Raw genomic sequence first — 230686 nt, 5'->3', positions numbered from 1 at the left:
GGCACAATGTATCCGCCGTTTATGTCCCTGCTGTTTGACCGCACCATTTCTGTGGGCAAACCGTTTTTTGATGCCACCACCATTCCGCTGGCTCTGCCGCTTTTCATCTTCATGGGGTTTGGCCCCATGCTGCCGTGGAAGCGTGCGCAGCTTTGGCCCATTTTGCAAAAGCTATGGATTGCTGCTGTTATCACCGCCATTGCTTGCGCCGTTGCAGCCTTTCGCCTTTCTGGCGTTCTGCCAATTCTGTGCGCCGCAGCTTCTATCTGGATTATTACATCCACCATCACGGATGTAGTAGAACGCGTGCGCTTGTTCCGTGCGCCGCTTGCCACAAGCATTCAGCGTGCACGTATGTTGCCCCGCGCCATTATTGGCACCGCCATTGCACATATTGGCGTGTGCATTACGGTGCTTGGGCTTTCCGCCATGTCTCAGGCCCAGCATAAAATTGTGGAAGTGCCCATTGGCACTACAGAACGTCTGGCTGGGTATGACTGGACACTTACAAACGTAAAGCAGGAACCTGGGCCAAACTACACCGCCATGGTGGGCACGTTAGAAGTGCGGCGCAACGGGCACCTTATAACCGTTATGCACCCTTCCAAACGCAGCTTTAATACGCAAAACCAGACCACAACCGATGTTGCCATCCATACCAACCTGCTGGCAGATCTGTACGGTGTGCTGGGTGACAAACATGGGCCGGATAGCAACCCAACCTACGTACTGCGCTTACACTATAATCCGTTAGCTCCTTGGATGTGGCTGGGTGCGCTGGTTATGGCTTTTGGTGGCGCGCTTTCCCTATCTGACCGGCGTGTGCGTGTGGGTGCGCCGCAGCGTGCCAAATCTTCTGCCGAAATGAGTGCAGCATCATGAGCAATTCAGAAACACCCCCCAATGCTTCCCGCCGTCGGCTGCTTATGGCTTTGCCATTGGCAGGGGCTGGCGTAGTTGGCGTTGCGTTTTGGAAAATGCTTTCCGGTATGGAGCATGGCTCCTTCAACCCGCATGATATCAACGCGCCAGTGCTTAACCGGCCCGTGCCAGATTTCACGCTACCAGATCAGCCCCCTATGCAGGGCTTTAACACGCAGGACTTACGCAACCTGACACAACCTGTGCTGGTGAACTTTTTTGCATCGTGGTGCATTCCCTGCCTTGCGGAAATGCCAACCCTGATGACACTCAAAGACAAGCTGACCATGTGGGGCATTGCCTACAAGGACAGGCCAGAAAATGCGGAAAACTTTCTTAAGCATTCCGGCAACCCGTTCTCCCGCCTTGGGAGTGACCATGAAGGCCGGGTGGGTATCGAATGGGGTATTTCTGGCGTGCCAGAAACATTCCTAATCGGCCCCGGTGGTGTTATCCGCTGGCACACCGCAGCCCCCCTTACGGATGACATTCTGAGTCAGACACTTCTGCCTTTGGTTGAAAAGTTGAAAGCGCCATGAACATGCGCCGTTTTCTGGCTGCCTCCTGCGTTGGGTTCTCCCTTATTGCGGCACCTGCTCTGGTGCTGGCGGTGGATGACCCCATGGAAATGCTGCCCAACCCCCAGGATGAAGCGCGGGCTGAAGCCATTGGCTCCCAACTGCGCTGCCTTGTTTGCCAAAACGAATCTATCGAGGACAGTAGTGCTGGCTTGGCGCGAGACCTGCGCCGTGTGGTGCGTGAACACGTTGCCAAGGGTGAAAACAACCAGCAGATTATGGACTGGATGGTAAACCGCTATGGCAACTTTATCCGCCTGAAACCTGCGTTTTCATTCAGCACCTTGCTGTTGTGGTGCATGCCAGTTCTGGCGCTGCTGCTGGGGCTTGTATCGGCCCTTATCTTTTATCGCCGCCGCGCGGCTGCTCCGCCCTCTCCACCACCACTCACAGAAGAAGAAAAAGCCCGGCTGGCCCAGCTGACAAAGGATAAGGATAACGCCCCATGATCTGGCTTTCCATTGCCCTGCTCAGCCTGCTGGCTCTGGCCCCCGCCTGCGCCACATTATGGAAACGCACCCGCACCGTGCGGGATGAACGCAGCGCCGCTCTTGCCCTACACGAAGCCCAATTGGCGGAAGTGGATCGCGACCTAACAATCGGGCTGATTGCCCCAACTGAGCACGAAATTGCACGGCTGGAAATTCAGCGTCGCATTCTGGCGGCAGATAAAGCACCATCCTCCGCCGATAACTCTCGTGCCGCCACAGCAGGTTGGATTGGCCTTGGCCTTGCACCTGTGCTGGCGGTGGGCCTGTATCTGACAAATGGCGTGCCTTCCCTGCCTGCCCAGCCACTTGGCCCACGCCTTGCGGCCGAGCATATGCAGGACACAAAAAATGATATGCTGGTTGCCCGCCTGAAGCAGACATTGGCTACCCTACCACCGGGTGACCCTGCGCTACGCCAAGGCTATCTGCTTCTTGGGCAGGTTGAAGCCTCCCGCGAGCATTATGCAGAAGCCGCAGATGCGTGGAACCATGCTCTGGATATGGGTTTTGATGCCGAACTGGCCGCCCGCACGGCAGAAGCCATCACGCGCACTAACCATCAGGTTACACCGCAAGCACTCGCACTTTTCCGCAAGGCGCTGGATGCGGCCCCACAGGATGCCACATGGCGCAGTGCGGTGCAGGCACGCATTGCGCAAGGAGAGCACGATCAGGATAATCCCTGATCGGCGTTCCTCATATTATTTTAAGCGTTAAAGGCCGCTACCTTCTGGGGCTATAACACGGCCCCAGATTTCTTCCTTCGCCCGCCGCTGGGGCGGACGGGGCTGGCAGGAAATAAAATACAGCCCAACTACAAAAACAATATTAGAAAACGCATTAAACCACATGGCCGAACTGAACGTTACCGGCGATGTAATGGCTTGATAAATCACGTAAAATGTAAATGGAATAGAGATAATGCGCACGCTAATCAGCATGTAACGCAAAGGATTGGCCTTGCCTGGCTGCACCAATACGCGCAGGCGGCTCAACCCTATAAAAAATGTAACGCACAATGCCCATACCAGCACGTTAAAGATCATGTTTCCAAAATCGTTCATGCCGGTTACAACAAACACGGCAATAATGGAAACAGCAGACAGCAACAAAGAGCCGAGCTGGCAGCTCATCCCCACTTCAAAAGCGGTTAGACGTTCTGGCAATTTATCTGCCAAGGGCTGGCAGACTTCATCCAGCAGCCAGCTATCCATGCGTTTAATACGTTCGCCCAAATCCATGGCGTAATTCTACCGGATTCATACGCAGGATGCACGCCCTCAACACATGCGCATTTCAGGCGTGCAGAAAATGTTACGCCTGTTTGGTTTCTGCTCCGGCTTCTGGCAGCACGCCCTGTGGGGTTTGCTTATCCACTGCGGCAGGCAGAAAATGTGCCAAAGCCGTCAGCACCGTATCTGCAGGCAAGCCTGTTTTTGCGATCAGGTTATGCACTATATCGCTACCCAGAATGGTCTGAATTTCATCTGGAGTAGCAGGCACGTTGCCACCTTGGCTAACCCATGAACGCACTTTATCACCCAGCCCGGCCTGATCTGCCCGCGTAAGCAGCGCCTCCAGATTCTGCGGCTGTAGCAAAGACTGCAACTGCTGCTGCAATGCCCCCTGCACATCCACGCCCAAAGCGCTTTCTACTTTACCAAGAATGTTTTGAAGGAAATCAGACATCGCGCCTACTTTCGTTTATCTTACCGCAACTGCGAACATAATATTCACAGTATTTTTCTATCTGGGAACATGATAGCTTATATGCGCAAGATTTATAAATAATTTCTGATCCCACGCGCGTTCATCGCCGGAAGACTGATAGCTGATATGCGTCTGAACCCACAAGGAAAAAGCAGGGAATCAGGCTACCCTGTGCGGCGTTCCTCCCTGTTTTTCGTTGTCAGGATAAAATAGTCGCCGTGCCCAGTCTCCCTATGTTTATCCTTGACCGGATCGGCCCCCTGCGCAATTTCCGCCCCCTGCACCGGCCGGGTGAACGCGGGAAGTTGCCTCTTGCCTGGTTGATCTCTCCTACACCTGCCGCCATCGGTTTTGCCGTGCGCACCACTGCCGCAGCCCTGCTTGCGTTGGTGATTGCGCTGTGGATGGAACTGGATGACCCGCAATGGGCGGCCATGACCGTATGGATTGTGGCGCAGGGCTCTCGCGGGGAAAGTCTTTCCAAAGCCAGATGGCGTCTGGTGGGCACGGCCATAGGGGTGGTGATGTCCATTACCCTTATTTCGGCCTTTAACCAGAATGCATGGCTGTTCTTCCCCATTCTGTCTATTTGGGTGGGAACATGCTGCACCATGGCCACATTGGTGCGTAACTTCCGTTCCTACGCACTGGTGCTGGCCGGTTACACCACAGCCATTATTGCCATTGGCGCCATTCCGCACCCAGAAAACGTGTTTATGACGGCCATGTCCCGCGCATCTTATATTGTGCTGGGCATTGTGTGCGAGGGCACGCTGGCAGGTCTGTTTGCCCATAATCTGGCTGAAACAGCCCGCCGCAATATGCGTGATAAACTGCGTACGGCACTTTCCAACGTATCTACCTCTGTTTCTAGCCTCTTGGCGGGGGATGAGGAAGCACTGGTGCGTTCGCGCGCCATGTTTGGCCCGTTGATTTCGATTAATGACCAGATCGAATTCTCCGAAGTGGAAATGGGCCCGCACGGGCATGAAGGTGACCATGCGCGCGCTGCACTGGCCGCCGTTTCTGTGCTGCTGTCACGCGGTTTGGGTATGGCTGTGCGCCTGCAATATGTGCAGACAGATCAGCCTGCTTTCCGTGAGACAGCAGCCCATGTGAGCGAGTTTCTGACCACCGTTCCCAACCGGCTTGATTCTGATGAAAGCGTGCAGGAACTGTTGCATGATCTGCAATTGCTGCGCGCTGAATGCCATCAGCGTGTGGTCGATGCGCTTTCGCAGGAAATTGACACGGCGTTTGATGACAACCCCGCAAATGATACGGACATTCCCGCCCTGTTGGATGGCCGCATTCTGCACAACGCGCTGGATGAACTGCTGGGTGAACTGGAACAGGCCATCCGGGAATATGATGCCAGCCAGCACTTTATCCGTGGGGATCACTTCCACTTCCGTTTGCAAGCCCACGTAGATAAGCGCGAGGCCATTTATAATGGTGTGCGTGCCATGGTGGCCATTACGGCTGCCGGGCTGGTGTGGGAATGTACAGCGTGGCCCGCAGGTTTGGGCTTTATTACCTTTGTGGCCATTGTTTGCGGGCTGTTTGCCACGCGAGAAAACCCGGTTGTTGCCTCATCACAATTCATGATCGGTGGCATATGGGCGGCTATTGTCTCATTCTTTCTGGTGTTTCTTGTACTGCCGACACAGGCAGATTACGAAATGCTGGTGGGCACGCTGGCCCTGCCCATGATTGCAGGCGGCCTGGCAGCCCGTAACGCGGGCACAGCTCTGCATTCTGCCGCTTATACGCTGTTGCTGCCAAACTTTGTGCACCCGCTCAACCAAGGCCGCCAGAACGAAGTAGCGTGGTTTAACTCCACCGCGGCCGTGTTGTTGGGCGTGTTTTTTGCCGTGCTGATTTTCCGGGCCGTGCTGCCCTTTAACAATAATGCAGAACGCTGGCGCATGCGCCGCACTATGCTGCATGATTTGCGCACACTGGCATCTGCCGAGCCCATGCCTGAAACGCGAGACTGGATTGGCCGCAATATTGACCGGTTTGCCCGCCTGATCCGCCATGCAGGCCCCACGCCTTCCCCCACCATTGAAGGCTGCTTGCAGGGCACGCTGGCTGCCATGACTATCGGGCTCAATATTATCCGTTTGCGCACGCTGCTTAAACGCAACCAGATTCCACCAGCAGCCAAACGCGCCATTGAAATTGTTATGAAGCGTATGAGCGGCTTTACCGGCAAATATGGCCACACGGCACACGCAGCAAGGGTTGCAACATCTGCCCTGCGCCGCATGGAAGCAATGGAGCCCAACATTTCTACCCGCATCGAGCTTACACGCGCCATTGCCTACCTGATTGTGGTCTCGCACGAGTTGGATGCCAACGCTGTATTTTTGGATGCTTCCAAGCCCTACCGCGCTGTGTAAACGCACCTATAATCAAGCTGTTAAAGAGCCGGGCTTTTGTTCCGGCTCTTTTTTTGTCAGATGCTCAAGAAGTTGTTATAACAATATCTTCAATCTGGGGCGTCTGGCTGCGTGGTTTCATTTTCATTTCCATTACAATGGTATCGCGGCCTGCATGCCAGAATACACAGCGGGTCTTCCTTCCCGCTATCATGGCTTATTGCCCCAGCCCCGGCTGATCTAGGCTTTGCCCTGCGCACCACCGTAGCGGCATTTATTGCTCTTAGCTTGGCATTGTGGATGGAAATGGACAGCCCCCAATGGGCCGCCATGACCACATGGATTGTGGCGCAGAACTCTCGCGGGCAAAGTGTTTCCAAAGCCAAATGGCGGTTGATTGGCACTTGTATTGGCGCTGTAGCTGGTATTGCATTTTTGGCTGCTTTTCCGCAGGAGCCGTGGCTTGTTTTTCCCTTTCTGGCCATATGGGCTGGTGGTTGCTGTGCCATTGCAACATTTCTGCGCAATTTTCGGTCTTACGCGCTGGTTCTTGTGTCCTTCACTACCACTATTATTGTGCTGAGCGCCGCCAACCAGCCTGACAACGTGTTCATGATCGCGCTTTCCCGCACCACCTATATTACGCTGGGTATTGTGTGCGAAAGCCTGCTGGCTGCCTTGTTTGCCCCACGCCTTGAGCACGTAGCCCAGCAGGAAATGCGAGAGCGCTTGCTAGGTGCCTTGCAGGGGGCGTGCTCTGGCGTGCAAGGGCTGCTGCGCAACCAGCCCGATGGGCTACTACGCTCCCGCGCTTTGCTGGGCAGTATTCCATCGCTGGCAGATCAGACAGAGTTCAGTGAAATTGAAATGGGCCCTCACAACCATGCGGGAGACCACGCACGCGCCAGCCTGAACGCTGTTTCCGCCTTTTTGGCCCGCGGGATGACACTGCATATTCACATGCAAGCAGCCTCCCCTGTACCACCAGATTTTCAGCACGCTATTGATGATATCTGCACGCTTCTCACGGTATTACCGGCAGAACTGCAACAAGATGCCACCATAACGGCAGCAACACGGGCACGCGCCCAAATCCGGCTTTATCGCACCCGCAGCCAACAACGTGGCATAGACCGGCTGGTGCGGTTCCAGCTTCTGCAACAGCAAGATGCCCCCACCACCCAACAGCAACAGCGTGATTTGCTTGAAGGGCGTATTCTGGAATCTGCCTTGGCCAAATTGTTGATGGAACTGGATCTTGTTCTGGAGCATTTTATTGCCACCCAAATCCCCAGCAAGTCTGATCACTTCCGGTTTGACCGTCATCCTGCAAAAGATGTGCTTCTAGCCACCAATAACGGCATCCGGTCTGCCGCAGCCATTTGCGCGGGTGGTTTGTTATGGGAAGTTACGGCATGGCCCGATGGCTCTACCCTTGCCATGTTTGTGGCTGTTACCAGCACGCGCTTTTCTTCTTTTGAAGATCCGGTACATGCGGCCAGCGGCTTTTTCCGTGGCGCGGTATGGGCGGCTGTTATCTCCTTTATTCTTTGTTTTGTGGTGTTGCCGCAGCAGTCTGGGATAGAAACGCTGCTGGCATCACTCTTTTTCCCCATGCTGGCCGGTGGGCTGGCCTTGCGCGCCCCCGGCAGCATTGCAGGCACAGCAGCGGCCTATAATAACTTCCTGCCCTTTATGGTGGGGCCAGCCAACCATAACCGCATGGATGAGCTGACATGGTTTAACACCACCCCTGCCGTTGTTCTGGGTATTGGGTTGGGAATATGGGTTTTTCGGCTTGTGCTGCCATTTGATGCGGCCGCAGAACGCTGGAGGCTGCGCCGCAAAATGGTGCGTGATTTACGCCTGATGGCCAAAGGCCGCCTGACATTTACCTCTGCCCAATGGATAGCACGTTCGGGAGACAGGCTTGCGCAGATTATCCGCCACGCTGGCACCCACCCGAATGCCCTGGTGGAAGCCTACCTAACAGGCGCCATGAGCGCGATGACAACTGGTTTGCTTATTTTGCGCCTGCACAATGTGCTGTCTCACAAGCTTTTATCTGCCGATCAGGGCCAGCAAATTGCGCATGTGCTGGAAACAATCAGCCACATCAAAGGCTACACACAAGCCCCGGCCCTTGCTGCTGCCCACGCCATGCAGGCCCTTTTGCCAGCGGCTATGGTTGAACGAAACCTATCCCAACAAATAGACCTTGTGCGGGCCATAGGAGCGCTGGAGGTGTTGCGGCATGAGTTTACAGCCCATGCCACATTTATGGATATCACCCAGCGCTTTCACCTTGTTGACGCCCCGGAGCGACTGGCAGCCTAACCCCCCTTTAGTGCTGCTCCACATCATGGAAGCGCGTGTAATCCACCGCAATGCGGCCATCTGGGCGAGAGACCACAATATCTACAAACCGATGGTTATTGCGCACACGGTCAAACCTGTAAGCTGTTCTGGCAAACACTGTTTGGCCCAAGGCCTCATCCGTGCCGGTAACTGTTACAATAATTTCGGCTTCCTCGGTTTCCAGTTCCGCCATTGTTTTACCGTGTAAGGGGCTATCCGGCCCGATCACATGCGCCATTACAAAGGCAAACCGCAGCACGGGCACATGAGATTGCACAAGTAATAGCTGGTCAAACTTGCGCACCAGATGTCCATTTTCCCCCATAACCAAGCGGGAAAGTGCTACTTCTACATCCACAGAAAGAATGACGCTGACACGCAAATTGGCAATACGAATACACAGCGCGGGAATACCACTTTCACTACTGACAACAGCAGTATTACTGAACATGATGCGAGCACGTGGCCGGGCAAAACGGGCAAAGAGCAAGCCGGTTGCCACGGCTGTTAACATCATGCCGATAAACACTTCCAACGAGACAATGGCATTGGCGTAAATGCCAACAGGTGTCATGCCCCCGTAACCCACGGTGGAAAGTGTTTGCACACTGAAAAAGAACAGTGAAAGCAGAGTATGCTGGCCGTCGCTCGTAATCTGGTTTGGTGCCACCATATACAGCAACGCAAATATAAAATTGATAAGCAGGTAAGAAAACACAGCCACAGCCGTAAAAGCAGGCCAGCTTGCTGTAAGGGCGTGATGGTACAAATCTGTCCATACGCTATCCTTCAGCCCCACACGTACAACATCGTGGCGGCCTTTTTCTTCCACCAGCGCATGCGCTCTAAAACGCTTAGCGGCTTCACACGTGCTTAAAGAAAAACGCCTGCTTTCCTTCTTTTTCTGCGCTGCAGAAGACCCACCCACATCCTCTAACGGTGTATGGCGAATTTCCTTATCTATCTGGCTTTTCTTCCTGTAATTGCGCAATAGTCTTTTCATAATCACCGCTCCACGCACCGGCCCGGTATGGGGATGCGCCCTCTGTTGCGGTGATACACGGCACAGCGTTAGCGTGCCTCAACAATTCTGCATGGAACCCCTGCAAAATCCCGCCAAAAATAGATAAAAACGCTAAGTTTTTATGAAGAGCGGGTTGCGTTTAGAAAACGTGCAGTTTTGTAGATAATCTTTTCAAAAAAACCGTTTTGCGCCCTCATGCCGCTGGGCGTGCCTATCACTTCTACCTGATCCAGATGCAGCACTGTGTGCCCAAGGGCTTGCACACGCACAAAACGCGCCATAACGGGTTTGGGCAAAACCACACGCAAGGGCGCAGAATCCGCGCCGCCAAAATGCGTATCATCCCGTTTGGTAAAAACCGTATGCCAATCTGTGCCGTTATGAGAGACAAGAATATTCAACTGCACACAGCATTCTTTTTGATCTAGCCGATTGTACAGCACAACGTCCTGCACCCTGCACATCTGCTCCAGATCAACCTGCCACCACGGATCATCTTCAAAATCTGTATGAAAACCGTATCCGCCGTTTATCAGCCCATCGTTCCCACCAGAGGCTTCGCGCGCAGCATCATGAGACCATGACCATTGTGATACGGTGGACAACATGGCGGGCCGATGGCGGGAAAGAACGTGCCCGGTATCCTTGTTTAAATGAAACAGAGCCTGTTCCAGCCTATCAAGCACCTGCGCACTGGCTTGCGGGGGCGCACAAGACTGAAACGCACATACTTCTGGCCAGTATTGCGGATACTTTTGCTGCACATAAGCGTAGCCCTGCCGATAAAGGTCTGCAAAGCGGCTGTCCTGATAATCCAGATACGTGCCTTGCTGCGTGTAACCACCATAAGACCACGTAGCCCCTACCACGCCCAAACCTGCAATAAAGCGAAAATCATACTGGCTGATTTCGCCCAATGCGGAAGATCTCTGCTGCCCTACTGGGCGTGTATGTTCTACTGGGCTGGCATCCATAACCCATATATCGCGCCAACCCAGCATCATGGGCCAAAGCAGATCCAGCCCGAAGCCTGTGCCTGCGCGTGAAAAGCGGAAAGTGGGCAGTGCCTGATGCAAAAAATCGCGCTGCATGCATGGCGCCATAATTTCTGCAAACGTAGAGGCGCGCGCCACAAAATTTTGATTCTGCAAAGTGGAAAGATGGCTACAAAAAGAACCAGGCGTAAGTGCCGGAGCCGCCAATTTGGCTTTATACTGCCTGCACGCAGCAAAAAAATAGTTCCACGTTTCTGCCGTAGCCAACAGATCATCATCCGGTAAACAGATATAATCGTACTGCTTCCAGCCATCCCACTCTGTTAAAAAACGATACAGACCATCCCACTTATGGCCCGGCACTATCTGGCCGGGAAGACCTTGCATATCCACTGGCTGAAACGGGCATAAAACCAGATCCCATTCCGGCACGGCCCCTTTCAGCCATTCTGGGTGCAGGGAGCGAGCACCACAGCGTGCAATAATCAGATTTCGCTGCATTACCCCAGCCGTTTACGCCTTACACGTTTTACTGTGCGTCTTTTTCTTCAAACGGACGCAGGGAAACACCTCCGGCATCTCGCGCCCAGGCTGCGGCATCATCCTCTGGCGGCACGTAATTGCCTTTGGTGATGGAACCATGCGCCAGTGTTTGCACATCCATCCGGTTCAAGCCGCTAGACTGCGCTGCCGCGCTTTGCGCTGCACGTTCCCACAACGCATGGGCTTTTTGCTGATCCCCCTGAGCAGAAGCAATACGTGCGGCAAGTGCAAGTGCCCGTGCCATATCACGGTAAGATCCATCATTACGCCGCAGATCAGCCGCCTGCACAGCTAAGGCTTCTGCCTGCTGTGGTGCGGATTGGCGTAACACACGGGCCTGAATTTCCGCCTGATCTGCCTGCTGTGTGGCAGAAAGCGGCTTTTTAAGGCTTGCAAGATAAGCCGCAGCTTTTTGCAGATTTGCGCTATCAGATTGCGCATCCGCAGCAAGCCCCAGCACCAAGGCAGCCCTGCCCGCCAGCGCACTATCGGATGACTGCATGGCCTGTGTGGCGGATGATATGGCAGAACTGTAATGGCCCAGCCTGTAATGTGCAGCGGCTTCTACCAGATCAAGCGAGTACAACTGTGTTTGCCCACGCACACCAGCGGCCTGCCGTGTAGCCTGTGCGGTTTGCAAAGCTTTATCCGGCGTGTTTGCTGCCAGTTGCGCTACTGCCAGATCATACCCAGCCTCTGTTATCGCGCTAACATCATCCCGCAGCAAAGCCATATCTGCCGCTTTGCGATACTGCGTAACGGCCACAGTATAACGCCCCAGCTCAAAGGAATCTCGCCCGGCTGTCATGGCCTGATCCCATGCGGCATCATCCTGTGTGGTGGGTTTATCCTGCGCTGCACCGCCGCACCCGGCCAATAAAAGAGGTAAACACAACACAGCCGCAGCGGGAGAAAAATACCTCATGGCCGCACCTGCTTAGGTGACAGACGGTTATGCCGTATCACTTTTTGTCCCCCCAGTAGCCACATGCCCCGTAGCTGGTCTGTTAGTTTTTCCAGCCCGTAAAGTGTGGTTTGCGCCTGCGCCAGCAATGCTGGCAGATCTGCGGTGCTGGCATCCAGATTAGCCGCAATACCCGGCAGATGCGGTGTTGCGCCCTTTAAATCGCGCGAGGCCCCTTTCAGGTTTGCCACTGTGGCATCGGTTTTGTTCATGATGCCAGAAATCTGGTTTTCAATCGGCTTCAGGCGGTCAATCACCCCATTGAGCGAAACAATAGTGGCTTCTGCCTGTTTGATCAGTTGATCATTCGTCATCAACTGGCCAACTGTGCCCTTGCCTGCGTGCATATCACTAATGGTGCCATCAAGCTGTGCCATCATGTGCCGTGCACTTGCCAGTGCGGGCATGATTTCGGCCTGAATGCTGTTGAGCGTAGCGGTAATCTGGTCTGCTGGATTAGGCGCTGGCGTTGCGCTTACAACTGCATAGCTCCAATCCATTGGCTCCCCATGTCCGCGGCTGAGATCCAGATAAGCGGCACCTGTTACAATTAACTGTTTGCGGATAATGGCTGAACTATCGCGCCGGATAAACGGCTTGGCCTGTGGGTCCAGATCCACCAGCGCATACATGCTGCCAGACGGGTTGAGCTTAATGGAACGGATGGTGCCTGCATGCGCACCCATAAGTTGCACATCGCCCCCAACCGTAAGGCCACCCACGCCAGAAGCTGGCAGCACCACGCGCAAGCGCGCTGGCGGGGTTAACCAATCTCGCAGCACACCGGCTTCAATCACCGCGCCTGCAAAAATAACAAGGCTGAGAAGAACAAGAAATCCAACCCATTCATCTGCATAACGCAGAGAAATAAGAGGTTTCACTTTCTGTCTTAAGCGGAGCTGGAACATTATGCCATCCGTACTGCTACTAGGCCATCATCAGCAAGACGCCATGTGGAGGTAATACCCTGCCGGTAACTTTGCCAAACGGCATTGCTGCGCACCAGCCAGATTACGCCTGCCCCTCTATCCCGCGCTTCTGTTATCGAAGATAGGAAAGAGTTGTACAGTTCGGGCGGGCCACCCTCCAGCGGGTCTTCCAAAAGCAGCAAATGCGGCTGCCCCATAAAAGCCCGCACGCATGAAACGCGCGTAAGATCCGTATCAGAAAGCAAGGATGGGCTAATTGTAGGCACACCCGGCAAGCCAAAACTTTCTGAACGTCGCACAGCCTCTGCCACCAGATCATCCAAAGTGCGGGTGGTATGGTGCAACTGCTGCAAAATAATACCCAGATGCGTGGGCATAAACTCCGCCCAACTGGCCCGACGTGTAATGCGCCCGATACGCCCGCGCAGTGCGTTCAGTTCCCGATCTTTCAGGTTTGCCCAATCCAGCCCCATAAAGCTGACCTGCCCACTTTCCAGCTCCACCATACCGCTGCACAAATCTGCAAACATGGTGGCGCGGCTTGGGTCTCGCGCTTCCACAATCATACATTCACCGGGCATCAGCTTCATGCTGAAGGGCACTGGCGGCAGGCCGCTATCCTCAAAGGAAGGCACCGCCTTGTTTAATTCCAGAAGTGGGCCTGCTGAATACGCCTCCATCTTACAGATCCAGACTAAACAGAACGCTCACCATCATCACAATCAGCATCCCGCGGGAAAAGCCGCGTGGCAGCAAGGTGCGTAGTGAATCTTCATTGGTGGCGGTTAGGCCCGTCAGGCAGCCGCCAAGCCCCACAACAAAACCAACCATGATAAATTTAAGCGGAATAATGGCATAATCGGTTACAGACATGGCCGCAGCCACATCATCCAGAAATGTCCAGATCGGGTTTGTAATCACGCCAGAAATACGGCTCATGACATACCCGGTTATCAATGATGACATGGAAAACAGAATGCCCAGCGTAAACCCAGCCACGGTAAACGCCAGCGTGCGCGGCAGAACCAGCAACAGAAACGGATCCATCCCGACAGACTGCATAGACCGCACCTGCCCGCCAATGGTCAGCAACCCTAGCTCTGTAGCGGACAGCATGCCATTGCGCCCCAGCAGCAGAATACCCACCAGAATAGGTGCTATTTCACGGATAACCACATTGACCAGAATAGAGCCTGTCATTTTGGCAAGGCCGGTAAGACCCAACCAGTAAATAACCTGAGAAACGGCAGCCACCCCCGTAAGCATACCGGCAAACAGTGATGCACTCACACCCCCGCCGATAATGTTGTTCATGGTGGTTACAAATTCGTACCTTACCGTGCGGCGCCATGCGTGAGAACGAAAGCTCTCAAAAATAACGCCCCAGCCTGCCCCCAGAACAACCAGAAAAAACCGCGCCTGCCTGCGCACAAGCCGGCCAATCCATGCCAGCTTTCTGCGTATCCATTCGTGCAGCGGAACACGCTTGGCAGGTTTATGCGCATCTGTTTGCAGGATCAGGTCTGGTTCATCATCCGACGGCAGATTGGGGCCGCCTGTTTGCTGGCTCCCGCTCATCGCCTTGCCGCCAATGTATAGGCACGCCCCAGCCCCAGATGCGGTGCAAAAAAGGAGCCACGGCTCCGGAACAGATACCTGTCACGCAACACGCCATAAACACGCTCTGTAACCTGAATAGTGCCGGGATCTGCCGCCCCCTGTGCCATCAGCTCAGCCAAAGAGACGGTTTGCCCCCACAGGTTAAACACCTTGGGTTCATTCCCAACTGCGCCACCAAATGCCGGCCCATAATCAATGCCCATGGTAAACACTGGCTCCAGATCTGCTGCGGCCAGTGACGCCATGAAGATTTCACGCATTTTAAGCGCAGCATCTGCAATACGAACAATGGCTGTAACATCTGGAGTTGGCAGGCAACCTGCCATGCAGATCATGCGATGGCCCGCTACTTCTACGGCAAACAGTTTTTCTTCCTGCGCGACAGACTGCACATCTGTCGCCAGTTGGTTGATAAGCGCGATCAGGGCCTCGGTTTCTTTTTCCCCTTCCACTACGGGGTCTGAGAATGTGATGACCAACACAGCAACAGACGGATAAATACTGGCAGAATTAACGGCTGCGGCTTCTGGCGCCTTCATCAGTATATTATCAGATTTAGGTGCTGGCACATCCAGGGTGGCAACCTGCTGCCCGGCATCTACAATCTGGCTGGTCTGGTTATTGAGCAGTTGCACCTGTGCGGCAAAACGCAGGGCCGCTACTCCGGCCATAAGATCAAGGAAGTAAAGCAGATGCGGCTGAAGATGCGGATCTTCCAGCATAATCGCACCTTCCACCCCATGCGGGCCATGCACGGGGCACACAGCCAATGCTTTTGTGCCCAGTTCACGCATGGTTAAACGTTCAAACCGCGTGGTGCGCGGGTCTATGGCTGCATTTTCAACCGAGAACGCATTTCCTTCCTCTATCGCGGAAAAGAACGGCCCCAATTCTGTGCGGGCCATTTCAAAACCACCGGAATGTGTGTTTTGCGTTTGGTCATACGCATCTTCACACACCATAGCTGCACCATCATGCAGGAAACGCCAAAGCGTGGCACGCCGGGCACCTGTTACAAGCGTTAACTGCTCTGTCAGGCTAAGTGGTTCCACTGTGGGATCAAACAAACGCGGCGCAACGGCCACCTGCTGCACAGCAGAACTTTCGCGCTGGATCTGCTCTTTCTGTTTCCCCAACAGGCGCGTGCTGTATTCTGTCCGCCGCACCTGCCGCACCAGCAGCCCTGCAAGCACAAGAGAGAAAACCGTGATAATGGCCAAAAACTGCAAGCTCTGGTGGCTGCTTTGGCGTGCGAACGACCCGAAATCACTTTCGGGCGCGGCCATCAGCAAAATCCAGCTATCGGAATAGTGCGGCAAAGCTGCGGCAATGGTGATGTAATCCGTGCCATCCCACGTAACATGCCGTGGCCCAACACCACGCACTCGGTAATGATCATACCCCAACGCAAAAACCGGATAGGCATTGCGGTCCAGCACCATTTTATCTGGATCCCACCCCGCGGCCTTGGCCTGCTGCGTGAGATTTTTACCAGCAATAAACAGGCCCTTGCTATCCACAATCATGGCGGAGCCAGTTTTACCAACTTTGATCTGATCCAGATAAGAGCTGAGCTCGTTCAGGGAAATATTGGTGGCAAACACCATTGTATGGCCAGCGTCTGTCTTGAACCGCAAAGAACTGGTCATGACAAACTGGCTGGTGGTGGGGAACAGGTGTGGCTTTGTCCACGTTACTTTATCTGTTGCGGCAGTATTTTTATACCAATCCCGCGTGCGTGGATCATACCCCTTGGCATCTTCTTCCGTTTCGGAAATTTTCTGCCCGCTATCATCCCAAAATGCGTGATGGAAATATGTGTGGCCGTTTTTTTCAATCAGGCGCACATGCTCCTGCACGCCTTTTTGCGCTGCACGGGCGATAAGCATGAAGTGCCCATCATCATCCGCCAGATAGAAAGACTGCAACTGCGGAATTTTCCGCAACATGGTGCTGCCGTAAGAATAAAAAACCCTGTCTGCCACCTGCGTAGGGGCATGCTCAATCATGCCCGAAGCAATCAGATTACCGTTTGCGGCAGGCTGAATATAATCTGTAACCTGCTGCACAATATACTGCTGCACAGCACCCATAAGCTGGTGCGTAAGGGTGGAAACACCTTCCTTGGTGGTACGGTAGGAATTTACGCCCACCAGCGCAATGGCCAACACGGCCATAACCGTAACAACAAATGGCAGAACAAGGTGCAGCAGAACCCTTCGGACAGAAGCATCGTGCTGGACTGTGGGATCTATGATCTCTTCAGAAGACACGAGATAAGGTTCCGCTGCTTGACCGGTTATTCAAAACCTGATTCTGGCCGACAGTTACAGCAAGCCGCTAACCAACCGCGCTACTGCACCATATCAGGATGTATAAACCGTAATGTGCCCCGATAGATGGGGGTTGTCCACCCCGCACCTGTATCCTGTTTAGGGCATATCAGCCGACCAATTCAATCTCGAAACGTGTTGCAACACCCAAGGCTTGGCCCAGACGTTCCAGCCCGCGGCGCACGCTCTCGCCTTTTACGGCCACACGGGTAGATGTCAGGATCAGCACCAGCGCGTCTTCTTCCCATTCCAAGGATGTGCCTTCCAGCAACCGCCCCGCACCGCCGGAGAGAGAATAAGCCAGCCGCAGGGCCAGCCCCAGCACTACGGCGCTCTTCCAGTCCTGCTCACTCAATAATGCGCGAGACGTTGCCAGAAAAAGTGCCTGCTGATCTGCTGCGTAACGAATAGCCAACGCCAACGCCAACCATGCGCGGGAAGGATGGTCAAACCCACCACTCTGCACGCGCAAGATACGCCAGTACGTTTGCTCCGCCCGATATTCAGGGTGATCGTGGCTGCCGATATCAGACAGATAACAGGCCAGATGCCGCAGGTATTTTTCTTCTGCCGTTTCCTCCGGCCGCAAAAAATCTGTCCACTGCATCAAGGCATACGGAAGTGAATTGCTACGCCCAAAACGGGCACACATTTCACGCGCCACCACATCCATCGGGTTCTGGGCCAGAATATCTGGCGCAACCTTAAGCATGTACCAGCCCTCACGCAGGCCATCCACGCAAAAGACAATTTTATCCGGCTGCACCTTTTTCATCAGCCGCCGCAGCACCATGGCTGCAAAAGGCGTATCATCCAACCGCTTGCGTGGTGCACCGGGCAGACGTTCCAAACTACGGCGCGAACTGTTTTGCAGCCAGCCCGTCATCTCCCGCGCTTCCTGCACATCCATTGTATAATAGTGCACGATGTTGAGCGGATATTGCGTGCGCGCAATCTGGAGCCGCGCCAACGCACGAAAAGCTCCGCCTACCAGATAAAGTGTGCTGCCTTTTACCTTGGGCAACCACTCTACGCCGCCAATATCCTTATCTGCCAGCGTTTTGGCTTTATCCAGATCTCGGCCAGAACGATCTGCAAGCCGGATCATGCCCAGTGGCAGGGTTGTGGCATCATGCCGCCCCTGTGGCGTAAGGCGAATAAGCTCCAAAGACCCACCGCCCACATCGGCCACCAGACCGGAAGCGCCGGGAATACCGCACATAACGCCAATAGCGGAATGATCGGCTTCTTCCTCACCAGAAAGAATGCGGATGGGCACGCCGGGCATGCTTTCACGCAGGGCTTGCACAAAAGCGGGCCCATTGCTGGCATCCCGCACAGCAGCGGTTGCCAGAATTTCAAACGGGTCGGCCTTCATGGCGCGGGCAATGGCATGGAAGCGGCTGAGCACTTCCTTTGCCATTTCCACGCCTTCTTCATTCAGCTTCCCGGTTTCTGTCAGCCCGCGCCCCAAACGCAGCACGGCTTTTTCGTTAAAAATGGGAAGCGGATTGCGCGAGCGCCCTTCAAAAACCACAAGCCTTACAGAATTGGAGCCAAGATCCACCACTGCGGAACGGCACGGTTGATCAGCTTCCATTAAAACCCCCTCCCCGTTTGCAAAAACTGGCTGCACAGTTTGGAACAACGGGGATGGGATAATCCCAACGCAAGAAAAAAGCTCATGATTTCAGACATCAATCTATCAGCAAGTCCTGTGAAGAGGTCAAAGACGCCGGGGCGCGGATTGGTGTGTCATGCGCGGCTGAGCCCCGTCCGGAAAGTGAAGGATGTGTCATAAACCACTCATGTGCGGAAAAAGGCCGGTTTCCGGGGTTTACGCGCCGCCATTCTCCGTTCTGCTCCAGCATCCATGATTGTAGGGTATCACGAATGTTGGACACCATGATCTGCCCCAAAACCTGTGCATGCACCGTGGGGTTGGTAATGGGCACCATGCTTTCCACGCGCCAATCCATATTTCGCGTCATCCAATCTGCCGAAGAAATAAAGACCTTGGCATAGCGCGATGGCAGACGATGTTCGTTACCAAACACAAAAATGCGCGAATGTTCTAAAAAGCGCCCGACAATAGATTTAATGCGGATGTTTTCTGAAAGACCGGGAACTCCGGGGCGCAGGCAGCAAATGCCGCGCACAACGCCCACAATCTTCACCCCCGCGCAGGAGGCTTTGTACAGGCAATCAATCAGATCCGGGTCCACCAGCGCATTCATCTTCAACCAGATGCTGCCGGGCTTACCCGCTTTAACGTGATCAATTTCTTCCTGAATCAGTTCCTTCAACGTGCTGCGGATGGTGATGGGGGAAAAGGCAATTTTCTCCATCTGCGCAGGCATGGCGTAGCCTGTAACGTAATTGAACAGGCGTGCAGAATCCCGCGCCAATGCCGGATCACACGTAAAGAAGGAAAGATCTGTATAAATACGGGCCGTAATGGGGTGGTAGTTGCCTGTGCCAAAATGCGCGTAAGAGCGCACAAGCCCCCCTTCTCGCCGCACCACAAGGCTGAGCTTGGCGTGGGTTTTTAAATCCGCAAAGCCAAACACGACCTGCACACCCGCAGCTTCCAGCGCGCGGGAAAGGCGAATATTGGCTTCCTCATCAAATCGAGCGCGCAATTCCACCATGGCAGTAACGGATTTACCGGACTCCGCCGCCTCAATCAGCGCCTTTACAATGGGTGAATCGCGCGATGTGCGATACAGCGTCTGCTTGATAGCAATCACGTTGGGATCCAGCGCTGCCTGCCGCAGAAACTGCACCACCACATCAAAACTTTCAAACGGGTGATGCACCAGCAAGTCCTTGGCGCGGATAGCGGCAAAGCAATCACCGTTAAAATCCCGGATACGCTCAGGAAAGCGCGGGGTATAGGGCGGGAACAACAGGTCTGGCCTGTCATCCACAATCATCTGCTTGAGATCCACCACGCCAATCATGCCGGAATGCACGGCAATTTCGTCGGGCGGCAAATCAAGATCCGAGGCAATGGCTTCCGCCAGTTCCGTCGGCACCCGCTTTTCCATATCCAGATGGATAACAACCCCACGGCGGCGGCGCTTTAGAGCCGTTTCGTAGGAACGGACAAGGTCTTCCGCCTCATCTTCAAATTCCACGTCGGTATCGCGCACCACGCGCAACACACCGCTTTCACCCACTTCCAGACCATCAAACAGACGGTCAATAAACAGGGTAATCAGGTCTTCCAGACGGAAGAAGCGCACCTTTGGCGGGGTTGTCGCATCTGCTGCTGGGGCAGGAGATGGCAAGCGGATAAAACGCTCTATCTGCGCAGGCAGCAGAATAAGAGCGTTCATGGCGAACAGGCCCGTATCTGCGTAAAGCAGGCGCAAACCCAGTGCCAACCCCATATTGGGGATAAACGGCAGCGGATGCGCAGGGTCCACGGCAAGAGGTGTGAGAACCGGGAACACCCTGTCCATAAAGATTTTGGCCAGATGTTCCTGATCAGCCTCTGTCAGCGCATCTGGTTCGCACAGCTCTACGCCTGCTTCTGCCAACAGGCCGCGCAGTTCTGTCCAGATTCGCTGCTGTTCACGCAGCAGGCGGGCGCAGCGTTCGCGCACAGCCTCAAGCTGCTGGGCGGGGGTGCGGCCATCGGGGGAAAGTTTGGTTAACCCCTCACGCACCTGCCCGACAAGCCCGGCCACACGCACGGAATAGAATTCATCCAGATTGCTGGCGCTGATAGATAAAAAGCGCAGACGTTCCAGCAGGGGGTTGCGGGCGTTATCGGCCTCTTCCACCACGCGCTGGTTGAAATCCAGCCAAGACAGCTCGCGGTTGATAAACCGTTCCGGCATTTCCAGAGTGATCTTCCGCTCTGCCGTTTTTCTGCTCTGCCGAGGTGGGCGGGTAGAAGGTTTTCTGGGCGCTGCTTTTCGGGCTGGTGAACGAGCTTTTACAGGGGCCTGTTCTTTTTTATCCTGCGCCGTCACGTTTCTTCCTTTCCTTGTGCTGCATCATGCGCCCCGTTTCCCGCCTTGGGGCAAGCAAAGCTTTACGCAAACGTAGGCAGCGCGAAAAGTTCAGCTCATCAATCTGGTGATGATTGTCATAAAACTGAAACATCACAACAGGCTTATAGCGCATATGTTCACTATTCTTCGCGCGCCAGCAGGCTTTCCAGCACATTGGCGGCCAAGTCACGTGTAATACGCCCGCCCGATTCTAATGCGGCTTGATCCAGCATGGCTACACAATCGCGCATGGCACTTGCCCGGCGCGGCAGGCGGCGCAACAGCCACTCCGTTACCTGTGCGCCCACCACAATCTGGCGTTCAGCCAATAGCCGCAGCAAAAGGCGGTGTAAAAGCCCTTCCTCCGCCGGGCCTAACGGCACAGAAGCCGTGGCTCGTAGCCTGCTTGCCAGATCTGGCAGCACAACCGGCCAACGCGCAGGCGGCCTGCGGGCGGCCATAAGCAAAGCCACCCGCCGTTCCCGCGCCAGATTGATAAGGTGCAGAAGATCTCGCTCATTGGGCACCTTATCGGCATTATCCAATGCAGCGGCCCGAAACCCGCCATCTTCAAACAGCATTGCGGCTTCATGCGTGTTCAGGCGGCTGCCTTCCATAATGGGAGCGCCATAACGGCCTGCCCAAATAGAAAGAAGGTGCGTTTTGCCCGTACCACTTTCCCCCCATAGGGCCATGCGGCCTTCTGGCCAACGCGCAGCGGCCTCGGCATCCAGCACCCATGCCCGTGCTGCGGCATTAGAGGGTGCCGCCACAAAGTCCGACCTTCCGAATCGGGGGCGATGCGCAAAGGGCAAGGCAATCTGTTCTGCCTCGGTAGCCTCATTTTGGCGCTTTTGCCCGCCCGAAGGCGCGTTTAAAGGGCTTTTTGTTTCATCAATCCGTGTCATGCCGCTTTGCGCGCCGCTTCTCCTGCCGTAAAGACTGTGCTCGAGCGGGAATCCTAACCCACCCTGTCCCGCACATCGACCCTTATTCTCATTCGGACCAAGAGCACGCGCATGACGTCTTCACCTAGCACCCCTTCCTCCGGCCTCACTTACCGTGATTCCGGCGTGGACATTGAAGCAGGCGAAGCCCTTGTTGACGCCATTCGCCCGGCGGCCAAAGCCACAGACCGCCCCGGCACAATGGGGGGCCTTGGCGGATTTGGCGCACTGTTTGATCTAAAGGCCGCAGGCTTTAAAGACCCCGTGCTTGTATCCTGCACAGATGGCGTAGGCACCAAGCTGACACTGGCTATTGATAATGACCTGCACGAAACCGTGGGGATTGATCTGGTAGCCATGTGCGTGAACGATCTGATTGTGCAGGGTGCGGAACCCCTGTTCTTTCTGGATTACTTCGCCACGGGCCGTCTATCTGTTAACAGTGCGGCCAAGGTTGTGCGCGGCATTGCCACCGGGTGTGAACAGTCTGGCTGCGCGCTTGTAGGCGGTGAAACAGCAGAAATGCCCGGTATGTATGCCGATGGGCATTATGATCTGGCTGGTTTTTCCGTTGGTGCGGCAGAACGCGGCGCGCTCCTGCCCGCTGGCATTGCAGAAGGTGATGCCCTTATTGCGCTGCCTTCTTCTGGCGTGCACTCCAACGGCTTTTCTTTAGTGCGGCGCATTGTGGCAGATGCCCATCTGGCATGGACAGACCCGGCAGCCTTTGCACCGGGTAAAAATCTGGGTGAAGCCTTTTTAGAACCCACACGCCTATATGTGCGCCCGGTTCTGGCGCTGCATAAAGCTGGCCTGCTGCATGGCGCTGCCCACATTACCGGCGGCGGCCTGCCCGGCAATCTGCCCCGCGTGCTGCCAAATGGCTTGGATGCGGTGATTGATCAGGAATGGCCCGTAGCACCTGTGTTCAAATGGCTGGCCCGCACCGGCAATGTGGATACAGAGGAAATGCTGCGCGTGTTCAACTGCGGTATCGGCATGATCCTGATTACGCCAGAACCCGATGCTGTTCTGGCCCGCCTGCATGATATGGGTGAACCGGCTGTGCGCATTGGGCATATTGCCAAAGCAGCTTCCTCCACTGCCAAGCCTGATCTGAAAATGCAGGCCACTCCGGATTTTCGCGCAGCATGAGCGTTGAAAAAACACCCATTGCCATTTTGATCAGTGGCCGGGGCAGCAATGCCACGGCCTTGATCCGTGCGTGTGAAGATCCTTCCTTTCCTGCCCGCATCTGCCTTGTTTTAAGCAACAACCCGGATGCACCGGGGCTGGAAATGGCAAAAAAAGCAGGCCTACGCACGCTGGCCATCAACCATCGTGATTTTGGTAAAGACCGTGAAGCGCATGAACGCGCCGTGCATGCTGCTTTAACGGCAGCAGGCGCTCAGGCCATCTGCCTTGCTGGCTATATGCGCTTGCTGACTCCGTTTTTAACCGGCGCATGGGCTGGCCGTATGCTGAACATCCACCCCAGCCTGCTGCCTGTATTCCCCGGCCTGCACACGCATGAACGTGCGCTGCAAGCAGGTGTGCGTGTGCATGGGTGCACCGTGCATCTGGTAACAGAAGGCATGGATGAAGGGCCTATTTTAGGCCAAGCTGCTGTGCCTGTTCTGCCGGATGATACCGCAGATACCCTTGGGGCTCGCGTTTTGCGGCAGGAACACCAGCTTTACCCGCAAGTGCTCCGCCACTTTCTGCTTCAACGCCCTGCTTTTGCTCCGGCAGAGTGCGCCCTGCTTGTTGGCTAAGGCGCTTTTTCTTTTCTGTTTTCCTGAACGGTTCTGACAGTCTTATGAACACACCTGCACGCGCCCCCCGTTCCCCAAAGCGTGGAAAAGGCCGCCCTGCCCCTCCGCAGCCTGATCCTACGCGCGATATCGCTTTTGATATTCTGTGCGGCGTGGTGGAACACCGGCGTATGCTGGAAAACAGCCTGTCTCGCTCTGCCGAAGCACATAAGGCCGAACCACGAGACAGAGCCGCAGCGCACCGCTTGGCCGCAGCCACATTGCGCCATCTGGGCACACTGCGCACTGTGCTAGAACCGTTTTTACGCAAAGAACCACCCGAACCCGTACGCGTGGCGCTTATGATTGGCTGCGCGCAACTTCTGTTTTTAGAAACACCTCCGCATGCTGCCGTTGGCACCACCGTTTCCCTCCTGCGTCGGCGTAAGCTGGCCCCATTTGCCGGGTTGGCCAACGCCGTGCTGCGCAAGGTGGCGGCAGAAGGGCAAAACGTGTTGGAAGGTCTGGATCAGGCGCGGCTAAACATTCCTGCATGGCTATGGAGTTCATGGAGCGTGCTGGGCCGTGGTGTGCCCCGCGCGATAGCTGAAGGCATCAGCCACGAAGCCCCGCTGGATATTACCATGCGCCCCGGTGCCACAGCACCGGAAGGCGGTATTGTGCTACCCAATGGGTCTGTACGTTATCCGGCAGGCACCCGCGTTGCTGAACTGGCCGGGTATGAGGAAGGTGCTTTTTGGGTGCAGGATGCGGCAGCTACATTCCCTGCGCGTTTGCTCAATGTGCAAGCAGGCGAAAAAGTGGCAGACCTATGTGCAGCACCGGGCGGCAAAACTGCGCAGCTTGCTGCAACCGGCGCGCATGTCTCTGCCATTGAGAATAACCCCAACCGCATGGCTCGGCTAAAGGAAAATCTGGCACGCTTGGGCTTTACCAACGTTACCACCCTGCAAGCAGATGCTGGCACATGGCAGCCCGATGCCCCCCTTGATGCCATTTTGCTGGATGCCCCCTGCTCTGCCACGGGTACAGCACGCCGCCATCCAGATGTTTTGTGGGTGAAACGCCCGCGTGATCTCACAACGCTAACGGCTGGGCAGGATCGTTTGCTAGAAGCTGCCAAAAACATGCTGCGCCCCGGTGGCCGCCTGGTGTACGCCGTGTGCTCCTTGCAGCAGGAAGAAGGGCCAGACCGTGCCCGTGCGGCAGAAGCCATGGGGCTGGTGCCAGACCCGTTTACACCTGAAGAACTCGCCTTTCTACCAGAAGCCAGAACACCTGAGGGATGGCTGCGCACTCATCCCGGAATGTGGGCAGATAAAGGCAGCATGGATGGATTTTTTGCCGCCCGCTTTACCCGCGCATAACATTTGCAAAACTGTTTGAAAAAATAGCAAACATACTGTTGCGCACGGGCGTAGGATTGCCGATAAACAGGGTATGCGCCCTGTATCTTACCCCCTTATCGCTCCAAGTGTTCTCGCTGCCGATTTTACCCGGTTGGGAGAAGAAGTTTCAGCACTCAAGCAAGCTGGGGCGGATTGGGTGCATCTGGATGTCATGGATGGGCATTTTGTGCCCAACATTTCGTTCGGGCCAGGTGTGGTCAAGGCGCTCCGCCCCTGTTCCGACCTGCCTTTTGATGTGCATCTGATGATTGCACCGGTAGATCCGTATCTGGAAGCCTTTGCACAAGCCGGGGCAGACCAGATTCTGATCCATATTGAAGCCGGGCCACATACTCACCGCTCCTTACAGCGTATTCGGGATCTAGGAGCCAAGCCGGGCATTGTGCTGTGCCCTGCAACACCGCCGGAAGCCATTGGTGAAGTGCTGGATCTGGTGGATATTGTTCTGGTTATGACTGTTAACCCCGGCTTTGGTGGGCAGAAGTTCCTGTCCAGCCAGCTTCCCAAAATTCGGCGTATTCGGGAAATGATCACCCAAAGCGAGCGTGATATCCGGCTGGCGGTAGATGGCGGCATAGATGCCTCAACCGCTCCTCTGGCCATAGATGCTGGCGCAGATGTGCTTATTGCTGGCAGCGCCGTATATGGAAAAAAAGATTATGCAGCCGCCATTGCTGCATTGCGCACACATGTTGCCAAGCCAAAATAAAGCCACATCCGGCAAATAAATCATTCTTCACATGAATATTCTGCCATAAACCGATCACACCTTAATTTTCTGCACCTGCCTTGATGGAGTTCTAAACTTCCAATGCCCCTGCGTCGCTGGACCCGCGGAGCCCGCCTTGCCTATGCCATGCGCAACCCGTTGGGAGGGTTTGCCCGCGTACCGGCAGCCCCTGCCGTTGCTTTACGGGATCTGTGGTCTGGAAACGCTGCTGGGGGTGAACGGCTTGTTCGCAACCAGACACTTTTTGAAGGCACCCAACGCCCTCTGATTGATGGGGAATGGGATAACTCCCAATGGCCAGAAGCCTATCGCCGCTGGTTGCAAGGCTTTACGTGGTTGCAGGATCTGCGCGAGCTGGGGGCTGAATCTGCCCGCATCAAGGCCCGCACATTGGTTGCCCAATGGATGGAGCAAACCCCGGCGGAGCGTCCTATTTCAGACCCATCCATAACTGGTGCCCGCTTGGCGGCTTGGCTTGGGTGTTACGAATTTTTTGCGGCCTCGGCAGATGATTCCTTCCGCCAGCAGCTTATGGCATCGCTGATTATGGAAGCACGCTCCATAATGGCGCTGATGCCGGAGGAAACCACAGGCTGGCGTGCCCTTACGGCCCTTAAAGGGCTGTTAGCTGTTGCGGTTTCCCTACCTGATTATCCAGAATTTCTTACACGTTATTTGCGCTTGATTGACGCCACCATCAGCCAGCAGATTTTGCCCGATGGCGGCCACATTACCCGCTGCCCGGAAGACCTGTTGCAGTGCGTGCGCGAACTGGCAGAAATGCTATATATTTTACAGGTTGCCCGCGTACCCTTACCCACCAGCGTACTGGATGCCGCCAACCGCAGCGCCCCAGCCTTGCGGGCCATGCGGCATGGTGATGGCGGGTTGGCCCTCTTTAATGGCAGCAGTGAACAAAACCCGCAATTTATTGAACACGTGCTCAACCGCGCATCCCGCACGCGTGTTGTGGCGGCTGGCCTGCCAGAATCTGGCTTTGCCCGCCTGAACAATGGGCGTGCCTTGCTGATTGCTGATGCCGCCACGGTTGCCCCTGCGGGTTATGATAGCAGCGCGCATGCGGGCATGTTGTCCTTTGAATTTTCATCCGGCAGGCAACGGTTAATTGTCAATTGCGGCAGCAGCATCCAACGTGGTTGGGCAGAAGCCTTGCGCTACCCGGCTGCACATTCTGTTCTGGAACTGGCAGACCTTACCCCCATGCGGTTTGATGCCAATGGTGGTATCTCGCAAAAACCACAGGTCACACGCCAAATGTCTGTGCAAGACGGTGTGCATTGCCTGAGCATGACGCATGATGGCTACAAGCCCCAAGGTGGTGGCCTGTATTCTCGCAAGATTTATCTGGATAAAGACGGCACAGTTCTACAGGGCATAGAAAAACTGGAAGATGTAAGCATTCCGGTGCCACTTTGCATCCGCTTCCACTTGCACCCTGATGTGAACATTGAGCAGGAAGAAGATGGTTACTTGCTACACACGCCCGAAGAAACATGGTTCTTCTGGTCTGACGCTGATATTGAAATAGAAGAAAGCGTTTATCTGGGGCAAGGACAGCACCAGCCTACACGGCAATTTGTGCTCACCCCGGCTGTAGCAGAACAGCCTGCGGAAGAAGCACACGATCCTTTGGATACGCACCCCGCAGAAGAAGCTGCTTTATCTGCGGAAGCTATTTCCCCCATGGATCACACTTCAGAAGTGCCAGAGGTGGGAACCGGTTTACTGGCAGAACCTTCGGGCCCCGATGCCAATGGCTTGGAAAACACGCTGCTACCACCGCCCCCGGTGCCGCAGGCTCCAAGCAAGCCACCTATCCGTTGGTCGCTCTCCCTCAAAAACGCGTAATGGGCTGACGTGAAGATTCTGGAAATTACAAACGTCGATTTTTCACTCACCCATTTTCTACTGCCCCTTATGCGAGAATTAAAGGCAGAAGGGCATGAAGTGATAGGCGTTTGTGCGGATGGCCCTTTGCTTCAACACCCCAGAAACGAGGGGTTTCGGGTTGAAACACTGCCCTTTGCCCGTTCATTTTCTGTGCCCGCGCAACTTCGGGCCTTTTGGGCTCTTGTTCGGCTTATAAAAAAAGAAAAGCCGGATTTGGTGCATGCACATATGCCTATCAGTGGCATTCTGGCGCGGGCAGCAGCCAAGTTGTGTGGCGTGCCACGCATTGCCTATACGTGCCACGGTTTTTTATTCAACCAACCCGGCTCTCACCTACGGCGCGGATTGGCATTGGTGCTGGAAGTTCTATGCGGGCGCATGACTGATATTTATCTGACCGTCAGCCGTGAAGAAGCGCAGGATGCCAAACGCCTGCATGTTCACCCCCACCCCGTTGCAATTGGGAATGGGCGAGATCCAGCCCAGTTTCACCCAGATGCGCAAGCCAGAACACGTATCCGGGCAGAACTTGGCACATCCGCGCAAACGCCTGTAATTATTGTTGTCTCTCGCCTTGTGCGCCACAAAGGGTATCCAGAACTCCTGGCCGCCATGGAGCGCGTGCCAGATGCAGAATTATGGATTGTGGGAGAAAGACTGGCATCAGACCACGGTGCCAATATGGATGAATACCTTGCTAAAGCGCGAGCTGCACTTGGCCCGCGACTAAAATGCCTTGGTTATCGGGCAGATATTCCGGCTTTATTGGCCGCAGCAGATATTTTTGTGCTGCCCAGCCATTTTGAAGGCCTGCCTATGTCCATTATTGAAGCCATGTTGTGCGGATTGCCAGTTGTGGCCACCAATATTAGAGGCTCGCGCGAGCAGGTTGTGCCGCATGAAACAGGGCTACTTGTGCCCCCCGGCACTACGGCAGAACTGGCAGAAGCCCTTACAACGCTGGTGCAAAACCCAGCTTTATGCCAGCACATGGGTGCTGCCGGGCTAAAACGTGCTCTACGTTTATTTGATGAAAAAACAATTCTACAAACCACCACACGCCTGCTGACACATTAAGCCATCAGGCGTGGGTGTAATGTATTTAGTGAGCTGACTTCTGGGCAACCGGCGCTGTTGTAATGGGTGTGCCTGTTTTATCCAGCAAATGAATTGTCAAACGCGAGGGTGATGCCGCAATACGGCCCCCAGAACGGCATTCATCTAACCGGATGCGCACGCCGTCATTATTTTCCATCAGCAGGCCGCCAACACCACGGCCCACTGTGGCCTCACCCGAAAGCGCCCAGAATGTGCCTTCAAAGTCTTCAATACGCTGAAGGTTGTACACCTTGCCTACGCTGTGGCCAGAGGAATACCCAACAGCAATAGCGGAAGCACCCTTGATTTCAAACGGATACTGGCGGCCGCCATATGTCAGCACACCCCGGCCCCATGTATATCCTACACCCAGATCCGCCGAACGCGTATTAAATGTAACTGTTGCCGTAACCGGGCCAAGCATGGTTTCTGCGCCCGCAGGCATGAACCATGCTCCGCACAGCGCCAAGGCAGCAGCAAAATGGCGGGATGCAGAACGCATCAAAGGGCTCCCCGAATTCATTGAAACAACTTACCTTTTCCGTTGCGTAAAAAGCGGTGGAAACGGCTGACAAAACATTTTTGTACGTTTTGTCACGTTTTGTAGAATCAAGGATGGCATACCCACCCGCCCCTGCAAAGCCCTTTTCGCAAGATTTCACTACACGGTTTCAATGTGCGGTCAGCGTTCCCAAATCGGCTCTTTCAGGCCCGCAACAAATGCCGCATGTGCAGCCAGCTCTTGCGGTGTTGGCTGCACACGCACAACCTTACGGTTCACCGGGCCTTCATACATCACAGAAGGCAGTTGCCCATCTTCCGCCATCAACCCAAGACCGTGCTGGCGGCCCCCCATAAGCTCCACATACACATCGGCCAGCAGTTTGCAGTCCAGCAGCGCGTTATGGGTGGTTCGGGCAGAAAGATCTACGCCAAAACGGCGGCACAAGGCATCCAAACTGTTGGGCATGCCGGGAAAGCGCTCACGCGCCATATCCAGCGTATCCACCATGCGGTCCAAACCCAGCGTTTTTTTGCCTGCGCGTTTGAGCTCCGCATTCATAAAACCAAAGTCAAACCGGGCATTGTGCGCAATGAGTGGATCATCCCCCACAAAGGCCAGGAAGTCATCCGCCACTTCAGCAAATTTGGGTTTGCCCTCCAGATCCGCCCGCGTAAAGCCATGCACGCGGGAAGCCTCCTCCGGCACATCGCGCTCCGGGTCTATAAGCTTATGAAAAGTGCGCCCTGTTGGTAGGTCTCCTACCAGTTCAAGGGCTGCAATTTCAATCACCCGGTCCCCTGTTGCCGGGTCCAGCCCTGTGGTTTCTGTATCAAACAGAATGGATCTTTTCATGCCCTCAGGCTCCTGATGAACTGGCGCACTTGCCGTTCTGTTTCCCGCATACTGCCACCGGTGCGAATAACCTTGCCCGCTTGGCGCACGCGTTGGGCATCTGGCATTTGCCGAGCAATCAATTTGCAAGCCTCGGCTGGAGGCATCCCGCGCCTTTTGGCCACACGGCGTGCTTGTACCCAATATGGGGCAGATACCACCAAAACATCATCGCATTCTCGCTGAGCGCCTGTTTCATAAAGCAGTGGAATATCCAGCACCACACAGCGCGCCCCACGCAAACGCTGTGCACGCAAAAACTTTGCCCGTGCAGCCCGCACCATGGGGTGAATAATCTGCTCCAGTTTTTTGAGCAGCGCCGGTTCTTTTATAACGGCTTGCCGCAATACGGCTCTATCCAAATGCCCGTTCTGCACAGCATGCGGCACCAGTTGGGCGATAGCTGGCAAGGCTGCCCCATGATCTGCCTGCAATTGGCGCACTTCGGCATCTGCATCAAACACCGGCAAACCTGCATGCTGCAACAACGTGGCTACAGTGCTTTTGCCCATACCCATACCGCCGGTAAGGCCCAGAATTTTCATGCCCTTACCGTAGCCCTTAGAAACTTTCCTGCACAAAATCTTCCGTTGCGGCATCCACTTCCGGGTTCACGCCGTACCATTTCTGAAAACCCAGCCGCGCCTGATGCAGCAACATACCAAGCCCGCCCAAAGTACGTAGGCCAGCAGATTGCGCCTCTGCCAACAAAGGCGTTACGCGTGGTACATAAACGATATCTGCCACCACCAGCGCCTTGGCCGCATGTGCCAGAGAAGGACGAAACGCAGCATCCGGGCCGCCTTCCATCCCCAAAGAAGTGGTATTTACCAGCAAACTATACGCGCCAAGGCGGTCTTCCCACATATTCCACGGCAACACGTCCAGCCCCGGCAGGGCTTTTGCCAGTTCTTCTGCCCGCCCTTGGGTGCGATTGGTCACGGCAACACGTAGGCCACAATCCTGTAACGCGGCAGCAACAGACCGCGCAGCACCGCCAGCGCCCAACAGCAGAACCTGCGCTTGTTCAGGCAGATTGAACCCAGCCGATTCCATGCTGGCCACAAAACCTGCGCCATCGGTTGAGTAACCGTGAATTTTGCCGTCATCTTCAAACACAAGTGTATTCACTGCACCTGCACGCTGGGCGGAATGATCCAGCACATCGGCAATTTTAAAGGCGGCTTCCTTGTGCGGAATGGTTATATTTGCGCCCCGAAAGCCCGCAGCCTGTAAGCCCAGAACGGCTGCCACAAACGCATCTGGCTCAACCGGCAGCGGCACATAGGCACCATCTACCTCATAACGCCGCAGCCAGTAATTGTGCAGAACCGGAGAACGCGAATGCGCTACGGGCCAACCCAGAACACCTGCCAGCTTTGCCTTGCCTGTAATAATCTGCGGCTTGGCTATATCTGTGGCGGTCATGCGTTTTCTCCATACTGTTCACAAAACTGGCGCCATGCCTGTGGCAGCAAACGGGCCAGACGATTAGCCCATTCGGTCTGCCCGGCATCATCAGCAATCAAATCCTGCCGAATTTCAATTTCAATATGTGGCAGTTCACGCCGTTCACCATGCTGGGGAATGGTGTAGTCCGATGTATCTGTGAGGGCGTAGGGTTCATTATCCCCCACCACCAAGCCATCCTGTTGCAAAAGTGCAATCATGATCCGGGCCAGCCGGGAATCATGATTATGCAAAAGTCCGGCATGCCACGGGCGCTGTTTGCCATGCATAAATGGTGTAAAACTGTGTAGCGCCACAACCACCGTCTGGCGGCCTGCGGCCATATGGGCATCCAGTTCCTGCCGGATACGGGCGTGATAAGGGTGCAGAATTGTCTGCTCCCGCCATGCCCGATCCTGCGCAGAGATATTCTGGTTGCGCGGCACTGTTGTGCCATCACTTACCTGCACGATAGAGGTTGGATGGCCGGGGGCGCGGTTACAGTCAATCACCAAGCGGGAATATACCTGCTCAATCAACACAGCAGGCAGCAGGTCAGCCAGTTTACGGCCTACGCCATCTATGCCGATATCCCAGCCAATATGGCGCGCACGTTCCTGCGCACTTAACCCCAGATCACCCAATTCAGGCGGAATGGCACGGCCTGCATGGTCACTTACCAGCACAAAGGGGCCACCTTCATCCCGGCCATGCACCACAAAACTTTCTGCCATCAGCACCTGATCCACAGACATGCTTTTCCACCTCCTGCATCGCACGGCATGGCGGAAAGATCGGCACGCATTGCCTGCCCTTTCCGCCATGCAGCAGAACATTCTTATTCGTGTTTGAAAACTTATTTGGCGGAAGATACCACGACCGCAGCCAGATCAGCCTGCGCGCGCACCTGCCCTGCGTCTTCCCCCGTCAGGCCTTCTGCATCCAGCCCACTATCATCCAGCTCGTACACCAGATAGGCCGGATCTGCGCCATCCAGCGATTCTTCGCCGCCAACATCGTAGCTACGGGCTGCCACATATTCCGGGCCGCGCATTTTGCTTTCCAGACGCTCAACAGCCACAACCGGGCTTTCTGCGCGAATAACTTCCAAAAGCACATTCGGGCCGGGATCGATTACGGCAAAGGTTGTAAGCTTGTGTGGTGTTGTCATGTTCATGAACTCCCTGAATTTCACTTGCTTTTAAGCAGAGAAATGCCGCTGGGCACAGCCCTTTCCCGCACTGCAATGCACAGAACAGCCCCGCCGCAGGATCGGCTCTGCCACGCTCTTTGCCAAAACCGGCATTTGCGCCCTAGGGCGCGCAACATTACTGTGGCATCTTTGCATCCGCGCCGCGGCAGTATAAGCCAACGCCTGAGCACATCTTACGCAGCAGGACGGAATTAGGGCCTAAAATGTCTCTGAACAGCCAGAACAGCACGGAAACGGAAAACCAGAAAAACGCCAATGTCCAGTGGGGCGGGCGGTTTGCCGGTGGCCCTTCTGAGATCATGCAGGCCATCAATGCCTCCATTGGCTTTGATAAGGTAATGTGGAAGCAGGATATTTCTGGCTCCCTCGCCCATGCTGCCATGTTGGGGCATGTAGGCATTATCTCCAAGGATGATGAAGCCACAATCCGCAAGGGGCTAACAGAAATCGGGCAGGAAATTGCTGCTGGCAACTTTCCCTTTTCCGAAGCGCTGGAAGATATTCACATGAATATCGAAGCCCGCCTGTCTGACCGTATTGGTGAGGCCGGTAAGCGCCTGCATACTGCCCGCTCTCGCAATGATCAGGTTGCAACGGATTTTCGTCTATGGGTGCGGGATGCCATTGATGGGCTGGATCAACAGGTTGCCGCCCTTATGCGCTCCCTTGCCCGCCGGGCGGAGGAACATGCCGCCACTCCCATGCCGGGCTTTACCCACCTGCAAACAGCACAGCCTGTAACATTCGGCCATCATTTGATGGCGTATGTGGAAATGCTGGCGCGTGACCGGGGCCGTCTGGCAGACACACGCAAGCGCCTGAACGAATGCCCGCTGGGTTCTGCCGCGCTGGCTGGCACATCCTTCCCCATTGACCGGAAGATGACTGCCGAACTGCTGCATTTTGACCGCCCCACCGCCAATTCTTTGGATTCTGTATCTGATCGTGATTTTGCGCTGGAATATCTTTCTGCACTGTCCATCATGGCCATGCACCTTTCACGCATGGCGGAAGAAATTGTCATCTGGTGCTCCTCACCTTTCTCTTTCATCCGCCTTTCAGATGCGTTCACCACCGGCTCTTCCATCATGCCGCAAAAGCGTAACCCGGATGCCGCAGAACTGGTGCGTGCCAAAACTGGCCGCATCACCGGCAGCCTTGTAAGCCTGCTAACTGTTATGAAAGGCCTGCCGCTGGCCTACGCCAAAGATATGCAGGAAGATAAGGAACCCGTGTTTGAAGCCACGGATGCTGCTGCCCTCTCTCTTGCCGCATGCGATGGTATGGTGCGGGACATGACAGCCAACACCGCCCAAATGCGTGCACTGGCAGGTTCTGGCTATTCCACCGCTACAGATATTGCAGACTGGTTGGTGCGCGTGCTGAAAGTGCCATTCCGCACCGCGCACCACGTAACAGGCCGCCTGGTTGCCAAAGCCGAGGAAAAAGGCGTGGGGCTGGCAGATCTGACATTGCAGGAAATGCAGGCAGAAGAACCCGGCATTACGGATGATATCTATTCGGTTCTCAGTGTAGATGCCTCCATTGCATCTCGCACCAGCGAAGGTGGCACCGCATCCGGCAACGTCAGCGCACAGGCTCAGCGCTGGCTGAAGGCTCTGGGTGCAGAACCCACCACAGCAGAGCAGTAAAACCATGAACTACCGCCTGATTTTTGGCCTTGCGCTGGCTACTATCCTGTTTCTGCCTCTGGCGGCATGCGGCAAAAAGGGCACGCCGCATCAGCCCGGCCCGCAAAACAAAATTTCTTACCCGCGTATGTATCCGCCGGATGAATAAGACCACAGTGCGCACTATATGGGTTTCATAGCGCACCGCACTGCATAACCTGCCATGCCAAGAGTTTCTTGGTGTGGCTCCCTGCTTCTTTTTTACAATCAGAGCCTTTACGCCTCATGGCCGAAACACCTGTTTATACCGATGCCGACCCAACACTGGCAGAACTGTTACAAACGCACCCGCAGCTTACGGTTAGCCCTACCTGTGGGCTGATGCTGGAAGGCGTGGCCCTAAACGCCATAGCTGATTCTGTTGGCACACCCTGTTGGGTATTGGGGGCGGGTACGCTGCGCACGCGTATGCGCCGGATGCACGCTGCCATGCGGGATGCCGGGCTGGATGTTTCCATCCACTATGCCGTGAAAGCCAATGATCATCTGGCCATTCTTACCCTAATCGGTCAGGAAGGTTTTGGGGCGGATATTGTAAGCGGTGGTGAACTGGCGCGCGCCATAAAGGCCGGTATTCCAGCAAGCCGCATTGTGTTTTCCGGCGTTGGCAAAACAGATGCCGAACTGGAACAGGCCATTAGCCACGGCATTGGCCAGATTAACGTGGAAAGCGCAGAAGAGCTGGAAGCTATTTCAGCCATTGCCACCAAACTGGGAAAGCAGGCCACTATTACCCTGCGCATAAACCCGGATGTGGATGCCAAAACCCACGCCAAAATTACAACCGGGTTGGCTGCCAATAAATTTGGCATTCCATTTCAAGATGCCGCAGCACTTTATGCCCACGCGTTCACCCTCTCTGGCGTGCGGCCTGTTGGTTTTGCCACCCATATTGGTAGCCAGATTTTAACCACCACCCCTTATCGTGCAGCCTATGCCCGCGTGGCGGAACTGGTGCGTAGCGTGCGTGCCGCTGGCAATGCCGTAAGCGTAGTGGATTGTGGCGGTGGCCTTGGCATTTGCTACCGCAATGAAACCGAAGGTCAGCCCGAAGCGCTAGCTGGCGCCATTAAGGCAGAACTGGGTGATCTGGGCGTAAAGCTGGCAATTGAGCCGGGGCGTTGGCCCATTGGCCCGGCTGGTGTGCTGCTGAGCAGCGTGATCTTGCGTAAGGAACAAGGCATGGATGTGCCTTTCCTTGTGCTGGATACGGCCATGAACGAACTGCTGCGCCCCAGCATGTATGATGCGTGGCATGGCATTTTACCACTTGCACCGCAGGCGTTCAGCCAACCTGTTTCCTTGGCCCATGTGGTCGGCCCTGTGTGTGAAAGTGGAGATACATTTGCGCGGGATAGGCTTTTGCCCCCGCTGGCCCGCAATGCACGTATAGCCCTGCTGGATACAGGCGCGTATGGTGCGGTTATGAGTTCCACTTACAACAGCCGCCCGCTTGCTGCAGAAGTTCTGGTTGAAGATGGCCAATGGCAGGTGATACGCCAAAGGCAGAGTGTTGAAGAACTGTGGCAGGATGAAACTGTGCCCTCCCACCTTGCCAAAGCCACATGAACCAAGGCGGTCTGCACCAATCCCTGACCGCCTCCACCGCTGAGGATGGAGCGCTGGCGGAGCGCCTTGCCACCGCACGCCGCCATGCCGCCATTGTTTTGCGGATAGAACAGCTGTGGCCTGCGCTTCAGCCCACTTTTGCCCTGCTGGGGGTTTACTGCGTAGCCTCTTTGCTACGCATTCCTCAGCATCTGCCAGATGGCATCCGGCTGCTGCTGGTGGCCGGATGGCTGAGCCTATGCGGCTGGCGACTGCACAAGGATATTGAAAACCTTGCGCCCCCCACCCCAAGCGAAGTTGACCGGCGAATTGAACAGGCATCCGGCCTACACAACCGCCCCCTCGCTACACTAACAGACCATCCCGCAGGCACATCCTCGCAAAGTTCCACCACCCTATGGCAGGCGCATCAGCAGCGTATTCTGGCATCACTTGGCAGGCTGCGGGTGGGTTGGCCGCGCCTTTGGCCGCAAGGCCGCACGCGGCAGATTGGGGCATGGGTATTGATTGCAGCCCTTGCTGGCACAGCCGGGCTTGCGGGTTCCTCCGCGCCGGGGCGTATCCTTGCCGGGTTTATTCCGGGGCGGGATGATCCTGATGTCCCCTTCCCGCGTGTAGAGGCATGGATAACCCCACCTACTTACGCGCCAGATGCCCCTGTTTTTTTGGGCAATATCAAAACACCCCCACAAACGCCGCAAGGGGCCCATCTTACTGCCATTGTCACGGGCTTGGCCTCACACCCCACCTTGCGGGAACAGGGTGGCATGGTGCTGCATGATGCCACACGCCACAAACTGGATGCCCATAGCTGGAAGCTGGATGTGGTGCTGGAGCATTCTGGCACCGTACGCCTTACAGGCCGCGGTCGAACATTAGCCCAATGGCCCGTAACCGTACTGCCAGATGCAGACCCCAGCGTGAAATGGGGGCCAAACCCTGGCTCTCCCCGTAAAGAAGAATGGCGCACTCTTCTGCCGTATGAGTCCAGCCATGCTTATGGGCTGGCATCCCTTAAGGTAGAGCTGCATCTGGCCCACGCCAAACACGGGTCAGAACGTACACTCACCATTCCCCTTCCTCTTGTTGGGCATCCCAAATCTGTAAAAGGTGCCATTAGCCCCGATCTGTCGGAAGATCCGTGGGCAGGAGAAACCGTAACCGGCCGTGTGATTGCCTCGTCCGTAAGTGGGCATGAGGGCAAAAGTGCCCCCGCCACGTTCCGTATGGGCGCACGTGTTTTCCATTCCCCCATTGCCCGCGCACTGTTGGACGTGCGTAAGCGCTTCGCTTTGGGGCAGGAAAGCCGACAGGATGCCGCATTAGATCTGGAGGCACTGGCCGATGCCCCCGGCCCGGTGCGTGAGCATACCGGTATGTTGCTGGCGCTCAGCAGCGTGGTGGCCATGCTGGATAACAACCTGACGGACACGGCCACCGCCCGCGCTGGCGCCACAAACCTGCTGTGGGATCTGGCTCTGGATATAGAAGACCGCCGCACAGGGGATGATGCCAGTGCTCAGGCATCCATTGATGTGCGCGCAGCCCAAGCCGCCGTAGCGCAGCAGCTCCAGCACATGCACGAAAATGGGCAACAAGGACAACAGGCCCAGCAGGAACTGGAAGAAAGACTCAAAACCCTGCAAAGCGCCATCAGCCGCAAAATGCAGGCACTAGCAAATCAGGCCATGAAAGATCACACGGTTATTCCTGATCTTCCGGGTTTTACCAGTGCAGGGAATCAGGCCTTTTCACGCCTGATGCGCCAGCTCCAGTCCGATGCCTCCAATGGTCATGCAGATGAAGCGCTGAAGCGTTTGCAGGATATGGAAAACGCCACCGAGCGCATGCGCAACGCCACACCACAGGATATGGCAAACTTGGCGCAGCAGATGGTGGCGCAACAAAAAATGCGCGAACAGACTGCCGCCCTACATGATCTGGCAAGCAAACAAACCGCCTTGTTGGACCATGCACAATCTCGCCTTGATGAAAACCTGAAAGCGCAGGCCCAGAAACAAAGTGATCTGGCAGACGATGGTGATGGTGAGGCCGATTACGCCAACATGCCCACATCCGAGCTGTTGCGCCGTTTGGGCCTGCCCATGCCTCCGGGTTCGGAAGGAGCGCAGCCTGCACCCCCACCTCCGCCCTCGCAGCCTGAAACACCGCTTATGCCTGACCCAGCAAAAGCAGAGGCACAAGCCGCAGCCCGGCGTAATGAGCGCGCCACGCAGCATGCGTTGGAACACGCGCTGGATGAGTTGAAAGACGAATTTAAGGATCTGACAGGCAAAACCCCCGGTGCTTTTGATGAAGCCCGCAAAAGCATGCAGGATGCCCGCAAGGCGCTGGCCGATGGGGATGATGCCGCCGCCGCCAATGCTGAAGAAAAAGCACTGGAAGCCCTACGCAAAACACGCCAGCAAATGCAGGATGCCGTTAAGGGTAACGGCAAAAACAGTATCCCCAGCTTTTTGCCCGCTCTGGGCAGCCCGTCTGATGGATCTTCTGGTTCTGGCAGTGCATCCGATGGCCAGAATGGTTCTGCCCCCCCTCTGATTCCTCAGAAAATCAGGAGGAAGAAGACAAACAGGGCGGCAAGCGCGATCCGCTGGGCCGTAAACTGGGTGAAGGCAAGGATCAGACCGAAGATGATTCTACCCACATTCCAGATAACGTGGCCCGCCAGCGCGCCAGAGAAATTGAGCAGGAACTGCGGCGGCGTGATTCAGACCGCACCCGCCCACAGCAGGAACTGGATTATCTTGACCGTTTGCTTAAGCCGTTCTGAAGCGGAAATGAAGCGAACTCTTTCCTGGACTTATCAGCAAGATAACCGGGTATGACTTTTTACATTGCACGGAGCGAAAAGAGAGTATGGCTCGTTTTCTGGTAACCGGTGGCGCTGGGTATGTTGGCAGCCACGTTGTTCTTGCCCTGCTGGATGATGGGCACGACGTTGTTGTGCTGGACAACCTGCGCACTGGCCACCGCGCCGCGGTGCCAGAACAGGCGACCTTCGTGCAAGGTGATATTTCAGACATTGATTGTCTGGATAAGGTTCTTTCCTCCGGCACGTGGGATGGCATTCTGCATTTTGCAGCCCTCTCCTTGGTGGGAGAAAGCATGCAAAACCCCATGATGTACATGACAGCCAATGCTGGCTACGGTTTTGGGCTGATTGATGCCTGTGTGCGCCACGGTGTAAAACGCTTTGTGTTTTCCTCCACAGCCAACCTGTTTGGTTCTGCTGGGGAAGGCCCGATTAACGAGGATGCCCCCATCAACCCCGGCTCTCCGTATGGCGAGAGCAAATATATGGTGGAACGCGCCCTGTACTGGGCCGACAAAATTCATGGGCTGAAAAGTGCCTGCCTGCGTTATTTCAACGCCGCTGGGGCTGATCCGGCTGGCCGTGCGGGGGAAGACCATCGCCCTGAAACGCATCTGATCCCGCTGGTTATTGATGCTGCCCTGAAGCGTCGCCCAGCCCTTACGCTGTTTGGTGAGGACTATCCTACGCCAGATGGCACCTGTATTCGTGATTATGTGCATGTTACAGATCTGGCACGCGCCCATCTGGCTGTGCTGCCGCTTCTGAATGATAAAAGCGTGGTGTTTAACGTTGGCACAGGGCGCGGCAATTCCAACCGCGAAATTATTGATGCCGTTGGCCGCGTGAGCAATCTGGAAGTGCCTTGGCAGGCAGGCCCACGCCGCGCGGGTGATCCGGCCAGCCTGGTGGCCAGCCCAGCGCGCCTGATGGCAGCAACAGGTTGGGCGCCAGAATTTACGGATATTGATCGGATTGTGGAAACAGCCTTTAACTGGCGCAAAAACCACCCGCAGGGTTATGGCGCGTAACCTTCTTTTTTCCTGCATGGTGGCCTTTACCGCTGCCATGCACGCCGCCTTGGTAAGCCATGCCGCCAACGCAGAAGGCCCAGCCTATCGCACGCATCTGGCTGGCGTAGGGCTGCAAGACCCACGCCAAAAAGTGGATGCCATGCAGCCGCCTTGGTCTGCCGTGGGGCGTGTGCAAACAGAACTGGGCAGCAGATGCACCGGCTTTTTAATTGCACCCAACGTGGTGGAAACTGCCGGGCACTGCCTGTGGCTGAGCCATGTGCGTGGGTTTGTGCGGCCTGAAAGCGTGCATTTTTTGCGTGCTTATACGGGTGACCATTACATGGCCCATGCCCGTGCCGTGCAAATTATTATCCCCCCGGTTACAGAACAGATCAGGAAGGCAATAGTGGCGGGTTAGACCATGCCACGCTTATTCTGGATCATGCTATCGCCAAGCCGAACGAGGTTTTCCATATCGATACACCTCTACAGGCCCTTACACCCGGATTGCCTGTTGTATTGGGCGGGTATGAGCAAAACCAGCCTGATATTATTACCGCTGACCAAAACTGCCATTTTTTGAATATGACACAAGATGGGGGCGGTAACACGCTACTGGTGCATAATTGCGCGGGCACACATGGCAGCAGCGGCGCACCTTTATTGTTTCATGATCAGGGCGGGTGGCACGTTATTGGTGTGCAGGTGCAGGCATTCACCAATGGTGCCGGTGGCCGTGCTGTGCCACTTTTAAGCCAGAACTAGCAAAAACCCTGCTGCAAACTGCGGCAGATCAAAGACATCTCACTTTCTGCTGCGCAGGATATCTTTCATTCTGGTAGAAAATACCAAGGTTTGATACCGCAAAAAGGAAGCCTCCCATGTTTGCCATGCGTCTGCACCAGCCCAAAACGCCCCTGCAATGGGAGGAAGTGCCAGACCCTGTGCCCGGCCCCGGTGAAATTCGGGTAAAAGTGTTGGCCTGTGGTGTATGTCGCACAGATTTACACGTGGTGGATGGAGACCTTACACACCCCAAACTACCTATTATCCCCGGCCACGAAATTGTCGGGCGGATTGACCAAATTGGCTCTGGCGTTACCTCTTTATCTGTTGGGCAGCGCGTGGGTATTCCGTGGCTTGGGCACACATGCGGACACTGCTTTTATTGCAGTGATCATCATGAAAATCTGTGTGACCATCCCGTATTTACCGGATATACGCGGGATGGCGGCTACGCCACAATGGCCGTAGCAGATGCCCGCTTTGCTTTTCCATTGGGGGAAGAAGGCTCTGATGTAGAAGTAGCGCCCCTATTATGTGCTGGGCTTATTGGCTGGCGTTCCTTGGCAAAAACCGGAAATGCACAAAAAGTTGGGCTCTATGGTTTTGGGGCTGCTGCCCATATTATTGCGCAGGTTCTGGTGTGGCAGAAAAAGCAGGTTTACGCCTTTACCCGCCCCGATGATGCCAAAACGCAAGCTTTTGCGCGTGAATTAGGAGCAACATGGGCCGGAGGTTCGGATGAGCTGCCGCCAGAACAACTGGATGCCACCATTATTTTTGCACCCGTAGGTTCTTTGGTGCCAACAGCGCTCAAAACCCTGCGCAAAGGTGGCCGTGTGGTATGTGCTGGTATCCATATGAGCGAAATACCTGCCTTTTCTTACGATACCTTGTGGGAAGAGCGTGAAATTGTTTCCGTTGCCAATCTTACGCGTCAGGATGGGTTAGATTTTCTGTCCATTGCGCCAAAAATCGGCATCCACACCACCACAACCACATATGCCCTAAAAGACGCCAACAAAGCGCTGGATGATTTACGGCATGGTCGGTTTGATGGTGCCGCCGTACTGGTGCCCTAAACCCATAGGTGAATATATCAGGCTGGTTGTGGAACAGGCATTTGCTCTTGCTCCGCAGCAGCCAGAATGGCCGCCAGCAGGCCGGGAAAGCGTGCTTCCATATCCTGCAAACGCAAGCTGTTCATGTGGGTTACGCCCACAACTTCCGTGCGTAACAAACCAGATTTACGCAACACCGCAAAATGGTGGGAAATAGAAGATTTGGGCCGCCCATCCTGCAATGGCGCACAAGCCTGAGGCTGATGCTGCACAAGCTTACGCACAACAGAAAGCCGAAAAGGATCTGCCAGCGCGTGCAGAATATCCGCCAACTTGAACGCTTCGGGCGCAGGATGATCATACTGCTTCATGGGTTGCGCTTGAGCCCTTAACTCTTGCCTACAGGATTAGTTCGATTATAGTCGAACTAATGGTCGTGCAGACCTGATCCGTAACGGAGACTACGCATGCCGACACTGTTTGATACTTATACCCTTAAAGATATTACCTTACGCAACCGTATTGTGGTTGGCCCCATGTGCCAATACACAGCACATGAGGGCGTGCCGAATGATTGGCATGCCGTGCATTATCCTACTCTCGCCCGCGGCGGTGCGGCTCTTGTTGTTGTGGAAGCCACAGCCGTTTCCCCCGAAGGGCGCATTACCCCCGGCTGCCTTGGTTTATGGAATGATGAGCAGGCTGCTGCCTTTGCCCCTATTACAGCAGCCATAAGCAAAGCCGGCGCCGTGCCCGGCATCCAGCTTGCCCATGCCGGCCGCAAAGCCAGCGCACACGTGCCGTGGGAAGGTGATGACCATATTCCAGAATCAGACCCAGCAGGTTGGCAACCCATTGCGCCCTCACCTGTAGCATTTGGAGCCAACCTGCCCCGCGTGCCCACGGAAATGACGTTGGATGATATTGCCCGCGTAAAAGCCGATTTTGTGCGCGCCGCAGAACGTGCCCGAGATGCCGGTTTTAAATGGCTGATGCTGCATTTTGCGCACGGTTATCTGGCACAAAGTTTTTGGTCCACCCACTCCAACAAACGCACGGATCAATACGGTGGCTCGGCCGAAAATCGTGGCCGCTTTTTGCTGGAAACGTTGGAAGCCGTGCGTGCTGTATGGCCTGAAAACCTGCCCCTTTCCGCCCGCTTTGGCGTGATTGAATTTGATGGGCAGGATGAACAAACGCTGGCGGAATCCATTACCCTTGTTCAGAAAATGAAAGGGGCAGGCTTGGATTTTCTGGATGTCAGCATCGGGTTTTCCACCCCCACAGCCAATATTCCGTGGGGTGCCGGGTTTATGGCGCCTTACGCTCAACGCGTAAAACAGGAAGCCGCGCTGCCTGTCACAACCTCATGGTATATTAGCGAAGGCCGACAGGCAGATGCGCTGATCCGCACAGGTGCGCTGGATCTGGCAACACTTGGGCGGCCATTCCTTGCCAACCCGCACTGGCCGTATGAAGCCGCACGCGCTTTACACGTTAAAAATGCGGGAAATGTGCTGCCGCCTTCTTACGGGTGGTGGTTGGCCCGTTATCAGTAACACGGCGTTACCTTTGTATTTCCAGTATTCCGGGTTCACTCTAAAGTGCCCGGAACACTGGAAGCTCTTATTTTTTCTCTGGCATTCCCACACATTCAGCCGGGCCAGGAAAACTACGATTGCGCACGGCTTGAGCATATGCGGCGGCGGCTTGCTCAACTTCCTTGCCCAGATCAGCAAATTTTCTCACAAATCTGGGTGTGAAATCAGGAAACAGCCCTAGCATATCCTCTGTAACCAGCACCTGCCCGCCACACGCGGGAGAAGCCCCAATGCCAATAGTCGGAATATGCAATATCTCGCTGATCTTGCGGGAAAGCGGTTCCATTGTGCTTTCAATCACCACCGCCCATGCGCCAGCATCCTGCACAGCGCGTGCATCTGCTAGAATCTGTTCGGCCTCATCGCCTCGGCCAACGGTGCGGAAGCCGCCATGCGCGTGCACGGCCTGTGGTTTAAGCCCGATATGCCCCACAACCGGAATGCCGCGCTGCACCAAAAACTGAATGGTCTCAGCCATTTCCTGCCCGCCTTCCAGCTTTACGCTCCCGGCCCCTGTTTGCGCCATAATCTGCGCCGCCACCCGGAACGCCTGCTGCGGGCTTTCCTGATAACTACCAAAAGGCATATCCACCGCCACACAGGCCTGCTGGCTGCCACGCACAACAGCCTGGCCGTGGGCTATCATCATTTCCGGGGTTACGGCCAAAGTGGAATCCATACCGTACACCACCATGCCTAAAGAATCCCCCACCAATAGCAGATCACAATGCGCATCCAGCAAGCGGGCCATAGGGGCCGTATAAGCGGTAAGAGACACGATAGGAGCATCCAACGCCGCTAAAGATCGCGGTGTGTGCCGCTTGACTGTTTGATGTCGGCTCACGCGTATTCTCTCCTTGTTTCAATTCAGGATCATGGACCAAAAGTGAGGGCAGCTTTCCTGTATCCTCCTCTGCTGTCCAGCCCTGCCACGAGCCGAAGCAAAGCAAAACCACAAAAAGAAAAAGAATACCCTTCAAAGCATTGACAACACTCCTCCAACCCTTTAGATCACGGCTCAACAAATCGGAGGGATGCCCGAGTGGCTAAAGGGGGCGGACTGTAAATCCGCTGGCGTACGCCTACGTTGGTTCGAATCCAACTCCCTCCACCATTTTTCTGAAAAATATCCAGTAAAAACAAAAAGATAGCGGTCGCTTATTGAGCGTTACCCCTCTTACTCCTCCTCTTAAAACAATCACCGTAAACACTCACAAAATCAGTATCTTATATTTTTGCATGAGAGATATATATTTATTAAATAAATGCGGACACCTATAGAATTGAAGCCTGTAATGCTGTGCTTGTGTAACCGCGCCCCATACAAAAAAGGGACCTCCATGATGGAAGTCCCTGTCTAGCTTTCCTGCGTAAGACCTATGCCGCTTGCTCGTTCTGCGGCTCAAACATCAGTTCCGGATAATCATCAGTTAATTTAGGGCCTCCTCCAATCATACAACTTGGATGCGGGTCTTCCCTGTCGAATGGATAGGGAGCCATAAACCTGCGGCGATGCTTATCCCATTCCCAGCCTTGCGCCATTAACCATTGGGAACTGGGGTTCCCAAACACATGCAGCTTGCCCGTCTCCATATCTCTGCGGATGCCAGATCGTTCTTGCTCTATGCCCTCCATTCTCTCCGCACTATGAGCAGCCTGTTCTTTCAGATGCTCAATAATGAGTGCCCTATTTTCTTTGAGGCGCACTAGTAAATCGGGAGAGATTACGGATCGGTCACCTCGTATAACCGGCTGCTCATCAGCAAGAACAATATGCGCCCCCAAACTTTCTATTTCCTTGACCAAGAAGCTGACTTGGAATGGATCGCTATCCCTAGCAAACAGATCACGAAGAACTTGGCTCACCACACGAAAGCCCTCCGGGTATATGTTTTTGCGGTGTTATCGGTGTTACTGGTGTTACCATGCGTAAAAATGGCTGTTTTCCGCCTATTTTCATGAAGCAGCGCGGTAACACACTCCCTTTTCCTCCGTGTTACCGGTGTTACCAATCGACTGATCATCATCGGTCACCTCCGATAATGTCTCCGCTAACAATATAGAAACGGCCGGTTTTTGATGTCCCGACCTCCCGAGCTATTTCAGCAGATTTAACCAACTTGGATGCTTTACCGTCCGGGCTGGGGATAAGATAACCCGCCGCGATAAGAGCTTGTGCTGCGCGCTTGGGATCAATGCCCTTGCAAACCACTTCACGCCATGATGTCGGGAAAATGAGATATTCCCACTTATTTCCCTCTGAGGTAGCCATGGTGCGGCGGTAGCCTACGCGGTTCAATGTCTTGCTATACGCATCCTCTTGACCTTCATTGCCGCCCAGCAAGGTAAAGCGACTTTCTCCATGTTGTTCTATGAACAGGCGCACCTGCTCAACTGCTTCCTGATCTTCCCCAGCCTGCGTTCCGCCACGATCATCCAGCCATGACATAAAACAGGCTTTCGCAGCCCGCGTAGCTTCTCCTGATGGCCACGGCAGAATCTTGTAAGCCACGGCCATTTCACCAGCCGCAGCCGCCAACCCAAAACGGCGCACAACAGAACGCACCTGCCCGCTTGTTGCTATGCCATTAGGTAGACAGTCCGCCTCAAACCGATCAACAAGACTCTTGATACCGGATGCAAGGCCCGCTTCATCGTCAGCCCGTTCTTTGACAAGAGCATCAAGATAGGCGCGACTGGCCGTACCATAATGGGTGCGCGCAGCCCTGCGGATATGGTCAGCAAGATCCCCGGCGCCAGGCATTCCGTGCAGATTTTCAAACAGCCCCATACCGGCTCCGGCATCTGCTTGAATACTGACAAGACGCACCTCCTGCCCCGCCATAACCCGACGGCCAGCCTCTCCCATCTTGGTAGCGAGAGTAACTTCACCCGTTGATAGAAACAGGGACCTCCATGTCTTGCGGGCCCGTGCTTCCCCGTTCCGTCCTGCGCGCTGCTTGCCGGTATTGTTGGCCAGCATATAGGTAATGTCCCCGACCTCGCGCCCATCTGCCGCCCCCATCTCATCCAGAATCAACAAGGTGTCAGAAGTCTCGGCAGCGATGCCCTCTGTCCCATTTGTCGTGCCACGCCATGAGCGTATCTGCCCGTCCCTATCGCCCTTGCCCCAGACAGAGCCCGCCGCGAACAGGGCCGTAGATTTACCGGCCTGGCTGGCGCCAACAATATGAAAGCCGCCGGACTGCTCACCCATGATATCCAAAAGCGGCCCACTGAAAGCCACCGCCAAGGCGAATGCCAAACGGCTGTTTCCCACGGCGTAGACAGCGAGGTCGTTCTGCCAATCCTCCAGCTTGCCTGCCGTGGCATATTCCATGCCAGCAGCTGCGCGCGTTGTCTGAAACGCCACAGCCCGACGGCCCTCCCCCAATGTCATGCCATTGGGCAACACAAAAGCCGGTCCATTATCCGTCCTGTGCCAACCTGAATTGGTGACACAGCGCAGACGACTTTTGGTATGAACGGAAGCAATGAACTGACGAAGCTGTCGGGTAGCAGAAATATTGCAGTTCAGGCCTGCATCTTCCAGTTCACCCGCAATATCCTTGCCTTCCCCGTGCACCATTTTACGCGGAATGGACCATTGATGCGCGCGCCGGTCATGATCTCGCCAGTTGATCAGCAATCCCCACCCTGTCCCGTTTTCATCTCGTGTTTCAGCAACAACATCAAAAGCGGCACAAACCCATATGGCTGGTTTGGGAAGGCCATCTTCTCCTGCTTCTGGAGTGTAATAGAGGCCCCGGCTTGTCATACTGTAACCGGGCGGCATCTTTACATTGGCTTCTGCCTGTGGCGCGGCATCAATGAACGGGCGGAGGGCTTCCGCCACAGAGACCGCATCGCCTCCCGTCATTTCAAGGGGTAGATCATCCGCCAAGTCCCATTTGGGCGGCAAGGTATCGGGAAGCATGACCATTCGCACAGACGCAGCCCCGGCATCCCGTAACGCCTCAATAGCATGCTCAGCATATTTCTCACCGGCCTCGTCATTATCAGGCCAGATCGTGACATCCCGGCCTGCCAGTGGCGACCAATCAGCGCTTCGGACGGATGTGCTTCCTCCGCTGGTGAGCACTACCAGATCGGGAAACAGGTCACCGGCCGCGTCAGCCGCTTTTTCACCTTCCACCAGAAGAACCGGTGCATCGGGCTGGGCTGCAATTTTATCTAGGCCATAGAGAGGCAACGGCTTGGCTGGTTGCTTCCAATGCCATCCGGTAACGTCTTGATGTTTCCCATTGTTGTCTGCCCAGACACGGCGGCCATACGTCAGCGGGCGGACTTCCTTTTTCGGAATACCATCTGCACCGGGTTTGCCGTCGTACCGAAAACGAGCGAACAAAGGCCGCCCCTCTGCATCCCGGTACACCCACATATCTGTGGCATTGCGGGGCTTCTCCGGTTCGGAGGGAGCTGGCGTCATCGGCTCCCACATTTCTGCATCATGGGTATCTGTCGCAAGCCCACGGGCTGCCTGCTTTTCCAGATCTGTCAGCGGTTTGAACAGACCGTTTTCATCTATGCAGGCCATGGCTGGAATATGCTGGGAAATGCTCATTGCGCACCTCCTGCCAGCCCAAGCATTTTTGCCAGCATCACAGCGGCTTCATATTGAGAACAGTCCGCCAGATAGGCGGCAAGGGAGACTACATCCCCGCCCCGCGCATCGGCCTGCGCAAAGTCTGCCCACCGGCCCGTGTTCAGGTTCACACTAAAAGAACCGGGTTTCCTGTCACTCCGTTTGGGATTGCGCGCTACCCACTCGTGACCCTGCTTCTTGCCGTCTGGCAGCCAACGGCCCAGCAGCGCAGGAAGAATACCCATAGCGGCACGATTGACAGTTTGAAAGTCTATTGCCCTACCCAGATGTACAGAGTCCGAGCTTGATGGCATTTTATCAGCCATAATTATACGTCCCAGTCTAGCACCAGACGTCATTTCTTATTGGACGAAAACTCATCTTTTCTGTACAAGGAGAGAGCGGTTTTCTTCTTGTACAGAATGATAAGCAGCCACCTCTCAGAAATGACAGGTGGCTGTTTTATTTCGTGATGATTTCAGCATCTGGCAAAGACGCAAGCCAAGTTAACCCGGCCTGAAAATCTATAACCGTTTTGCGTCCAATCTTTTTCCCATGCAAAGATCCATCGCCTAGCTTGCGATATGTGTCCGTGCGGGACATCCCTGTACGGGTTATCCAGTCGCTAACCGACACATATCGTATATCGGCACGCGGAACCTTTTGATCCATGACCGCCTCCATCAGACGGCAGGAACTGCTGCACGGCGGCGGCGCCCAAGCGGTAGACGAGACGCAATAAGCGGCAAATCAGAACGACGTACAAAATAAGCACGTCCTCTTCGTTCAGTCGGAATACGGCCTGCCGCAGCAAAGCCATAAGCAGTTGACTGGGCATAACAAGCCGCAGTTGCGTCCTTCTCCAAACGAGCCTGATTCAATTCAAGAAGTGCATCAGCCAGATGCACCCAGTCATGTTTTTCTTCGGTCATATGACACCTGTCAAAACGAATTTAGAAGGTGTCGAACGAAAAATACGACAGTCATCAGGAATGAAAAACGATGTCTTTAATCGTTTTTGTCTTCCCAAAACAAAGTCAGTACGCATACAAAGACTACAAAACCGTTACCAAAGGTTTTTGTTCGTCTTCGTTCGTATAGATTGACCCACGAAGTCATATCTATTCGTTCGACAAAGGCGTTTCATCATCGGAAAGCCGCTCTCGGTGTTGGCGCACCTTGGGCGGTTTTCTTTTGAATGTGGGGCTCCCGATCGGAGCCAACACATCTACCTAATATTCTTCAATAAAAGATCATTCGGCATTGATCACGCCTTCTCCATTTGTTCTATCTGATAAAAATCTGCGCTACCAGTGCCATACGCTTCGTTTCTCTTAAAATACGCCCTATATAAGCGCTTCATTCTGCGCGCATTGTTGTGACCACAGACCAAACAGAGAGCCCTCAGTGACGATTTATGAGGTTTTTACGGCATAAATAATGATCAATGAGCTGAAGGCATGATTAAGAAGACCAAAAACAGGGCCTTTCTGGTGCTCCTATCCATGCTCATTATGCAAAACCAGCTTTGCTTTCCATTTTCTCAAAAAGTCTTCACAGGAACGAAAAGACTCGACCGAAACATAGCCCTAATTTTCCTCACAAAAGACATCATCCTCATCCAACCAATTGCTGATATCGGCTGCCCAAAATCACCTTCGAGCCCACACATTTTTTTCACCAAGCATGATGCAGATATCGGAGAAGTCAGAGCATTTTGCTTCCATACTTCTCCGAATCGCATGCTTATTGATCGATGTCAGTGCTATCTCGCCACCGCTCCAAACCGTTCCATAAGCCTTTCATGATGACGGGATGCCCAATAGGAAGCGGCTCACTATTAGGTGCCCGCTCGGCCCTGATATCGCTTACCTTCAATTGAGGAGACGTTTCTGCTGCACTCTTATGGGGCAAGCAGGAATCCCCGCTTACCTTTTCGCCAGTGTAGCGCTCATACTGAAACCGACACATTGTATCAGACCGGCCAAGTTTACGCGCGATTGCCCGCCATGCATGGCCTTGAGTGCGCAGGCCCACCACAAGGTCAATTTCCTCCTTTGTCCAATTTGAACGCCCATCCGTCACGATGCTGCCTCCGCAATGGCTGCGCATCGGCGTTCCATTTCACCGGATAGCCATTCCAGAGCCATGCCCACAGCACCCATGCAGGGGCCGCTTTCTTCCGATCCCGTAAGCATGCCGTTGCTCATGGCCTGAAGGCATATCCCGATGCAGGACAATTCGTTGGTTGCGTCCTGAATGACGCTCAGCCGATCAGGTGTGACCACAGGGGTTTTGCGCCGTTGTGATGCAGAAGTTTGTTTCTGGCTCATGCTCTCACCCCCGTAAGTGCCAGCACATCCCGCGCCAGACTGGCTTCCATACTTCTGTCATCTTCGGACACCAGAAGAACCAGACGGGCCTTACATTGCAGATCCTTGATGTTCCGGGCTTTGGTGTTCGCAACAGCGCGACAGGCCTGCGTGAAGCGACGGCTTTCCGTTTCTCCTTCCTTGAAATTATGAGCTTTCCAGCTACGACGATCAGAATTGATGGCAGCGACCGTGGCGGCCTGTATTGGAGTGGTCATGCCACTTCCTCCGGCTTGGGGTCGGGCTTGATGTTGGCTGCATGCAACAGGCTCCACCTGCGGGTTGCCTGTTCTTTGACTATGGCAAGACCAGCCTTGAGCTTACTGGGTTCCATGCCGCCAAAGACTTCCAAGGCAGTCTTGTGCATAGCCCGCATTTCTTCTTCAAACTCGAAGTGGGTGAACCCATCAAGGAACAGGTGATCTGTATATTCCCAGCCTGCACCCCAGAGCGGCGAAGGTTCTGGATGTGTGGTTTCCAGCCATTCCTTTGTGCCTTTGAGATAATTGGAAATCTGTTCTCGTGTTGATGCAAGGGTTAGTCCAGGTGGGGCTGGACGCGTCCAATCCTGTATTGGCTTGTCATGGATTGCAGAAAGGCTGGCACATATCTGGCGGGCTTTGGTTATGTCACCATCCTTTGCCAATGGGTGCCATGTATCATCTTGGAAATGGACGCAGGGCCAGAACACCCAGCCTTCCTTGTCATCTCCCAATTCCTGAACAAAAACCCCGCGCACATGCTCCCATGCGATGAAAGCAGTCGGGTTCTTGAGATTGTCCGGCATATCCTTGGCGCTGCTATACTTTGGCATCACGCATGCCCTCCGGCTTCTGTTTCCATCAGGATTTGACCCAGAGTAAGTTCCTTCCAGCGCTTAATACCGGCCTCTGAAATTGTCTGTGCCAAAGCAGCAGTTTGCTGTGTTTGAACTCTGCCATTCTGGTAAGCAGAAAACCCAATGGCGTAAGCGGCACCTGTCAGATAGTCAGCCAACTTTGCGGCACCTTCTCCATCATGAAAGGTCTGTTCGGCTATTTGCTGCCCGATGAATTGCAAATCGATATTCAAGAGTATGGTTGTCTTACTCATGCCACTTCCTCCGGCAGCATCCAGCCGGGCACGTCTTTCGCGCCTGTATGTGCTGCCAGCAGATCCAGATGATCCCGCAACCGATGGCTCAGCCAATGGAGAGCTTCGGGATCGGTGATGTCGCATTCATCACAGCTCCATCCGGCTGTCACTTCCACTATAAGGGCAGCCATCATCCGTGCGTCTTTCAGGACAGCCTCCTGACTCCGCATGTTCTTGACAGTTTCCTGTTCGAAACCTGTGAGAGGCTGGTTATTCATGGCCACCCCTCCGCACACTATAGCCGGTCACATTGCCGAGGCGTTCCAGCGTTGAGCAAAGTTCGTCCGCCAACCAATAACGAGCAGCCGGAAAAACCACTTCGTTCTCTGGCTGGCTTAAATCATGCAGCGCCTGTGCAATTTTCTCAGCTTTGTCGAACAGCAAGCGTGGGTTTCTATAGTTGGCAAGATGATCATGCTCGGCTTCTGTCATGGCCGGTGTCGGGTTGCTCATCGCGCTGCTTCCCTCGCTTCAGAAGCCACAGCCTGCTTCAAATTATCCCGAACATTTCCAACGGAGCGTGCCAGCCAAGACAGACCATCACCCCAAGCCGCTGCATTTGCATGTGTGGGGGCTGGGTCGCTCTGTTCATCCATGCGCTCATACAGTTCACGCATCATCATCAGCATGGCGTTCTGGATTTCACCCAGACTGGCTGCTTGATCTATGAGAACTATATCTGTTGGCATCTTGCTCATCGCACAGCCTCCAGCTTCTGGGCTGCGTGGCCAGTTACGACAGGATCAGAAGCGCCCATTCCCAACAGCGCCAGAGCAATAAGAGCTGGTGCCACCAATGCGGGAAGGCTTGTACAGAAGATATGGAATGCCCATGTGTGTATGGGCGTGCTATAGGCATGTGTAGCCATTGCCGAATTCATCCTTCGGTTTGTGGTTAGGCCAAGCCATGTGAGGACCAGTCACAGGCTTGGCCACTATTGTTTACAATGCCATCAAATGATAACATTGTGCTAATATAAAAGCTTCGCATAATAATTTTGTCAAGGTGCCAATATGATAACAGGGACACAATTAAGGATGGCCCGAGCTGCTCTAAAAATAGGAGTTAGAGAACTCGCCAAATCTGCCGGTGTGTCTCCCGCTACTATTACGCGTATTGAAAATGGTCATCCTGCCAACGTGTCTACGTTGATCCGCCTTGAGTCGGTTTTAGGGATGAAAGGAGTAAATGCTGATATAAACAATGATGGAAGTATCACTGTAAGGGTATTAAATAACTCCCTAAGCGAAATAGAAAATACGATTATTCAAACTGAATTAAAAAATCAAAGAGAGCATGAAGAGCGGAAACAGGAAGCAAGAGAATGGATAGTAAATCGGGATAAAGAATGGCGTAATAAAAAAGGACAAAAATGCTAATTTAATAATTATATTTACGCAAATACAAGATGTAGGGTTTTAAAAGCCCTCTTTCCTGCATGTGATACCTATCACTAAGCTATAAAGCTGGTAGTAGCTTTATAGGAAACTACCAATCCCCTACCGCCGCAATGCTACCATGTTATCCTCTAAAGCATCTGCGCCAGAAGCTGAGCACGCGCCATCGCATTCGGGCCAGTGAAACGTGCATTCCACGAAAACCGGGCCGGATCGTTTCCTAAGCGGTCAACAATCTTGGTGCCTCCCGGCAACCAGTGCACTTCCAGTCTCTGCTGGCCGCCATTGGTCAAAACGTCAGGAATTTCCATGCCATACAAAGGCACGCTGCCCAGAGTAACAGGCGCAGTTGTCCCGTAACGTCCTATAGAGCCAATGACATTTTCAATGCTAAGTAGGCTGACCATGGCGCTAACAAAAAAAGGCCGCTCCTTACGGGGCAGCCTGACATATTATCCAGAGAGAAGAAAAAGACGCAATTATAGCGCCGATATTTTTATCGGCCTTACAGCCAATTCTTGCAAGCCCTATTGCACAACGCCCTGATTTGAGAACGCAGGCCATTTCTGCAATAGTTGCGTGGAAGTGCGCGGTACGAAGAGCCTATGCTTCGCGTTGATGTCAGGATCTTCGGCCATCTGCTGCAATTCCGGATCAGAACGCAGATCCAGCAGCAATGGCTGAGCCGTGAAAACAGAATGCGTGGCAAGATTTTCAACGCGCCCACATACACTCGCCGCCATATCAAAATTAACAGGAAGCAATGGCATTGCTTTAGCAATCTCATATTTTGGGTGATTGTACAAGAAAAAGGCGACCCACAAGCCGCCTTGGAAGCAATTCACTAATGTTTAGAGAGGAGGAGTATTGAGGCATTTTCCGCCAAGAAGATTAGGCTCCTTCTAATGCTTCATTAACTATTAACAATCTTGCTTAAAGCTTTTTGCTTTAGTTCATAATCACTCTGCGTTTCGAAGGAGATTGCCATTACTAACGCAGCAACCCAACCAATCAGCGTCCAACCAAAAAAGAAATTAACTGCAAAAACAGCGCCTTTCTTCGTAGTATCTCGAATGCAAGCAATCGCAAAAGGCAGAAAGTAAAGTGTAAAGCCAAATATAATAACCAAAACCACAATCCAGATAGCTAGACCGAATAACTGCGAAGGTTTGGCGTGACTTTGGACAGAAGGTGCAGGAGACGGCGCAGGTACTGTTGAGATTGAAGGGGCAACATTTGACGCAGGCACAGAAGGAGTGGACGTAGATGCTGCCGATGCCGCCGGCAATAACGCATCGGCATCAGCATTGGAAATAAAACTATTAACTTCTGGTCGACCGGCAACGCGTTGCCATGTCCCAATAGCAATTCTGGTACTTTCTCCATATACACCATCGGCCATACTACCCGCAGGCAAATATCCTAAATCTATAAGCTTCTTTTGCAATGCAATATGGGTGTCTATTGGCCTAGAGGCCTCTTCCAAAGCCGCCCCGCTAAGCCTGCGGCGATATTTTTCGGCTAAACTATCCATCGCGCTAATATAACAGGCAGCACCATTGGTCGGGATAGATTGATCGGTCACCCCCGGGATAGGCAAACCACAGCTTTCGTTTGCCGCATTCTCATCTAAAATAACTTCCTGCTTGAGAAGCTTCCATCCATCTTTGCCAACGACCTGCCGCAAAGCATAATAAACTTGATCGAACTCCAACTCATGCTTTGCAGCCAAGCTATTTTCGCACAGCATAACTGCTACACCATTATGCTCTGGTGGAGGCATGCAAGAAAAATCTGGGTTGTAATGGCCGGCTGTGTTTTCCGAAACAGATTGAATGGAAGGCACTAACGGTACACTCTTTGCCTGATCGTCTGTAATATATCCATTTTTTTCTAGGAACAGCGCTAGCCCCATCGGGAAAGGTAACGGTGATTGTTCATCTCTTGTGCATTCCTTGTGATTACCCGGCTTAAAATCACAAAGAGAAACACCGAACATGCTATCTTTTTGCATATCCATGTTCGCGAGCATGTAATGCCAAGCTTCAGAAAATTGTCCTAAATTGGCCTTTGTCGCAACGTAATATGCCAAAAACCCATTTGGCTCAGATTTTCCATATTGGATCCAATTATTCTGAGATTCTTCAAGCTGTTGCTGTAAATAGAATTTATAAACAGCATCTTTTGTAACATTTTTCAGGGTACCGCCCTGATATTTTTCAAGTATAACCGGCGGATAAGATCCAGCGTGAGATGAAAAAGTATAAAGAAAAGACTGATCGAAGGTAACGATTTCTGCCGAACCATTGTGCGCGGCATCAATAACTTCTGGGGGACTACCACCATCATACGAGCCTAAAGGAGTTTCCTTCCAAGCCCCGTCTGCTGCAAGACCAAAAATTGAAGTAATCTCGCAACAATGAGCGCCGCCTGTATAAGCTGAAACCATAATTTGCGGCGCAGAAGATGACGTATCGAGGTGATACATAGACATCGTTAAATGATTGACTGGGCCTTCTGGCCCGTATGGGGAAAGAGCAAAAGAAACTTCAGGGGACGATGGATGCGCCAAGTCCTTAATGGTTAGATAAGCAACCTGACAAGAAGCAGGTGCCTGTGGATCCACATTCTGCCATACCATGCGTGCGCCACATTGGCGTGATGGCGTTACTTTTAAGGTTGCTGTAATGCCATCCGACATAATTTGCGCATGCGTGCGGTCATCTAAGCTCGCGCTCGCTAATGCGGGGATGTCGTAATCGGCAGCGTTCGCACGCTCATGTAGACCTAAAAAAGCTACCAGTGAAAAATTCAGGCCCAAAATGACCCGCATTGCAATCTTCATTCCCGACCCATTTGATCTTGATTAAATTAACAGCGCCAAATTCTTTGGCATCATCTTCTCTGTGAGTCGAGTAATAGAAAGCCTCATTGATTCCTGGGGGCACAAAAGCACAAATAGAAAATATTGTGCAAAACTGATGCGTAAAATGCTCACGGATGCTGGCTTAGACGAAAAATCCTGGGCTCCGAGTAAGTTAGGTGATGAGCGTTATCTTGCCGATCCCGCCGATGCTATAATCTCCTTCTAGCCCCTGACTCCCCAACTCTATCCCTGTACAAGCCATGCACAGGAGACTTTAAACAAACCCCGTTCTGCCGCAGGGCAAAACTAAATAGGAATTTCAGCGTCAACCTTTAAGGAAAAGGCAGCTTCCACGCTTGCGCCTTAACTTGCGCTGAGACAGCTGGGAACGGGTCAATACCGACATTCCTTATAAGTGTTGCGACCGTAATCTGCGTGCAGTGTGGATGCTGTTGCGCGTTTTTACACACATACGCCGATGCTTTGTTCTTGCTGGGCGAATAAACCGCTTTCCACGTTGAGGACGGCACGAACACGCGATCATGTCCCATGGTCTGAATGGGCCGCAAATGAAAAGCGGGGCCTGTCACCACATACAGCTCACGCATCATCCCAGCCTTGTCATCCGCCTCTTAATATTCCCCACCGTAGTAGGCGAAACCCCTGCCATCTGGGCAATTGCTCGAAGTGGCATGCGCATCCCCTCCGAAGTTTGCAGGATGCGCACAACCTCCGCCCGGCGCTTTGTAGCAGTGTCCAAATTGGACGGAGAGGTGGCGCGGTTTTTGGCGTCACCCACTTTCCCGACAGAGGCGGCCGAAAATCCTCGGTCTAGGGGAATATCCCCTGCCCCACTAATTCCGGGTTTGAGGCTTTCCTCAGCATGCAGCCGTTCCAGATCCCGCAGGATGGCGTCACTGTCATTGTAAGTGCCCTGACTGGCTTCCTGAAAGCGGAGACGGATAATCACGTCCGAGATATTGCGGGCCTCAATCTCTTTGTCGATCAGATCGCCCAAGGCCCAGTACCGGAAGTCAGCACCTTGGCTGAGGTAATTATACTGGTTGTTGCCGTCTGCGATGTTCCGGTCATCATGCAGCTTCTCCCAATACTCATATTCCGCAATGGCATCGGGAATGGTGTCAGGCCAAGGCTTGACTGTAGCGAGGGCTGCACGAACCTTTGCCGTAGGGCCGAAGTGCTCGCCATCCCATGTATCACACTGCCCAGCCTTTCCTTTCTTGTGGAAGGGTTTGATCGCCGCATCATAAGCTTTCTCTTCTGCCGTATGCGCAAACACGGCCTCTTCTGAACCATAACGTGTCAGCACTTCATCAATCTTGGCACGGTTGGCCATGCGCCATGCAGCCTGCCTCTTCCGTTCGGCCCTTGCATAAGCGCGTTGATGCGCTGGATTGCTCATATCGCAAAAGGTGAAACCACCGGCGGAGGGCTCCGGCTCATCATCAAGATACTCCTCCGTCAAAAGCAGGTCAGGCACATCTGCCAATGTGTAACCATGGGGCTTAACCAGCGCCTCTGCCCGGTTGCGTGCTGCATCTCGCTCTCCTTCAGTTCCCTGCTCTGCCAGAGTCCATATCTTGTTCAGAAGATCGAGATTGAGTTTCTTTGCCATTTCACCTGCCTTTGTCCAAAATGGACAATATCAGTGAGCAGGGTGCGGTACAAGGAAGGCTGTCCAAATTGGACAGCACGCGCTACATACGGAGCATGCCGCGCAAACCTGAATTTATCATGCCGTCAGATGAAGAAGATGCCCTAATCAATCAGGGCATCTCTCAAGACGCGAGCAATCCAGAGTTGACTACTGATGATTTTCTCAACGCCGAACCTGCATCCGTAGCAGTGCCGGAACTAGCAGCGTAACGTAAGGTTACGCGGGGTGTTTACAGACAAGGCCGCTTCAACCTCCCTTTAGAAAGCTTGCCAACCTCATCACGAATTTTCTTCTGAGGTAGGCGCATAGAGAGTCATGCTGATGACAACACGCATTCTACTGGCCGGTGTTACCGGCCTCGTCGGACATTTCGTTGAGACCGGCCTTGCCGCGCGTCCTGATACTGCCGTCACCAGTCTGACGCGCCGGAGATTATGAACAGAATGGGTGTGCTCTATCTCCATTCCCACTTGCCACAGGGAATAGTTGCCGCACCGGAAAAACAGTGCCTACTATTTGAAAGAACTGGCGCACATTCCGTGAGTAGAACATGTTTTCTTGGCTAAAGCGTATTTTCAGTGGTTCCGAAATTCCGGACACAACCAATAAGGCAGCCAGGAAAGAGACTGTCGCCTCGTTACCTGCGCACGGGCACTCTTCTCATGCCCAACGTGTATTTCCCAATGATGAGGTGAAATCAGCGCCGTATGGACAAGCACGGAGCCACAAGAAAGACGATGCTCACTGGGCGCTCCCCGGCGAAAAAGTGACGGTACATGGCTTCGAGATTGCTGATGGCATGGTCTATGTCGGCAACTTTTTGACGGCAGCGCCTGACGGAGGCTGGAATACCGACACTCCAGCGCCTTGTCTTATCAGACCATCACTCAAGGTCGCGTCCGGAGCGCCACAAACGAACCTGGATCTGGGCTATTGGCCCTCTTACACTGATATCACCCTCAATCAGCGATTGACTTATCTGCATTGGCTGGCAAGCGGAAAATCCGACACGAGCTACCCAATGGGCTATCCCTTTCTTTACTTCTATGGGCTTGAACGTCGCTTGGTCGCCGATAGCCCTCCGATTGACGAAGAGGCGTTATTGATAGCCGAAGTAGAACGCCTGCGAAGCCTATTCCGAAACAACAATTCTTTTGTAAATTACAGCACTGAGTTACTCAATTTTATCGAAATGAAGCATGCTGTGACGGATATACCGAGAGTGGAGGCATGGAAGCCAGATCTCGCAGCTTTGGGAGATCATATGTCTCCATTGCTTCAGGTTAAATTAGGTCTACACGTATTGAGAGGTATGCCGCTTGATGTCGATCTCGCCATAGCAGGTATTCTATCTTTACCTCCTCACTTAACCGGCTTATGGCCGCGCATTGCAACGACGCGCGCGCGTCCGGAGTTCATTGAACTCATGCGACATCGTTTTAATCAGAAATTTCCTAAAGGTTTCCGACTCAGAGATAAAAAAGAGAGTCGACTTAATCTAAGTTATCGGTCGGCGAGTCAGTATCTTCATGCTTCAATAAAGTTTGATGGCTTCGATCGCCTTCCTGATCCAGCGCAATTGACGTGGACCAAAATGATCAAGCTCTGCGAAGGAGTTCGTGAGGATCTGACTGCATTTGCCAAGGTCGTCGGCAAGAAACGTGAACGTGCCGACAGCATGGCCGCCGCCCTGATGCTGCCTGTGGAACTTGGGGAAAGAGAAACTGTTCGTTCTTTCAGAGCCTGGCTAGGTGATTTACCTCAACCTCTTGCCAATGTGCCGCTTGAAGAGCTCGGTCTGCGATGCTTTGGTTCTGGCAAGACAGCCTCGGGTCTTCGGCAAGCTTGTGACATGTCCGCCATGCTGGCAAGAGTAGGTTACGGCATGGAGCCGGATCCAACCTACGGTGGGACCAGACCAGGTGAGAATATAATTCTATTCCGTATTGGCGATACTCAAGGCCAGCTAACACCGGTCGGTGCTGATTTCTGCACAGCCACCCTGATCATGACCGCCATCGGCCCGGCAGCCAAAACCCTGACTTTAAGGTCAAAGCTGGTCGATGATCTCACCACACGGCTGCGGCTCACTCCGCATGAAACGAAACGACTGACAGCCCGTCTGCAGCTGCTTCCGGAACGCTTGCCAACGCTTGGGCGCCTCAAAACCATCGTAGAGAGTGTAGAACCCGAGCAACGAACCGCTATTGCTTCGCTGGCAGCTTCTGTCGCCGTAACGATAGGCGAGACAGATCAAGGCATGATGGTGGCTTTGGAGAGGCTTTACGAAGCCTTTGGTCTCGGCCGACAGGAACTCTACACTGTCTTGCACCAGAGTACTGCTGCTACGGCATCCTGCGCTGCGGAGCCGATCGTGGTCGAGGATGGTAAATCGCGGAGACGTGGTCACCGAATTCCAGCACCTCCCTCGAAAGCGAAATCCCAAGATGGTATCGTCATTGACATGAGCAAGGTCGACGTCATCCTGCAGGAGACTAAGGAAGTCGATGCAATTCTCGCGCCAATCTATGAGGATGAAGCCTCTGAAATTCCGATTTCGGTAGCCGTTTCTCCCACTTTGGAACAGGGAACGAAGTTCGTCGGACTTGGCCCTGAGCAGGCCCGCCTGCTTGAGGCCCTGGTCAACCAACCGGAATGGACACGCTTCGGGTTTGAGGCCAAGGCGCGCGAACTCGGGTTGATGCCGGATGGCGCGCTCGAAGCCATCAACGAATGGGCCTATGATACGTTCGATGAAGAACTTATCGTGGACGGTGACCCTTTGATCATCAATATGGCGCTCCTTGCTGACGCGCCGGGAGCATCATCATGACCAACCTCAGTATCGCAGCTTCAGACGGCACGCGCACTGCGGAGAAAATTAAGCCCAAGGACCGTGATGGCGTCATTCAGGCGCTTCGCGCAGGTGTCGTGCCACGGTCAGGCATCCAGTTAGTTCAGGTCGGTCGCGCAGGCGAAGTCAATCAGGTGGTGCAGGACGTTAAACGCATCGCGGACGGAGGTTCTGCGGTTCGATTCATTATTGGTGACTATGGAGCAGGCAAAACTTTCTTCCTTAACCTGGCCCGCTCTATTGCCATGCAAAGCAAGCTGGTGGTGGCTCACGCAGATTTATCCCCCGATCGTCGCTTGCAGGCCAGCGGGGGCCAGGCCCGCAGCCTTTATGCAGAACTCATGCGTAACATGGCCACCCGCACCAAGCAGGGTGGAGGGGCTCTGGCAAGCGTAGTCGAACGTTTCATCATGGAGGCGCAGGCTTCAGCCAAGGCGTCAGGTCGCAAGATCGGAGACATCATCCAGGAACGGCTGCTCCCCATTCAGGAACTCGTTTCCGGCTATGACTTTGCTACCGTCATCGAATGCTACTGGCGAGCTTTCGAAGACGGCAGCGAGAGCGGAAAGGCGGCGGCACTTCGCTGGCTCCGTGGTGAGTACGCGCTCAAAACTGAGGCTCGGGAGGCGCTTGGCGTACGTTCCATAATCGACGATGCCTCGGTTTACGACTACCTGAAGGTCATGAGTCGCTTTGTGACCCTGGCAGGCTATTCGGGTTTTCTGGTCATGCTCGATGAATGCGTAAACCTTTTCAAGCTGGTCAGCGCCCAATCACGCAACGCCAACTACGAGCAGATTCTCCGTATCGTGAATGATGTGCTCCAGGGCTCGGCTGAATCTCTCGGCGTCTACTTCGGTGGTACGCCCGAATTCTTGATGGACAGCCGCCGGGGCCTCTATTCATACGAAGCGTTGCGGTCCCGCTTGGCTGAAAACAGCTTTGCCCGCAATGGTCTGGTCGATCTTTCCGGCCCGGTTATTCGGCTTCAGAGCCTGACCCCCGAAGACCTCTACATTCTGCTTAGTAAATTGCGGCATGTCTTCGCTTATGGTGACCAAAGTCGTTACCTGGTGCCGGATGAGGTTTTCAAGGCCTTTATGACTCACTGCAACCAGAAAATTGGTGAGGCTTATTTCCGGACGCCCCGTAACACTATCAAGGCCTTTCTGGATCTGCTCGCGATCATGGAACAGAACCCGCAGGCTCAGTGGCAGGAACTGGTGGACCAGTCTGAGGTCGCGCCGGATGCGCCCTTGGCGGGCGGAGATATTGTCGATAACGACAATAAAGATACGCCTAGTGCGACCGGTCCCTCAACGACCGGCTCCACTCAGACCTCGCCCGATGATGATCTGGCGGACTTCAGGCTTTGAACGACGCGCCGTCCGACCCGTTCGGGCAAGCCTCAAATGACGGCGCATCGACGTCTTTCAATATGCTGCACGAGAAAGTCCGGCGCTGGATATGGCGTCAGGGCTGGACGGAGCTGCGGGATATCCAGGAACGATCCATTCCGGTTCTGCTGGAAAGACAGGGAGATCTCATTATCACGGCCGGGACAGCAAGCGGAAAAACCGAGGCAGCCTTCCTACCGATTGTTTCGCGACTGGCTACAGATGAACGCAAGCCCGGTGCCGGGTTTGAAGCCATTTACATCAGCCCTTTGCGTGCACTTATCAATGACCAGTTCGGTCGCATGGAGATACTTTGCGAAGAAGTGGAGATTCCTGTCTGGAAGTGGCACGGGGATGTGGCCAGCAGCGTCAAGGAAAGAGCACGTAAGCGGCCCCAAGGGATACTGCTGACCACTCCAGAAAGTCTGGAAGCCATCCTCGTCCGACGAGGAAATGAAGCAAAGCGTCTGTTCGGTGCGCTAAGTTACATGGTGATCGACGAGATGCATGCTTTTATGGATGCAGAGCGCGGACGCCAGCTTCAATCGCTGCTCAATCGTATCGAGATCGCCGCAGGGCATCCTGTCGTTCGAGTGGGCCTTTCGGCCACCTTGGCCGACATGAGGACCTCAGCTGCTTTCCTACGGCCACTGAATCCGGATGGCGTGGAGATACTGGAATCTAAAATGGGTAGCCAACCCCTGAAACTTCAGGTTCGCAGCTATATACAGCCACGTCTGAAGCAACGTGACGAGAATTCAGACAAGAGCGAGGCAACCGAGAGCACGGCAGACATAGAGATCGCGACACACATCTTCGACACGCTTCGAGGGCAGCGGAGTCTAATTTTTGCTGGCTCGCGTGGGAATGTTGAACTGTACACTGCAAGACTGCGTGGTCTTTGTGAAACATTGGGCGTGCCAGAGGAATTTTTCGCTCATCACGGTAGCTTATCGCGTGAGCACCGTGAGGAAGCCGAACGAAGGTTGAAAGAAGGTGATCGACCAGGTTCCATTGTTGCAACCACGACCCTCGAACTGGGCATCGATGTTGGCCACATTGATGCTGTGAGCCAGATTGGGCCTGGACACACTGTTTCAGGTATGCGCCAGCGACTGGGGCGTTCCGGTCGACGTGCCGGACAGTCCTCGGTAATGCGGGTCTACACCACCGAGATGGCGATTGACGAACGCATCCATCCCATTGATGCCATGCGGCCCCGCACGGTGCAGACCATAGCCATGCTCAATCTGATGCTGAGACGCTGGAATGAACCGCCTCAGATTGGGTGTTTGCATCTTTCCACGCTGATACAGCAAATTCTGGCACTAATCGCTCAACACGGTGGACTGACAGTCAAACAGGGCTGGAACCGCCTGATCGAGAGTCGGGTATTTCCTGAAATTGATCAGGCCCTTTACATTGATGTGCTGCGGCGCATGAAGCATCCAGAGGTCCAGCTTATTGAACAGGCACCAGACGGAACGCTTTTGCCAGGCGAAGAAGGCGAACGGGTCATCAATGGCCGTGGGTTCTACGCCGTATTCATGACGCCTGACGAATTCAAGGTTATTACGGATCGCGGACGGAACCTTGGCACGCTGCCGATCGATAGCCCGGTAATGCCGGAACAACTCATCATCTTCGCCGGATGTCGGTGGCGGGTGATTGAACTCGACAATCAACGCCGGGAAATTCTGGTCACACGAGCGTATGGTGGCGTGCCGCCCAAATTCGGTGGCGAGGGCTTGCCCCCGGCCGATGAAGTCGTAGCGGAGATGCGCCGGGTTTACGAGAGCATCGCCATTCCTCGCTTTCTCGACAGGATAGCTCTTGAATGTCTTACTGAAGCCAGAGAGACATTCGACCATCTTGGGTTGCGGCATGCAGGTTTGCATCGGCATGAAGACGAACTCCTGCTTTTCCCCTGGGTCGGCAATCGGGCTCAACTGGCCTTGGTGCTAGCGCTCGCCTCTCATGGCGTAACGGCCAATTCGGAGGGCATCGCGGTCACGGTTCCGGCTCAAGACAGGAGCAAACTGATTGCCGCCCTGAAAACCCTCGCCGAAAGACCTGCGCCTGACGCGGAAGTTCTAGCCCGACTAGTACCTGATATGAAGCGAGCAAAGTATGATGTCTATTTAGGAGAGGAATTGCTGGCGCGTTGTTATGCCAGCGAGCATATCGAAGCGACACGCGTGCCGATCATTGCCGCTGACCTGCTCTCTAGATTGCCGGAGGGAAAGTAAAGACAATTTTTGAAACCAAAACGCCTCTATAATATGTTTGGTGTGGGCTGGAATGACGGATAATTCCAGAACGAAGCATACAGGCGGCTAGGTCATGGCACCATATGGAATCATACCCCAAAATGGCGATTTTCTGCGGCTTGTTAGCTATTTCAAGCCCATTTTCCGCTAAAGCGAATCACCCCGTTATCAAGCATTACCAACTGGCTGTGCTTCTTTCATAAGAAGTTCACGCCAACGTTCATGTACAGATTTCATAAAGAGTAAACAGCAATCTCTTGCAACTTCATCCGAATCTCCATTCGCTTTCATGAACCCCCAAATGGCATACTCTCCACCGGTAATTCCGGCTTCAAGAGCCTGAAAATTTTGCAGATCCTTTGTGTCTTCATACAGTTTATCTGCAAGACACCGCGCCATAGAAATTATATTGGGCAACTGAACGCCTGCCATTACATTACCCCCGTATCAACAGATGCTGCTGTAAGCATGTGGTTATTGGATTGCGCCACTTTCTGCACCATTTGCTGGGGGTCATTCGCCCTAACGTTTACGTTCTGAACGTGCATTGTCATCGTTGTCGTCTGGCGGTTGTCAGTATGCACAGCACCGCCCCGAATAGCGCGGGAAGCGTTAACCTGTTTATTCATAGCGTGAATCTGTTGAGATGCAGACACGAAACGCGAGATAGAACTGATATAATCTTGTGTTTCATTGGGAGCATATCTCTGCCAGTCTCCCCCATGAAGAGACATATCTTTTTTAAGATTACCCCCTCCCCAGTTATACTCGGCCAGAGCGGCAGCAATCGTTCCATACTGAACCATATTCCCATGCATGCGTTTTGCAGCATACTCTGCCGATTGGTAGAAATTATTAGGATCAATACCAGAAGCGGCAGCTACGTCTGGCATAATCTGGAAATCTCCTAATGCTCCCGCTCTAGATTTACCTGCGTGCAAACCACGACTGCTTTCCTTGGCCCACATACCATCCAGCATACCAGCAGGCAGTCCGTATTTTTTTTCCAGTTCTGATAAGTGCATCTGCTTGTTGCGCATATCTGGCGTAAGATGCTGAGGTAAACCTTTAGCGTTCCCGTGAAATGTAGTCGGGTGCTCGTTATCCCACCCTTGCCCCAACAACCATGAAGCCGCATGTGGGAAGTATTCAGAAAATGCATACAAATCGAAGGCATAATTGCCCCCCATAAGTAGGCGAGACAAAAGACCGGTAGAAGCTCGGCGCTCAACCTCTTTTTCAGATTTCCTGAGCGCCTGTTTTTTAGCAGCATCCTCAGAAATATTTGCAGAAGATTCTTCTAATGTCCCGGTTTCTTCTTTGCCGTTCCTTGCGCACCCACACCCACCTTTACTAAGGGCCAGCTTCAAAATGGCGGTAGTTCCAACCACACCGCCAATTCCTGCCAAAATAGGACTTAAAGCTGTAATGACGGCTGCAATTTCTGTCAGGTGACGCGCAGCATCTGGGTGCTCTACGGCTAACTTGTCAGCTTTCTCCAGCAGACCAGACACACTTTCCATCGCTGGCAGCATGTCTATGGCAATGTCTTTTTTAAACTGCACCCACATTTCACCCAGATGCTTCATCTGCTCATCAACCTTCTCCATTTGCTGAAGGTTGTCAGCCATGTGTCTGGTTAGGGAATATCCCTGCTGAATACGCTGGTGCATATCCTGCCCTCGCAGAACCTCATTGCTCCATCCGCCAGAGGTCAGGCCAGATTGTTCGAGAATAGCAATAAGGCTTTGCTCGCTATGCCCGCGCCTGCGCAAATCGGCTATAATGTGCTGCATAGATGTTTCATAACTGCCGTTCATGATATGGCTGATATGTACGCCATACCGGTTAGCAAGCAGGTCTGTAAGCTGAGATTGGCCGTTTAGGTGAACCTCTGTTCGCGCCTGTGCCAATGCGTTCATGGATTGCAGAGCCTCTTGGCGGCTGCTGCCCGGCGTTAGAGCCCCGGCCTCACCAACAGCAAGGATTTCGCGGGCAGAAAATCCGGTTTTACCCGCCATGTTGAGGACATTGGCACCATTGGCGGCAACATTGCCTACCATACCCACAATATTACGCGTGCCGCCAATCAAGCTGGTAGCACCCACGGCCGCCAACGCGGTATCACGTATTTCCCGAATGGCCTGCTGGCGCTCACGCAGGCGCGCCATTTCTTCACGCTGCTGCTGGCGAGCAAGCTGCTCTTCCTCACGTACGGCGCGGCGTTTTTCGGCTAAAGCGTTGCGGGATTCTTCCTTTTGGACGCGCGCTGTCTCTTTAGCCGCCTCCTGCTCTGATTTTTTCAGATCCTTGATTGCATCCTTCACCTCATCAACAGAGGCTCCCAAGGCAGACGCAATGCCCGGTATGGCATCCTTTAACTGCTGCTCCTGCTTCTGCGCTTCCCGGCGGAAATTGATCATCTCCGCCAGCGTGCTTTCTAGGGCATCTTGCGCTTCTGCTGAGCCGCGCAAAAAGCCTTCCGGGTCAAACGTAAACCGGATACCGGCCTCAATAAAGCTGTCGTCATTGTCCGGCATTACAAACATTCTCAAAATTTATAGAAGATTCATGATGATGATACTCTAGGCACCCAACAGGTACAAGCCGCCATTCGAGCCGGATACAGCGAGAAAACGTCCCGCTCTATTGCTCAACGATTGTTGACAAATGTTGACATTCAAAACGCGATTTCTGAGGCGCAAAAGGCCAGATCCAAGCGGACCCAGATCACGCAAGATCGCGTGCTTCAGGAATTCGCTAAGATAGGCTTTTCCGATATTCGAAAACGGTCAGGGTTTTGTAACCAATCCGCGCGCGAGGCAGCGACCTTTGTAATTCTGCACAGGCCCCGGAAAGTATCCCTCCGGTGGAGTTTTTAATTACGAAAAAATTACCCTAAATCATGCAAAAACAATGACTTGGCAGAAATCACTAAATCCTATTCAAGCGGCCAGTTGCGTTTGATTTAATCGGACTGGAATTGTTTGCTGCTAACAGCGACAAGCAGCATAATCTGCACTGCTGATAACAGCACGGCTGAGCAAAGAGAGGTCACTGAAATCCAACCTCTGGCATGCTGCTAACAGCGGAGATAACAGCAAACAAAAGCTATACAGGCTGAATGGGCAGCAGATGGCCCATTTTCAAATCCGTCTATTCAACGGGCTTGGGTTGGCGCGAAACAGTTTATCCTTCAACCTGTGCCAAAACATCCTGCACCAGTCGGTTAAGACTGATCCCGCGTGCTGCAGCAATCTCAGCTGCCCGTGCATGAACGTCTTCTGGTAGCCTCACAACAAACCGGCCTGAATAATGCTTCACGGGATCAATGCCTTTCTCAGCACACATCTCCATGAAGACACGGAGGGAAGTTTCCCCTTCCTGCTGAAGGCCTGCCACACTATCTGCGTAGAAATCAGCCCCTCCGTTCAGTCCCAGAAACTCACCCCGGAACATCCCGATTTCAGGATCAAACTGAATAACAGCCCGATGGCCGCCAATTTCCATTACGTTGTTCATGGCGTCACTCCATTCTGCTCAAGCCATTTTCTTACAGAGGCTACAGCACCCTTGTCTGTATCCGGTTTGGGGTGAGGTCTATGAAACACCTTTACCTCATCAAACAGGAACACCCCTATGCGGGAGCCTTCTCTTTCAGACACCTCCGCCCCTAGGGAAACAAATAAAGCTTCAATGTCTGCCCATGGCACATTGCCCGAAACAGGACGCTTGAAAATCAGTTCCAATGTGCGGCGGTGCTTGGCTTTCATGTCTTTTTAGATACTATATTTTAGTATCATAAGCAATTGAGAACATAGAAGCCAACACAAAATATCTTTTCAGAATGGCACCCCAATGACGCTCCGGTAACACTGGTAACACAGGCAATTTTCTAAGGTGTTACCGCCTACCATAGTGAAAATCGGCAGTATCCTGCGGGTTCTAATGTGCGGTAACACCGATAACACCAGTAACACCGGAAAAATGATATACTGAATGGCACTGACGGTCATTCACGACACTGCGCTGCCCATGCCTCCATCAGCGGACGTCGCAAATCCAGAAGGTCACTCCGAAAATAAGCCGCCTCTACTTTGCTCTTTCCAGCATGAGCAAGTGCTGCCTCTGCTACCTCACGCGAGCAAACTTTTGTCTCCCCAGCCCAATCTCGGAATGTGGAACGCAAACCATGCACAGTCACCTCTTTGGTACCAGCAGCATGATGCAGAGCCTTACTGACGGCTACATCTGAAAGAGGCCTTCCCCTCTTTGCGCCAGGAAAGAGAAGATCTCCAGCAACCGCATCTCTTTGCGGCAAGACCTCTTGCAAGACTTTTACTGCATCACCAGACAACGGGACTCTATGCTCTCGCCCAGCTTTCATTTTTTCTGCCGGGACAACCCAAAGAGATTCAGAAAGGTCAATTTCAGACCACACAGCATTACGAACCTCTCCAGAGCGTGCCGCTGTTAAACAACAGAACCGAACGGCTTTAGCTGCCATACCGTTAATTGACTGAAGAGCTTTCATAATTTCTGAAATGTCTTTCCATTCCGCTGCTTTGTGATGTTGCACCTTAGTAATTTTGGATGGTGCTGGAAGCATGACAGAAAGATGCCCGCGCCATCGAGCTGGATTTTCTCCATCACGCCATTGCTGCACACGTGCATAATCCAGAATGCGTTCTATACGCCCGCGTATGCGCCCTGATGTTTCAGTTTTTTCTGTCCAAATTGGACGGAGGGCTGTGAGCACATCTTGAGTATCCACATCACAAACGCTCTTTTCACCGAAAATAGGAAATACATGTTGCGTAAGGGATGAAGTCCACACCGCAGGAGAGCGATGATCTTTCCACGCAGGCGTCTGTGCCTTGATGTATTGGGCTGCCACCTCTGCAAACGTAAGCCCCTTTTCCAACTCACGCGCTGCTTTTTCCTTTTCCCGTTCAATAATTGGATCCAGGCGGTTTTCAGTCATGCCGCGACACTTTGCAGCCTTTTCTCGCGCATCAGCCAAAGACAGTGAATATGCACTGCCCAAACTCATCTGACGGCGCTTGCCTGTGACTGGAGATTTAAAACGAAACTCCCATAGCCGAGAGCCACCCGTCACAACGAGCCACAACCCACCTCCGTCACACAAATCCCCACTTTTATGCCGGGATACTTTCAAGGCAGACAGTTGATTGGGAGGAAGGCGACTCATTGATTTTACCCCTCTTGTTACCCCCCTTAACAACTGGAATTGGGAGGAACGCCCATGAACGACCGTGGACTCTCAGTGAATTAACACCTTAGAAAATATACACATTTTGGAACGTCAGGGAACAACGTGGGACGCTCATTTGAAAGAAACTCCCTCCACCATCACCTAAAAATCCTTATATTTCAATGAGTTACACACTACCAAAGGTAGCAAACTGCTACTCAATCGGTAGTAGTCGGTCGGTAGTCCTTCAATGACCAAGAAGGCTCCTAGCGATATGCACGGCTTAAAATTAACAGGTGGCAACGCCTATTCAGCCCGCCTCAGTATCCCTAAAGACCGCTGGCAAGATGTAGGCCGTGTTTACAGCACCAAGTCAGGGATAAAGCAGGAGATCATTCGCTCCCTGCAAACCAGAGACCCAAAAGAAGCCATAAAACGACGTGATAAGGCCCTTGCAGAAATGAGGGCAGAAGTTGACCGCCGCTTAAAACTCAGGCTGGCCTTAAACCCCTGCATGGCGATTGATGCCCCGAATGGGCCACTGAGGACAAACTTGTGTCTGATGTGCCAGAAGCCACAAAAACAGGGATCAACGCGCATTGAACTGGCGGAAGTTACCTCGCGTCAGTCGACTATCAATGCCATTCATAGCGCCTTAGAGGCCGTTGGCGTTGAATTCATCGCTGAGAACGGTGGTGGAGCTGGAGTTAGGTTGAGGAAAGACAGCGCGTAATAGTCATGGTTTATAACTGGTTCATAATAGTCATACTGACCATCATGCTTGCTGGCTGTGCGCAACAACCTCACCATCGGTCTGGTGATACGTCTGCTTGCATGAACTACCGCTCCATGATGACCGCCCCTATGCCTCCAGAAGCCATGCAGAGGCTACAGAAGCAATGCGAGGACTCCATGCTGGCAGCAACAACTACGCCCAGAAGATATTGAAGGCGGTCATGATATTACGAACTGTCATCCAGCAACGACGAGAGAAGGACACAGCCGAATGAGAGAGTTAGCTATATGCACTGTTTCCCTGTGCGCTATCGCTTTCCTGCTGATGGCAGCAATCATCACACTGGCTCCGGAACCCTCCGGCGATGGCTTCGAACAATTGATAAAGGCAGCTTCTCGCTTTTTTTCGGTGGCTGATCAGTTGAAGCTGTTAGACTGAACAAGAGATTCTCAAGTTCTTCATAAGGGATACTTAGCTCTCTTACGATGTCAGATCGGGTAAGTTTCTGCGCCCAAAGATCTTCCAGCACCATTTTCCAAAGCTCTGAAGTTTCGCGTGCCACGCTGTCCAGCTCGCTACTCCCGAAATTCGTCCTGATTTGGATGTTAAATGTCCGATACTGCCAGCCGGTAATTAGACCAAGCTTATGCAGGCGATAAGTCAACTCTACTCGCATTTGGTGGCGTGATAGGTAAGTTCCTCGAACACCACTAACAAACCGAGGGACGCCAACCCTTCACCCCTCTGAATTGAAAGGATAGGCAGAATGCTCAGCAACAAAACGCTTATATTCATTTTCGTTTTGGCAGCAATTATTGGAATTTCTGTTGGGTTTTTCTTTGGATATTTTTACCTATGACGCCTGAACAATTTATAAAATGCCTAGACATTCTGGGGATATCTATGCGCAAACTGTCCGAAATATTAGGAACTCACAATACCACGGTTCAAAGATGGTCGAAGGGCAAGCAATTAATCCCCAACAACCTTGCTGAATGGCTAGAGGCGCAAGCTAAATTTCGCCTCGAACATCCTCTTCCAAAAGGGTGGGAAGAAAATCGCGTTCCTTCTCAAGAGGAGCTATGAAGCCCTCCTCGGCCCCTTCATCCAAGTATCTAGCTCTTTCATCCGGGCGGTCTTCTTCTGATGGTCAGTGAACCTCTATTATGGCACATCAATGCTGCGTGTTGAGCATGTCTTTGCCGATCAGAAATCACAAACGGGACTGTTCATACGCACCGTAGGCATAACACGAGCCGCCATAAGGATCGGGCTGGCCAATATCGTCTATAATATGCGCCGATTTCTATTCATCGAGAGAATGAGCGGGAGCGCGTAGCAATCCAGAGGATGTTAAAAGATATTACTTTCTTCAGATCGCCATGTCGGATCATCCAGCCTCAGGCCGGTCTGAGCGCTGTAAAGATCATTATTCTGTTCCAGCACGACAAATCGATCTCCAAATACCTCTGGATGCAGAAGTGTGCAGACACCCGCCATCACCAGCTTCATGCGTACATCAGGCGGCACCGGAACACTGTAATGCTGTAAGATCCGCAAAATTCTCGGTGTAGGATATGGCATGAATTGCAATTGTTTCACCACCTGTGCGGCATCTTCATCCCACTGAATAATCACCGGAGCAAGTGCAGTATCAATCATGCGAAATGCAGATGCAATCGTGGCAAAAGGCAAGTTCATACCAGATGCCGTGCGTTGGACAGCAGGAAGAATGGGATATTTTTCTCCGGCCTTACCTGACTTGCCTGAAGGAAGAGTCGCCGCGTCAAGCGCCTCGTAACCCTGATTGAAGTAAAGCTCCTGATAATAAAGATGCATCCCTTTCAGACTAAGCGGATCCACCCCTTTGCGACGAATTGTTCTAGTCGCCTGCCAGAAAGGAAGCATGGAACGAAGAATACGTAAATTTTTCTTCTGGCTACTACTGTTTCCCTCGTCCTGATCAACTGTTTTCCGAGCGTCAAGAGATTCAAAAACAACTGTACGCCCCAGCCCGTCCAACCGCCCTTCCCGATTACAACGACCAGCCGCCTGTGCTACAGAAGAAAGACCTGCGGCTGCGCGCCATACTTCTGGAAAGTCTACATCCACACCGGCCTCAATCAGGCTGGTTGAGACAAGTCGCACCGGCTTTTTCTGTTGCAAGTCCTGTCTGATTTCCGCCAGAACCTGACGACGATGCATGGGACACATCAGGGTTGTCAGATGTCGGGCACCAGGCAAATTGTTAATTGTCTCAAAGAGTTCCTGAGCATGGGCCCGCGTATTAACAATACAGAGCATTTGCGGACAATCAGAGAAACGTGCCGCAATCTCTTCATCCGTCACAGGCTGATCAAGCCATTCAACCGTCACGCGTTTAAGCGTGGCATAAAGCCGCTCAGGGTCAGGCGCAAGTTCGCGCTGCTGATCAATATCAAACCCTTGCGCCGGTCCATTTTCAAGAGCAGGTAATGCTGCGTCACATTTACGCAAAGCTGGCTGTGTGGCCGTACATAACACGAGGCTTGTGCCGTAGTTTCTTGCCAGTTCGTCAAGAGCTGCCATACAGGGTCTTAGCAACGAGACTGGAAGTGTCTGCACTTCATCCAGCACGACCACACTCTGTGCAATGTTATGCAGTTTTCTCAGGCGACTTTTCTTCGCAGCAAACAAACTTTCAAAAAACTGCACGCTGGTTGTAACAATAATGGGGGCATCCCAGTTTTCTGCATCACGTCGTAACTTATCCAGACCCTCGCGCCCTTCATGCTCACTATCACGTTCTGCATCAGGTGCGCGCTTTTCCCATTCAAATCCGGAATGATGCTCCAAAATATCGTCTGGGCTTTTCAAAACATCTCTAAAAATTTCGGCTGTTTGTTCAAGAATGGACGTATAGGGGATAACATAAATCACCCGACGCAATCCGTGCTTCAGCGCATGTTCTAATGCAAAACTGAGTGACGTCAGTGTTTTCCCGCCTCCCGTCGGGACGGTCAAGGTAAACAGGCCCGGAGCAAGAGACGCTTTACCAACCGCGTGCTCCAGAATTTCAGCACGCAAACGGTTGAGAGGAGTTGCCTGATTACAACGTGCTGCCATTTCAGCACGTAAGTTTTCAAGATGTTTACGTGTGATCTGCCCGCCTCGTGCCGGGAGCGGTAATCCTGCGGCTTCAGCATAAAAACGTTCAGTTTCCAGACAATCTGCATCTGCCAGAGCTGAAAAAAGCATATGTGTTAGAAAAAACTCCCGAAACCCTGGATAATCTGGAGCGGGCTGAAAAATTCTTGTCGGTTTCAGGTCTGCCTGTTCCGGAAGTTTCAGACCTAAAGAACTCCATCGACTGTAATCAGGTATTATACGCGACGTCGGGTCCAGACGCTCATTCAGTGGCGTAGGACTCCATCGCTCACTCTGGAATGCATTTGTCAGGCCTGCGTGATGACCTGCCACCACAAACGCAATCAAGCGTCCCCATATCTTACCATAGCGCGCTACCGCTTCCCGTGCGCCTGCTGTGCTGTGATCTGGACCTTTGGCTGCCTGCTTGCTGATATAATCCTGATACTCTTCGGACGCCTTGCCAAGATCATGCAACAATCCAGCAGCTTCCGCCAGAACAGCACATCCAAAAGGGGATGCAAATCTGGCAGCACAGCGTGCAACACACTCTAAATGCTCAAGAAGCGGTTCCCATCCCTTTTTATCTGGAGTCTCTGGCAAAGAATGAGCGTACAGCATCCGATACTCTTTTCTGTCTTGAGCGTATTCAACGTAAGGCGTTGTTTTGTTCGCAGGCATGGCACACACAACATACCACCACTACACATGGGGCAGATCGCAGACCGTCTCCTGCGCCTCGATCTCGTAATCCGTGATGAACTCGGCTATCCACGCTCCCGCACGGGGAGCGACTCTCGGATGGGCCTGCCGCCATCACTGCACTGTATGTTTCTATCCACGCTCCCGCACGGGGAGCGACAAATAGCACCCAACGATCTTTGTAGTAGAGCGGGTTTCTATCCACGCTCCCGCACGGGGAGCGACGCGATCTCTATATCGTATCCGTTGCGGGCACCACGTTTCTATCCACGCTCCCGCACGGGGAGCGACATGCTAAAGATTTGCTCCGGCAGGGGATAGACCCGTTTCTATCCACGCTCCCGCACGGGGAGCGACCCACGGGCATCGCGGCCTTGATCTACTGGCCTGAGTTTCTATCCACGCTCCCGCACGGGGAGCGACCAACGCCCAGACAGTAGCTGCACCCAGCGTGTTGTTTCTATCCACGCTCCCGCACGGGGAGCGACGCCATCATGGTTGCTGGAAATTACAAGCGCTCCAGTTTCTATCCACGCTCCCGCACGAGGAGCGACCCGATCTAACGAGTACCCAAGGATGTTCACATTGGTTTCTATCCACGCTCCCGCACGGGGAGCGACGCCACGGCGTAGCCTGTACCGCCACTCGATACGGTGTTTCTATCCACGCTCCCGCACGGGGAGCGACGGTCATGATGCAGCCCCTTAACATCCAGCACGAGGTTTCTATCCACGCTCCCGCACGGGGAGCGACATGCCTTTCACGAAGTTGTCCCGGTCTTCGGTGGTTTCTATCCACGCTCCCGCACGGGGAGCGACTTCTGATTTCAGGTTGGGATCTCGCCCAGCCCCCTGTTTCTATCCACGCTCCCGCACGGGGAGCGACTTCTGCCCCCATGCTGGCTGATCTGGGCGTGTCCGTTTCTATCCACGCTCCCGCACGGGGAGCGACCCCGCTATTTTGTTAACTGATTATGACGGGAAAAACCATGTGTTCTGCGCGAACCCTGTCGATTGAAGTCACATCACAACACCAGCACACCAAAGGTCCAAATATTTCTTTTGTTTTTCAATATGTTACGAAGTGCGCGATCCTCCCCGGATTTCACCAGCCGATCACAGTTCGCGCAGATACTCTGATCGGCAAAATAACTTCGGTTATTCTATCTGAAAATATCGCTCAGAAACCGCTTGCCACTGGTTATTTGCAGGAATGTTCAGGTTTCAAAAAACAAGCGTGCCATCAAGGTCCAGTACTGGTTTTGCCCCTACATGCTCTACACGTTGACGCCCTTTAGCACCAAGTTGATAAAAGCGCAGGCTATCTTTTGCAGAATCAGCTTCATCAAGAAGGCGCGCGCGCAATTCTGCCCATTGCGCCGGATCGACCTCACATTCAAAAACAGAATGCTGAACACGCTGACCATAATCGAGGCACGCACGCGCAACCCGGCGCAGACGTCTGCGACCAGCAGCATCTTCTGTATTTACATCATACGTTATTAAAACAAGCATGACTATTTCCAGATAAATGCTGGATATGCATCCAGTTCTCCACGCAAATAGCGTGATAACAACAACGCCTGCATGTGCGCGACAAGACCGAAGGTCATCGTTTCTCCTAAAAATGGATGGCGGATTTCTTGCTTCTTGCGCTCCTGCCATGCTGTCAGCACCGTTTTACGAGCATCATCATGCAACGTAATTCCACCCCCTTCATGGCACGTAAAATCGGCTGCACGCACCTGTGCACGATTGATCAGATTAAGGGCAAGCCTGTCTGCCAGAACAGGCCGGAATTCTTCCATAAGATCCAGCGCCAGACTGGCACGACCGGGGCGGTCTGCATGCAAAAATCCAACCTGCGGGTCTAATCCAACGCTTTCCAGTGCTGACCGGCAATCATGCCCCAAAAGGGCATACAGGAATGAAAGCAATGCATTAACACGATCCAGCGGTGGCCTTCTGGAACGACCACCGAACTGAAAAGCAGGATCTTCAGAACGGATAAACAGGTTAAACACACTAAAGTAAACTCGGGCGGCCTCCCCCTCTATTCCCCGCAAACTGTCCATGTCCGTAACTTTAACAATCCGGCGCGTCGTATCTGTCAGCCAAGCTTCAGCGGCCTGAAGGGCCTTCTGGCTCGCTTCAGGGGAGGATGCGCCGTAGTCTCGCAAGACACGCCGTATAACTGTCCGTTGATTGGCAACCTTTGCAGCCACGATATACCGGGCAATCAAGACACTTCGGGTATTATCGTCTGCCACCCGATATTGTGCGCGCCGCAGCAGAACATTACCTGACCTTGGTCCTTCAACCCGTGCCAGAAAACGTCCGATGGGTGAAAGATAGGAAAACGCAATGCCGGATTCCGCACACGCGGCCAGCAAAGCCGGAGAGGCACCAATACGTCCAAAACACATAATCCCCTCCAGTAGATGCAACGGCGCACGACCACGCTCCTTGCCCTCCACCTCGACAACGATATTCGCGCCATCCTTGCGTAGCCAAGCATCTTCTGTTGTCACGTAGATTGTGTTCAGGTGTTTGCGCATCGTGTTCAGTCTTCCAGATTTTCGAGAAACCATTTCTCAACACAAAGAGGTTTCTCCAGACGGCGTGGCTGACAGATCGCTTCAAGAGAGCAATGTTTGCACCCCTTGTTCCATACAGGCTGTGGGGTCTTACCTGCCGCCAACATGTCCTGCACTTTTTGTGCAGTTTTCTGAGTCAAATCCCGAAGATCCTGATCAAACTGCACGGTCGTGCGGCGATGAGGACGATCGTAAAACAACGCCCCTTCTGATACCGCACAGCCAAACATTTCTTCCAGACACAAAGCCTGTGCGCAAAGCTGAACTTCATCAGCATGATGCGGCTTAGGACTACCCCTTTTATATTCTACCGGATAAGGAATAAGGGTACTACCAGTCCCATGCAGTTCTACAGCATCGGCTTTTCCATATATACCCAGAGCAAAAGAACGTATCGGCAATGTGCGGAGCGTGCGCACACCACGTTTCCGGTCTGGCACACCAGAATCAACACGCTCATGCAGCAGCCGTCCTTCTACAGTTGCGCCGTTTTCAGCCCATTGCTGCTCTATATGGATCAACGCACATTGTCTGGGGCAAAATAGATAATGCTGCAAAGCCGAAACAGGAACAAGATTTTCCTCATCCTGCCTCTGGTCAGGCTTTGGCATCATGACGGCTTAACGCTCGATAATCTCAACGCCGTCGGGCAGGTTTTCACGATCAATCACCACCGCATAATCATTCCAGAAACGAGCAGGTGGCCAGTTATCCATCTTTGGGTTCTGAGCAGAACCGTGATCAACTTGATAACTGGACCCCTGATACGTACGAAAGGTTTTGACACGATCAAACAGATCCTGTGCCCGTGCATTCCCTAATTTGCTGGCGTGTTTAAAAACAATCAGCTTACGTGCTGACATTTCACCTCGGGCTGCAGAATGGTCAAGTTCAAACATATTTAGCAGAGCCGACCACAGTAATTCCAAATCTTCTTCGGAAAAACCTGTTCCTTTGACAGGATGGGACGCAAGAGGAGCAGATACAAAGCCATGAACACGATATGCACCATACGGCACAATATGTTTACGCCCCATGGTGCGACCACCCTTTTTCTCAGCATCGGCTTCTGTTGTCGCTGCCATCCGGGTGATGGAAATTTCCAGTGGAACAATCGGTTCAACTGATCGGGCAAATGCAAACTGCACGGGCCCGCGCACCTGTCCGGCATTAACAGCCGTCGTCATAACCGCGCCAAAAGTGCGGATATCCCAGAAATTTGCGCACATCCACTTTGTAAGAGCCAGAGCCTTCTCGGTCTCCTTGGGCAGCTTTTTCATTTCCTCATCTTTGGTCACGTCTGGCATAACCGCTGCCCAGGATTTTTTATTCTGTACGTTCAGCGTTGCTCCTTCGCTGACGTAAATTTCAAAACCGGGATCACCCTCTTTTACCGCCGAAATGTAGTTCCGGACTTTCCGCTTGAGCGCAACATCCGAAACAAGACCTTTATTGGTTTCCGGGTCAAGCCGCGGTAAATTTCCTGCATCCGGATCACCATTCGGATTACCATTTGTCACATCAAAATAGAGAACAAATTCGTAGCGGTTTTCTACAGGTTTATTCATGCGTCTTCGTCCTCTTGATCATTCTCAATTTCAGGCAACGACTGGTTACTTTTCTGACCAGCAAGCTTAGCGGAGCGCTGATGATAATATCCGAGTGCAAATTCACCCTGCTGTTCCAGATGCAAAGAACGAGGAAATGAAGAAGGCTCTTCAGGAGAAATTTTATTAAAAATCTCCTCCAGTTCTTTTTCAATAATCACTGACCAGCCCGCAAGTTTTTTACGCACAACTCCAAGATGATTTTGCCCGTTACGAATAATCACGGGAAAAACGCTGGCAGGCGTAGCCGAAGCTGCGCCAAAATACTTATCACGCATGGAGGTATTCACCCCACCCAGCGCAGCACGCTGAGCAAGCTCATAAACCGCAAAAAGACGGCCTAGCTGGTACCCGATATTCGGGTAATCCCGGTTAAGGCTCACGGGCACACTCTCCTTTTCTGAAATAGTCGGATTGATCTTCCGTTTCATACGCTGCAACACAGCTCGTGCTGCGGCGGCATGCCAGCCAGTTGGGTCATCTCCTGCGCGCAAACGCATGATAACGGAGGAAAGCCATGTACGGGGGTAGGCTCTCCCCGTCAAAATTGCATTCAATATATCCGCAACGAGACGCTTTGGAATATTATCTGCCTTTTCCAGCATCGCTGTTGTTTTTACAGCCAGCAAGAAAGGCGAAGGCAAGTTACGCCACGGAGCTGGTTCTACTGCAATATCCTGATAATGCATGGCTAGATTGCGGGCAAAGGCATCCAGCGTGTCACACAACCAAAACCGCACGGAAAGTCTAGCAGCGTTAGGCGCCAAACCCAGTACATAAAAACGCGTCCCCTCCCCCAGATCAGGCCTTATGGTATGAAGCGCTTCACCCCTTGAAACTCTTTTAAGAGTTTCAGAAACTTTTTCGACTTCAGCATCATCTTTATTATCAGAACTCAGAGCAATCGCACCGAACGCGTCTGCCGCTTCTGCTGCCTGTCTATCAGACGCTTCTGCCCAGAAAACGACCGTTGTATCGCCTATCGGTCGGGCAACGCGATTCAAACTACCGCGCTGAAGCATACTATTCAGCGCAGCACCATAGCGGAATGCCGCACCTTCGGACGTTGGGGCATTTTCACCCTGCGCTTTACCGTAGGATGTGAACGCATCACAGTTAAAAGAAACCAGAGACGCTCCTGCAATCTGCGCGCCTTCAACACCTTTAATCGCAGGATGCAGTCGGGCTGGCTTGCTATTCTCCCCTGTTACGAGGCAAAAGATCCTGTCTTCAGGCCCATCGGCCTCAAGGGCGCGTGCCTCTATGAGTTTTCTGGCTGCGGGACGCTCATGGATATAGCGGGCATCTCCATCCAGACGAAACATGATATTCGCGTCCAGCATGTCAGTCTGAAAAGGCTCTGACTCAAAGCGTTCTGGTGACCAGTTTTCTAAAAATGCCTTTAGCGCCAGAAGTCCTGCATCTTCCACTCCCGCGATACGCTCAAGATTTTTTTTTACGAATGCGGCGTGCTCCTGCGCAGTACGCTTACCTGCTCCCGCAGTTTTGCCCAATACGTAAGAACTTTTATCCCAGAGAAAATTCGGAGAAATGCCTGCCGTTCGTTTCACTTCTGCGGGCACCATAAAAAACCGGTTTGCAGGTTTTTTCCCCGACTGGTCGCGCAAATCCATAACATCTACCGGATGGCCGCTTTCATTAAGAACAATAGCCCATCCGAACTTTACCTGACTCCAACCCAATGCTGGAGCATTCTGCATACGATCATAAAACCTGACCAGAGCCTGCAAAATCCCTTGCTGAATCTGCTCTGTCATGCCGCCAGTTCCGGACTATCAAACGGTGGAACATCTATGATGCCATTATGAATACGTGCCCTGAAAAACTTTGAAATTTTCCCATTCGTAAAGTCAATGTCATGTAGCATCCAGCCAAGATCCACATCACCAGCAGCTTGTGTCTGTAACAGAAAATCAGAATGAGGGAGGGCTGCCTCCTCTGGTAAAAGCTGAAATTCAGCGGGAAACTCTCGCGTCCCAAGGCACGGCCGGTGGAAACACTGGCCGCGCTCAGCCCGTCGGTTAAAGGTACTAATGTGTTTAGCGGGATTATCGTCCGGGCCAGCACGATCGGTCATGGTAAAATGCGCTTCGACAACATATGCCACATCCAGCAAAATCATCGCTGCACGCTGTTGACGATTTTCTTCCGCAACAAGACCCAGTCCCGCCGTCGTGCCTGCTTTCATCGCGGTCGCGGCATTTCTGGCGTTTGCCTTGGCACTTACCTCATTCCGGCGAAATGATCCGAACTGGATAGGCTTGAGCACATGAATACGATCAATATGCCAGCGAATAGCCGGCTTCCAATGAATAGCCTCCAAAATTCCCCGCGCCGCAGACGGCGTTATAACGTCATAAGAAACACGCTCAGCTTTGAGTTCGGGCCTGGTGAAACAGGCACGCTCTCCCCAGATATGTAATCTGATCCCCATAGAACCTCTCTATAACCTGTTCCCTATATGTCCCTTAGGAGGGTTTACCAGTTTTGAAGAATTGTAAAATCTCTATTTTTAGAAAAATCTGAACCAATATGGTTCTTTTAGAAGGCTGTTGAAAAATCGGTGGCGTCACCGATGCGGGCGGGGCATCCACTTCGAACTATCTGCGCCATTGCGGACAATGCGCTGCTCGCGCTGTCAATGGTCTTCGCAGCACCCTATTCTGGAATGAGCCGCCCCTCGATCGCACCGGCGATGCTGCTTCGCGCAATGCACCGAGCATGTCTTACTATTCGTTACGCTTGGAACGGCTGGAGTTTGACCGGCTATTGGGCGGCGAGATTGCCGTGAAATTTCTCACTCCAGTCCTTGAGCTACCACACGTTCGCCGACTGTTCTCAAGTAATCACTTCAGCGTCGAAGTGGCTTTGTTGCACAATTCGTTGATTGAGAGTGTTGAGCGCTTGGATCGTCTATTATCCACCTGACGGCGCATGTGAGCGAGATTCCGAGCGCGATAGAACGACGCAGTATGGCGATACGGACGTGAACTTCGGCGATCTGACGGTCGAAATCCCACGCTTCTTCAGCACCGCGTTATAGGAACGTCAGTTCGTCGTTCGGTAGCGAGTAGGAGGTGGTTTGCTCATGCCTAAAAAATGCCGGTTGGGACGCCCAAGCTACAAAACAAAGTGGTGCTTAAGCAGCTATTGTTGTCACAAACTCAACCTTCTCCGCTCCAGCCAGAGAAGCTGCTGCTACTACGGGTGTTTATTTAATTCACCATGCACAACTTGTTGACACGGCAGATAAAATATTCCGCCATTTTAAATATTCATAATTTGTGATTCTTAAAGAACAATCACTGTAAGCAAATGGCCGCCAGAGCAATCAACTAAAGATAAACTTACCATATCTTTAACAGATATTGGCGGCATGCACCCAATACACCTCAGTCTACATCAGGTCAGCCATAGACTGGCCTGCCGTAATATTGATAATTGGCTTAAGAAGACCCAAACGGGAACCAAGACAGGTATTGAAGATATACCTCAGAAAGGGGAACTGTCGTCATCGAGAGTGCCAATCGGCAGCGCAAGACTGCGCGGCACATTCAAGTTACACTTATCAAATAAAGAACACAATGGAATGAGTTACTATGTCCAAACTGTTAAACTATACCACTCGTGATATTCTCAACATGTTTCCGCGTCTCACTAATCTGGGTGCCAGCTCGTTTGGCGAGGATCCTGAGTTCTTTGGCGATACGCTGTTCGAGGTCATTGAAGATGCGCCGCAGGGTCATTTCCTGTCGTTCAAGCAGCAGGCAGTCAACGAATTAAGGACGTTACTGGCTTATAGCGATGTAGATCTCGATCGCGTCAGTTGGGCTGTTCTTGGTATGAACCCCATGGCGGATATTGAAGAACCACCCAACTGGGGCAGTTTTCCAAGCCTGCGGGCATTCTGGTCAGCCGTTCTACACGCTTTTGAAAATGACCCCGAAGTGCGGGCAGGAAAAGAGATTGACCGCAACGTGTAGGAGCCGGGCATTCACCAACATGGAATACAGAAATGTCTGTTTCCATGTGTTGGCGTTCCAAAAGCAGACTATCCGCTTCCCTCAAAGCTGACATTTGAACTATCGAAGATAAGCCCCCGCTCAGTTCCACATAGGCGGATATACCGCTTAACTGCTGCGGCGTATTACGGACATGTAGGTAGGCACCTAACCCGAGTGTAAGAGCATCTCCCGCCAGAATCATGCCTCTTTGGGAATCAACAAAAAGCACCGTAAAACTGCCATTTAAGGCCAAATTCCCCAAAATTGGGAATCACCTCATATGTTAATTTGTCAATATCCGGCCTGCGCCATCTTGGCATTCATGAAAATGCACCCGTCCCAAAACGCAGGTAGCCTTGGGCTCTTAGGGTGCCATCTTACATGTCGGGGTCAATCTCTTTTCCCGCCCGCACTTCGGGATCATTTTCAAAAGCGTGCAGAACGGCTGACCAGAACGCCCGCAGGCTTGGAAAATTGCCCCAGTTGGGTGGTTCTTCAACATCCGCCGTGGGGTTTATGCTGAGCACAGCCCAACTGACACGATCGAGGTCTACATCGCTATACGCCAGTAACGTCCTTAATTCGTTGACTGCCTGCTGCTTGAACGGCAGGAAATGACCCCGCGGCGCATCTTCAATGACTTCGAACAGCGTATCGCCAAAGAGCTCAGGATCCTCACCAAACGAGCTGGCGCCCAGATTAGTGAGACGCGGAAACATGTTGAGAATATCACGAGTGGTATAGTTTAACAGTTTGGACATAGTAACTCATTCCATTGTGTACTTTTTTGACAATTGTAACTTGAATGTGCCGCGCAGTCTTGCGCTGCCGATTGGCCCTCTCGATGATGACAGATCCCCTTGCTGAGGTATATCCGTCAAACTGGGTTACTTTTCCATCTGCGGCGTTCTTACGCCAGCAATCAATCTTGGGGCCGTTATCCTTGAGCATTTTGTGAATAGCACGTTCGGCGTCTTCCTTCGATGTGAAGAATGAAACGATAGGGCGTTTAACCACACACAGATGTTCGACATGCAGGCGTAAGCCGACACAGCTAGAAAAGCCATACGGCCTCTAGCCATAGCTTAGGGACTTGGCGCATAGACAAAAGCGTAAAAATAATTGCGGGGAACACAGTAATAAAAGAGCCGCCATTCCTCTTTATGCGTCTCCTTTTAAAAACCTCTCCCAAGCCTATAGCCTCCAAGTCTGCAATGTTGGCCCCAAAACCCCTATTGCCTACCAGATTGCCTGTGCTTTTCCAGAAGCTACCTTCAAAAACCCTTGGAGCCATAGTGGTGGGTTTGCTTGATACCGGCATACGGCACGTATGCGATCGATGATGTTGACCTCATCAAGTTTTCCAAAATCATGTATCTCTGGATTAACGTGGTTGAGGAAATTTTCAAACCTATGGTATTTAATGCGCAGGCATTAAACTGGAGACAATCGTATTCGCAATCACGCGTTTTTCATGAATGCGGCTGGTGATCTGGAGCTGGGGGTATCTTGCAGCATTACTGGACTGCTTAATAGACAGAATAACATTTCAAGAAATATAATTTATCATTCTTCAAGATATAATTTCAATTTCTATCGTTTTTAAACCAAGAGAAGCTCATAACGATGACAAAAAAAAGCATAGAGAGCACTCCCCCACTAGATGCACCAGAAAGCAGTCAAACAGACATAACGCAATCTTCCATGATAAGACTCAACGCTTATACGCGCTTGATTGCTCTTCAGACCGGCCTACAAATCCTGTATTGGGACGCACAAACCAAACATGACTTCAGCTATTCCGCCTACCATGATGATGACCTGATCTATTTTGGAGCCTACACAGGCGGAAATTCTCATATGGCAACACGGTGTTGGGATGGGTTGACAACTTACGATACCCTAAGCAGGCCCGATGATGCCTATGTTGCATATCGTCCTGGATGTCGCATTGATTTTACAAAAACAGCCGGGGCCGGAACTGGCGTAACAATCACACTCAGCCCCACAACTCTGGCCAGCCTGTCAGCTGAAGATGCAACATGTCTTGATCAAAAACTGCGTTCTGGCCATTATTTTAATCAGGTTCGTGGCGGACGGCAGCTTCTTTCTTTTGCAAATGCATTACGAAGCGTAGGCACAAGCCCTAAACAGCCAGGCAGCCAGTTGCAAATGCTCGGACAAAGCCTGTCTTTTATGGGGTCGCTCATTGAACAGATCTGCCATATTACACCTCCCAATATCTCGTTATCCGAGCGCGAAATACGCAGATTGAACGATACCCGCGATATGTTGCTGGCAGATCTTGCATCGCCACCCCGCGTGGATCAGCTTGCCCGTCATGCGGGAATGAGCGTCTCACGCTTGCAACGACATTTTCGTATGCTGTTTGGCAGTACCATCTACGCACTTTTTCAAAAAGAACGCATGCACGAAGCTTACCGCCAGCTTGTTAAAGATGATGAATCCATACTAACCATTGCAACACGGCTAGGTTATGCAAATCCTGGGCATTTTTCAGCAGCGTTTCGTAAGCAATTTGGCATCAATCCTTCCGAACTCCGGCGGATACCTCGTCTCAGGCGATAACTACGGCGCCTCCTGAATTTAAATCTGGTTTTCGCCAGAACATCTGATGTGCCATGCGCTCCACGATATGAGGCGGCAAAATCAATCGTTTTCGACTGGCCACCACACTTTGGTGCAGACAATGCAAGCCTGGAGTGCCAAGTGCGGCATCAAATGCAGCAGCATCCGGTGTTTCTATATGCTCGAAATTATATGCAAAAGGACGAATACCCAAGAGTTGAGTGAGGCGCTCCATGACAAATCCAGGTTCCCTAACGAACCTGTCATAGTCTACAAAAATAACTTTATCCGAAAATGGGCCAAAAAATACTTCTGTTAGTAACCGCCACGCATAACCGAAGGCCCCATCACGCGATACGAGGTAATCAATACGGTCATGCTGATTTCCTCGATGTGCAATCGGCACCAACTGTGATCCCAACAAAGGGTCCCGTGTGATAAGATGTTCAAACGAGTTAAGTATCCAGACAGGATCACGCACACAACAGATAATCTTTGCCTGCGGATAAAGACTATTTAGCAATCCAGCGTGCGCGCACCATTCCCGATTGATGTCTAGCATGACATGATTCTGGGCACCGGGGTTTAAATAAGAACGAACAATACCCCGCATCAATTGCTGCCATTGTCCGTTCTTGAATTCTGTCCGGTATTCTCCCTCACTCATAAGAGACATTATCCGAATGAGCATTGGCATTACGGGCGTGTTGTGACGTGCAGCAATGATGTGAGGATTTTGCCGCAGCAGTGCTGCTAAAAGAGTAGATCCAGATCTAGGAAGACCTGAAATGACATGAACAGAAGATGATGAATCAGACATACTGCTTAAATGAATGAATATATTTGTGCAGGTCTCCCCGAAAAGAGGATTTGAGTACCCCGGAAAAGCAGAAATCTTACATCAGCATGCGCTACGTGCGGCTTTCGTGGATGCCGTGTGTCTTCGCCATATGCTGCTTGTGATGATGCGAAACATGTGCTGGCAATGGCTGACGATGACCATTTAGAAACGATGATACAGCAGTCATGGCCCAGAAGCCCAGAAAGCAGAGGATTATCAATGCAATGCCTCTTAAGCGGCGCCACATGCGCCACGCGGCATATTCCCTGCGGCACAGTCGATCGAATTTACGCTGGGGAAGCCAGCCTTCCCGGTCTTTGCGCGGTTCAACCAGTGATCCGAAAAAACGAGAGCGTCGAAATTTCCCCATCCACCTGTTCCTGAATAGTAATCAGACCGGAAAAAAGGGAGAAGTCATTGTGCTTTGTCCCCACAGATTAAGGCAGAAAAATATCTGATCGCTCCACTTATCGCAACCAAGAGCCGCGTGAACAGATAAAAGCGCTTTGCTCCGCCCTCATGTTGGAAATGTGCAAGTGATTAAAAATTTCTCAAAACGAGACATTGGTGGCGTTCAGCCAGTCTATTTCCCACTTGGTATCCGCGCGCGGTTTTTGCTACATATTAAATACAGTTCCGGCAGTGCTGCTCACTGATCCGGACTTTCCAACAAAATCATGATCCTCTCCAAAATTGCTATGGCAAGGATCAATCACGCCACGCAAAGCCCCCTGACCCGGCGGGCTTTTTGTGTCTGCATTGCAGAACACATCATATCGAATACCAACGCATCAGCATCGTCAGACGCTATCTGCCAAACCAGAAACCCCCTAACCGGGCCAAAGGTCTGGCTACATGCTGATTAACTTTTTAGCTTACCTGTGGCATCAAGCCACAAGAAATGAGGAAACATGTCTGGCTCAAACTGTACCTGTAATCCGTCCTACACCCGGTCACCGTCAGAATCGTCACGTGCTCCCAGCGCGACTAAGACATCGCTTCAAGGACGCGGTTTTTATTGAACGCCATGAAGAGCAAAGGGGTGTCAGCAACCATCTGCACTGGCCGGGCGGGGCGTCTGGAGTAACGCTTGGACCTGGCTATGACATGCGCGACCGTTCCCGGGCGGAGGTCGAGCAGAAATTGCGGGATATCGGCATCAACTCTAGTCTGGTGTCTCGCGTGGCAGCGGGTGCTGGCCGCGTGGCGAAGCGGCCAGAAAGTTCGCACGGGATAATAAAAATCTCGTCAATCTGACGGACGATCAGCAGAGACGCCTTCTACAGGTCAATCTCCCGAGCTATGAGGCGATCGTTCGTCGGGGCATCCATGTCTACCTGACACAAAACGAGTTCAATGACCTCGTCTCGTTCGTCTACAATCCAGGACGAGGTTGGCCGGGTGTCCGTGCTGCTATCAACAGCGGCGACAAACGCAAGGCCGTACAGATAATCGAGAAGCAGGTGCGCTCGAAAGGCAAAATCATGAATGGTCTGGTCAAAAGACGGCACGACGAGGCCATGCTTCTACTGGAAGGACGATATTAATGATCCGCGCTATCCTAAGTCTGATTTGCGCCCTCTGTATCGGCGGTACCGCCTACGCGGGCGCTAGGCCGGAGTCCCTAGAGGAGCTGACCTACAATCTCAGCACGGTGCTCAATGAGGAGCTCGATGGAAAAGCGTTTCTCAATGGGCGGTTGATCGTGCGCGTCGAGCGTGTTTCAACCTGTGTGTCAGCGGTCTGGACCCGAAGCAGCGGCGACGGATCGCCGCTGCGGCGCGACCTGCTGGAATGGAACAAAATGTTTGATGGCGATCCTTCGAACGATGACCGGTTTTACTATTTGACGTTCGTCTATACTGACCATCGGAGAGATGATGTTGTGTCCATGCCTCTTACGGCGCATCCGGATCGTTTTGAAGATACGGCGGGTGTCTACCTCCCATCGTGCCAACCGAAGCAGCGTCATCGCAGGTGACGATCTTTTTTCCACTTTACAACAAGCCGGAATCAACCCTCCTTACAGCCGTCCAACTCGTTTCAACCATCATGAGGAACTAACTGACGACACACCCTAGTGATGTGCGCGTTGCGTTCACTTGCGCCTTATTTTAAGTGCTTCAAGCCTGATGTTTTATTTGAAGCGGCATGCTTCATCCACTGTAGGCGCTTCGGCCAACTGAATCACCATCAGCGTTACCGGGCCGGATGTCACATTCCCGCCCAAGTGTCCTTTATGCCCCTGCGCATCAGGGAGTGTCCTTTGATCTTCACCTAAAGATATATCCCCCGGCCCCATTTCAACACGTGTGCCATCCATTGCCTGAACAAACCACGTGCCTTGCAGTGGAATAATCCACTGCACCTTGGGATCAGTATGCCAAACACCGTTCCAATGGTCGGGCTGCACTGTTGAAATAATCCGGGCTTCTCCTTTGAAAAGCTCATCTGACCATTGAGGTGCCGCAGGCTTGTTCATTGTCTTGAGAGTATAATGATGGAGTGGGCACTTTGTCATATGGCTTACGCCGTTATGATCCGCCCAGTTATGCCAGTAATAGGTGGTGGGCGGTTTTTCTGGCTGATTCTGGCCCGTATTCTGAGCGCACACAGTATTTGCACTTATAGGCAGAAGACCAACAAGCACCAGTCCGGCAATTACGCGCTGCACCATGCTTCTCCCCTACCTGTTAACGTATAAACACCTTATCGGCCCACAAGTTGCTTTTACAAGGCGACCGCACATAAGCGGAAACATCGCGTTAACGCTCTATCCTCTTGATAAAGAAGATCATCCCCAATCTTCAGGCCAGATATTGACAACATTGGCTAAGGCATCAGTTGTTTTTGCTATCAGCAGAGATGCTACAAACCCTATTACGGTCATTTCCATAATGAATATCATCACAACGCTTCCCAGTCCTATCCCACAGAGATAGCGTTCCTAGACCACAGCAGTTTCGATCACATTCCACATAGCTGATATACCTCCGCCAGAATTATTCAGAATCTTTCCAATTCATCGAATGATTACGCACTGGCACCACCTCAACACTGTAGCGCGCCATATTTTTCAGGTTCTTGTACCTTGACGTGCATTGTGTTGCGCAGTGCAATCCGCGCCATCGTCCTGAACTGAAAATATGGAACACACCCCACATGCAATATTATGGTGCGCCAGAAACACAGGCACTTTTACCATTCCCTGCATTGGTGAACATGCTGGCCCGCACCGTGCGCGATTACGCAAACGGTGCCATTACCTGCCCTCCGCGCACCGTTGTTCCTACCCAAGATGGCAATGGCACGCTCATGTGTATGCCAACCGTGGCGGAAGATTTGATTGCCACCAAAATACTCACAATTTTTGGCAACAATCCTGCGCTCCACCTTCCCACCATACAGGGCATCATTACATGCGCAGATGCACATAATGGGCGCTTCCTTTTCAATCTGGATGGCCCCACCGTAACAATGCGCCGGACATCAGCCATAAGCATGCTGGGTATACGCACATTTGCTACTGGCGCAGTCAATCGGGTGTTGCTTATTGGCACAGGCACCCAAGCCTTTGCGCATGTAGAGGCGCTCTGCGCCCTGTATCCGGGCATCGAGGTTATTATCCGTGGCCGCACCCCAGAACGGGCAGAGCATTTTTGCAGGCAGCACGCAACGCACTTACTGACACTACACCCAGAAGCCCCCAGAGAAACTCCGTTTGACGTTGTGATAACCACCACAGCCAGCACAACCCCCATTTATGATGGAAAAGCTGATCCGCACTGCCTTGTTATTGGCGTAGGCGCCTACCGCCCCGATATGGCAGAAATTGCGCCACAGACTGTACGTGCCAGCCAGCTTTATGTGGATGACCCCGTTGGCGCGCCAACAGAAGCCGGAGACATTCTGCAAGCAGGCGTAAACTGGAACAATGTGCACGCACTGGCACAAGCACTGGATACGCCCCCAGACCCAACGCAGCCCGTGTTCTTTAAATCCGTTGGATGCGCAGTATGGGATCTGGCAGCTTGCCGCGTAGCGCACACCATGCTGTAAGCCGCTTTTTGCAGCCAAGCTTCCACTCTATTTTGGCTGCATATTCCACAGCATAGCATTTATTAACGTAAAGCCCCGTGACCTTTTGGGGTTACGAAGTTACGCTTACCGTTACCCCCTTGATAAAGCTTAGGAGAGCAGCCGTGACGCTTCTTAAAACCCTTACCCATCGGCATACCACCAAAGCTTACGATAAAACCCGCAAAATTCCGGCAGATATCTTTGCTCAGTTACTGGAAGCGCTGCGCTATAGCCCTTCTTCCGTAAACTCTCAGCCGTGGCATTTTTTTGTTGCTGATAATGATGAAGGCAAAGCCCGTATTGCCAAAGCCACCAGCGGCCCGTTCGCTTTTAATCTCTCACGCGTTACAGATGCATCCCACGTTATCGCGCTCTGCGCTCGCACCAGCCTGCCCGCCGAATACCTCCAGACCATTACCGATCAGGAGCAGATAGACGGACGCTATGCAGATGACGCCACTAAAGAGTCCATTACCAAAGGGCGAAACACCTTTGTCGGACTGCATGAACAGGAAGGCGATCTAACGGCATGGACACAAAAGCAGACATACATTGCACTCGGCTTTCTGCTTCTTTCAGCCGGGTTTCTGGGGGTAGATGCAACACCTATGGAAGGGTTTGATGCCGCCGTTTTGGATAAAGAACTGGGGCTGAAAGAAAAAGGGCTTACCCCCGCTGTTCTGGTTTCTCTCGGTTATCATTCCGATGCAGATTTTAACGCCAAGCTGCCCAAATCTCGCCTATCGGAAAAAAGCCTGTTCACACGCCTCTAAAATTTTATGGTGGAGGGCCTGCTATACGCAGGCCTATCCGCCGTAATTTATTTTAGCTTGCCGTTTCAACAAAAACTTTCAACTACTTTCAATAGATACTCAAAAAATACTTTGCTACGGAAAGCCAAAGTATCTCCCTGCCTTTCCGTAGCACGCAACTTCAAGCAGAGCTGTGGCGTTACTTATGCACAATTGCATGATCTCAAGAACATGTAAGGGAAAAAATGAAATGTGCACAGAGGAACGAAGATACATTCTACTATGGGTATCTGGTGCTTTTTTAATGGCGCTTTCATTACCCCTAACCTTAATGGTAATTATTAAGGATGCCATGCTGCGTGCGAACATACCGGTGCATGATCCGCACAGTATAAGCTGGCTGAAACCCATATGGGACGCCCTGCCCGATACCCGATCATGGGCTGTTTACAGCACATCTGCCTTGGTAATGTTCACCCTTGTAGGGTTTGTTATTGGCTGTGCGCTTATGTCTGTTGCTTTCCGGCATTTAATTGCCATGCAGCAGAAAACCAAGGAATCCCGTTTTCAGAAAAACATGAAGAGATTCCGAAAGTTTTCTTAACCGTTCTCCATTAGCCGCTTATAACAAGCCTTACGGCAAAAATAATAAAAACCAAGGCCGTTAACCCATCCAGAACACGAATAACAAACGGGTTAGTAAGAAAGCGGCTAAAGAACAGTGCTGTAAAGGCCAATGTAAAATACCATGTCAGTGTTAACACAGCCTGCACCACAGTCAGTAAAAGTGCGTATGTTACGGCGTTAACATCTGCAGGAATAAACTGTGGAAAGGCTGTAAGATCAAACACCCCAACAAGGGGGTTTAAAATTGTGGTAAACACCCCACGCCGGAAGCCAGACCAAAATGCCTTGGGGGCCTTATTTTCGGAATCCGTTTCTGTCTCTGGCGTGGAACGCAGGACATTAACCAACAACCGAAAAGCTAAAGAGAGCAGATATCCTGCGCAGGCCCATTCCAGCACAAGATACAATGTATGAGATGCCGCAATAAGCGCACTTAACCCAACTGCTGTGCCAATCCCCCACAAGGTAAGGCCAGCAGCAATGCCAAGCACCGCACCAATAGCGGTTGTACGCCCTACACTGATGCTTAGCCGGATAATAAGGGCCGTTTCCGTGCCCGGTGTTAAAACAAGAACACCCCACGCAGCAGCAAACGCCAGTACAGGAAGGAAAACATGCGGCATAACTATCCGGCTCTCCGGTTAAAGGTTTGGAGGCGTCCTAAAGGAGAAATCGGAAAAGGTGAACAGCCTGCAATAAAAAACAGTGCACCCCTGATGCCGCTGCAATACTCACAACATTAGGTTTTGAACACGCTTTGCCTTATTAACGCGCTGCCTGCTGCAATTGCCCTTGCTCAAACGTAAGTGGCATTTGGGATGGCCCACATAATGTGCGTGCTGAAAAATTAACGGCCACATCACCCAGAGGAAGTTTCAACACAGCACGAGTGGGTGAAACACATTGGCCCTCATCATACACGTTGCCAGAAACCCAATACATGCTGGCCCGCCACCGCATGTGGGATTTAAGTATTTTCTGGCTCGGCTGTTGGTTAGGGGCAAGTTGCGCTGCTTTACCTATCGCAAGAACATGATCCTGAGCATTTTCAAGCTGTATAACCGGCAACGCAGGCACAGCACAGCGCGTAGCACTGCGGTTAAAAAGAACAACCCATGCCCCACTGTGAGACATGCCATCAAACTCACCTTGCCCGTTATCAAACTGCACCGATAAATCATCCGGTTTGCAAAATCTTACAACCTGATGCGCCTGCGCTGAAGACACAGTGCCAGCAAACAAACACACCATAAGCAAAGAGACAGATATCCGGGCTGATTTTGCCATGCGCCACAGTTTTCCTGCTTTTAAGGAAACCTTAAAAACTTAAGGCATGAAGCACTAAAAACCTGATACTTCATGCCTTGTATTTACAATTTTACAGAACGCGGCCCGCAATGGTTTTCAGCTTTGCCACCAGTTCCGGGTCACGCACAGAAGGCGCTGTCATGATAGCGTGTTCCAATGCATGATCACAGCCTGCGCTACAGCTATGGCGCTTGCCACCCAAAGCAGGAATAACAGCTTTAATCAGCGCTTTGGCATTAGCCGAGTTCGCCTGCATGGTTTTTACAACGCTCTCTACGGTTACGTTGTCATGCTCCGTGTGCCAGCAGTCATAATCTGTCACCATAGCCACCGTGGCGTAACATATTTCGGCTTCACGCGCTAAGCTAGCTTCTGGCATGTTGGTCATGCCGATAACGGAGCAACCCCAGCTCCGGTATAGCTCGCTTTCTGCACGGGTTGAAAACTGCGGGCCTTCCATAACCAGATAGGTGCCGCCACGCACTGCGGTAATGCCCAGCTTATCTGCCTGTGCCTTTAACGCATCGCCCACACGGTTGCACAATGGGTCCGCCATGGAAATATGCGCGACACAGCCTGTATCAAAAAAGCTTTTGGTACGTGCAATAGTGCGATCAATAAATTGATCAATCACCACAAAATGCCCCGGCGGTAGTTCTTCTTTCAAAGATCCCACAGCAGAAAGTGAGACAATGTCTGTCACGCCAGAAATCTTCATGGCGGCAATATTGGCCCGATAGTTCAGGCGTGAGGGTGGAATGGGGTGCCCGCGGCCATGACGCGGCAGAAACACGCAGCGCACGCCATCCAGCCGCCCGAAAAGAAGCTGGTCAGAAGGCAGGCCCCAAGGCGTTTCTACTGTGCGCCATTCTTTTTCTTCCAACCCGTCAATATCATACAGGCCAGACCCGCCTATCAGGCCAATAACGGGTTCCACAGTTTCATTTTCTGACATGCGACCAGAGTCTCCGGTTTAAAATCACAAACAACACGGCAAGGAAGCACAGATACAAACCTGCACCTATGCCAACACGGCGGCGGGTATCCTGATGCGGTGCAGAAACCCACGCAAGAAAAGTGGTAACATCCCGCGCTTCCTGCGTAACGGTTGCGGGGGTGTTATCTGCATATTTTACCGCACCTTCACGCAAAGGCGGCGGCATGGCGGTGTAATGGCCAATAGCGAAGGAATTGGCAAACCCTTTGCCCGGCACACGCACCGCATTTGGCTTATAGCCCGTGAGCAGTGCAAAAAGCCTATCTGCCCCACCGGGGTAAACCTGCACAATGCGCGAAAGATCAGGCGGCACCACGCCCCCATTGGCCGCACGCGCAGCTTCCGGCCCGGAATAGGAGGATGAAAGCGCATCATCTGGCCGGGCATTACGGTGTTTGAGCCGCCCTTCGGCGTCCAGCCCGTCTGCCACCTGCCATGTTGCGGCAACAGCCCCCACTTCTTCCAGTGTCAGCCCCATATCTGTGAGGTCGGAAAAACGCACTTCAGACAAACTGTGGCACGAGGCACATACCCCGGCAAACACGGCATATCCTCGCTGCACAGATGGCAGATCAAAATGCCCCAGCGCCCCTTTAAAAGACCAATCCTGCACAGGCGCTTTAACAGGTTGCGCATGTGCAGACTGCGCAATGTCTGGCCCCAGCAGCAAAGCGCCTAAAAGCACCATCCCTCCGGCATGGAACCAGAATGTATAGTGTATTTTCTGCCCCATTATGCTTCCCTCCCGGCAAAACGGGTGCGTAAGGGCAGAAAAACCAGAAAATACAAATAATAAACCAAACAGGCAGCCTGCCCCGCCAGAAGCCACCCACCTTGGGCATGATGAACGCCAGCCGCTGCGGCAGTAACTGCCGCCCCTACGCATGCCAGCAGTGCCCCGGCATCCGTTAACCGTGCCACGCCGCTGTTTGCTATGCGGCTTCCTTTATCCAACCACGGCACAGCAAACAGCACGGCCACCGCACCGCCAGAAACAAGCAGCCCCCAAAACTTGGAAGGCACAACCTGTAACATTCCGTAAAACGGCAGAAAATACCATTCGGGTTCAATATCGGCTGGAGTATGCAACGGGTTGGCTGGGCGATAATTGGCTGGCTCTGTTATCAGCCCCGGCCAAAAGCACATCACTGCTACAAAACCCAAGGCCATAACCAATATGGCCAGAATATCCCGCGTGGTAAAATACGGGTAAAATGGCAGATATTTCCGGCGTATTTCGGGTTGAACGGAAGGGCTGGAACTTCCCTTTGCATGCACAACAGCAACATGCACCAAAACCAACCCGATAATAACAAATGCCAACAAAAAGTGCAGAGTGAACATACGGTGCAATGTGGGCGTGCCCGGGCTTTCACCTCCCAGAAAAACCTGTTCCAGCCCCTGCCCTATAAATGGCACGGCCCCTACAGCCTTGGCGGCTACATCTGCACCCCAGTAAGACATCTGCCCCCAAGGCAGCACATAGCCTGCAAATGCCGTTACCATTACCAAAACCAGCAAGCCACACCCGCTTAACCATATCCCGCGCCGTGGGGGCAAATAGGTGCGGTAATATAGCCCACGCAACAAATGCGCATACAAGGCCGCCATAAAAAACGAGGCCCCTGTCATATGCATGGCGCGCAGCAACCAGCCAGAAGGCATTCGGCGTTCAATGGCCTCAACTGACCCGAAAGCAAGCGAGGCATCTGGCGTGTACGCCAGTGTAAGGGTTAGCCCCGTGAATAGCATAAGCACCAAAACAGCCACCAGCATGGCGCCAATGGCCCACCACCAGTTCAGATCTGCGGGCAAAGGCAGGCGTCCATAATGGCGTGCATAAGCACCCGCCTGCTGTAAAAAGGAACGCGCTTCCTTTTCTGCCTGCTCCGTATGGCGGGCTGGTGTTGCTGCCATCTTGCCCTTTTCTCCCCTTACGCCACTTATAGGGTACATGTTCCTGCCCCGTGCAGAGCTGCTGTTGGTTTAACGATGTTCGGGTTCATCTTGCAATGATGCGCCAGAAAGCGCACCCCTTGAAAGCCTGTAAGCAGATGGCAGCTTCAGGCAAGGACGATGAGGAAAAGACAGTTCATGACGCCCACCAACACCGCTGATGTTTCTGCCCACCAAGCCCTGAGGGAACCAGCCCGCCAATGGTTTGAAAGCCTGCGCGACAAAATTTGCGCGGCGTTTGAAGCCATTGAGCAAGACGCCGTAAAACAGAACAGCCCCGTTTTACCCGGCCATGAAGCCGCAGGCCGTTTTGAGCGCAAAAGCTGGAACCGCCAGAACGAAGATGGCAGTCCCGGCGGCGGCGGTGTGATGAGCGTAATGCATGGCCGTGTTTTTGAAAAAGTGGGCGTAAACGTTTCTACCGTGCAGGGCACCTTTACGCCGGAATTTGCTGCCACTATTCCCGGCGCAGCAGAAGATCCCACATTTTTTGCCACGGGTATCAGCCTGGTGGCACATATGTGCAGCCCACTTGTACCTGCCGCACATTTTAACACCCGCATGATTATCACCACCAAAGGCTGGTTTGGTGGCGGTGGGGATATTACCCCCATGTTTCCCGACAGCGCAGAAGCGCAGGATGACGCCGCACGCTTTCATGCCGCTTTTGCTCAGGCCTGCAACGCGCATGACCCAGAATATTATCCGCGCTTCAAGGCATGGTGTGACAAGTACTTCTTCCTACCCCATCGTAATGAACCCCGCGGTTTGGGCGGTATTTTTTATGATCGGCTGAACAGTGGTGATGTGCAGGAAGACTTTGCCTTTACAAAAGATGTAGGCTTGGCTTTTCTGAACGTGTTTCCCGAAATTATTCGCAGCCGCATGATGGAACCCTGGACACCAGAGCAGCGTGAGGCCCAGCTTATCCGCCGTGGCCGCTATGTGGAATTCAATCTGCTACATGACAGAGGCACGTTGTTCGGCCTGAAAACCGGCGGCCATACAGAAGCCATTCTGATGAGCATGCCGCCCGAAGTAAAATGGCCATAATAAAACACGCGTGATTCTTCCCTCATATGCGCTTAATATGATGGAGAAACAGGAAGAGGATCTCCCGCGCTTGCCCCACGCTGATCAGCCCCGACTTTTTGTGATGCCTGAACGGCAATTTTCGCGCCGCATGTTTCTAAGCACTCTGCTAGGCAGCGGTGCGGCCATTATGGCGGGCACGCACACAGCACATGCGGAGGATTCTCTTTCTACCAGTGCGGATAGCGGATCTGCGCTTATTATTGGTGGCGCCACTTCTTCAGAATGTGGGCGTTGGGCCAGTTTGCTGGCGCCTGCATTAGAAGAAGAACTACACCTTAGCCCGCCTTTACAGCTTACCCCTACAACCGGATGGGATGGCATAACCGGGGCTAATCTGTTTGATACACAGCAGCAAACAACCCCCGGCCCTGTTGGGCTTATGGTGCCTGGTACGGCTATACTTTCTGCCATGTTGGGTGGGCCGCGTATTCATTTTGATTATCGACGCTGGGCCCCGGTGTTTCTGGTGGCACAACCTAGCGTTGCCGTAGGGCGCGTAAGCCTGCATCAGTCTTTCCGTGCTCGTCTAACCGGACAGCTTACGCGTGTTGCTGTTTCCAAACTAACAGGGCCAGAGCTAACCACCGTTCTGGCGCTGGATATGTTGGGCTTGCGCCCCCAGCCTGTAGCCGGACATGCCACGCCAGAAGCCGCAATGGCCACGTTACAGGCAGGCCAGACAGACGTTATCCAATTGCCGCTGGATGCCAGCTATCCCAGCCGTATTGCCTCCTTACAGGCTGCGGGTTTTACGCCCCTGTTTATCAATAACGCCCGGCCCGATATGCAGATCCACCAGCCCAATCTGCCGCCGGATCTGCTCACTGTGCTGCAACAGGAACACAAATATTCCCAACCTGCGTTTCTGCTACCTGCTTGGGGGGCCATTGCCGCAGCGTGCAGCTTGCGTGCTGGGCTTGTGCTGCCTGCCCTTACGCAACCAGACAGTATTGCCCAATGGCGCCATGCGGCTGAAATATGCGCAAACCACCCAGCCATTCAGCAAGCCGCATTGGCAGAAAACCAAACCATTCTGGCTGGCACGGCTGGTATCCCGTTTTATGAAACACTTATGCCCGAGCCACACGTGCTGATGGCGCTGCGCCGCTGGTTTGCCCAAAGCCTGCCCCGCTGGCGCGATGCCACGCCCCCGGCGCTACTTTCAACGCCGCCGACGCAGTAATACGCGAACAGACCCTCGGTTGCCTGCATGAGGATATGTAAGCCCCAGAATGCGGCGGCGGATTTCTGGCCTTTCCAGCCAATGCGGCAATTCGCGCCGTAAAATTCCGCCTTCCTGCCCTGTGCCCAAACCAGTAATAATTTCCACACAGCGCAAACCCCTATGGGTAGCCACGTCCATAAACTCCATCAGCCGATGGAAAGCTTCCTGCGCCACCATACCGTGCAGATCCAACCGACGCTCTACTTTGAAACTGCCTTGGGTAAAGCGCCGCCAACTGTAATCATCCACTCCGGGTTGGCGTTTGCCTATAGTTTCTGCCGGGCGCGGAGCCTGCTGCACACGTGGGCCCGCAGTTGAAGCACGCGGAGCCATAAAACCATAACCGGCTTCCGCCACACTGCTTCCACCACCAGATGAAGACGCCATAAGCCCACTGGCCTGAGACTTTTTGCCCACCTTAGCCTGCGCACGCGGAATAGCCTGTGGCTCTGGTTCGTTCTGTGCAGCGGGTGGCACAAGTTCGGCCACATGCAGGGGGGCCACATCCCGCACGACCAGCGCCCATAACGCCTTTTCCCCCTCTTGCAAGTGCCGCCGACGCCTGTTCACATCACCCTCTACGTTTCATGCCTTAAAACCAAAAATGGCCCGCCAGGCTTGGTTATCACCTGCCTGCGGGCCATCTTTCAAGAAAAGAAAAAAGCAGCCTCCATTTAGAAGGCTGCTTTTTTTACGCCAGATTTACTGTTTGGCGGCTGGATTGCTGTTGGTAAGCAGCTTGCCATCGTAACGCCCTGTCAGCGTTTTCAGAAAGGCCACAATGTCCGCTACATCCTGATCAGAGATGTTCTGATCCGGGGTTTGGTAACGGGCCATTTTGCGCACGGCTTCATCCAAGGTTTTTACGCTGCCATCATGGAAGTATGGGCCTGTCAGCTCAACATTCCGCAAATTGGGCACAACAAAACGGTTCATGTCACCCGCTTCATGTGTCACCGCGTAACGGCCTTCATCAGCATCCGTTAGCTTGCCTCCACGGTCTTTGAAATAATCCCCTTCAAGACCCATGATTTCCATGCCGCGGCCACCTGCCCCAATGCCGGTATGGCAACCAGAGCAGCCAATGGCCTTAAAGCGTTCATACCCACGTTTAGCTTGCTCGCTAATGGCATCCGGTTTGCCTTTAAGGTATTCATCAAAGGCACCATTTGGTGTAACCAGCGTTTTTTCAAACTCGCCAATAGCCGTGGTGATGGTTTTTTCATCAACCTTGGCATCGGGGCCAAATGCTTCCTTGAACAGCGGTGCGTATTCCGGGTTGGCGTTCAGCTTGTTGGCCACTTCCTCCCAGTTATGGGAACCCATTTCCACCGGATTCATAACAGGGCCAGCGGCCTGATCTGCCAGCGTGGTGGCACGGGCGTTCCAGAACTGCGCCATTTTAAAGTAGGCATCATACACCGTAGGCGTGTTGATGGGGCCTTTCTGCCCACCAATGCCAGTGGCTGTAACCAGATTATCCACCCCGCCGGTATCCAGCCCGTGGCAGCTTGCGCAGTTAAGCGTGTTATCGCCCGACAGGCTCTTATCAAAGAACAGCTTGCGCCCCAGCGTCCATTTTGCCGGATTGGCTTCCACGCTTTCTGGCACAGGGCGAATAGGCTCTGCTGCAAACTGCTCTGCCGCACCTGTGTTGTTGTAGTTTTTGCGGCGTGTATCCTGCACCCATTTCAGCACAGCTTCACGCTCTGCATTAGACAGGTGGGCGTGCCAGTGCATCATCAGATACAGGTTGGGTGGCATACGGTTTTGCGTAATCACTTCCTCAATGCGGGAAAGCTGCTCTTCCGTAGGCACAGTGCCCTGTTCAAACGCATCCAGCACTGGTTCTACACGGAAATGACGCAGCCCGTTGGCACGGTCTTTTTCCATAAGCGTTTTGGCAACCGGCACACGGAAGTAAAACGGCAGATCACGCTGTTCGGCATGGCAGTAATCACACCGCGCCTCACGCAGGGCGTTAAATGCTGCCAGCGCCACGGGATCTTTCAGCGTGGGGGAAGATGCTGGTAATTCTGGTGCTGTAATGTGGTCAAAATGCTGCAGGTAAGCGACTGTGCCACCATAAGCCAGCAGAGCTACACCTACTGCTGACACGACTAATCGTTTCAAAACCCGGTCTCCTAATTTCTACGCCTTGATTGAATAGCTTTTATGCGCTGTTACCTGTATTGTGTTTGATACATATCAATATGTCCAAACGATTGTTTTTATTTTAATGATTGATCTTTTCGATGATGAGGCGTTCAGGACGCCAAATCATCCTTCAGCCGCGCACGGGCAATAGCCACGTATTCCGGGTCCAACTCCATCCCCAGCCCGTAACAGCCCAACCTTTGGGCAGCCAGCAGTGTGGTGCCCGTGCCCATAAATGGATCAAGCACGCGCGCACCTTCTCGCCCATGCAACAAAATACACTGTTCAGGCAGCGCTACGGGGAAGGTGCCGGGGTGATCAAACTTTTCTGCCCGGCCCCGCACGGTTTCATACGGGATAAACCATGTATCACCCCGGCAGCGCCTATCCTGCCTGTGGCCACGGCGGGCAATGTTGGATTTATCCTTATACGGCACCCCGGCACGTAACCGATCAAGCCGCACATCTCCGTGCAGCGTGAAGTGGAAAACATGTTCATGCCCGCGGTGCAGAAACCGCTGGCTGTTCATGGGTTTGAAGTGCCCGAAGCTATCTTCCCCCACGGAAATGGATTTCACCCACGAAATATGGTTTTGCAGCACAAACAGATCACGCAGCCGCACTGCCAGCTCAAACGGCAACCAAGGTTGTGCGGATGAGCCGGAAATATTCAGGAAGAATGACCCATCATCCTTAAGGATGCGCTGCAACTGCTGCGCAACCTCCAGCATCCAGTCCAGATAATCTTCTTCTTCCCGCCTGTCCGGATAACTACGGTAGGACAGGCCGATATTATAAGGGGGAGACGTAACAACCACATCCACCGATTCCGCCGGCACGCGCTTGAGCGCACGCAGGCAATCACCCATTACTATTTCCTGCTGCCCAATTTTATAACGGCGGGCGCGTGGTGGTTTGGTGTGGGTGGTGTTGGCGCGGGATGCCCCGTTACCTTTGGCAGCTTTCACGCACTACGCGCCGCCGCAAGGCGCCATGTGCTGCCATTTACATCCAGCAAGCGCTCAAAAGTCCACAGATCGGAAAATTCGGTTACGGCATCCGTACCTGTTACCGGCTGCCCTTCCTTGTTCAGCACAAGGCTGATCTGGTCCGAAACAATACGCACATCAATAGCGGCTGCCGTACCGGCTTCCATGGGTGTTAGACGCACATCTTCAATTGCCAAAGACCGAATGGCTTTAACATCTGTCCGCTGCGTTTCTTCTGCATTGGTGCGGGCTGTAATGCCTGCCTCAAATGCAGAAAAAACGGCAGGTGTAAGGTACGTTTTCAGAACATTCAGGTTGCCTTGTGCATAGGCCCCCACCACCTGCGCAAATGCAGTTTGCGCACCGTTGAGAAACTGCTGAGGTGTGAAAGAAGGATCTTTCTGCCGGATATCTGCCAGCAATGTGCCCACGCGCGTACCCGGGGCAGGAATATCAAATTCCGCCGCAGCTTCGGCCTGTTCTGGCTTGCCTTCCACCACTCTGGGCGCTGCATCCGGCCGAACCTGAAGCTGCACCTGTACCGGCTGAATACCCACGCGCTTGCCCAGCACGCTACGCAACCGCAGCACCAGAAATGCCGCAACCAGAGCCAGAAGCACCAGATCGACCGGGAAATGGCCGAGAGAAAAATCCATCTGTCTTACGTCCACCAAAAACCTTGCGCCTGTTCTGCCATAGTACATGAAACAGAACCGGAGAATCGCGTGTTACTTATCACATAGTCACGCGCATGGGGGGATACAATCACCTGCCCTCTTGCTAAAGGGGCATTATGCTTCCTACCTTGCGGGTATCATGATTATCCTGCGACACTGCGAAAGCGAATTCAACCGCCATTACAACCTTCATGGGGGAGATCCGGGGTTGGAAGACCCACATCTTTCTGCTGAAGGCAAGGCCCACGCGCAGGAACTGGGCCTGAAACTGGCGGATAGGGGAATCCGGCGCATACTGGTTTCCCCCTTCACACGTGCGCTGCAAACTGCCACGCCTTTGGCGCAGCGGTTGGGCATTACCCCACAAATTATGCCGCTTGTGCGCGAACGCGGCATGTATTCCTGCGATAAAGGTACACCAGCCTCTGTTTTAGCATCAGCATGGCCACATCTGGATTTTGCCCACATAGATGAACACTGGTGGTCTCCGCTGCCAGAAAGCAGCGCAAGCCTGGAAAACCGGGCGCAACAGTTCCGCCAGATTATGGCGCAGGATGCCAGAGCATCCGAAACTCTTGTGGTCTCTCATTGGTGGTTTTTGCTGAGCCTGACAGGGGAGAGTTTTGAAAATGGAGACTGGCAACATTTTTCCCCCTAAGCGCGCATAAAACGCCCCGCACAGCCCAGATACCCTGCCAAACATGCCGCTTACAGTTGGCGGATGCCTGCGGGCATGCTACCGCGAAGGGTATCCAAAGTTGAAGCTGACGAAAGCAGAACCGATGTCTGAAACAGAACAGAGTGCCCCACCCGCACTGCCGCTTGCCGTTAATTTGCAGTACACCCGCGATCTGTCGTTTGAAGTGCCGGTTGGTGCAGAAATTTTTGCCACCCTGCGCAGCCAGCCCCAGATTGGCGTGAACATTGATGTGCAGGCCAACCGCCTGCAGGATGACCAGATGGTTTACGAGGTTGTTCTGTCCATTAAGGCAGAAGCCAAGGAAGCCCCGGAAAAGGAAGGTGGCCCCGCCGGCCGCACTGTGTTCCTGACCGAGCTGGTTTACGCCGCTGTCGTAACGCTTACCAACCCGCCGCAGGAACTGATCGAACCGATCCTGCTGGTTGAAGTGCCGCGCCTGATCTTCCCCTACGCCCGTAACATCATCAGCGATGTAACGCGTGATGGCGGCTTCCCGCCCATCGTGCTACAGCCGATCGACTTTGTGGCTCTGTGGCAGGCACGCCGCGCAGAATTCCCCGAAGCAGCAGGCCACGCATAATCTCGTTGCCTTTGCTTTAAAGGTTGCAAAAAGCCTTCGCACTTACGGGTGCGGAGGTTTTTTTTATACGTGATATAGCCCCAGAGCTTCCATAATCGCTGCGGCAGAAACATGGGCCGCTATATGCACATCGTGCCAACCCGCGTTACGCAAAACATCTGCCACACGGCCAGATATCACCACCGCACGCGCCTGCGCTGCCAGCCTCTTTTGCTCGGCTTCTGGCAAAGCTGCCAACCAGCCTGCTGCACTTTCTGCTGAAAAAAACAGAACGACCGCTACCTTGGCAGCCTGAATGGCTGTACGCGTTTGTTCGGTTATTTTCTGGATCGGTTTGGCCGCATACACAACGCGGCGCATAACCTTAAACCCCGCCTGCCTGCACCAAGCCGCAAGCTCTACGCCCTGCCTTGCCCCAGAGCAAAGCAGCAGGCTGCCTTGTTCTGGCTGTTGGTGGGTTTGTAAAAGCGAGACAAGCGCACGGGCATCACCATCTGCGCTTTTCACACATGTAAACCCGGCATCACGCGCGCGTTGGGCTGTACGATCCCCTACTGCGTAAACCGGCATATCCAGCGCTTTGGCCTGCTGTGCGGCTACAACCACAGCAGAAACAGCCTGCCCACTGGTAAGCAATATGGCTGCGGGTAATTTTTGGGGCAGACGCAGCGTATGCCGCTGCACAACCAATGCAGGTGAGGCCAATGGCAGCCAGCCTGCATCCGCAACGGCTGCCATTGTTTCACTCAACCCCGGTTCCGGGCGTGTGACAATCACACCACGCGGACGCATGGCGTTACCTCAGTTTTCCTCAAAAATATCAGAAGGGCTATCTTTGCGCAGGCTTTCACCCAGCTCCTTACCCAGCCTTGCAGCATCTTCCGGCATGCCAGTAATGCTACGCTTTAACAGGAAAGACCCATCTTCACGCGCAACAAGGCCCGTAAGATGCAGCTTGGGGTCTTTCCCCTCTTCGGCGGGAAGAAGCTGTGCATAGCCACCGATAGGCGTACGGCAGGAGCCATCCAGTTCCGCCAACAAAGAACGCTCTGCCGTGGCAACAGCGCGGGCCTCGTAATCTTCAATTGCAGATAACAGTTCGCGCAGTTCAACATCATCTTCGCGCACGGTTACGCCTACAATGCCCTGCCCTGCGGCTGGCACCATAACTGTGGGATCCAGCACAATGCTGGCACGCTCTGCCATGCCAAGGCGCTTTAGCCCGGCCAGAGCCAGCAACGTAGCCTGACACTGATGGGCAGCGAGTTTATCGAGTCGGGTTTGCACGTTGCCACGCAGCAGGCCAAATTGCAGGTCTGGCCGCACATGCAGCATCTGTGCCTGCCTACGCACAGATGCGCAGCCTACAAGCGCACCTTCTGGCAGGGCGGAATACGGATCATCCGGGTCGGACTGCGCAAGGCCGGGGCTAAGGATAAGGGCATCACGCGCATCTTCCCGCTTAAGGGTGCAGGCCAGCACAAGGCCGGGGGGCAGCGTGGTTTCCAAGTCCTTAAGGCTGTGCACGGCAAAATCAATCCGCCCATCGGCTAGGGCTTCATGAATTTCCTTTGCAAACAGGCCTTTACCACCAATTTCGGCCAAACGCCGATTTTGCACCTGATCACCCGTGGTGTTAATCTGGTGTTCCTGAAACGCACCCATATCCCGCAAGACGGGGCAGAAGCGTGTCAATGTGGTAAGGAAGGCGCGCGTTTGCACCAGCGCAAGGGGCGAACCCCGCGTGCCAACACGCAAAGGCAGGGTGCGGCGCCCAGAATGGCCACTTGCCTTTTTCTGGCGGGCCGCCGCTTCCGCCGCAAGTTCCTGCAACGCAGGAGAAGGGGCGGATGAGGAAGGGTAGGCTGAATCCATAAGAGTGTCTATTACCGGGAGTAGAGAAAGGACAAGAAGTGATGATGCCCGGCTGGTCTGAAAAACTTGCGCGACCGAAAAAACATTCCGCCCCCGTCCACCTATTGCGTTACCGTAAGGATACGCCGTTTTGCATGATGCGTCCATGAACGAAACCGCACAAAACCGCAGGCCAGATGGCCCAATACTGGCCATTGAATCTTCTTGCGATGAAACCGCATGCGCCATTTTGGCCCCTGATGGCACCGTGCTGGCGCAGCGTGTTATTTCTCAGGATGGGCATGCAGATTTTGGTGGCGTGGTGCCAGAAATTGCGGCACGCGCTCATTTGGCCCTACTGCCGAATCTGGTTCGGGCCACTTTGCAGGATGCCAACATCCCCCCCGCGACTCTGTCTTTCATTGCCGCCAGCACCGGGCCGGGGCTTATTGGCGGGCTGATTGTGGGCAGCGGTTTTGCCAAGGGGCTGGCATTGGCGCTGGGTATTCCGTTTGTAGCAGTCAACCATGTGGAAGCCCATGCCCTTACGGCGCGGCTACCCGGTGTTGTGCCCGATGGCGCCCCCTTCCCTTACCTGCTGCTGCTGGTTTCTGGTGGCCATTGCCAATGCATTGCAGTGGAAGGCGTAGGCCATTACCGCAAGCTAGGCGGCACGATTGATGATGCCGCCGGTGAAGCGTTTGATAAAGTTGCCAAAATGCTGGGTCTTGGCTGGCCCGGCGGCCCGGAACTGGAAAAACTGGCGCGGGAAGGCAACCCCAAAGCCATCACCCTACCCCGCCCCCTCTGGCGGCGTGAGGGCTGCGATTTTTCTTTCTCCGGCCTAAAAACCGCCATCTCCCAAAAGCTCGCACCTTTTGGCAAGGCGCCTTTGCCCCGCCAGTTTGCGGCAGATCTGGCGGCCTCCTTTCAGCAAGCCGTAGCCGATGTAGTGACCAACCGTATTGAGCACGCACTAGATATGATGCCCGAAGCCAAACTGTTGGTGGCTGCTGGTGGCGTGGCTGCCAATACAGTTTTGCGTGCGGCTTTAGAAAAAACAGCCGCACAACGCGGCCTACGCTTTGCAGCTCCCCCTTTACGCTTGTGCACGGATAATGCCGTTATGGTGGGTTGGGCAGCCTTGGAAACGTGGCAGGAAGCCGCCACACGCCACCTGCCCCCCATAAACGATAACGCCCTACGCCCCCGCCCGCGCTGGCCACTAGAAGACATGGCCAGCCGTTTTGAAGCAGAAACACCCACCACATGAACTACCGCCACGCCTACCACGCCGGTAACTTTGCCGACTGCATAAAGCACGCCTTGCTTGTCACCTTGCTGCAAAGCTTTTTACGCAAACCTGCGCCCTTTATGGTGTTGGATACACATGCCGGTATCGGGCGGTATGATCTGCACAGCCCCGAAGCTGAAAAAACGCAGGAATGGCAAGATGGCATAGGCAAGCTGTGGCATGAAGATGCTGCCAGCCCACTGGCAGATTGGCTGGAACAGGTAAAACAAGCGGGCGGCCCAGAGTTTTATCCCGGTTCTCCGCTCATTATTGCGCAGATGCTGCGAACGCAGGATTCACTCATTTGTTGCGAAAAACACCCGGAAGATAAGCGCAGCCTCTACCGGCTATTTACCAACACCCCAAATGTAACGGTGCACGAGCGAGATGCCTATGAAGCCCTGCGCGCCCTGCTTCCACCCAAAACCGCCAAGCGCGGGCTTATTCTGATTGATCCGCCATTTGAAGAACCGGGGGAATTCGACCGGCTTGCACAAGCCGTGCAGACCATTCAGGCCCGCTTTGCCAATGCCATTATTGCCATTTGGTATCCCATCAAGCACCGCACGCCCGTTCGTATTTTTCATGAAACGTTAATGGCCACCGGTATCCGCAATATCTGCGTGGCGGAGTTACTTATGCAGCCACCGCACAACCCGGATCAGCTTAACGGCGCGGGCTTACTTGTTATACGCCCGCCTTTTGGCTTTGCAGAAAAAGCAAGTGCACAGCTTGAACAACTGCAACACGCGCTGGGCGCGCATGAAAGCTGCGTAACCCAGCTTGTGGCAGAATAACGCCTTTAATGGCGTTACGCGTGTAATTTTATGGCCAGCAGGTGCCGCCACATATCTATGGCAAAGCCCTGCACACCTGCGGCCAGAATCTGCACGCCAATACACAGCAGCACCAGCGCAGCCATACGGCTAACAATACGCGTGCCGGTAACACCCAGCATGGATACCAGCTTATCCGCACCAGAATAGGCGGCCCACACAATAGCCACCACGCATACACCAGCCAACGTGGTGCCAATGGTGTATGCCCAAAAAGGCTCATCCGATGGGCAGCCAGAACCAAGGGCAATAGCCACAGCAATTGTGCCTGGCCCCACCGTAAATGGCATGGCAAGCGGGAAAAACGCAGCATCGGCCCAATTGGGGGCCATCACCGTACGGCCACCTTGTAAGGCCTGCTTTTCCTTTTGCGCTTCAACCGTTTCCGGGCTTTGCAGCAGATCCCACGCACGCACAGCCACAACCAGCCCGCCCGCAACCCGCAGCGCGTTTACGGTAATACCGAAAAACGCCAGCACCATACTGCCCAGCCAAAGCGAAGCCATAATGAGGCAGAGGGAATAAAAAGACACCAGCCGCGCCAGTGCCATAATTTCAGTTTGCGAGCGGCCTGCCGTTGCCTGCGCAAAAATAAGCGCAGCCCCAAACGGATTGACGATGGAAAACAACGCAGGAAACGCCAGCAGAAACGAGGAAATAGAGGATGTAAATGCTGTTGCCGTTAACAGCATTGCGGGAAAATGAGCTGACATAACCCCTCACCGTTCTGTCCGAGGCATCCGCCCTCTACCCGAGGAAACACCATTTAATCACGAAAAATCTGATGGCACCAAATTGCCCGCACCACCCTTGTACGTTCTAACAAAGCGTGATGCCTGCGCAATATCGTTCGCTGGATAGCAGAAATTAAATTTGCTGCCATCATTAAGTGTCCATACACTCTGCCCGATATCATCGTAAATGCGCAGGAAGTCATCCCCCACCTGCCAGAACACGGGTTTGAGGCCTTCCTGCAAGGCTAGATCCCGAAATTTCCAGATAGCAGAAATGCTGTCTGCTTCTCCCCCTGCCGGATCACCCAATGCCACCAGATAGCTATCTCTCCGGTAAAGCGGCAGAATGGCCTCTCCCGCTTCCCCCGTAACATACCCTTGCGGCCGGAAGGCCTGAATATCTGGCAGAGCATGATCCAGATTTTTATAGTGTGTGTAGGCGTCTTCATCCCACTCACGCACGATAATACGCCCCGGCCACATCAACCGCGCCACAACAAACAGTGCTAGCCCTACGGAAAGCGCAATGGTCCATCTGACCGAGCCACGGGCCTGCGTAGCCAACATCATCTGCCACCAACTGCCAGATGTATCATGCCGTGTTGCCAACGCGATGACGCACCCAAATAACAGCAGCAAAGATAGTAGAGTGCCGGTGGAGAGAGGTTCGCTCAAAAGCCGCGCGTGCCGGTAATAGCAGGAGCGGAACGGCGCAATAAACAGCGCGGAAAGCCCCAGCATAACCGGCACAAAAAATGTATTGCCCCGTAAAAATGTTAGCACAGTTGCGGTAAGCAGCAGATAAAGTGCTCCACGCCATGCCAGCGTAACCCGCTGGGAAAGCCCGATAGCCAAGCTGATAAGCACCACCCCCATAAGGGAAAGCACATAGTTGCCGCCCACACGGGCCATTGTCAGCAGGCTTTCTGGCACCATGGCAAATTTGGGCACGGGGTCCAGCATCACCAGACAGATCAGCATCACCCCGCAAAGTGAAACCGTGCCCGTTGCCACAGCTACAGAAAAAGCGGCTTCACTTTCTCGCACCACTTGGCTGGGCCTGCGCTGCATGGGCATAGGAGCCGTGGCGGCATCTGGGTTATTTTGTATCTTGCGGTTTTTCTTTTCTGCCAGAGCAGCATCGCCACGCAAAAACAGCTCATGCCCGGCAAACATGATACCCGCCAGAAACAACGGAATAATGTAATAGAAAAGCCGGAAAATCAGCACCATGCCCAAAATTTGTGGCGCAGGCATATAAGGGCCTAAAGCCAGTAGCATGGCCCCATCAAACACGCCCAAACCACCCGGCACACTGGCCACCAGCCCGGCTGTATAAGATGCAATGTAAATGGCCAGAAACGAGCCAAAATCTACCCCAGCACTGGGGGGAAGCAGCACAAAAGCAATGCTGGCCGTAGCCGCAACCTCTGCCGTAGCCACCAGTGTTTGCATAATGGCCATACGGGGGGATGGCAGTTCCACCACCCATTTACGGAAGCGGAATTCCCGCACCTTAAACGCCAGCCCGATGTAAGCCGCCACGCCGCACCACATCAGCGCGCCAATAACCGCCAGCACAGATGCGGGCACGCGGTGGCCAATGCCTGGCAACACTGTGGGTTCCCAGATCAACACGGCACCTATCAGCACCGCAGCACCCAACAGGTAAGTGGCGGAGCAAAAGGCAATAATCTGGGCTATGGCAAAGGAATTAAGGCCCCAGTTGCGGTAAAGCCGATACCGCACGGCAGCGCCAGATACAGCGGAAAAGCCCAGATTGTGTGAAAGCACATAGGAACAGAACGCCGCAAAAGCTGCCCGCCGGAAAGGCAGCTTACGATACCCTACCTGAATGACAGCAAGCTGATCATAAAAGGACAAGATAAAATAAGACAGCAGCGTGCAGCCAACCGCCATCCACATCTGCCGGGCCGGAATAGCCTCCATAGCGTGGCGGATGTCTGAAATGCGCAGATGCCGCAGTTCGTGCTGCACCACCACAATGGCGGCCACCATAAGCAGCAAACCAAGAATATGCGGCAGATGCTTGAGCCACTTTTTCCATCCCCCTCCGCCCGGAAGCGAAGAAGGGGGAGCTGGTGGGGGTGGGGTCTGCGTCATGTAACTTGCGGCGCTACGTTTTAAACCTGCGTCTCGCGCAGGAGGGCTGTATCTATCAGAGCCACGGTTTCTGCCACGCCATACAACGCAACAAAGCCACCAAAGCGCGGCCCTTCCTTTTGCCCCAGCAGCACTTCATACAGGCAGGTAAACCAGCTCCGCAGCGGTTCAAACGCGTGGCGCTTGCCTACTTCAAACACCAGATTCTGCAAGGTGCCAGCATCTGCGGCTTCACCTTCATAGCCACGCAGACATTCTGCCAGATCAGTCAGGGCAGCGCGTTCCTGTTCGGTAGGCGCACGGAAGGTTTTGGCCGGGCGCACAAAATCTGCGTAATACGCTACAGCATGTTTCACCAAGCATGCCAGCATGGGGTGTGTTTCGGGCGAAACGGCAGCATCGTACCGGCGGATAAAGCCCCACAGCACTTCTGGCGTATCTGCATTGGCAACGCTGGCAAGGTTGAGCAGCATGCTAAACGGCACCGGGCTGCCTGCATCTTCTGGAATGTGGCCCTTATGGATAAACCATGCCGGGTTGGCACGCAGATCATTCCCCGTGGGGTTTTCGGCCTGCAACACCTTGGCTTTATCAACGTGTGTAAGATATTCATCCGCCGTTTTGGGGATAACATCAAAATACAACCGCTTGGCGCGCTGCGGCTGATTAAACATGAACTGCCCAAGGCTTTCTGGCGGGGCGTAACGCAGCCATTCTTCAACAGAAAGCCCGTTACCCTTGGATTTGGAAATTTTCTGGCCTTTTTCATCCAGAAACAGCTCATACGTTAAGCCCGCTGGCGGAGTGCCGCCCAGAATCTTACAGATACGGCCAGAAAGCCGCACGCTGTCTATCAGATCCTTGCCAGACATTTCATAATCAACACCCAGCGCATACCAACGCATGGCCCAGTCGGCCTTCCACTGCATTTTGGCATGGCCGCCGGTTACGGGTGTTTCAAACACCTCACCGTTGGAAGGATCTGTCCAGCGCACAATACCGGCTGCGGCATCTATGGCGTCCATCTTCACTTGCATCACCTCACCTGTACGGGGGTGAAGCGGCAGAACGGGGGAATAGGTGGCGCGCCGGTCTGCCCCCAAAGTGGGCAGAATAACCTTTAGAATGTCATCATGCACTTCCAGCACGCGGCGGAGTGCCGCATCAAACCGACCAGAGGTGTAATACTGGGTGGAAGACGCAAACTCGTATTCAAAGCCGAAGCTGTCCAGAAACGCGCACAGGCGGGCATTGTTATGCGCGGCAAACGATTCGTGCGTGCCGAACGGATCTGGCACGCGGGAAAGAGGCTGACCGATATATTTTTCCAGCATGTCACGCTGGGGCACGTTATCGGGCACCTTGCGCAAGGCATCCATATCATCGGAAAAAGCCAGCAGGCGCGAAGGGCGGCCTGTTAGGGCTGTGTAGGCCTGCCGCACCCATGATGTGCGGGCTACCTCACCAAACGTGCCAATATGCGGCAGGCCGGAAGGGCCATAGCCCGTTTCCAGCAGCGCCGGGCGTGCATCGTCCTCACCGTTGGTGGTGCTGCGCACACCAACATGATCGGCTAGTTTACGCGCCTCCTCAAAAGGCCAGGCACGTGGAAGATCGGAAACGGGAGCGGATCGGCTTTCTGACATGGCGGGAAGCTATGAACTGGACACGCTGCGGTCAATCCAAAAACGCGCAGCACAGGAAGGATAAGGGCAAATTTTACCATATCATTGACGTTAACAGCCCTGCGTTTCATGCTTTACACCTAAATCAAGAAGGCTTCAGCAAAGGACAGGCCCAACCCATGCGCCGCACCTCCGCCCTTATTCTTATTGGCAACGAAATCCTTTCCGGCCGCACAAAAGATGAAAACATCCAGTTTCTGGCCCTCCGCTTAGGTGAACTGGGGATTCCTCTGCGCGAAATCCGTGTGATTCCGGATATTCGGGAAACCATCATCAACACCGTGACAGAAATGCGTGCGAAATATGATGAGGTTTTTACCACCGGCGGCATTGGCCCCACGCATGATGACATCACAGCCCCCTGTGTTGCCGAAGCTTTTGGGGTGCCGTGGGAGTTCCACCCCCCACCTTCAAACTGCTGGAAACCTATTTTGGGCCAGAAGAGTTTAACGCTGCCCGCCAGCGTATGGCCAAGCTGCCGCAGGGGGCCATACCCATTGTAAACCCTGTTTCACTCGCGCCCGGCTTTAGCATTGGCAATGTGCATGTTATGGCAGGCGTGCCGCGTATTATGCGCGGCATGTTTGATGCCCTTGCCCCTAGCCTGCAAAAAGGCGCGCCTGTTTTTTCCCGCACATGGCACACCACATCACTTTTTGAAGGCACGTTGGCCGATGGGCTGGAGGCCATTCAGAATCGCTTTCCGGATCTGGATATCGGCTCCTACCCTTTCCACCGGGAAGATGGCCGCCGGGGTGTGGCCCTTGTGGCCAAAGGGCAGAACCGGGCCGAAGTGGAAGAAGCCGCCAGTGCTATCCATGATCTTATCAAAACAAAAGGCGGCACCCCTATAGAAGGAGAGCCGCCTGTCTAACGCCTGAGCTTCCTCCCCGCCGCGTTTGCACTCGTGGGGAGGAAAAATGCGTGTGTTAACTTAGGGCTTCACGCCCCATTGCCAGAAACTTTTCACGCCGCAATTCTTTCAGGCGTGCCGGTGCAATTGGCAGAAGCGTTTTAAGTTCTTCTGTTAGCGCTGTGCGCACAGATTCGATTGCAACAGCAGGCTCCCGCTGTGCCCCGCCTACAGGCTCCGGAATAATCCGGTCAATCAGCCCCAGCTTCTGCAAATCCTGCGCCGTCAGCCGCAGGGTTTCTGCTGCCGTGCTGGCCTGCTTGGGATCACGCCACAAAATGGACGCACAAGCTTCGGGCGAGATAACGGAGTAGATGGCGTTTTCCAGCATCATTACCCGGTCACCCGCACCCAGCGCCACGGCGCCACCAGAACCACCTTCACCAATTACGGTGGCAACAAGTGGTACCGGCACTTCAAAACAGGTGGCAATAGAACGGGCAATGGCTTCGGCCTGCCCGCGCTGCTCGGCATCAATACCGGGCCATGCGCCTGCGGTATCAATAAATGTTAGAATCGGCATGTTAAAGTGCCCGGCCATTCTCATCAGCCGTTGCGCCTTGCGGTAGCCTTCTGGCCGCGCCATGCCAAAATTATGCTGAAGCCGGGTTTCAAGGTCTGAACCGCGTTCAGTCCCGATCACCATAACCGGTGTGCCGTCAAAACGGCCCATGCCACCAATAACAGCTTTATCATCTGCAAACAGACGATCCCCCGCCAGCGGCGTAAAGTCTGTTATCAGCGCATTCACATAGTCCTGCGTGTGCGGACGTTGCGCATGGCGGGCCACCTGCACCTTCTGCCACGGCGTAAGCTTGGCATAGATGGCACGCAGGTGCTTTTCCGCCTTTTCAGAAAGACGGGCCGTTTCTTCTTCTATGTTGACCCCTTCAGGGTCAGTCATTTGCCGCAATTCGTCGATCTTGTTTTCAAGTTCGGCGACGGGCTTTTCGAAATCCAGGAACTGACGCATGCAGAAGCCGATAGCACAATGACGTGTAAAACCAAGTCACTTCATGCAACCAAACATATCTGAATGTCGATTTTTCACTTGGTGTGGGCAGAATCCGCCGCCAATGGGTGATGCGCCTGCACAGCTTTTTGCAGGCGTTCTGTCTGCACGTGCGTATAAATCTGGGTGGTGGCGATGTCTGCATGCCCCAGCAACATCTGCAAAGCCCGCAAATCCGCCCCATGCGCCAGCAAATGCGTTGCAAAGGAATGGCGCAGCACGTGGGGAGAAAGACGTGCCGGATCAATTTCTGCCCGTATGGCCACTGTGTGCAGAATCCGGTCGAACGCCTGCCGTGTCATGGGTTTTGCAGGGTCACGACCGGGGAAAAGAAAGGCGCTTTCCAAATGCGCATCCACTTCCAGCAGCGCTTGTGCGGCTTCCCGCGCGCTATCTGAAAGCGGCACAAGGCGTTCCCGCCCACCTTTGCCGCGCACCATAATCATCCGCTGGTCACCAGCTATAGCTTTGCGTGGCAAGGCCAATAATTCAGAAATACGCAAGCCAGAGGCATACAGCAGCTCCAGCGCTGCCTTGGCCAAAATACCGCGTCGTTTTTTAGGCAAAGATGCCCCATCTGGTTCAGCGCAGGCATTCAGCAGTGCAAGCACTTCCGATTCGGATAAAAAACGCGGCAAAGGCGTGCGGGGTTTGGGGCTATCCAGATGCGCCGCCGGGTTATCGGCCCGCATGCCTTCACGCAGCAAAAACAGATAAAATTGCCGGATGCAGGACAAACGCCGCGCAACCGTGCGCCGCGCCTGCCCGCTGCCTACCAATGCAGCCATCCAGTTCTGCAACCCCTCGGTTGTAGCCGTTTGCAGGGTTTGCCCCTCCCGCGCCAGACTTTCAGCGCAGGAGGTTAGGTCTGCTTCATACGCAGCCAGCGTGTTGGGGGCGGCTGCGCGCTCGGCAGCCAGCATCTCCAGAAAAAGATCAACGCCCCCACTTATCATGGCTTACGGATGTGCAGGTGCTGCCGGGGCCGGAGCGGCAACCGGTGACGGAGGGGCCACAGGCGGTGGCGGCGCAACAGCCGCAGGCGGGGCAGCAGGCGCAGCAGGCGTGATGGTGGGCTGGGCAGGCGCTGCTGGCACAACAGCGGAAACCACCGGGGCCGGAGGTGCGGCAGGCACCGCCACGCTGGTAGCCGCGGCAGATGTGGCCGGGGCGGCCAGCGGCAGATCACGATGCACTGGCTGGGGGACTGGTGGGTGTGCGCTTAGGCCCAGCGCGGCAAAACCGCCCAGAACAACCGCAAACACGGCGGCGGCAACAATCAGAACCGTGCGGTTCATGCAGCTTGGCTCCCTTAACTGATATAGGTGTGTTCTGTCTGCTGTATGTTAAGCTGTGTTCCATGTCATCACGTATCTCTTCTCCCCACTCCGAAACAACGGACCCGCCGCCCATTCCGCTTGATCTGGAACGGGTCAGCCGTAGCCACGGTTCTGGCATCATCCCCTTTGGCCGCAGCATTGTGCTTGTCGGCCTTATGGGGGCAGGAAAAACCACCATTGGCCGCCCCCTCGCCACGCGGCTGGGGCTGCCATTTGTTGATGCCGATGTAGAAATAGAACGCGCGGCGGGCTGCTCTATTGCAGATGTTTTTCGCCTGTACGGTGAAGCCGCTTTTCGTGATGGAGAACGGCGGGTGATTCGCAGGTTGCTGGAAGGCCCCCCCATGGTACTGGCCACTGGCGGCGGCGCGTTTATGGATTCCACCACCCGCGCCTTGGTGCGTGAGCGTGCAGTTTCCATCTGGCTGCGTTGCCCCCTGCCCGTGCTGGTGCGCCGTGTTAGCGGGCGCACGCATCGCCCGCTTTTAAACACGACATCCCCGCGTGACGTGCTGGAAAACCTTATGGCCATCCGCCATCCGGTTTACGCCGAGGCAGATATTATTGTTGATTGTGGAGACAACAACGTGGAGCACACAACCACGCGCGTTATGGAAGCCCTTGCCCTTTCGCGCCGTCCGTTAAGGTTACCTGTTACCTTGGCGCATACATCCTATGATGTGGTGATCGGCACGAATCTGATCAGCCGCGCGGGTGCCTTGCTGGCCCCGGTGCTGCCGCAGAAAAACGTTGTCATTATTACAGATGAAAACGTGGCACCGCGCTACCTGCATCAGTTGGAAACCGCCTTGGCGGAAACCGGCATTACCTCCCGCAGCCTGCGCGTGCCGCCGGGGGAACAGACCAAGTGTCTGGAAATGTATCAAAAGCTGACAAACAACATTCTGGAGCACGGCATAGAACGCCGCACCAGCATTATTGCGCTGGGTGGCGGCGTGGTGGGGGATCTGGCCGGATTCGTGGCGGCTACCACGCTGCGGGGTCTGCCTTTTGTGCAAATTCCCACCACGCTGCTCTCTCAAGTCGATTCTTCGGTTGGGGGCAAAACGGGCATCAACACCCGTTGGGGCAAGAATCTGTTGGGGGCGTTTCATCAACCACTTTGCGTGCTGGCAGATGTTTCTACCCTTGCAACCTTGCCGCGCCGTGAGCTGGTGGCCGGTTATGCCGAAATTGTGAAGTCCGGACTCATTGGGGATGAAGCACTGTTTGCATGGTGCGAAGAAAACGGCGCCGCCGTGCTGGACCAAGACCCCGAAGCACTGGCAATGGCCGTACAGCAGGCTTGCGCCTTTAAAGCCCGCGTTGTGGCGGCCGATGAGCGCGAGCAACAAAAAAGCAATGGCCGCGCCCTACTCAATCTGGGCCACACATTTGGCCATGCACTAGAAGCCGAACTGGGTTATGATGGCCGCCTTTTACATGGAGAGGCTGTTTCCATCGGCCTGAATCTGGCTTTTGCGCTTTCCGTCCGTTTAGGCCTGTGCCCCCGCGCGGATATGGAACGCGTGAATCGCCATCTGGAAGCCTTGGGTATGCCCGCACACATCCGGGATCTGCCCCACACCTTCCGCACGCAGGATCTCATGGCCCATATGCAGCGCGATAAGAAGATGCAGGATGGGCGCCTTTCCTTCGTGCTGGCACACGGAATCGGTCAGGCATTCACCACGCGGGATGTACCCGCAACAGCCGTAAAAGAGGTGTTGGAAGCAGATGGTAGCGTGGCTTAAAAGCGGCTACGCACAGCCGCTGTTAAGCATCGGGTTGTAAATGTGTCACCTTGCCGCAATTCCGCCTTAATCAGACGAGAATGAGGGCGAGATACATGCTTTTGCAACATGTTATGGAAAGAGCCAGAAACCGTGGAAATACTTTTGCGCCAGAAACATATTCGTCCCACGAAATGAACTGTTGCAAATACAACACGGTTATGGCTTGTAATCACTAAGAGTATGAAGCTTCGGGTTTCTATTTTGGAACTGATCGTTTTATACGGCTTTAGGCATCTAGCTGGACCTGCCCGCTGAAATGGTTGGTGGGTTAGTCGAACAGATGAAATATTGAGGACCAAAAAATGCGTCTCCGCACGGCGTTACTTGCAACGACACTGATGGCAGCGGCTCCGGCGGCCGCATCTGCCACCACGATTACAGGCCCGTATGTAAACGTGGCCGGTGGTTATAACCTGGTTCAGAATCAGCACGCTCACCTGAACGGTGCAAACGCTGCTGGCGCCCCTCCGGGTGGAACCTCCTCTCAGCTGCGCCACAACACCGGCTTCACCGGTTTTGGTGCGTTTGGCTGGGGCTTCGGCAACGGCCTGCGCGCTGAAGTTGAAGGCGTTTACAACTACTCCAACATTGACCACCGTCCGGGCACATCCCTTCCTGGCCATACCCGTGGTTCCGACCAGTCCTACGGCGGTTTCGTGAACGTGCTGTATGATATCGACCTGAAGCAGTTCGGTATTGATGCACCTGTCACGCCGTTTGTTGGTGTTGGTGCCGGTTACCTGTGGCAGCACTACAACCCGATTGACACCAACTATGCTCACGGCGCTGGTCATACCCGCATCGGTGGCACAAACGGTGGCTTCGCTTACCAGGGTATCGTCGGTGCCGCTTACGACACAGGCATCCCGGGCTTCCAGGTGACCACGGAATACCGCATGATCGGTCAGCCGGGCTCCTTCTCTGACGGTGCGTTCCACTACTCCGGTTCCAAAGGCACCGGCGGTAACGTGAACTTCGATCACCGCTTCAACCACCAGTTCATTCTGGGCCTGCGTTATGCGTTCGATACGGCTCCGCCGCCGCCGCCGCCGGCTCCGGTTGTTGCTGCTCCGGCTCCGCTGCCAGCTCGTTCCTACCTGGTGTTCTTCGATTGGGATAAGTCTGTCCTGACCGCTCGCGCTCGCCAGATCGTGGCAGAAGCTGCTCAGGCTTCCACCCACGTGCAGACAACCCGCATCGAAGTTAACGGTTACACCGATAACTCCGCTGCTCACCCCGGCCCGCGCGGTGAAAAGTACAACCTGGGTCTTTCCCTGCGTCGTGCTGACAGCGTGAAGGCAGAACTGATCCGTGACGGCGTTCCGGCTTCCGCCATTGACGTGCACGGTTACGGTGAAGCTCACCCGCTGGTTCCGACCGGCCCGAACACTCGCGAACCGCAGAACCGTCGCGTGGAAATCATCCTCCACTAATCGGCCTGCTTCCGGTTTCGGAAAAAAGAAAGGGGTGCCTTCGGGCACCTCTTTTTTTATGTCTGCTTTTTCTGCATTCCAGTTTAAAGCTTTATGCCATGAACACTGCGCCCCCTTCTGCTTCCGCCGCCACAACCAAGCTTATCCGCCTGATAAAGTTTGGCATGGTGGGCAGCCTTGGTTTTTTGTGGGATTCTGGCACCGTTTACGCATTGCGCCCTCTTATCGGGCTTACGGCTGCAACATTGGTGGCGTATTTTGTAGCCGCCACGCTTAACTGGATTTTTAACCGAATCTGGACATTCAAAGGCGCAGGCCACCATGAACATCCTGTGCTTCAGTGGCTCAGATTCCTGAGTGCCAACAGCCTTGGTTTTTTTCTAAACCGCGGCACGGTTTACCTGCTTTTCTATATTTTCCCGTTTTGCATGCAGCACCCCATTATTGCGCTGGCCGCAGGAGCCGGGGCAGGCATGCTGGCCAATTTCAGCATGAGCCAGAAAGTGGTCTTTCGGGAAAAACCGCCAGCTTCTGCGCTGGAACTGGCGGAAATGTCGGTGGAAATTTCACCGCCAACTTCGCATCAAACCTCTGATACGTAATTTAGCCATATCACGGGCCATTCTCTGCCCTCTTTCAGATCAGCGCAGTGTGCGCTACATCTGGAACACAGGTTAAGAGAACCTTGCCGTTTTCATCTGGCCGTGAGGCCCCTTTCCGCAAGTGTGGAAGCATCACGTGCCCAACCAGTTTCAGGATCGTCTGCCTCACGCCATGCTGACAACAAACGAAATTCGCACCGCTTTTCTGGAGTATTTTGCCAGCAACGGTCACCAGATTGTACCTTCATCGTCTCTGGTTCCCAAGAACGACCCCACCCTGCTGTTTACCAACGCGGGCATGGTGCAGTTCAAGAACGTGTTTACCGGCCAGGAAACCCGCCCCTACTCTCGCGCAACCACTGCGCAAAAGGTTGTGCGCGCCGGCGGTAAGCATAACGATCTGGACAATGTGGGCTATACAGCACGGCACCACACGTTTTTTGAAATGATGGGCAATTTCTCCTTCGGTGATTACTTCAAACCCGAAGCGATTGAATTTGCATGGAATTTGGTAACCAAGGGCTTCAACCTGCCCAAAGACAAGCTTTTGGTCACCGTTTTTGCAGAAGATGAAGATGCCGCAGGCCTGTGGCGCTCCATTGCCGGGCTGGATGACAGCCGCATTATCCGCATTCCCACATCAGATAACTTCTGGCGTATGGGGGATACCGGCCCCTGCGGCCCTTGCTCCGAAATCTTTTTCGATCACGGCCCAGATGTTCCCGGTGGCCCGCCCGGCTCCCCCGATGAAGATGGGGATCGGTTTGTCGAAATCTGGAACCTCGTGTTCATGCAGTATTTCGAAGACCCACCGGGCACACGTTCTCCTCTGCCGCGTCCCTCTATTGATACAGGGCTGGGGCTGGAACGCTTTGCCGCTATCATGCAGGGCAAGCGCGATAACTACGATACAGATACGTTTGTAGCCCTTATTCAGGCTTCGGCGGATCTCACACATCAGGCTGCTGATGGCCCGTTCAAAGCCAGCCACCGCGTGGTGGCCGATCATCTGCGCTCCACGGCCTTCCTGATTGCTGATGGCGTGCTGCCTTCCAAGGATGGCCGAGGCTATGTGCTGCGCCGCATCATGCGCCGCGCCATGCGCCACCTGCACATGATGGGCACCACAGAACCCACTTTCTACAAGCTCCTTCCTGCCCTTATTCAGCAGATGGGTGGCGCGTATCCTGAACTGGTGCATGGTGAAGCCCTTATCCGTGAAACCATGCGTGGTGAAGAAGAACGCTTTAAAGCCATGCTGGATCGTGGCCTGCACTTGCTGGAAGAAGAAAAATCTCATCTGGCCAGTGGTGCGCCCCTGCCGGGTGATGTAGCCTTCCGTTTGTATGATACGTTCGGCTTCCCGCTAGATCTTACGCAGGACGCCCTGCGCGGTTCTGGCCATGATGTGGACGTTAAAGGGTTTGAAGATGCCATGTCTGTGCAGCGCCAGCGCGCCCGCGCAGCTTGGACAGGCTCTGGCGATACAGCCGTAGAAACCATCTGGTTTGAAGCACGAGACAAGTTCGGGGCTTCCGAATTTCTGGGCTACAGCACAGAACAGGCGGATGGTGAAGTTCAGGCCGTTATTGCTGGCAATGCGTTCCTGAAAGAAGCCCCGGTTGGATCTGAAGTGGCCGTGCTGCTGAACCAAACCCCTTTCTATGGTGAAAGCGGTGGTCAGGCGGGGGATACAGGCTTTCTAACAGCCTCTGGTGTTAAAGTTGCCATTACGGATACGCAGAAAAAAGCAGGGGATCTGATCGTGCATTACGGCACGGTAACAGAAGGCACGCTGCGCCCCGGCATGGCTGTAACCGCTACGGTGGATCATGACCGCCGCAGCGCCATTCGCGCGCATCACTCCGCCACCCACCTGCTGCACGAAGCCCTCCGCCGCCATTTAGGTGCGCATGTGGCGCAGAAAGGCAGCCTGAACACGGCTGAACGCCTCCGCTTTGATGTAAGCCAACCCCGCCCGATTACGGATGAGGAACTGGCCGCCATTGAGGCAGAAGTGAACAACCGTATCCGCGAGAACTCGCAGGTTGTCACACGCTCCATGACACCGGATGAAGCCATTGCCGAAGGGGCCACCGCCCTGTTTGGTGAAAAATACGGTGATGAAGTGCGCGTGGTTTCCATGGGTGCTGGTGCAGACAACAAGGCCCCGTGGTCTATGGAGCTGTGCGGCGGCACGCACGTCAACCGCACGGGGGATATCGGGCAGTTCCGTATTGTTTCGGAAAGCGGCGTTTCCGCCGGTGTGCGGCGTATTGAAGCCGTTGCAGGCAAAGCTGCGCAGGATCTTACTGTTTCCAACGAACAGCGCCTGACACAGATGGCCACCATGATGAAGGTTTCTGTGGCCGATGCGCCAGAGCGTTTGGCCGCAGTGCTTGAAGAACGCCGCCAGATGGAAAAACAGATTGCCCATTTGCAGCGCCAGTTGGCAACAGGCAACGTGGCCGCTGCGGGTGTAGATAAAATTGGCGCGGCACGTCTGGCTACCCGCAATGTGGGTGAAACGCCCCCGCGTGAACTCAAAGGGCTGGCAGAAACCATTCTCAAGCAGGGCAATGCCGATGTGGTGGTGCTGATTTCCACCGCAGATGGCAAAGGCAGCGTTGTTGCCGCCGTTGGCCCGGAAATGGTGGAAAAAGTGGATGCCGTAGCCCTTGTACGTACTGCCAGTGCTGCCATGGGTGGCAAAGGTGGCGGCGGGCGGCGCGATATGGCGCAGGCTGGTGGCCCGGATGCACAGGCTGCTGATGCTGCATTTGCCGCTGTGCGTGAAGCCCTGAAGACCATGGCCTGAAACATCGGCCAAACGGGAAGGAACTCCTAGGCGCCTTCCCGTTTTCTTTCCTTCATGTTGGCTTTCGCGTAAGGATTACTCCATGTCGCTACTTGCTTCGCTTAAACTTGTTATTGCGCGCCCGCACCGGGAAGCGCGCCCCTTCCTTTTGGCATCTGGTGCCACGGCTGCTTTGGCCTATTGGGCTGGCTGTAAACTGCGCTGCCCCGTATTGCGCCGCGTGGGCCATGCCAGCACAGGCTTTTTTGGCTTCTGCCTGTATTTCTTTCGTGATCCAGAGCGGGTTACCCCTGCCCGTAACGATGTAGCTGTAGCCCCGGCTGATGGGCACATTGTTTCCATCGAAAAAGTGGCCCCACCGGCAGAACTGGATATGGGTACAGCACCAGTATGGCGCATTGCCACCTTTCTTTCCGTGTTGGATGTGCATGTTAACCGCATGCCTGCCGCTGGCACAGTTACACGTGTTGCCTACCACCCAGGCTTGTTTCTGAACGCCAGCCTGGACAAAGCTTCTGAACAGAATGAACGCAACGCCCTAAGCCTTACCCTGCCTGATGGCCGCATGATGGCTGTGGTGCAGATTGCCGGGTTGGTGGCACGCCGCATTGTGTGCTCCGTAAAGGAAGGAGACAAAGTGGAAGCTGGCGAACGCTTTGGTATTATCCGCTTTGGTTCGCGCACAGATCTGTATCTGCCACCGGGTGTGGAACCTCTGGTTTCTGTCGGGCAGACGATGGTAGGCGGTGAAACCGTCATGGCGCGGTTGTAAAACAGAGCAATCGTGACACAACCTTCCTCATCTCCTTCTGCTCCTGCGCAGCAGACTTCCGAAACACCGCGCCGTCGTCGCCGTTTACGGCGGCGGGTACGCAGTAAAATACGCGGGCCATCCTTTAACCGGCTTATCCCCAATATACTCACCATGTTGGGGCTTTGTGGTGGCCTTATGGGCATGCGTTTTGCTGTGGATGGGCGTTTTCAGGCCGCTGCCGTGGCCTTGCTGATTTCCGCTTTTATTGATGGGCTGGATGGCCGTATTGCCCGCCTGCTACGCGGTTCCACCCGTTTTGGCGCAGAGTTTGACAGCCTTTCCGACTTTTTATGCTTTGGGGTGGCTCCTTCCTTCTTACTGTATTTCTGGGCGCTGAAGGATGGAGGGCGTTACGCTTTTCTGCCGTGCATTATGTTTACCGTGTGCATGGCGCTCCGGTTGGCGCGGTTTAACGCCAATCTGGATGGCGAACATCATCAGCCCAAATATGCCAGCAACTTCTTTACTGGCGTGCCTGCACCCGCAGGTGCCGGGTTGGCTCTTTTCCCGCTCTTTTTGGGGCTGGAAGCACAAAAGCTTGGCATAGACTGGCTGTACCGGCTCACGCGTCTGCCGTGGATTCCTACACTTACCTTGGCAAGCACAGGGTTGCTGCTGGTTTCCACTTTGCCGGTCTGGTCATTCAAGAACTTCAAGGTGCCAGCTCAGTATGTTCTGCCGCTTATGCTGGGTACCGGGCTTTATGCTGTGGTGCTGGTGGCGGATCCGTGGGCTGCTCTGGCCGCTGCGGGCGTGATTTATATGTTCCTATTGCCCCTCAGCCGCCTAAGCTTTCTGCGGCTTAAAAAAGCAGCAGAAGACCTGCAAACCGATGAAGACGATATGGAAGAAACCCCAGCACCTTCACACAGCTGAAGTTTCAGGTTCCTTTGGAGGAACGGCCTGTTTGCCAAACAGGGAACACAGGCCGTTTAGAACATCCTGAGGCGCAGGCGGGCAGCCGGGTATTTTCAGATCTATGGAAACCCGGCGCTCCAACCCACCCAATACCGTATAATTTTCGGGAAACATACCGCCATCCAAGGCGCAGCTTCCTACGGCAATCAGCCCTTTAGGGGTAGGCATGGCCTGCCATGCGGCTTCCAGCACCGGAGCCATGGCACGCGTAAGCGCGCCGGTTATGAGCAGCACATCAGCATTGCGAGGCGATGTTACAAAACCAAAGCCCGCGCCTTCCATATCATATGGCGCATAACGCAGGGCCTGTAGCTCCATCCCACAGCCGCCACAACCACCTGTATCCACATGGAACAAAAGCAACGGCCAGCGCGGGCCTACGGGCTTCATGCGCCGGATATCCTGCTTAAAGGCTGCATCAAATACTGCCCGTATCAGCCCCATGTGTTTTTGCCTTTCATTCCGCCCACGTGCACTGTTTACCTATCCAGCGCTGCTGCGTTGATATCCAATGACCGTGCAAGCAAGGCAACATCATCTGGCTGATGCCCCGGCAATATCGCCTCAAACGTCAACAAAGCGGCGGAAGATGGGGTGCGGGTAAAAACCTGTTCTACCCGGCCATCACGCAGGCGCACCCAGTACAGAATACCGCCCCACGGGCCTTCCACCATGCCTGTGCCTTCACCATCCTGCATGGAAAGCTGCACGCTGCCACCAGCCGTTAGCCCAATGCGGGAGGCCACTTCATCCAGCATACGCAGGCTTTCCCCCACCTCTTCCAATAAAAGCATGGCGCGGTCTTCTACCGTGCCATCCTGCCTACCAGAGGTGAAGCGCCATATACCTTCGTACCCCGGCATCATACGGCGGCCATCACAATCCCACCCGGCGGCACGTGCTGTGGGGCCATCCAGCCCCACACGCTCCAGCAAATCCGCCGTAACCTTACCCATGCCCGCCAGTTGCATGGAAAGACCCGGATATTCTTGCCACAAAGCCAGCAAGGCTGGGTAATCACGCGCGGCCACCTCGCACAGGCGGGCGCACATATCGCCCATTTGCGTGGCATGGCGCAGGGAAAGGCCACCCGGCACACATACATCCATCAACAGGCGTGAGCCGGTAATAGGGGCGGCCTCCTGTATCATCCGCTCTCGTAGCGCCATGCAGCCAGAGGCTACCAATCGTGCCCCTGCCAGACGTGCCATATCCGCCAGTAGAAAAAGATGGTGGTAAATACGTTCCAGTTCCAGCAATGCAACACGCAACAGCCGAATTTCCGGGCCAACCTGTTCCTTGCAGGCATCTTCCACAGCCAAACAGAACGCCACCTGCTGCGCAACAGATTGCCCAGCCGCCACACGTGCGCTGAGTTTACACGCATCTTCTACCCGGCTGTTACGCCAGCGCAGTTCCATGCCCCGATGTGCGTAACCGGTAACTGTTTCCGTTGCGCGAATACGCCCTTCCTGTAGGGCCAACGCCACATGCAAAGGTGGTTCCATGCCGCCTGTGGCAGGCCCCCAGCCATCCGCCATATCACCCTCTTGGTGCATATGGTCCGCAGGCTGAAAGTGGATAAGCCCCTTCTGCCCTCCGCCAGCCCCCGGATGCTCCGCCAAAGGCATGGAAGAAGACCACACATCATGATCCAACAAAGGCCTGACATCCGTAGCCCACATACCCTCTGCGCCGTACAGATCGTAAATGCGGCGTTCATACAGGCAGGAAATATCTCTTGCGGGAGAAAGTGCGGGGTATCGCCCATCTTCCAACGCCAATGTGGCTGCCAGCGGTTGGCCATCCGGTAAAAACAGCGCATGTACATCTGTGCCATCACACCACAGGCCTACAAACGGCAGATCATCATGCTTGAGCGCATCTACCAGATCGCGCCATGCCATTTCTTGCAGCCGAAAGCGCCACGGGGTTTCTGTTTCCTCCCCCGCCCAGATATGAGAAGCCGCGTTCATTTCAGAAAGCTCCCAGCATCATAGCCAGTGGCACCAGCAGCCCCGTGGCTGTCAGCACGGAACAGGCTACACGCCCGGCGGCATCCTGCGGCCAGAAATGATGCGTAATGTCCCGCGCAGGCACAGCACGCGTAACTGCCGCCAAAATACCCGCAACTGTCAGTAACGCCAGCGGCCATGACCAATCACTCATCATGGAAAGCAGGAGCAAGCAGCCCACAAATGGCGCGCCGGGCGGAAAACAGGCCAAGGTATTAACAGCCCAACCACGGCCTGCACGCCCGCCACCGGCAAGGCACCAACCGCATAAAAACAGCAATGCTGCCACATCGGCCTGAATACCAACCGCTATCAACGCCAATGCAGATGGAAAGGTGCGGAACAACCTTTGCCTATCGGGAAAGCGCCCGGCACAGGCCGTAAGCCACACAGAAAGCAGACCACACAGCACAAGGGCGGTTTCAAACGCCTCTCCCCCATGTGTGCGCAGGCGCATGGCCAGCAACAGGGCCGCCCCGGCAAATGGCAAAAACAGGAAAGTATCGTTTTCATCCTGCCAAAATTGCCCAAAGGGAGAAAGGCCGGTTAACACCACCAATCCGCAAGCCATCATCAGGCCAGAAACAACGGTATTGGCTGGAAGCAGCAAGCCGGAAAGCACCAAAAACGTGCCAACCGAGCCATTACGGATAAGCCCCCACCCCATTCTGGCCTGCCCGGCTGGGCGGGTAAAAACAAATCCCCCCCATGCCAAAGCAGCTTCTAAAATACCCAACCCCACAGCGGGGTCTGGCGCAACACAGGCCAACCCCGCCAAAGCGGTGGAAACATGCGGCAGGCTACGTACCAGCCTGTCATGCAAGATGCCGTTTTCAAGCACCATCAGCAGCAGGCCAAAAGCCAGCATGACACGCCCGGCACGCTGCACGGGGTCATCATCCCACCCAGCGGCCACAGCGCCCGATGCCGGAAAAACAAAAACTGCCAACGCCAGCACACAGCCTATGGCAGACATCCATATTGCCAGTTCACGGCTACGCGCCACAGGCACCGCACATACTGCGGCCGCCCCCAAAAAGGGCCACACAAATGCCAGTGCCGCCAGAAACATGCCTGCCCCTGCTGTGCCTGTCATGCTGCATCTCCGTTCTTTTCTGGAGAGTCGGGGGAGGTTTTTTTACGGGCAGAAGGTGGGCGCAATGGCACCACGCGCGGCATAATACGGTGGATGCACATCCCCCCAAGCATGGCCACAACAGCACCAGCCAAACCGGCCACACCCACCACAGAAGGTTGATGCGCCTGCACGCCACACAGCAGCACACCTTCAACACACGTAAGCAACCCGGCCCATTGCCATACCATGCTATGCTGGCAGATAACCGAAACCAGGCCAGCCACAACCACACATAAACTGGCAGGAAACACCGCAACACCTGCGCGCGTGCAGGCCAGAAGCAACAACACCATCAGACCAAGTGCAAAAAACGGTATGGCGCTGCCTGTGCGTTCCCGCGCGGCATCATGCTGATAGCGCAGTAAAAACAGCACTGGCCCTATGGCAAAAACTGCGGCCATCGCCGCCCCTGCCTGCTGTAAAGGGGTATGCCCGTCCACCAGCATAGCAGCAGCGGCAACCAGCCCCAGCAAAGGCAAAAAACCGATACCCCGCGCCACAACGCATAGCGCCAGCAAGGGCATGAGAATGGCGGCCAGTGTCATGAAGGTTCTCCTTCCGGCGCTGGCTCTGTTGAATAGCCTTGGGTGTTTTCATCCTCAACGTTGTGGTTTTCAGGCTCAGATGGAGGGGCTGCAACGTGAGAAGAAGTGACCTGCCATGCCAGAACGCCCAGCAGAAAAATAGCACCCAACCGCACACGCGCCCTACGCCCTGCAGGCAGCAGAGCCATACGCAGCACCGCCAGCATGAAAGACGCCACAAGCAGCTTGAACATCCATAGGCCCAAGCCTTCTACACATTGGGTCAGCCAGTTTTCGGCCCCGCTTTCTCCCGGCATGGCCAAGCTGCCTGCCCAAGCCACATCTGCCGCCAACGTAACCCAGCACATCTGCATGCAATCTGCTGCTAAAAGCCACATGGCTCTATCCGGGCCGGAAAGTGTGGCAGAAGCTGTTTGCTCATCCCGCCGTGCCAAGGCTGTTGCCAAAAACAACGCCACACCAGCCAGCACGTAAGGTGCGCCTTCTGTAATAGGAGAAAGCACATGCAGCCTGCCCAAAAACGCAACCAGATCATGCGCCCCGGTTAGCAACAGTACGGGCGTTAACACCGGCAAGAGCAACGCATCCGCCACAATGGCCGCGCATCCTTGTTGTGCGGCAGAGGCCTCCTGCACAGCCTGCGGCAAGTCCAGCAAAACACCTACGGCCACCAGAATGGTGCATACAAGCAGCATGCCCGGTGCGGGAAAGCCCGGCATTGTAAGTGTAAATACCGGCACCAACCCGCAAGCCAACACTGCCAGCACCAACGCCAAGGCACAAAAAACGCCGTTCAGCCCATCTTGCCGTCCATATAAGGACGGACGGCGGAACTGATGCCAGATTTCCTGCCACCTCCCCCCTGCAGGAAAGCGCGGTTCACCCACCAATCGGCCAGCAAGACGATGCACCCACCCCGCAAACCATGGCGCTACAAGCACCATAAGGGCTGCCTGAATGGCCAGAGCAGCAACACAGCAAAATGCCCAGCCCCATGTTAAATCCTGCTTCATTTTCCTACAAACAGCCCCACCAGCAGGCCGCCACCCAAAAGCAGCAGAATCAACACCAAGCCCTGTGTTTCACACCATTCGGCACCCCGGAACAACCAACGCCTGCCGTAACGCAGGGCAACACGGCTACGGCGGGCCAGCCGTTTGTCCTTTCGGGTTTCAGCCGCCAACCCAAAAAGCGCCATGCAGGCAGGCCATAAAGGCGCCGCGCCCTCGTAAGAAACTGTGCGCCCTTCTGCGGGCTGTATGATGGGTGCGCCTTGGCGCCATACTGGCACCGGCTTGATAACACGCTCAAAGGGCAGAAAACCCAGCAACCTTACCAGCATGGCAGCCGCCGCCAAGGCCGCACCCAACGCCAAAAATGTAAAAACAGGGGTAAAACTGGCCCCGCCGCCTTCCAGCCAGATTGTAGCAATGCGGCTCCACTTCAGCGGCGGCACAACAGGCCCCACCACCAAATGATCCGCCAGCGAAAGCCATAGCCCCGGTAACAGCACAAGCAACATGGCGGCCCCAGCACATATCCAGCTCGGCCACACAAACTCGGCCGCCACGGGGGCCTGATTTGGCTGAAAAACAGTGGAAGGAAACAGCAGGGCCGCACCTGCGCGCAGCAACCCGGCCCCCATAAGCACCATAATGCTGCCCAGCAGTGCAAGCAGCAGCATTATGGTAAGCGCGCCAACGGGTTGCGCCACGGCAATGGCATCATACGCGCCAACAAGCAGGCTCCATAAAACGGCAAACCCGCCAAAAGGCGGCATAATGGAAAACAGCATTAACAAGCCAGCAACCAGCACATGGCCAGAAAGGGAGGCAATGCGGCGCTTTGGTTCTGCCTGCTGCCATTGCGCCAGCCATAACAGGCCAATAAGGGCCAGCATGGGGGCGCCCATACCCAGAATAATGGCCATACGGAATGTTTCCATACCGCCAAAACTGGAAACCAAAGCCAGCGCAACAGCCACCACCAATATGCCATACCATGCCGCACATAGCCCAGATGCAATACGCGCCAGACCTTTATCGCGCATGGCTTGCAAAGTGCCTGTTGCCGCCACCAAACATCCGCTGGCCACCAGCATAACCTGTGGCAGCACAGAAAGCTCACCCACTTCGGCCAAAAGGCGGCCCAACAAAAACAGCCCCACCATACCGGGCAGCACAGCTGTAGGCCCTTTTTGCACAGAAACCGCCCAGCCCATCAGCAGCACAGTCAGGCACAAAAGCGGCACACAAAAAGGGCTATCTGCAGGAATACAAGCGGGCAACACAGCAAATGGCAGACACACACTGCGCCACCCGCCTGCCGCTAAAAGCACCAGTGCCGTGCCCGTAAGCAACCCAAATACCAGCGGAGAAAGAGCCAGAAAGCCCATACCCACAAACACGCAGGCCAACGCCGCAGCGCCACTACCGGCTACGCCCCCGGCAAACGCCAGCAAAACAAGCATGGGCAAGGCTGGGCCATCCAGCCCAAAAACCGGAAACCAGCTAAGTTCGCCCTCCAGCTTGCACGCAGCTCCCACAATGGCCAACACGCCACAGAGCGCCCACAGGCCACCCATAATTTCTGCCCGCCACACCGCAGCACCACGCAGAAGCCTGTCTGGCAGCACTGCAAAAACGCCCAGCGCAGCAAATATCGCCAGCAAACTGCAAAGAACAAAGGAGGTGAAAATGGAACCCGGCCCCAACCTGCTATGAAATCCGGCGGATAACACCATGACAGCCGGTTAATGACAATCTATTCAACGCCGCGAAATGCGTGAAACGTATTTTCTGTCCTGTATGGCCTTTGCTGTGCCCCTTACCGGCAACAGGGAACGGGCAAGCCAACGCTGCCGCGCCTTTACTGGCAGGGAAAGGGCAGAATACTCATCCCGCACCGCTTCCACCAATATCAGGCTACCCGCACCGGGGCAGAGCATCTTGCCTGCAATATCCATTTTTCGTCCGTTATGGCGCATCCAACGCATAGCGCCCGTGGGTAGAAAAAGAGCTTCATCCCATTGTTCTGGTTTAAGCATGGCAGATGCAAGCGTTTGCTTGAGACATCGGCGGGAAAAAGCCGCATCGTGCCGGAATGGCGTGCCCCGCAACCGCGCCCGGCCACCAAAACGGCTGGGCACAATTAACAGTAGCCTGCCATCGGGCTTCATCACCTGCCCGGCAGCCCGCAGAACAGATACGGAGTGTTGGCGATCATCCAGCGCATGCACCATTAATACCCGGTCAAACTGCTTGGGCTGAAACGGCAGGCTGTGCAGATCCACCACACAGCTTAAACTGGGCGTGGATGTCGCGCCCCATAGCGGCGCATTGGCAGCAACCAAACAGGCTGGTGTGGCTCTGCCATTCTCCAACTTTTCCAGATACGCAGCCGTATGCCCTAGCCCCAGCACAGCGTGCTGCTGCCCCAGATCTGGCCAGAACCAGTGCAGACGTTCACCAACCAGAGCCAGAAAGCACTGGCCTCTTGCTGTTGTGTAAAAACTGCTTTCCGGCGGCATGACATCGAGCATTCTGCATGTCTATCATACGGTTTGTGACCCCGTCATGATTTGCCTTCCCTATTTTCAAATTTCCACAGCAGGAGCTTTCCCCATGCCTCTTGATGTTCAGGCCATTCCTGTTCTGTCCGACAATTACGCGTGGTTTTTGCGTGATACGGAAACAGGCACAACCGCAGTGATAGACCCCGGAGAAGCCGCGCCCATTGTGAACTTTATTGAAAAAGAAGGTGGGCGGCTGGATCTGATCTTGCTCACGCATCACCATCATGATCACACCGGCGGCGCGGAAGCACTTCGCCAGCGCTATCATGCCCGCGTAGCTGGCCCCGCGGCCGAGCAACAGCGCATGCCGCCGCTGGATATTGCTTTGCACGATCAAGACAGCCTTGCCGTAGGGGCCTGTACCAGCACTGTTATTGCTGTGCCGGGCCATACGCTGGGCCATATTTGCTTTTACTTCCCCAACCCACCTTCCCTGTTTTGTGGGGATACGCTGTTCAGCCTTGGGTGTGGCCGACTATTTGAAGGCACCGCTGCACAGATGTTTGAGAGCCTGCACAAGCTGGATGCCCTGCCCGATGCAACGCGTGTTTATTGCGGGCACGAATATACGCAGGGCAACAGCGCCTTTGCCTTACATGCAGAACCACAGAATGCCGCGTTAAAGGAACGTGTAGCGGAGGTGCGCCGCCTGCGGGCCGAAAACAAACCCACCGTACCCTCCACATTGGAGATGGAACGCGCCACCAACCCTTTTTTACGCGCAAAAAACGTGCAAACCTTTGCTCAACTCCGCCGCGAAAAAGATACGTTTTAAACCCTTCAGTTTGCGCGCGCACGCCCTACTTGTGCTCCGGTTTCTTGCGCTGCATGGCGTGCTGCCTGAAAAACAGGTTGCAGGGCAGAAACCGGCAGCGTTCCCAACTGCATGGTGCCGTTACGCAACATTAACGGCATTTGCAGGTTACCGGGTTGTTCCCGCGTAACACGCGCCAGCATAGTGGCCATGCCTGTGGCTTCCTGCGCAGAAAGTGTGCCTTCACGCCGCAAGTTCTCTAAAAAGGGCTGCCAGTTTGCAACGCTCAGCCAAAAATCTCCCGTGGGGTGTAAAAGCTCTCCGCCGCGCACCTGCCCTGTCATTTTCAGGTTCAGATCACGCCAGCGGGCTGTAAAGCGTTGCACCAATACATCTGGCCATGCGGCAGCACCATTGGATGGAAAAATACTTTCGCGCACATTTGTTGTTGGCCCCGGTATGGCAACAGCAGCCTGCACATCCTCCAGCACCGTTTGCCAACCCGTTATGCCCCAACGCTGGGCCTTAACAAAAATGGAGGCGGTGCTTTGTTCCTGCGTGGCCTGCATATTCCAAAAGGCTTTGCCCCGCACATTTTGCAGCACCATATCACCCATATGGCTGGCACCGGCAGGGAACAGCACATGCAAGAAAGGTGTTTGAAAAACGGCATGGCCCGCCACCCTTCTGCTTAACGGAAGATCCAGTTCTATAGGGTCTCCCTCCATCCGCAGCACAACGGGAGTTTCCTCCCCTTCCTGCGCATTATGGAGCGTTTCCATTACCATCGGACTAACCAGCCGCACGTGTACGAAAAAAGGACGCCAGAAAGCTGTATTCGCTGTAACACGGGTGGCAGCGTAAATGATCTGAAAAGCAGAGGACCGCGCCGCCAATAATGGCGTGCAGACCATACGCATATTTTGCGTATCCAATTGCGCATACCACGGCCACCCATTTACCACGCGGGATGTGTAATGCGTCTGGCACCCTAAGGGCATGGTGTCTGCCTGCTTTTGCAGATACTGCGCGCTTGCCCACCAATAGCCACTTAAAACCAGAAAGCAGCCGCCAGCCCCTACAGCAAAACTAAGAAGCGCTTTTTTCATTCACACCCTTTTTATGAACATTCATGGCGGTTTTCTACAGAGTCTCGGCTTTTATCCACAGACAAAGGCGCTTCGCCGTTATTCTGTCATATTCAAAACAGTTTGTAGGGGAAAACCTAATGCCACTTTTTGCGCGGAAAAATCTTTTCAAAAAAATCCCTGAATATGAAAGACAAAAATAAGACAGACCTGTCATTCACAAAAAATTTACAAAGTATTCATTTTGCATTTTACAGATATTTACAGAAAAACCACCCCGATTACTGATGCAACCGCACACATGCGCAAGGTAAATTCCACAAAGTTATCCACATGCTTTGGGGATTTTATCCCCCGCCATCAGGCTAAGGGCTGAAATGTTTTTTCCTGTTCGCGCCAACCTGCTTCAATATCCGCCAGCAAGGCTGCGCGCTTGGCGGGGCCTACGGCTGGGCCAATAGCAATATGCAAAACGCCAGAGCGTTTGAAAAACGCATTGCGCCCCCAGAACAGGCCAGAGTTGGTGGCAACCGGAATAACAGGCAGCTTGGCGTGGTTAGCCATGGCGGCAATGCCCGGTTTAAGTGCTACGTGCTCACCCGGCGCCGTGCGTGTGCCCTCAGGAAAAATAATAATCTGCCGGTCTGCCTTCAGGGCTTTGTCTGTTTCCTGCAACAGCATGCGCATGGCCTTAGCCCCTGCCGCACGCTCAATAGGCATCATGCCCGTTAAAACCAGCATGGGGCCAAGCAGCGGAATACGCCGCAGCTCACCCTTCATCACATAACAGGGGCGGGGCAGCAGCAGCATCCATATCAACGTATCAAAAGCGGATTGATGTTGGGATGCAATAAGTGCCGGGCCATGGGTGGGCAGATGCTCCAGCCCCGTGATTTCCACCTTTACACCGCAAATACTGCGAAACAGCGCCAAAACCAGCCGAGACCACAATTTTGCATAAGGCAGCGCCAGCCTATGCGCAAACCAGCGAATGGGAAAAGCCCCCACCCCCATAAGCAGCGTAAGCAGAAAAGCCAGAACGTTAAACAGAACGGAACGAAGCACAGACATTCAAAAAACCCAGCGCAGCCTCAAAGATCATTCATGACATGTTGCATCTGGACACCAGAAAAAAAGCCCATATGCAAGCGGCAAGCATACAGGTGCTGCATCTGCCATGCCTGTTTCGGCTGGCATCCACTTGCCCCACGCTGTATAGAAAAGCCCAATCTGCACAGGAAGACAGGATAATATGAGCGATTACAAGGTTAAGGATCTCTCTCTCGCTGAGTGGGGCCGCAAGGAAATTTCCATTGCCGAAGGCGAAATGCCCGGCCTGATGGCCCTGCGCGAGGAATACGGCCAAAGCAAGCCGCTGAAAGGCGCACGCATTGCTGGCTGCCTGCACATGACCATCCAGACCGCCGTGCTGATTGAAACACTGGTGGCCCTTGGCGCCACGGTGCGTTGGTCATCTTGCAACATCTTCTCTACGCAGGATCATGCTGCGGCTGCCATTGCTGCTGCGGGCGTTCCCGTATTTGCATGGAAAGGCCTGTCGGAAGAAGAATTCTGGTGGTGCATTGAACAGACAGTGAAGGGCCCCGATGGCTGGACCCCGAACATGATTCTGGATGACGGCGGTGATCTGACCGTGCTGATGCACGACAAATACCCCGAACTGCTGGCCAACGTGAAAGGCCTTTCTGAAGAAACCACAACAGGTGTGCACCGCCTGTGGGAAATGCAGAAAAAAGGCACGCTGAAGGTTCCGGCCATTAACGTGAACGACAGCGTTACCAAATCCAAATTCGATAACCTGTATGGCTGCCGTGAAAGCCTGGTGGACGCAATCCGCCGTGGCACAGATGTCATGATGGCTGGCAAGGTTGCCGTTGTTGCCGGTTATGGTGATGTGGGTAAAGGTTCTGCTGCCTCCCTGCGCAATGCAGGCTGCCGCGTTCTGGTTACGGAAGTAGACCCCATCTGTGCCCTTCAGGCCGCCATGGAAGGCTACGAAGTGGTGACGATGGAAGAAGGTGCCCCCCGTGGTGATATCTTTGTAACCGCCACCGGCAATGTGGACGTTATTACGCTTGACCACATGCGCGCCATGAAAAACCGCGCCATTGTGTGCAACATCGGCCACTTTGATTCTGAAATTCAGATTAACGCGCTGCGTAACTTTACGTGGGACAACATCAAGCCGCAGGTGGACGAAGTTGTGTTCCCCGATGGCAAGCGCCTGATTGTTCTGTCCGAAGGCCGTTTGGTGAACCTTGGCAATGCCACAGGCCACCCTTCCTTTGTGATGTCTGCTTCCTTCACCAACCAGACACTGGCCCAGATTGAACTGTGGACAGCGCCGGAAGGTAAATACGAAGCCAAAGTGTACACCCTGCCTAAAAAGCTGGATGAAAAGGTTGCGGCCCTGCATCTGGCCAAGGTTGGCGCACATCTGAGCAAGCTGAACAAAGAGCAGGCCGAATATATTGGCGTGCATGTAAACGGCCCGTTCAAGCACCAAGACTACCGCTACTGATTTTTTCAAATCAGAGACACAAAAGGGGTATAGGCCGCCAGTTGGCCCATACCCCTTTTTTATGTTCTGCCTGCTTTGCCTTTACGGGACAGGCTGCCTTTTTCTGGCCATCTCTTGTAAAAAAACTTAATATTCAGAAAGCATTAAGCGCTCTATGCAACAAGCAATGCTGCTGTATGCTTAGGGGCAGTTGCATGGCTTGCCTTTAAGCATTCTGCTTCATTGTATTGTACAAAGTCATGCTGGCTCTTGCGAAAGGATTTCTGAACATGAGCATTTTTGGCTCCATTCTCTCCGCCATTTTCCATCATGCCAAGGCTGCCACGCCAGACACCACATCCCCCGCCAATGCTGGCGCACAGCCTTCTGCTGCTGCCGCTGCCGCTCCGGGCACCATTCCGCCTGCTGGCACGCCGGTAAATGTTGATGCCGTGCTGGCCGATATGGCTGCAAAAAATGGCCAGAACCTGAACTGGCAGGAATCCATTGTGGATCTGCTGAAGCTTCTGGGCCTCGACAGCTCCTTGGATGCTCGCAAAAAGCTGGCTGGCGAACTGGGCTATACGGGTGACACAAACGATAGCGCCACCATGAACGTTTGGCTGATTAAAGAAGTACGCCAGAAACTGGCAGAAAACGGCGGTAAAGTACCTGCTGGCCTGTAATATCTGGTAAGAAAAACCAGTTTTACCGGTTAAAATAACAGGCGTGCTGCTTACGGGCGGCACGCCTTTTTTATTAAGGCATCAAGCAGACACAGGCACATTTGGTTTTAGCCCCAAACCGTAACACCCGGCTCCGGCCTACATTTACCCACGCGCAGCTAATTTGGATGGGCCTGTATTTTCTTTAAGTGCTGCGGTTTTATCAGAATCCGGGTGATAATCTGCCGAATCCACCACCACCACGGCTAAACCCGAAATGGCGGTGGGCTTTCTGTCTGGCCGCAATAGGGCTCTAAAGCGAATATCCACGGCAGCCCATTGCTCATATTCCGCATCTATCAGGCCGTGCTTATCAATAAACACGTTTAACGATGCCGGAATACGAATACAGCCCTCAGATGCCGTATGGCCTAGCCGTTGCTCCAGATAAACGGGATCTGTTGCGTGCATTTCCAACCGGATCTGGCCTTTTTCTCGGCTGGGCAGCCAGCCTTTTTCAGCCCACTGCCAGCCAAAATCCCATACCCGCATGCCTTTGATACCGTTGCCGCGAATACCATTTTCATTTTTGGTGCCCAGCGCGCGGTAACCCAGCCGATCTGCCGTGTTGGTAAACACCCCTGTTGGCGTGATGTAATAATACTTACGCCCCGTTGTGCCAGTAGAAACCTTGGTGCTGCCAATAACCTGCCAGTCTGGATCATTCGGCAAAGCAAGAATCAGACACAGACGCTGCACAGAGGGGTTGCGATCCACCACCACCAAAACCTGTGGCCGATCAATAGTGTACCCGGCCTGTTCCAACTGCTGGCGTGCCAGTGCAATCCATGCGGTTTTACGTGCGGTTGAAACTTTAAGGGCTACGGGCACTTCGTGCCGGAAATCCCGCGTAAGGCTATCTGCTTCCTTACGGGCTTCATCATCATCCACCACAGGCATTGGGGGAAGCTGCGCGGCTTCTTCCGGTGGTGGAGTATAAGGCACATGCCCATCCGGGGCTGCCTGCGTGGTTACAGGTGTTTGTGCGCCATCACCCTGTATGGGTGGTTTTTCTGGCCGGGATTCTTCGGTTTGAGAGGCCGCATCTGGCGCAGGCGTTTGGGCCGCAGCAAACCCGCCCGGTGCCAAAAGCAGGCTACCAGCCATTGCCCATACAGTTGGATGCCTTGGCACAAACATGCCACCTCTCTCCCATCTTCTGAATGGAAGAGAGTATGACACCACTTTCAACCAGAAGGAAACTTTCAGATGTTGATCGCGCGGTTGTCAGCGCCCAACGCGGCTTCCTTCACGGCTTCACTCAGAGTTGGATGTGCGTGGCACACGCGGCCGATATCTTCGGCAGAGGCCCCAAATTCAATGGCCATTGTGGCTTCGGCAATCAGTTCACCAGCACATGGGCCAATAATATGCACACCCAGAACGCGGTCTGTCTGCTTATCTGCCAGCACCTTTACAAAGCCATCCGTCATGCCCAAAGCGCGGGCACGGCCATTGGCCATGAAGGGGAACTTGCCGGTTTTGTAAGCCACGCCCTTTTCTTTAAGCTGCTCTTCCGTAAAGCCAACGGAGGCAACTTCCGGCCATGTGTAAATCACACCCGGAATGGCATCGTAATTGACGTGCCCAGCCTGACCAGCCAGCAGTTCTGCCAAAGCTACGCCTTCTTCTTCTGCCTTATGGGCCAACATGGGGCCTGCAATAACGTCACCAATGGCGTAAATGCCCGGCACGCTGGTAGCGTAATGTGCATCCACCTCAACACGGCCACGCTTATCCAGCGCAATACCGGCTTCTTCCAGACCCATGTTTTTGCTGGCAGCGGTGCGGCCCACAGCAACCAGAACTACATCGGCCTCAAGCGTTTCGGCGGCACCACCGGCTGAAGGTTCAACCGTCAGCACCACGCCTTTTTTGGTTTTTTCGGCTTTGGTCACCTTATGGCCCAGCTTCATTTTGAAGCCCTGCTTCACCAGCAGCTTCTGGAACTGGGAGGCCACCTCGTTATCCGTGCCTGGCACCAGACGATCAAGGAATTCAACAACAGTTACATCGGCACCCAAACGGCCCCATACGCTGCCAAGTTCCAGACCGATCACGCCGCCACCAATCACGACAAGGCGCTTGGGCACTTCGGAAAGCTCCAGTGCGCCCGTGGAGGTGACAATAACTTTTTCATCTATCTCAATGCCCGGCAGATTTGCACTGTTGCTGCCGCTGGCAATAACAATGTGCTTGGCGGTAACGGGCTTGCCATCCACGCTAAGGCGGCCTGTGCCTTCCACCTTGCCGTGGCCTTTCAGCCAGGTGATGCCATTCTTCTTGAACAGATATTCAACGCCCTTCACGTTGGCGCCAACAATATCTGCCTTACGGGCCTGCATGCGGGCCAGATCCAGCTTTACGCTATCAATCACCACACCATGAGCGGCAAAATCATGTCCGGCGGCATGGTAGTTTTCGGAAGACTGAAGCAGCGCCTTGGAAGGAATACAGCCCACGTTCAGGCAGGTACCGCCAAGCGTTGCGCGCTGTTCAACACATGCAACCTTAAAGCCAAGCTGTGCAGCGCGAATGGCGCACACATACCCACCGGGGCCAGCACCAATAACCACTACATCGTAATCTGTTTCTGCCGGAGCCTGTGCTGCCGGGGCCGTTGCGGCAACGGGCTTAGCTTCTTCTGCCTTGGCCGCAGGAGCGGCAGCTTTTGCGGCGGGCGCAGAACCAGCAGCACCGGCTTCCAGCGTAGCCAGCACAGCGCCCACTTCTACTTCATCACCTTCTTTAACGGCATGATTTTCAAGCCGACCGGATGCAGGAGCAGGCACTTCTACGCTTACTTTATCTGTTTCCAGCTCAACAACGGGCTCATCTACTTTTACAGCTTCACCCGGCTGCTTCAGCCACTTCCCCACCGTGGCGGTCGTAACGCTTTCTCCAAGTGTGGGAACTTTAATTTCAATCGGCATGGGTCTCGTCTCGCTCACGTAGGGATATGCAGAAAAATTGGCCGAAGAGGTGCACATTCACCCCTTCGGCAACCACGCTATCAAACTTCAATCAGAAGGCGGCGCGGGTCTTCTACGTTCTGCTTCACCCGCACAAGGAAGCTAACGGCTTCCTTGCCATCTACAATGCGGTGATCATAAGAAAGGGCAATATACATCATCGGGCGGATCACCACCTGCCCGTTCACTGCCACCGGGCGTTCCTGAATGGAGTGCATGCCCAGAATACCAGACTGCGGTGCATTCAGGATGGGGGTGGACAGCAGAGAACCGTAAATACCGCCATTGGTGATGGAGAAGGTGCCGCCAGAAAGCTGATCCAGCTTAAGCGTGCCTTCACGCGCTGCCTTGCCAAAACCTGCAATGGTTTTTTCAATTTCGGCATAGCCCATTTTGTCGGCATCACGGATAACCGGCACCACCAGCCCATTTGGCCCACCCACGGCAATGCCGAGGTTTACGAAATCACGGTAGATGACGTCATCACCGTCGATTTCTGCGTTAATGGCCGGGAATTCTTTCAGGGCTGCCACAACAGCGCGGGAGAAGATGGACATATAGCCCAACTTGACACCGTGCTTTTTAACAAACGAGTCCTGATATTCGGCACGCAGCGCCATAGCGCCGGACATGTCGATTTCATTAAACGTTGTCAGCATGGCCGCCGTGTTTTGTGCTTCCTTCAGGCGGCGGGCAATGGTGCGGCGCAGGCGTGTCATTTTCACGCGTTCTTCACGCGGGTCATCATTACGCGGCGGCTTGGGGGCAGCGGTTGGTGTTGCAGCCTGTGGGTTAGCCAAAAAGCCCAACACATCGCCCTTGGTAATACGGCCACCAAGGCCGGTGCCTGCAAGCTGCTGTGCGCTCAGGCCGTTTTCAGCCATCATCTTGCGGGCTGCTGGCAGAGCGGCACCGGCATCTACTGCTGGCGCAGGTGCGGCGGCCTTAGGAGCTGGCGCTGCAGCTTTTGCCGGAGCAGCCGCAGCTACGGGTTCTGCTTTCTTTTCCGGGGCAGCGGCTTTGGCTGCTGGTGCCGCACCGGCCTTACCGGGTTCCAGAGTTGTTAGCAGTGCGCCCACTTCTACTTCCTGATCTTCCTTGGCAGCCTGCGGGCCCAGAATACCAGCCTGCGGCGCAGAAACTTCTACGCTCACCTTATCTGTTTCCAGCTCAACAATCGGTTCATCTGCCTGCACCGCTTCGCCCGGCTGCTTCAGCCACTTGGCCACGGTTGCTGTGGTTACGCTTTCACCCAGTGTCGGCACCTTGATCTCGACAGACATCCTGTTCCCCATCTTTTCTTCAAATCCCCGGCGCCATTTTAATTTTTGGCAATGGCACCGGGGGTGCGCCCGTATTTGCGGGCCGTTTTCTTCAATTCAGCCTAATCCGGTTCAGCCAGACTTTTTCAGCCCCAATGCGCGTTCAACCAAGTCTGCCTGCTCTGCCGCATGAATACGGGCAAGGCCGGTGGCCGGGCTGGCTGCTGCTGCACGGCCCACATATTGCGGGCGGCCTGCCTTATGGCCTGCGGCAACAAGGGCTGCTTCAATCCGCCTGTCTGCAAAATGCCATGCACCACCGTTTTCCGTTTCTTCCTGACACCAGACAATGTCCGCTTCAGGATAGCGCTTAAGTTCGGCGGCTAGGGCTGCTTCCGGGAAGGGGTAGAGTTGTTCCAGACGCAGGATGGCAATATCCTTAATGCCTTTTTCCCGGCGTTCGGCCAGCAGATCGTAATAGACCTTGCCAGAGCAGATCACCACGCGGCGCACCTTGTTATCGGCACCCAGATCATCAATTTCGCCAATAACGGGTTTAAAGCGTGTGCCCGGCCCAAAATCTGCCAGTGCGGAAACAGCAAGTTTGTGCCGCAGCAGAGATTTCGGTTCCATCAGGATCATCGGCTTGCGGTAATCCAATTTAAGCTGGCGGCGCAAAGCATGGAAGTAGTTTGCTGGCGTGGTGATGTTGCAAACAAACATGTTATTTTCAGCGCAAAGCTGAAGATACCGTTCCAGACGGGCAGAAGAATGTTCCGGCCCCTGCCCTTCGTAACCATGCGGCAGCAGCATGACCAAACCGGACATACGCAACCACTTGGTTTCCCCCGAAGCAATAAACTGATCGATAATTACCTGAGCACAGTTGGCAAAATCACCAAACTGGGCTTCCCACAGCACCAGCGTTTGCGGGTTGCGCACGGAATATCCGTATTCAAACCCAAGCACGCCGTATTCTGAAAGAAGCGAGTTCCAGATTTCGATTTGCGCCTGCTTGTCCTGAATGTGGTTTAGCGGCGTAAATGGTGTCTGGTTGACCTGATCCGTCCACACGGCATGACGCTGGCTAAACGTGCCACGCTGGCAATCCTCACCAGAAAGACGCACACGGTGGCCATCCAGCAGCAGAGAGCCAAAGCCCAGAGCTTCACCAGTTGCCCAGTCAAACCCTTCACCCGTGCTGAACATATTTGCCTTGGCCTTAAGCTGGCGGGCAATTTTGGAATTCAGGTTGAAGCCTTCTGGCACTTTTGTAATGGCTTCGCCAATCTTGCGCAGCGCATCCAGTGCAACACCTGTTTCAGGGAAGGCGCGTTCCGGATCATGCCCGGCAGCCACAAGACCTTTCCAGCCACCTTCCAGCCAGTCTGCCTTGTTGACCTTATAAGACTGAGCAGCCTTGTAATCTTCATCCAGCTTGGCGTGGAAGGCATCCCACTGGGCCTTCACTTCGTCATCCGTCACAACGCCTGCTTTTACAAGGTGTTTTGCATAAAGCGTGTGTGGCGTATCGTGCGCGGCAATGGCTTTGTACATCACCGGCTGCGTAAAGACGGGCTCATCCGTTTCGTTATGCCCGTGGCGACGATAGCAGATGATATCCAGCACAATGTCGCTTGCAAAAGCCTGACGATAATCCGCAGCAAGGCGGGAGACGTAAATGACCGCCTCGGCATCATCACCGTTTACATGCAGCACGGGGGCTTCAATGGATTTTGCAACATCGGTGCCGTAAACGCCCGAATGCCCACATTCCGGATTGGTGGTAAAGCCAATCTGGTTGTTCACCACCATATGGATGGTGCCGCCGGTGCGGTAGCCCGGCAGTTGGGACATAGCAAAGGTTTCGTAAACAATGCCCTGTCCGGCAAATGCCGCATCACCGTGGATGATAACGCCAAGGCTGGACAGGCGTTTTTCCGTATCGCCCGCATCATCCTGAATGGCGCGCACCTTACCGCACACAACCGGATCAACCGCTTCCAGATGGGAAGGGTTGGGCTGGAGGGAGATATGCACCGCCTTGCCTGCTACATCCACATCTGTGGAGGAGCCAAGGTGGTATTTAACGTCACCCGAACCTTCAACATTGTCTGGTTTGAAGGAACCACCAGCAAATTCGTTAAAGATAGCCACGTAAGGCTTGCGCACTACGTTCACCAGCGTGTTCAAACGCCCACGATGTGCCATGCCGATAGCAACAGAAGTGACCCCCTGGCTGGCGCAGGAATCAATAATGGCATGCAGGGATGGAATAGAGATTTCTCCCCCTTCCAAACCAAAACGCTTCGCACCCACGTAGCGTTTCTGGCAGAAGGCTTCAAACCCTTCGGCTTCGGTCAGGTTGGCTAGGATAACCTTCTGCTCTTCCACCGTTACGCGGGCGCGCCAGTTATCACCTTCCAACCGTTTGCGCAGCCATTCGCGCTGTTCGTGGTTACGGGCATACATGTATTCTGCGCCAATGCTTTCGCAATACACAGAACGCAGCGCCGCAATAACCTCGGAAACCTTGGCCGTGTTCTTGCCCTTGAGCAACGGATCAAGCAGTGATCCAATAAACACTTCGCGGTTTAGGTCTTTTTCACCAAAACCGTATGATGCGGGGTCCAGTTCCTCGGTTTTATGCGGCACCTTCAGGCCCAGCGGATCAAGCGAGGCTTCCTTATGTCCGTATTCACGATACGCACGGATCAGCCGGGCAATGGCCAGACTATCCTGCGCGGCCAACCCACCAGCCGGGCCACCTTTTCCTTTTGGAGCGGGTGCGGGTTCATCCCCCGTGATAATGGAAGGGCGTGGCGCCCAAGAGGCTCCAACGGCATCCTTCAGCACTGCGGCTTCATCATCGCCCAGCGAGCTGAACAGAATATCGAAGGACGGATCTACACTTTTAGAATCCTTCGCCCACTGGGCATACAGATCCGCAAGGTAAGCGATATTGGCACCGTTAAGAGCGGTTGCCAGTACGTCCGAAACCGCCATCTCACATTCCTCCTTGCCGCGGGGCACATGCGCACCGTTGGCCAGATATTGCGTTGTTCTCCACCGTAAACCGGACCATTTTTTCTTCACTCCGCCCCATAGCGCGGAGCGTCCCCTGTGTCCTTTTTGCCGGAAAGCCATCCCGCTTCCGGCTTGTTCTGCATCAAAGAGCTAGACCGCGTATGTGGCGGGAACAAGGGCGTGGGATGTCACGCTCTAGAGAGGCTATGAGCCTGTTGCGCAGCCTGCGCCCCATGCTCCAGCCAGCTTTCACTTCCCATCTCAGCGAGACGTGATGCCGTACGGGCAAACGCATCTGCACCATCCCCATCTGTAAACAACTGGTCGGGCTGGGCATCAGCCGAGGCAAACAGCAGATTTCCGTTGTCATACAAGGCATCTATGAGCGTGATGAAGCGCCGGGCAAGGTTGGCATCATCCTGCCCCATGCACGGAATGTTATCGACAATCACCACCGGAAAACGCTTGGCCAGCGCCAGATAATCATTCGGCCCACGCGGTTTGCCACACAAAGAGTTGAAATCAAACCGGCACACCGGGCCTGCCGCCATATCCACCTCAAACACGCGCCCACTAAATTTTAGGTCCACCGGGCCGGGCTTTTCATCTGCTGCATAGCGGGCAAAAATTCTGTCCAGCCTGCTTTTGGCTTGAGAATCCGCAGGCACAAGCCATGTTTCACGGTCTTGCTCGCGCCCACGGCGATAATCACGCTGCGAATCCAGCTCAATCGTATCCAGTTCGCGCTGGATAATGGCAATAAACGGCTTAAACGCATCTGCGCCGGGGCGGTTCTGGAACAACTGCGAAGGATCTGTGTTGGAGGTGGCAACAATAACCACCCCATTAGCAAACAAGGCCTCAAACAGCCGCCCCAAAATCATGGCGTCGGCAATGTCATTCACCTGAAACTCATCAAAGCACAGAAGCTGCGCCTTGCTGGCGATGGTTTTGGCCAAAGGCGGAATGGGATCTGCCATATTGGGGTTGGCGGCTTTAAGATCATGCAGATCACGGTGCACATCCTGCATGAAGCGCAAAAAGTGGATGCGTTCCTTTTTTTGCACGGGTGCGCAGGCGTAAAACAGATCCATCACCATGGTTTTGCCGCGCCCCACACGGCCCACAATATACAGCCCACGCGGGCGCGCCGGACGGGTGGCAAACGTATCTGCCTGCGGGCGCAGCCTGCGGGCCAACCCAGCCAAAAGCCCCTTGGCTCTGCCTTCTATCCCTTCCACAGGAGGCGGCGCAGCCGTGGCGGGCATGGAAGCAAGCTCCTGCCACAAGGTGTTCAGCCGCGTTACAACGCGCAGCTGGTCTGGATCACTCTTCAGTTCCCCTGCCGCAATACGCTGCTGGTAAACTGCCAATGGCCCCAGCCGTATTGCGGCCGATGCCCCGTTCATGTCTGTCTGTGTCATAATCCTGCCCGATAACGGCTCCACCGCACTTTCCGCAAGCGTACAAGCCTCTCCTAACCGTGTCGTGACAAAAAGCGCCACATCTGATGCAGTTGTGATCGGTTTAGACCACATAATTCAGAGAGGCGATCATGACAGACTGGAATGCTTACCGTGCAAACATGGCACAGAATGTCAAAACGCTGGCGTCCCTAACACCCAATACTCTTAAAGGGCTGCAAACGCTGGAAACACCCCTACCAGAAAAAAAGCATCTGGATGATAAAACGCGTGAACTGATTGCACTGGCCGTAGCTGTTACCACCCGGTGCGATGGCTGTATTGCCGTGCACTCCGCCGCCGCCAAAAAAGCTGGTGCAACCAAGGAAGAAATAGCCGAAGCCCTTGGCGTGGCCGTGGCGCTAAATGCAGGGGCCGCCCTTGTTTATTCCAGCCGCGTGATGGAAGCGTTTGAAGATACGCCAGAATAAGCCCCTTTTGCTTATTCTGAAGGTGCTAGTGGCAGAACAGGCATACCGTGGCCGCCGGGCTTTAACACCCAAGGGCGTTGCCCACGCCATGCACGGTCTGTTCTGACCACATTGCCGCTTTTATGCAAAAATATTGCTTCTGCCCCGTTTTCCCACGCTGAAAACCGATCCAGCCTTATAGGCGCATTCAGGCAGGAAGCACGTAAGGGTGCCACGCTGATAACCACATCCGCACCCGTACATATATCGATAGGCAGAAGTAAACGCCCATCCGAGGCATCCTGCCTGCGCACTACAACATCCTGCCCATGCAGCAACGCCACGCAGGTATCTGGCGTGTTTTCTGCCCCGCATGTAAGGGCGCCATCGGGCGTTTCTCCCTCCGGCGGAAATATGCCTACGGGTTGAGCAAAATATTGGCCCCATGCCTGCATAACAGGCCGCGCTGCACGGGATTGGCCCATGACATATATTTTGTCAGACTCTCGTACCCCTACCAACCCACCATCCGGGCTGATAATTACATCTGGCTGCACTAAAAGCCACGGGCTTACCATACCCAGCACCAAACCAGCGCACCCAGCCCAACGCCAGCGCTGCCGCCACAGACATATCCAGCACAGGCCCAACATAACGGCCAGAAGCCCCCACCCCGGCATGTGCGGCACAACCACACGCGCAGCAGGCCAATGCGCCACCATATGCGCCAGCCATATAATGGGGCGGATACCCACACCCATCAGCCATAAAAACAGGACATCCATGTGTAGGGGCATAAACGCGAGGGCAATTAAGCCAAGCGGCATAATCCACACAGCCATCAGCGGCACAGCCACCATATTGGCCACCACAAAAAATGGCTGAATAACGCCAAAATGCGCCATAGCCACGGGCAAGGTGGCACATCCTACCAGCACGCTGGTCAATGCCAAAACAACGCTATGCCACGCCAGCCAGTGCCCAAGCCCCGTTGTGCTGGCCCGCCAGCACGTAAGCTTTGGCTGCAACACCTCATACCCTGCTACCAGCGCCATCACTGCCGCCATAGACATCTGAAACGCAACACCCATCACCACCTGCGGCATCCATAGCACCAGCACACAGGCCGCCACCGCCAAGCCGCGCATGGAAACAACACGCCGCCCCGCCGCAACGCCCAGCACGGCAACTGCGGCCATTAACAGGCTGCGCTGAGCAGGCAGATGCGCCCCTGTCAGCAGCACATAAACCAGCCCCACACCCCATGCGCAAAAGGCGGCCAATGCCTTACAGGGCCAGCGCAAGGCTGTGTATTCCGTAGTCGCCAAAAGCAGACGGCTAGCGGCCATAACAAGGCCCATCACAATACCCAGATGCAGCCCTGCAACAGCCAGAAGATGCGCCAAGCCAGAGGCTGCAAAATCTTCCCGCAACTGTTTTTCTACAGTTTCGGAAGCCCCCACCAGCACGGTGGCAGCCACGCTACCTTCTGGGCCGGGTAGAATGGTATGGATGCGGGCATTTATGCGTTCGCGCAGGTTTTCAAACCACAATTGCAGCTTATGGCCTTGTGCCAGCACAACAAGCTGCACAAACCCCAAAGCCCGGCCACTTCCCGCCTGATTGGCAAACCATGCCTCAAACTGTCTATCCCGCGCGCCGGGCAGCACTGGAAATGGAGGGGGCTGCAAAAGAACCTTAACCCGAAGGTGATCTCCTACCCGCAGCGCAGCCGGATCATTGGGTTGGAGATACACAGAAAGCACGCGCCGCAGCGGCGGCATGCCATCATCCAACGCATTGTAAAAAACGGCCTGCGCCAGATCTACTCTGCGCTGGAACGGGGCATCCATGCCATCTTCTGGCGGCAACAGAGCAATAGCCTGCACTGTGCCCGCTATTTCTGTAGCAAATCGGGGTAAATCGGGCATAGGCGTATGCCTGTGCGTACCACCCCACGCCGCAGCAAACCCAATAGCCACAGTTATGCACCCGCCCCAGAGCAGACGCCCCCAAAGCGAATAACGCCTGCGCCATGCCGCAATACTGGCCAGCACAGCCACACCACACGGCAGCACAAACCCCACCGACAGGTTGGGTTCTGTGTGCAACAGGCCAAAATACAGCACCGCACCCAGCGCCAAGCCCACCGGTGCCCACAACACCAGCCGCCTTTGTTCCTGAACAAGCAAAGAATGCAGGTGTAACATCAAGCGTGGCATATGGCTCCTTGCGCTTGCGCATGGTATGGAACCACCCCATGACCACCATCCGTACACGCTTCGCTCCGAGTCCTACAGGCCTGCTGCATATTGGCAACGCCCGCGCAGCCCTGTTCAATTTCCTCTTTGCCCGTCATCACGGCGGCGAGTTCCTCCTGCGTATTGAGGATACCGACCGTGAGCGTTCCACCCAACAGGCTGTAGACGTTATTTTTGACGGTCTGGCCTGGATGGGGATTGAACCGGATGAAGAACCCGTCTTCCAATCCTCGCGTGAGGCGCGGCACCGGGAAGTTGCCCTTGAGCTGCTGGAAAAGGGCCTCGCCTATAAATGCTATTGCACGCCGGAAGAGCTGCACCAGATGCGTGAGGATGCCAAGGCCAAAGGCCTGCCCCCACGCTATAACGGCATGTGGCGGGATCGGGACCCCTCCGAGGCTCCGGCTGGCGCACCTTTTGCCGTGCGTATTAAAGCCCCGCGTGAAGGGGAAGCCACCATTCATGACCTTGTGCAGGGTGAAGTGCGCGTTGCCAATGCCGAACTGGATGACATGATCATCCTGCGATCCGATGGCACCCCCACCTATCAGCACGCCGTTGTGGTGGATGACCACGATATGGCCATTACCCACGTTATCCGTGGTGATGACCACTTAACCAACACCTTCCGCCAAGCCATGATCTACCGCGCCATGGGGTGGGATCTGCCACGCTTTGGGCATTTGCCGCTTATTCATGGCCCGGATGGCGCCAAACTTTCTAAACGCCACGGCGCACAGTCTGTGGTGGAATTCCGTGAAATGGGCTACCTGCCCGAAGCCCTGTGCAACTACCTGTTGCGTCTGGGCTGGGGGCATGGGGATGCAGAAATCCTCTCTCGAGAAGAGCAGATTAAGCTGTTTGATATTGATGGCGTGGGCCGCTCTCCTTCCCGCATGGATTATGCCAAGCTGCTGCACATCAACGCCGTATGGCTGCGGCAGGCGGATGATGAACGCCTGACCAACGATGTGATGGAACGCTTTAAAAAGATGGACGGCGTAAGTGTGGATGAAACCACCCGCGCCCGCGTGGCTGCCCTGATGCCGGGGTTGAAGGAACGCGCACGCACGCTGGTTGAACTGGCAGAAAGTGCGGCTTTCCTTGGCCGTCAGGTACCGCTGGCATTCAATGACAAAGCACAAAAGCTGCTCACGCCAGAAGCCCGCACCATGCTGGGTGAACTGGCGCGTGATTTGGCAGCCGTGCCAGATTTTACGCCAGAAGCCATTGATACCACCCTGCGCAACTTTGCTGAAAAGCATGAACTCAAGCTGGGTAAAGTAGCGCAGCCTGTGCGTGCCGCCGTTACAGGCTCCAACACATCCCCCGGCATTGATGCCACCCTGCAAGCACTGGGCAAGGATGAAACCCTCGCCCGTTTGGGAGCCGTTCTGCATGGCTAGCTTTCCCGGCCGCCACACCCGGCATCTGCTCGGGCTGGAAGGCATGACGCCCGACCAGATTGAGCCTTTGCTGGATCTGGCCGAAAGCTATGCCCTGCTCAACCGCTCCCGCAAGGTGCCGCGTGATGTGCTGCGGGGGCGCACCCTTATCAACCTGTTTTTTGAGGACAGCACGCGCACCCGCACATCTTTTGAGCTGGCGGGCAAGCGTTTGGGGGCGGACGTTATCAATATGTCCGTTGCCCAATCCTCTGTGAACAAGGGTGAAACCCTGCTGGACACCGCCGCCACGCTTAACGCCATGCGGACAGACCTGCTGGTGGTGCGCCATGCTCAATCCGGCGCACCGGCCCTGCTGGCGCAAAAGGTGGAAGCCAGCGTGGTAAACGCGGGTGACGGCATGCACGAGCACCCCACACAGGCCCTGCTGGATGCGCTCACAATTCGCCGCCACTTGGGCACACTAGGCGGGCTAAAGGTAGCCATTTGTGGGGATGTAGCCCATTCCCGCGTGGCGCGCTCCAACATCTTCTTGCTTACAGGCATGGGCAGCACGGTGCGGCTTGTTGGGCCACCCACACTGGTACCCGGCGCCATGAAGCAACGCGGGGTGGATATCTTCCACAACATGGAAGAAGGCCTGCAAGATGTGGATGTGGTGATGATGCTGCGCTTGCAGCGTGAACGCATGTCCTCTGGCCTTATCCCCAGCGCGCGTGAGTATTTCCGCTTTTTCGGGCTGGATCAGCGCCGGTTGCAGTTGGCCCGCAAGAATGCGCTGGTAATGCACCCCGGCCCCATGAACCGCGGCGTGGAAATAGACAGTCTTGTCGCTGATTCTGACCAGAGCGTGATTCAGGAACAGGTTGAAATGGGCGTTGCCGTGCGCATGGCCGTTCTGGACCGCCTTACCCGCAGCAGGCCCGCCGCATGAATACCCTTTTATTTGAAAACGTCCGCCTGATAGACCCCGCTTCCGGGTTGGATCAACCCGGTCGCCTGCTGGTGCGTGATGGCGTTATTGTTGGCACAGATAAAGCCGGAGCCGAAGGCGCACCGGAAGAAGCCACCGTTATTGATGGCAAAAACGCTGTGCTGTGCCCCGGCCTTGTAGATATGCGCGTAGAAATTGGTGAACCGGGGTATGAATACCGTGAAACCGTTTCCTCCGCCGCGCGGGCCGCTTCTGCCGGGGGTATTACCACCCTTGCCGTGCTGCCCACCTGCAAACCAGCCATAGATAACCCGGCCCTTGTGCGTATGCTGCGCACCCGTGGGGAAGAAACCGGAGCCATCACCATTCTGCCCTACGGTGCCCTTACCAAAGGGTGCGAAGGCAAGGAACTGGCCGAAATTGGCCTGCTGCACGAAGCCGGAGCCGTGGCCTTTACAGATGGCGCACGTGCGCTAGACCCCGCGCGGTTAATGCGGCTGGCCCTTTCCTACGCCAGTGGCTTTGGGGCCATGATTGTACAGCACCCTGAAGAACCTTCGCTGGCAGGCTCTGGCTGCGCCACTGCTGGGGCTTTGGCCACACGGCTGGGGTTACCCGGTATTCCCGCAGCGGCAGAAGCCATTATGATTGCACGGGATATGCGGCTGGCTGAACTTACGGGCGGGCGGCTGCATTTTGCCCATGTTTCCACCGGTGAAGGTGTGGCCCTTATCCGCCAAGCCAAGGAACGCGGGTTGAATGTAACCTGTGATACCGCGCCCCCGTATTTTGACCTGAACGAAAACACGATTGGTGATTTCCGCACCTACGCCAAGTTCTCTCCCCCATTGCGGAGCGAGGAAGACCGGCTGGCCATTTGCGCCGCGCTGGCAGATGGCACGATAGACGCCATTGGTTCAGACCACCTCCCGCGTGATGCAGATGACAAGCGCCTGCCCTTTGCGCAGGCCGCAACCGGCGGCACAGGTTTGGTAACGCTTCTGGGTGTTACGCTGGCACGGGTGCATGATGGCACGCTCACACTGCCTCAGGCTCTTTCTTTGCTAACCCATCGCCCGGCACAGTTGCTGGGTGCAGAATGCGGCACGCTGGCCGTTGGCGCTGCGGCTGATCTGTGCTTGTTCGACCCCGAACAAAGCTGGCTGGTGGAAGCAGGCAAACTGCCGGGCCGGGCGCAAAACACACCCTTTGATGGTCGCCCGCTGGAAGGCCGTGTGCTTGGCACATGGAAAGCAGGCCGCCGGGTTTATGAGGCAGGGCAGGCATAATGGACTCCCTGCCCCCTTATGCCTTAAAGCTTATCGCGGCCATGGCGTTCATGGGCTACACGCTGGGCAGCGTGCCCTTTGGGCTGCTCCTTACCAATCTGGCTGGTGCGGGAGATTTGCGCAAAATTGGTTCCGGCAATATCGGGGCCACCAATGTCTTGCGCACGGGCCGGAAGGATCTGGCAGCCGCAACGCTGCTGCTGGATGCTGCCAAAGGTTTTTTGGCAGTCGCCATTGCCTGGATTATGACGCCGCCTGATTTTTCAGACAACACCGTAACCGTGGCTGCACTGGCCGCTGTGGTGGGCCATTGCTACCCGATTTTTCTGGGGTTCAAAGGCGGCAAAGGCGTTGCAACCGGGCTGGGCGCCATGCTGGCCCTTTCTCCGCTTACCGGGCTGGCTGGCTGCGCCACATGGCTGGGTGTTGCCAAGCTGACACGCATTTCCTCTGCTGGTGCCTTAGCGGCCTTCATCATCATGCCGCTGGTGGTGCTCGCACTTTATGGTTTTTCCTTTCATGCTTCCCCCAAGCCATTGGCTGCTGTGCTGATCAGCGTGTTGGTGATTGCGCGGCATCATGAAAACATTGTCCGCATTTTTAGCGGGAAAGAGCCGCGGATTGGTGAGAAAAAGCCGTGATCTGCAACTTGGCTGTCTGATTTTTCGCATATGACATCTCTACCCGCCTGCCTACGTCTGGCCCGTACTGAACAGGTTGGCCCACGCACATGGCGGAAACTGGTAGATAAATACGGCTCTGCCGCAGCAGCGCTGGAAGCCCTGCCTTATCTGCCAGTGCGGGGGCGTAACCAGCCGGTTATGCCGCCTATGGATGTGGTGATGCGGGAGATAGACGCCACCTTGCAAATGGGTGGCTGTTTTCTCACACTTTTTGATACAGATTACCCTGCTTTTTTACGCCAGATTCCGGATGCGCCGCCTGTGCTAAGTGTTCTGGGCGATGTTGCATGCCTTAGCCGTGCAGGAGTCAGCATTGTGGGGGCACGCAATGCCTCTGCACAGGGTATGCGGCTGGCAGAAAGCCTTGCAACAGAACTGGTAGAAGCCGAGCTAAGCGTTATTTCCGGCTTGGCGCGCGGCATTGATAAAGCCGCCCATAAAGGGGCGCTCCATCGGCTGGGCTGCACCGTAGCCGCCATTGCCGGTGGGCTGGATTGCCCCTACCCACCAGAAAATGCCAGCCTTCAGGCAGAAATTGCCCAAAAAGGCGCAGTGGTAACCGAAGCCCCACTAGGCACGGCCCCTTTGGCGCGCCACTTCCCGCGCCGTAACCGGCTTATTGCAGGCTTGGGCCTTGGCTGCGTGGTGGTGGAAGCAGCACCCCATTCTGGCACACTCATTACCGCCCGCATGGTAGTAGATTATGGGCGAGAGTTATTTGCCGTTCCCGGATCACCGCTAGACCCGCGTTGCAGGGGCAGTAACAATCTTTTGCGTAATGGCGCTGTTTTAACAGAAAGCGTGGCAGATATTTTGCCGCATTTGCCGCCTGTTGTTCCTCAACCTACTGGCTCTACGCACCCCCTTTCCAGCGTTACCGCACCACGCCAGAAAAAATCTGCATCTGCTGCGCAAACTGGCCTGCCTTTTGTTTCAGACCCTCCGGAACCTGCATTTTTTACTTCTCCCCAAAATGTGGATGAAAAAGAGCCAATTGCCTTAAAACCGCATTTTTCAGCGCCTTCCACCGCACAAGATGTGCGCGAAAACCTGCTTTCGCTCCTCTCCTTTACGCCCATAGCGGTTGACGATCTGATAAGGCGCTGCCAGTTCTCGGCTTCTGCCGTGCTTGTCGCGCTCACGGAACTTGAGCTTTCTGGCTGCGTCTCCACTTATTCTGGGGGCATGGTCGGTCTGGCGGATAATCAGGCAGAAACGGCAGGGTAAGTGCTGCTTGCAGGCAGGTCGGAGAGAGTATGACTGACGTTGTTGTGGTCGAATCGCCCGCAAAGGCAAAAACGATCAACAAATATCTGGGTGATGGCTACACGGTGCTGGCCTCCTTCGGGCATGTGCGCGATCTGCCACCCAAGGATGGCTCCGTGCTGCCGGATGAAGACTTCACCATGAAGTGGCAGTCTGATGAACGGGGCATGAAGCAGGTTGCCGCCATTGCCAAGGCGCTTAAAGGCGCCCACCGACTGTATCTGGCCACTGACCCTGACCGCGAGGGTGAAGCCATTTCGTGGCATGTGCGCGCTATGCTGGAAGAACGCAAAGCCCTGAAAGGGGTGGATGTTCAGCGCGTTACGTTTAACGAAATTACCAAATCCGCCATTCGGTACGCCATGGAGCACCCGCGGGATCTGGATTTCCCGCTGATTGAAGCCTATCTGGCCCGCCGGGCGCTGGATTATCTGGTGGGCTTTACGCTTTCCCCCGTGTTGTGGCGCAAACTGCCCGGCTCTCGCAGTGCGGGGCGTGTGCAATCTGTGGCGCTCCGCCTGATTTGTGAGCGCGAAGCCGAGATTGAGGTTTTTAAGCCGCGGGAATACTGGAGCGTTATTGCATCGCTGCTTACCCCTGCGGGTGCCGCCTTTACCGCACGGCTAACGCATCTAAACGGCAAAAAGCTGGATCAGTTTGATCTGCACAACGCCGAACTGGCCGAAGCTGCCAAAAAAGCGGTGGAAGCTGAAAACCTTGCCGTAAAATCTATTGAGCGCCGCAAGGTTCGCCGCAACCCGCAGCCACCGTTCACCACCTCTACGTTGCAGCAGGAAGCCTCCCGCAAGTTGGGCATGAGCGCGCAAACCACCATGCGCACCGCCCAGCAGCTTTATGAAGGCATGGATCTGGGCGGTGAAACTGTAGGTTTGATCACCTATATGCGAACCGATGGCGTGACGATGGCGCAGGAAGCCATTAATGCTATCCGTCAGCATATCGGCCAGAAAATTGGCACGGAATATGTGCCCGCCAAGCCGCGTATCTATACTTCCAAGGTGAAAAACGCGCAGGAAGCGCATGAGGCCGTGCGCCCCACAGATGTTTCCCGTACGCCCGACTCCGTTGCTCGGTTCCTGAACAACGATCAGCGCCGGTTGTACGAACTGGTATGGAAACGTGCAGTTGCCAGCCAGATGGAATCCGCATCTCTGGATCAGGTGGCGGTAGATATTGCTGGCCCCTCCGGCCAGACCGTACTGCGCGCCAATGGCTCCATCATCACGTTTGAGGGCTTTCTCAAGCTCTACCGTGAAGGGCGCGATGATACGGAAAAAGCAGCGGATGATGATGCCCGTATGCTGCCCAGCATGCAGGAAAAAGACCCGCTCAAGCGCGAAAAAGTGGATGCCGAGCAGCACTTCACCCAGCCGCCGCCGCGTTATTCCGAAGCATCGCTGGTCAAAAAGATGGAAGAGCTGGGTATTGGTCGCCCCTCTACCTATGCTTCCATCCTGACCGTATTGCAGGATCGCAGCTATGTGCGGCTTGAAAACCGCCGCTTTATTCCCGAAGCGCGCGGGCGTCTGGTTACGGCCTTCCTTGTCTCGTTCTTTGAGCGATATGTGGATACGGGCTTTACCGCCAGCCTTGAAGAACTGCTGGATGATATCTCCGGTGGCCGCGCACAGTGGAAGCAGGTTCTGGCAGCGTTCTGGAACGATTTTTCCAAAGCCGTATCCGGCACCAAGGAACTCACCATTACCGATGTGCTCAACGCACTCGATAAGGACTTGGGGCCATTCTTCTTCCCCGATCGGGCGGATGGATCAGACCCGCGGGTTTGCCCTTCCTGCGGCACAGGCCGCCTTGGGCTGAAGCTCGGTCGTTATGGCGCATTTATTGGTTGCTCCAACTATCCAGAATGCCAGTACACCCGCCGCTTAACGGCAGATAGCGCCGAAGAAGGTGATGATGCTGCCCTTAAGGACGGTATGCGCCTTTTGGGCCAGAACCCGGAAACAGGTGAGGATATTACCGTGCGCCAAGGCCCGTGGGGCCTGTATGTGCAGCAGGGTGAACCCAACCCGGAAGACAAAAAAGCCAAGCCCAAACGTGCTTCTCTGCCCAAAAACATCAATGGGGAAAGCATTACGCTGGATCAGGCCCTTGGCCTGCTTTCCCTGCCCCGCCTTGTTGGCGTTCACCCCGAAACGGGCGAGCCCATTCAGGCCGGGCTTGGGCGCTTTGGTCCATTTGTAAAAATGGGCGCGGTATATGGCTCTCTGGACAAGGACGATGACGTTCTAACCATCGGCCTGAACCGCGCTGTGGATGCACTGGCCAAAAAGCTGGCCTCCATCCGCAATCTGGGTGTGCACCCCAAGGATGGTGAACCGGTTATGGTGCGCAAGGGCCGCTTTGGCCCATATGTGCAGCATGGTCAGATAGTAGCCACCCTGCCGCGCGGCACAGATATGGATGCCGTAACGCTGGATGAGGCCGTGGCTCTGTTGGTAGACAAGGGCAAACCCCTAAAAGCCAAGGCTGGCGCCAAAAAGAAAGCCACCACCAAAACAACGGCCAAAAAGAAAACCGCAACCAAAAGCACAGCCAAGGCTGATGAAGACGGTGCGGAAAAAGCGGCGCCCAAGAAAAAAGCACCCGCTAAAAAGAAGGCCACCACCACAACGCGCAAGAAAAAAGCCGAGACCGAGTAATCTGTCGTGTTGGCAAGCCCGTATGTTTCTGCCCTGCCATCTGTGCAGGAGCTACGGGCTTTTCTTAAAAGCCGCGCCGGAGCCGCCACCGGGCTAACGGACATTCTGCGCACCTTCCAGCTTCCCGTGCGGCAAAAGGCCAGCATACGCGCTTTGCTGCACGATATGGCCGTTGCGGGGGATCTGCTTGATCTTGCTGCCGGCACGCTCAAGGCTTCCATCGGCCTGCCAGATGTTGCCCGTATGCGGGTTTCCTATATTCGGAATGATGGCAACGCGGCTGGCTTTTTGGCCGATGATGCACTCTCCCGCCCTGTTGTATTGCTGATAAAGCCGCCGGATACGCCGTATCTTTTCCCCGGCGATATTGTGCTGGTCCGCCTGCGCCCGGCAACGGGCACTCAAAAGCGCGAAGCGCGTGGCCTGCGGCTTCTGACCCGGCTTGATAACAACCTGCCCGTTACCCCCGCCAACACGCCAGAACCCTTGTTGCTGCCATGTGATGCGCGGTTAAACCTGCCGCTTACCCCAGAAGAAAGTACAAACTCCCTCCCTCTCGCACCGCAACAGATTGGGCTTGCGACACCGCATGCTCTGCCTCATGGCGCTTATGCGGGACGTGTGCACAGCGTTTTGGGCAAGGCGAATGATGCAGGCATGCCCTCACGCCTCAGCCTGCTTATCCATCATCCACCCACTACATTTTCAGAACAGGCCGAGGCCGAAGCCCGGCAGATCGCACACCAGAACACTGCCTTACAGAGCGCACCTGCGCCTTCTGGCCGCACAGATTTACGCCACCTGCCGCTTATCACCATTGATGATGCCTCAGCGCATGATTTTGATGATGCACTCTGGGCCGAACAAACGGCTGAGGGTTTTCATCTTATTGTGGCCATTGCCGATGTAGCGCATTGGGTAAAGCCCGGCTCCGTGCTGGATATGGAAGCGCAAGAACGTGGCAATTCCATTTATCTGCCAGACAGAGTGGTGCCCATGCTGCCACTGGCTCTTTCTGCGCAGGCTTGTTCCCTTTTGCCGGGGCAGGATCGGCTTTGCCTCTTTGCTGATATCCACATTACCCCGGATGGGCATGTAGTTTCTGCTCATATTGGCCGTGGGATCATGCAAAGTGCAGCGCGGCTGACATATGAGACCGTGCAGCAAGTCTTTGAGACACAAGCACATCAGCCCACTTTGCCGCCCGAACACCCTGCGGCCCTGTTAGCACCTGCGCTACTTCCCGCATTGCGCAATGCGGGGGCCGCCATTCGGCGCGCAGCCCTCCAACGCGGTGTTATGGAACGGGAAGAAACAGGTTGGAACGTGCAGTTTGATAGCAGCTGGCAACCCTGTGCCTTTGTGCCGCGTAACACTCAGGAAGCACATTATATGGTGGCGGCGTGCATGATTCTGGCTAATCAGATCGCAGCGGAAAAATTGCACGCGCGGGCGCTGCCAGCACTTTTCCGTACCCATGCGCAGCCCAGCCCCGATAGCCCGCGCCCTATGGCACGCTACAGCACCTGCGCAGCATCACATTATGGCCTGCGGCTCAAGCACTACACGCATTTTACCAGCCCCATCCGCCGCTATGCAGATCTGCTGGCACACCGCGCCTTAACCCATATAAACGACTCCTCTGCGCTGCCTCACGTCCCCCTGCCAGCACCAGATGTGGCTTTGGCATCACAACTAAACTTTACAGAACGCCGGGCAGCTACCATCATGCAGGATAGTCTGAACCGGCTGGCTGCTCTCTTTCTTGCTCCGCTTATTGGCCAGAGAATGTCCGCCCATGTCATGACAGCAACACGGCATGGCTTGCGGGTGAGATTGACGAAAACCGGAACTCCGTCTTTCCTTGCATGGTCAGCTTTTCCGGATCGCACAGGGATGAATGACGACTCGCAGCACACCCATGCCTTGGCACATCACCCCCACGTGCAAAGTGGGGCTGTACTTTCAGTTACCTTGGCGGGTACCTGCCCGGCACGAGGTACGCTGATGCTGACTGATGCCGTATATGAGCACTGAAACCGCCATCTGGTTTGTGCGTGGTTTGCCGCGTGCCTTGCCGGGCATGGTGCTGGCTGTGTTGCTTTTTTGCCAGCCTGCCCCCCTGCACGCCCAAAGCAAATCCGATACACCGCTGCCAGACAGTGCTCCGGGCTCGGCCTCTGCAACACAGGCTACTGCATCCGTAGCACCTGCGGCAGAACAACAACCCGCTGCTTCCGCTACTGCGGCGCCAGACAAAGCACCTGTGCCGGATATGCTGATGGTTAAATCCGTTATCAGCACCGCCCTTCAGTTTTTACAGCCGCGCACGCTGGAAGCTCATAGCTATCGGGATTTCACACTTTGGGGGCTGGCCAGCCTTTCTGCGCTTGATCCTTCCCTGTCTTTCGATTCCCGCGGGGCCAATATCCAGCTTCTTTCTGGCCAAACCAGCCTGCTCTCCCGCCCTGCCCCTACAGATGGTTCAGCAGATGATTGGGCACAAATTGCCGTGGATTTTCTGGATACAGCCCGCGCCCATTCCCTTGCCGTGCGCACAACCAGCCGCGAAGAACTGGTGCAGGCGTTTTTTGATGAACTGTTTAACCATCTAGACCCCTATTCCCGCTATATTGGCCCCACTTCCGCCACATCAGATCGGGCTGCGCGTGTGGGTGGAGAAGCAGATATTGGCGTTAGCCTGGGGCAAAGTGGCCGCTACCTTGTTGTATCCGCCATAAACGCCAACGGCCCGGCCTGGACAGCCGCCATAGATACGGGTGACAGGCTGCTTTCCGTCAACAACCGCTTAACAGCAGGCAAAACGCCCGAAACGGTTATGGAATGGCTGCGCGGAGAGGAAGATACCCCCGTTGTGCTGCGCCTGCTCACCCCCGGCCAGCGCCGCGCCCGCACCGTAACCTTGCGCCGCGCCAAAACCCCGCCCGAAACCGTATTTGCTTTTGCCAGTGGCTCTATTGTGGTGCTGCGCGTAACGGCCTTTTCCTCCGATACCGCAGAGGAAATGAGCCAGTATCTGGATCAGGCCGTGCAGGATACGCACTTAAAAGGCCTGATTATAGATTTGCGCGGCAACCGTGGCGGCGTGCTGCAACAGGCCGTAACCGCCGCAGCCCTGCTGCTTGATAGAGGTGTGGCCGCTGTAACCAGCGGGCGGGATTCTCAGGCAAACCACATCTGGGCCGTGCAGGGTGGAGACATGACAAACGGCCTGCCCATTGCCATTTTAGTAGATGGGCGCACCGCAAGTGCGGCAGAAATTCTGGCCGCAGCCTTGGCGGACCATCGCCGCGCGGTAGTGATTGGCAGCGCCACATTGGGCAAAGGTCTTGTGCAAACCGTGGCGCAACTGCCTGATGAAGGTGAGCTGTTTGTAACATGGAGCCGCGTTATAGCGCCGTTGCGGTGGCCATTGCAGGGCCTTGGTGTCATGCCACAGGTTTGCACCAGCCTTGGCGCTGCTGATGTAGAAAAAAATCTGCATGATCTAGCAGAAGGGCAAGTGGCCAATCAGGCTGCCATTACGGCTTCTCGCAATGCGCGCTTTCCGATTCCCGTTTCCCAGATTATGTCTATCCGCAAAACCTGCCCCGCCGCTTTGGGAACTGACCGGGATGTAAACGTGGCGCGTAGCGTGCTGGAGAATCCACAGTGGTATAAAACGGCCATCAACGCCATTCCGGATGATGCCGTAACCGCCCCCCAGATTTCCGCAGCCCCTTAAAGCAGGATATATGGCCCCCCCACCCCGCCTTAAAACCGATATCATGGCCCGCGCCATACTCCGCCAAAGCGGGCAAGATGGCCGTTCCGCCATGCTTTTGCGCAAGGGAGACCCAGATGCAGGTGGCATTCTGGTGGTGTTGGCGGCGCGCAACGGTTGTGGCGTGGTTTTAAGCCAGACCCGTACACCAGAAGGTGAACCCGCATGGCTGCGTGCAACAGGTAATACGCCTGTTGATGCGGAACAGATTCAGAAGTTTATAGAACGTCAGGTTAAGTTTGACCCCGACTTATGGGTTCTGGAAATTGAATCGGACAGCTTCAGCCCTTCGTTTGAAGCAATACTGCTCTGATACAATTTGCTTAATTGTGGCTTATCGCACACGCCTGCGGCATTTATTACACATAAAACCCGTCTGTTTGTGTCAACTGGCCGTTCTACCTGTTGCACACTGGGCAACTTTACAGCAAAGAAGGCAAGCATGTGTGCCTTCGTACTATTAGATGCGATGCCGGACGTATCGCGCGACTACTGCCATAGCAGGGAGAAGACCATGAAGCCGCGCCAGAAATTGCTTGCGCAAACGCTGCTTTCTGCGCCGCTGGCCGCGGGGCTTCTGTTGTGTGCTGCCGTAACCGCAAAAGCCCAGCCTGTGCAGGGGCTTTATATCGCGGGTGAAGGTGGTGCTACCTTTAACCAGGATCAGCGCGTACGTACGTCCGCCCAGTTTCCTGATGGGCGAGACCGCTGGCGCACTGGTGCTGCGGGTATTGGCTCCATCGGTTGGGGCTTGGGCAACGGCTTTCGTGTGGAAGTTGAAGGTGATTACCGCAGCATGGGCTACCAGCGGTTTGTTACCAACACCTTCAACAGCCGTGCAGATGGCCGCCGCCAGACTTATGGCGTTATGGCCAATGCCCTGTTTGATCTGGATGTCGGCAAGCCGTGGCTGTTTCCGTATTTTGGGGCCGGTATTGGCTATGGCTGGACCGCCATGCGCACATCCGTAACCGCACCGGGCAACCAGCTTGCAGAAAAAATGGGCGGCACGTTTGGCAATTTTGCCTATCAGGGCATTTTTGGCCTCGCCTTCCCCATTCCGTGGGTTGTTGGGCTATCTGCCACAGCGGAATATCGGTTCTGGACAATGCTTGGCCCGCAATCTCATGGCGCAACGTCATGGGGCACTATTGGCGGCACTATCAACAGCATCAACCAGACGCACCCGTATCAGTTCTCTAGCGGGCATCACGATACCAAAACCGATTTTAACCACACCCTCATGCTGGGGCTGCGGTATGAATTTAATCCGGCCCCACCCCCACCACCGCCAGCACCTACTATGGCCGCACCGGCCCCAGCGGCTGCCCGCAGCTATCTGGTGTTCTTTGATTGGGATAAATCCGATCTTACAGACCGGGCACGTTCCATTGTTGGCGTAGCAGCGCAGGCAGCCGCCCATGTGGCGCTTACCCGCATTACGGTTTCTGGCTATACGGATAACTCCTCCGCCCACCCTGGCCAGAAAGCTGGTGAAGAATATAATATGCGGCTCTCGCTCCGCCGCGCAGAAGTGGTGAAAGCCGAACTGATGCGTGACGGCGTACCGGGCACCACCATTGATATTCATGGATATGGTGAAACACATCCGCTGGTCACAACAGGCCCCAACACCAAGGAAGCCCAAAACCGGCGCGTGGAAATTATTTTCCGCTAAACAATCTGCTTCAGCTTTACAGCTTCAAAAAAAGCCCGTTGGCCATATGGCCGAACGGGCTTTTTTGTGGCTACCGGGCCAAATCTGACCGCAGAGAACCGACCTTACAGGCCGGTAAACAGAGGGGTGGACAGGTAGCGTTCAGCAAAGGAAGGCGCAATGGCTACAATGGTTTTACCTTTGTATTCATCCTGCACAGCCAGTTGTAACGCTGCGTGCAAAGATGCCCCAGAGGAAATACCTACCGGAATACCATCCAAACGGGCGCAACGGCGCGCCGCCGCAATGGCCTCACGCTCTGAAACAGTGATGACACCATCCAGCAGCTTTGTATTCAGCGTGGCGGGACAAAAACCGGGGCCAATACCCTGAATACCGTGGGGACCGGGTTCATCACCATTCAGAATCGCACTTTCCGCCGGTTCTACACCAAAAACCTGTAGCGTATTGCAGCGGGGTTTGAGGGCTTCTGCAATGCCGGTGGCCGTGCCGCCAGTGCCAACACCGGCCACAACCACATCCACCTTGCCTGCGGTATCTACCCAGATTTCCTCTGCCGTGGTGGCGGCATGTACTGCGGGGTTTGCCGGATTATCAAACTGATCTGGCATCCACGCATCTGGGGTTTCGTTCAGAATTTCGTTTGCGCGGGCAATGGCCCCGGCCATCCCCAAACGTGCGGGCGTAAGCTCTACCTGCGCATCCATCAGGCGCAGCATACGCCGCCGCTCAATAGAGGCCCCTTCTGGCATGGTTACAATCAGCCTATAGCCCCGTGCAGCAGCTACAAACGCCAGAGAAATGCCCGTATTGCCCGAAGTGGGTTCAACCAGCAAAGTACGGCCCGGTGTAATCAGGCCCTTGCGTTCAGCATCCAGCACCATGGCAGTGCCGATCCTGTCTTTTACAGAACTAAGCGGGTTAAAAAACTCCAGCTTCAGCAGTACGCGGGCTTTCAGCTCATCTTCCTGTGTCAACCGTGGCAACGCAACAAGCGGCGTGCCCCCCACCAAATTAAGGACAGACTCGTAAACCCGCCCTCTGGGTGCAGCAAAGCCGTAATCCGCTTTTTCCTGCGTTGATGCTGCCATTAGAATTTCTCCCATGTCTGTTTTACAATTCTCAGACCCATATAATACGAATTTATAGCGTAGATAAACCATATCTGTGCTGCTATACTGAACATAAGATCTGGAAATAAAACATCATCAACCATACCCCAACCAAGACAGGGACTGTTTTGCATGATCCTCCGTCGTGATAGAGCCATGACCGCCGTTCTTATTATGCTGGATGTTGCGTTTCACGCTGGGCGTTCCGGCACGGTAAGTGCTGCTGATATTGCAGAACGCTCCGAACTGGCGCGGCGTGGCATAGAACCACTGCTTCAGGCTCTTTCTCGTTCTGGTTTGCTGGAAAGCATTCGTGGCCCACGTGGGGGCTATCGGCTTGGCCGCCCCCGGCGCGATATTGCCTTGGTGGATATTATTGAAGCCGTACTGAACACAGATACCGATGCCAATGATGGCCCGCAGGGTGCGCTTTTCCAGAAAGTTCTGGCCCCGTGCTGGGATAAATTTGATCAGAAGCTCATCACGCAGATGGGCAAAACCACACTGGATGATCTGGTTAAACAGGCAGAATCCGCAGGGCTGAAGCGCCCATTGGCTGAGCCTATTACATTTTCCATTTAGTTTTTATCTTGCCCATCTTGCCCATCTTGCTGCCGGGTTTTGCCCGGCACATCAGAGCATAAAAAAAACGGTGCTCCATTTCTGGAACACCGTTTTTTTTAATTCTATCACCCAAAAACTGGGTAGCAGGCCAAATTAACGCTTACGCGTAACAGCCTTACGCACCACTGCTTTCTTTTTAGGAGCTTCTGCGGCAGGTGCCGTTACAGCCGCGTGCGGAATAACCACACCCGTTGCATCTACCTGCGCCGTCACTGTCAGGCGTGTACGCTGCTGACCGGGGCCGGGAATAAGGATAACCGTAAACTTATCCTGCCCAGCATAGCCCAGTGTGGGGGTGTAGGTAACATGCGTATCGCTATCCAGCGTGTACAGGAACGCCTTGCCGTGCTCTGGCGCAGGAGAAACCCCAAAGGATGCATACGCCTTGCCACCGGGCTGATCTACCAGCACTTCACACAGACCATCATCAGACCGCACGGTCATGGTGGTGGAAAGTGAGCCATCAGCCTCTTTCTTGATAGGCGTTGTGCTGCACACGGCAGACTTTTTAAGGTACCCAAAGGGATTGGGGGACCCGATATGAATAGGGCCGCCCGTTGTTGCACAGCCGGCAAGCATCCCACCAGTTAGCGCCAAACCGGCAATTCCTCGTAAGCGCACTCGACAGCTCCGCTTCTGTTGTATCAATTAAACTTGCAATCTCTTCTGCACGCTTCGGGGCTGAATGGAAAGAGGCCCAAACCGGGCATCTGCCCCTACCCACAAAGCATGATTCGCATTTGCCTTTAAAACATCCCGCAGCAGGAAGGAAGAGGCATACAGCACACGTTGGCAGCTTGTGGCGTATCAACATCCACACAACTGCGCGAAAACATCTTTTAACCGCAAATATTCTGCTAAACAGAGCGGCCTATTTTTCCAACTTTTACGCCAAAATAACATGCTGGTTTATCCGCAACCACCAAAGCAGGCAGAGGGTATGAAAAAATACCAGTTTCTTTCTTGCGTGAATGCGGTATTCCCTTTCCAGCATCTGTCGGAGGTACTATGTCCTTTTCCCGTTTCCTTGCCGCGGGGGTTCTTGCCGCGGGCGTTCTGCACAGCTCGGCTTCCTTTGCCGCCAGCGAATGTGGCCACTCCCCTGCGCACGAAGCCTTTAACGTGCAGGGCCTAAAAAGCGAACTAATGGTTACCGCACTGTCTTGCGGTGCGCAGGATCGCTACAACGCATTCGTGGCCAAGTTTCGCACCACCCTCCTGCGGGAAGAAGAACGCCTGAACGGCTACTTCCGCACCACCTATGGCCGCCGTGCCCAGCAGGAGCATGATGATTACATCACGCAGTTGGCCAACGTGCAGTCTGAACGTGGCCTGCAGTCTGGCACCATTTTCTGCCAGCAGCGCCTTGCCATGTTTGATGAAGTGAATGCACTGGAAAGCGGGGAAGATCTTTCCAGCTACTCCGATGCCAAGGACGTCACGCAGCCTGCTTCCTTTGAAACATGCGCAGCGCCTTCTGCTTCCCGTTCTACGCACACCACAACGCGCCGCCGTACCACACGCCGCGCATAAAAAGCCCGCTGGTAAGGGGGCTTTGGCTAGGAAGCTGTTAAAAGCTTGCCGCCCCCTCACCACTACGCTTGACGAATCAGCGCCAACGCGGGACAGATTTCTCGCATGAGCGATCTGTTTTCCAATACCCCGCCAGCCCGCAAATCCTCCACCGGCAAATCCCGCGATGCCAAGCCGGGAACGCAGGCAGACTCTGCACAGGCCTATGATGCCAGCGCCATTGAGGTTCTGGAGGGGCTGGAACCCGTACGCCGCCGCCCCGGCATGTATATTGGCGGTACGGATGAAAGTGCGCTGCACCATCTGGCAGCGGAAATTCTTGATAACGCCATGGATGAAGCCGTGGCGGGCCATGCCAACACCATTGATGTGCGGCTGGATACAGAAAACCGCCTGACCATTCGGGATAACGGGCGCGGTATTCCGGTAGACCCGCACCCGCGCTTTCCAGATCGTTCTGCGCTGGAAGTTATTCTTACAACCCTGCATGCCGGGGGTAAGTTTTCTGGCAAGGCTTACGCTACATCTGGCGGTTTGCACGGGGTTGGTTCTTCCGTGGTGAATGCGCTTTCCACCCGCATGGAAGTGGAAATTGCGCGTGATCGCACCGTATGGAAACAGGTGTACGAACGCGGTAAACCCGTAACAAAGCTGGAAAAAGTAGGCGCAGCGCCTAACCGACGCGGCACGCAAATCAGCTTTCAACCTGATCCTGAAATTTTTGGCACACATGTATTTGTGCCTGCCCGCCTTTACCGGCTCTGCCGCTCCAAGGCGTTTCTGTTCCGTGGTGTCACTATCCGCTGGTCGTGCGATCCTGCGCTGATCAAGACAGGAGATGAAACACCCGCAGAAGCCACCCTACACTTCCCCGGTGGGTTGGCAGACAGCCTTACGGATGAGCTTGGCCCCAAGGCCCCACTCCTTACCCCTCTGTGGGCTGGCGAGGCACCTCTGCCGCCAGCAGCAGACGGCACAGATAACGGCAAGGTGGAATGGGCCGTGGCGTTTTTAGAAAACGGCTCGGCTTCTCTGGTGTCTTACTGTAACACCATCCCCACCCCGCAAGGCGGCACACATGAAACCGGCTTCCGCAACGCGCTGGTAAAAGGCCTGCGCGCGTGGGGAGACCAACGCTCCATCAAAAAAGCCTCCGCCATTACGGCAGAAGATGTGCTGGGCATGAGCGCAGGCCGGCTTTCCGTGTTTATTCGTGATCCGCAGTTTCAGGGCCAGACCAAGGAAAAACTCACCTCATCCACCGCCAGCAAGTTGGTGGAAACGGCTTTGCGAGACAGGTTTGACCACTGGCTGGCGCAAAACCCGCCACAGGCCGATACGCTGCTGGGCTTTGCCATAGAACGGGCAGAGGAACGCCTACGCCGTAAGGAGCAAAAAGAAACACCGCGCAAAAGTGCAACGCGCCGCCTGCGCCTGCCCGGCAAGCTGACGGATTGCACCAAGGAGTTTGCCCCGGATACAGAAATCTTTCTGGTGGAGGGCGACTCGGCTGGTGGTTCTGCCAAACAGGCCCGTAACCGTGAAACACAGGCCGTTTTGCCCTTGCGCGGTAAAATTCTAAACGTTGCCAGCGCCACGGCAGAAAAATTGCGCGGGAATCAGGAACTGCGCGATCTGATTGAAGCATTAGGCTGTGGATCGGGCGATAGATTCGATCTTTCCAAACTGCGCTATGGCCGCGTGATTATCATGACCGATGCAGACGTGGATGGCGCGCACATTGCCTCGCTGCTCATGACATTCTTTTACCGTGAGCTGCCAGAGCTTATCCGCAACGGGCACCTGTATCTGGCCCAGCCCCCGCTCTACCGCCTGACACAAGGCGCGAAATCGGTTTACGCCATGGATGATGCAGACCGTGACCGCAAAATGAAAACCGAGTTCAAGGCGCGTGGCAAAATAGATGTGTCCCGCTTTAAAGGGCTGGGGGAAATGCCGCCGGGGGATCTAAAACAAACAACAATGGACCCCAAACGCCGCACGCTGCTGCGCGTGATCACCCCGCAGGAAGACAGGCTGGCAACACGCCAGCGGGTGGAAAGCCTGATGGGCCGTAAGCCAGAACTGCGCTTTGCCTTTATTCAGGAACACGCAAGCACAGTGGATGATCTGCTAGATGTTTAACCCGCTCTCCTACGTGGTAGGCGGGCCGTATGGCTTGGGGCTTGCACATCTGCCACATGGGCGTGCATGACAGAAGCCCCTTCTTCTGCCTCTCTGCCCCTTCGCACACGCCTGCTGGCTTTATCCCAATTGTTAACCAGCATGGTGTGCATTCAGTTTGGCTCTTCCCTCGCCAAATCCATTTTTCCGGTATTTGGCACATCTGGCGTTGTGGGCCTGCGCGTCTGCCTGGCAGCATTTATGCTGGTGCCGTTTTTTAGAAGCTGGAGGTTTCTGTCCGTCCATGTTCTGCGGCTGGTCATCCCTTACGGGTTGGCCATGACAGGCATGAACCTCTGCTTCTATCTGGCGCTCCAACACATTCCACTAGGCACAACTGTTACATTGGAATTTATTGGCCCACTTGTTGTGGCTTTTGTGGGCTCTCGCAAGCTGTCTGATATTGGCTGGATTCTGCTTACCGTGTTGGGGCTGGCACTTGTGCTCAATCCATCTGCATCCACCAAAACCGATTTTGCAGGTGTGGGTTTTGCCCTCATGGCTGCGCTGTGCTGGGCGCTTTACATTCTGTTTGGGCAGCGTGTGGCTGGTAAGGTACCGGGGGCACATGCCTGCGCACTGGGCATGGCATGCGGTGCCTGCGTTGTCTTTTTGCCCTGCTTTGTGCCTGCGCTGATTATCGGCTTTTCAGCCCCTGCCATGTTGGGGCTGGGCGTTTTGGTAGCGTTCTGTTCTTCGGCCCTACCCTATTCTCTGGAAATGCTGGCCATGCAGAACTTGAATGCCCGCGATATCGGCATTCTCAGCAGTCTGGAACCTGTATGCGCAACCGTGGCGGGAGCGGTCATCCTGCACGAAACGCCCTCTCTACTTCAGCTTTGCGGAATTTTGTGCGTGGTTGCAGCCTCGGCTGGCATTATTCTTAGCCCCAGCAAACCCAAACAAAAGGCAGTTCCAGCACGAGATGTGCCAGAACTGCCCAACTAGAAACCTGAGCGTGTTTTAAGCCCTATTAGCGGGCGGCCACATGAAAAACAGTATGGCCAGTGGCTGAAGCCACATTGGCAGCGCTACCGTGAATGGCCTGCATGATCACGGGGTCAAACAACCGGGTAAAGCTGCCCGGATGCACACCCATCCACAATGTTACGATAGCCAATGGGGCCAGCACGGCAATTTCTGCGGCGGTTAGATCTCGCAGAAGGCTTACCGTGCCTTTTACGCCGCCAAACAGCACCCGCCGATACAGTGAGAGCATGTAAACCGCGCCCATAATCATGGTGCTACCTGCCAGCAACGCCACCCAGAAGGAAACATGCACAGCGCCCATAAGCACCAACAATTCCCCAACAAAGGACCCCGTGCCCGGCAGCCCTACATTGGCCATTGTAAACAACATGGCCAACAGCGCCAGCACCGGCATCTGGCGCGCAACACCGCCCAGTGCATCAATCTGCTGGGTTTCTGCCCGCCATGCCACCGCTGCCACGCAGAAGAAGAGCGCTGCGATCACCACCCCATGAGAGAGCATCTGAAAGATTGCGCCATCAATACCTTCTGCCGTGAGCGTAAACAGCCCCACGGCAATCATACCCATGTGGGAAAAGGAGGAATACGCAATCACGCGCTTCATGTCTGTTTGGGCAAAGGCCACAAAGGCTGCGTAAATAATAGCCACAACACCAAGAGCCAGCACATAAGGCGCAAACAGACGCACTGCATCGGGGAACATCAGCACCCCAAAGCGTAACAGCCCATAAGCGCCGGTTTTGGAAAGCACGCCAGATAGCATGGCCGAAGCTGGCGTTGGGGCCTCGGAATACGCATCTGGCAGCCACGCGTGCAGCGGAAACAGCGGCAGTTTGACACCAAAAGCCAGCAGGAAAGCCAGCAGCAACCACCCCTGCAAGGGCTGGGAAAAACCTGCGTGCATGAGGGCTGGAATATCCGTGGTGCCTGTTTGCAGCCACATGGTGATAAGCCCCACCAGCATGAACAGCGAGCCACCAAACGTAAACAGAAAGAACTGAAGCGAGGCCCAAACGCGCTTTGGCCCACCCCAAACGCCAATCATCAGGCTACCGGGGATAAGCGTTGCTTCGTAAAACACGTAAAACAGTAGCATATCCTGGGCAGAAAACAGGCCGAACAAGGCTGTTTCCAACGCCAGCATGGCAGCTACAAACTGCCGCCCCTGTGTTTGCACGCTACGCCAGCCTGCCCCTAACGCCAATGGGGTTAAAAACGCTGTTAGCAGAATAAACACCAAGCTGATGCCATCCACCCCCGTATGGTAGGAAATACCGTAATCCCCCATCCAGCGCAGGCGTGTTTCAAATTGCAGACCGGGCTGAGTGGGATCAAACTCCAGCCACATTAGCACGCTAAGGCCAAGGGTGATCAGGCTGCTCCACAGCCCAACCCACCGGGCTGTACTATCTTGCTGCTCTGGCCTGCCGGGGGCAAAAAATGCCACCAACGCCGCAACAAGAGGAAGATAGGTTATGAGCGAAAGCAGGATGGGCTGCACGGCATCACCACCATTCAGGTTACATGAAGATGCTGCAAACCTGCTCTTTTTTGCGGGCTGACACCAGCAGGTGGGCGTTCACGTTCAGCCGATCACACCACGCAGAACAGCCATATTCTTAACGGCGGCCAAACAACTTTTCGAGATCAGCCTTGCTCAGCTTCAACCACGTGGGCCGCCCGTGTGAGCATGTGCCTGCACGGGGTGTTTCTTCCATCTGGCGGAGCAGCGCGTTCATTTCCTCCACGCTCAGCCTGCGCCCGGCCCGAATACTACCGTGGCAGGCCATGCGGGCAATAACGGCATCTAACCGCCCATCAAGCGCTGCCATTTCATCTGGCGCACCGTTTTCATCCGCTTCCAACTCATCTGCCAGATCACGCAGCAGGTTTACGGCATCGCTACTGCGCAGCATGGCGGGCAAGGCTCTTACCAAAACGGAGTCGCCGCCAAAGGCTTCAATTTCCACACCCAGTTTTTCCAGCGTGGGCTGGCGTGCCAACAGCAGTTCCACTTGCACGCGGGGTAGATCCACCACATCGGGCACCAACAAACGCTGCGCCTGCACATGCCCGCTTAAAAACTGCGCCCGCAAACGCTCATGCGTTAGCCGCTCATGCGCTGCGTGCTGATCCACCAGCACCAAACTGCCATCTGCCGCTACGGCCAGAATATATGTGTCCAACACCTGCGCAATTGCCGCACCCAAGGGGTGATCTGCTGCTACTGATGGCCCAGAGGCCCCATCCATCACATATGATGATGCAGCTTGCCCGGTTGTTGGCGTGTTGACTGCTGAGGCATCCCACCCAGCGCTGGGAGAAGGCATGGCAACAGGCGGTAAAGTTCTGGCGGCCGGGGCATCACCAAACTGCAACCGGCCTTCTGCAAAACGCACACCTTCTGGCGTTGGGGTATGAAACGCGGGAGCAGGCATAGGCGGCGCAGCCCCTTTTTCTGGCGGATACCAAATACGGGCTTGCCGTGGTGCGGAAGAAAGCACAGGCCGCATGCCCACACTGCCAGCCCCATGCTCTAACGCACGCTGAATGGTGCCAATAACCAAGGAGCGCACGCCTGCTTCATCCGCAAAGCGCAATTCTGTTTTAGCAGGGTGCACGTTTACATCCACCCGATCGGGCGGCACCGTAAGCATAATTGCCACCACGGGGTGCCTGCCGGGTTCGATCACACGCCTATAGGCCACGCGCACGGCGGTTTTAAGCACTGGGTCCACCACAGGGCGGCCATTCACCAGCATGAACTGCCCATTAGCCGTGGAACGATGCACTGATGGCGGGCAGATAAACCCGCTTAGGGTCATGCCATCGCGTTCCCCAGAAATTTCCAGAAAACCATCGGCCTCGCTGGCATCCAACAAGGCAGCAGAGCGGGCAGCCATATCCTGCGCGGGCAGATCAAATAGCACGCGCTCATCCAGCACAAAGCGAAAGGCCGTTTGCGGTACAGCCAAGGCCAGACGCCGCACCACGTTTTCAGCGTGTCGGCCTTCTACGCGCGCGCTTTTCAGAAATTTGCGGCGGGCAGGCGTGGCAAAAAACAGGTCTTCCACCACCACGCTGGTACCCGGTGCTCCGGCTGCGGGTTCAACGGGGGAAACCTTGCCGCCTTCTACCCTAATCCGCCACGCGCCGCTTTCTCCCTTTGGGCGGGAAGTTATGCACAGCCGCGCCGCCGCCCCGATGGAGGGCAAAGCCTCCCCCCGAAAACCGAGCGTGCTGATATGCACCAATGTTTCATCACGCAGTTTGGATGTGCAGTGCCGATCTACCGCCAAAGCCAGATCATCGGCGGACATGCCCACACCATCATCTGTAACGATAATGCGGTCCACACCCCCGCCTGCGAGAGAAACCTCCAGCCTGCGGGCACCTGCATCTATCGCGTTTTCAACCAGCTCCTTCACTGCTGCGGCGGGGCGTTCTATGACCTCACCCGCAGCAATGCGGTTGACAATAACCTCTGGCAGCCGCCGCACATGGGGCAATGTTTCGGGCTGGTTTGTATCCATACCGGGTTCAGCAAACAGGCCGGACATGCGTCAGACCTTTCCGATCAGAACAGACCGGAGCCTTTGGGGTGCTGTGTAGGTGTAACGCCTTTGGTGGGTGAATTGCCCAAGGCCGCATTGGTTTTCAGGCGGCGGTTTTCTCCATCCGCATCCACGACGCCCCCAGCCTTGCCGCCTTTCCAGAACATCAGTTCCTGCACAAAGCCCGAACCGGCTTCACCCAGTTCTCCCCGGTCTGGCGCATCCGATGCCTCTGTGGCTTCATTCACCAAAATGGTCTGGCCTTCACTGGTATCACCATTTGTGCCGCGCAGCGCCACATCGGGGGAAAGTGTTTCCAGCGCCTGCAGGCGTTCACTTTCATCCTGCCTGCGATCATCACCCTTTGTGGGCTTTACCAGCTCATCTGATGGCGGCATGGAAAGCGGAGCACGGGTTGTAACCGTGTATTCATCCGGCAGGCTGCGTTCCAGCCCGAAAGCACGGGCGGCTTCGTTTCCTGAGCAGCCACTTAGCAAAAAGCAGCCGCCAAGAAGCAGCAGCGGAGAAATCAGTGTCGAAACACGGCGCGCCATCGTCTGCCTTCCACTCATCCTGAAAAAACACCCAGCCCTTTGGGGGTTACCCGGTTTTTACGTTGTCTTGTTGCTGCCCGCCTGCCAGAAAATTCTGCACCAGCAGCATACATACGGCGCATACTATAGCGGAATCTGCCACGTTGAATACATACCATGACCACCCAAAAGCGTGGGCATGCAGAAAATCCACCACGGCCCCATAGCGCACACGGTCCATAACGTTGCCAATGGCCCCGCCTGTAATGGCCCCAACGCATGCAGCGGTTAGTTTGCTGTGGGTGCGAAAAATCCATACCAGCAGGCAGCAGGCCACGGCCAGCGCAATGGCGGAAAATACAATCCGCCCTGCCCCGCCAAGGCCGCCAAACATGCCAAAAGTAACGGCGTGATTCCATACCATAGTGAAGTTAAGGAACGGCAGCACTTTAACAGAACCCCGTGCGGGCAGATCCAGCCCGTACAGAATCCAGTATTTACTCAGTTGATCTGCTGAAAGAGTAAGCATCAGCATCAGCAGGCCAAGACCTGCCGGACGCAGCATGAAGGGGCGAGAACTCACGCGCCCTCCTGCCCTGTGCGTGGGCCGCCCTGTTCTTCCACCACATCGGCGCAGCGCAGGCACAGGCCTGCGTAATCATCCCGCGTGCCAGTTTCTGGCAGAACCTTCCAGCAGCGCACGCATTTTTCACCGTCCGCAACTTGCACAACCGGGGCACCATGCAGCGTGCCGCCTTCATCCCCTTCCACGTAAATGGAGGAAGACGTGGGGTCCACCACCACATCCACGTGGGAGACAATGGCCAGTTCGCTCCAGTTTACACCAGCAAACAGTGCAGCTTCTTCCTCAGAAAACGTCAGTTCAACCTGCGCCTGAAGGGAAGATCCAATGGTGCCTTCGCGCCGGGCGCCTTCAATTTCCGTGGTAATGATACGCCGCACGGAACGGATACGCGCCCAGCGTTCATCCAATGCCGGGTCATTCCATTCTGCTGGTAGTTCAGGAAATACCTGTTCATGCACGCTCTGGTCTGGCCCAAAGCGGGATGTCCATGCTTCTTCCGCCGTAAACACCAGCACGGGGGCCAACCATGTTGTTAAGCACCGGTGCAGGATATCCAGCACTGTGCGGGCTGCGCGGCGTGTGGGGTCGGAAGGCGCATCGCAATACAGCGCATCCTTACGGATATCAAAGTAGAAAGCAGACAGATCCGTGGTGCAGAACCCATGCAGGGCCGGATACACACCCACCCATTCATGCGTTTCCACCGCGCGCGCAATCAGGCCGCCCAGTTCTGTTAGGCGATGCAGCACCCAGCGTTCCAGCTCTGGTAGTTCAGCATAAGGCACGGCTTCTGCTTCTGTGTAGCCATCCAGCGCACCCAGCAGCCAACGCAACGTGTTGCGCAGGCGGCGGTAAAGTTCGCCCTGCTGTTTGAGAATTTCCTTGCCAATGCGCAAATCATCATTGGTATCGGAGTTTACCACCCACAGGCGCAGCACATCTGCACCCAAGCTGTCATTCACATCCTGCGGGGCAATCACGTTGCCGAGGGATTTGGACATTTTGCGGCCTTGTTCATCCAGAACAAAACCGTTGGTAACGACTGCTTTGTAAGGTGAAACCCCGCGCGTGCCGACACTTTCCAGCAGGGAAGACTGGAACCAGCCACGATGCTGGTCTGAGCCTTCCAGATACAGATCGGCAGGAAAGTTCAATCCCGGATGGCCCAGCACGAAGGCGTGGGTGGAGCCACTTTCAAACCACACATCCACAATATCGAACACCTGATCGTAGTCATCCGGGTTCCGATCCGGGCCGAGGAAGCGTGCAGGTTCAGAACTATACCAGGCATCTGCCCCTTCTTCCTGAAAGGCCGCTACCACGCGCTGCATTACATCGGCATCGCGCAGCACTTCGCCAGTGCGTTTTTCAACAAACACGGCAATAGGCACGCCCCATGCGCGCTGGCGGCTAATGCACCAATCTGGCCGGGTGCGGATCATGGATGTTAAGCGGTTGCGCGCCTGTGCAGGCACGAATGTAACATCTTCCAGCGCTTTAAGGGCTTTTTCACGCAGCGAATCTTCACCGTCCATGCGGATGAACCATTGCGGCGTAGCACGGTAGATAACCGGAGCGCGGGAACGCCATGAATGCGGGTAGGAATGCACAATTTCACCACGCCCCACCAAGCCAGCCGGAGCTGTGCCGTTGGCGTTGGCGTGTTCCATCACCGCTTCCAGCGTGGAGCACACAACATCGGCCGCCTTGAACACGTGCGTGCCTGCAAAGCCTGCCACCCACGGAGCATATGTGCCATCGGCCTGCACAACTTCCGGCACTTCCACGCCGTACATGCGGCAAAGCTGGAAGTCATCCTCACCATGAGAAGGCGCCATGTGCACAAGGCCAGTACCAGCCTCGGTGGTGACAAATTCACCCGGCAACATGGGCACATCAAAATCATACCCGGCGCCACGCAGCGGATGGGCGCATACAGCCCCCTTCAGCGCGCTACCCGGCAGGGTGTAGAGAATATGGTGCGCGGTAACGTGGGCTTCCTGACAGAAGGCCTCCACCAACGCTTCGGCCACCAGCACCTTTACGCCGGGTTCAAGCAATGCGCCCTCACCCGTTTCATCCACCCGCAGCACCACGTAGGTAATTTCTGGCCCATACGCCAAAGCGCGGTTACCGGGGATGGTCCACGGGGTGGTGGTCCAGATCACAACAGACACATCCTCCAGCGCATGGGCTGGTGTGGGGTCTCTTACAACCGGAAAGGCCACCAGAATGGTAGTGGATGTGTGATCGTGATATTCAATTTCGGCTTCGGCCAGAGCGGTTTTTTCAACCGGGCTCCACATAACGGGGCGCAGGCCACGATACAGCCGCCCGTTAAGCAGGAACTTGCCAATTTCATTTACAATGGCTGCTTCGGATGAGAAATCCATGGTGGCGTAGCGATTCTGCCATTCCGCCTGCACACCAAGCCGCTGGAACTCCTGCATCTGGATATTCAGCCACTCACCCGCATAAGCCCGGCATTCAGCACGGAATTCCAGCACAGGCACGGAATCCTTGTCTTTCTTTGCCTTGCGGTATTTTTCTTCCACCTTCCATTCAATCGGAAGGCCGTGGCAATCCCACCCCGGCACATAGCGCACACCATAACCGGACATGCGATGCGCACGATTGATCACATCCTTGTTGATCTTGTTCATGGCATGGCCAATGTGCAGGTGACCATTGGCGTATGGGGGGCCATCATGCAACGTGAAGACAGGCCGCCCTTCCGCCTGCTGTTTCAGCCGCCCATCCAGCCCGGTTTCTGCCCACTTTTTCAGCCACTGAGGTTCCTGCTTTGGCAGGCCCCCGCGCATGGGGAAAGAGGTACGGGGCAGGAACACCGTATCACGATACAGATCGGCGGGGGATTGGGTGTCCTGGTCGCTGCTGGATGTGGTCATGAGCGGGTGATGTCACTTCAGTTCGGGTTCATGGTCTGGCCCCGCATATGCTGGTCAAACCATCTTGCATTCAGGCTCTTATCAAAAAGGACAAGCGCAGGGTCAAGCATGAACGGCCACATTGCAGCCGCAAAATATATTCTGCCCCATCTGCCTGCGCTTTTATAGAGGGTTATATGCCTGCCAGTTCGGCGTTCAGAACCATGCGTGCCTGCTGCGCATCCTGCGCAATCTGGGCTTTGAGTTCATCCAGCCCGGCAAAACGCTGTTCTGGCCGCAACATTTTGTGCAACGCCACAGAAAGCGTTTGGCCGTACAGATCACCATCAAAGTCAAACAGGTTCACTTCTACGCGGCTTTCCTGCCCATCGTTAATGGTGGGCCTGCGGCCAATATTGGCCACGCCGGGCCGCGTATAGCCGCCGGGCAGGCGCACCGTTACGGCGTAAACCCCACGTGCGGGCTCTAAATGCCGCCCAAGCGGGATGTTGGCTGTCGGGAAGCCCAGCAAACGCCCGCGCTTATCACCATGCTGCACTTGGCCACGAATAAACCACGGACGACCAAGCTCTTCCGTAGCACGTTCGGGGTATCCTTCCTGCAACAGCCGCCGGATACGGGTGGAGGAATACGGCCCGGCGGCATCTGCCAATGCGGGCACGGATGTAAAGCCCATACCTAGCTCGCCCGTGCGTTCGGCCAAGAACGTAACATCGCCCCCACGGCGATACCCGAATGCAAAATCTGGCCCACAAGCAACGTGGCGCAGGCACAGGGCATCGTGCAGCACGTCTTCTACAAACCGCTCCGCCGTCATGCGGGAAAATGCTTCATCAAACCCGATCTGGAATACATGCTGCACACCTAACGCCTGTAAGGCAGCAAAGCGCTCATCCGGCAAGCTCAGGCGGAATGGTGGATCCTGCGGGCGAAAGAGTTCTCGCGGGTGGGGCTCAAACGTTACCACCGCCAAGGGCAGATCTGGCCGGGCCGCGTGGGTGGAATGAACCAGATGGGCGTGGCCTAGATGCACACCATCAAAATTGCCAAGCGCTGCCGCACAGCCGTGCGCTTCTGGCGGAATATCCCGCCAGTTTGTGTGCAACTGTGCTTTCAGCACTTTTATGCTCCTTCCGGCAGGCCGAACATCTGCCCCGCCTGCGGCAGAGATTGCGCTACAGGGTGGGTGGTACCTGCCACCGTGCCATCTTCCGGGCGGGCAATCTGGCATACACGCAAACCAGCTTGGGCTGCTGCATCCAATTCTGCCACCACATCGGACAGAAACAGCACATCCTGCCCCTGCCAGCCACTTTGTTCCAGAATATGGCGATAACTTTGTGCGCTTTTCTTACCACCAACGCGCAGATCAAAAAACGCACTGAAAAGCGAGGTCAGGTTCCCCTGCTCGGTATAGCCATAAATCAGCTTCTGCGCGGCTTCGGAGCCAGAGGAATACACTGCAAGCGTAAGGCCTGCGGCTTTCCATGCCTTTAAGGTAGGCTCAACATCCGAGTAAAGCTGGGCTTCCAGCTCCCCTTTTTCATAACCCTGCTGCCAGCACAAGCCTTGCAGGCTTTTAAGCGGGGCAACTTTGGCATCTTGCGCCATCCAGCGTTCAAGCTGCTCCAGCGGGGGCACGCCGGGGGCTTCTTGGGCAATCTGTGCCAATGCTTCCTGCACCACTGGGTTTTCGTGCTGTTCCAGCAATGCGGGCAGGTGTTTGCGCGCGTAGGGAAACAGCACTTTATGCACAAAAGCCACTGGCAGGGTGGTGCCTTCAATATCCAGCAGCACCACGCGCGGAGGAATCCGGGTATCGGCCATTATGCCCTCAATCAGTTTGCGTAAGATGGAAACTGCCGGGCAATATCGGTGCCTGTATAGCGGGCTACCCAGCCTTCCTTGTGTGTGAAAATACGCAGCGTGACCATATCTGGCTCTGGCCCGGCATCAAACCAGTGCTTTGTGCCTTCAGGCACAGAAATCAGATCGGTTTGCGTGCATTCCACATCGTAAACATAGCCAGCAATGTGCAGGATGAAGTGCCCGCTGCCATGCACAAAAAAGCGGATTTCATCTTCACTATGCGTATGTTCGGACAAGAACTTGTCCCGCAAGGCCTCTCTGTTAGGCGTAGAAGGGCTAACACGCAGCACATCGGCAGAGCCTGCGCCGGTTTCACCCATCAGCTTGTCCAGAAATGGGCCATACACATCCAGAACGGCCTGTTCGTCCGCATCCCTTGGGGGAATCTGTGGGCCTTCCCAACGCTCAAACCGCACACCTAGCGGGGCCAGAACGCGCGCCATTTCTGCCGGGTCCTGCGTTTGCAGCACGGGGTGTTCGGGGATGGTATCTTTGTAAACTGTCAGGGAACTCATACGTGCAGCTTCCTTCGCTCAAGCGCGCAGGCCAGCAGGAACTCCAGCCCCTCCAACCGCGCAAGGGCGGTGGGCATATCCTTGCCCCACACATACACACCGTGGCCTCGGATAATGTAGCCCGCAGGCATACCCCTACCAAAAAACGGTTCCACAACTTCCGCCAGCCGCGCAATGTCCTGATCGTTCTCAAACAAGGGCAGCTGCACGGATGTTTCGTGCGTGGTCTGCCCTTCAAACACTTTCAGAACTTCGTAGTCCGCCAGTGTAAGTCCGGCTGTTTCTTCCTCCATAGACAGAACGGTGGAGGCCACAGAATGCCCGTGCAGCACTGCGCCCACATGGGGGAAGTGGCGGTAAATCTGGCAATGCAGCAGCGTTTCCGCACTGGGCCGATTTTCCGGGCTATGCGGTTTGCCCTGCATATCCACAGTAATTACGTCTGCGGCTTGCAAAAAGCCTTTGTGGCAACCTGAGCGCGTAATGGCTATGCGGCCATCCGCCAGCCTGCGGCTGATATTACCTGCCGTTGCAGGCACCCACCCGCGCTGATCCATACGCTGTCCGGCAAGCAGAATATCCTGCACGGCACGGGCAAAATCCGTAACGGTTTGATCCATGGCGTTATCTGCCCGTCTTAAACTGCCAGCGCCTTACGGCTGGACAGATTTATCCGCTGGTGCAGCCGTGCGCTGCTCCACTGTGGAAGATGCAGGAGGTGGGGCAATATGCCCGTTGCCGGGGCGTGCCGTGCCATCATCCATCGGTTCATCATCCGCCATGTGCTTCTTGAAGGATTTGATGCCCTTGGCCATATCGCCCATCAGCGAGCTGATCTTGCCGCCACCGCCAAAAACAACAAGCACAACTACAAGCACGATCAGCCAGTGCCAGATACTCAAGCTACCCATCAAACCAGTCCCCTACACTTGCATTACGCGCCCAAAATGAGCGTGTGCTGCACATCCTTAGTTTGTACATGATGGCGGAAACACTTTCTTGCAAGTTTTTCCTTACGCGGCCTACCCCCCTATTGGGTGCTAACTGCCACCCGTGCCCGTTGGTTCAATAAAGCCATAAACCGGATAAACCGTTTTGCCCATGGCATGAATGGGGCTCCACCACACGCGCACACGTGTCCAGTTATTATTAGGGGAAACATCAACAACAGGAGCATGGCGCGTGACTTGCCCCGGCTCCCAATTGGCATGGTCCACCAACACCAGGCGTGAATTCCGCACTTGTTTCACAACAGAAACATGGCCTGATGGCAGCCTGCCGGTAGACCGAAACACCATAACATCCCCTGCGCGGGGCGAGGATGTGCGGCTATATTGCCCCTGCGCTTCCCCCCACCAACTTGCCGCAGCACCCCGCAGGTTTATGGCGGAGTGTTCCCGCGCATAGGGCGCGCACTGCACAGATCCATTCCAACTTCCACGCCCACCCGCACAGGCAGCAAGTAATAAAGGCAGAATAAGAACAAGGCTACGCTTCACGATTCGGCCCTCAAACGTTGCATCCAGTCCTCCGCTTCTGCGGGAGACATATCCAAAACCTGTTCCGCCACATCCTGCGCATAGCCCGCGCGGGCCAGTACACCCAGCGCCTTGTGCCTGCGGGCAAGAGCCTGCTCACTCTCCACCTCATCATCCGCAACATAAGGCGTGGCAAATGGCCCCATCCTGCGCTTGCGGGCCAGAACCAGCGCCGCACATAACTCCCTTTGCGCAGGAGAAAACCCTTCCACCGCATCCTGCAAGGCGGCATCACGCAGATCAGCCTCCACGCCGCGCGCGGCCAGATGCGCCTGCACCGCACGGCCAGATCGGCCAGACCGCACCAACCTGCGTGCGCGGGATGTGGCAAAACTGGCATCGTCCACAGCGCCAAGGCGCACCATTTCTTCTGATATTTCAGCCACCACGGGGCGCAGCGCCTGCACGGCTTCGGCCACTTCTTCCGTATCTGCCCCGGCTTTAAGGGCCTGTTTCTCCCACCGCGCAATGCGGCGCAAAAGCACTTGTTCCAACCCGTGGCGCGTGGTGCCAAACCGTGCCAGATGCGCCAACGCGGCCTCTCGCAACACGCGACGATCAAGCTGCGGAAACCCCGATGATGTGTGGGCAGATGAAGAAGAACCAGAATGCATCATCCCTCTTTCTTACCCACTCCTTGCGTGTAGGAAAATACGCAACGGGCCATGCCGCGCATGTTGCGTATGCAGAATTTTTTCACACAGAATATTTGACTTTAATCTGCACAAAAGGCCATGATACGCCCGCAATACGGGCCGCCCGCTCACCTTATATCAAGGCAGCGGGCGTTTTTCGTTCTGCATTCCACTTCTCACCTTGCAGGTTCAACAACCGCCAACACAAAGACCAGATTCCATGATTTCTGCCCTGATGCCGACATACAAGCGCGCTGATCTCGCCTTTGAGCGGGGAGAAGGCTCCTGGCTGCAAACGTCGGACGGGCGACGATTCCTAGACTTTGCTGCGGGTATTGCCACGTGCTCTATCGGCCACGCACACCCCAAGATGGTGGAAGCCATTAGCACACAGGCCGCAAAGGTGATGCACGTTTCCAACCTGTTCCAGATTCCGCAAGCGGAAAAACTGGCCCGCAGGCTGGTGGAACATTCCTTTGCCGATAGCGTGTTCTTCTGCAATTCCGGCGCAGAAGCCAACGAAGGCATGGTGAAGATGGCGCGCCGCGCCCAGATGATGGCAGGTCACCCCGAACGCACAGATATTATCTGCATGGATGGGGCTTTTCATGGCCGCACGCTGGCTATGCTGTCCGCCACAGGCAACCCCAAATATCTGGAAGGCTTTGGTGAGCCTGTAAAAGGCTTTCTGCACGTTCCGTTTAACGATATCGAAGCCGTAAAAGCCGCCATTACCCCCAATACCGCAGCGGTGATGCTGGAGCCTATTCAGGGTGAAAGCGGTATCAAGGTGGCCAGCCCGGAATATCTGCAAGCCCTGCGCGCATTGTGCGATGAAACCGGCGTGCTGCTGGTGCTGGATGAAGTGCAGTGTGGCGTGGGCCGCACAGGCCGTCTGTTTGCGCATGAATGGGCAGGCATTAAGCCGGATATTATCAGCACAGCCAAAGGTTTGGGTGGGGGCTTCCCCATTGGGGCTATCCTTACCACGGAAACCATTGCCAAGGCCATGACACCGGGCACACATGGCACCACATTTGGCGGCAACCCGCTGGCCTGTGCGGCTGGCAACGCTGTGTTGGATGTTATTCTGGCCCCCGGATTTTTGGATCAGGTTTGCGCCCGCGCGGCCCTGCTGGATGAACTGCTGGATAGCCTTGTGGCAGATGCACCAGATATTTTTGCCCAGCGCCGTGGCCTTGGCCTGCTGATTGGCCTGCGCTGCGTGCCCGCAGTGGGCGATGTGCAGGGTGCCGCGCAGGATGCGGGGCTTTTGTGTGTTACGGCGGGCGATAACGTGCTGCGCCTTGTGCCACCGCTTACTGTTTCCGAAGAAGAATGCCGCCAAGCTGTGGCTCTGCTGGCGCAGGCTGTCAGCACCATCAGAAAAAATCATAACAACAAAACAGTTCTGGAGCCAACAGCGTGAGCGCCGCCAATATGACCACTGCCCTGCCTTCTGCCTCTTTGGCTACGCCACGCCATTTTCTGGATCTGAAAGATCTGGATGCCGCCACATTGCGCCAGATTCTGGATGTAGCCGCCAGCATGAAGCGCATGCAGCAGAAGCGTCGGTTTCCGCTGCACCCACGCCAGCCGCTGGCCGGGCGGCAGTTGGGGCTTATCCTTTCCAAGCCTTCCACCCGCACGCGTGTTTCTTTCGAAGTGGGTATTCGCCAGCTTGGGGGCGATGCCGTGGTGCTCAGCCCGCAGGAAATGCAAATTGGCCGGGGTGAAAGCATTGCCGATACGGCCCGTGTGCTCTCCCGCTTTGTAGATGCCATTATGCTGCGCACGGGCAATACAAAAACCCTGCACGAACTGGCACAATGGAGCACGGTGCCTGTTATCAATGGTCTTACACCTCATTCTCATCCGGTGCAGATTCTCGCCGATATCATGACATTTGAGGAACACCGCGGCCCTGTGCGTGGGCGCACCTTTGCGTGGACGGGGGATGGCAACAACGTGCTGGTTTCCCTTATTGAAGGGGCCGTGCGTTTTGGCTTTGCCCTGCGTGCCGCCACCCCCGCAGACATGAAGCCCCCACAGGATGTGCTGGACTGGGCCCGTGCCGAAGGCGGTGATGTGGAATGGACGATAGACCCTAAAGCTGCCGTAAAAGGCGCAGATTGCGTGGTGACGGATACATGGATCAGCATGTCCGATTCACCCAAGGAAGCCGCCAGCCGCATGAGCAAGCTGGAACCCTACCGCGTAAATGCAGATTTAATGGCCCTTGCTGCGCCAGAAGCCCTGTTCATGCACTGCCTGCCTGCCCATATAGGAGAGGAAGTGACCAAGGACGTGTTTGAAGGCCCGCATTCTGTGGTGTTTGATGAGGCAGAAAACCGCCTTCATGCCCAGAAAGGCGTACTGGCATGGACAATGGGCGGCACAAACTGGACCTCTTTCGGCAAGGAATAAGCACATGAGCGGCACAGACAGAACAGTTTCCATGACATCTACCGAAGATACACCCGCCACCCCCGGTTGGGTGGAAAGCAGTCTGGACGCTATTCTGGCTACGTTGCCGTTTCCGGCAGAAAAGTTGGCATCGTTCCGTAACTCTTATCTGGATTGTCTGGCTGGCTGTGGCCGCACGGAAGATCTGGATAGCGAGCACGATGCCTGCCGCAAGGGTTTGCTGCTTGCGCTCAAGGAAGGCTTGAACATGGATTCAGAAACCGGCCGCGCCCTTGAACAGAAGCTGGAAAAGCTGGAACTGGATATTTCCGCAGGGGCGTAACCCCCTGCTTTTCGCTTTTTCCTTTTTGTCCGCCTGAAAAGCACCCTCCGAGTCCGCACGCATCAGGCGCATGTTCTTGATATTCCCGTATTCTTGATGGACTCAGGACAAACTTAAATTCCCATGGAAAAACCTGCTTTTCTTGACCGTGATCGCCCAGATGTGCCCGATTTGGTGGTGCCCGGTGGTGTAACACCTTTTTATCTGGCTGGTCGGCCCGTGCGTGGTCGGCTGGTGCGTTTGGGCGTGCTGGCGGATACGCTTCTTACACGGCATGATCACCCAGCCCCCGTTACCCGCCTTGCTGGCAAGGCGTTGGCACTGGTGGCGGCTTTGGCTTCGGCACTGAAGTTTCAAGGGTCTTTTTCGCTCCAGATAAAGGGCGATGGCCCTGTTTCCATGCTGGTGGCAGACTGCACCAACACTGGTGCCCTGCGCTTTTACGCCCGCACGGATGATGAAGCGCTGGAAACCCTGCTGGCCGAAACACCCAAACCCACAGACCGCGAACTGCTGGGCGATGGTTATATGGCCCTTACGGTGGACCAAGGGCCAGAGATGGACCGCCATCAGGGTATTGTGGAAATTGCGGGGGATGACCTGTCTGCAATGGCCATGCATTACTTTGCTAGCAGTGAACAGCACGCCTGTTGGATTATGCTTGCCTGCCAGATGACCGATGCAGGCTGGCGCGCAGGCGGCCTGATACTGGAACGCATTGCGGGCGAAGGCGGCAGCCACGTGGTGGAAGATGAAGCCGCAGAGGCAAGCTGGGAAACAGCCACCATTCTGGCAGACACGCTTTCCACCAAGGAACTGCTGGACGATAGCCTGCCAACATTGCAGCTTTTGCACCGGCTTTTCCATGAAGAAGACCTGCATGTCAGCCAGCCACGGGCTTTGGCCTTTGGGTGCCGCTGCTCCCGCGCACGGTTGGCCAATGTGCTGGAAACCTTCCCTCAAGATGATCTGGACCACATGTGCCAAGATGACGGGAACATCGTGATGACATGCGAATTCTGTAATGTAGATTTCCGCTTTGCGCGCAAAAATATTGCCACGCAGACACAGTAAAAAAGCATCAAAGTTTGCCAGCAGGGCCATAAGCGCAATATCTTAAGGCGCTGCTGGTATAAGGTCTTTGCCAAAAGGCAGGCATTTTTGAGAATGTCGGATAAAGTTTACAAGAGGTTTTGCGCCATGATGCTGTTTTCCCGCATGCGCCTTTCTGGCCTAACAGCCGCGCTGCTGTTTCCTGCCCTGCTGGCAGGCTGCGCGGATCAGAAGCAGCCTACGCAGTTTGCACCGCTGCGCTATGATAACCTCAGCCAGATCAACCTCAACGTAAATACCCTGACATTGGTGGATAACACTGCAACCCACCCGGTTGCGGGCGATATCGGCTATAAATCCCCCACCCCGCCCGTACAGGCCCTGCGCCAAATGGTGCAGGACAGGCTGGCCGCCAAAGGGGGCATTACCAGCGCCAATTCCGCCCAGTTTGTAATTGATCGGGCTTCTATCCTGCACGAACCCGGCGGCACGCTACAGGGGCAGATAGATGTGCATCTGGATATCCTTAACCCCGATGGCAGCAAAACCGCGCATACAGAAGCCCACGCCACCCAGAGCCTGCACCCAGACCCCACAGAGGATACGGAAAGCCAAGCCAACCTGTACAACGTAACCAAAGGGATGATGGACAGCATCAATACCGAATTGGATACACAGGTACATCGCTCCTTGGGTAAATGGCTGGTGGATGCCGGAGGTATGCCGGTAGATGGCGCCATTCAGGCCCAGCCCCTTACGTCTGGTTCAGATACTGGCACAACAGATGCCACCACAGGGGCTTCTGTCGGTGCTACAAGTGCTGGTGCTCCGCAAGAAGCGCTTTCTCCCGTTTCTGCGGCTAAAACCGGGCAGGCGACATCCCCCGTAACGGTGCCGGAAAACGCGCCTATTGTTGCGCCTTCCACAGATGCCACAATGCCTTCTTCCACCAGCACAACGGAAACCAAGCCTGCCGCAGCCACCAAAGTGCAGGACAGTGAACCCAACGCCATTTTCCCGGCAGGTGAGGATGATGATTCGTCCTCCAGTTCATCTTCTACAAAGGCCACGTCTCCCAAAGCGGGCTATCTCAAGCTGCCATCTCAGCCTCAATAAGGCTGTTTCCTCAGCAAATTGCCTTAAATTCTGGCGCATATAGCCCCCACCGCCACGTAATATTGCACTGCGGCGGTGGGGCCGCCATAAAGCATGGCATGACTGCTTCTGCCCCTAGCCTGAACCCGTTTTCCATTGCGCAGGGCCTGCCTGTGCAGGATGTACTGCCAGAACTCTGCGCGGCACTGGCTCAAAACCCCACAGCAGACCATCCGGCATCAGCCATTTTAGTAGCGCCTCCGGGGGCAGGTAAAACCACATCTGTTCCACCCGTGTTGGCAGCAGCAGCATGGCGCGCACCGTCTGATAAAATCATCATGCTAGAGCCGCGCAGGCTGGCAGCCCGCGCCGCCGCCCAACGCATTGCATCGCTGATGGGGGAAGATGTTGGCGGTTTTGTTGGGTTCCGCACCCGCTTAGATTCTGCTGTTTCAGACCGCACCCGTATTGAGGTGCTGACAGAAGGCTTGTTCCTGCGCCGTCTGCTGGGTGACCCCATGCTGGAAGGCGTAGCCTGCGTTATTCTGGACGAAGTGCACGAACGCTCATTGGATGCGGATCTGGCGCTGGCTTTCTGTCTGGATCTACAACGCACTTTGCGGCCTGATCTGCGGCTTGTGGCCATGTCTGCCACAGCGGAAACAGAACGCCTTGCCGCGCTGATGAATGCCCCTGTGCTAACAAGCGAAGGACGGATGTTCCCGCTTACTGTCCACCATGCCAAGCACGATATTCCCAGCCTGCGCGATATTGCCACCGCCACGGCAACAGGTGTGCGGCAAGCCTTGGCTGAAACAGAAGGTGATATCCTCACCTTTCTGCCTGGCACGGGAGAAATCCGCCGGGTCATGCAACTGTTAGAAACCGTACCCGCCACGGTGCTGCCCCTGCATGGTGAACTCCACCCGGCAGAACAGGCCCGCGTGCTGCGCCCCGGAAATGAGGGCGAACGGCGGATTATTTTGGCCACTTCCATTGCCGAAACATCCCTTACCGTGCCCGGCGTACGCGTTGTGGTGGATTGCGGCTTCCGCCGTGTGCCACGGTTTGATGCCGGAGCCGGACTTTCCCGGCTGGATACGGTGCGTATTTCCAAGGCAGCCGCCCGGCAACGCGCTGGCCGTGCGGGGCGAGAAGCGCCGGGTGTGGCCTACTGCCTATGGTCTGCCCACACGGAACGCGCTTTGCCCCAGCATGACAGGCCAGAAATTCTGGAAGCTGATCTGTCTGATTTTGTGCTGGCAACCGCCTTATGGGCAGATACGGTGGGCTCCGCCGATACGCCGCTTCCGCTGCCAGATCAGCCACCCGGCAGCGCGGTAGCCGCCGCAAAGGAATTGCTGATTTTGCTGGGTGCGCTGGATGATGCTGGCAAGATTACAAAACTTGGCCGCAACATGGCCGATTTGGGCACGCACCCACGCCTTGCCACCATGATGCTGGCAGCCCGCACGGCAGAGGAAGCCGCACTGGCAGCAGACCTAGCAGCCCTGCTGGAAGAGCGTGACCCCCTGCGCCCACGCGCTGCCGGGCGTGGTGGGCCGCCACCTATTCCGCCCGCAGATATTACCCTCCGGCTGGATCTGATTGCAGGGGAAGATAACAACCCGCAGGCAGACCGTGGCGCTTTGGCCCGTATTCGGCAGGCTGCCGCACGTTTTCGCACCCGTATGGGGCTAAAGCCCCGCCACCCGGCAGCGGGGGATGCCGCAGCCCTTCTGGCCGCTGGCTTTCCTGATCGGGTTGCCTTGTGCCGGGGAGATATAGGCAGTTACCGCATGGCCAATGGCAGCAATGCCCGCCTGCGCCGAGATGACGGACTGGCAAAACACAAGCTACTGGCTGTAGCAGGCCTGCACCTGCGCACTGCTGCCGAAATACGCATGGCGGCCCCATTGGAAAGCAACGCCCTGCCCCCAGCCCTGCTGGAGCGCACGCGTGAACAGGTTGAAACCACGCTGGACCCTGTATCGGGCAATATCATGGCCCGCAGGCGCACCCGTATTGGCTGCCTTGTGCTGCGAGACCGCACAGAAAAAGTAAAACCGGAAGATGCAGGCCCGCTCCTGCTGGCTCAGGCCAAGGAAGCACCAGAAACTACACTCAACTGGTCAGATGCCGTACGGCAGCTTCAGGCGCGGGTAGAACTGGCCCGCACCTTGCCCGATGGCGCCGGTATGGAAGAAGGCTGGCCAGACTTTTCCTCCACAGCCCTTGCTGGCTGTATGGATGAATGGCTGACCCCATATGTTGAAGGCTGCACATCCATCACCGCATTACGGGAATTGAATATACTCAACCTGCTCCGCACTTATTTGGGTTACGCCCGCACAAACTGGTTGGATAAGGAACTGCCAACCACCCTGCCCTTCCCCGGCGGTGTGGCAGAGGTGGATTATACGCAGCCCGTGCCTGTGGCCTCGGCCCGTGCCCAAACCTTTTATGGCACGGCACAAACGCCCAAATTAGCTGGGGGGCGCGTGCCGTTGCGGCTGGCGTTACTTTCTCCCGCAGGGCGGCCTCAGGCCATTACGGCGGATCTGGCGGGCTTTTGGCAAGGGGGATGGGCAGATATGCGGCGCGATATGCGCGGGCGTTACCCCAAGCACGAATGGCCAGAAAACCCCGCTTTGGCCCCAGCGCGGCCACGCGCCAAACGCAGCTAGAAGATGTGGGCGTGGCGGAAACAACACCCTACCGCCATAAAAACGTACCAGATCAAAGGCAAACACGTATAGCCGGTTGCATAAAGCAGATAATCCGGGCCACAAGTTTGTAATGTCTGGAGCTTTATTGCCATTTCCATGAAGATGCTTCTACGGAACCTGCCTGCACTGGCCGTAGCCTGCTTTTCCCTTCAGGAAACAGGCGCGCATTACTCAGCACAGGCTGCAACACTCCCGACATTCGAGCCCGCTGTACCGCTTGTTTCTGGCGGCCCTATCAGCTTTGCGCCTTTGGTACGCAAGGTTGTGCCCGCTGTTGTTAATATTTCCGTTACGCGAGATTCAGATACCAGCGCCAAACACAAGCTGCCATCCACCGTGAAAGGCACCCCACTGGAAAAGCGCTACCGCGAACGCATGCGCCGCCATCAGGATGAACTACTTGGAGCAGGTTCGGGCTTTATTATAGACCCCGAAGGCACCATTGTGACGAATGGCCACGTGGTGGAAGATGCAGATAAAATTACCGTTGCCCTTGCAAGTGGTAAGGAATTTACCGCCACGCTGGCAGGCATAGATAACCTAACGGATATTGCCGTTATCAAAATCAGATCCCCACAGCCTCTGCCCTATGTCACATGGGGTGATAGCAGACAGGTGCAGGTGGGAGATTGGATTATGGCTGCGGGCAACCCGTTTGGCTTGGGCTCATCTGTTACCGCTGGTATTGTTTCAGCCCGTGGGCGCGATATTGGCACCAGCCCGTTTGATGATTTTCTGCAACTGGATGCCCCCATAAACCCCGGCAATTCTGGCGGCCCCACGTTTAACCTTGCCGGGCAGGTGGTGGCGCTCAACACCGCCATTGTTTCCCCCACAGGCGGATCTGTAGGGCTTGGGTTTTCCATCCCCTCCGAAATTGTTATCCCCATTGTGGAAACGCTGCGGCAGGCCGGGCATATTGAACGCGGCTGGCTGGGCGCCACGCTGGAAGATATTATGACCCATAATGGCACGCAGGTTACAGAAGTGGATCGCAACGGCCCCGCAGCCAAAGGTGGACTGAAAAAAGGCGATATCATTGTGGGCATGAACAATGAGCACGTAGAAACCGCACGCGCCATGATACGCGCCGTGGCTTCTGCCAAGCCGGGGCTGGATGCACAGTTAAACGTATTACGTAATAACCAGCCCATAACCCTTACCATACACATTGGCCGCCGCCCTAAATGGGAGGACGGCAACGGGGGCAAATAGCCCCCATGCTCCGGCTTTTTAGATCATATCCAGTGGTGTTTTTTTGGTAGGCGGCGGAAACGCTGCATCCAACTGCGCCAGATCCTGCTCTGTTAATTCAAGATCTCGCGCAGCTAGATTCTGCTTCATGTGCTCGTGCGAGGCAGCTTTGGGAATAGCCAGCACGTTGTTCTGGCGTAGCACCCATGCCAACGCAATTTGTGCCGGTGTAGCCGGGCCAAGCACCGTACTGTGCCTGCTGGCAATATCTGCCAGAACCGGGCTTTTAAGCAGTTCCTGCCCCTGCCCGATGGGGGAATACGCCATGGTAACAATCTTGCGCCGATAATCCGTTTTCAGCAGATCATATTCCACGCCGCGATGTTCCAGATTGTAAAGCACCTGGTTGGCAACACATTCCCCAATGCGGGAACAGCCATCCAGTTCATACACATCATCCGTATCAAAGTTTGAAACACCCCAATAGCGAATCAAGCCTTCTTTTTGCAGCTTCTTGAATGCGTCTATCGTTTCGCCCAACGGCACACCGCCCCGCCAGTGCAGAAGGTACAGGTCTATCCAATCTGTTCCCAAACGGCGCAAAGATTTCCGGCAACTTTCCGCCACACCTTGGCTAGACGCGTTTGAGGGCAATACTTTGGTAACCAGAAAAACCTTTTTGCGGTAGGGATAGATAGCCTCACCCACCACACTTTCGGAGCGGCCATTGCCGTACATTTCGGCTGTATCCACCACCTGCACACCGTTCAGCACGGCATAGCGCAGGCTTTCCACTTCCTCTGGCCAACGGGCGGGGTCTTCACCCATATTCCATGTGCCCACCCCTAAAGCGGGTAGAACAGTACCATCGGCCAGCGTTACTGTGTTTGCCATTGCGCCGGTTCTCCTTTGCAAAACAGGCGGCTTATCTGCCTGTTAATTTTCTAAACGCGCTCAATCAGCCTTCTGCCCGCAGGTAAGGCTGGATATACTAACACGTATGACACAGATTGGTTTTTACCACCTTACGCGCACAAGCGTGACCGAGGCACTGCCCAAACTGCTGGCCCGCACACTGGCCAGCGGGCAAAAAGCCGCTGTGTGGTGCGCCAGCAAACCCATGCTGGATGATCTGGATAAAACCTTGTGGAAGGTTACAACCCCAACATGGCTGCCACATGGGCGCGAAGGTATTGCCTGCCCGGATTTGCAACCTATCTGGCTGAGTATGGGGGAAGATGCCCCCAATGCCGCACGCTTTCTCTTTTTGCTGGAAAACCGCAGCTTTCCCGATCTGGCAGATTTTGAACGGGTGTTTGACCTGTTTGACGGGCATGATGAGGAAGCCGTAGCTGCCGCGCGCACCCGCTGGAGTGCCGCCAAAGCCGCCGGGCATGAACTGGCTTATTGGCGGCAGGAAGAAAAAGGCTGGAAACGCGCCCGGTAAGTTCACCGTAACGCCCTTCCAGCCTTTGGTATCATGCCAACTGCTTTATATTACAGCGGGTTCAGTCTTTTGGTTCGTATTCGTAGCCATCACGCACAAAGCGATCAAGCAGACGCACACCAAAGCCCGTAGCCCCTTTGGGCTGACCATTCTGCGCCTTGGATGCCCAAGCCACACCGGCAATATCCAGATGCGCCCAAGCTGTTTCACCCACAAAGCGCTTCAGGAACTGCGCTGCGGTAATGGAACCACCGGCACGGCCACCGCTGATGTTCTTCATATCCGCGATATCGGATTTTAGCTGGACATCATATTCCTTGCCCATGGGCATACGCCACAGCTTTTCACCCGCAAATGCGCCAGCATCTGCAAGGCCCGCTGCAAGCTGATCATTATTGGAGAACAGGCCCGCATATTCATGCCCAAGGCTGACAATAATGGCCCCGGTAAGCGTTGCCAGATCCACCATAATCTGTGGTGCAAAACGTTCACGCGCATACCAAAGAATATCTGCCAGCACCAAGCGGCCTTCGGCATCGGTGTTCAGCACTTCAATGGTCTGGCCAGAAGCACTGCGCACCACATCGCCAGGGCGCTGGGCGGTGCCGGACACCATGTTTTCTACCAGCCCCACAACACCAACAGCGTTCACCTTGGCTTTGCGCCCGGCCAGTGCCGTCAGCAGGCCGGTTACCGTAGCGGCACCTGCCATATCCCACTTCATGTCTTCCATGCCAGCGGCAGGTTTGATGGAAATACCGCCGGAATCAAACGTTACACCCTTGCCAATAAAGGCCAGCGGGGCTTCATCCTTGTTGGCGGCACCATTCCAGCGCAGGATAACGGTGCGCGGTTCGTTCGCACTGCCCTGTGCCACACCCAGCAGCGCACCAAAGCCCAGCTTTTCCATGGCTGCGCGGTCCAGCACTTCCACTTCCAGCCCCAAGCTTTTCAATGTGGTGGCGCGCTCTGCAAATTCTACCGGATTCAACACGTTTGCAGGTTCGGTTACCAGATCACGCGTTAGCACCACACCACGGGCTACGGCAGAAAGAGAGGGCCATGCTTCATTTGCGGCATCTGCGTGGTCTGTCAGAACAGAAAGCACGGCAAGCCGATGGTTTTTGCTGGCATCTGGTGCGCCATGATACAGCCCAAAGTGGTAAGCCCCCAGCACAGCACCCTGTGCAGCGTGTGCGGCCAGCACGCCAGACAGATCACCCACTGCCAGCGTGGCCTGCTCATCCCGGCCAAGGTGAGATGCCGCTGCACCCCCAGCCTTTTCTGCGGCCCAGGCATCTACCGCTTCCGGCTTGCCAATGCCAATCAGCACCACGCGCTCAAACGCAGCAGATGGCGCCAGAACAACGCAGGCGGTGCCTTCCTTGCCTGTAAAATCATCCGCTTTGGCTGCACGGGTTAGCGCGCCATTGGTGGCTTTATCGGCTTCCTGAAAAATGGCAGAGCGCTTTTCCCCTTCCGGCACCAAAATGGCCAGAGCGCCACCGGCTGGCAGCGTAGCGGAAGAAAACTTGATCTGAAGCATGGTGTTTACTGCCCTTTCTGTAAACTCATCCTTCCTTGCGTACGTCTCCCCCGGCGGCTTGGCAATAGGAAGCCCGCGGGTGCATGACATGCGCTTGCAATTGTAGGCATGACGCAGCCCGCGTGCTGGCGTATGCTAAGCGGCATGACAAGCCATACCGATGCCGACCTTCTGGCCCTAGCCGCCAGACTGGCCGATGAAGCTGCTGAAATTATTCGTACAATTCGTGCGCGCGGCTTTGAAACCATAACCAAAACCGATTCTTCCCCCGTAACGGAGGCAGACCACGCAGCAGAAGCGCATATTCTGCGCGGCCTGCGGGCGGCAACGCCGGATATTCCCGTTATTGCGGAAGAAGAGGTGGCCGCTGGCAAACAGACCGCTGTAGCCCCCGCCTACTGGCTGGTGGACCCGCTGGATGGCACGCGTGAATTTGCCGCCGGGCGTGATGATTTTACCGTAAATATCGGTCTGGTGCGTGATGGCCAGCCGGTGTTGGGTGCAATGGCGCTGCCTGCTTACCATCAGCTTTACACAGGCGGTGTTGGTTTAGGCGCACACCGCACAGATAAAAACGGCACGCAGCCCATTCATGTGCGCAAAGCCCCGGCAGAAGGGCTGACTGTTCTGGCCTCTCGCCATCATGCGGATGATAAACGGCTGGCGGAATATCTAAACGGCCGCCCGGTGGCCAAGCTGGGCAATATTGGTTCTGCCGTAAAATTTGCCCGCGTGGCCGAAGGGCTGGTAGATTTGTACCCACGCCTTGGCCCCACCATGGAATGGGATACCGCAGCCCCGCAGGCTATTGTAGAAGCCGCTGGCGGAAATATTACGCTACTGGATGGATCTCCGCTGGTTTATGGCAAAACGGGCTGGAAAAATCCGCCATTTGTCTGTACCGGAACGCTGTAAACCCATTACGCTGCACTTTGGCCAACCTTATGCGCAGGCTGGCCAATGCAGCAAACAGGCCACCCCTTTGTTACCATTACAGAGACGTATGACTGACCTTCTGGACGCCTCCTCCTCTGGCCTTCAAACAGCCGCCCGCATCCTGCGCGAGGGTGGCTTGGTGGCGTTTGGAACAGAAACAGTTTACGGCCTTGGCGGAGATGCCACGCAGCCCCAAACCGTGGCCCGGATTTTTGAGGCCAAAAACCGCCCACGCTTTAACCCGCTTATCAGCCATTTTGCAGATGCACAGGCCGCTTTTACGCAGGTTACCGCCAACCCGCTTGCGCATAAATTAGCGCACATGTTCTGGCCCGGCCCGCTTACGCTTATTCTGCCCCGCGCCCCCCACAGCACCGTAAGTGATCTGGCTGCCGATGGCCTGCCCACCTTGGCCGTGCGCGTGCCCAAAGGGCAAACCGTGCAAGCTTTGCTCAAGCTGGTGCAACGCCCCATTGCGGCCCCTTCCGCCAACCGCTCCGGCCGCATCAGCCCCTCCGATGCAGCCCATGTGCTGGAAGAACTGGATGGCCGTATTGATGCCGTGCTGGATAGCGGCCCCTGCCAAGTTGGTGTGGAAAGCACCGTGCTGGATATTTCCAACCCTGAACGCCCTACCCTCTTGCGCCCCGGCGGCATAACACTGGAAGCCTTGCAAGCTGTATGCGGCACCATTTTTATGCCGGAAACAGAGGTGGATGCCGCCCCGGCATCTCCCGGCAGAATGCTTTCACATTACGCGCCGCACCTTCCCGTTCGGCTCAACGCAGTTGATGTTGCGCCAGATGAAGCCTTGCTGGCCTTTGGCAACACGCAGCCCAGCGGCACGCCCCTAAGCTGGAACCTGAGCGAAAGTGGCAATCTGGAAGAAGCCGCCGCACGCCTGTTTACCGGCCTGCGGACGCTGGACAAGCAAGGCCAGAACCTTCACCTACGCGGCATTGCAGTGCAGCCTATTCCGCCCCACGGGCTTGGGCTTGCCATACAGGACCGGTTAAACCGTGCGGCAGCCCCACGCCCTACCCTGCCCCCGGAAGACTTGCCCGCATGAGCGATATTGACCCCAAAGAACTGAAAATTCTTTCGGATATTCTGGCACTGGTGCTGGAAGATCAGCCGGGCCAATCCGCTACTGCGCTGGAGGCCTTGCGTAACCGGGCCAAACGCAACGCCACCACAGGCGGCGCGCTTAAAAACCTATTCCAGACCATTGCAGCAGACCCCGAAAAGGCCAAACCTGCGCGGGCCAGCAAAACACGGGCCAGCAGCCGCGCTTCAGCCACCAAAGCACAGACAGATATGTCTGATACCTATCGCGCCCAGTTGCAGGAACTGAGAAACAACATTGTTTCTTTGGATCGGAAACTGCGCAGCGCCAATGCCCAGAACGAAACCCTTAAATCTGAGCTGTATCTGACCTTGCAGGCCCGCGCAGAAATGCAAGCCCAGATGGCGCAGATACAAAGCTTGGGCCAGTATCAACGCCGTATGACCATAGTGATTGCCACTGTTGCCGGGCTTTTGGCTGGCATTGCGGGGGCGGAACTTTATCATTCCTTTTTTCCACCGCACATTAGTACTGCGTCAGAAAACGCCCGTTACCTTTACTGATGTTTTCTTTATTTTATGTGCTCACCCCTTTTGCAGGAACCCGCGCCTATGCCTGAAAACGCCGCCCTTCCCCAATCCCTGCATGATGCCCTTTTACAGCTTCTGGGGCCTACAGGCCTGCTGACAACGGCTTCGGATGTAGATCCGTTCTGCATAGATTGGCGCGCGCTTTACCATGGCAAATGCGCTGCTGTTCTGCGCCCGGCTAACACAGAAGAATGCGCAAAAGCTGTTGCCCTGTGCCAGCAACACAACGTGCCCATGGTGCCACAAGGCGGCAACACCAGTATGGTTGGCGGCGCAACGCCAGATAACACCGGCAAGGCTGTTGTTATTTCCACCACCCGCATGACGCGTATTCATGACATTGATCACGCTGATCTCACCATGACGGTAGAAGCTGGCGTAACGCTTAAAGCCGCGCAGGATGCCGCAGCCAAGGAAGGGCTGCTGCTTCCCCTTTCCATTTCATCGGAAGGCTCTGCCGATATTGGGGGTATTCTGGCCACCAATGCTGGCGGCAACAACACTGTGCGCTACGGCAACGCGCGTGAACTGGCATTGGGGCTGGAAGCTGTCATGCCCGATGGCAATGTGCTGAACCTGATGCGCAAGCTACGCAAGGATAATACCGGCTACGCCTTGCGCCAGCTTTTGGTTGGATCTGAGGGCACGCTGGGTATTATCACGCAGGCTATTATTCAGCTTCAGCCAGCCCCCCGCTCGCGCGAGACAGCTTTGTGTGCCGTAGCGAATGCCAAGGGGGCGCTGGATCTGTTTGCGGCATTCCGCAAGCAGGACCCTTCTGCCATTCAGGCTTTTGAGTTCATGTCTGGCACCAGCATGGCATTGGTTAACAAACTGATTGAAGGCGCACCGCTGCCATTAAGCGAACCCGCACCCGCTTACGCGCTGGTAGAATTAGGCAGCCCACGCGCAGATGACAGCCTGCGTTCCCTTATGGAAGAAGTGCTGGGCACAGCGCTGGAAGACGGGTTGGTAACGGATGCCGTGCTGGCAGAAAGTGAAGCCCAACGCCAAAGCCTATGGATGATTCGTGAGGAACATGCAGAAGCCCAGAAACGCGCCGGAGCATCTGTTAAAAACGATGTATCCGTGCCTCTGGCCGCTATTCCGACCTTTATAGATGAAGCCACCAAAGCGTGCGAAGCGCTTATTCCCGGTATTCGGGTGGCACCGTTTGGGCATATTGGGGATGGTAACATCCACTTTAATCTGGTGCAGCCCGAAGGCGCAGACCCCAAGGCGTTTCTGGCGCAGGACCATGCCATGATGGACACTGTGGCTGCAATTGTGCGCAAACTTGGCGGTTCTTTCTCTGCCGAGCACGGTGTAGGCCAGCTTAAAACTTACATGATGCCATCATGGCGCGGCGGCGCAGAACTGGAAACCATGCGCCGTATCAAAAATGCGCTGGACCCCAAGAACCTGATGAACCCGGGCAAGATTTTTCCCGCATTCTGAAAAAATAATCAGGCGCTCTGTATAATAAAAAGGGAGACCAATTCAATGGTCTCCCTTTTTATTACTTGAACAGATATTGCAGACTACAGAATTATCTACGGATTTTTAAAAAATCCATGTCAGGGTAGCGTAACGCCAAAAGCTGCAAAATAAACGCAGGCAACACCACAAGCCCCGGATCAAACCCCACCAGCACCATGGCGGCAAAGGTAAAAACCGGTGCCAGATTACGTTCCACACGTGCGCCATCTGGGGTGCCACATGCCATAAGAGAGCACGCGCCCCCTACCACCAGCAATGCGGCAGCAGAAGCGGCCCGGAACGGATGGGCCATCATATCTGGCACCAATCCGCCCTGCATGGTTTCCAGAGAGGACATATCAGACGACCATCCCGCCAGCCCGAACAAAAAGCTAAACGGCAGGATAAGCACGCCAAAAATATCCTTCAACAGAGCCAGAAAGCCCATAACAAGAGGCGGCAGCAACACACAGGCCACCCCTACGGCAATATCCGCCACCAGCAACACCAACGCTGGCGTGACAGGAGGATTCCTCACGCAGAGTGTCTTTTTACAAACAGAAGCAGAGTGTTAATCCTTCCACCATTTAACAGGCTGCGGTTCATCTTCAACCACGTCTTCCTTTGCCAGCTCATACTGGCGGCGCGGGCGGCCGCGCGGTTTGGCTTCCACTTGGCGCTTTAGGCTGGTAATTTCTTCATCACGTTCTGCCACCAGCCGGTTTGCAGCCCGAAGCTGGCGGCCTGTTTCAGCCAGTTCTGCTTCCTGCTCCGCCACTTTGGCTTTCAGCTCACGCACCATCATATCGGCGTGGCCTTTTTGGGTTTGCAGGGCATGCTGTGCAGCCTGCACTTCACCCAGTTGGCGTTCCATTTCTTCCACACGCAGCTTTTCTTCCGCCACCAAACGGCGCAGACGAGAAACTTCGCTGTTTTCTTCTTCAGAAAAATGAACAGCGCGGGATGTTGTAGGGGTGCGGGGGGCTGCAACCGTGCGGGGCGTAATACGGGCCAGAGAATGCTTTTCTACCGGCACTTCGCCATCACGCACAAATCTTCGCCGCTTGTTGCCTGTGGCATCTGCGGCAGGCCGAGGGGCGGACGGCGCAGACCGCCCTTTGTGAGATGCGCCAAGCCGTTCCAGCGCATTGCGCATGGAAGCTTCTTCCAGCCCTTCATCCCGTTCTCTATCGGCATCCAAGGGTGGCATAAAAGATGTTGTATTCATAAATCTGGAAGTCACTTTAAGAAAAATGGTCTGTTGATACAGTTCTTAAGCATTCCATCAGCCGTTATATTCTGGCATTTGCCCGTGCGATATCCAACACGGTTCCAGCCAATCCTTCATGATGCTTTGCAGCAGACATGAAACCACACATTACAAACGGACAGACAGAATTATTACACACGTTTTATAATGTGTTTTTGTTCTTACTAGACAGTATTATCATGTCTCCCCTGCCATGTTCAAGCACAAGACAGAGGTTTTCATCAGGTTTTCTCTTATTTTTCAGGAATCCATACCAGATCGGTCTGCCCATCTGCATTAAAGTGACGCGCCAGAACAAAAAAGTAATCAGATAACCTGTTCATGATCTGTAGCAGAACAGGATTGATTGTTTCTTTCTCAGCCAGCGCCACCATGCGCCGTTCTGCCGCACGTGCCTGCGTGCGCGCCAGATGCGCCCACGCTGCGGGAACAGACCCACCGGGTAATACAAAACTTGTGAGAGGCTTTTGGGCAGCCCGCAACTGCTCCACCCATTCTTCCAGTTTTAAAACAGCACTTTCCTGCATGCGCTTGGCGCGGGCAGCCTTTGGCCCTTCCTCTGGCTGGCACAAATCTGCCCCCATATCAAACAGCATGTTCTGTACAGCAGCAAGCTGGCTTACCACAGCGCTATCTTGTGGTGCATGGGCGCGCACAAGGCCGGTTATGGCATTCACCTCATCCAACGTGCCCAAAGCTTCTATGCGTGCACTGCTTTTTTGAACGCGCGCACCATTGCCCAAAGATGTCTGCCCACTATCTCCACCGCGTGTGACGATACGATCCAGCCTGATGCTCATGTTTTAGATTTTCCTGCTCTCATTTTTGCATAATGTGCCACCACAATTTGGCGCAAACTTTATAAAGGCCAACGCAGGAAATAGCCGGGCATGTTGCCTTTCCTGTTTTCCATTACGACGGCTGCGCCTATACAGCAGAACTTATGTCCTTTTCACTTCTTCTTCCGCGCCTGTGGCGCATATGCGGGGGCCTTCTGGCCGCTACCGGCACCGTTATGGGCGCGCTTACCGCCCACCTGCCAGATTCGGCCTTTGCTGCCGGTGGCCGCGTTATGGCCCATAGCGGCATGGAAATGCAGATGTGGCAAGGCATTGCCCTTGTTGCGCTGGGCCTTACAACCAAACCCCAAGCTGGCCGCATATTGCTGGCAGGGGGGTGCGGGCTGGTGCTGGGCACTCTGCTGTTTTGCGCAGGCGTGTATTACACAGCCTTTACCGGCCACCATGCAGCCCATGTTGCCCCTACGGGTGGCAGTTTGCTGATTCTTTCCTGGCTATTACTTTCCATTAGCTGGATGTGCCGAGCATGAGCACCATTCGCACAGCATGGCTTGCCGCCGATGGCCTGACATCCGTTTTAGAAGCTGATCTGGCATGGCGCGGCGTGACAATTGACCGCTGGCATGGCCGTTTAGCACTTTCCAGCAGCAAACCCGTATATTCCCCTTGGGCGCTGGATATCTGGCTGAACCCACAGGTGGTAGAGATAACCTCTATCCGCAATGCCGCAGATACTTTGCGTGCTCTTCAGCGAAACTGGAGCCTGTATGCGGTTGATCACTTTCGACGCACCGCGCTGATTACAGACAAACTGCCTCCGGTTAAAGCGGCGCCACTGGTGTTTCCCACACTGCCGCCCACCAGCCCCTTGGGTGCGTGGACGCTGCTGGATACCAACACGCTGCTTTTTTCTGCGCGCAAAACCAGCCCGTTTGTAAATGGTGCACCGCAGTTTGTAGAAAACCGCACCGGCCCACCTTCTCGCGCCTATCTGAAATTATGGGAAGCCTGCACGCGCCTTGGCCGCTGGCCCACACCGAATGAGCGTTGTTATGATCTGGGTGCGACACCGGGCGGATGGACATGGGCCATTGCCAACCTTGGGGCACAGGTAACAGCGTTTGACCGCGCACCGCTTGACCCCAAAGTGGCCGCCATGCCGGGCGTATCCTTCCAGCAGGCCAGCGCCTTTGGGTTGGAACCCGAAAAACTTGCTGCGGTGGACTGGATGTTTTCAGACATCATTGCTTACCCGCAGCGCCTTTTACGGCTTACGCAAAACTGGATGACTTCTGGCAACACCAACAACATTGTGCTGACGGTGAAGTTTCAGGGTGAAACCGACCATGAAATTGTTGCTGCGTTTGAGGCCATTCCGGGTGGCAGCTTGGCGCATCTGGCCCATAACAAACATGAGCTGACATTTTTCTGGAACAAAGCAGCCGCAGCCGAAAACAGGCCCACATTAGCAGGCACAAACCTTGCGGAAGAAGCCGCGTAAACCACACGCCAAACGTGCTGCCTAATACCTCACCCCAGATAAAGCCCGCTTTGGAACGGGCGTTATCTGGCCCGCCTGCGCCACCATTTTTCCAACACCTGCACCAGCAGAACAGCCAGAATAAAGCAGCCCAGCATCAACCCGATAGAAACGGCATTTTGGGTACGGGCTTGCCCATCACCAGCCAGAAGTTGCAACAGGTGCGTGCCAGCCTGCCCACCCGTAACGGAATCAAATTTGGGCAGCAACGCCAAGCCGCCGCGCAAAAGAGCAATGAGCACCACGGTAATTGCTACCGTGGCCAGTGTTTTTAGCGCCGTATAGGCCAAACCGGGTTGAGGTGCTGGCACTTTAAAAATTACCGGGTTGAGGACTTACCGTGTTTGCGCATCTGCGCCTGATGCTGCTCGATAGAATCTTTCAACCCCGGTACATCCTGCGCCACAATGGTATCTACATAGGTGTTGTTCTTCCAAACCCAGCGGTCTGTGCCATCCACCACAATATCCTTCATCCCCCCGTGGGCGGTGGACATCAGCTCAATTGGCCCGCTAACGGAATCCAGAATCTTGTCCCAATCATTCCCGCGCTTCAGATACACATCTGTTGAACACCCCGCAGAGCCACACAGGCTGGCAGATTGCACCTGCACAAACAGCGCCATGCTGCCGCCACCAGTGCCAAGTGGGGCAGAGCCAATCAATACCAATGGTTTTTCCTTATGCCGGGCGGCGGCAGCCATATCCTCGGCATTCAGGCGGCGGGCTTCCTTGTCCAGCGATGTTCCCGGCTGGCTTGTGAGCACAACCGGCGCACCACCAGCAGGGCTACGGGCCGCAGCCGCATGATGCGTGCGCTTGGATGTATGCGCATGTGTTTTGGTATGGCCCGTGGTTGTGGCGTGACCGGGATTAACGCAAAACAGAAACATAAAGCCAGTTAACGCCTGACACAGCACAACACGATGGTTCAAAAGTGCGCTCCTTCCGCAACACAGGATCATAACCTACCCAGCAGGATATCCCGATCATGATAGAACATAACCAGAATAAAGCAGATACCCAAGTGCCAGAAATGCCCTGCCCCGGTCTTTATAAACATTACAAGGGCGGACTTTATACTGTGATCTGCACAGGCCGCCACAGTGAAACCGAAGAATGGCTTGTAACCTACCGCAGTGAAGCACGAGGAGATTACTGGGTGCGCCCCCTTGCCATGTGGCAGGAAAGTGTAAACGGCGCACCACGCTTTGCGTTGCTTAAAGCTGCCAAAGTGGTAGAAACCGGGGCATAAGCGTCCCGGCTATGTGTAATAAGGCCCGGTTAATCAGCTATTCTGCTGGGCAACCAGCTTTATCAGCTCGGCCACAATATCCGGATCTGCCAAGGTGGACAGATCCCCCATATTTTCCAGATCATTGGCTGCAATTTTGCGCAACAGACGCCGCACAATTTTGCCCGAACGTGTTTTAGGCAGATCCGGCACAACGTAAATTTTTTCTGGCACCGCATAGCGGCCCACACCTGCTGCCACGGCCTTGTTTACGGCTGTGGCATCAAACGCGCCCTCCGCCTTGGGCACCACAAACACCACAAGGGCCTGCCCTTTCAAATCATGCGGCACGCCAACAGCCGCACTTTCCACCACGGCATGATCTTCGGCCACGGCATCTTCAATTTCCGCCGTGCCAATGCGGTGGCCAGATACGTTCACCACATCATCCACCCGGCCGGTAATCCAGTAATAGCCGGTGGCATCCCGCCGCGCACCATCGCCAGAAAAATAATGTCCCGGGCATGTGCTGAAATAGGTTTTACGGAAACGTTCGTGGTCTTGCCATAACGTCATGGCCTGTCCGGGCCAAGATTGAGCAAGGCACAGCAGGCCTTCGCCCTCGCCTTCAATATCCTGCCCCTTGGTATCTGTAAGCGTAACAGCAACACCCGGCAGAGGCAGCCCGGCGGCCCCCGGCTTGCCCGCAACATTCTGGGCACAGGCTGTAATCATCACGCCGCCAGTTTCTGTCTGCCACCATGTATCGACCACCGGGCAGGCATTGCGCCCCACTTCTGTATAAAACCACTTCCATGCTTCCGGGCTAATCGGCTCACCCACCGTGCCCAGCACACGCAGGCTGGACAAAGAACGGCCTTGCACCACGGCATCATCTTCCCGCATGGCAGCGCGAATAACTGTGGGAGATGTATAAAAAACCGAAACCTGATTCTGATCTATAACATCCCACCAGCGGCCGGGCTGCGGCCATGATGGCAGGCCTTCATATACAAGAATGGTGCCGCCATTTACCAAGGGCCCATACACGACATAGGTGTGGCCGGTAATCCAGCTTGTATCCGCCGTGCACCAGAACACATCATTGGGTTTGGCATCAAACACCATTTCATGCGTGAAAGAGGCCCACACCAAATACCCGCCGGTGCTGTGTACCAACCCTTTGGGGCGGCCAGTGCTGCCAGATGTGTAAAGCAGGAACAGCGGATCACACGCGTTCATAACTTCTGGCGGGCAATCCGGTATTTCAAGCGCTACTTCTGCTGTGTAGGACAGATCTCGCCCTTCTTGCATCGGCACATCGGCACCCGTTACAGGCACCACCAGCACGTTGCGTACAGTGTTTTCTGCCCCACACAACTTTATGGCGTCATCCATTGTGGCTTTGCTGGGGATTTGCTTGGGCCCTCGGCGTGCCACGTCTGCGGTAATAACCACCACGGCGCCACTGTCCTTTAGGCGTTCGGCCAACCCTTCAGCAGAAAAACCACCAAACAGCACCACATGCACAGCCCCAATTCGGGCGCAGGCCAACATGGAAATAACCCCTTCCGCCACCATAGGCAGATGGATGGCCACGCGGTCTCCCTTTTTTACACCCAAGCGACGCAGCACATTGCCCAAGCGGCATACACGGGCATGCAGTTCCCGGTATGAAAGTACCTCGCGGTGCCCATCTTCCTGCCCCTGCCAGATCAGGGCCGCGTTATCGGGCTGATACAGAACGTGCCGATCAAGGCAGTTTTCTGCCGCATTCAGACGCCCGTCTTCATACCAAGAAATACGCACATCGCCTGTAAAATCAGAGCGGGAAGCCTGCATCGGTTGCGTATGCCACGCAAGCCGTTGCGCTTGAGCAAGCCAGAATTCCTCCGGATCACGTTGCGCCCGCTGCACAAGATCCTGATACCGATCAGAAACGGGGTTATCCGTTGCGGGGAAAAACGCATCTACCACTCTGTCTGGCCCTTTCGGCTTCTGTTGTTCTTGTTACGAAACAGAACTGGTTTGACCATATTGCACGCCAGCATGAAAGACCCTGCGCCCTATGAACACTAAATTAAAGTGCGTTCATACAGAAAAAGGGCCAGCCACCTGTGTGACTGACCCTTCCATCATGCCGTGTTCAGCGTGATCCGGCCTTATCAAGAAAACCGGAATAACAGCCTTGTGCTTACAGAGAAGCCTTGGCCCGTTCCAGAACAGCCTTACAGGTTTTCTGGCGCACTGGCAGAACAGCCATGGCAATGGTGTAGGTGTGGTTGTTGGCATGCAGCAGACCAGCAGAACCGTTGGCGTAAGACATATTGCCTTCCTGCCCTTCCGGCACGGCGTTGGTCTTTTTGTTGTATTCCTGCAATGTGCGCCAGCCATCGTCGTAATCAACGTATTCGTTCTGCACACAGTAGTTCAGCAGGCCAGCATTTTCTGCCGGATCAATGGAACCAACAAAGCCAGACGGATCTACATCTGTCAGGCGGGATGTATCTCCGGCGCGTGTTACGGGCGCATCTGTATTTTGCTGCGCATGGGCAGACACAGCAGCCCCTGCCAGCAGAGATGTGGTGAGGGCAAGCGCCGACAGGGCACGTACGGCAATCAGTTTCATTCAGAATCTCCCTAGCGGAATATGCCTCAAACTGCCCTGTATCTGCCTGAAAGATCAAGCAGCCCCATTGCGCACCCCGCACATGGCAGACCACAGATATATCAGGGTTTTTCCACACCCCCTGCCCCAAGGCTTGTCTTGCGCGCGGCCCGTGCCTGCCTTTGCGCAGCACCAACAGCCCAAGCCCCGCCAGCCTGCCCTCACATGGCAAAGATACGAATATTGATGAATCTGCCTCACTTTTCTTAATTCACCCACAACACAAAAAGCCTGATTTTTGTGAACTTCCCTGTTGCGCCTCTGTAAGATGTGTGGAGTATCTGGAGCCGCTTCTTTTGTGTTATAACAAACTGTGCAGAAAGTGTTATTCGTGCTTTCTTGCACTCCTCACGCTAGATCACGATCTAGTGAGTGTCTGGGCAAAGCTGGGCCTTCTATCCAAATATACACCTAACTTTCACCGAAAATTGGACAGCCAGCCAGCCAGCAGGGTACAACGTTAACTTGTATCGAAAAAGAAACGACAAGCGGGAACACAAGGCATGCTGCCAGCCAGCCTTTTTGCAAGCACGGAAATAACAGGCCACGGCACCGCTTCTGAAACCATATGCGATGCCCTGCGCCGCGCCATTCTGGAAGACCAGATTCAGCCCGGCCAACCTCTGCCACAATCTGAACTGGCAAGTGGCTTTGGTGTTAGCATTATTCCTGTGCGCGAAGCCCTGAAACATCTGGAAGCCGAAGGGCTTGTCACCTTCATGCCCAATAAAGGGGCGATGGTGATTGGCATGAATGAGGCGGATATTCTGGAATACTCCCAGATTCGTGCCATTTTAGAGGAACGCGCCGCCGCAGAAGGTGTGCGCAACATGACACGCGTTGATTTTGCCCGTGTAGAAGATGCGTATGAGGCCTTTGTAGAAGGTGTGCATGGCCCTTCTGGCCGTATTCGCTCTGGCGCGCTCAACCGTGCTTTTCATAATTCCATTTACGCCTCAGCCCGCAGCCCGCGCCTGCTGGAAATGATAGAAGACCTGCACGTGCGGCTTGATCGCTATATTCGGGGGCATCTGGTGATAGAGGGCCGCAAGGATATTACAGATCTGGAACACAAGGCGATTCTGGATGCCTGCCGCAACCGCGATGCCGATTTATGCGCAAAGCTTACACGCACGCATATTCTGGAATCCGCTGCTATTTCCATAGATGTGTTCCGCACCCGAAAAGCCGCTAAAACCGCCGCAACAGGCACCTGATTTCCGCTCACGAAAACTCACAAAAACCTCAGCGCTACAGGTCGGATTTACAGAGCGGAACACCTCTGCATTTTCAGATAATATATTATGTTGCAAATCATATATTATCATGCAAGGAGGGAATAATCATTATGAAGCCAAAACTACCTGCACACTCGGCAGGCCCGGTTCTGGCTCACCAATCCGGAATGAAAAGCCCATGTCATCCACAGACACGTTCGCTCCTGATTTTGCATCCCGCACCCCACTTCGGCAGGCTATTATTGAAGCCATGCGCCGCCCCGAAGCCCAGTGTGTGGAAACCCTGACACCAGATGCCACATTAACAGAGGCCGAAAACGGCAGCGTAGCCACTATGGCCTCTCAACTGGCCGAGGCCCTGCGTGCACGCCGCAGCCCGGGGCTGGTGGAAACGCTGGTGCAGGAATTCTCTCTTTCCTCCACCGAGGGCGTGGCCCTGATGTGTCTGGCCGAAGCGCTGCTGCGTATTCCCGACATGGCCACGCGCGATGCGCTGATTCAGGACAAGATTGGTGAAAGCAACTGGCTTTCTCATGTTGCGCGCGGCAAGCCTTTGTTTGCCAACGCTGCCGCATGGGGGCTGGCGCTTACCGGCAAACTTGTAACCGGTCATGATGAAGGCACGCTTGCCAGCTCTCTGCTCAACTTTGCAGAACGCACATCCAAACCCATTATCCGCAAGGCCGTAGATGCCGCCATGCGCCTGATGGGCGAACAGTTTGTGCTGGGCCAAACTATTGATCAGGCCCGTAAGAACAGCGCCAAGCTAGAAGCTATCGGTTTTTCCTATTCCTACGATATGCTGGGCGAAGCGGCGTTTACCGCGCATGATGCCGAACGCTACCGGCAGGATTACATCAACGCCATTAACACCATTGGCCGCAGCGCAACCGGCAACAATGTGTATGACCGGCCCGGCATTTCCATCAAACTCTCCGCCCTGCACCCACGCTATGCCCGCGCGCAGCATGACCGCGTTATGGGTGAACTGCTGCCAGTTGTGCAGGAACTTACGCTGCTGGCCCGCAAATACGATATCGGCCTGAACATTGATGCGGAAGAAACAGAACGTTTGGATGTTTCTTTAGATATTCTAGAAGCCCTGTGCGCCACACCGGGGTTGGAAGGCTGGAACGGCATTGGGTTTGTTGTGCAGGCTTACGGCAAACGCTGCCCGTATGTGCTGGATTACATTATTGATCTGGCCAAACGCAGCAACCGCCGCATTATGGTGCGTTTGGTAAAAGGCGCTTACTGGGATAGCGAAATCAAGAAGGCGCAGGTTGAGGGCATGGCGGATTTTCCCGTTTATACCCGCAAGTGCCACACAGATATCAGCTACATTGCCTGTGCCCGCAAACTGCTGAACGCGCGTGATGTCATTTTTCCGCAGTTTGCCACACATAACGCTCGCACGCTTTCCACCATTTACACTTTGGCGGGCGAACAATTCGCGCTTGGCTCTTACGAATTCCAGTGCCTGCATGGCATGGGTGAACCGCTATACAAACAGGTTGTGGGGGCAGACAAGTTCAACCGTCCGTGCCGCATTTATGCACCTGTTGGCACGCATGAAACCCTGCTGGCTTACCTTGTGCGCCGCTTGCTGGAAAACGGTGCAAACTCCTCCTTTGTCAACCAGATTGGAGATAGCGCCATTCCGCTGTCATCCCTGATTGAAAACCCCATTGATGTGGCCCGCCGTTATACACCTTACGGCGCACCGCACACAGAAATCCGCAACCCGCGTGATCTGTTTGCGCCCGAACGCACCAATTCCGCAGGGGTAGATCTGGCGGATGACAAAGTGCTGTCTGCACTGGCCGCCGGTATTAAAGATGCCCCGCAAACGTGGGAAGCCACGCCAATGGTTGTGGGAGTAAAAAAGAAAGGCACTTTCCGCCCTGTTACCAACCCGGCAGACCGGCGCGATGTCGTGGGCAAAGTGTCTTACGCCACGCCAGATGTTGTAACAAAAGCTGTAGATGCCGCACAAAAAGGCCAGCAGGATTGGGCTAACCGCAGCCCGGCAGAACGTGCAGACATTCTGCAAAAAGCCTCTGACATTCTGGAAGAACGCACAGATGATCTTCTGGCGCTTCTGGGGCGTGAAGCCGGAAAATCCCTCCCCAACGCAGTGGCGGAAGTGCGCGAGGCTGTAGACTTTCTGCGTTATTACGGCGCCACTATCCGGCGGGATTTTGATAACACCACCCACAAGCCGCTAGGTATTGTGACCTGCATTAGCCCGTGGAACTTCCCGCTGGCCATCTTTATCGGCCAGATTGCCGCAGCCCTTGCGGCTGGCAACGTTGTGCTGGCCAAACCGGCAGAAGAAACACCGCTTGTTGCTGCCGTGGCCGTAGGCATTTTGCAAGAAGCAGGCGTACCCCCCGCAGCCCTGCAACTGCTCACGGGGGAAGGTGACGTAGGCGCTGCTGCCGTGGCGGATGAGCGCGTAATGGGTGTGATGTTCACGGGTTCCACCACCGTGGCGCAGATTATCAACCGCCAGCTTCTGGAACGCCGCACAGCCACCGGCCAGCCTGTGCCATTTGTGGCCGAAACTGGCGGCCAGAACGCCATGATTGTGGATTCCTCCGCACTGGCAGAACAGGTTGTGGCCGATGTTCTGGCCTCGGCTTTTGATAGCGCGGGCCAGCGCTGCTCCGCACTGCGCGTTCTGTGTGTGCAGGAAGATTGTGCAGACCACATTCTGGCCATGCTGCGTGGCGCTATGCGCGAACTGCGCATTGGCAACCCCGCACATCTTTCCTGCGATGTCGGCCCGGTGATTACCGAAGAAGCCGCAGCCAACATTACCGCACACGTTAACGCCTTTAAGGCCCGCAAGGCTCCGGTTATGGCACTGCCCGTGCCAGAAGCCTGCGCCAACGGCAGCTACGTGCCACCCACGCTGATTGAGGTGCTGAACATTCGGGAAATTGGGCCAGAAGTATTTGGCCCCGTGCTGCATGTTCTGCGTTTCCAGCGCGACAAGTTGGAAGAACTGCTGCTGGAAATTAACGATACCGGCTACGGGCTGACATTCGGCCTGCATACCCGGTTGGATTCCACAATCAAAAGCGTGCTTTCGCAAGTTGAGGCTGGCAACCTTTACGTCAATCGCAACACCATTGGCGCAGTTGTGGGCGTGCAGCCTTTTGGCGGGCGTGGCCTTTCTGGCACCGGCCCCAAAGCAGGCGGCCCGCTTATTCTGCGCCGTCTGTTATCCGCAGCGCCAACCGTGGCGCAGATTGTGCGTGGCCGCACCACGCCAGAAATGGCGCAGTGGACAGACTGGCTGCGTGAAAAGGGTGAAAGCAAAGCCGCGCAGGTTGCTGGCCATCTGGCACGCCTGCCGCTGGTGGGTGGAGAAATCACCCTGCCCGGCCCAGTGGGGGAACAGAACATCTACCGCCTGAGCGCACGTGGCAATGTGCTCTGTGTGCCCATTACGCTGGCCGGATTGTATGATCAGGTCTCTCTGGCGCTGGCTGGTGGCAATACGGCACTGGTACTGGCCGAAGAAGAACTGACCGAATGGTTGGACAGACTGCCAGATATTCTGCGCCAAGCTATTCGCCCGGTTGCCAGTGCAACGGCCCTGCCCTGCTCCATCCTGCTGGGAGAGGACGATAACGCCATTTTCCGCAGTGCGCGCAAAACACTGGCCGAAGCCAATGGCCCCATTGTTTCTGCCTTTGTAACAGGCCAGACATTGCCTTCTGTTGAAGTGGTGCTGGAGGAGCAGTCTCGTAGCATCAACACCACCGCAGCGGGCGGCAATGCCAGCCTGATGACGCTGAACTAATTAGCCTGCGCTTTACAAACCAAGCCCTCGGCGTTTTTGTGCGCCGGGGGTTTTGTTTGTACGGCTGTGCCACCTGTTTGGGGCATGGCACCTCTTACAAGAGATCATCTTTTCGTGAGCGGAGATGATGATATAACGCGCATCCTTCTATTACAAAACGCGTATAAAACCCCTCTTTTCATTCTTTTTCTTTAGAGGAGAAATCATGACAACCCGTACGGGACATGATGCCAAGCTGGTTATTGCCATTCTGCTGGTAACAATGGCAATGGGCATGCTGGATGCCATATCCCTACTGCATCTGAAGATTTTTGCAGGATATATGACAGCCACCATTATTCTTATGGCTGTTAATATTGCCACTTCTCAGGCCATTGTTCTTTCTGGTCTGGAAGCCATTGCCTGCTACTTTACGGGGGCCGTTATTGGTGGCCGCCTGGTGCGGCGTGAGCGCCATACGCGCCTTGTGGTGGGTGACATTCTGTTAGGCGTTGGCTGCCTTGTAGGGCTGGCCGCATTTGTATGGTGTGCGCACATTAACGGCGGCATTTACATTACGCTGGGTATGCTCTCGCTTGCTATGGGGCTGCAAACTTCTGCCACACGCCATGCCAAACTGCCAGATATGGTGTTGCCAGCCGCTACAATGGTGCTGCATGGGCTGGCCCATAACAGCACAGTGGCCGGTGGCACAAATTCTGGCACATGGCGCAGATTAGCTGCTATTGCCAGCCTGTTTGTAGGTGCTGTTATTGGCACGCTGGTTTCTGATAAAAATGTTGGAATTGGTATTGCCGCAGCCGGTATGACCATTTTTGCGGCGGGTGGCCTGCTGCATTGGCGCCGCCACCCTCTTGCGCTGCATCTGGATAAACTGAGCATTCCCTAAACTGCGGGAATACTCAGTTAAACGTAAAGTTCAGCCAGCTTTTTTGTTATTGGTGGCAAAGTAAACGGCCATAAGGTAGCACACCACTGTGCTGCCCATGGTTGCCAGAGCCGTCATCCGTTCGGATGGGTTCAGCAGCATAGCCACAAACACCAGCACCACACCGGCCAGCGTAAGGTAATTGCACAGCGGAAAAAGCGGCAACGTGTAATTTTCTGCTTCTGTGCCAGCCTGCCGTGCTGCCCGGCGCGTCACAATGTAAGATGTTACAATCAGGCTGTAGATCAACAGAATAACGCCACCACTACAGCTTAGCAGGAAAGCAAAGATGGTGCCCGGTGCAAGAATGGATGAGAAAGCCACCAACGTACCCGCCACACTGCTAACGATAATGGCCTTACGCGGCACAACAGCAGCCGAACTCCGCGCCAGAAACGCCGGGGCATCACCCTGAGCAGCCAGCTCTGTCAGAATACGCGATGTAATATACATGGCGGAGTTCAGGCAGGATAAAATGGCGCTTAGCACCACAATGCGCATCAGCAGCCCCGCGCCCGGCACGCCCATAACATCCATAGCCGCCACAAAAGGTGACTTGCCAGCTACAATGTTTGTCCACGGCACCACAATCAGGATCATACCCACGGCGGCTACGTAAAACAGTGTAATACGGCGGCCAAGGCTGCGGGTTACGCGGGCCACATTTTTACCTGGCTCTGGAGATTCAGCCGCTGCCACTGTGGCAATTTCCGAACCCATCATGGTGAACAAAATGGTGGGAATAATAGAAAGGAGCGCCACAATACCATGCGGAAAAAGCCCGCCATGCCCCAGCAGGTTTTCCTTTACAGAAACGCCGGGCCCAAACACATGCGCCACATATAAAAGAGAAATAGCAATAAAGGCGATAATGCTGAAAACCTTAATGGCAGAAAGCCAGAATTCACATTCACCGAAAACACGGGGGGCAGCAAAGTTGATCAGTTTAAGAATAAGAATCAGCACAATAGAAAGCAGCCAAACCGGCAGATGTACCCAATCCTGTAACAAAATGGCACCGGCTATGGCCTCACTGCCCAACACCACCACCCAGAAAAACCAGTAAAGCCACCCAGCGGTAAAGCCCACCTTATCTCCATGTGCAGCGCGAATATATTCCACAAAGGACCCACGCCCGGGGTCCGCCACAACCATTTCCCCCAGCATGCGCATCACCAGGATAACCAGAAATCCTACCAGCAGAAACGCCAGCAGAACCGCAGGCCCTGTTGCTGCAATGGCAGCGCCACTGCCAACAAACAGACCAGCCCCAATAGTGCCACCCAAAGCGATCATGGCAATGTGGCGATTACGCAGCCCGTCTGCAGGTTTTCCCGCAGGGAGGGTTGTCGGTTCGGGCATCAGGAAATCCTTTGTTCTTGTTATCCTGTAAGTGTTTCTACCCCAAAACGTTTTGTTTTGGGAAATCTTCGTTAAAAATGCTTGTAAAAATAGGCTTCCAGCACGCCTGCATGCCGCCCGATATTGTGCATACGATACCCCGTTGGCACCCCCGCACGAGAAAGCGCACGCCCTGCCGGGCCACTAAAGGCCGTGCCTGCGGCAACAGCGGCTGATGTGGTTTCATCCAGCATATATTCGGCCGTAAAATCCACTTCGTTTGAAACATGGCGGCCCACGTTCTTCAGCCCCATGCCAGAGGGATACAGCAAGGAGAGATCGTAAAAATGCACACCCAGCTTAAGCTCATCCTTTTTACGAAACAGGTGCACCGGTGGCGTGCCTGTTAGATCAAACTGGTGCACTTCCAGATCAGAAAGTGGGGCCAGATACATGCCTACAATTTCACCCGGCCAGTAACCGCCATAGGTGTAGCGCTTACCATCGTACAAAAAGAACGTATCGTAATTGCGCTTAACCGAACCTTCGGCATTTTTGCCGCCGCCAAAGCGCGTGTACCGATAAAACAGATGCGGCTTCCACGGCAGCATGGAAAACGTATAGCCCGGCTCGAAAAACATGCCGTAGGCTTCTACGGATTTGTAGCCATTGCCTGGGTGGCTGTTCTGCTCGGATACAAAGTTGCCATAGAACGTAAAGTTCTTGGAAATTCCCAACGCCTTAACGGGAAACAACGTGCCGCCCCAGCTTAGGGCCGCCACGTTCATGCCGTTACGATCTGCACGCGTGGAATAATCGTAATGAGATGACCCATCTGCATCGCGCACATGGAAGTAGGTTAACGTTACATATGCAGCACGATCTGCATATGTAGAACCCCCATGTCCACCGGGTTTGTTCTTGAACCAAGATACATCAAACCCAACAAACTTGGTTTTGGGGCGGTCATACCCGCGGTCAATGTCGTTGTCGGAATTGCTTTCCAACATAAAGACATCCCCACGCACGGAATCACCTTCCAGCTTGATCACACCGGGGCCAGAAAACGCATATCGCGGTGCATACCACCATGCACCTCTATCACCCGCGCTGTAGGTGCCTTTACCAATCAGGAAGCCATCATCCACCGCAAAGGCCTGCCTGCCGCCCAGCACCGTAAGAATCTGGTTGCCACCTGCCATCTTTAACGGCACTTCTACGCCCAGATTGGCTTCTTCCAGATAAATGGAACGCGGCGTGCCAGATGTTTGCGAAACTTCTTCCGCATCACCATCACCCAACGTGGTGGCGCCAATGGCAGATGCCTTGCCAATAACGGTAAAGCCCCAGCCTGTTTGCCAAGACCCCATGAGCATAGGCTTGCCGTAAAATTCGCCATATGTGCTGTTTTTATGCCGCACTAAAGCGCCGGAAGATTTGGTGCCATAAGACCCTGCGCCAAAGTTGGTATTGGGCAGGAAAAAAGCAGACCCACCAATATCCAGCGCACCCTGAAGGGTGATCCCTTTAACGGAAACAAGCGTTTGTTCTGCCCGCACTTCCTCTGGAGCGGCAAAAGCAGCCAGACCAAGCGCTACCAAAGAACAGCTTGCCTTAACAAACCCGCGAGACCCACGGCACACTGAAGTGGCATGAGAGCGCGCATGCCGGACAAAGGAATTATTCATCATCAGCCCGCGCCTGCATGAAGTTGAAACCCAGACGCACACGCACAAAAAAAGCGATAAAGCCGTTTCTGTACAAAAATGATATCCTGCATCAGATATGCCACGTGTAGAGGATCTCCTTGTTGCAATCTGTTACGGGACAGATATGTATTGCATATACACACCTCTTTTTATAATCATCACACAACAATATATGATATTCAAGAGATTATAATAAAAAAATCTGAATCTTTTTTACTTCTATATTTTGTATAATCAAGATGTATTGTTAAATAATAAAAAGAGTATTTTGTATTTCTTTCATGTATTCCAAAACAAAGAATGCTTACCATATCGGATGTGAAACAATAATTTCATAAAAAATTATCTTGCCACATGCACAATGTACATGCGCTTGAGCACACATCTGCTTTCTTAGTGTGGTTTGATTCTATGCGCGATATGTATAATTCTTTGTCTTAAAAATAAAATAACATATATACTATATTAAAAATTTGAGAATTGCAGTTATTGTCATGAATATATTTTTATATATTTATATTTATTTTCTTATTTAGTAAAAAACTTTAAATAATATGATACATATATATTACTCTCACACCAAAAAGCGGAACAAGTAACGCTTTACACATTCCCATGCCGCAAACACTTGGTCATTCTGGAAGGGCAAAGAAGCCATGCCCTGTTCCAATGTTTTATGGCCGCATGACACCAACATTAAAACAGGGCATTCCCACATTACTGCGGCATGCTTGGGTATTTTACGGGCACGTGTTCAGATATACCACCATCCCACACACCACCTTTGGTGGTATCCGGCGTATCCGGGTCTTCCACCTTTACCTTCTTGGCTGCCCCACCATCCCATACACCGCCTTTGGTTGTATCGGGCTGATCCGGGTTTTTGACCTCAACATGTCTTGAGACACCACCATCCCATGTGGCTGCAGAAGCACTCTGTACAAACCCGAGGCCAAGAACAGCGACACACATATAAAGTGTCTTTTTCATTTCTCTCTCCTCGTTTAACAAAACTGTAACAGAATGTATTTCTTATTTGTTTATTTTCAACACGAGTACTGTGCATTCTCCGTATATCTACTCTTTAAAAAGCAGTAATCGTAAGCAGCTCCGCGCAGCCATATCGCCACAAAAAAAGGAACCCAAAAGAGTTCCTTGTTCAGGATTTATCTTGTGTAGAGAACATATTTTGCGAAATAAGTACCTTCTCATATCCATTGGAAGAACAACGGCTGACCACCACCAGCACGGTATATCGTGCTACTAGCTGAGGCTCGCAATTTATTGATTTATTTGTTTTCGGGAAGTTGGAGCGGATGAAGGGAATCGAACCCTCGTATGCAGCTTGGGAAGCTGCCGTTCTACCATTGAACTACATCCGCATCTTTATGGCGCGCACTATATCGATACATCTTACAAAAAGCAACGTGTCAGTTTCACTCGGCTTCCATTTCCGCGCTCACCAGATCGGAAATATGGCCGATTTCACGCAGATGCAGCCCCTCCGGCGGCCGAGAGCGCGTATTACCGCGTGCAATGCGCCGGGGCAACACGGCACGGTCGAACCCCAGCTTGGCGGCTTCCTTCAAACGGGCATCGGCCTGCGCCACCTGCCGCACTTCGCCAGAAAGACCTACCTCGCCAAAATAAACCTCTCCGGGGCTGGTGGACACGCCGCTGGCGGCAGAAACCAGAGCCGCTGCCACGGCCAGATCTGCCGCAGGTTCCGCCACTTTCAAACCCCCAGCTACGTTCAGATACACGTCCATACCAGAAAGTTTGAGCCCGCAGCGTGTTTCCAGCACAGCCAGCAACATAGAAAGGCGGCCTGTATCCCACCCCACCACGGCGCGGCGTGGTGCGCCATCTCCACTTTTAGGGGCCAGTAGCGCCTGCACTTCCAACAAAACGGGGCGCGTGCCCTCTAGCCCGGCAAACACGGCAGACCCAGCAATATTACCCCGCCGTTCAGCCAGAAACAGAGCAGATGGGTTGCTGACTTCCTCCAGCCCGCGATCTGTCATGGCAAACACGCCAATTTCATCTGTTGCGCCGTAGCGGTTTTTGGCCGCACGTAAAATACGAAACTGGTGGCCTCTATCGCCTTCAAAATACATCACGGCATCTACCATGTGCTCCAACACACGCGGGCCTGCCAGCGCACCTTCCTTGGTGACATGCCCCACCAGAATAAGGCTGAAACCCCGGCGCTTGGCCGCGCGTATCAGCTCAAACGCACAGGCCCGCACCTGAGAGACCGTGCCGGGTGCGCTATCTATGGTTTCTAGCCACATGGTTTGGATAGAATCAATCACCACCGCCCGGACATCGGGTTCGGCTTCCAGCGTGGCCACAATATCTGCCACGTTAATAGATGCTGCCAGATCCAGCTTAGCCCCGGCCACACCTAAGCGTTGCGCCCGCAGGCGGATCTGATCTACCGCTTCTTCACCAGAAATATATAGCACTCGCTCGCCCTTGCCTGCCAGTTTGCTGGCGGCCTGAAGCAGCAGGGTGGATTTGCCTATGCCGGGGTCTCCCCCCACAAGCACAACAGAGGCAGGCACAAGGCCACCGCCTAAAACCCGATCAAGCTCTGCAATACCTGTTTGGGTGCGCGGTGGAAGTTTGATCTCCCCTTCCAGCGCCTGTAGCGCCACGCGCCGCCCCTTGCCACCACGCACTGCGGCAGAGGATGCGGCCAAGGGTTCTACAGCCATTTCTTCCAGCGTGTTCCATTCACCGCAGGCATCGCACTGCCCTGCCCATTTGGCATGTACAGCGCCACAGTTGGTGCAAACATAGGTGCGGGAAGGTTTTTTAGCCATCAGGCAAGCTCTTGTGCTATCCAGTTCATGCCCTTGATGTGGAATAAAACGGGAACAAACTCAAGGGCTCGCGGAAACTGTTTTTTTATGCGTAGCCCAATTGCGCGTTCAGATCGGCCATGCCGGATTTATGAAAATACGCCTCAAACACATCACACCACGGGTCTGGCTGCTGCCGAACCTTGCCCGAAAATGTTGGGGTGCGTGCACCATATGTCTGCACAAACGCGGCAGACAGGCGCTGCGTGAACTCTGGATTGATGGCCTGCAATTTTTCAATATTATGCGGCTGCAAATCACCCTGCTTCAGACTTTCATAACGCAGCACAATACTTTGGGGCGATGTATCAGCAAGCATCATGCGGGCCATCTGGCGCACATGCTCCAGCCCACGTTCATGCTCTACAGCTAAAAAGGCCGCCACGCGGGCATCGCCTTCCTGCTCACGCCAGAATTGGCCCAGAAAATCATCTGGCTCAGGCGGGATCATGTATAGCAAAAAGCGGAACATGCTTTTCATGATATCACGCAGGTTCCGCACAACAGAAAGCACCACAACGCCTTGGCTGCGCACATGGTCTATTACGTGCTGAAAATCACAATGCGCCACAACGTGCCCACCTTGCAGCGTGGCTGTTACCAGATCCAGCGGGCAATACAGCCGCACGCTTTCGGGCATAATGTGCACACGTTCATCCGGCAGGCCACGGTAATCATCCACCACATCCTCTCCGCCCAGATGCAGGCGGTGGGAAGGACAGCCTGCCGCCTTTAACGCAGCTTCCACATAATACGTGCCTGCCTTGGGAATGGTGTTGACCATAACGGGCGGCAGGCCCGGTGTTTCACACGTGTTTGTTGTTATCAGGGTGTTAAGATACAGGGGGTATCTGCGGCCTTCTACCGTGCCAGCCCACCCGTTTCCCGTTCGATGATACCGGCTGCTCACCTGCCCCTGCATATTCAGCAGGCACAGCTCCTCTCCATCCATACGCCATGTATGTTCGTTTTCGTGCCGATACCCGTAAAGCTGCCCATCGGGCAGAAAGACAAGCTTGCCGTAATTGGTGGTGCAAGGAGACCCAAATACAAAAACAGAACGGGAAACATCATCCATAATTGAACACCCCTATAGAGTGCCATTGTGCAAAATGGCAGGGGGGTGTTTGCCACCTCTGTTCATAAATTTAAACAAATATTTATTATTGCAAGACCACCATCCCCCAGCCCCACCACACAACGATGCTTTGACGAACCCGCCCGCACAGGTTACGGCTCTGGAACTGCCTTTTCACACTTCAGCAGGAACGGACAGTCCACACTCATGGACATGGTGCTTGATCTTGTGGCCCGCCTTGGCCGCGCTACACTTTCCCTTATTCGCGCGGCGGGGGCTTTGGCCCTGTTTGCGGCTTCTGGGCTTTCGCACATTGTGCGCCCCCCGTTTTACGGCCGGGTATTTTTATCCACTTTTTTAGAAACGGGCTTTTTCTCTCTGCCTGTTGTAGCCCTTACGGCGCTATTTTCTGGCGGGGTAATTGCGCTGCAATCCTATACCGGGTTTGCACAATACCACGCCCAAAGCGCTATTGCCGGTATTGTGGTGCTGGCCGTTACGCGTGAACTGGGGCCTGTGCTGGCGGGCCTTATGGTAGCGGGCCGCGTAGGTGCCGCCATGGCTGCCCAAATTGGCACCATGCGCGTAACAGACCAGATAGACGCGCTTACAACCCTTTCCACCAACCCCATGAAGTATCTGGTTGCCCCACGTCTGCTGGCCGGGCTGATTGCCCTGCCCCTGCTGGTGTTGGTGGCAGACATACTGGGCGTTGCGGGTGGCTTTACTGTAGCTGTGGTGAAGCTGGGCTTTTCTGCCCCTGCTTACATTACAGCCACGCTCAACTCTCTTAAGGCCATTGATGTCACGGTGGGGTTGGTAAAAGCGGCGCTGTTTGGGTTCCTTATTGCGCTGATGGGCTGCTATTACGGCTACAACAGCAAAGGCGGGGCAGAAGGTGTGGGCTCTGCCACAACAGCCGCGGTGGTGGCGGCCTCCATCATGCTGCTGGCCTTTGATTACCTGCTGACAGACCTGTTCTTTTCACAATGAGCCAGACCATGACAGGCACCACGCCTAAAATCCGTATTCGAGACCTGCACAAATCCTTCGGCACCAAAAAGGTGTTGGATGGTGTTTCCATGGATGTTGCGCAAGGCACATCCTTTGTTGTTATCGGCGGATCTGGCTCGGGCAAATCCGTGCTGCTGCGCTGTATTCTGGGGCTGATTACGCCAGATTCCGGCATTATTGAAATTGATGGCGAAAACGTTCTGGCCGCTCCGGAAAAACGGCGTGAAAAACTGCGCAGCGAAATTGGCATGCTCTTCCAGAACGCCGCGCTGTTTGACAGTTTGACCGTATGGGAAAACGTTACCTTCGGGCTACTGGCCCTGCATAAGATCACCCGCAAGAATGCCCGCAACCATGCAGGCACCATTCTGGCGCAGGTGGGGCTTGATCCTTCTGTAGGGGATTTATACCCCTCCGAACTTTCTGGCGGCATGCAAAAGCGGGTGGGCCTGGCCCGCGCCATTGCCGCCCAGCCGAATATTCTGTTTTTTGATGAACCCACCACTGGGCTAGACCCCATTATGGGCGCGGTCATTGATGGGCTGATTGTAGATTGCGTGAAAAAACTGGGCTCCACCGCCATTGCCATTACGCATGATATGGCCTCTGCCCAACGCATTGGGGATGAAGCCGCCATGCTCTACAAAGGCAAGTTGATCTGGCAGGGCGCGGCATCTTCCCTCATGAACAGCGGCAACCCGTATGTAGATCAGTTCACACACGGGCGGCGTGAAGGGCCCATCAGCATGGAATTGCGGCGTTAATCATACTTGGCTGCAATCTCCACTTGCCCGCGCTGCCCTGCAATGAGATAGAAAAAGCAGACAAAACGGGTAAGGGATATTCGGTAAGATGAAACGCGCGGTTCTGCTGCTAGCCTGCACCTTGGGACTATCCGCCTGTGGCATGTTCAGCTCCAGCGAACCAAAGCATCTGACCACAGCCGCTCAGTGGGAAAAATACGGGTATCATGATCACCTAAAAACTGGTGATGACGACTAACCCCACCGCTTTTCCGATAAGTTGATTTTCACCCCTGCCGCTACTGATGGCAGGGGTTTGCCTGTTGGAATGTGCACAGCATATATGCTGCCTGCACAAAACAGAAACTTGCACATACTCTCCTTATAACACCTCGCTGCTTGCTTAAAAGTGGCGCAACCCCCTCTTGCGCCGCTACGTTACGGACATAAGGGTTATTTTTTCCAGACACCTGAAACACAAGGTTTTCTGATGCGTTTGAAGCGGTTCTGTTCTTTTTTTCTATCGTGCTTTGTACTCACGCAGGGTGCCGTGCTTTTTGGCACCAGCTCCCCCCTTCTGGCAGCAGATACAGAAAATGCACCAGTTACAGCACCGGCCCCAACAACCCTTATTACCAATGCTGCGGATATTGTTAGTAACAGCACGCTGGAAAGTATTGGCACAGAAATAAGCGCCATTTACCAAAGCAGCCAGCAGGAAAGAAGCAACGGCCAAAGCACAACAGAGCTTGCCACCCTGCTGCGCCGCGCCAATGCTGTGGCCACGCAAACAGATACCCTGCAAGCCCGCCTAAAACCCTATCAGGCGGTTTATCAGAACTTTCTGGATATTCTGGGCAAACCACCGGGCAAGGATGACCCTGCAGAACCAGCCTCCATTACCGAGCAGCGCACGCTTCTGCTCAAAAAGCAGCAGGATATCAATTCCCGCATGACGCGGCTTAAGCTGTATCAGGTAGAAGCCCAACAGCTTGTAAGTGAACTGCGCCAACATGGCACTGCCATACAGCAAGCCACCTTGTGGCAGCGCTTTCCTTCACCGCTTGGGGTCAACTTCTGGTCTCAGTTTACCAATCATTTCCATGCAGACGCCACGCGGTTCAGCGCTCTAGGGGGTGAAGCCCTGGGGGTGCTGGGGGTAGCTTTTGCTGGCAAGCGCATTTTTATTTCTCTGGGTGGCATAGCACTTTCCGCTTTGCTTCTGGTGGGGTGGTTTTTCTCACACGGGATTATCCGCCGGGTGGTGGTGCGTTTTTTGCCTGCGGGGCGTATCCGCCCCATTATTGCAACTCTTATTTGTGGTGTGCTCAGCCTGCTGGCTTGGGGCTTTTCCTTTCAGATTGTGTGGAGCGTTCTAGCCTTTGATAACTCTGCGCTGGATGAAGATTTAAGCACGCTTGGCAGTATGATGGGCGCGCAGTTTCCGCTTTGCGGGCTTGTGATTGAACTGGGGTTTTGCCTGCTTTCGCGCCATCCGGAATGGCGTATCTTTCCGATATCGGACGCCATTGCGCGTAATTTACGGCTGTTTCCGCTCTGGTTGGCAGGCGCGCTTATTATGCGCGGGTTCCTGCGTTATATTGATACGCAAAGCGGCATTTCCATGCTGTCCGTACAATTAATGGATGGCCTGTATGTGTTGGCTGTAAGCCCCCTACTATTTGCCATTCCGCGGGAATTGCGCATTTCCGATCAAACAGAAGATACCCTCAGCCAACCTTCCCGCACTCAGTTTTTAATCAGTCTGGCTATGGGTATTTCCATTATCTGCTGGTTGGCTGTTTTTTCTGGCTACATTCCGCTGGCTTATACCATCATCTCATGGATAAGCATGATGGCTATCAGCATGACGGGCCTTTTGCTGCTTTCTCTTTTGGTTACGGCTATGGCCAGCACGCTTTTTCCGGCCAGTGCACCTTTGGGGCGGCATTTGGTAGAACTGGGCCTGCCCCCGCGGCTTGTAAACCAGATGTGTGTGGTGGTGCCCGGTATTGTAAATGTGCTGTTATTGGCCGTGGCTTATGCCGTTGCCACCAGCGGCGATGGGTTTGACCCACAGCAGATATGGCACCAGCTTTACTGGCTGTTTCATGGTCAGGCCAGCACCGATGGTTCCCACATCTCTCTGGATGCCATTTTGCTGTGCGCTGTGTTGCCGGTGGTAGGCTATTACACCATCAACATTTTAAAATCTTGGTTCAAGCAAAGGTTTTTCCCCACCACACGGTTGGATATCGGGGCGCAGGCCTCTATCCTGAGTATTCTAAGCTATGCAGCATGGATTTTAGTTGGCCTTAGCATGCTGGCGGTGCTGGGCGTTACCGTTAAAAGCATGACATGGGTTGTTAGCGCGCTTTCTGTGGGCATTGGCTTTGGCTTGCAATCCATTGTGCAAAACTTTGTTTCTGGCATTATCCTTATGGCCGAACGCCCGGTTTCCATTGGGGATGTTGTTACTATTGCGGGCGTTACCGGCACGGTGGAACGCATTAGCGTACGCTCTACCGATATCCGGCTAGAGGACAAATCCACCATGATTGTCCCTAACTCGCAGTTTATTACCTCGGCGGTTAAAAACGCTACACGGGCACAAAAGCCCGGTGTGTTTACCATAGAACTTAACCTGCCATTTGCATCTGATCTGGATAAAGCCATGGATGTCATGGCTCGCACTCTGGCCGCGTGCAAGGATGTGGATGAAAGCGTGCAGCCAAGTGTCAGCATGTCTTCTGTATCTGATGGCTCTGCCCTGCTGATTGGATCTGCCAAGGCCGCAAATGGCACAGACATAAAAGTTGTGCGCAGTGCTGCTCTTTTTGAAATCTGGAAGGCGTTTCAGGAAAACAAGATCCCGGTTACGGTGCGGCAAAACCTGATAACCGTTTAACAAGGCCACTCTATTCCTGCGGGCCACCTGTATGGCCCGCAGAAACCCTGCCACGTTGTGTTTTAGGAAAAACGCTGGCGCAATATATCTCTACGTTCGTGCAGTGGCACATACGCCACCACACAACAAGCGTGAGAACTTTTTAAAGTTACGTGGATATTAGAAAGTTTTTACTAAAAAGGCCCCAGCATGCGGGGCCTTTTTAACAGGTTCAATGATCCTGATGAATGGTATCCAAATCTGCAAAGCGCGTGTATTCGCCTTCGAAAAACAGATTGATGGTACCCGTGGGGCCATGACGCTGCTTTTCCAAAATAAGTTCGGCTTTGTTATGCACCAAGCTCATCTTGCGCTGCCATTCATCCATCGCCACGGAGTATTTCTCCATAGATTCAAAAGCTGTTTCCTTGGGCATACGCTGTTGCAGGTAATATTCATCACGGTACACAAACATCACCGCATCGGCGTCCTGCTCAATAGATCCGGATTCACGCAAATCCGACAGCATGGGCCGCTTGTCTTCTCGGCTTTCCACCTGACGGGAAAGCTGGGAAAGCGCAATAACTGGCACTTCCAGTTCCTTGGCAATGGCTTTAAGCCCCTGCGTGATCATGGAAATTTCCAACACACGGCTTTCTGGACGGGTGCCAACAGATGGCCGCATAAGCTGGAGGTAATCCACCACCACAAGGCACAGGCCCTGCGTACGCTTTAACCTACGGCAGCGCGTGCGCATGGCGGAAAGGGAAATAGCTGGCGTATCATCAATCACCAACGGCAGACGGGCCAGTTCGTGGCTGACACGCACAAAGCGGTCAAACTCCTTCTGCCCAATATCACCACGGCGGATACGCTCGCCCGAAACCTCGGCCTGTTCAGACAAAATACGGGTGGCCAACTGCTCTGCCGACATTTCGAGCGAGAAAATAGCCACCGCCCCTTTGGGCTTTTCTCCTGTTTCCTCGGCATCATCCATAATGGCGCGTGCGGCGGAAAAGGCCATTTTAGTTGCCAGCGCCGTTTTCCCCATAGCAGGACGCCCGGCCAGAATCAGCAAGTCCGATGGATGCAGCCCACCTGTTTTTTTATCCAGATCGCGCAAGCCAGATGTCAGGCCTGTAACGTGGCCTTCATTCTGGAAGGCTTGGGCTGCAACAGAAATAGCCCCGCTCAGCGCCTTGTTGAAGGAAACAAAATCCCCTTCATTGCCTTTTTCCGTTGCCAGTTTGAACAGGGCTTCTTCCCCTGCCTCAATCTGATCCTGCCCGGAAAGGCCCATGGTGGTGCCAAACGCGCTGTTCACCACGTTTTCACCAATATCAATGAGCTGGCGGCGGATCCATGCATCATGAATGGTGCGGCCGTAATCCCCGGCGTTGATAATCCCGACCATAGAGGACAGCAGCTTGGCCATATAGGCCATACCGCCCACACTGGCCAAAATGCCGGAATGCTCCAGCTCGGCCCGCATGGTAACGGGGTCTGCCAACTGGCCGTTTTCTATGCGCCGGGCAATGGCTTCATAAATCTGGCCATTCACGCGGTTGGCAAAATGCTCACCGGCCAAAAAGTCCGAAACACGATCATAGGCGCGGTTGTTGGTCAGCAACGCGCCAAGCAGCGCCTGTTCGGCCTCCACATTGGCCGGGGGCTGCCGAAGGGTAAGGGCCAGAAGGCTTTCGTCCTTCTGGCTGGGGGTATCTGTTGTTGTCATGCTCACAACACCGCTTGTATCAGATTCGCGCTGCTACGTCCTGCTTACACGCACATTTCCGCACAGCGTTTTTTAGGCCGGTGGCACGTAGGCCCGTGCTGCCTGATCTAACGCATCATACGCCGTTACAATATGATAAAGCGAGCTACTTGGTATTTGCGTAACGGCAGGCACGCCCTGTGCGTCCAGTTGATCCAGCCATGTGCCCGTGGGGCAGCCCGTAAAATACCGATCAAGCAGATTAGTGGCCATGCGCGTAGCCCAACCTGCTTGATCCTGCGGATCATGGCACAGCGCACCACGCAAGGCCTCGCCTTGCACCCAAAGGCGGAAGGTGGGTTTAAGCACCTGCCCGTTCCGCGCAAAGGCATCGCGCACCAATGCTGTTTGGGTATCTACACCATATTGATGTGCAAAATGGTATAAGCGTGCGGCCTGCGCGGTAGTATCTACACCACTTTGGCGGGCATAAGCCTGCAACAGCCAAACCCATTCAAAATGATGCCCCGGCTCGCACCACTGGCCTTCTGGCCCTGTGGCGGGTTGCCAGTCTGGCCCAAAATATTCGCCCAATGTGCCGGTGCGTTCATCCATAAAGTATTGGCTGAATAGCGCATATAACGCATGGGCCTGCGCCAGATCTGCGGCATCACCTGTGGTTTCATGCAGGGCAAGAACAGCTTCCAGCAAGTGCATATGGGGGTTTTGCTGCCGCCATGCACCATCGGCAGGCAGGGCATTCATAAACCCGCCGTTTGGCAGCGCCATAGCCTGCCCCAGCCACGCAAGCGTTTGCCGCGCCAATTCTACTGCCCGGCCTGTGCGTTCCACCCGGCCATACCATGCCAGTGCAAACAGCACGAAAGCGATATCGTACAAATCTGCACTGTCATCCAGCACCGCGCCATCACGCGCCAGAAGCTTAACCCATCCGCCATCTGGCCTATGGGCATTGAGCAGAAACCTGAAAAGACTTTCCGCCCGTTGCGCCGCTGGCTGCCAGCCTTTTAACGCAGCCCAAGAAAACACAAAAAGCTGCCGCGCCTGCACCCTTACACGCTTGTATGGCGGCAAGGCTGGCGTGCCCTGTAAGGTCAGACACTCCTGCGCCCCCAAGGCCGCCGGGTTTTGGGGCGTGCCATCGCACCCTGTGCTGGCCCAGAAAGGCAAGGCATCATCAAACAGCCAACGCGCAAAGCGATTGCGCACGGCAATAAGCGGCAGATTTTCTGCGCCGAGCAGGTCATGCACTGTCATGCCTTGCGAATCCGCCCGATTGTAGATGTGGTGGAATGCCCTTGCTGCAAATTGGCCAGTACCAGCTTGCCCCCTGCGGCCTGCACAATATCCGCCCCCACAACCTGTTCGGGCCGGTAATCCGCCCCTTTTACCAGCACATCTGGCATAAGGGCGCGGATAAGCTCCAGCGGCGTATCTTCATCAAACGCCACCACGGCATCTACATAACGGATAGCCGCCATAACAGCCGCGCGAGATTCCAGTGAATTAACAGGCCGTGTTTCACCTTTCAGGCGGCGGACGCTGGCATCTGTGTTCAACGCCACCACCAGCCTGTCACACGCGCTCCGGGCTTCTGCCAGCAAGCTGATATGGCCGGGGTGGATGATATCAAAACATCCGTTGGTAAAGCCCACACGCAGGCCGCGTGCCTGCCAGCGCGCCACCTGTGCGCAAGCGACCCCTAATGGCATCAGGTGGGGCACTTCATCCGGGCCGGATTGTTCTTCCAGCTCGTGCAGAACTTCCTGAATATCAGCCGTGGCCGTGCCCAGCTTGCCCACCACCACGCCAGCCGCCGCATTGGCAACGCGCATGCCTTGCTCGAACGACATACCCGCACCAACAGCCAACGCCATAGTGGCAATAACGGTATCTCCCGCGCCGGAAACATCAAACACTTCCCGCGCACGGGCAGGCACCGCCAGCACCTCGCCCTCGCGCCGTACCAGCATCATGCCTTTTTCAGAGCGGGTGGCCAAAATAGCCTGCGCATCGGCCTGCGCCATCACCTTACTGGCGGCAGCCTCTACGTGCGCTGCGGTATCCACCGGCATGCCAGAGGCTGCGGCCAGCTCCTTGGCGTTGGGGGTAATGCAGGTGGCACCTTTGTAAAGTGTGTAATCGGTGGATTTGGGGTCTACAAAAACAGGCACGCCAGCTTGCCGCGCCACACGGAACAGATGAGACAGCACGATTGGGCTGCACACACCTTTACCGTAATCAGACACCACCACTGCCTGACAGCCCCCGATATGTGCATCAATCTGGCGGCACAGGGCTTCTTGCTCGGGTTCCGCCATTGGCGCGTGGCTTTCTTCATCCACCCGCACAACCTGCTGATGCGCGGCAATAAAGCGCGTTTTGCAAATTGTGGGCCGGGCCGCACTTTGCACTGTAGCATCCACCAGCCGTTTTTTTTCCGCCAACGTGGTGCGCAGGCAGGCTCCGGCCTCATCCTGACCGCTCAGCCCCACCAGAATGGCCTGCCCCCCAAGCGAGATAATGTTGCTGGCCACATTACCGGCCCCTCCGGGCATTTCCCGCCGGGAATCGAGCAACAACACAGGCACCGGGGCTTCGGGCGAAATCCGATCCATGCTGCCGTATAAAAAACGGTCCAGCATGACATCACCCAAGCACAGCACGGTAATGGCAGAAAAATCCATGCTGTTCAGGCTCCAAAACTGGCAACAAAATCTAAAAGCCCTGTGCGCCTGCGGGTTTGCAAGCGTGCCGCCACCAGCACAGCGCGCGCTTCTGTAATGGCACGATCCAGATCCGTATTGATAATAACGTGATCAAACTCCTGCCAATGCGAGATTTCATCCCGTGCGGCAGCCATGCGGCGGGCAATTTCATCCGGGTGGTCTGATGCCCGACCACGCAAGCGGCGTTCCAGTTCCTCTAATGATGGCGGCAGCACAAACAGGCTCACCACATCATCGGGCAGCGCGCGGCGGATTTGCTGGTGGCCCTGCCAGTCTATGTCAAACACCATATCGTGCCCGGCGGCCAATGCGGCTTCCACCGGCGCACGGGGGGTGCCGTACCCACGGCCAAACACGGTGGCCCATTCCAGCAGTTCCCCGTTGGCGGCCATGTGCTCAAAATTTTCCATGGTGCGGAAGTGGTAATGCACGCCTTCCTTTTCCCCCGGCCTTGGCTGGCGGGTGGTAACGGAAACCGAATGCTTGAGCGCAGGCTCCGAAGCACGCAGTGCATTGGCAATGGTGGACTTACCCGCCCCAGATGGCGCAGAAATAACCAGGCACACACCGCGCCGCTGTTCTGCTCCGTTATGGTGACTCTGTGCGTTATGCGCCATGCTGCCTTCCCTGCGTGTTCTGTCTATCCGTCTTGCGCCTTCATGCCAGAAGCCGCCATGCTATGCCATAACCACCATAAGCAAAGGCCGATCTGTAAGATGAAGCATGATACCGTTCTGATTACTGGCGCATCCTCCGGCCTTGGGCAAACACTGGCCCAAACGCTGGCCCGGCCTGGGCGCACCCTTTATCTGGGCGGCCGCAACGTACAACGGCTGAAAGAAACTGCCAAAGCCTGCATTAGCCGAGGGGCCTCCGTGCATTTGCATATTGGTGATGTGGCAAACCGTGCAGAAATGGAGACATGGATACGCAGCACAAATGGGCTGGATCTGGTTTTGGCCTGTGCAGGCATAACGGGCGGCACCCGCAAACCGCAAACGCCCGATGGCGCACCGTATGAACCCGCGGCACAGGTTTATCGTATTTTTGAAACAGACATGATGGGCGTGCTCAACACCGTGCTGCCTGCGCTGGATGTCATGCAGTATCAACCGCGCGGAGCCGATGGCATGCGCGGGCGTATTTGCGCCATTTCTTCCGTTGCGGGCGTGGTATCTTATCCCGGCACGCCCTCTTATTCCGCAGCCAAAGCGGCAGTGGACAGGTTTATGGTGGCCACGGGTGGTGATGCCAAAAAGGCTGGTATCTTATTAAGCTCTGTTGTGTGCGGGTTTTTAGATACCCCTATGGTGGCCAAAAACGCCTTTCCCATGCCGGGTCTTACAGATGTTAACAGTGCGTGCCGCCGCATTTTGCGTGGGCTGAGCCGGAATGAGCGGCGCATTACTTTTCCGCTATGGCTGGTGGCGGGCTCCCGCTTTATGGATCTGCTCCCCATCCGGGTGGCAGAGTTCTATTACAACAATCAGCCCACAGGGGCCGCTGGGTCCATGCCCGAACCTGATCTTTCATGATACTGTAGCGCCACCCCCACCACGCCCCCTCGCCACAGGAACACGCTATCCATGATACAGACACCCCCTTCAGCCCCCCAAACTGGTGGCCTGATGGAGGATCTTTCCGCCGCATCTGTAAGAGAACCCGTTCCGGCGCCGCTAAAAACCATGCCGACCGACCGGGTGTTCTGGAGCCATTTTTCCCCCAATCTTGGCCCCGGCGGCTGGGTAACCGGGGCGTTGCTTACGGGCATGGGGCTGGATTTTCGTACAGGTGTGGCCGCCATTATTGTTGGCAACATTATTGGCGCATTACCTGTAGCCCTTGCCGCCGCCATTGGCCCCAAAACCGGGCTAACACAAATGGAGGCTTCTCGTCGGGCCTTGGGGCAAAAAGGCCTGCGCCCTCCGGCGTTTCTAAACTGGATTTATTGCGTGGGGTGGGATGCGGTTAATAACGTGCCCGCCGCTACAGCCCTTATGGCGCTGCTGCTTTTGGCTGGGCTTTCCATGCCGTTCTGGCTGGCTTTGGGCATACTGGCCAGTATTCAGATGGTGGCTTCCATTTACGGGCACCATGTGGTGCAGGCCTTGCAGAAATATCTGGGCACAGTGCTGCTCGTGGTGTTTACGCTTATTGGCGTTGTGTTTGCCATAAAAGGGCAGGCTCCTCTGGCGGTGCATCATGCCGTCAGTTTTTCCACCTTTTTGTTGGCAACTGGCGTGTTGGTCAGCTTCAATTTGTCCTGGGCTTCGTATTCCTCAGATTACACGCGGTATCTGCCCGCCAATACCAGCTCCAAAAAGGTGGTGTTGCTGGCGCTGGCAGGGCTTTTGGGTTCTGCCATTCCGTTCCAGATTTTGGGGCTTATTTCTGCCGGGTCTGTGGCGGAGGCATCACCCACAGCGGTTATTGCCTCGCTCCAGCAGGCTATGGGGCCACTTGGGGCTGTGGCTCTTGGGGCTATTGCGCTTTCATCCATTACCGGCAATTCGTTTAACGATAATACTGCCAGCTACAGCCTTATTTCCGCTGGCCTGCATGTACCGCGTATTGCCGCAGCCATTCTTACAGCCAGCCTTGGTTATGTGCTGGCTGTGGCCGGTGCAGGCCGTTACACCACGCTTTATACAGATTACCTGCTGGTAACCATGTACTGGATTGCCCCATGGATCGGCATTGTGCTGGCAGATTGGTATTTTGGAGACCGCACAGTGCACCCCATTCCACCGGGTTGGACACGTGGAGCTACTATTTTTGCCGTTGTATCCGTGCTGACCATTGCGCTGTTTTCAACCAGCAGCCTTTACACCGGCCCCGTAGCGCGCTGGCTGGGCGGGGCCGATATTGGCTATTACGTTGGCTTTTTTGCTGCGGCTTTTTGGTACGCGCTGGGCATGCCACGGCGCATCAACTCATAAAGCCCCACGGCGGCCGCTACAGATACGTTCAGGCTTTCCATTTCTCCGGGCATGTAAAGCCCGGCAATTTCATCACAGCTTTCCCGCGTTAGGCGGCGCAGGCCCTTGCCTTCCGCCCCCAACACCAAGGCCACGCGGCGGCCATCAAAACTTGCGCCATCCAGCGTGGTGCCGCCTGCATCCAGCCCTACCGTCCAGCAGCCCGCTTTTTGCAACTGCTCAATCGCGCGGGAGAGGTTGACCTCACGCACCATAGGCACGGTTTCCAACGCGCCAGATGCGGCCTTGGCCAGCACAGCCGTTTCTTCGGGCGCGTTTCTGTCCTGCACCACAAGGCAGGCCGCACCAAATGCCGCAGCCGAGCGTAAAATAGCCCCAATGTTGCGTGGGTCTGTTACCTGATCCAGCACCAGCACCGGGCCGGGGCGTTCCAGCGCTTCATCCAGCGGCATGGGGGGCAATATACGTGCCAGCAACGCCACACCCTGATGCACCGCATCTGGCCCTAACAGATCATCCAGCCGTTGGCGTTGCACCAGTTCCGGGGTTACGCGCACATTTCGGCCAGAACGTGTGGCTTCTTCCAATGCCGGGTGGTTTTCTTCCGTTACCAGCAGGCGTTCATATACACGGCGCGGATTATTAAGGGCGGCGGCCACTGCGTGCGTGCCAAACAGCCAGCATGTGCCCGCCGGAGCCGAAGGCGCGCCTTCCCGCCCACCAGCAGAAGAAACACGAGGGCGCCGCGCAGAACGGCCATGACGAGGTTGACGCATAAACACACAGTTCCGGGTTATTATAGAGTGTAACAGATAAGGCCCTTCTAGCGCATTCCGCCTGCCTGCGCCTATCCCGCATATAAATGTGCGGCCCCGCCATAACAGCGCCATACACAGCGTGCAGGAATGGACATTCCATCACGCCGGCTGTATCGGTCTGAAACACAACAGCATACAGCAACAGAACACGCAGGAGCGGGTTATGACCTCTGCCCCATCCGAAGGTGCCATTACACTGCACCGGAACGATCTTCCAGACAACGTGACCTTTACCGGGTCCGTGGCCGTGGATACGGAAACAATGGGCCTGAACCCGCATCGGGATAGACTGTGCCTTGTGCAGCTTTCTGCCGGTGATGGCACAGCGCATCTGGTACAGATCATCCCCACCTCCCTTGGGGGCAAAGGGTATGATTGTCCCAACCTCAAGCGTGTGATGGCTGATCCCTCCATTACCAAGATCATGCATTTTGCACGGTTTGACGTTGCCATCCTGCAGCACGCGCTGGGCATTACCGTAAGCCCGGTGGTGTGCACCAAAATTGCCGCCCGCCTTGTGCGCACCTTTACAGACCGCCACGGCCTTGCCGCCCTGTGCCGGGATATGCTGGGGGTAGAACTCAGCAAACAGCAGCAGACATCAGACTGGGGCGCGCTGGAACTGAAGCCCGAACAGTTGGCTTATGCTGCATCTGATGTGCTGTATCTGCACGCATTGTGGGATAAAATGTCCGCCCTGCTGGATCGTGAAGGCCGGCGGGAACTGGCACAGGCATGCTATGACTTCCTGCCCGCCCGCGCACGTCTGGATCTGCTGGGCTATGAAGACCCGGATATTTTCTCTCACCGCGCGTAAGCACGCGCTCCTGCATTCTTTTTTCTGATCAACCGGATCGGCTCGGCATGAACATGTCCACCCATATCAGCTCGCAGGCTTCCTCTTCCCCCGGCGTAGAGGCGGCTGACGTTGTACGTACGGAACGTGCAGGGCTGGATGCACTGGCAGAAGCACTGGAAAACCCCGTTGGGTTGGGTGGTGCCTTTGCTGAAGCGGTAGAGATAATTCTGGCGCTGCCGGGCCGGGTAGTTGTAACCGGCATTGGCAAATCCGGCCATATTGCCCGCAAGGTGCAGGCTACATTGGCCAGCACAGGCACGCCCGCCATATTTGTGCACCCGGCAGAAGCCTCTCACGGTGATCTGGGAATGGTGCAAAAAGGTGATGCCGTTCTGGCTTTTTCCAATTCCGGTGAAACAACGGAACTGGGAGACATTGCCGCCCACGCCCGCCGCTCGGGCCTGCCACTGCTGGCCGTAACCAGCCGTGCACATTCCACCTTGGCTTCTGCGGCCACAGTGGCGCTTACGCTGCCATCTTTGCCAGAATCCTGCCCGATGGGGCTGGCCCCCACCACCAGCACCCTTACCCAACTTGCATTTGGTGATGCCTTGGCCGTGGCCCTGCTACGCCAACGTGGTTTTACCGCCACGGATTTTGGCACCTACCACCCCGGCGGCCGCCTTGGCGCACGCCTGCGCACCGTGCGGGAACTGATGCGCACAGATAACGCCATGCCACTGGCCACCCCCAATACCCCCATGCGGGACGTTATTGTGGAAATGACGCACAAGGCGCTAGGATGCGTAGCCATTCTGGGCCAGAATGGCACCTTGGCGGGGCTGATCACGGATGGTGACCTGCGCCGCGCGCTTGATCACGATCTGACGACCACGCTGGCGAAAGATGTCATGAACGATTCACCGCTAACCATAGGGCCGGGAATTTTTGCATCTGAAGCCCTGCGGCTGATGAACGAGCGCAAAAGGCCCATTACATCCCTGTTTGTGCTGGATGATGACCGTAAACCCATAGGCGTTGTGCATGTGCATGACCTGATCCGAGCCGGGGTTGGATGACCAGCCCGGAAGACAAACGCCCGCAACGGGCCGATTTTGCCCGCTCGGAAGAAACCACGCGCCGCCAGCGCGAACGGCTTGCACCTTCCGCCCAGTTGCGCAAACTCCCGGATGCCGCCAAGCTGGCGCGCCGCCGCACTATGCTGCGCTGGGCCAAATGGGTGCTGCCTGCCACGGCTTTGCTGCTGCTGGCCACCATTGCCGTATGGCCCGAAGTAGACAGGCTGCTAAGCGCCAACCAAACCACCATTAAGGAACTGGCCAAGGTTAAGATTGAAAGCGGCAACCTGATAGGCGCTACGTATCGCGGGGTAGATGAACACAACCGCCCCTTTATGATTACGGCGGACAGTGCGCATCAGGTCAATGACAACCGTATGGATCTGATCCGCCCCAAGGCTGATCTGCTCACGCAGGGCGGAAGCTGGCTTTGGGTTGAATCGGAAAAAGGCGTTTACATGCAGCACGCACAGATTCTCGACCTAACCGGAGAAGTAACCCTGTACCGCGATGATGGCCTGATGATGCACAGCCCTGTAGCCGATATTGATGTCAAACGCGGCATTATTGCCTCCGATTCATGGGTGCGGGCAGAAGGGCCTTTTGGCTCGCTTGATGCCAAGGGCTATCTGCTGGCCCAGCATGAAGGCATTGCCCAGTTCCGCGGCCCCGGCCAGTTGATCCTGAATGATGATCGCCACAGTGATTCAGCCCCCAAAGGCAAGGCTTCCTGATATGCGCCGCCTTTTTTCTCGCCCTCGCCCTGCCTTGCGTATTGCCTCTGCCGTTATGGCGGCATTGCCATGCGCCATGCTGGCCCTTTCTGGCACAGCGCTGGCGCAAGCCATT

General features: G+C 54.8%; 218 protein-coding genes, 2 tRNA genes and 5 pseudogenes (2 of these 225 running past the window's edge). 101 read left to right on the top strand and 124 right to left on the bottom strand.

Annotation, left to right across the window (positions count from 1 at the left end; translation table 11 throughout):
• The 4 genes in view from DS739_RS04715 to ccmI are tightly spaced (each overlapping or abutting the next) and all read left to right on the top strand, a layout consistent with a single transcriptional unit that may run on beyond the window.
• Positions 1–882, top strand: the final stretch of a protein-coding gene (locus DS739_RS04715; protein WP_006116087.1) for a heme lyase CcmF/NrfE family subunit. It extends 1104 nt beyond the left edge of the window; the window shows 882 of its 1986 coding nt (coding positions 1105–1986); the start codon falls outside the window, past its left edge; its stop codon occupies positions 880–882.
• Positions 879–1460 (top strand): DsbE family thiol:disulfide interchange protein, encoded by a 582-nt coding sequence (locus tag DS739_RS04710; protein ID WP_006116088.1) that lies wholly within the window; start codon positions 879–881, stop codon positions 1458–1460. Before DS739_RS04715 ends, DS739_RS04710 begins: the two co-directional genes overlap by 4 nt.
• Positions 1457–1948, top strand: a complete 492-nt coding sequence (locus DS739_RS04705) for a cytochrome c-type biogenesis protein (protein WP_006116089.1) — start codon at positions 1457–1459, stop codon at positions 1946–1948. The genes DS739_RS04710 and DS739_RS04705 overlap by 4 nt, the downstream gene beginning before the upstream one ends.
• Positions 1945–2676: a c-type cytochrome biogenesis protein CcmI gene (gene ccmI / locus DS739_RS04700; RefSeq protein WP_006116090.1), complete on the top strand. Its 732-nt coding sequence runs from the start codon at positions 1945–1947 to the stop codon at positions 2674–2676. Before DS739_RS04705 ends, ccmI begins: the two co-directional genes overlap by 4 nt.
• A 27-nt stretch (positions 2677–2703) precedes the next feature.
• Here the strand turns inward: ccmI and DS739_RS04695 are convergent, their stop codons facing one another.
• The gene (locus DS739_RS04695; protein ID WP_006116091.1) at positions 2704–3231 is read right to left on the bottom strand and encodes a hypothetical protein; all 528 of its coding nucleotides are present in this window, start codon (positions 3229–3231) and stop codon (positions 2704–2706) included.
• 73 nt (positions 3232–3304) lie between these two features.
• A complete protein-coding gene (locus DS739_RS04690) occupies positions 3305–3679 on the bottom strand; it encodes a YidB family protein (protein ID WP_006116093.1) in 375 nt (124 codons plus the stop codon).
• A gap of 239 nt (positions 3680–3918) precedes the next feature.
• On the opposite strand from DS739_RS04690, the gene DS739_RS04685 reads away from it, so the two are divergent.
• On the top strand, positions 3919–6105 hold the full coding sequence (locus DS739_RS04685) for an FUSC family protein (RefSeq protein WP_006116094.1): 2187 nt from the start codon (positions 3919–3921) through the stop codon (positions 6103–6105).
• A gap of 111 nt (positions 6106–6216) precedes the next feature.
• A complete protein-coding gene (locus DS739_RS04680) occupies positions 6217–8421 on the top strand; it encodes an FUSC family protein (protein ID WP_006116095.1) in 2205 nt (734 codons plus the stop codon).
• Positions 8422–8428: 7 nt separating this feature from the next.
• Here DS739_RS04680 and DS739_RS04675 read toward each other — a convergent pair whose 3' ends face one another.
• The 11 genes from DS739_RS04675 to DS739_RS04630 all read right to left on the bottom strand — a co-directional run bounded on the left by DS739_RS04675 (position 8429) and on the right by DS739_RS04630 (position 21762).
• A complete protein-coding gene (locus DS739_RS04675; RefSeq protein ID WP_081461432.1) occupies positions 8429–9463 on the bottom strand; it encodes an ion channel in 1035 nt (344 codons plus the stop codon).
• 122 nt (positions 9464–9585) lie between these two features.
• Complete coding sequence (locus tag DS739_RS04670; RefSeq protein WP_006116097.1) at positions 9586–10962, bottom strand: discoidin domain-containing protein; 1377 nt, start codon at positions 10960–10962, stop codon at positions 9586–9588.
• 28 nt (positions 10963–10990) lie between these two features.
• Positions 10991–11929, bottom strand: a complete 939-nt coding sequence (locus tag DS739_RS04665) for a hypothetical protein (protein WP_006116098.1) — start codon at positions 11927–11929, stop codon at positions 10991–10993.
• Positions 11926–12876 (bottom strand): MlaD family protein, encoded by a 951-nt coding sequence (locus DS739_RS04660; protein WP_035351648.1) that lies wholly within the window; start codon positions 12874–12876, stop codon positions 11926–11928. Before DS739_RS04660 ends, DS739_RS04665 begins: the two co-directional genes overlap by 4 nt.
• Positions 12876–13577 (bottom strand): ABC transporter ATP-binding protein, encoded by a 702-nt coding sequence (locus tag DS739_RS04655; RefSeq protein WP_006116099.1) that lies wholly within the window; start codon positions 13575–13577, stop codon positions 12876–12878. The genes DS739_RS04660 and DS739_RS04655 overlap by 1 nt, the downstream gene beginning before the upstream one ends.
• A 1-nt stretch (position 13578) precedes the next feature.
• Complete coding sequence (locus DS739_RS04650) at positions 13579–14475, bottom strand: ABC transporter permease (RefSeq protein WP_006116100.1); 897 nt, start codon at positions 14473–14475, stop codon at positions 13579–13581.
• Positions 14472–16790 (bottom strand): adenylate/guanylate cyclase domain-containing protein, encoded by a 2319-nt coding sequence (locus DS739_RS04645; RefSeq protein WP_006116101.1) that lies wholly within the window; start codon positions 16788–16790, stop codon positions 14472–14474. The genes DS739_RS04650 and DS739_RS04645 overlap by 4 nt, the downstream gene beginning before the upstream one ends.
• Before the next feature lie 169 nt (positions 16791–16959).
• Entirely contained in the window at positions 16960–18450 is a 1491-nt protein-coding gene (locus DS739_RS04640; protein ID WP_035351670.1) for a Ppx/GppA family phosphatase, read from the bottom strand.
• A gap of 97 nt (positions 18451–18547) precedes the next feature.
• Positions 18548–20833 carry an RNA degradosome polyphosphate kinase gene (locus DS739_RS04635; protein WP_006116103.1) on the bottom strand — a complete coding sequence of 762 codons (2286 nt, stop codon included), beginning with the start codon at positions 20831–20833 and terminating at the stop codon, positions 18548–18550.
• Positions 20817–20987 carry a hypothetical protein gene (locus DS739_RS14150; RefSeq protein WP_157772568.1) on the bottom strand — a complete coding sequence of 57 codons (171 nt, stop codon included), beginning with the start codon at positions 20985–20987 and terminating at the stop codon, positions 20817–20819. The genes DS739_RS04635 and DS739_RS14150 overlap by 17 nt, the downstream gene beginning before the upstream one ends.
• Positions 20988–20994: 7 nt before the next feature.
• Positions 20995–21762 (bottom strand): hypothetical protein, encoded by a 768-nt coding sequence (locus tag DS739_RS04630; protein WP_006116105.1) that lies wholly within the window; start codon positions 21760–21762, stop codon positions 20995–20997.
• Between the two features lie 111 nt (positions 21763–21873).
• On the opposite strand from DS739_RS04630, the gene purM reads away from it, so the two are divergent.
• The 6 genes from purM (at position 21874) to DS739_RS04600 (ending at position 28703) form a co-directional block, all read left to right on the top strand.
• On the top strand, positions 21874–22956 hold the full coding sequence (gene purM / locus DS739_RS04625; protein ID WP_006116106.1) for a phosphoribosylformylglycinamidine cyclo-ligase: 1083 nt from the start codon (positions 21874–21876) through the stop codon (positions 22954–22956).
• Positions 22953–23576 (top strand): phosphoribosylglycinamide formyltransferase, encoded by a 624-nt coding sequence (gene purN / locus DS739_RS04620; protein WP_006116107.1) that lies wholly within the window; start codon positions 22953–22955, stop codon positions 23574–23576. The genes purM and purN overlap by 4 nt, the downstream gene beginning before the upstream one ends.
• Before the next feature lie 44 nt (positions 23577–23620).
• On the top strand, positions 23621–24943 hold the full coding sequence (locus DS739_RS04615) for an RsmB/NOP family class I SAM-dependent RNA methyltransferase (protein WP_035351673.1): 1323 nt from the start codon (positions 23621–23623) through the stop codon (positions 24941–24943).
• Positions 24944–25016: 73 nt separating this feature from the next.
• Complete coding sequence (rpe, locus tag DS739_RS04610) at positions 25017–25694, top strand: ribulose-phosphate 3-epimerase (RefSeq protein ID WP_006116109.1); 678 nt, start codon at positions 25017–25019, stop codon at positions 25692–25694.
• Positions 25695–25796: 102 nt separating this feature from the next.
• Positions 25797–27584 (top strand): heparinase II/III family protein, encoded by a 1788-nt coding sequence (locus DS739_RS04605; RefSeq protein WP_006116110.1) that lies wholly within the window; start codon positions 25797–25799, stop codon positions 27582–27584.
• Positions 27585–27593: 9 nt separating this feature from the next.
• A complete protein-coding gene (locus tag DS739_RS04600) occupies positions 27594–28703 on the top strand; it encodes a glycosyltransferase family 4 protein (RefSeq protein ID WP_006116112.1) in 1110 nt (369 codons plus the stop codon).
• A gap of 25 nt (positions 28704–28728) precedes the next feature.
• Here the strand turns inward: DS739_RS04600 and DS739_RS04595 are convergent, their stop codons facing one another.
• The 6 genes from DS739_RS04595 to DS739_RS04570 form a co-directional block, all read right to left on the bottom strand.
• Positions 28729–29247, bottom strand: coding sequence for a hypothetical protein (locus DS739_RS04595; protein WP_170315300.1), 519 nt, complete (start codon positions 29245–29247; stop codon positions 28729–28731).
• A gap of 159 nt (positions 29248–29406) precedes the next feature.
• Entirely contained in the window at positions 29407–30081 is a 675-nt protein-coding gene (gene dnaQ / locus DS739_RS04590) for a DNA polymerase III subunit epsilon (RefSeq protein WP_006116116.1), read from the bottom strand.
• Positions 30078–30665, bottom strand: coding sequence for a dephospho-CoA kinase (coaE, locus tag DS739_RS04585; protein ID WP_035351677.1), 588 nt, complete (start codon positions 30663–30665; stop codon positions 30078–30080). The genes dnaQ and coaE overlap by 4 nt, the downstream gene beginning before the upstream one ends.
• 16 nt (positions 30666–30681) lie before the next feature.
• A complete protein-coding gene (locus DS739_RS04580; protein WP_006116118.1) occupies positions 30682–31548 on the bottom strand; it encodes a shikimate dehydrogenase in 867 nt (288 codons plus the stop codon).
• On the bottom strand, positions 31545–32324 hold the full coding sequence (locus tag DS739_RS04575; protein ID WP_035351679.1) for an N-formylglutamate amidohydrolase: 780 nt from the start codon (positions 32322–32324) through the stop codon (positions 31545–31547). The genes DS739_RS04580 and DS739_RS04575 overlap by 4 nt, the downstream gene beginning before the upstream one ends.
• A 101-nt stretch (positions 32325–32425) precedes the next feature.
• Positions 32426–32746, bottom strand: coding sequence for a hypothetical protein (locus DS739_RS04570; RefSeq protein ID WP_035351682.1), 321 nt, complete (start codon positions 32744–32746; stop codon positions 32426–32428).
• Between the two features lie 239 nt (positions 32747–32985).
• On the opposite strand from DS739_RS04570, the gene argH reads away from it, so the two are divergent.
• The 8 genes and pseudogenes from argH to DS739_RS04535 all read left to right on the top strand — a co-directional run bounded on the left by argH (position 32986) and on the right by DS739_RS04535 (position 41759).
• Positions 32986–34434, top strand: a complete 1449-nt coding sequence (gene argH, locus DS739_RS04560) for an argininosuccinate lyase (RefSeq protein ID WP_006116123.1) — start codon at positions 32986–32988, stop codon at positions 34432–34434.
• Between the two features lie 4 nt (positions 34435–34438).
• Positions 34439–34582, top strand: coding sequence for a hypothetical protein (locus tag DS739_RS14275; protein WP_162853387.1), 144 nt, complete (start codon positions 34439–34441; stop codon positions 34580–34582).
• A gap of 116 nt (positions 34583–34698) precedes the next feature.
• On the top strand, positions 34699–36042 hold the full coding sequence (gene lysA / locus DS739_RS04555) for a diaminopimelate decarboxylase (RefSeq protein ID WP_006116124.1): 1344 nt from the start codon (positions 34699–34701) through the stop codon (positions 36040–36042).
• Positions 36039–38836, top strand: a pseudogene (locus DS739_RS04550) (DUF4175 domain-containing protein). The gene lysA and the pseudogene DS739_RS04550 overlap by 4 nt, the downstream one beginning before the upstream one ends.
• 86 nt (positions 38837–38922) lie before the next feature.
• Positions 38923–39909 carry a UDP-glucose 4-epimerase GalE gene (gene galE, locus DS739_RS04545; RefSeq protein WP_006116125.1) on the top strand — a complete coding sequence of 329 codons (987 nt, stop codon included), beginning with the start codon at positions 38923–38925 and terminating at the stop codon, positions 39907–39909.
• Complete coding sequence (locus tag DS739_RS14410) at positions 39899–40312, top strand: serine protease (protein ID WP_240190204.1); 414 nt, start codon at positions 39899–39901, stop codon at positions 40310–40312. The genes galE and DS739_RS14410 overlap by 11 nt, the downstream gene beginning before the upstream one ends.
• A 167-nt stretch (positions 40313–40479) precedes the next feature.
• Positions 40480–40659: a hypothetical protein gene (locus tag DS739_RS14405; protein WP_240190203.1), complete on the top strand. Its 180-nt coding sequence runs from the start codon at positions 40480–40482 to the stop codon at positions 40657–40659.
• Positions 40660–40775: 116 nt separating this feature from the next.
• The gene (locus DS739_RS04535) at positions 40776–41759 is read left to right on the top strand and encodes a zinc-dependent alcohol dehydrogenase family protein (RefSeq protein ID WP_006116128.1); all 984 of its coding nucleotides are present in this window, start codon (positions 40776–40778) and stop codon (positions 41757–41759) included.
• 17 nt (positions 41760–41776) lie between these two features.
• Here DS739_RS04535 and DS739_RS04530 read toward each other — a convergent pair whose 3' ends face one another.
• Positions 41777–42109, bottom strand: a complete 333-nt coding sequence (locus DS739_RS04530) for a helix-turn-helix transcriptional regulator (RefSeq protein ID WP_006116129.1) — start codon at positions 42107–42109, stop codon at positions 41777–41779.
• A 96-nt stretch (positions 42110–42205) separates the two neighbouring features.
• Here DS739_RS04530 and DS739_RS04525 point away from each other — a divergent pair, with 96 nt between their 5' ends.
• Positions 42206–43297, top strand: coding sequence for an NADH:flavin oxidoreductase/NADH oxidase (locus DS739_RS04525; protein ID WP_006116130.1), 1092 nt, complete (start codon positions 42206–42208; stop codon positions 43295–43297).
• Between the two features lie 67 nt (positions 43298–43364).
• Here DS739_RS04525 and panB read toward each other — a convergent pair whose 3' ends face one another.
• Positions 43365–44183 carry a 3-methyl-2-oxobutanoate hydroxymethyltransferase gene (gene panB, locus DS739_RS04520; RefSeq protein ID WP_006116132.1) on the bottom strand — a complete coding sequence of 273 codons (819 nt, stop codon included), beginning with the start codon at positions 44181–44183 and terminating at the stop codon, positions 43365–43367.
• A gap of 184 nt (positions 44184–44367) precedes the next feature.
• On the opposite strand from panB, the gene DS739_RS04515 reads away from it, so the two are divergent.
• Positions 44368–44453: transfer RNA gene (locus DS739_RS04515), tRNA-Tyr, on the top strand.
• A 263-nt stretch (positions 44454–44716) separates the two neighbouring features.
• Here DS739_RS04515 and DS739_RS04510 read toward each other — a convergent pair.
• From DS739_RS04510 to DS739_RS14270, 14 genes are all read right to left on the bottom strand, one after another.
• A complete protein-coding gene (locus tag DS739_RS04510; RefSeq protein WP_231621245.1) occupies positions 44717–45205 on the bottom strand; it encodes a hypothetical protein in 489 nt (162 codons plus the stop codon).
• 157 nt (positions 45206–45362) lie between these two features.
• Entirely contained in the window at positions 45363–47924 is a 2562-nt protein-coding gene (locus tag DS739_RS04505) for a DUF927 domain-containing protein (RefSeq protein WP_006116133.1), read from the bottom strand.
• Positions 47921–48304 (bottom strand): hypothetical protein, encoded by a 384-nt coding sequence (locus DS739_RS04500; RefSeq protein ID WP_006116134.1) that lies wholly within the window; start codon positions 48302–48304, stop codon positions 47921–47923. Before DS739_RS04500 ends, DS739_RS04505 begins: the two co-directional genes overlap by 4 nt.
• 103 nt (positions 48305–48407) lie before the next feature.
• A complete protein-coding gene (locus DS739_RS04495) occupies positions 48408–48617 on the bottom strand; it encodes a hypothetical protein (protein ID WP_123809130.1) in 210 nt (69 codons plus the stop codon).
• Between the two features lie 11 nt (positions 48618–48628).
• On the bottom strand, positions 48629–48877 hold the full coding sequence (locus tag DS739_RS04490; protein ID WP_006116136.1) for a hypothetical protein: 249 nt from the start codon (positions 48875–48877) through the stop codon (positions 48629–48631).
• Positions 48878–49691: 814 nt separating this feature from the next.
• Positions 49692–50030, bottom strand: a complete 339-nt coding sequence (locus DS739_RS04485) for an SANT/Myb-like DNA-binding domain-containing protein (protein ID WP_035353202.1) — start codon at positions 50028–50030, stop codon at positions 49692–49694.
• Positions 50027–50278, bottom strand: coding sequence for a hypothetical protein (locus DS739_RS04480; RefSeq protein ID WP_006116138.1), 252 nt, complete (start codon positions 50276–50278; stop codon positions 50027–50029). The genes DS739_RS04485 and DS739_RS04480 overlap by 4 nt, the downstream gene beginning before the upstream one ends.
• The gene (locus tag DS739_RS04475) at positions 50275–50535 is read right to left on the bottom strand and encodes a hypothetical protein (RefSeq protein ID WP_006116139.1); all 261 of its coding nucleotides are present in this window, start codon (positions 50533–50535) and stop codon (positions 50275–50277) included. The genes DS739_RS04480 and DS739_RS04475 overlap by 4 nt, the downstream gene beginning before the upstream one ends.
• The gene (locus DS739_RS04470; protein WP_035353199.1) at positions 50532–51131 is read right to left on the bottom strand and encodes a hypothetical protein; all 600 of its coding nucleotides are present in this window, start codon (positions 51129–51131) and stop codon (positions 50532–50534) included. The genes DS739_RS04475 and DS739_RS04470 overlap by 4 nt, the downstream gene beginning before the upstream one ends.
• Positions 51131–51409, bottom strand: a complete 279-nt coding sequence (locus DS739_RS04465) for a hypothetical protein (RefSeq protein WP_035353196.1) — start codon at positions 51407–51409, stop codon at positions 51131–51133. The genes DS739_RS04470 and DS739_RS04465 overlap by 1 nt, the downstream gene beginning before the upstream one ends.
• On the bottom strand, positions 51406–51669 hold the full coding sequence (locus DS739_RS04460; RefSeq protein ID WP_035353193.1) for a hypothetical protein: 264 nt from the start codon (positions 51667–51669) through the stop codon (positions 51406–51408). The genes DS739_RS04465 and DS739_RS04460 overlap by 4 nt, the downstream gene beginning before the upstream one ends.
• Positions 51662–51904, bottom strand: a complete 243-nt coding sequence (locus DS739_RS04455; RefSeq protein ID WP_006116142.1) for a hypothetical protein — start codon at positions 51902–51904, stop codon at positions 51662–51664. The genes DS739_RS04460 and DS739_RS04455 overlap by 8 nt, the downstream gene beginning before the upstream one ends.
• Positions 51901–52149 carry a hypothetical protein gene (locus DS739_RS04450; RefSeq protein ID WP_006116143.1) on the bottom strand — a complete coding sequence of 83 codons (249 nt, stop codon included), beginning with the start codon at positions 52147–52149 and terminating at the stop codon, positions 51901–51903. The genes DS739_RS04455 and DS739_RS04450 overlap by 4 nt, the downstream gene beginning before the upstream one ends.
• Positions 52146–52319 (bottom strand): hypothetical protein, encoded by a 174-nt coding sequence (locus DS739_RS14270; protein WP_162853398.1) that lies wholly within the window; start codon positions 52317–52319, stop codon positions 52146–52148. Before DS739_RS14270 ends, DS739_RS04450 begins: the two co-directional genes overlap by 4 nt.
• Positions 52320–52488: 169 nt before the next feature.
• Here DS739_RS14270 and DS739_RS04445 point away from each other — a divergent pair, with 169 nt between their 5' ends.
• Entirely contained in the window at positions 52489–52830 is a 342-nt protein-coding gene (locus DS739_RS04445; RefSeq protein ID WP_081461433.1) for a helix-turn-helix transcriptional regulator, read from the top strand.
• 149 nt (positions 52831–52979) lie between these two features.
• On the opposite strand, the gene DS739_RS04440 is transcribed toward DS739_RS04445, so the two are convergent.
• The 5 genes from DS739_RS04440 to DS739_RS04420 all read right to left on the bottom strand — a co-directional run bounded on the left by DS739_RS04440 (position 52980) and on the right by DS739_RS04420 (position 57350).
• Positions 52980–53255, bottom strand: a complete 276-nt coding sequence (locus DS739_RS04440; RefSeq protein WP_006116144.1) for a hypothetical protein — start codon at positions 53253–53255, stop codon at positions 52980–52982.
• Positions 53256–53375: 120 nt separating this feature from the next.
• Complete coding sequence (locus DS739_RS04435; protein WP_035353190.1) at positions 53376–53618, bottom strand: hypothetical protein; 243 nt, start codon at positions 53616–53618, stop codon at positions 53376–53378.
• 143 nt (positions 53619–53761) lie between these two features.
• Positions 53762–55693: a superinfection immunity protein gene (locus DS739_RS04430; RefSeq protein WP_006116145.1), complete on the bottom strand. Its 1932-nt coding sequence runs from the start codon at positions 55691–55693 to the stop codon at positions 53762–53764.
• 353 nt (positions 55694–56046) lie between these two features.
• A complete protein-coding gene (locus DS739_RS04425) occupies positions 56047–56265 on the bottom strand; it encodes a hypothetical protein (RefSeq protein ID WP_231621246.1) in 219 nt (72 codons plus the stop codon).
• 56 nt (positions 56266–56321) lie between these two features.
• The gene (locus DS739_RS04420) at positions 56322–57350 is read right to left on the bottom strand and encodes a hypothetical protein (protein WP_006116147.1); all 1029 of its coding nucleotides are present in this window, start codon (positions 57348–57350) and stop codon (positions 56322–56324) included.
• A 95-nt stretch (positions 57351–57445) separates the two neighbouring features.
• On the opposite strand from DS739_RS04420, the gene DS739_RS14145 reads away from it, so the two are divergent.
• The 4 genes from DS739_RS14145 to DS739_RS04405 all read left to right on the top strand — a co-directional run bounded on the left by DS739_RS14145 (position 57446) and on the right by DS739_RS04405 (position 63892).
• Complete coding sequence (locus DS739_RS14145; RefSeq protein ID WP_156100438.1) at positions 57446–57601, top strand: hypothetical protein; 156 nt, start codon at positions 57446–57448, stop codon at positions 57599–57601.
• Between the two features lie 341 nt (positions 57602–57942).
• Positions 57943–60225 (top strand): TerB N-terminal domain-containing protein, encoded by a 2283-nt coding sequence (locus DS739_RS04415; RefSeq protein ID WP_006116150.1) that lies wholly within the window; start codon positions 57943–57945, stop codon positions 60223–60225.
• Positions 60222–61622 carry an ATP-binding protein gene (locus tag DS739_RS04410; protein ID WP_035353187.1) on the top strand — a complete coding sequence of 467 codons (1401 nt, stop codon included), beginning with the start codon at positions 60222–60224 and terminating at the stop codon, positions 61620–61622. Before DS739_RS04415 ends, DS739_RS04410 begins: the two co-directional genes overlap by 4 nt.
• The gene (locus DS739_RS04405) at positions 61619–63892 is read left to right on the top strand and encodes a DEAD/DEAH box helicase (protein WP_006116151.1); all 2274 of its coding nucleotides are present in this window, start codon (positions 61619–61621) and stop codon (positions 63890–63892) included. The genes DS739_RS04410 and DS739_RS04405 overlap by 4 nt, the downstream gene beginning before the upstream one ends.
• Positions 63893–64081: 189 nt before the next feature.
• On the opposite strand, the gene DS739_RS04400 is transcribed toward DS739_RS04405, so the two are convergent.
• Positions 64082–64345, bottom strand: a complete 264-nt coding sequence (locus DS739_RS04400; RefSeq protein WP_035353185.1) for a hypothetical protein — start codon at positions 64343–64345, stop codon at positions 64082–64084.
• Complete coding sequence (locus DS739_RS04395; protein WP_157772569.1) at positions 64345–66453, bottom strand: transglycosylase SLT domain-containing protein; 2109 nt, start codon at positions 66451–66453, stop codon at positions 64345–64347. Before DS739_RS04395 ends, DS739_RS04400 begins: the two co-directional genes overlap by 1 nt.
• 120 nt (positions 66454–66573) lie before the next feature.
• Here DS739_RS04395 and DS739_RS04390 point away from each other — a divergent pair, with 120 nt between their 5' ends.
• The gene (locus DS739_RS04390; protein ID WP_231621244.1) at positions 66574–66795 is read left to right on the top strand and encodes a terminase small subunit; all 222 of its coding nucleotides are present in this window, start codon (positions 66574–66576) and stop codon (positions 66793–66795) included.
• Between the two features lie 307 nt (positions 66796–67102).
• On the opposite strand, the gene DS739_RS04385 is transcribed toward DS739_RS04390, so the two are convergent.
• The 3 genes from DS739_RS04385 to DS739_RS04375 form a co-directional block, all read right to left on the bottom strand.
• Positions 67103–67435, bottom strand: coding sequence for a type II toxin-antitoxin system HicB family antitoxin (locus DS739_RS04385; RefSeq protein WP_006116153.1), 333 nt, complete (start codon positions 67433–67435; stop codon positions 67103–67105).
• Positions 67432–67686 carry a type II toxin-antitoxin system HicA family toxin gene (locus DS739_RS04380; RefSeq protein ID WP_006116155.1) on the bottom strand — a complete coding sequence of 85 codons (255 nt, stop codon included), beginning with the start codon at positions 67684–67686 and terminating at the stop codon, positions 67432–67434. The genes DS739_RS04385 and DS739_RS04380 overlap by 4 nt, the downstream gene beginning before the upstream one ends.
• A 239-nt stretch (positions 67687–67925) precedes the next feature.
• Positions 67926–69125, bottom strand: coding sequence for a phage integrase central domain-containing protein (locus tag DS739_RS04375; protein WP_035353178.1), 1200 nt, complete (start codon positions 69123–69125; stop codon positions 67926–67928).
• A 253-nt stretch (positions 69126–69378) separates the two neighbouring features.
• Between DS739_RS04375 and DS739_RS14635 the strand changes: the two are divergent.
• The 5 genes and pseudogenes from DS739_RS14635 to DS739_RS04355 form a co-directional block, all read left to right on the top strand.
• Positions 69379–69546: pseudogene (locus DS739_RS14635) on the top strand (hypothetical protein); the annotation flags it as partial.
• A 144-nt stretch (positions 69547–69690) separates the two neighbouring features.
• Entirely contained in the window at positions 69691–69861 is a 171-nt protein-coding gene (locus DS739_RS14630) for an XRE family transcriptional regulator (protein WP_369870688.1), read from the top strand.
• Positions 69862–70134: 273 nt separating this feature from the next.
• Positions 70135–70302 carry a hypothetical protein gene (locus tag DS739_RS14140; protein WP_157772570.1) on the top strand — a complete coding sequence of 56 codons (168 nt, stop codon included), beginning with the start codon at positions 70135–70137 and terminating at the stop codon, positions 70300–70302.
• 417 nt (positions 70303–70719) lie between these two features.
• Positions 70720–70950, top strand: coding sequence for a hypothetical protein (locus tag DS739_RS14135; RefSeq protein WP_139018867.1), 231 nt, complete (start codon positions 70720–70722; stop codon positions 70948–70950).
• An 82-nt stretch (positions 70951–71032) separates the two neighbouring features.
• Positions 71033–71203: pseudogene (locus DS739_RS04355) on the top strand (IS5/IS1182 family transposase); the annotation flags it as partial.
• A gap of 14 nt (positions 71204–71217) precedes the next feature.
• Here the strand turns inward: DS739_RS04355 and DS739_RS04350 are convergent.
• The 8 genes and pseudogenes from DS739_RS04350 to DS739_RS14625 form a co-directional block, all read right to left on the bottom strand.
• The gene (locus DS739_RS04350; RefSeq protein WP_035353176.1) at positions 71218–73611 is read right to left on the bottom strand and encodes a CRISPR-associated helicase/endonuclease Cas3; all 2394 of its coding nucleotides are present in this window, start codon (positions 73609–73611) and stop codon (positions 71218–71220) included.
• 1304 nt (positions 73612–74915) lie between these two features.
• Positions 74916–75206, bottom strand: a complete 291-nt coding sequence (cas2, locus tag DS739_RS04345; protein ID WP_006116159.1) for a CRISPR-associated endonuclease Cas2 — start codon at positions 75204–75206, stop codon at positions 74916–74918.
• Between the two features lie 2 nt (positions 75207–75208).
• Positions 75209–76249 (bottom strand): type I-C CRISPR-associated endonuclease Cas1c, encoded by a 1041-nt coding sequence (gene cas1c / locus DS739_RS04340; protein ID WP_035353173.1) that lies wholly within the window; start codon positions 76247–76249, stop codon positions 75209–75211.
• Between the two features lie 5 nt (positions 76250–76254).
• Positions 76255–76902: a CRISPR-associated protein Cas4 gene (cas4, locus tag DS739_RS04335; RefSeq protein WP_006116162.1), complete on the bottom strand. Its 648-nt coding sequence runs from the start codon at positions 76900–76902 to the stop codon at positions 76255–76257.
• Between the two features lie 6 nt (positions 76903–76908).
• Positions 76909–77856 (bottom strand): type I-C CRISPR-associated protein Cas7/Csd2, encoded by a 948-nt coding sequence (gene cas7c, locus DS739_RS04330; protein WP_006116164.1) that lies wholly within the window; start codon positions 77854–77856, stop codon positions 76909–76911.
• Positions 77853–79673, bottom strand: a complete 1821-nt coding sequence (gene cas8c / locus DS739_RS04325) for a type I-C CRISPR-associated protein Cas8c/Csd1 (protein WP_006116165.1) — start codon at positions 79671–79673, stop codon at positions 77853–77855. Before cas8c ends, cas7c begins: the two co-directional genes overlap by 4 nt.
• A complete protein-coding gene (gene cas5c / locus DS739_RS04320; RefSeq protein WP_006116166.1) occupies positions 79670–80350 on the bottom strand; it encodes a type I-C CRISPR-associated protein Cas5c in 681 nt (226 codons plus the stop codon). Before cas5c ends, cas8c begins: the two co-directional genes overlap by 4 nt.
• 492 nt (positions 80351–80842) lie before the next feature.
• A pseudogene (locus DS739_RS14625) lies at positions 80843–80938 on the bottom strand (IS5/IS1182 family transposase); the annotation flags it as partial.
• Between the two features lie 127 nt (positions 80939–81065).
• Here DS739_RS14625 and DS739_RS14620 point away from each other — a divergent pair.
• The gene (locus DS739_RS14620) at positions 81066–81197 is read left to right on the top strand and encodes a hypothetical protein (RefSeq protein WP_369870686.1); all 132 of its coding nucleotides are present in this window, start codon (positions 81066–81068) and stop codon (positions 81195–81197) included.
• Positions 81198–81515: 318 nt separating this feature from the next.
• Positions 81516–81899 carry a hypothetical protein gene (locus DS739_RS04310; protein ID WP_006116167.1) on the top strand — a complete coding sequence of 128 codons (384 nt, stop codon included), beginning with the start codon at positions 81516–81518 and terminating at the stop codon, positions 81897–81899.
• Positions 81900–82297: 398 nt separating this feature from the next.
• Here the strand turns inward: DS739_RS04310 and DS739_RS04305 are convergent, their stop codons facing one another.
• Both DS739_RS04305 and DS739_RS04300 read right to left on the bottom strand, forming a co-directional pair.
• Positions 82298–82681 (bottom strand): hypothetical protein, encoded by a 384-nt coding sequence (locus DS739_RS04305; RefSeq protein ID WP_006116168.1) that lies wholly within the window; start codon positions 82679–82681, stop codon positions 82298–82300.
• Positions 82650–82871, bottom strand: coding sequence for a hypothetical protein (locus DS739_RS04300; RefSeq protein WP_052055173.1), 222 nt, complete (start codon positions 82869–82871; stop codon positions 82650–82652). The genes DS739_RS04305 and DS739_RS04300 overlap by 32 nt, the downstream gene beginning before the upstream one ends.
• A gap of 675 nt (positions 82872–83546) precedes the next feature.
• Between DS739_RS04300 and DS739_RS04290 the strand changes: the two genes are divergently transcribed.
• On the top strand, positions 83547–84509 hold the full coding sequence (locus DS739_RS04290) for a helix-turn-helix transcriptional regulator (RefSeq protein ID WP_006116169.1): 963 nt from the start codon (positions 83547–83549) through the stop codon (positions 84507–84509).
• Here the strand turns inward: DS739_RS04290 and DS739_RS04285 are convergent.
• Positions 84499–85329: a sulfotransferase gene (locus tag DS739_RS04285; RefSeq protein ID WP_006116170.1), complete on the bottom strand. Its 831-nt coding sequence runs from the start codon at positions 85327–85329 to the stop codon at positions 84499–84501. The genes DS739_RS04290 and DS739_RS04285 overlap by 11 nt on opposite strands.
• A 1128-nt stretch (positions 85330–86457) precedes the next feature.
• Here DS739_RS04285 and DS739_RS14130 point away from each other — a divergent pair.
• The 3 genes from DS739_RS14130 to DS739_RS04270 are packed head-to-tail and all read left to right on the top strand — an operon-like array spanning position 86458 to position 87331.
• Positions 86458–86607, top strand: coding sequence for a hypothetical protein (locus DS739_RS14130; RefSeq protein ID WP_156100444.1), 150 nt, complete (start codon positions 86458–86460; stop codon positions 86605–86607).
• Positions 86604–86897, top strand: coding sequence for a glycoside hydrolase family protein (locus tag DS739_RS14615; RefSeq protein ID WP_114012460.1), 294 nt, complete (start codon positions 86604–86606; stop codon positions 86895–86897). The genes DS739_RS14130 and DS739_RS14615 overlap by 4 nt, the downstream gene beginning before the upstream one ends.
• Positions 86897–87331, top strand: coding sequence for a hypothetical protein (locus tag DS739_RS04270; protein WP_035353980.1), 435 nt, complete (start codon positions 86897–86899; stop codon positions 87329–87331). Before DS739_RS14615 ends, DS739_RS04270 begins: the two co-directional genes overlap by 1 nt.
• A gap of 156 nt (positions 87332–87487) precedes the next feature.
• Here the strand turns inward: DS739_RS04270 and DS739_RS04265 are convergent, their stop codons facing one another.
• Positions 87488–88027, bottom strand: a complete 540-nt coding sequence (locus tag DS739_RS04265) for a hypothetical protein (protein WP_006116171.1) — start codon at positions 88025–88027, stop codon at positions 87488–87490.
• A 485-nt stretch (positions 88028–88512) separates the two neighbouring features.
• Here DS739_RS04265 and DS739_RS04260 point away from each other — a divergent pair, with 485 nt between their 5' ends.
• The 3 genes from DS739_RS04260 (at position 88513) to DS739_RS04250 (ending at position 90786) form a co-directional block, all read left to right on the top strand.
• The gene (locus DS739_RS04260; protein ID WP_035353983.1) at positions 88513–89409 is read left to right on the top strand and encodes a delta(1)-pyrroline-2-carboxylate reductase family protein; all 897 of its coding nucleotides are present in this window, start codon (positions 88513–88515) and stop codon (positions 89407–89409) included.
• A gap of 143 nt (positions 89410–89552) precedes the next feature.
• Positions 89553–90203 carry an oxygen-insensitive NAD(P)H-dependent nitroreductase NfsB gene (locus tag DS739_RS04255; RefSeq protein WP_035353985.1) on the top strand — a complete coding sequence of 217 codons (651 nt, stop codon included), beginning with the start codon at positions 89553–89555 and terminating at the stop codon, positions 90201–90203.
• Between the two features lie 229 nt (positions 90204–90432).
• On the top strand, positions 90433–90786 hold the full coding sequence (locus tag DS739_RS04250) for a hypothetical protein (RefSeq protein ID WP_035353987.1): 354 nt from the start codon (positions 90433–90435) through the stop codon (positions 90784–90786).
• Between the two features lie 10 nt (positions 90787–90796).
• Here the strand turns inward: DS739_RS04250 and DS739_RS04245 are convergent, their stop codons facing one another.
• The 5 genes from DS739_RS04245 to DS739_RS04225 form a co-directional block, all read right to left on the bottom strand.
• A complete protein-coding gene (locus DS739_RS04245) occupies positions 90797–91432 on the bottom strand; it encodes a LysE family translocator (RefSeq protein ID WP_006116176.1) in 636 nt (211 codons plus the stop codon).
• A 142-nt stretch (positions 91433–91574) separates the two neighbouring features.
• Positions 91575–92096 (bottom strand): DUF4232 domain-containing protein, encoded by a 522-nt coding sequence (locus tag DS739_RS04240; protein WP_035353988.1) that lies wholly within the window; start codon positions 92094–92096, stop codon positions 91575–91577.
• 91 nt (positions 92097–92187) lie between these two features.
• Positions 92188–93072 carry an S-methyl-5'-thioadenosine phosphorylase gene (locus tag DS739_RS04235; RefSeq protein ID WP_006116180.1) on the bottom strand — a complete coding sequence of 295 codons (885 nt, stop codon included), beginning with the start codon at positions 93070–93072 and terminating at the stop codon, positions 92188–92190.
• Entirely contained in the window at positions 93059–93850 is a 792-nt protein-coding gene (locus tag DS739_RS04230; protein WP_081461442.1) for a cytochrome c1, read from the bottom strand. The genes DS739_RS04235 and DS739_RS04230 overlap by 14 nt, the downstream gene beginning before the upstream one ends.
• Entirely contained in the window at positions 93847–95070 is a 1224-nt protein-coding gene (locus DS739_RS04225) for a cytochrome b (RefSeq protein WP_006116182.1), read from the bottom strand. Before DS739_RS04225 ends, DS739_RS04230 begins: the two co-directional genes overlap by 4 nt.
• Positions 95071–95208: 138 nt before the next feature.
• On the opposite strand from DS739_RS04225, the gene hemF reads away from it, so the two are divergent.
• Complete coding sequence (gene hemF / locus DS739_RS04220) at positions 95209–96123, top strand: oxygen-dependent coproporphyrinogen oxidase (RefSeq protein WP_035353990.1); 915 nt, start codon at positions 95209–95211, stop codon at positions 96121–96123.
• A 10-nt stretch (positions 96124–96133) separates the two neighbouring features.
• Positions 96134–97348, top strand: coding sequence for a hypothetical protein (locus DS739_RS04215; protein WP_006116184.1), 1215 nt, complete (start codon positions 96134–96136; stop codon positions 97346–97348).
• On the opposite strand, the gene DS739_RS04210 is transcribed toward DS739_RS04215, so the two are convergent.
• The 4 genes from DS739_RS04210 to DS739_RS04195 form a co-directional block, all read right to left on the bottom strand.
• Positions 97328–97960 (bottom strand): Smr/MutS family protein, encoded by a 633-nt coding sequence (locus tag DS739_RS04210; protein ID WP_006116185.1) that lies wholly within the window; start codon positions 97958–97960, stop codon positions 97328–97330. The two genes, DS739_RS04215 and DS739_RS04210, sit on opposite strands and share 21 nt — an antisense overlap.
• Before the next feature lie 132 nt (positions 97961–98092).
• Complete coding sequence (locus DS739_RS04205; RefSeq protein WP_006116187.1) at positions 98093–99523, bottom strand: cytochrome-c peroxidase; 1431 nt, start codon at positions 99521–99523, stop codon at positions 98093–98095.
• Positions 99524–99657: 134 nt separating this feature from the next.
• Positions 99658–100515, bottom strand: coding sequence for a site-specific DNA-methyltransferase (locus DS739_RS04200; RefSeq protein ID WP_006116189.1), 858 nt, complete (start codon positions 100513–100515; stop codon positions 99658–99660).
• The gene (locus DS739_RS04195) at positions 100512–101192 is read right to left on the bottom strand and encodes a Tim44/TimA family putative adaptor protein (RefSeq protein WP_035353993.1); all 681 of its coding nucleotides are present in this window, start codon (positions 101190–101192) and stop codon (positions 100512–100514) included. The genes DS739_RS04200 and DS739_RS04195 overlap by 4 nt, the downstream gene beginning before the upstream one ends.
• A gap of 46 nt (positions 101193–101238) precedes the next feature.
• Here DS739_RS04195 and DS739_RS04190 point away from each other — a divergent pair, with 46 nt between their 5' ends.
• Complete coding sequence (locus tag DS739_RS04190) at positions 101239–101871, top strand: histidine phosphatase family protein (protein ID WP_006116191.1); 633 nt, start codon at positions 101239–101241, stop codon at positions 101869–101871.
• 124 nt (positions 101872–101995) lie between these two features.
• On the top strand, positions 101996–102493 hold the full coding sequence (gene secB, locus DS739_RS04185) for a protein-export chaperone SecB (RefSeq protein ID WP_003628317.1): 498 nt from the start codon (positions 101996–101998) through the stop codon (positions 102491–102493).
• Positions 102494–102556: 63 nt separating this feature from the next.
• Here the strand turns inward: secB and DS739_RS04180 are convergent, their stop codons facing one another.
• Both DS739_RS04180 and hemC read right to left on the bottom strand, forming a co-directional pair.
• Positions 102557–103285, bottom strand: coding sequence for a uroporphyrinogen-III synthase (locus tag DS739_RS04180; protein ID WP_006116194.1), 729 nt, complete (start codon positions 103283–103285; stop codon positions 102557–102559).
• 9 nt (positions 103286–103294) lie between these two features.
• A complete protein-coding gene (gene hemC, locus DS739_RS04175) occupies positions 103295–104368 on the bottom strand; it encodes a hydroxymethylbilane synthase (RefSeq protein ID WP_035353999.1) in 1074 nt (357 codons plus the stop codon).
• Positions 104369–104513: 145 nt separating this feature from the next.
• Between hemC and tsaD the strand changes: the two genes are divergently transcribed.
• Entirely contained in the window at positions 104514–105620 is a 1107-nt protein-coding gene (gene tsaD / locus DS739_RS04170; RefSeq protein ID WP_035354002.1) for a tRNA (adenosine(37)-N6)-threonylcarbamoyltransferase complex transferase subunit TsaD, read from the top strand.
• A complete protein-coding gene (locus DS739_RS04165) occupies positions 105617–106438 on the top strand; it encodes a 23S rRNA (adenine(2030)-N(6))-methyltransferase RlmJ (RefSeq protein ID WP_006116197.1) in 822 nt (273 codons plus the stop codon). The genes tsaD and DS739_RS04165 overlap by 4 nt, the downstream gene beginning before the upstream one ends.
• 14 nt (positions 106439–106452) lie before the next feature.
• Here DS739_RS04165 and DS739_RS04160 read toward each other — a convergent pair whose 3' ends face one another.
• From DS739_RS04160 to DS739_RS04150, 3 genes are read right to left on the bottom strand one after another with little or no spacing between them, the layout of a single operon-like run.
• Positions 106453–107190: a MarC family protein gene (locus tag DS739_RS04160; protein WP_006116198.1), complete on the bottom strand. Its 738-nt coding sequence runs from the start codon at positions 107188–107190 to the stop codon at positions 106453–106455.
• A gap of 57 nt (positions 107191–107247) precedes the next feature.
• A complete protein-coding gene (locus tag DS739_RS04155; protein ID WP_006116199.1) occupies positions 107248–109335 on the bottom strand; it encodes a lysylphosphatidylglycerol synthase domain-containing protein in 2088 nt (695 codons plus the stop codon).
• Positions 109336–109355: 20 nt separating this feature from the next.
• Entirely contained in the window at positions 109356–110981 is a 1626-nt protein-coding gene (locus DS739_RS04150) for a lysine--tRNA ligase (RefSeq protein ID WP_006116201.1), read from the bottom strand.
• Between the two features lie 158 nt (positions 110982–111139).
• Between DS739_RS04150 and DS739_RS04145 the strand changes: the two are divergent.
• A pseudogene (locus tag DS739_RS04145) lies at positions 111140–111894 on the top strand (competence/damage-inducible protein A).
• 55 nt (positions 111895–111949) lie between these two features.
• Here the strand turns inward: DS739_RS04145 and DS739_RS04140 are convergent.
• From DS739_RS04140 to DS739_RS04130, 3 genes are all read right to left on the bottom strand, one after another.
• A complete protein-coding gene (locus DS739_RS04140) occupies positions 111950–112906 on the bottom strand; it encodes an acetyl-CoA carboxylase carboxyltransferase subunit alpha (protein ID WP_006116204.1) in 957 nt (318 codons plus the stop codon).
• Positions 112907–112980: 74 nt separating this feature from the next.
• On the bottom strand, positions 112981–113901 hold the full coding sequence (locus DS739_RS04135; RefSeq protein WP_006116205.1) for a site-specific tyrosine recombinase XerD: 921 nt from the start codon (positions 113899–113901) through the stop codon (positions 112981–112983).
• Between the two features lie 3 nt (positions 113902–113904).
• The gene (locus DS739_RS04130; protein ID WP_035354008.1) at positions 113905–114243 is read right to left on the bottom strand and encodes a hypothetical protein; all 339 of its coding nucleotides are present in this window, start codon (positions 114241–114243) and stop codon (positions 113905–113907) included.
• A gap of 62 nt (positions 114244–114305) precedes the next feature.
• Between DS739_RS04130 and aroB the strand changes: the two genes are divergently transcribed.
• The 6 genes from aroB to DS739_RS04100 all read left to right on the top strand — a co-directional run bounded on the left by aroB (position 114306) and on the right by DS739_RS04100 (position 122624).
• A complete protein-coding gene (gene aroB, locus DS739_RS04125; RefSeq protein WP_081461443.1) occupies positions 114306–116039 on the top strand; it encodes a 3-dehydroquinate synthase in 1734 nt (577 codons plus the stop codon).
• A 344-nt stretch (positions 116040–116383) separates the two neighbouring features.
• Positions 116384–117514 (top strand): OmpA family protein, encoded by a 1131-nt coding sequence (locus DS739_RS04120; protein WP_006116208.1) that lies wholly within the window; start codon positions 116384–116386, stop codon positions 117512–117514.
• 98 nt (positions 117515–117612) lie between these two features.
• A complete protein-coding gene (locus tag DS739_RS04115) occupies positions 117613–118116 on the top strand; it encodes a GtrA family protein (protein ID WP_006116209.1) in 504 nt (167 codons plus the stop codon).
• Between the two features lie 172 nt (positions 118117–118288).
• Positions 118289–120934 carry an alanine--tRNA ligase gene (alaS, locus tag DS739_RS04110; protein ID WP_039891714.1) on the top strand — a complete coding sequence of 882 codons (2646 nt, stop codon included), beginning with the start codon at positions 118289–118291 and terminating at the stop codon, positions 120932–120934.
• Positions 120935–121016: 82 nt separating this feature from the next.
• Positions 121017–121706 (top strand): phosphatidylserine decarboxylase, encoded by a 690-nt coding sequence (locus DS739_RS04105; protein ID WP_006116211.1) that lies wholly within the window; start codon positions 121017–121019, stop codon positions 121704–121706.
• Between the two features lie 12 nt (positions 121707–121718).
• Positions 121719–122624, top strand: coding sequence for a phosphatidylcholine/phosphatidylserine synthase (locus DS739_RS04100; protein ID WP_006116213.1), 906 nt, complete (start codon positions 121719–121721; stop codon positions 122622–122624).
• On the opposite strand, the gene DS739_RS04095 is transcribed toward DS739_RS04100, so the two are convergent.
• Genes DS739_RS04095 through DS739_RS04065 form a run of 7 tightly spaced genes read right to left on the bottom strand, consistent with a single transcriptional unit; the run spans position 122613 to position 129905 of the window.
• The gene (locus tag DS739_RS04095; protein ID WP_006116214.1) at positions 122613–123110 is read right to left on the bottom strand and encodes an NADH-quinone oxidoreductase subunit B; all 498 of its coding nucleotides are present in this window, start codon (positions 123108–123110) and stop codon (positions 122613–122615) included. The two genes, DS739_RS04100 and DS739_RS04095, sit on opposite strands and share 12 nt — an antisense overlap.
• Before the next feature lie 35 nt (positions 123111–123145).
• On the bottom strand, positions 123146–124642 hold the full coding sequence (locus DS739_RS04090; RefSeq protein WP_006116215.1) for an NADH-quinone oxidoreductase subunit D: 1497 nt from the start codon (positions 124640–124642) through the stop codon (positions 123146–123148).
• 1 nt (position 124643) lies between these two features.
• On the bottom strand, positions 124644–125777 hold the full coding sequence (locus tag DS739_RS04085; protein ID WP_006116216.1) for a hypothetical protein: 1134 nt from the start codon (positions 125775–125777) through the stop codon (positions 124644–124646).
• Complete coding sequence (locus DS739_RS04080) at positions 125774–126364, bottom strand: hypothetical protein (RefSeq protein ID WP_006116217.1); 591 nt, start codon at positions 126362–126364, stop codon at positions 125774–125776. Before DS739_RS04080 ends, DS739_RS04085 begins: the two co-directional genes overlap by 4 nt.
• Positions 126361–127377, bottom strand: a complete 1017-nt coding sequence (locus DS739_RS04075) for a hypothetical protein (protein ID WP_006116218.1) — start codon at positions 127375–127377, stop codon at positions 126361–126363. The genes DS739_RS04080 and DS739_RS04075 overlap by 4 nt, the downstream gene beginning before the upstream one ends.
• Positions 127374–129107 carry a hypothetical protein gene (locus DS739_RS04070; RefSeq protein WP_006116219.1) on the bottom strand — a complete coding sequence of 578 codons (1734 nt, stop codon included), beginning with the start codon at positions 129105–129107 and terminating at the stop codon, positions 127374–127376. The genes DS739_RS04075 and DS739_RS04070 overlap by 4 nt, the downstream gene beginning before the upstream one ends.
• A gap of 24 nt (positions 129108–129131) precedes the next feature.
• Positions 129132–129905, bottom strand: a complete 774-nt coding sequence (locus tag DS739_RS04065; protein WP_006116220.1) for a methyltransferase domain-containing protein — start codon at positions 129903–129905, stop codon at positions 129132–129134.
• Positions 129906–129987: 82 nt separating this feature from the next.
• Between DS739_RS04065 and gloB the strand changes: the two genes are divergently transcribed.
• Complete coding sequence (gene gloB / locus DS739_RS04060) at positions 129988–130713, top strand: hydroxyacylglutathione hydrolase (protein ID WP_035354014.1); 726 nt, start codon at positions 129988–129990, stop codon at positions 130711–130713.
• 5 nt (positions 130714–130718) lie between these two features.
• Here gloB and DS739_RS04055 read toward each other — a convergent pair whose 3' ends face one another.
• Positions 130719–131801: a DUF2125 domain-containing protein gene (locus DS739_RS04055; RefSeq protein WP_006116222.1), complete on the bottom strand. Its 1083-nt coding sequence runs from the start codon at positions 131799–131801 to the stop codon at positions 130719–130721.
• Between the two features lie 339 nt (positions 131802–132140).
• Complete coding sequence (locus tag DS739_RS04050; protein ID WP_006116223.1) at positions 132141–132851, bottom strand: 1-acyl-sn-glycerol-3-phosphate acyltransferase; 711 nt, start codon at positions 132849–132851, stop codon at positions 132141–132143.
• Between the two features lie 181 nt (positions 132852–133032).
• On the opposite strand from DS739_RS04050, the gene ahcY reads away from it, so the two are divergent.
• Together ahcY and DS739_RS04040 are read left to right on the top strand one after the other, a co-directional pair.
• Positions 133033–134322: an adenosylhomocysteinase gene (gene ahcY / locus DS739_RS04045; RefSeq protein ID WP_006116224.1), complete on the top strand. Its 1290-nt coding sequence runs from the start codon at positions 133033–133035 to the stop codon at positions 134320–134322.
• Between the two features lie 269 nt (positions 134323–134591).
• The gene (locus tag DS739_RS04040) at positions 134592–134987 is read left to right on the top strand and encodes a DUF3597 domain-containing protein (protein ID WP_035354235.1); all 396 of its coding nucleotides are present in this window, start codon (positions 134592–134594) and stop codon (positions 134985–134987) included.
• 144 nt (positions 134988–135131) lie between these two features.
• On the opposite strand, the gene DS739_RS04035 is transcribed toward DS739_RS04040, so the two are convergent.
• The 5 genes from DS739_RS04035 to zapE all read right to left on the bottom strand — a co-directional run bounded on the left by DS739_RS04035 (position 135132) and on the right by zapE (position 143825).
• On the bottom strand, positions 135132–136166 hold the full coding sequence (locus DS739_RS04035; protein ID WP_035354017.1) for a L,D-transpeptidase: 1035 nt from the start codon (positions 136164–136166) through the stop codon (positions 135132–135134).
• A 65-nt stretch (positions 136167–136231) separates the two neighbouring features.
• Complete coding sequence (gene lpdA, locus DS739_RS04030) at positions 136232–137959, bottom strand: dihydrolipoyl dehydrogenase (RefSeq protein ID WP_035354020.1); 1728 nt, start codon at positions 137957–137959, stop codon at positions 136232–136234.
• 80 nt (positions 137960–138039) lie between these two features.
• The gene (odhB, locus tag DS739_RS04025) at positions 138040–139281 is read right to left on the bottom strand and encodes a 2-oxoglutarate dehydrogenase complex dihydrolipoyllysine-residue succinyltransferase (protein ID WP_035354023.1); all 1242 of its coding nucleotides are present in this window, start codon (positions 139279–139281) and stop codon (positions 138040–138042) included.
• 111 nt (positions 139282–139392) lie between these two features.
• Entirely contained in the window at positions 139393–142266 is a 2874-nt protein-coding gene (locus DS739_RS04020; protein ID WP_035354238.1) for a 2-oxoglutarate dehydrogenase E1 component, read from the bottom strand.
• Positions 142267–142475: 209 nt separating this feature from the next.
• Positions 142476–143825: a cell division protein ZapE gene (gene zapE / locus DS739_RS04015; protein WP_006116233.1), complete on the bottom strand. Its 1350-nt coding sequence runs from the start codon at positions 143823–143825 to the stop codon at positions 142476–142478.
• 17 nt (positions 143826–143842) lie between these two features.
• On the opposite strand from zapE, the gene DS739_RS04010 reads away from it, so the two are divergent.
• Positions 143843–144181: a carboxymuconolactone decarboxylase family protein gene (locus tag DS739_RS04010; RefSeq protein ID WP_006116234.1), complete on the top strand. Its 339-nt coding sequence runs from the start codon at positions 143843–143845 to the stop codon at positions 144179–144181.
• An 11-nt stretch (positions 144182–144192) separates the two neighbouring features.
• Here the strand turns inward: DS739_RS04010 and DS739_RS04005 are convergent, their stop codons facing one another.
• Entirely contained in the window at positions 144193–146382 is a 2190-nt protein-coding gene (locus tag DS739_RS04005) for a ComEC/Rec2 family competence protein (protein WP_035354026.1), read from the bottom strand.
• A 38-nt stretch (positions 146383–146420) separates the two neighbouring features.
• On the opposite strand from DS739_RS04005, the gene gltX reads away from it, so the two are divergent.
• From gltX to DS739_RS03955, 10 genes are all read left to right on the top strand, one after another.
• On the top strand, positions 146421–147827 hold the full coding sequence (gene gltX / locus DS739_RS04000; RefSeq protein ID WP_035354241.1) for a glutamate--tRNA ligase: 1407 nt from the start codon (positions 146421–146423) through the stop codon (positions 147825–147827).
• Positions 147820–148761 carry an aspartate carbamoyltransferase catalytic subunit gene (locus DS739_RS03995; RefSeq protein ID WP_035354029.1) on the top strand — a complete coding sequence of 314 codons (942 nt, stop codon included), beginning with the start codon at positions 147820–147822 and terminating at the stop codon, positions 148759–148761. Before gltX ends, DS739_RS03995 begins: the two co-directional genes overlap by 8 nt.
• Positions 148758–150050, top strand: coding sequence for a dihydroorotase family protein (locus DS739_RS03990; protein WP_006116238.1), 1293 nt, complete (start codon positions 148758–148760; stop codon positions 150048–150050). Before DS739_RS03995 ends, DS739_RS03990 begins: the two co-directional genes overlap by 4 nt.
• Entirely contained in the window at positions 150050–150691 is a 642-nt protein-coding gene (gene plsY, locus DS739_RS03985) for a glycerol-3-phosphate 1-O-acyltransferase PlsY (protein WP_006116239.1), read from the top strand. Before DS739_RS03990 ends, plsY begins: the two co-directional genes overlap by 1 nt.
• A 30-nt stretch (positions 150692–150721) precedes the next feature.
• A complete protein-coding gene (dprA, locus tag DS739_RS03980; protein ID WP_006116240.1) occupies positions 150722–151960 on the top strand; it encodes a DNA-processing protein DprA in 1239 nt (412 codons plus the stop codon).
• A gap of 29 nt (positions 151961–151989) precedes the next feature.
• Positions 151990–154680 (top strand): type I DNA topoisomerase, encoded by a 2691-nt coding sequence (gene topA / locus DS739_RS03975; protein WP_006116241.1) that lies wholly within the window; start codon positions 151990–151992, stop codon positions 154678–154680.
• Positions 154681–154686: 6 nt separating this feature from the next.
• Positions 154687–156717, top strand: coding sequence for a ribonuclease R family protein (locus DS739_RS03970; RefSeq protein WP_006116242.1), 2031 nt, complete (start codon positions 154687–154689; stop codon positions 156715–156717).
• A gap of 46 nt (positions 156718–156763) precedes the next feature.
• Positions 156764–158425, top strand: coding sequence for a S41 family peptidase (locus DS739_RS03965; protein ID WP_170315308.1), 1662 nt, complete (start codon positions 156764–156766; stop codon positions 158423–158425).
• Between the two features lie 10 nt (positions 158426–158435).
• Complete coding sequence (locus DS739_RS03960; protein WP_006116245.1) at positions 158436–158777, top strand: DUF1491 family protein; 342 nt, start codon at positions 158436–158438, stop codon at positions 158775–158777.
• A gap of 129 nt (positions 158778–158906) precedes the next feature.
• Positions 158907–160142 carry an OmpA family protein gene (locus DS739_RS03955; protein ID WP_170315302.1) on the top strand — a complete coding sequence of 412 codons (1236 nt, stop codon included), beginning with the start codon at positions 158907–158909 and terminating at the stop codon, positions 160140–160142.
• A 104-nt stretch (positions 160143–160246) separates the two neighbouring features.
• Here DS739_RS03955 and cysK read toward each other — a convergent pair whose 3' ends face one another.
• On the bottom strand, positions 160247–161248 hold the full coding sequence (cysK, locus tag DS739_RS03950) for a cysteine synthase A (protein WP_170315303.1): 1002 nt from the start codon (positions 161246–161248) through the stop codon (positions 160247–160249).
• Positions 161249–161386: 138 nt separating this feature from the next.
• On the opposite strand from cysK, the gene DS739_RS03945 reads away from it, so the two are divergent.
• Positions 161387–161836 (top strand): Rrf2 family transcriptional regulator, encoded by a 450-nt coding sequence (locus DS739_RS03945; RefSeq protein WP_006116249.1) that lies wholly within the window; start codon positions 161387–161389, stop codon positions 161834–161836.
• A 135-nt stretch (positions 161837–161971) separates the two neighbouring features.
• Here DS739_RS03945 and DS739_RS03940 read toward each other — a convergent pair whose 3' ends face one another.
• Entirely contained in the window at positions 161972–162499 is a 528-nt protein-coding gene (locus tag DS739_RS03940) for an Ig-like domain-containing protein (protein ID WP_035354042.1), read from the bottom strand.
• A gap of 387 nt (positions 162500–162886) precedes the next feature.
• Here DS739_RS03940 and DS739_RS03935 point away from each other — a divergent pair, with 387 nt between their 5' ends.
• The 3 genes from DS739_RS03935 (at position 162887) to DS739_RS03925 (ending at position 166543) form a co-directional block, all read left to right on the top strand.
• Positions 162887–163411, top strand: a complete 525-nt coding sequence (locus DS739_RS03935) for a hypothetical protein (RefSeq protein WP_035354045.1) — start codon at positions 162887–162889, stop codon at positions 163409–163411.
• A gap of 105 nt (positions 163412–163516) precedes the next feature.
• The gene (parE, locus tag DS739_RS03930) at positions 163517–165556 is read left to right on the top strand and encodes a DNA topoisomerase IV subunit B (protein ID WP_006116253.1); all 2040 of its coding nucleotides are present in this window, start codon (positions 163517–163519) and stop codon (positions 165554–165556) included.
• A gap of 66 nt (positions 165557–165622) precedes the next feature.
• On the top strand, positions 165623–166543 hold the full coding sequence (locus DS739_RS03925) for a DMT family transporter (RefSeq protein WP_006116254.1): 921 nt from the start codon (positions 165623–165625) through the stop codon (positions 166541–166543).
• A 25-nt stretch (positions 166544–166568) separates the two neighbouring features.
• Here DS739_RS03925 and DS739_RS03920 read toward each other — a convergent pair whose 3' ends face one another.
• The 12 genes from DS739_RS03920 to DS739_RS03865 form a co-directional block, all read right to left on the bottom strand.
• Positions 166569–168086 (bottom strand): NuoM family protein, encoded by a 1518-nt coding sequence (locus DS739_RS03920; RefSeq protein WP_006116255.1) that lies wholly within the window; start codon positions 168084–168086, stop codon positions 166569–166571.
• 118 nt (positions 168087–168204) lie between these two features.
• The gene (mutL, locus tag DS739_RS03915) at positions 168205–170145 is read right to left on the bottom strand and encodes a DNA mismatch repair endonuclease MutL (protein WP_006116257.1); all 1941 of its coding nucleotides are present in this window, start codon (positions 170143–170145) and stop codon (positions 168205–168207) included.
• A gap of 17 nt (positions 170146–170162) precedes the next feature.
• Positions 170163–170693 carry a DUF3035 domain-containing protein gene (locus DS739_RS03910; RefSeq protein WP_035354048.1) on the bottom strand — a complete coding sequence of 177 codons (531 nt, stop codon included), beginning with the start codon at positions 170691–170693 and terminating at the stop codon, positions 170163–170165.
• A 46-nt stretch (positions 170694–170739) separates the two neighbouring features.
• Positions 170740–171255 carry a signal peptidase II gene (gene lspA / locus DS739_RS03905; RefSeq protein ID WP_006116260.1) on the bottom strand — a complete coding sequence of 172 codons (516 nt, stop codon included), beginning with the start codon at positions 171253–171255 and terminating at the stop codon, positions 170740–170742.
• Positions 171252–174167, bottom strand: a complete 2916-nt coding sequence (gene ileS, locus DS739_RS03900) for an isoleucine--tRNA ligase (protein WP_006116261.1) — start codon at positions 174165–174167, stop codon at positions 171252–171254. The genes lspA and ileS overlap by 4 nt, the downstream gene beginning before the upstream one ends.
• A 172-nt stretch (positions 174168–174339) precedes the next feature.
• On the bottom strand, positions 174340–175287 hold the full coding sequence (locus DS739_RS03895) for a bifunctional riboflavin kinase/FAD synthetase (protein ID WP_006116263.1): 948 nt from the start codon (positions 175285–175287) through the stop codon (positions 174340–174342).
• Positions 175288–175289: 2 nt separating this feature from the next.
• Positions 175290–175994, bottom strand: coding sequence for an acireductone synthase (gene mtnC / locus DS739_RS03890; protein ID WP_006116264.1), 705 nt, complete (start codon positions 175992–175994; stop codon positions 175290–175292).
• An 11-nt stretch (positions 175995–176005) separates the two neighbouring features.
• On the bottom strand, positions 176006–176551 hold the full coding sequence (locus DS739_RS03885) for an acireductone dioxygenase (protein WP_006116265.1): 546 nt from the start codon (positions 176549–176551) through the stop codon (positions 176006–176008).
• Positions 176548–177171, bottom strand: coding sequence for a methylthioribulose 1-phosphate dehydratase (locus tag DS739_RS03880; RefSeq protein ID WP_006116266.1), 624 nt, complete (start codon positions 177169–177171; stop codon positions 176548–176550). The genes DS739_RS03885 and DS739_RS03880 overlap by 4 nt, the downstream gene beginning before the upstream one ends.
• A 33-nt stretch (positions 177172–177204) precedes the next feature.
• A complete protein-coding gene (locus DS739_RS03875; RefSeq protein ID WP_004448930.1) occupies positions 177205–177462 on the bottom strand; it encodes a twin-arginine translocase TatA/TatE family subunit in 258 nt (85 codons plus the stop codon).
• A 129-nt stretch (positions 177463–177591) separates the two neighbouring features.
• Positions 177592–178050, bottom strand: coding sequence for a CHAP domain-containing protein (locus DS739_RS03870; RefSeq protein ID WP_035354051.1), 459 nt, complete (start codon positions 178048–178050; stop codon positions 177592–177594).
• A complete protein-coding gene (locus DS739_RS03865; RefSeq protein WP_035354053.1) occupies positions 178047–178706 on the bottom strand; it encodes a RecX family transcriptional regulator in 660 nt (219 codons plus the stop codon). Before DS739_RS03865 ends, DS739_RS03870 begins: the two co-directional genes overlap by 4 nt.
• Before the next feature lie 238 nt (positions 178707–178944).
• Here DS739_RS03865 and DS739_RS03855 point away from each other — a divergent pair, with 238 nt between their 5' ends.
• The 7 genes from DS739_RS03855 (at position 178945) to DS739_RS03825 (ending at position 187565) form a co-directional block, all read left to right on the top strand.
• A complete protein-coding gene (locus DS739_RS03855; protein WP_006116269.1) occupies positions 178945–180153 on the top strand; it encodes an aspartate aminotransferase family protein in 1209 nt (402 codons plus the stop codon).
• Between the two features lie 11 nt (positions 180154–180164).
• The gene (gene argF / locus DS739_RS03850) at positions 180165–181151 is read left to right on the top strand and encodes an ornithine carbamoyltransferase (RefSeq protein ID WP_035354251.1); all 987 of its coding nucleotides are present in this window, start codon (positions 180165–180167) and stop codon (positions 181149–181151) included.
• A gap of 4 nt (positions 181152–181155) precedes the next feature.
• Positions 181156–181473, top strand: a complete 318-nt coding sequence (locus DS739_RS03845; protein ID WP_006116271.1) for a hypothetical protein — start codon at positions 181156–181158, stop codon at positions 181471–181473.
• A 123-nt stretch (positions 181474–181596) separates the two neighbouring features.
• Complete coding sequence (locus tag DS739_RS03840) at positions 181597–182547, top strand: Hsp33 family molecular chaperone HslO (RefSeq protein WP_006116272.1); 951 nt, start codon at positions 181597–181599, stop codon at positions 182545–182547.
• A gap of 93 nt (positions 182548–182640) precedes the next feature.
• Complete coding sequence (locus DS739_RS03835; protein WP_231621269.1) at positions 182641–183642, top strand: hypothetical protein; 1002 nt, start codon at positions 182641–182643, stop codon at positions 183640–183642.
• 98 nt (positions 183643–183740) lie between these two features.
• The gene (gene hrpB / locus DS739_RS03830) at positions 183741–186308 is read left to right on the top strand and encodes an ATP-dependent helicase HrpB (protein ID WP_039891719.1); all 2568 of its coding nucleotides are present in this window, start codon (positions 183741–183743) and stop codon (positions 186306–186308) included.
• A gap of 138 nt (positions 186309–186446) precedes the next feature.
• Complete coding sequence (locus DS739_RS03825; protein ID WP_006116276.1) at positions 186447–187565, top strand: S1C family serine protease; 1119 nt, start codon at positions 186447–186449, stop codon at positions 187563–187565.
• A gap of 18 nt (positions 187566–187583) precedes the next feature.
• Here DS739_RS03825 and DS739_RS03820 read toward each other — a convergent pair whose 3' ends face one another.
• Positions 187584–188438: an aldo/keto reductase gene (locus tag DS739_RS03820; RefSeq protein WP_035354062.1), complete on the bottom strand. Its 855-nt coding sequence runs from the start codon at positions 188436–188438 to the stop codon at positions 187584–187586.
• A gap of 106 nt (positions 188439–188544) precedes the next feature.
• On the opposite strand from DS739_RS03820, the gene DS739_RS03815 reads away from it, so the two are divergent.
• A complete protein-coding gene (locus DS739_RS03815) occupies positions 188545–188991 on the top strand; it encodes a DNA polymerase III subunit chi (protein ID WP_006116279.1) in 447 nt (148 codons plus the stop codon).
• Positions 188992–189052: 61 nt separating this feature from the next.
• On the opposite strand, the gene DS739_RS03810 is transcribed toward DS739_RS03815, so the two are convergent.
• Positions 189053–190537, bottom strand: coding sequence for a leucyl aminopeptidase (locus tag DS739_RS03810; protein WP_035354254.1), 1485 nt, complete (start codon positions 190535–190537; stop codon positions 189053–189055).
• Positions 190538–190681: 144 nt separating this feature from the next.
• Here DS739_RS03810 and cysQ point away from each other — a divergent pair, with 144 nt between their 5' ends.
• The 4 genes from cysQ to DS739_RS03790 all read left to right on the top strand — a co-directional run bounded on the left by cysQ (position 190682) and on the right by DS739_RS03790 (position 194587).
• Complete coding sequence (cysQ, locus tag DS739_RS03805; RefSeq protein ID WP_170315309.1) at positions 190682–191452, top strand: 3'(2'),5'-bisphosphate nucleotidase CysQ; 771 nt, start codon at positions 190682–190684, stop codon at positions 191450–191452.
• Positions 191453–191540: 88 nt separating this feature from the next.
• The gene (locus DS739_RS03800) at positions 191541–192542 is read left to right on the top strand and encodes an L-threonylcarbamoyladenylate synthase (RefSeq protein ID WP_035354260.1); all 1002 of its coding nucleotides are present in this window, start codon (positions 191541–191543) and stop codon (positions 192540–192542) included.
• On the top strand, positions 192539–193102 hold the full coding sequence (locus tag DS739_RS03795) for a hypothetical protein (RefSeq protein WP_035354065.1): 564 nt from the start codon (positions 192539–192541) through the stop codon (positions 193100–193102). Before DS739_RS03800 ends, DS739_RS03795 begins: the two co-directional genes overlap by 4 nt.
• A 15-nt stretch (positions 193103–193117) precedes the next feature.
• Positions 193118–194587, top strand: a complete 1470-nt coding sequence (locus DS739_RS03790) for an FAD-binding oxidoreductase (RefSeq protein WP_081461437.1) — start codon at positions 193118–193120, stop codon at positions 194585–194587.
• A 91-nt stretch (positions 194588–194678) separates the two neighbouring features.
• Here the strand turns inward: DS739_RS03790 and DS739_RS03785 are convergent, their stop codons facing one another.
• The 3 genes from DS739_RS03785 to DS739_RS03775 form a co-directional block, all read right to left on the bottom strand.
• Positions 194679–195146: a hypothetical protein gene (locus DS739_RS03785; protein WP_006116285.1), complete on the bottom strand. Its 468-nt coding sequence runs from the start codon at positions 195144–195146 to the stop codon at positions 194679–194681.
• Between the two features lie 33 nt (positions 195147–195179).
• Positions 195180–195836, bottom strand: a complete 657-nt coding sequence (locus DS739_RS03780; protein ID WP_035354071.1) for a hypothetical protein — start codon at positions 195834–195836, stop codon at positions 195180–195182.
• Positions 195837–196111: 275 nt separating this feature from the next.
• The gene (locus DS739_RS03775) at positions 196112–196678 is read right to left on the bottom strand and encodes a cob(I)yrinic acid a,c-diamide adenosyltransferase (protein ID WP_006116287.1); all 567 of its coding nucleotides are present in this window, start codon (positions 196676–196678) and stop codon (positions 196112–196114) included.
• 143 nt (positions 196679–196821) lie between these two features.
• Here DS739_RS03775 and DS739_RS03770 point away from each other — a divergent pair, with 143 nt between their 5' ends.
• Together DS739_RS03770 and DS739_RS03765 are read left to right on the top strand one after the other, a co-directional pair.
• Entirely contained in the window at positions 196822–197208 is a 387-nt protein-coding gene (locus tag DS739_RS03770) for a DUF423 domain-containing protein (protein WP_231621270.1), read from the top strand.
• A complete protein-coding gene (locus DS739_RS03765; protein WP_035354074.1) occupies positions 197205–198179 on the top strand; it encodes an SAM-dependent methyltransferase in 975 nt (324 codons plus the stop codon). The genes DS739_RS03770 and DS739_RS03765 overlap by 4 nt, the downstream gene beginning before the upstream one ends.
• Positions 198180–198241: 62 nt before the next feature.
• Here the strand turns inward: DS739_RS03765 and DS739_RS03760 are convergent, their stop codons facing one another.
• Together DS739_RS03760 and DS739_RS03755 are read right to left on the bottom strand one after the other, a co-directional pair.
• Complete coding sequence (locus tag DS739_RS03760) at positions 198242–198529, bottom strand: hypothetical protein (protein WP_006116289.1); 288 nt, start codon at positions 198527–198529, stop codon at positions 198242–198244.
• An 8-nt stretch (positions 198530–198537) separates the two neighbouring features.
• Positions 198538–199110, bottom strand: a complete 573-nt coding sequence (locus DS739_RS03755; protein WP_170315310.1) for a hypothetical protein — start codon at positions 199108–199110, stop codon at positions 198538–198540.
• A gap of 98 nt (positions 199111–199208) precedes the next feature.
• On the opposite strand from DS739_RS03755, the gene DS739_RS03750 reads away from it, so the two are divergent.
• Positions 199209–199472, top strand: a complete 264-nt coding sequence (locus DS739_RS03750) for a DUF1653 domain-containing protein (protein ID WP_170315304.1) — start codon at positions 199209–199211, stop codon at positions 199470–199472.
• Positions 199473–199505: 33 nt separating this feature from the next.
• Here DS739_RS03750 and acs read toward each other — a convergent pair whose 3' ends face one another.
• Both acs and DS739_RS03740 read right to left on the bottom strand, forming a co-directional pair.
• Positions 199506–201428, bottom strand: coding sequence for an acetate--CoA ligase (acs, locus tag DS739_RS03745; RefSeq protein ID WP_006116293.1), 1923 nt, complete (start codon positions 201426–201428; stop codon positions 199506–199508).
• A gap of 217 nt (positions 201429–201645) precedes the next feature.
• On the bottom strand, positions 201646–202080 hold the full coding sequence (locus DS739_RS03740) for a DUF4148 domain-containing protein (RefSeq protein ID WP_006116294.1): 435 nt from the start codon (positions 202078–202080) through the stop codon (positions 201646–201648).
• 542 nt (positions 202081–202622) lie between these two features.
• Between DS739_RS03740 and DS739_RS03735 the strand changes: the two genes are divergently transcribed.
• The 3 genes from DS739_RS03735 (at position 202623) to DS739_RS03725 (ending at position 208060) form a co-directional block, all read left to right on the top strand.
• A complete protein-coding gene (locus DS739_RS03735; RefSeq protein WP_006116295.1) occupies positions 202623–203336 on the top strand; it encodes a GntR family transcriptional regulator in 714 nt (237 codons plus the stop codon).
• Positions 203337–203445: 109 nt separating this feature from the next.
• Complete coding sequence (gene putA / locus DS739_RS03730; protein WP_081461439.1) at positions 203446–207171, top strand: bifunctional proline dehydrogenase/L-glutamate gamma-semialdehyde dehydrogenase PutA; 3726 nt, start codon at positions 203446–203448, stop codon at positions 207169–207171.
• Between the two features lie 205 nt (positions 207172–207376).
• A complete protein-coding gene (locus DS739_RS03725) occupies positions 207377–208060 on the top strand; it encodes a YoaK family protein (protein WP_006116297.1) in 684 nt (227 codons plus the stop codon).
• A gap of 30 nt (positions 208061–208090) precedes the next feature.
• Here DS739_RS03725 and DS739_RS03720 read toward each other — a convergent pair whose 3' ends face one another.
• The 7 genes from DS739_RS03720 to DS739_RS03695 all read right to left on the bottom strand — a co-directional run bounded on the left by DS739_RS03720 (position 208091) and on the right by DS739_RS03695 (position 215094).
• Positions 208091–209461, bottom strand: a complete 1371-nt coding sequence (locus tag DS739_RS03720) for an amino acid permease (protein ID WP_006116298.1) — start codon at positions 209459–209461, stop codon at positions 208091–208093.
• A gap of 71 nt (positions 209462–209532) precedes the next feature.
• Positions 209533–211128, bottom strand: coding sequence for a hypothetical protein (locus DS739_RS03715; protein WP_035354083.1), 1596 nt, complete (start codon positions 211126–211128; stop codon positions 209533–209535).
• Between the two features lie 595 nt (positions 211129–211723).
• The gene (locus DS739_RS14570) at positions 211724–211846 is read right to left on the bottom strand and encodes a hypothetical protein (RefSeq protein ID WP_255411721.1); all 123 of its coding nucleotides are present in this window, start codon (positions 211844–211846) and stop codon (positions 211724–211726) included.
• 20 nt (positions 211847–211866) lie between these two features.
• The gene (locus tag DS739_RS03710; protein ID WP_035354085.1) at positions 211867–212139 is read right to left on the bottom strand and encodes a hypothetical protein; all 273 of its coding nucleotides are present in this window, start codon (positions 212137–212139) and stop codon (positions 211867–211869) included.
• A 318-nt stretch (positions 212140–212457) separates the two neighbouring features.
• Positions 212458–212531, bottom strand: a tRNA-Gly gene (locus DS739_RS03705).
• Positions 212532–212585: 54 nt separating this feature from the next.
• Positions 212586–213977, bottom strand: a complete 1392-nt coding sequence (radA, locus tag DS739_RS03700; protein ID WP_006116301.1) for a DNA repair protein RadA — start codon at positions 213975–213977, stop codon at positions 212586–212588.
• A gap of 85 nt (positions 213978–214062) precedes the next feature.
• A complete protein-coding gene (locus DS739_RS03695) occupies positions 214063–215094 on the bottom strand; it encodes a hypothetical protein (RefSeq protein WP_006116303.1) in 1032 nt (343 codons plus the stop codon).
• 207 nt (positions 215095–215301) lie between these two features.
• Between DS739_RS03695 and DS739_RS03690 the strand changes: the two genes are divergently transcribed.
• The 4 genes from DS739_RS03690 (at position 215302) to DS739_RS03680 (ending at position 219759) form a co-directional block, all read left to right on the top strand.
• Positions 215302–216087, top strand: a complete 786-nt coding sequence (locus DS739_RS03690; RefSeq protein ID WP_003629138.1) for an ABC transporter permease — start codon at positions 215302–215304, stop codon at positions 216085–216087.
• Positions 216084–216872 (top strand): ABC transporter ATP-binding protein, encoded by a 789-nt coding sequence (locus DS739_RS03685; RefSeq protein ID WP_006116305.1) that lies wholly within the window; start codon positions 216084–216086, stop codon positions 216870–216872. The genes DS739_RS03690 and DS739_RS03685 overlap by 4 nt, the downstream gene beginning before the upstream one ends.
• A gap of 88 nt (positions 216873–216960) precedes the next feature.
• Entirely contained in the window at positions 216961–217110 is a 150-nt protein-coding gene (locus DS739_RS14265) for a hypothetical protein (RefSeq protein ID WP_003629136.1), read from the top strand.
• A 231-nt stretch (positions 217111–217341) separates the two neighbouring features.
• On the top strand, positions 217342–219759 hold the full coding sequence (locus tag DS739_RS03680; protein WP_035354089.1) for a mechanosensitive ion channel domain-containing protein: 2418 nt from the start codon (positions 217342–217344) through the stop codon (positions 219757–219759).
• Positions 219760–219970: 211 nt separating this feature from the next.
• Here the strand turns inward: DS739_RS03680 and DS739_RS03675 are convergent, their stop codons facing one another.
• From DS739_RS03675 to gmk, 4 genes are all read right to left on the bottom strand, one after another.
• A complete protein-coding gene (locus tag DS739_RS03675) occupies positions 219971–221473 on the bottom strand; it encodes a replicative DNA helicase (protein WP_035354090.1) in 1503 nt (500 codons plus the stop codon).
• A gap of 72 nt (positions 221474–221545) precedes the next feature.
• Positions 221546–222730 (bottom strand): AGE family epimerase/isomerase, encoded by a 1185-nt coding sequence (locus tag DS739_RS03670; RefSeq protein WP_006116311.1) that lies wholly within the window; start codon positions 222728–222730, stop codon positions 221546–221548.
• Positions 222727–224160, bottom strand: a complete 1434-nt coding sequence (gene hldE, locus DS739_RS03665) for a bifunctional D-glycero-beta-D-manno-heptose-7-phosphate kinase/D-glycero-beta-D-manno-heptose 1-phosphate adenylyltransferase HldE (RefSeq protein WP_006116312.1) — start codon at positions 224158–224160, stop codon at positions 222727–222729. Before hldE ends, DS739_RS03670 begins: the two co-directional genes overlap by 4 nt.
• A 5-nt stretch (positions 224161–224165) precedes the next feature.
• Positions 224166–224819 (bottom strand): guanylate kinase, encoded by a 654-nt coding sequence (gene gmk / locus DS739_RS03660; protein WP_006116313.1) that lies wholly within the window; start codon positions 224817–224819, stop codon positions 224166–224168.
• Positions 224820–224918: 99 nt separating this feature from the next.
• Between gmk and DS739_RS03655 the strand changes: the two genes are divergently transcribed.
• Together DS739_RS03655 and DS739_RS03650 are read left to right on the top strand one after the other, a co-directional pair.
• The gene (locus DS739_RS03655) at positions 224919–225737 is read left to right on the top strand and encodes an SDR family oxidoreductase (protein ID WP_162853397.1); all 819 of its coding nucleotides are present in this window, start codon (positions 224919–224921) and stop codon (positions 225735–225737) included.
• 51 nt (positions 225738–225788) lie between these two features.
• The gene (locus tag DS739_RS03650) at positions 225789–227141 is read left to right on the top strand and encodes a cytosine permease (RefSeq protein WP_006116316.1); all 1353 of its coding nucleotides are present in this window, start codon (positions 225789–225791) and stop codon (positions 227139–227141) included.
• Here DS739_RS03650 and rlmB read toward each other — a convergent pair.
• Complete coding sequence (rlmB, locus tag DS739_RS03645) at positions 227075–227917, bottom strand: 23S rRNA (guanosine(2251)-2'-O)-methyltransferase RlmB (RefSeq protein ID WP_035354270.1); 843 nt, start codon at positions 227915–227917, stop codon at positions 227075–227077. The genes DS739_RS03650 and rlmB overlap by 67 nt on opposite strands.
• Before the next feature lie 205 nt (positions 227918–228122).
• On the opposite strand from rlmB, the gene DS739_RS03640 reads away from it, so the two are divergent.
• The 4 genes in view from DS739_RS03640 to DS739_RS03625 are tightly spaced (at most 47 nt apart) and all read left to right on the top strand, a layout consistent with a single transcriptional unit that may run on beyond the window.
• On the top strand, positions 228123–228776 hold the full coding sequence (locus DS739_RS03640) for a ribonuclease D (protein WP_035354091.1): 654 nt from the start codon (positions 228123–228125) through the stop codon (positions 228774–228776).
• A 47-nt stretch (positions 228777–228823) separates the two neighbouring features.
• Positions 228824–229837, top strand: a complete 1014-nt coding sequence (locus DS739_RS03635; RefSeq protein WP_006116320.1) for an SIS domain-containing protein — start codon at positions 228824–228826, stop codon at positions 229835–229837.
• The gene (gene lptC, locus DS739_RS03630) at positions 229834–230571 is read left to right on the top strand and encodes an LPS export ABC transporter periplasmic protein LptC (RefSeq protein ID WP_019089779.1); all 738 of its coding nucleotides are present in this window, start codon (positions 229834–229836) and stop codon (positions 230569–230571) included. Before DS739_RS03635 ends, lptC begins: the two co-directional genes overlap by 4 nt.
• 1 nt (position 230572) lies before the next feature.
• A protein-coding gene (locus tag DS739_RS03625) for an LptA/OstA family protein (RefSeq protein WP_035354095.1) crosses the window boundary here: on the top strand, positions 230573–230686 show its 5' end (the start). It continues 987 nt past the right edge of the window; only the first 114 of its 1101 coding nucleotides appear in the window; its start codon is at positions 230573–230575; its stop codon lies beyond the right edge, outside the window.

It is taken from the genome of Acetobacter sp. JWB (genome assembly GCF_003323795.1).
GTDB classification, from domain to species: Bacteria; Pseudomonadota; Alphaproteobacteria; order Acetobacterales; family Acetobacteraceae; genus Acetobacter; species Acetobacter oryzifermentans.
Note: the sequence above shows the minus strand (reverse complement) of the source record. Positions and strands in the feature narration are given on the sequence as shown.

Excerpts from the sequence above, each read along its gene's own strand:
- hldE (WP_006116312.1), bottom strand. The coding sequence starts at position 224,160 with ATGGATTTTTCTGCCATTACCGTGCTGTGCTTGGGTGATGTCATGCTG.
- dnaQ (WP_006116116.1), bottom strand. The coding sequence starts at position 30,081 with ATGAAAAGATCCATTCTGTTTGATACAGAAACCACAGGGCTGGACCCG.
- lysA (WP_006116124.1), top strand. The coding sequence starts at position 34,699 with ATGGCCGAAACACCTGTTTATACCGATGCCGACCCAACACTGGCAGAA.
- DS739_RS04655 (WP_006116099.1), bottom strand. The coding sequence starts at position 13,577 with ATGGAGGCGTATTCAGCAGGCCCACTTCTGGAATTAAACAAGGCGGTG.
- tsaD (WP_035354002.1), top strand. The coding sequence starts at position 104,514 with ATGAACGAAACCGCACAAAACCGCAGGCCAGATGGCCCAATACTGGCC.
- DS739_RS04050 (WP_006116223.1), bottom strand. The coding sequence starts at position 132,851 with ATGTCTGTGCTTCGTTCCGTTCTGTTTAACGTTCTGGCTTTTCTGCTT.
- DS739_RS04500 (WP_006116134.1), bottom strand. The coding sequence starts at position 48,304 with ATGACGTCTGGTGCTAGACTGGGACGTATAATTATGGCTGATAAAATG.
- DS739_RS03800 (WP_035354260.1), top strand. The coding sequence starts at position 191,541 with ATGACTGACCTTCTGGACGCCTCCTCCTCTGGCCTTCAAACAGCCGCC.
- DS739_RS14130 (WP_156100444.1), top strand. The coding sequence starts at position 86,458 with ATGCGCGACCGTTCCCGGGCGGAGGTCGAGCAGAAATTGCGGGATATC.
- DS739_RS04055 (WP_006116222.1), bottom strand. The coding sequence starts at position 131,801 with ATGAAAAAAGCGCTTCTTAGTTTTGCTGTAGGGGCTGGCGGCTGCTTT.
- aroB (WP_081461443.1), top strand. The coding sequence starts at position 114,306 with ATGTCATCACGTATCTCTTCTCCCCACTCCGAAACAACGGACCCGCCG.
- DS739_RS03855 (WP_006116269.1), top strand. The coding sequence starts at position 178,945 with ATGATTTCTGCCCTGATGCCGACATACAAGCGCGCTGATCTCGCCTTT.
- DS739_RS03655 (WP_162853397.1), top strand. The coding sequence starts at position 224,919 with ATGAAGCATGATACCGTTCTGATTACTGGCGCATCCTCCGGCCTTGGG.
- DS739_RS03965 (WP_170315308.1), top strand. The coding sequence starts at position 156,764 with ATGGTGCTGGCTGTGTTGCTTTTTTGCCAGCCTGCCCCCCTGCACGCC.
- purN (WP_006116107.1), top strand. The coding sequence starts at position 22,953 with ATGAGCGTTGAAAAAACACCCATTGCCATTTTGATCAGTGGCCGGGGC.
- rlmB (WP_035354270.1), bottom strand. The coding sequence starts at position 227,917 with ATGCGTCAACCTCGTCATGGCCGTTCTGCGCGGCGCCCTCGTGTTTCT.
- DS739_RS04265 (WP_006116171.1), bottom strand. The coding sequence starts at position 88,027 with ATGGTGCAGCGCGTAATTGCCGGACTGGTGCTTGTTGGTCTTCTGCCT.
- DS739_RS04440 (WP_006116144.1), bottom strand. The coding sequence starts at position 53,255 with ATGGTCAGCCTACTTAGCATTGAAAATGTCATTGGCTCTATAGGACGT.
- DS739_RS03885 (WP_006116265.1), bottom strand. The coding sequence starts at position 176,551 with ATGAGTTCCCTGACAGTTTACAAAGATACCATCCCCGAACACCCCGTG.
- DS739_RS03755 (WP_170315310.1), bottom strand. The coding sequence starts at position 199,110 with ATGTTTCTGTTTTGCGTTAATCCCGGTCACGCCACAACCACGGGCCAT.
- DS739_RS03845 (WP_006116271.1), top strand. The coding sequence starts at position 181,156 with ATGAGCGGCACAGACAGAACAGTTTCCATGACATCTACCGAAGATACA.
- DS739_RS03955 (WP_170315302.1), top strand. The coding sequence starts at position 158,907 with ATGTGTGCCTTCGTACTATTAGATGCGATGCCGGACGTATCGCGCGAC.
- DS739_RS04595 (WP_170315300.1), bottom strand. The coding sequence starts at position 29,247 with ATGAATTCGGGGAGCCCTTTGATGCGTTCTGCATCCCGCCATTTTGCT.
- DS739_RS04165 (WP_006116197.1), top strand. The coding sequence starts at position 105,617 with ATGAACTACCGCCACGCCTACCACGCCGGTAACTTTGCCGACTGCATA.
- DS739_RS14270 (WP_162853398.1), bottom strand. The coding sequence starts at position 52,319 with ATGGCTACACATGCCTATAGCACGCCCATACACACATGGGCATTCCAT.
- DS739_RS03780 (WP_035354071.1), bottom strand. The coding sequence starts at position 195,836 with ATGAATACAACATCTTTTATGCCACCCTTGGATGCCGATAGAGAACGG.
- DS739_RS03770 (WP_231621270.1), top strand. The coding sequence starts at position 196,822 with ATGTCCTTTTCACTTCTTCTTCCGCGCCTGTGGCGCATATGCGGGGGC.
- DS739_RS04070 (WP_006116219.1), bottom strand. The coding sequence starts at position 129,107 with ATGGTGTTATCCGCCGGATTTCATAGCAGGTTGGGGCCGGGTTCCATT.
- DS739_RS03945 (WP_006116249.1), top strand. The coding sequence starts at position 161,387 with ATGATCCTCCGTCGTGATAGAGCCATGACCGCCGTTCTTATTATGCTG.
- cas5c (WP_006116166.1), bottom strand. The coding sequence starts at position 80,350 with ATGGGGATCAGATTACATATCTGGGGAGAGCGTGCCTGTTTCACCAGG.
- DS739_RS04530 (WP_006116129.1), bottom strand. The coding sequence starts at position 42,109 with ATGAAGCAGTATGATCATCCTGCGCCCGAAGCGTTCAAGTTGGCGGAT.
- ccmI (WP_006116090.1), top strand. The coding sequence starts at position 1,945 with ATGATCTGGCTTTCCATTGCCCTGCTCAGCCTGCTGGCTCTGGCCCCC.
- DS739_RS04605 (WP_006116110.1), top strand. The coding sequence starts at position 25,797 with ATGCCCCTGCGTCGCTGGACCCGCGGAGCCCGCCTTGCCTATGCCATG.
- DS739_RS04670 (WP_006116097.1), bottom strand. The coding sequence starts at position 10,962 with ATGCAGCGAAATCTGATTATTGCACGCTGTGGTGCTCGCTCCCTGCAC.
- DS739_RS14275 (WP_162853387.1), top strand. The coding sequence starts at position 34,439 with ATGAACTACCGCCTGATTTTTGGCCTTGCGCTGGCTACTATCCTGTTT.
- DS739_RS14265 (WP_003629136.1), top strand. The coding sequence starts at position 216,961 with ATGAAACGCGCGGTTCTGCTGCTAGCCTGCACCTTGGGACTATCCGCC.
- gltX (WP_035354241.1), top strand. The coding sequence starts at position 146,421 with ATGACCACCATCCGTACACGCTTCGCTCCGAGTCCTACAGGCCTGCTG.
- DS739_RS04235 (WP_006116180.1), bottom strand. The coding sequence starts at position 93,072 with ATGTCAGAAAATGAAACTGTGGAACCCGTTATTGGCCTGATAGGCGGG.
- DS739_RS03680 (WP_035354089.1), top strand. The coding sequence starts at position 217,342 with ATGCGTTTGAAGCGGTTCTGTTCTTTTTTTCTATCGTGCTTTGTACTC.
- DS739_RS04005 (WP_035354026.1), bottom strand. The coding sequence starts at position 146,382 with ATGCCACGCTTGATGTTACACCTGCATTCTTTGCTTGTTCAGGAACAA.
- argF (WP_035354251.1), top strand. The coding sequence starts at position 180,165 with ATGACCACTGCCCTGCCTTCTGCCTCTTTGGCTACGCCACGCCATTTT.
- DS739_RS04640 (WP_035351670.1), bottom strand. The coding sequence starts at position 18,450 with ATGGAAGCTGATCAACCGTGCCGTTCCGCAGTGGTGGATCTTGGCTCC.
- DS739_RS04435 (WP_035353190.1), bottom strand. The coding sequence starts at position 53,618 with ATGCCATTGCTTCCTGTTAATTTTGATATGGCGGCGAGTGTATGTGGG.
- DS739_RS03840 (WP_006116272.1), top strand. The coding sequence starts at position 181,597 with ATGGAAAAACCTGCTTTTCTTGACCGTGATCGCCCAGATGTGCCCGAT.
- DS739_RS04130 (WP_035354008.1), bottom strand. The coding sequence starts at position 114,243 with ATGAACCGCACGGTTCTGATTGTTGCCGCCGCCGTGTTTGCGGTTGTT.
- DS739_RS03740 (WP_006116294.1), bottom strand. The coding sequence starts at position 202,080 with ATGAAACTGATTGCCGTACGTGCCCTGTCGGCGCTTGCCCTCACCACA.
- DS739_RS03935 (WP_035354045.1), top strand. The coding sequence starts at position 162,887 with ATGTCCTTTTCCCGTTTCCTTGCCGCGGGGGTTCTTGCCGCGGGCGTT.
- DS739_RS04305 (WP_006116168.1), bottom strand. The coding sequence starts at position 82,681 with ATGTCCAAACTGTTAAACTATACCACTCGTGATATTCTCAACATGTTT.
- DS739_RS04580 (WP_006116118.1), bottom strand. The coding sequence starts at position 31,548 with ATGACCGCCACAGATATAGCCAAGCCGCAGATTATTACAGGCAAGGCA.
- DS739_RS04040 (WP_035354235.1), top strand. The coding sequence starts at position 134,592 with ATGAGCATTTTTGGCTCCATTCTCTCCGCCATTTTCCATCATGCCAAG.
- DS739_RS04245 (WP_006116176.1), bottom strand. The coding sequence starts at position 91,432 with ATGCCGCATGTTTTCCTTCCTGTACTGGCGTTTGCTGCTGCGTGGGGT.
- secB (WP_003628317.1), top strand. The coding sequence starts at position 101,996 with ATGTCTGAAACAGAACAGAGTGCCCCACCCGCACTGCCGCTTGCCGTT.
- DS739_RS03925 (WP_006116254.1), top strand. The coding sequence starts at position 165,623 with ATGACAGAAGCCCCTTCTTCTGCCTCTCTGCCCCTTCGCACACGCCTG.
- DS739_RS03720 (WP_006116298.1), bottom strand. The coding sequence starts at position 209,461 with ATGCCCGAACCGACAACCCTCCCTGCGGGAAAACCTGCAGACGGGCTG.
- DS739_RS04010 (WP_006116234.1), top strand. The coding sequence starts at position 143,843 with ATGACAGACTGGAATGCTTACCGTGCAAACATGGCACAGAATGTCAAA.
- DS739_RS04020 (WP_035354238.1), bottom strand. The coding sequence starts at position 142,266 with ATGGCGGTTTCGGACGTACTGGCAACCGCTCTTAACGGTGCCAATATC.
- cysK (WP_170315303.1), bottom strand. The coding sequence starts at position 161,248 with ATGGGAGAAATTCTAATGGCAGCATCAACGCAGGAAAAAGCGGATTAC.
- DS739_RS04660 (WP_035351648.1), bottom strand. The coding sequence starts at position 12,876 with ATGTTCCAGCTCCGCTTAAGACAGAAAGTGAAACCTCTTATTTCTCTG.
- DS739_RS04695 (WP_006116091.1), bottom strand. The coding sequence starts at position 3,231 with ATGGATTTGGGCGAACGTATTAAACGCATGGATAGCTGGCTGCTGGAT.
- DS739_RS14150 (WP_157772568.1), bottom strand. The coding sequence starts at position 20,987 with ATGCGCTATAAGCCTGTTGTGATGTTTCAGTTTTATGACAATCATCAC.
- cas4 (WP_006116162.1), bottom strand. The coding sequence starts at position 76,902 with ATGATGCCAAAGCCTGACCAGAGGCAGGATGAGGAAAATCTTGTTCCT.
- DS739_RS04410 (WP_035353187.1), top strand. The coding sequence starts at position 60,222 with ATGACCAACCTCAGTATCGCAGCTTCAGACGGCACGCGCACTGCGGAG.
- DS739_RS03995 (WP_035354029.1), top strand. The coding sequence starts at position 147,820 with ATGGCTAGCTTTCCCGGCCGCCACACCCGGCATCTGCTCGGGCTGGAA.
- mtnC (WP_006116264.1), bottom strand. The coding sequence starts at position 175,994 with ATGGCCGATACCCGGATTCCTCCGCGCGTGGTGCTGCTGGATATTGAA.
- DS739_RS03825 (WP_006116276.1), top strand. The coding sequence starts at position 186,447 with ATGAAGATGCTTCTACGGAACCTGCCTGCACTGGCCGTAGCCTGCTTT.
- DS739_RS03765 (WP_035354074.1), top strand. The coding sequence starts at position 197,205 with ATGAGCACCATTCGCACAGCATGGCTTGCCGCCGATGGCCTGACATCC.
- argH (WP_006116123.1), top strand. The coding sequence starts at position 32,986 with ATGTCTCTGAACAGCCAGAACAGCACGGAAACGGAAAACCAGAAAAAC.
- DS739_RS04395 (WP_157772569.1), bottom strand. The coding sequence starts at position 66,453 with ATGCCGGACAATGACGACAGCTTTATTGAGGCCGGTATCCGGTTTACG.
- DS739_RS04290 (WP_006116169.1), top strand. The coding sequence starts at position 83,547 with ATGACAAAAAAAAGCATAGAGAGCACTCCCCCACTAGATGCACCAGAA.
- DS739_RS03715 (WP_035354083.1), bottom strand. The coding sequence starts at position 211,128 with ATGAATAATTCCTTTGTCCGGCATGCGCGCTCTCATGCCACTTCAGTG.
- DS739_RS03795 (WP_035354065.1), top strand. The coding sequence starts at position 192,539 with ATGAGCGATATTGACCCCAAAGAACTGAAAATTCTTTCGGATATTCTG.
- odhB (WP_035354023.1), bottom strand. The coding sequence starts at position 139,281 with ATGTCTGTCGAGATCAAGGTGCCGACACTGGGTGAAAGCGTAACCACA.
- DS739_RS03685 (WP_006116305.1), top strand. The coding sequence starts at position 216,084 with ATGAGCCAGACCATGACAGGCACCACGCCTAAAATCCGTATTCGAGAC.
- dprA (WP_006116240.1), top strand. The coding sequence starts at position 150,722 with ATGACATCTCTACCCGCCTGCCTACGTCTGGCCCGTACTGAACAGGTT.
- coaE (WP_035351677.1), bottom strand. The coding sequence starts at position 30,665 with ATGAAAATTCTGGGCCTTACCGGCGGTATGGGTATGGGCAAAAGCACT.
- cas7c (WP_006116164.1), bottom strand. The coding sequence starts at position 77,856 with ATGAATAAACCTGTAGAAAACCGCTACGAATTTGTTCTCTATTTTGAT.
- DS739_RS04650 (WP_006116100.1), bottom strand. The coding sequence starts at position 14,475 with ATGAGCGGGAGCCAGCAAACAGGCGGCCCCAATCTGCCGTCGGATGAT.
- DS739_RS04350 (WP_035353176.1), bottom strand. The coding sequence starts at position 73,611 with ATGCTGTACGCTCATTCTTTGCCAGAGACTCCAGATAAAAAGGGATGG.
- DS739_RS04160 (WP_006116198.1), bottom strand. The coding sequence starts at position 107,190 with ATGTCAGCTCATTTTCCCGCAATGCTGTTAACGGCAACAGCATTTACA.
- DS739_RS04035 (WP_035354017.1), bottom strand. The coding sequence starts at position 136,166 with ATGTTTGTGCCAAGGCATCCAACTGTATGGGCAATGGCTGGTAGCCTG.
- DS739_RS03725 (WP_006116297.1), top strand. The coding sequence starts at position 207,377 with ATGACAACCCGTACGGGACATGATGCCAAGCTGGTTATTGCCATTCTG.
- DS739_RS04575 (WP_035351679.1), bottom strand. The coding sequence starts at position 32,324 with ATGTCTGTGGATCAGGTGCTGATGGCAGAAAGTTTTGTGGTGCATGGC.
- DS739_RS04400 (WP_035353185.1), bottom strand. The coding sequence starts at position 64,345 with ATGGCAGGCGTTCAGTTGCCCAATATAATTTCTATGGCGCGGTGTCTT.
- DS739_RS03960 (WP_006116245.1), top strand. The coding sequence starts at position 158,436 with ATGGCCCCCCCACCCCGCCTTAAAACCGATATCATGGCCCGCGCCATA.
- DS739_RS04120 (WP_006116208.1), top strand. The coding sequence starts at position 116,384 with ATGCGTCTCCGCACGGCGTTACTTGCAACGACACTGATGGCAGCGGCT.
- DS739_RS03990 (WP_006116238.1), top strand. The coding sequence starts at position 148,758 with ATGAATACCCTTTTATTTGAAAACGTCCGCCTGATAGACCCCGCTTCC.
- galE (WP_006116125.1), top strand. The coding sequence starts at position 38,923 with ATGGCTCGTTTTCTGGTAACCGGTGGCGCTGGGTATGTTGGCAGCCAC.
- ileS (WP_006116261.1), bottom strand. The coding sequence starts at position 174,167 with ATGACCACATCCAGCAGCGACCAGGACACCCAATCCCCCGCCGATCTG.
- DS739_RS14135 (WP_139018867.1), top strand. The coding sequence starts at position 70,720 with ATGACGCCTGAACAATTTATAAAATGCCTAGACATTCTGGGGATATCT.
- DS739_RS03650 (WP_006116316.1), top strand. The coding sequence starts at position 225,789 with ATGATACAGACACCCCCTTCAGCCCCCCAAACTGGTGGCCTGATGGAG.
- DS739_RS14140 (WP_157772570.1), top strand. The coding sequence starts at position 70,135 with ATGAGAGAGTTAGCTATATGCACTGTTTCCCTGTGCGCTATCGCTTTC.
- zapE (WP_006116233.1), bottom strand. The coding sequence starts at position 143,825 with ATGTGGTCTAAACCGATCACAACTGCATCAGATGTGGCGCTTTTTGTC.
- parE (WP_006116253.1), top strand. The coding sequence starts at position 163,517 with ATGAGCGATCTGTTTTCCAATACCCCGCCAGCCCGCAAATCCTCCACC.
- DS739_RS04095 (WP_006116214.1), bottom strand. The coding sequence starts at position 123,110 with ATGGGGCTGATACGGGCAGTATTTGATGCAGCCTTTAAGCAGGATATC.
- DS739_RS03820 (WP_035354062.1), bottom strand. The coding sequence starts at position 188,438 with ATGGCAAACACAGTAACGCTGGCCGATGGTACTGTTCTACCCGCTTTA.
- DS739_RS04195 (WP_035353993.1), bottom strand. The coding sequence starts at position 101,192 with ATGGATTTTTCTCTCGGCCATTTCCCGGTCGATCTGGTGCTTCTGGCT.
- DS739_RS03750 (WP_170315304.1), top strand. The coding sequence starts at position 199,209 with ATGATAGAACATAACCAGAATAAAGCAGATACCCAAGTGCCAGAAATG.
- DS739_RS03815 (WP_006116279.1), top strand. The coding sequence starts at position 188,545 with ATGACACAGATTGGTTTTTACCACCTTACGCGCACAAGCGTGACCGAG.
- DS739_RS04135 (WP_006116205.1), bottom strand. The coding sequence starts at position 113,901 with ATGATAAGTGGGGGCGTTGATCTTTTTCTGGAGATGCTGGCTGCCGAG.
- DS739_RS04455 (WP_006116142.1), bottom strand. The coding sequence starts at position 51,904 with ATGAGCAACCCGACACCGGCCATGACAGAAGCCGAGCATGATCATCTT.
- DS739_RS04180 (WP_006116194.1), bottom strand. The coding sequence starts at position 103,285 with ATGCGTCCGCGTGGTGTGATTGTCACACGCCCGGAACCGGGGTTGAGT.
- DS739_RS04105 (WP_006116211.1), top strand. The coding sequence starts at position 121,017 with ATGTCGCTACTTGCTTCGCTTAAACTTGTTATTGCGCGCCCGCACCGG.
- cas2 (WP_006116159.1), bottom strand. The coding sequence starts at position 75,206 with ATGCTTGTTTTAATAACGTATGATGTAAATACAGAAGATGCTGCTGGT.
- DS739_RS04450 (WP_006116143.1), bottom strand. The coding sequence starts at position 52,149 with ATGAGCAAGATGCCAACAGATATAGTTCTCATAGATCAAGCAGCCAGT.
- DS739_RS03675 (WP_035354090.1), bottom strand. The coding sequence starts at position 221,473 with ATGACAACAACAGATACCCCCAGCCAGAAGGACGAAAGCCTTCTGGCC.
- purM (WP_006116106.1), top strand. The coding sequence starts at position 21,874 with ATGACGTCTTCACCTAGCACCCCTTCCTCCGGCCTCACTTACCGTGAT.
- DS739_RS04190 (WP_006116191.1), top strand. The coding sequence starts at position 101,239 with ATGAAACAGAACCGGAGAATCGCGTGTTACTTATCACATAGTCACGCG.
- DS739_RS04240 (WP_035353988.1), bottom strand. The coding sequence starts at position 92,096 with ATGGCAAAATCAGCCCGGATATCTGTCTCTTTGCTTATGGTGTGTTTG.
- DS739_RS04260 (WP_035353983.1), top strand. The coding sequence starts at position 88,513 with ATGCAATATTATGGTGCGCCAGAAACACAGGCACTTTTACCATTCCCT.
- DS739_RS04075 (WP_006116218.1), bottom strand. The coding sequence starts at position 127,377 with ATGAAGCAGGATTTAACATGGGGCTGGGCATTTTGCTGTGTTGCTGCT.
- DS739_RS04470 (WP_035353199.1), bottom strand. The coding sequence starts at position 51,131 with ATGCCAAAGTATAGCAGCGCCAAGGATATGCCGGACAATCTCAAGAAC.
- mutL (WP_006116257.1), bottom strand. The coding sequence starts at position 170,145 with ATGTCCGGCCTGTTTGCTGAACCCGGTATGGATACAAACCAGCCCGAA.
- DS739_RS14630 (WP_369870688.1), top strand. The coding sequence starts at position 69,691 with ATGTGCCAGAAGCCACAAAAACAGGGATCAACGCGCATTGAACTGGCG.
- DS739_RS04415 (WP_006116150.1), top strand. The coding sequence starts at position 57,943 with ATGTTTTCTTGGCTAAAGCGTATTTTCAGTGGTTCCGAAATTCCGGAC.
- DS739_RS03690 (WP_003629138.1), top strand. The coding sequence starts at position 215,302 with ATGGACATGGTGCTTGATCTTGTGGCCCGCCTTGGCCGCGCTACACTT.
- DS739_RS04475 (WP_006116139.1), bottom strand. The coding sequence starts at position 50,535 with ATGACCACTCCAATACAGGCCGCCACGGTCGCTGCCATCAATTCTGAT.
- DS739_RS03735 (WP_006116295.1), top strand. The coding sequence starts at position 202,623 with ATGCTGCCAGCCAGCCTTTTTGCAAGCACGGAAATAACAGGCCACGGC.
- DS739_RS14145 (WP_156100438.1), top strand. The coding sequence starts at position 57,446 with ATGCCGCGCAAACCTGAATTTATCATGCCGTCAGATGAAGAAGATGCC.
- DS739_RS04690 (WP_006116093.1), bottom strand. The coding sequence starts at position 3,679 with ATGTCTGATTTCCTTCAAAACATTCTTGGTAAAGTAGAAAGCGCTTTG.
- topA (WP_006116241.1), top strand. The coding sequence starts at position 151,990 with ATGACTGACGTTGTTGTGGTCGAATCGCCCGCAAAGGCAAAAACGATC.
- DS739_RS04615 (WP_035351673.1), top strand. The coding sequence starts at position 23,621 with ATGAACACACCTGCACGCGCCCCCCGTTCCCCAAAGCGTGGAAAAGGC.
- DS739_RS04465 (WP_035353196.1), bottom strand. The coding sequence starts at position 51,409 with ATGAGTAAGACAACCATACTCTTGAATATCGATTTGCAATTCATCGGG.
- plsY (WP_006116239.1), top strand. The coding sequence starts at position 150,050 with ATGGACTCCCTGCCCCCTTATGCCTTAAAGCTTATCGCGGCCATGGCG.
- DS739_RS04535 (WP_006116128.1), top strand. The coding sequence starts at position 40,776 with ATGTTTGCCATGCGTCTGCACCAGCCCAAAACGCCCCTGCAATGGGAG.
- DS739_RS04425 (WP_231621246.1), bottom strand. The coding sequence starts at position 56,265 with ATGGGACATGATCGCGTGTTCGTGCCGTCCTCAACGTGGAAAGCGGTT.
- DS739_RS03835 (WP_231621269.1), top strand. The coding sequence starts at position 182,641 with ATGTCGGATAAAGTTTACAAGAGGTTTTGCGCCATGATGCTGTTTTCC.
- DS739_RS04570 (WP_035351682.1), bottom strand. The coding sequence starts at position 32,746 with ATGAACATGACAACACCACACAAGCTTACAACCTTTGCCGTAATCGAT.
- DS739_RS14410 (WP_240190204.1), top strand. The coding sequence starts at position 39,899 with ATGGCGCGTAACCTTCTTTTTTCCTGCATGGTGGCCTTTACCGCTGCC.
- DS739_RS04495 (WP_123809130.1), bottom strand. The coding sequence starts at position 48,617 with ATGGATCAAAAGGTTCCGCGTGCCGATATACGATATGTGTCGGTTAGC.
- DS739_RS04420 (WP_006116147.1), bottom strand. The coding sequence starts at position 57,350 with ATGGCAAAGAAACTCAATCTCGATCTTCTGAACAAGATATGGACTCTG.
- DS739_RS03635 (WP_006116320.1), top strand. The coding sequence starts at position 228,824 with ATGAACATGTCCACCCATATCAGCTCGCAGGCTTCCTCTTCCCCCGGC.
- gloB (WP_035354014.1), top strand. The coding sequence starts at position 129,988 with ATGCCTCTTGATGTTCAGGCCATTCCTGTTCTGTCCGACAATTACGCG.
- DS739_RS04140 (WP_006116204.1), bottom strand. The coding sequence starts at position 112,906 with ATGCGTCAGTTCCTGGATTTCGAAAAGCCCGTCGCCGAACTTGAAAAC.
- DS739_RS04150 (WP_006116201.1), bottom strand. The coding sequence starts at position 110,981 with ATGTCAGAAAGCCGATCCGCTCCCGTTTCCGATCTTCCACGTGCCTGG.
- hrpB (WP_039891719.1), top strand. The coding sequence starts at position 183,741 with ATGACTGCTTCTGCCCCTAGCCTGAACCCGTTTTCCATTGCGCAGGGC.
- radA (WP_006116301.1), bottom strand. The coding sequence starts at position 213,977 with ATGGCTAAAAAACCTTCCCGCACCTATGTTTGCACCAACTGTGGCGCT.
- DS739_RS04705 (WP_006116089.1), top strand. The coding sequence starts at position 1,457 with ATGAACATGCGCCGTTTTCTGGCTGCCTCCTGCGTTGGGTTCTCCCTT.
- DS739_RS04065 (WP_006116220.1), bottom strand. The coding sequence starts at position 129,905 with ATGCTCGATGTCATGCCGCCGGAAAGCAGTTTTTACACAACAGCAAGA.
- DS739_RS04525 (WP_006116130.1), top strand. The coding sequence starts at position 42,206 with ATGCCGACACTGTTTGATACTTATACCCTTAAAGATATTACCTTACGC.
- putA (WP_081461439.1), top strand. The coding sequence starts at position 203,446 with ATGCAAGGAGGGAATAATCATTATGAAGCCAAAACTACCTGCACACTC.
- DS739_RS04300 (WP_052055173.1), bottom strand. The coding sequence starts at position 82,871 with ATGCTCAAGGATAACGGCCCCAAGATTGATTGCTGGCGTAAGAACGCC.
- DS739_RS04630 (WP_006116105.1), bottom strand. The coding sequence starts at position 21,762 with ATGACACGGATTGATGAAACAAAAAGCCCTTTAAACGCGCCTTCGGGC.
- DS739_RS03775 (WP_006116287.1), bottom strand. The coding sequence starts at position 196,678 with ATGAGCATCAGGCTGGATCGTATCGTCACACGCGGTGGAGATAGTGGG.
- DS739_RS03865 (WP_035354053.1), bottom strand. The coding sequence starts at position 178,706 with ATGATGCATTCTGGTTCTTCTTCATCTGCCCACACATCATCGGGGTTT.
- DS739_RS03875 (WP_004448930.1), bottom strand. The coding sequence starts at position 177,462 with ATGGGTAGCTTGAGTATCTGGCACTGGCTGATCGTGCTTGTAGTTGTG.
- cas1c (WP_035353173.1), bottom strand. The coding sequence starts at position 76,249 with ATGCGCAAACACCTGAACACAATCTACGTGACAACAGAAGATGCTTGG.
- DS739_RS04285 (WP_006116170.1), bottom strand. The coding sequence starts at position 85,329 with ATGTCTGATTCATCATCTTCTGTTCATGTCATTTCAGGTCTTCCTAGA.
- DS739_RS03810 (WP_035354254.1), bottom strand. The coding sequence starts at position 190,537 with ATGCTTCAGATCAAGTTTTCTTCCGCTACGCTGCCAGCCGGTGGCGCT.
- DS739_RS04085 (WP_006116216.1), bottom strand. The coding sequence starts at position 125,777 with ATGACAGGCACAGCAGGGGCAGGCATGTTTCTGGCGGCACTGGCATTT.
- DS739_RS04310 (WP_006116167.1), top strand. The coding sequence starts at position 81,516 with ATGTCCAAACTGTTAAACTATACCACTCGTGATATTCTCAACATGTTT.
- DS739_RS14405 (WP_240190203.1), top strand. The coding sequence starts at position 40,480 with ATGACACAAGATGGGGGCGGTAACACGCTACTGGTGCATAATTGCGCG.
- DS739_RS04155 (WP_006116199.1), bottom strand. The coding sequence starts at position 109,335 with ATGACGCAGACCCCACCCCCACCAGCTCCCCCTTCTTCGCTTCCGGGC.
- cysQ (WP_170315309.1), top strand. The coding sequence starts at position 190,682 with ATGACAAGCCATACCGATGCCGACCTTCTGGCCCTAGCCGCCAGACTG.
- DS739_RS04375 (WP_035353178.1), bottom strand. The coding sequence starts at position 69,125 with ATGAGTCGCCTTCCTCCCAATCAACTGTCTGCCTTGAAAGTATCCCGG.
- DS739_RS04250 (WP_035353987.1), top strand. The coding sequence starts at position 90,433 with ATGTGCACAGAGGAACGAAGATACATTCTACTATGGGTATCTGGTGCT.
- DS739_RS04460 (WP_035353193.1), bottom strand. The coding sequence starts at position 51,669 with ATGAATAACCAGCCTCTCACAGGTTTCGAACAGGAAACTGTCAAGAAC.
- hemF (WP_035353990.1), top strand. The coding sequence starts at position 95,209 with ATGACGCCCACCAACACCGCTGATGTTTCTGCCCACCAAGCCCTGAGG.
- DS739_RS04665 (WP_006116098.1), bottom strand. The coding sequence starts at position 11,929 with ATGAGGTATTTTTCTCCCGCTGCGGCTGTGTTGTGTTTACCTCTTTTA.
- DS739_RS04505 (WP_006116133.1), bottom strand. The coding sequence starts at position 47,924 with ATGAGCATTTCCCAGCATATTCCAGCCATGGCCTGCATAGATGAAAAC.
- lpdA (WP_035354020.1), bottom strand. The coding sequence starts at position 137,959 with ATGCCGATTGAAATTAAAGTTCCCACACTTGGAGAAAGCGTTACGACC.
- DS739_RS04430 (WP_006116145.1), bottom strand. The coding sequence starts at position 55,693 with ATGAAGATTGCAATGCGGGTCATTTTGGGCCTGAATTTTTCACTGGTA.
- DS739_RS03910 (WP_035354048.1), bottom strand. The coding sequence starts at position 170,693 with ATGGCGCGCCGTGTTTCGACACTGATTTCTCCGCTGCTGCTTCTTGGC.
- lptC (WP_019089779.1), top strand. The coding sequence starts at position 229,834 with ATGACCAGCCCGGAAGACAAACGCCCGCAACGGGCCGATTTTGCCCGC.
- DS739_RS03880 (WP_006116266.1), bottom strand. The coding sequence starts at position 177,171 with ATGGATCAAACCGTTACGGATTTTGCCCGTGCCGTGCAGGATATTCTG.
- DS739_RS04490 (WP_006116136.1), bottom strand. The coding sequence starts at position 48,877 with ATGACCGAAGAAAAACATGACTGGGTGCATCTGGCTGATGCACTTCTT.
- DS739_RS04090 (WP_006116215.1), bottom strand. The coding sequence starts at position 124,642 with ATGAACGCGGCTTCTCATATCTGGGCGGGGGAGGAAACAGAAACCCCG.
- alaS (WP_039891714.1), top strand. The coding sequence starts at position 118,289 with ATGCTGACAACAAACGAAATTCGCACCGCTTTTCTGGAGTATTTTGCC.
- DS739_RS14570 (WP_255411721.1), bottom strand. The coding sequence starts at position 211,846 with ATGTTGGTGTCATGCGGCCATAAAACATTGGAACAGGGCATGGCTTCT.
- DS739_RS04225 (WP_006116182.1), bottom strand. The coding sequence starts at position 95,070 with ATGTACCCTATAAGTGGCGTAAGGGGAGAAAAGGGCAAGATGGCAGCA.
- rpe (WP_006116109.1), top strand. The coding sequence starts at position 25,017 with ATGCGCCCTGTATCTTACCCCCTTATCGCTCCAAGTGTTCTCGCTGCC.
- DS739_RS03790 (WP_081461437.1), top strand. The coding sequence starts at position 193,118 with ATGTGCTCACCCCTTTTGCAGGAACCCGCGCCTATGCCTGAAAACGCC.
- DS739_RS03640 (WP_035354091.1), top strand. The coding sequence starts at position 228,123 with ATGACCTCTGCCCCATCCGAAGGTGCCATTACACTGCACCGGAACGAT.
- DS739_RS04710 (WP_006116088.1), top strand. The coding sequence starts at position 879 with ATGAGCAATTCAGAAACACCCCCCAATGCTTCCCGCCGTCGGCTGCTT.
- DS739_RS03710 (WP_035354085.1), bottom strand. The coding sequence starts at position 212,139 with ATGAAAAAGACACTTTATATGTGTGTCGCTGTTCTTGGCCTCGGGTTT.
- DS739_RS03670 (WP_006116311.1), bottom strand. The coding sequence starts at position 222,730 with ATGACAGTGCATGACCTGCTCGGCGCAGAAAATCTGCCGCTTATTGCC.
- DS739_RS04445 (WP_081461433.1), top strand. The coding sequence starts at position 52,489 with ATGGCCCGAGCTGCTCTAAAAATAGGAGTTAGAGAACTCGCCAAATCT.
- ahcY (WP_006116224.1), top strand. The coding sequence starts at position 133,033 with ATGAGCGATTACAAGGTTAAGGATCTCTCTCTCGCTGAGTGGGGCCGC.
- gmk (WP_006116313.1), bottom strand. The coding sequence starts at position 224,819 with ATGGCGCATAACGCACAGAGTCACCATAACGGAGCAGAACAGCGGCGC.
- hemC (WP_035353999.1), bottom strand. The coding sequence starts at position 104,368 with ATGGATTCAGCCTACCCTTCCTCATCCGCCCCTTCTCCTGCGTTGCAG.
- DS739_RS04115 (WP_006116209.1), top strand. The coding sequence starts at position 117,613 with ATGAACACTGCGCCCCCTTCTGCTTCCGCCGCCACAACCAAGCTTATC.
- DS739_RS04080 (WP_006116217.1), bottom strand. The coding sequence starts at position 126,364 with ATGACACTGGCCGCCATTCTCATGCCCTTGCTGGCGCTATGCGTTGTG.
- DS739_RS03695 (WP_006116303.1), bottom strand. The coding sequence starts at position 215,094 with ATGGATGATGTTTCCCGTTCTGTTTTTGTATTTGGGTCTCCTTGCACC.
- DS739_RS04385 (WP_006116153.1), bottom strand. The coding sequence starts at position 67,435 with ATGAACAACGTAATGGAAATTGGCGGCCATCGGGCTGTTATTCAGTTT.
- DS739_RS04270 (WP_035353980.1), top strand. The coding sequence starts at position 86,897 with ATGATCCGCGCTATCCTAAGTCTGATTTGCGCCCTCTGTATCGGCGGT.
- DS739_RS04480 (WP_006116138.1), bottom strand. The coding sequence starts at position 50,278 with ATGAGCCAGAAACAAACTTCTGCATCACAACGGCGCAAAACCCCTGTG.
- DS739_RS04380 (WP_006116155.1), bottom strand. The coding sequence starts at position 67,686 with ATGAAAGCCAAGCACCGCCGCACATTGGAACTGATTTTCAAGCGTCCT.
- cas8c (WP_006116165.1), bottom strand. The coding sequence starts at position 79,673 with ATGACAGAGCAGATTCAGCAAGGGATTTTGCAGGCTCTGGTCAGGTTT.